Source organism: Streptomyces sp. NPDC053665, assembly GCF_055585285.1.
On sequence record NZ_JBVJKK010000009.1, the window covers coordinates 1 to 208932 of the forward strand.

At 73.0% G+C, this 208932-nt stretch carries 152 protein-coding genes and 1 pseudogene; 102 read left to right on the forward strand and 51 right to left on the reverse strand.

The genetic code is table 11. The features are described from left to right. The 14 genes from ACZ6ZN_RS30075 to ACZ6ZN_RS30140 all read left to right on the forward strand — a co-directional run. Positions 1-1179 (forward strand): acyl-CoA carboxylase subunit beta (locus ACZ6ZN_RS30075; protein WP_469651086.1); only part of this gene is annotated, 1179 nt, incomplete at its 5' end. Positions 1180-1255: 76 nt separating this feature from the next. Then, positions 1256-1849 carry a ScbR family autoregulator-binding transcription factor gene (locus tag ACZ6ZN_RS30080; protein WP_469651088.1) on the forward strand — a complete coding sequence of 198 codons (594 nt, stop codon included), beginning with the start codon at positions 1256-1258 and terminating at the stop codon, positions 1847-1849. 227 nt (positions 1850-2076) lie between these two features. Further along, complete coding sequence (locus tag ACZ6ZN_RS30085) at positions 2077-2904, forward strand: AfsR/SARP family transcriptional regulator (protein ID WP_469651091.1); 828 nt, start codon at positions 2077-2079, stop codon at positions 2902-2904. A 49-nt stretch (positions 2905-2953) separates the two neighbouring features. Continuing rightward, positions 2954-3598, forward strand: coding sequence for a ScbR family autoregulator-binding transcription factor (locus tag ACZ6ZN_RS30090; protein ID WP_451878726.1), 645 nt, complete (start codon positions 2954-2956; stop codon positions 3596-3598). Positions 3599-3739: 141 nt separating this feature from the next. Further along, positions 3740-4528 (forward strand): acyl carrier protein, encoded by a 789-nt coding sequence (locus tag ACZ6ZN_RS30095; protein WP_469651093.1) that lies wholly within the window; start codon positions 3740-3742, stop codon positions 4526-4528. A gap of 15 nt (positions 4529-4543) precedes the next feature. Beyond that, complete coding sequence (locus tag ACZ6ZN_RS30100; protein WP_469651095.1) at positions 4544-6277, forward strand: beta-ketoacyl [acyl carrier protein] synthase domain-containing protein; 1734 nt, start codon at positions 4544-4546, stop codon at positions 6275-6277. Continuing rightward, on the forward strand, positions 6274-7110 hold the full coding sequence (locus ACZ6ZN_RS30105) for a 4'-phosphopantetheinyl transferase family protein (protein WP_451878723.1): 837 nt from the start codon (positions 6274-6276) through the stop codon (positions 7108-7110). The genes ACZ6ZN_RS30100 and ACZ6ZN_RS30105 overlap by 4 nt, the downstream gene beginning before the upstream one ends. A 189-nt stretch (positions 7111-7299) precedes the next feature. Beyond that, complete coding sequence (locus ACZ6ZN_RS30110; protein ID WP_398107171.1) at positions 7300-8121, forward strand: AfsR/SARP family transcriptional regulator; 822 nt, start codon at positions 7300-7302, stop codon at positions 8119-8121. A 243-nt stretch (positions 8122-8364) separates the two neighbouring features. Continuing rightward, positions 8365-10005, forward strand: a complete 1641-nt coding sequence (locus ACZ6ZN_RS30115) for a class I adenylate-forming enzyme family protein (RefSeq protein ID WP_469651098.1) — start codon at positions 8365-8367, stop codon at positions 10003-10005. A 35-nt stretch (positions 10006-10040) separates the two neighbouring features. After that, positions 10041-10328: an antibiotic biosynthesis monooxygenase family protein gene (locus ACZ6ZN_RS30120; protein WP_398107169.1), complete on the forward strand. Its 288-nt coding sequence runs from the start codon at positions 10041-10043 to the stop codon at positions 10326-10328. Then, positions 10328-12037, forward strand: coding sequence for an FAD-dependent oxidoreductase (locus tag ACZ6ZN_RS30125; RefSeq protein WP_469651102.1), 1710 nt, complete (start codon positions 10328-10330; stop codon positions 12035-12037). The genes ACZ6ZN_RS30120 and ACZ6ZN_RS30125 overlap by 1 nt, the downstream gene beginning before the upstream one ends. 55 nt (positions 12038-12092) lie before the next feature. Continuing rightward, the gene (locus ACZ6ZN_RS30130) at positions 12093-13043 is read left to right on the forward strand and encodes an aromatase/cyclase (protein ID WP_469651104.1); all 951 of its coding nucleotides are present in this window, start codon (positions 12093-12095) and stop codon (positions 13041-13043) included. 39 nt (positions 13044-13082) lie between these two features. Next, entirely contained in the window at positions 13083-13538 is a 456-nt protein-coding gene (locus ACZ6ZN_RS30135; RefSeq protein ID WP_469651107.1) for a nuclear transport factor 2 family protein, read from the forward strand. 80 nt (positions 13539-13618) lie between these two features. Beyond that, a complete protein-coding gene (locus ACZ6ZN_RS30140) occupies positions 13619-13915 on the forward strand; it encodes a hypothetical protein (protein WP_469651110.1) in 297 nt (98 codons plus the stop codon). Between the two features lie 139 nt (positions 13916-14054). On the opposite strand, the gene ACZ6ZN_RS30145 is transcribed toward ACZ6ZN_RS30140, so the two are convergent. Beyond that, entirely contained in the window at positions 14055-15404 is a 1350-nt protein-coding gene (locus ACZ6ZN_RS30145) for a lysine N(6)-hydroxylase/L-ornithine N(5)-oxygenase family protein (protein WP_469651113.1), read from the reverse strand. A 221-nt stretch (positions 15405-15625) separates the two neighbouring features. Between ACZ6ZN_RS30145 and ACZ6ZN_RS30150 the strand changes: the two genes are divergently transcribed. Next, on the forward strand, positions 15626-16270 hold the full coding sequence (locus ACZ6ZN_RS30150) for an FMN-binding negative transcriptional regulator (protein WP_398107163.1): 645 nt from the start codon (positions 15626-15628) through the stop codon (positions 16268-16270). A gap of 27 nt (positions 16271-16297) precedes the next feature. On the opposite strand, the gene ACZ6ZN_RS30155 is transcribed toward ACZ6ZN_RS30150, so the two are convergent. The 6 genes from ACZ6ZN_RS30155 to ACZ6ZN_RS30180 all read right to left on the reverse strand — a co-directional run bounded on the left by ACZ6ZN_RS30155 (position 16298) and on the right by ACZ6ZN_RS30180 (position 22846). Beyond that, positions 16298-17080: an LmbU family transcriptional regulator gene (locus tag ACZ6ZN_RS30155; RefSeq protein WP_398107162.1), complete on the reverse strand. Its 783-nt coding sequence runs from the start codon at positions 17078-17080 to the stop codon at positions 16298-16300. 226 nt (positions 17081-17306) lie between these two features. Beyond that, positions 17307-18524 carry an acetylornithine transaminase gene (locus ACZ6ZN_RS30160; RefSeq protein WP_469651116.1) on the reverse strand — a complete coding sequence of 406 codons (1218 nt, stop codon included), beginning with the start codon at positions 18522-18524 and terminating at the stop codon, positions 17307-17309. Then, the gene (argB, locus tag ACZ6ZN_RS30165; protein ID WP_451878715.1) at positions 18521-19438 is read right to left on the reverse strand and encodes an acetylglutamate kinase; all 918 of its coding nucleotides are present in this window, start codon (positions 19436-19438) and stop codon (positions 18521-18523) included. Before argB ends, ACZ6ZN_RS30160 begins: the two co-directional genes overlap by 4 nt. Beyond that, on the reverse strand, positions 19435-20586 hold the full coding sequence (argJ, locus tag ACZ6ZN_RS30170) for a bifunctional glutamate N-acetyltransferase/amino-acid acetyltransferase ArgJ (RefSeq protein WP_469651119.1): 1152 nt from the start codon (positions 20584-20586) through the stop codon (positions 19435-19437). Before argJ ends, argB begins: the two co-directional genes overlap by 4 nt. After that, on the reverse strand, positions 20583-21611 hold the full coding sequence (gene argC / locus ACZ6ZN_RS30175; RefSeq protein ID WP_469651121.1) for an N-acetyl-gamma-glutamyl-phosphate reductase: 1029 nt from the start codon (positions 21609-21611) through the stop codon (positions 20583-20585). The genes argJ and argC overlap by 4 nt, the downstream gene beginning before the upstream one ends. A 56-nt stretch (positions 21612-21667) precedes the next feature. Next, positions 21668-22846, reverse strand: coding sequence for a serine hydrolase domain-containing protein (locus ACZ6ZN_RS30180; protein WP_398107157.1), 1179 nt, complete (start codon positions 22844-22846; stop codon positions 21668-21670). A gap of 738 nt (positions 22847-23584) precedes the next feature. Between ACZ6ZN_RS30180 and ACZ6ZN_RS30185 the strand changes: the two genes are divergently transcribed. The 10 genes from ACZ6ZN_RS30185 (at position 23585) to ACZ6ZN_RS30230 (ending at position 49496) form a co-directional block, all read left to right on the forward strand. Further along, positions 23585-23800, forward strand: a complete 216-nt coding sequence (locus ACZ6ZN_RS30185; RefSeq protein ID WP_398107156.1) for an MbtH family protein — start codon at positions 23585-23587, stop codon at positions 23798-23800. Positions 23801-23859: 59 nt separating this feature from the next. Further along, positions 23860-24585 (forward strand): LmbU family transcriptional regulator, encoded by a 726-nt coding sequence (locus ACZ6ZN_RS30190; RefSeq protein ID WP_451878712.1) that lies wholly within the window; start codon positions 23860-23862, stop codon positions 24583-24585. Between the two features lie 103 nt (positions 24586-24688). Next, positions 24689-26272, forward strand: a complete 1584-nt coding sequence (locus tag ACZ6ZN_RS30195; RefSeq protein WP_469651126.1) for an amino acid adenylation domain-containing protein — start codon at positions 24689-24691, stop codon at positions 26270-26272. A 34-nt stretch (positions 26273-26306) separates the two neighbouring features. Further along, positions 26307-26540, forward strand: a complete 234-nt coding sequence (locus ACZ6ZN_RS30200; protein WP_398107153.1) for an acyl carrier protein — start codon at positions 26307-26309, stop codon at positions 26538-26540. A gap of 39 nt (positions 26541-26579) precedes the next feature. After that, the gene (locus ACZ6ZN_RS30205) at positions 26580-27764 is read left to right on the forward strand and encodes an NAD(P)/FAD-dependent oxidoreductase (protein ID WP_398107152.1); all 1185 of its coding nucleotides are present in this window, start codon (positions 26580-26582) and stop codon (positions 27762-27764) included. 50 nt (positions 27765-27814) lie between these two features. Continuing rightward, positions 27815-35608: an amino acid adenylation domain-containing protein gene (locus ACZ6ZN_RS30210; protein ID WP_469651130.1), complete on the forward strand. Its 7794-nt coding sequence runs from the start codon at positions 27815-27817 to the stop codon at positions 35606-35608. Beyond that, positions 35605-43341: an amino acid adenylation domain-containing protein gene (locus ACZ6ZN_RS30215; protein ID WP_469651132.1), complete on the forward strand. Its 7737-nt coding sequence runs from the start codon at positions 35605-35607 to the stop codon at positions 43339-43341. Before ACZ6ZN_RS30210 ends, ACZ6ZN_RS30215 begins: the two co-directional genes overlap by 4 nt. A gap of 4 nt (positions 43342-43345) precedes the next feature. Next, positions 43346-47236: a non-ribosomal peptide synthetase gene (locus ACZ6ZN_RS30220; protein ID WP_469651134.1), complete on the forward strand. Its 3891-nt coding sequence runs from the start codon at positions 43346-43348 to the stop codon at positions 47234-47236. A gap of 76 nt (positions 47237-47312) precedes the next feature. Further along, positions 47313-48056, forward strand: a complete 744-nt coding sequence (locus ACZ6ZN_RS30225; RefSeq protein WP_469651136.1) for a thioesterase II family protein — start codon at positions 47313-47315, stop codon at positions 48054-48056. 213 nt (positions 48057-48269) lie between these two features. Beyond that, complete coding sequence (locus ACZ6ZN_RS30230) at positions 48270-49496, forward strand: cytochrome P450 (RefSeq protein WP_469651138.1); 1227 nt, start codon at positions 48270-48272, stop codon at positions 49494-49496. A 15-nt stretch (positions 49497-49511) separates the two neighbouring features. Here the strand turns inward: ACZ6ZN_RS30230 and ACZ6ZN_RS30235 are convergent, their stop codons facing one another. From ACZ6ZN_RS30235 to ACZ6ZN_RS30245, 3 genes are all read right to left on the reverse strand, one after another. Beyond that, positions 49512-50354 (reverse strand): DUF4097 family beta strand repeat-containing protein, encoded by an 843-nt coding sequence (locus ACZ6ZN_RS30235; RefSeq protein ID WP_469651141.1) that lies wholly within the window; start codon positions 50352-50354, stop codon positions 49512-49514. Between the two features lie 49 nt (positions 50355-50403). After that, entirely contained in the window at positions 50404-50901 is a 498-nt protein-coding gene (locus ACZ6ZN_RS30240; protein ID WP_451878704.1) for a toxin-antitoxin system HicB family antitoxin, read from the reverse strand. Between the two features lie 133 nt (positions 50902-51034). Beyond that, positions 51035-52552: an FAD-dependent monooxygenase gene (locus ACZ6ZN_RS30245; protein ID WP_469651142.1), complete on the reverse strand. Its 1518-nt coding sequence runs from the start codon at positions 52550-52552 to the stop codon at positions 51035-51037. A gap of 463 nt (positions 52553-53015) precedes the next feature. Here ACZ6ZN_RS30245 and ACZ6ZN_RS30250 point away from each other — a divergent pair, with 463 nt between their 5' ends. From ACZ6ZN_RS30250 to ACZ6ZN_RS30285, 8 genes are all read left to right on the forward strand, one after another. Further along, a complete protein-coding gene (locus ACZ6ZN_RS30250; RefSeq protein WP_398107144.1) occupies positions 53016-53237 on the forward strand; it encodes a phosphopantetheine-binding protein in 222 nt (73 codons plus the stop codon). Further along, the gene (locus ACZ6ZN_RS30255; RefSeq protein ID WP_398107143.1) at positions 53234-54484 is read left to right on the forward strand and encodes a cytochrome P450; all 1251 of its coding nucleotides are present in this window, start codon (positions 53234-53236) and stop codon (positions 54482-54484) included. The genes ACZ6ZN_RS30250 and ACZ6ZN_RS30255 overlap by 4 nt, the downstream gene beginning before the upstream one ends. Continuing rightward, positions 54481-55218 carry a thioesterase II family protein gene (locus tag ACZ6ZN_RS30260; RefSeq protein ID WP_469651144.1) on the forward strand — a complete coding sequence of 246 codons (738 nt, stop codon included), beginning with the start codon at positions 54481-54483 and terminating at the stop codon, positions 55216-55218. The genes ACZ6ZN_RS30255 and ACZ6ZN_RS30260 overlap by 4 nt, the downstream gene beginning before the upstream one ends. A gap of 54 nt (positions 55219-55272) precedes the next feature. Next, complete coding sequence (locus ACZ6ZN_RS30265) at positions 55273-58554, forward strand: type I polyketide synthase (protein ID WP_469651147.1); 3282 nt, start codon at positions 55273-55275, stop codon at positions 58552-58554. Beyond that, positions 58545-64172, forward strand: coding sequence for a type I polyketide synthase (locus tag ACZ6ZN_RS30270; RefSeq protein ID WP_469651363.1), 5628 nt, complete (start codon positions 58545-58547; stop codon positions 64170-64172). The genes ACZ6ZN_RS30265 and ACZ6ZN_RS30270 overlap by 10 nt, the downstream gene beginning before the upstream one ends. 8 nt (positions 64173-64180) lie before the next feature. After that, a complete protein-coding gene (locus ACZ6ZN_RS30275) occupies positions 64181-70639 on the forward strand; it encodes a type I polyketide synthase (RefSeq protein WP_469651149.1) in 6459 nt (2152 codons plus the stop codon). A 5-nt stretch (positions 70640-70644) separates the two neighbouring features. Next, a complete protein-coding gene (locus ACZ6ZN_RS30280) occupies positions 70645-73845 on the forward strand; it encodes a type I polyketide synthase (protein WP_469651152.1) in 3201 nt (1066 codons plus the stop codon). Between the two features lie 151 nt (positions 73846-73996). Then, entirely contained in the window at positions 73997-77197 is a 3201-nt protein-coding gene (locus ACZ6ZN_RS30285) for an AMP-binding protein (protein ID WP_469651154.1), read from the forward strand. 74 nt (positions 77198-77271) lie between these two features. On the opposite strand, the gene ACZ6ZN_RS30290 is transcribed toward ACZ6ZN_RS30285, so the two are convergent. Beyond that, positions 77272-78030 carry a thioesterase II family protein gene (locus ACZ6ZN_RS30290; protein ID WP_398107138.1) on the reverse strand — a complete coding sequence of 253 codons (759 nt, stop codon included), beginning with the start codon at positions 78028-78030 and terminating at the stop codon, positions 77272-77274. Between the two features lie 347 nt (positions 78031-78377). Between ACZ6ZN_RS30290 and ACZ6ZN_RS30295 the strand changes: the two genes are divergently transcribed. After that, the gene (locus tag ACZ6ZN_RS30295; protein ID WP_469651156.1) at positions 78378-80276 is read left to right on the forward strand and encodes a 2-oxoacid:acceptor oxidoreductase subunit alpha; all 1899 of its coding nucleotides are present in this window, start codon (positions 78378-78380) and stop codon (positions 80274-80276) included. Then, a complete protein-coding gene (locus ACZ6ZN_RS30300) occupies positions 80266-81291 on the forward strand; it encodes a 2-oxoacid:ferredoxin oxidoreductase subunit beta (protein ID WP_469651160.1) in 1026 nt (341 codons plus the stop codon). The genes ACZ6ZN_RS30295 and ACZ6ZN_RS30300 overlap by 11 nt, the downstream gene beginning before the upstream one ends. Positions 81292-81369: 78 nt before the next feature. Here the strand turns inward: ACZ6ZN_RS30300 and ACZ6ZN_RS30305 are convergent, their stop codons facing one another. The 3 genes from ACZ6ZN_RS30305 to ACZ6ZN_RS30315 all read right to left on the reverse strand — a co-directional run bounded on the left by ACZ6ZN_RS30305 (position 81370) and on the right by ACZ6ZN_RS30315 (position 85062). Further along, a complete protein-coding gene (locus tag ACZ6ZN_RS30305; protein ID WP_469651162.1) occupies positions 81370-83634 on the reverse strand; it encodes an MMPL family transporter in 2265 nt (754 codons plus the stop codon). Between the two features lie 209 nt (positions 83635-83843). Further along, entirely contained in the window at positions 83844-84350 is a 507-nt protein-coding gene (locus tag ACZ6ZN_RS30310) for a GtrA family protein (RefSeq protein WP_469651164.1), read from the reverse strand. 40 nt (positions 84351-84390) lie between these two features. After that, on the reverse strand, positions 84391-85062 hold the full coding sequence (locus ACZ6ZN_RS30315) for a DUF4097 family beta strand repeat-containing protein (RefSeq protein ID WP_469651166.1): 672 nt from the start codon (positions 85060-85062) through the stop codon (positions 84391-84393). A gap of 351 nt (positions 85063-85413) precedes the next feature. On the opposite strand from ACZ6ZN_RS30315, the gene ACZ6ZN_RS30320 reads away from it, so the two are divergent. The 6 genes from ACZ6ZN_RS30320 (at position 85414) to ACZ6ZN_RS30345 (ending at position 92386) form a co-directional block, all read left to right on the forward strand. Continuing rightward, positions 85414-86802 (forward strand): MFS transporter, encoded by a 1389-nt coding sequence (locus ACZ6ZN_RS30320; RefSeq protein WP_469651168.1) that lies wholly within the window; start codon positions 85414-85416, stop codon positions 86800-86802. Positions 86803-87008: 206 nt separating this feature from the next. Then, positions 87009-87752: a GbsR/MarR family transcriptional regulator gene (locus tag ACZ6ZN_RS30325; RefSeq protein ID WP_469651171.1), complete on the forward strand. Its 744-nt coding sequence runs from the start codon at positions 87009-87011 to the stop codon at positions 87750-87752. A gap of 144 nt (positions 87753-87896) precedes the next feature. Continuing rightward, positions 87897-89162, forward strand: a complete 1266-nt coding sequence (locus ACZ6ZN_RS30330; protein WP_469651174.1) for a beta-ketoacyl-[acyl-carrier-protein] synthase family protein — start codon at positions 87897-87899, stop codon at positions 89160-89162. Beyond that, entirely contained in the window at positions 89159-90403 is a 1245-nt protein-coding gene (locus tag ACZ6ZN_RS30335; protein WP_469651176.1) for a ketosynthase chain-length factor, read from the forward strand. Before ACZ6ZN_RS30330 ends, ACZ6ZN_RS30335 begins: the two co-directional genes overlap by 4 nt. Before the next feature lie 76 nt (positions 90404-90479). Beyond that, complete coding sequence (locus ACZ6ZN_RS30340; RefSeq protein WP_398111878.1) at positions 90480-90743, forward strand: acyl carrier protein; 264 nt, start codon at positions 90480-90482, stop codon at positions 90741-90743. Positions 90744-90754: 11 nt separating this feature from the next. Continuing rightward, positions 90755-92386 (forward strand): FAD-binding oxidoreductase, encoded by a 1632-nt coding sequence (locus tag ACZ6ZN_RS30345; protein WP_469651178.1) that lies wholly within the window; start codon positions 90755-90757, stop codon positions 92384-92386. Positions 92387-92453: 67 nt separating this feature from the next. Here ACZ6ZN_RS30345 and ACZ6ZN_RS30350 read toward each other — a convergent pair whose 3' ends face one another. Then, on the reverse strand, positions 92454-92762 hold the full coding sequence (locus ACZ6ZN_RS30350) for an antibiotic biosynthesis monooxygenase family protein (protein WP_398111875.1): 309 nt from the start codon (positions 92760-92762) through the stop codon (positions 92454-92456). A gap of 134 nt (positions 92763-92896) precedes the next feature. On the opposite strand from ACZ6ZN_RS30350, the gene ACZ6ZN_RS30355 reads away from it, so the two are divergent. From ACZ6ZN_RS30355 to ACZ6ZN_RS30415, 13 genes are all read left to right on the forward strand, one after another. After that, entirely contained in the window at positions 92897-93925 is a 1029-nt protein-coding gene (locus tag ACZ6ZN_RS30355; RefSeq protein WP_398111874.1) for an ATP-binding cassette domain-containing protein, read from the forward strand. After that, a complete protein-coding gene (locus ACZ6ZN_RS30360) occupies positions 93922-94746 on the forward strand; it encodes an ABC transporter permease (RefSeq protein ID WP_398111872.1) in 825 nt (274 codons plus the stop codon). The genes ACZ6ZN_RS30355 and ACZ6ZN_RS30360 overlap by 4 nt, the downstream gene beginning before the upstream one ends. A gap of 40 nt (positions 94747-94786) precedes the next feature. After that, positions 94787-97627 (forward strand): DEAD/DEAH box helicase, encoded by a 2841-nt coding sequence (locus tag ACZ6ZN_RS30365; RefSeq protein ID WP_469651181.1) that lies wholly within the window; start codon positions 94787-94789, stop codon positions 97625-97627. After that, positions 97627-98931, forward strand: a complete 1305-nt coding sequence (locus ACZ6ZN_RS30370; RefSeq protein WP_469651183.1) for an SWIM zinc finger family protein — start codon at positions 97627-97629, stop codon at positions 98929-98931. The genes ACZ6ZN_RS30365 and ACZ6ZN_RS30370 overlap by 1 nt, the downstream gene beginning before the upstream one ends. 169 nt (positions 98932-99100) lie before the next feature. Beyond that, positions 99101-100594 (forward strand): AMP-binding protein, encoded by a 1494-nt coding sequence (locus ACZ6ZN_RS30375; RefSeq protein WP_469651185.1) that lies wholly within the window; start codon positions 99101-99103, stop codon positions 100592-100594. Between the two features lies 1 nt (position 100595). Continuing rightward, a complete protein-coding gene (locus ACZ6ZN_RS30380) occupies positions 100596-100859 on the forward strand; it encodes an acyl carrier protein (RefSeq protein ID WP_398111868.1) in 264 nt (87 codons plus the stop codon). Positions 100860-100861: 2 nt separating this feature from the next. Beyond that, positions 100862-101905, forward strand: coding sequence for an anthranilate phosphoribosyltransferase (locus ACZ6ZN_RS30385; RefSeq protein ID WP_469651188.1), 1044 nt, complete (start codon positions 100862-100864; stop codon positions 101903-101905). After that, positions 101898-102833, forward strand: a complete 936-nt coding sequence (gene trpA / locus ACZ6ZN_RS30390; protein ID WP_469651190.1) for a tryptophan synthase subunit alpha — start codon at positions 101898-101900, stop codon at positions 102831-102833. Before ACZ6ZN_RS30385 ends, trpA begins: the two co-directional genes overlap by 8 nt. 16 nt (positions 102834-102849) lie before the next feature. Further along, entirely contained in the window at positions 102850-103224 is a 375-nt protein-coding gene (locus ACZ6ZN_RS30395; protein ID WP_369193212.1) for an ectoine synthase, read from the forward strand. Then, positions 103224-104363, forward strand: coding sequence for an acyl-CoA dehydrogenase family protein (locus ACZ6ZN_RS30400; protein WP_469651193.1), 1140 nt, complete (start codon positions 103224-103226; stop codon positions 104361-104363). Before ACZ6ZN_RS30395 ends, ACZ6ZN_RS30400 begins: the two co-directional genes overlap by 1 nt. A gap of 39 nt (positions 104364-104402) precedes the next feature. Further along, positions 104403-105080, forward strand: coding sequence for a transglutaminase-like domain-containing protein (locus ACZ6ZN_RS30405; RefSeq protein ID WP_451880301.1), 678 nt, complete (start codon positions 104403-104405; stop codon positions 105078-105080). Then, positions 105080-105748: a phosphoribosylanthranilate isomerase gene (locus tag ACZ6ZN_RS30410; RefSeq protein ID WP_451880302.1), complete on the forward strand. Its 669-nt coding sequence runs from the start codon at positions 105080-105082 to the stop codon at positions 105746-105748. The genes ACZ6ZN_RS30405 and ACZ6ZN_RS30410 overlap by 1 nt, the downstream gene beginning before the upstream one ends. Beyond that, positions 105745-106479, forward strand: coding sequence for a beta/alpha barrel domain-containing protein (locus ACZ6ZN_RS30415; protein WP_469651196.1), 735 nt, complete (start codon positions 105745-105747; stop codon positions 106477-106479). The genes ACZ6ZN_RS30410 and ACZ6ZN_RS30415 overlap by 4 nt, the downstream gene beginning before the upstream one ends. Positions 106480-106512: 33 nt before the next feature. Here ACZ6ZN_RS30415 and ACZ6ZN_RS30420 read toward each other — a convergent pair whose 3' ends face one another. Beyond that, complete coding sequence (locus tag ACZ6ZN_RS30420) at positions 106513-107097, reverse strand: DUF2269 domain-containing protein (RefSeq protein ID WP_398111860.1); 585 nt, start codon at positions 107095-107097, stop codon at positions 106513-106515. Between the two features lie 176 nt (positions 107098-107273). Here ACZ6ZN_RS30420 and ACZ6ZN_RS30425 point away from each other — a divergent pair, with 176 nt between their 5' ends. Genes ACZ6ZN_RS30425 through ACZ6ZN_RS30440 form a run of 4 tightly spaced genes read left to right on the forward strand, consistent with a single transcriptional unit; the run spans position 107274 to position 110563 of the window. Then, on the forward strand, positions 107274-108122 hold the full coding sequence (locus tag ACZ6ZN_RS30425; protein ID WP_451880304.1) for an NAD(P)H-binding protein: 849 nt from the start codon (positions 107274-107276) through the stop codon (positions 108120-108122). Continuing rightward, positions 108119-109162: a zinc-binding dehydrogenase gene (locus ACZ6ZN_RS30430; RefSeq protein WP_451880305.1), complete on the forward strand. Its 1044-nt coding sequence runs from the start codon at positions 108119-108121 to the stop codon at positions 109160-109162. Before ACZ6ZN_RS30425 ends, ACZ6ZN_RS30430 begins: the two co-directional genes overlap by 4 nt. 37 nt (positions 109163-109199) lie before the next feature. Further along, entirely contained in the window at positions 109200-109646 is a 447-nt protein-coding gene (locus ACZ6ZN_RS30435) for an ester cyclase (protein ID WP_469651199.1), read from the forward strand. Then, positions 109643-110563, forward strand: a complete 921-nt coding sequence (locus ACZ6ZN_RS30440; RefSeq protein WP_469651201.1) for an MBL fold metallo-hydrolase — start codon at positions 109643-109645, stop codon at positions 110561-110563. The genes ACZ6ZN_RS30435 and ACZ6ZN_RS30440 overlap by 4 nt, the downstream gene beginning before the upstream one ends. Before the next feature lie 72 nt (positions 110564-110635). Here ACZ6ZN_RS30440 and ACZ6ZN_RS30445 read toward each other — a convergent pair whose 3' ends face one another. The 3 genes from ACZ6ZN_RS30445 to ACZ6ZN_RS30455 are packed head-to-tail and all read right to left on the reverse strand — an operon-like array spanning position 110636 to position 112809. After that, positions 110636-111514 carry an NmrA/HSCARG family protein gene (locus tag ACZ6ZN_RS30445; protein ID WP_451880369.1) on the reverse strand — a complete coding sequence of 293 codons (879 nt, stop codon included), beginning with the start codon at positions 111512-111514 and terminating at the stop codon, positions 110636-110638. A 15-nt stretch (positions 111515-111529) separates the two neighbouring features. Beyond that, entirely contained in the window at positions 111530-112405 is an 876-nt protein-coding gene (locus ACZ6ZN_RS30450; protein ID WP_469651203.1) for an SDR family oxidoreductase, read from the reverse strand. After that, a complete protein-coding gene (locus ACZ6ZN_RS30455; RefSeq protein ID WP_398111853.1) occupies positions 112375-112809 on the reverse strand; it encodes an ester cyclase in 435 nt (144 codons plus the stop codon). The genes ACZ6ZN_RS30450 and ACZ6ZN_RS30455 overlap by 31 nt, the downstream gene beginning before the upstream one ends. Positions 112810-112996: 187 nt before the next feature. On the opposite strand from ACZ6ZN_RS30455, the gene ACZ6ZN_RS30460 reads away from it, so the two are divergent. Then, positions 112997-113863, forward strand: coding sequence for a class I SAM-dependent methyltransferase (locus ACZ6ZN_RS30460; protein ID WP_451880367.1), 867 nt, complete (start codon positions 112997-112999; stop codon positions 113861-113863). Between the two features lie 239 nt (positions 113864-114102). On the opposite strand, the gene ACZ6ZN_RS30465 is transcribed toward ACZ6ZN_RS30460, so the two are convergent. The 3 genes from ACZ6ZN_RS30465 to ACZ6ZN_RS30475 form a co-directional block, all read right to left on the reverse strand. Next, positions 114103-114858, reverse strand: a complete 756-nt coding sequence (locus ACZ6ZN_RS30465) for an SDR family NAD(P)-dependent oxidoreductase (protein ID WP_469651207.1) — start codon at positions 114856-114858, stop codon at positions 114103-114105. Positions 114859-114865: 7 nt separating this feature from the next. After that, complete coding sequence (locus ACZ6ZN_RS30470) at positions 114866-115942, reverse strand: serine hydrolase domain-containing protein (protein ID WP_398111850.1); 1077 nt, start codon at positions 115940-115942, stop codon at positions 114866-114868. A gap of 90 nt (positions 115943-116032) precedes the next feature. After that, positions 116033-116482, reverse strand: a complete 450-nt coding sequence (locus ACZ6ZN_RS30475; protein WP_398111849.1) for a nuclear transport factor 2 family protein — start codon at positions 116480-116482, stop codon at positions 116033-116035. Between the two features lie 181 nt (positions 116483-116663). On the opposite strand from ACZ6ZN_RS30475, the gene fabG reads away from it, so the two are divergent. Then, positions 116664-117449, forward strand: a complete 786-nt coding sequence (gene fabG, locus ACZ6ZN_RS30480) for a 3-oxoacyl-ACP reductase FabG (RefSeq protein WP_469651212.1) — start codon at positions 116664-116666, stop codon at positions 117447-117449. Positions 117450-117479: 30 nt separating this feature from the next. Beyond that, positions 117480-118436, forward strand: coding sequence for an aromatase/cyclase (locus ACZ6ZN_RS30485; protein ID WP_469651215.1), 957 nt, complete (start codon positions 117480-117482; stop codon positions 118434-118436). A gap of 85 nt (positions 118437-118521) precedes the next feature. On the opposite strand, the gene ACZ6ZN_RS30490 is transcribed toward ACZ6ZN_RS30485, so the two are convergent. Further along, complete coding sequence (locus ACZ6ZN_RS30490) at positions 118522-119202, reverse strand: class I SAM-dependent methyltransferase (protein ID WP_469651218.1); 681 nt, start codon at positions 119200-119202, stop codon at positions 118522-118524. An 89-nt stretch (positions 119203-119291) separates the two neighbouring features. After that, positions 119292-120077, reverse strand: coding sequence for an alpha/beta fold hydrolase (locus ACZ6ZN_RS30495; protein ID WP_451878979.1), 786 nt, complete (start codon positions 120075-120077; stop codon positions 119292-119294). Positions 120078-120310: 233 nt separating this feature from the next. On the opposite strand from ACZ6ZN_RS30495, the gene ACZ6ZN_RS30500 reads away from it, so the two are divergent. Continuing rightward, positions 120311-122707 (forward strand): LuxR C-terminal-related transcriptional regulator, encoded by a 2397-nt coding sequence (locus ACZ6ZN_RS30500; protein WP_469651365.1) that lies wholly within the window; start codon positions 120311-120313, stop codon positions 122705-122707. Between the two features lie 52 nt (positions 122708-122759). Here ACZ6ZN_RS30500 and ACZ6ZN_RS30505 read toward each other — a convergent pair whose 3' ends face one another. Then, positions 122760-123782: an AfsR/SARP family transcriptional regulator gene (locus ACZ6ZN_RS30505; protein WP_469651221.1), complete on the reverse strand. Its 1023-nt coding sequence runs from the start codon at positions 123780-123782 to the stop codon at positions 122760-122762. After that, positions 123779-124513, reverse strand: a complete 735-nt coding sequence (locus tag ACZ6ZN_RS30510; RefSeq protein ID WP_469651224.1) for a thioesterase II family protein — start codon at positions 124511-124513, stop codon at positions 123779-123781. The genes ACZ6ZN_RS30505 and ACZ6ZN_RS30510 overlap by 4 nt, the downstream gene beginning before the upstream one ends. 293 nt (positions 124514-124806) lie before the next feature. Between ACZ6ZN_RS30510 and ACZ6ZN_RS30515 the strand changes: the two genes are divergently transcribed. From ACZ6ZN_RS30515 to ACZ6ZN_RS30540, 6 genes are all read left to right on the forward strand, one after another. Beyond that, the gene (locus ACZ6ZN_RS30515) at positions 124807-125571 is read left to right on the forward strand and encodes a thioesterase II family protein (protein WP_469651227.1); all 765 of its coding nucleotides are present in this window, start codon (positions 124807-124809) and stop codon (positions 125569-125571) included. Between the two features lie 89 nt (positions 125572-125660). Next, entirely contained in the window at positions 125661-125795 is a 135-nt protein-coding gene (locus ACZ6ZN_RS30520; protein ID WP_451878974.1) for a hypothetical protein, read from the forward strand. 20 nt (positions 125796-125815) lie between these two features. Continuing rightward, a complete protein-coding gene (locus tag ACZ6ZN_RS30525; protein WP_469651230.1) occupies positions 125816-127108 on the forward strand; it encodes an FAD-dependent monooxygenase in 1293 nt (430 codons plus the stop codon). A 440-nt stretch (positions 127109-127548) separates the two neighbouring features. Next, entirely contained in the window at positions 127549-129276 is a 1728-nt protein-coding gene (locus tag ACZ6ZN_RS30530; RefSeq protein WP_469651233.1) for a pyranose oxidase, read from the forward strand. Between the two features lie 46 nt (positions 129277-129322). Then, complete coding sequence (locus tag ACZ6ZN_RS30535; RefSeq protein ID WP_469651236.1) at positions 129323-130345, forward strand: TIM barrel protein; 1023 nt, start codon at positions 129323-129325, stop codon at positions 130343-130345. A 2-nt stretch (positions 130346-130347) separates the two neighbouring features. After that, positions 130348-131676: an FG-GAP-like repeat-containing protein gene (locus ACZ6ZN_RS30540; RefSeq protein WP_469651368.1), complete on the forward strand. Its 1329-nt coding sequence runs from the start codon at positions 130348-130350 to the stop codon at positions 131674-131676. Positions 131677-131859: 183 nt separating this feature from the next. On the opposite strand, the gene ACZ6ZN_RS30545 is transcribed toward ACZ6ZN_RS30540, so the two are convergent. Beyond that, positions 131860-132597: an NAD(P)H oxidoreductase gene (locus ACZ6ZN_RS30545; protein WP_469651239.1), complete on the reverse strand. Its 738-nt coding sequence runs from the start codon at positions 132595-132597 to the stop codon at positions 131860-131862. Between the two features lie 55 nt (positions 132598-132652). Here ACZ6ZN_RS30545 and ACZ6ZN_RS30550 point away from each other — a divergent pair, with 55 nt between their 5' ends. Continuing rightward, the gene (locus ACZ6ZN_RS30550) at positions 132653-133615 is read left to right on the forward strand and encodes an AraC family transcriptional regulator (RefSeq protein WP_469651242.1); all 963 of its coding nucleotides are present in this window, start codon (positions 132653-132655) and stop codon (positions 133613-133615) included. A gap of 145 nt (positions 133616-133760) precedes the next feature. Continuing rightward, entirely contained in the window at positions 133761-135446 is a 1686-nt protein-coding gene (locus ACZ6ZN_RS30555; protein WP_398111834.1) for a ribonuclease J, read from the forward strand. A gap of 341 nt (positions 135447-135787) precedes the next feature. On the opposite strand, the gene ACZ6ZN_RS30560 is transcribed toward ACZ6ZN_RS30555, so the two are convergent. Then, positions 135788-135943, reverse strand: coding sequence for a DUF6131 family protein (locus ACZ6ZN_RS30560; protein ID WP_398111833.1), 156 nt, complete (start codon positions 135941-135943; stop codon positions 135788-135790). Between the two features lie 264 nt (positions 135944-136207). Here ACZ6ZN_RS30560 and ACZ6ZN_RS30565 point away from each other — a divergent pair, with 264 nt between their 5' ends. After that, the gene (locus ACZ6ZN_RS30565; RefSeq protein WP_398111832.1) at positions 136208-136462 is read left to right on the forward strand and encodes a DUF5302 domain-containing protein; all 255 of its coding nucleotides are present in this window, start codon (positions 136208-136210) and stop codon (positions 136460-136462) included. An 83-nt stretch (positions 136463-136545) separates the two neighbouring features. On the opposite strand, the gene ACZ6ZN_RS30570 is transcribed toward ACZ6ZN_RS30565, so the two are convergent. Beyond that, complete coding sequence (locus tag ACZ6ZN_RS30570; RefSeq protein ID WP_469651246.1) at positions 136546-137274, reverse strand: SDR family oxidoreductase; 729 nt, start codon at positions 137272-137274, stop codon at positions 136546-136548. Positions 137275-137406: 132 nt separating this feature from the next. On the opposite strand from ACZ6ZN_RS30570, the gene ACZ6ZN_RS30575 reads away from it, so the two are divergent. Beyond that, complete coding sequence (locus ACZ6ZN_RS30575; RefSeq protein WP_469651371.1) at positions 137407-137754, forward strand: MerR family transcriptional regulator; 348 nt, start codon at positions 137407-137409, stop codon at positions 137752-137754. A gap of 132 nt (positions 137755-137886) precedes the next feature. Here ACZ6ZN_RS30575 and ACZ6ZN_RS30580 read toward each other — a convergent pair whose 3' ends face one another. After that, positions 137887-138420: a GNAT family N-acetyltransferase gene (locus tag ACZ6ZN_RS30580; protein ID WP_469651249.1), complete on the reverse strand. Its 534-nt coding sequence runs from the start codon at positions 138418-138420 to the stop codon at positions 137887-137889. Positions 138421-138626: 206 nt separating this feature from the next. Between ACZ6ZN_RS30580 and ACZ6ZN_RS30585 the strand changes: the two genes are divergently transcribed. Then, a complete protein-coding gene (locus tag ACZ6ZN_RS30585; RefSeq protein ID WP_469651251.1) occupies positions 138627-140033 on the forward strand; it encodes an FG-GAP-like repeat-containing protein in 1407 nt (468 codons plus the stop codon). Between the two features lie 202 nt (positions 140034-140235). Here ACZ6ZN_RS30585 and ACZ6ZN_RS30590 read toward each other — a convergent pair whose 3' ends face one another. From ACZ6ZN_RS30590 to ACZ6ZN_RS30600, 3 genes are read right to left on the reverse strand one after another with little or no spacing between them, the layout of a single operon-like run. After that, positions 140236-140529 carry a DUF1330 domain-containing protein gene (locus tag ACZ6ZN_RS30590; protein ID WP_469651253.1) on the reverse strand — a complete coding sequence of 98 codons (294 nt, stop codon included), beginning with the start codon at positions 140527-140529 and terminating at the stop codon, positions 140236-140238. Between the two features lie 30 nt (positions 140530-140559). Further along, positions 140560-141993, reverse strand: coding sequence for an MFS transporter (locus ACZ6ZN_RS30595; RefSeq protein WP_469651256.1), 1434 nt, complete (start codon positions 141991-141993; stop codon positions 140560-140562). Then, entirely contained in the window at positions 141990-142448 is a 459-nt protein-coding gene (locus ACZ6ZN_RS30600; RefSeq protein ID WP_469651258.1) for a MarR family winged helix-turn-helix transcriptional regulator, read from the reverse strand. The genes ACZ6ZN_RS30595 and ACZ6ZN_RS30600 overlap by 4 nt, the downstream gene beginning before the upstream one ends. A 163-nt stretch (positions 142449-142611) precedes the next feature. Between ACZ6ZN_RS30600 and ACZ6ZN_RS30605 the strand changes: the two genes are divergently transcribed. After that, positions 142612-144036: an FG-GAP and VCBS repeat-containing protein gene (locus ACZ6ZN_RS30605; RefSeq protein WP_469651260.1), complete on the forward strand. Its 1425-nt coding sequence runs from the start codon at positions 142612-142614 to the stop codon at positions 144034-144036. Between the two features lie 116 nt (positions 144037-144152). Continuing rightward, entirely contained in the window at positions 144153-144701 is a 549-nt protein-coding gene (locus tag ACZ6ZN_RS30610; RefSeq protein ID WP_469651263.1) for a hypothetical protein, read from the forward strand. 213 nt (positions 144702-144914) lie between these two features. On the opposite strand, the gene ACZ6ZN_RS30615 is transcribed toward ACZ6ZN_RS30610, so the two are convergent. Beyond that, complete coding sequence (locus ACZ6ZN_RS30615; protein WP_469651266.1) at positions 144915-145793, reverse strand: SCO6745 family protein; 879 nt, start codon at positions 145791-145793, stop codon at positions 144915-144917. Positions 145794-145924: 131 nt separating this feature from the next. Next, a complete protein-coding gene (locus ACZ6ZN_RS30620) occupies positions 145925-146743 on the reverse strand; it encodes a class I SAM-dependent methyltransferase (RefSeq protein ID WP_469651269.1) in 819 nt (272 codons plus the stop codon). 181 nt (positions 146744-146924) lie between these two features. On the opposite strand from ACZ6ZN_RS30620, the gene ACZ6ZN_RS30625 reads away from it, so the two are divergent. After that, positions 146925-147923, forward strand: a complete 999-nt coding sequence (locus tag ACZ6ZN_RS30625) for a YdcF family protein (RefSeq protein WP_469651272.1) — start codon at positions 146925-146927, stop codon at positions 147921-147923. 168 nt (positions 147924-148091) lie between these two features. Here the strand turns inward: ACZ6ZN_RS30625 and ACZ6ZN_RS30630 are convergent, their stop codons facing one another. Further along, positions 148092-149597, reverse strand: a complete 1506-nt coding sequence (locus ACZ6ZN_RS30630) for an FAD-dependent oxidoreductase (RefSeq protein ID WP_469651275.1) — start codon at positions 149595-149597, stop codon at positions 148092-148094. Further along, a complete protein-coding gene (locus ACZ6ZN_RS30635; protein ID WP_469651276.1) occupies positions 149597-149884 on the reverse strand; it encodes an antibiotic biosynthesis monooxygenase family protein in 288 nt (95 codons plus the stop codon). The genes ACZ6ZN_RS30630 and ACZ6ZN_RS30635 overlap by 1 nt, the downstream gene beginning before the upstream one ends. A 199-nt stretch (positions 149885-150083) precedes the next feature. On the opposite strand from ACZ6ZN_RS30635, the gene ACZ6ZN_RS30640 reads away from it, so the two are divergent. Together ACZ6ZN_RS30640 and ACZ6ZN_RS30645 are read left to right on the forward strand one after the other, a co-directional pair. Further along, a complete protein-coding gene (locus tag ACZ6ZN_RS30640; protein ID WP_469651279.1) occupies positions 150084-150545 on the forward strand; it encodes a nuclear transport factor 2 family protein in 462 nt (153 codons plus the stop codon). Positions 150546-150562: 17 nt separating this feature from the next. Further along, positions 150563-151105 carry a nuclear transport factor 2 family protein gene (locus ACZ6ZN_RS30645; protein WP_469651282.1) on the forward strand — a complete coding sequence of 181 codons (543 nt, stop codon included), beginning with the start codon at positions 150563-150565 and terminating at the stop codon, positions 151103-151105. A 56-nt stretch (positions 151106-151161) separates the two neighbouring features. Here the strand turns inward: ACZ6ZN_RS30645 and ACZ6ZN_RS30650 are convergent, their stop codons facing one another. Continuing rightward, positions 151162-151446, reverse strand: coding sequence for a hypothetical protein (locus ACZ6ZN_RS30650; RefSeq protein ID WP_469651285.1), 285 nt, complete (start codon positions 151444-151446; stop codon positions 151162-151164). Between the two features lie 265 nt (positions 151447-151711). Further along, positions 151712-153304 carry a (2,3-dihydroxybenzoyl)adenylate synthase gene (locus ACZ6ZN_RS30655; protein WP_469651374.1) on the reverse strand — a complete coding sequence of 531 codons (1593 nt, stop codon included), beginning with the start codon at positions 153302-153304 and terminating at the stop codon, positions 151712-151714. A 379-nt stretch (positions 153305-153683) separates the two neighbouring features. Between ACZ6ZN_RS30655 and ACZ6ZN_RS30660 the strand changes: the two genes are divergently transcribed. The 9 genes from ACZ6ZN_RS30660 to ACZ6ZN_RS30700 all read left to right on the forward strand — a co-directional run bounded on the left by ACZ6ZN_RS30660 (position 153684) and on the right by ACZ6ZN_RS30700 (position 176561). Beyond that, positions 153684-154430, forward strand: a complete 747-nt coding sequence (locus ACZ6ZN_RS30660) for a thioesterase II family protein (protein ID WP_469651288.1) — start codon at positions 153684-153686, stop codon at positions 154428-154430. Positions 154431-154437: 7 nt separating this feature from the next. Further along, on the forward strand, positions 154438-155472 hold the full coding sequence (locus ACZ6ZN_RS30665; protein WP_469651291.1) for an isocitrate/isopropylmalate dehydrogenase family protein: 1035 nt from the start codon (positions 154438-154440) through the stop codon (positions 155470-155472). A 67-nt stretch (positions 155473-155539) separates the two neighbouring features. Next, positions 155540-156958, forward strand: coding sequence for an FAD-dependent oxidoreductase (locus ACZ6ZN_RS30670; RefSeq protein WP_469651294.1), 1419 nt, complete (start codon positions 155540-155542; stop codon positions 156956-156958). Next, a complete protein-coding gene (locus ACZ6ZN_RS30675; protein WP_469651297.1) occupies positions 156949-157290 on the forward strand; it encodes an antibiotic biosynthesis monooxygenase family protein in 342 nt (113 codons plus the stop codon). The genes ACZ6ZN_RS30670 and ACZ6ZN_RS30675 overlap by 10 nt, the downstream gene beginning before the upstream one ends. Before the next feature lie 248 nt (positions 157291-157538). Further along, entirely contained in the window at positions 157539-165389 is a 7851-nt protein-coding gene (locus ACZ6ZN_RS30680) for an amino acid adenylation domain-containing protein (protein WP_469651299.1), read from the forward strand. Between the two features lie 8 nt (positions 165390-165397). Continuing rightward, on the forward strand, positions 165398-174805 hold the full coding sequence (locus tag ACZ6ZN_RS30685) for an amino acid adenylation domain-containing protein (protein WP_469651301.1): 9408 nt from the start codon (positions 165398-165400) through the stop codon (positions 174803-174805). Between the two features lie 46 nt (positions 174806-174851). After that, entirely contained in the window at positions 174852-175064 is a 213-nt protein-coding gene (locus tag ACZ6ZN_RS30690) for an MbtH family protein (RefSeq protein ID WP_469651303.1), read from the forward strand. A gap of 196 nt (positions 175065-175260) precedes the next feature. Further along, a complete protein-coding gene (locus tag ACZ6ZN_RS30695; RefSeq protein ID WP_206666946.1) occupies positions 175261-175683 on the forward strand; it encodes a winged helix-turn-helix domain-containing protein in 423 nt (140 codons plus the stop codon). A gap of 119 nt (positions 175684-175802) precedes the next feature. Continuing rightward, entirely contained in the window at positions 175803-176561 is a 759-nt protein-coding gene (locus ACZ6ZN_RS30700; RefSeq protein ID WP_469651305.1) for a TetR/AcrR family transcriptional regulator, read from the forward strand. 12 nt (positions 176562-176573) lie between these two features. Here the strand turns inward: ACZ6ZN_RS30700 and ACZ6ZN_RS30705 are convergent, their stop codons facing one another. After that, positions 176574-177260 (reverse strand): tryptophan 2,3-dioxygenase family protein, encoded by a 687-nt coding sequence (locus tag ACZ6ZN_RS30705; protein WP_277755380.1) that lies wholly within the window; start codon positions 177258-177260, stop codon positions 176574-176576. Between the two features lie 197 nt (positions 177261-177457). Between ACZ6ZN_RS30705 and ACZ6ZN_RS30710 the strand changes: the two genes are divergently transcribed. Continuing rightward, positions 177458-178645, forward strand: a complete 1188-nt coding sequence (locus ACZ6ZN_RS30710) for a cytochrome P450 (protein WP_469651309.1) — start codon at positions 177458-177460, stop codon at positions 178643-178645. A gap of 7 nt (positions 178646-178652) precedes the next feature. Here ACZ6ZN_RS30710 and ACZ6ZN_RS30715 read toward each other — a convergent pair whose 3' ends face one another. From ACZ6ZN_RS30715 to ACZ6ZN_RS30725, 3 genes are all read right to left on the reverse strand, one after another. After that, complete coding sequence (locus ACZ6ZN_RS30715) at positions 178653-180449, reverse strand: non-ribosomal peptide synthetase (protein ID WP_469651312.1); 1797 nt, start codon at positions 180447-180449, stop codon at positions 178653-178655. Positions 180450-180538: 89 nt separating this feature from the next. Beyond that, the gene (gene ecm14 / locus ACZ6ZN_RS30720; protein WP_469651315.1) at positions 180539-181747 is read right to left on the reverse strand and encodes an N-formyl-beta-hydroxy-L-kynurenine formamidase Ecm14; all 1209 of its coding nucleotides are present in this window, start codon (positions 181745-181747) and stop codon (positions 180539-180541) included. A gap of 68 nt (positions 181748-181815) precedes the next feature. Beyond that, a complete protein-coding gene (locus tag ACZ6ZN_RS30725) occupies positions 181816-182592 on the reverse strand; it encodes a TioE family transcriptional regulator (RefSeq protein ID WP_469651317.1) in 777 nt (258 codons plus the stop codon). A gap of 158 nt (positions 182593-182750) precedes the next feature. Here ACZ6ZN_RS30725 and ACZ6ZN_RS30730 point away from each other — a divergent pair, with 158 nt between their 5' ends. The 5 genes from ACZ6ZN_RS30730 (at position 182751) to ACZ6ZN_RS30750 (ending at position 190140) form a co-directional block, all read left to right on the forward strand. Beyond that, positions 182751-185129: an ATP-binding cassette domain-containing protein gene (locus tag ACZ6ZN_RS30730; RefSeq protein WP_469651320.1), complete on the forward strand. Its 2379-nt coding sequence runs from the start codon at positions 182751-182753 to the stop codon at positions 185127-185129. 313 nt (positions 185130-185442) lie between these two features. Next, positions 185443-186381, forward strand: coding sequence for an NAD(P)/FAD-dependent oxidoreductase (locus ACZ6ZN_RS30735; RefSeq protein WP_469651323.1), 939 nt, complete (start codon positions 185443-185445; stop codon positions 186379-186381). 180 nt (positions 186382-186561) lie between these two features. Beyond that, positions 186562-187275 (forward strand): class I SAM-dependent methyltransferase, encoded by a 714-nt coding sequence (locus tag ACZ6ZN_RS30740; RefSeq protein WP_469651326.1) that lies wholly within the window; start codon positions 186562-186564, stop codon positions 187273-187275. A 39-nt stretch (positions 187276-187314) separates the two neighbouring features. Continuing rightward, positions 187315-188697, forward strand: a complete 1383-nt coding sequence (locus ACZ6ZN_RS30745; RefSeq protein ID WP_469651329.1) for a hypothetical protein — start codon at positions 187315-187317, stop codon at positions 188695-188697. 60 nt (positions 188698-188757) lie between these two features. Continuing rightward, positions 188758-190140, forward strand: a complete 1383-nt coding sequence (locus tag ACZ6ZN_RS30750) for an FAD-binding oxidoreductase (protein WP_469651331.1) — start codon at positions 188758-188760, stop codon at positions 190138-190140. Between the two features lie 33 nt (positions 190141-190173). Here ACZ6ZN_RS30750 and ACZ6ZN_RS30755 read toward each other — a convergent pair whose 3' ends face one another. Beyond that, positions 190174-190896 carry a methyltransferase domain-containing protein gene (locus ACZ6ZN_RS30755; protein ID WP_469651334.1) on the reverse strand — a complete coding sequence of 241 codons (723 nt, stop codon included), beginning with the start codon at positions 190894-190896 and terminating at the stop codon, positions 190174-190176. A gap of 203 nt (positions 190897-191099) precedes the next feature. Then, a complete protein-coding gene (locus tag ACZ6ZN_RS30760; RefSeq protein ID WP_469651337.1) occupies positions 191100-191687 on the reverse strand; it encodes an SMI1/KNR4 family protein in 588 nt (195 codons plus the stop codon). A 465-nt stretch (positions 191688-192152) separates the two neighbouring features. On the opposite strand from ACZ6ZN_RS30760, the gene ACZ6ZN_RS30765 reads away from it, so the two are divergent. After that, positions 192153-192308, forward strand: coding sequence for a hypothetical protein (locus ACZ6ZN_RS30765; protein ID WP_010059700.1), 156 nt, complete (start codon positions 192153-192155; stop codon positions 192306-192308). Positions 192309-192847: 539 nt separating this feature from the next. Here ACZ6ZN_RS30765 and ACZ6ZN_RS30770 read toward each other — a convergent pair. Further along, a complete protein-coding gene (locus ACZ6ZN_RS30770) occupies positions 192848-194074 on the reverse strand; it encodes a carboxylate-amine ligase (RefSeq protein WP_469651339.1) in 1227 nt (408 codons plus the stop codon). 439 nt (positions 194075-194513) lie between these two features. Between ACZ6ZN_RS30770 and ACZ6ZN_RS30775 the strand changes: the two are divergent. The 6 genes and pseudogenes from ACZ6ZN_RS30775 to ACZ6ZN_RS30800 form a co-directional block, all read left to right on the forward strand. Continuing rightward, a pseudogene (locus tag ACZ6ZN_RS30775) lies at positions 194514-194810 on the forward strand (urease subunit gamma); the annotation flags it as partial. A 213-nt stretch (positions 194811-195023) separates the two neighbouring features. Then, positions 195024-195368 carry an urease subunit beta gene (locus ACZ6ZN_RS30780; protein WP_469651376.1) on the forward strand — a complete coding sequence of 115 codons (345 nt, stop codon included), beginning with the start codon at positions 195024-195026 and terminating at the stop codon, positions 195366-195368. Beyond that, on the forward strand, positions 195365-197407 hold the full coding sequence (locus tag ACZ6ZN_RS30785; protein WP_469651341.1) for an urease subunit alpha: 2043 nt from the start codon (positions 195365-195367) through the stop codon (positions 197405-197407). The genes ACZ6ZN_RS30780 and ACZ6ZN_RS30785 overlap by 4 nt, the downstream gene beginning before the upstream one ends. A gap of 105 nt (positions 197408-197512) precedes the next feature. Continuing rightward, positions 197513-198187 carry an urease accessory protein UreF gene (locus ACZ6ZN_RS30790; protein WP_469651344.1) on the forward strand — a complete coding sequence of 225 codons (675 nt, stop codon included), beginning with the start codon at positions 197513-197515 and terminating at the stop codon, positions 198185-198187. A gap of 28 nt (positions 198188-198215) precedes the next feature. Continuing rightward, the gene (gene ureG / locus ACZ6ZN_RS30795) at positions 198216-198911 is read left to right on the forward strand and encodes an urease accessory protein UreG (protein ID WP_469651345.1); all 696 of its coding nucleotides are present in this window, start codon (positions 198216-198218) and stop codon (positions 198909-198911) included. A gap of 104 nt (positions 198912-199015) precedes the next feature. Beyond that, positions 199016-199771, forward strand: coding sequence for an urease accessory protein UreD (locus ACZ6ZN_RS30800; protein ID WP_469651347.1), 756 nt, complete (start codon positions 199016-199018; stop codon positions 199769-199771). Between the two features lie 65 nt (positions 199772-199836). On the opposite strand, the gene ACZ6ZN_RS30805 is transcribed toward ACZ6ZN_RS30800, so the two are convergent. The 5 genes from ACZ6ZN_RS30805 to ACZ6ZN_RS30825 form a co-directional block, all read right to left on the reverse strand. Then, positions 199837-200085, reverse strand: a complete 249-nt coding sequence (locus tag ACZ6ZN_RS30805) for a hypothetical protein (protein WP_469651349.1) — start codon at positions 200083-200085, stop codon at positions 199837-199839. A 13-nt stretch (positions 200086-200098) separates the two neighbouring features. Further along, complete coding sequence (locus ACZ6ZN_RS30810) at positions 200099-200779, reverse strand: TNT domain-containing protein (RefSeq protein ID WP_469651378.1); 681 nt, start codon at positions 200777-200779, stop codon at positions 200099-200101. Positions 200780-201044: 265 nt separating this feature from the next. Then, complete coding sequence (locus tag ACZ6ZN_RS30815; protein WP_469651352.1) at positions 201045-202091, reverse strand: hypothetical protein; 1047 nt, start codon at positions 202089-202091, stop codon at positions 201045-201047. Positions 202092-202122: 31 nt separating this feature from the next. Further along, positions 202123-203985 carry a DNA/RNA non-specific endonuclease gene (locus ACZ6ZN_RS30820; RefSeq protein ID WP_469651354.1) on the reverse strand — a complete coding sequence of 621 codons (1863 nt, stop codon included), beginning with the start codon at positions 203983-203985 and terminating at the stop codon, positions 202123-202125. A gap of 216 nt (positions 203986-204201) precedes the next feature. Continuing rightward, positions 204202-207570, reverse strand: coding sequence for an ALF repeat-containing protein (locus ACZ6ZN_RS30825; RefSeq protein ID WP_469651356.1), 3369 nt, complete (start codon positions 207568-207570; stop codon positions 204202-204204). A gap of 576 nt (positions 207571-208146) precedes the next feature. On the opposite strand from ACZ6ZN_RS30825, the gene ACZ6ZN_RS30830 reads away from it, so the two are divergent. Together ACZ6ZN_RS30830 and ACZ6ZN_RS30835 are read left to right on the forward strand one after the other, a co-directional pair. Continuing rightward, a complete protein-coding gene (locus tag ACZ6ZN_RS30830; RefSeq protein WP_451879872.1) occupies positions 208147-208674 on the forward strand; it encodes a hypothetical protein in 528 nt (175 codons plus the stop codon). Between the two features lie 77 nt (positions 208675-208751). Then, positions 208752-208932 (forward strand): hypothetical protein (locus ACZ6ZN_RS30835; protein ID WP_469651360.1); only part of this gene is annotated, 181 nt, incomplete at its 3' end.

Below are 208932 nucleotides of genomic sequence, written 5' to 3' on the forward strand. Positions count from 1 at the left end.
GTCTCGCTGAACGACGGCGCGGGCGCCCGTATCCAGGAGGGCGTCTCGGCGCTGGCCGGCTACGGCGGCATCTTCCAGCGCAACACCAAGGCCTCGGGTGTCATCCCGCAGATCAGCGTCATGCTCGGTCCGTGCGCGGGCGGTGCGGCCTACAGCCCCGCCCTGACCGACTTCGTGTTCATGGTCCGCGACACCTCGCAGATGTTCATCACCGGCCCCGACGTGGTCAAGGCGGTCACCGGCGAGGAGATCACCCAGAACGGCCTGGGCGGCGCCGACGTCCACGCCGAGACCTCCGGCGTCTGCCACTTCGCCTACGACGACGAAGAGACCTGCATCGCCGAGGTCCGCTACCTCCTCTCCCTGCTCCCGCAGAACAACCGGACCGCCCCGCCGCCGGTGCCCTGCGCGGACCCCGCGGATCGCCGGTGCGAGGCGCTGACGCGGCTGGTGCCGGCCGACGGTCATCAGCCCTACGACATGTGCACGGTGATCGAGGAGATCGTCGACGACGGCGAGTACCTGGAGGTCCACGAGCGCTGGGCGCGCAACGTCGTCTGCGCGCTGGCGCGGCTGGACGGGCAGGTGGTCGGCATCGTCGCCAACCAGCCGCAGGCGCTGGCCGGGGTGCTGGACATCGAGGCCTCCGAGAAGGCGGCCCGCTTCGTGCAGTGGTGCGACTCCTTCAACGTCCCGCTCGTGACGCTGGTGGACGTCCCCGGCTTCCTGCCCGGCGTGGGCCAGGAGCACGGCGGGATCATCCGGCACGGCGCGAAGCTGCTGTACGCCTACTGCAACGCCACCGTGCCCCGGGTCTCGCTGATCCTGCGCAAGGCCTACGGTGGCGCCTACATCGTCATGGACAGCCAGTCCATCGGCGCCGACCTCACCTACGCCTGGCCGACGAACGAGATCGCGGTCATGGGCGCCGAGGGCGCGGCCAACGTCATCTTCCGGCGCCGGATCGCCGAGGCGGACGACCCCGAGGCCGTGCGGCAGAAGGTGGTCAAGGAGTACAAGTCCGAGCTGATGCACCCCTACTACGCGGCCGAACGCGGCCTGGTCGACGACGTCATCGACCCCGCGGAGACCCGCGGGGTCCTCGTCGGCGCCCTCGCGATGCTGCGGGCCAAGCACGCCGACCTGCCCTCCCGCAAGCACGGCAACCCGCCGCAGTGAACCGACGAACGACGCGGTGCACGGCAGGCCCTCCGCCCCGGAGCGCCACCCGTGCACCGGAGGCAGGAGACGATTGATGGTCAAGCAGGAGCGAGCGGCCCGTACCCGCCAGGCTCTGATCCGTGCCGGAGCCGAAGTGTTCGCGCAGGAGGGCTTCGCGCGCGCCTCGCTGACGACGATCAGCCGGCAAGCGGGGGTGAGCAACGGCGCCCTGCACTTCCACTTCCCGAACAAGCAGGCGCTGACGCAGGCCGTCATGGCGCAGGCGCTCGATACCGTGCGGCAGATCGTGCGGGACGCCGGAGCCCGGGACGAAGGCCCGCTCCAGACGCTGGTCGAGGGCACCCACCGGTTGATGGACCGGATCGGGCACGACGTCGTCGTACGGGCCGGGTTCGGGCTCTCCGACGATCCGCTCGGGGGGCGGGAGCCGGTGCTGCGGCTCGAATGGCAGCGCTGGGTGGAGCACGTGCTGCGCCAGGCCGAGGAGGACGGCCATCTCGGCGAAGGGATCTCGGCCGGCGACGCCGTCGTCGCCGTCGTGGCCGCCACCGTCGGCCTCGAGGTGCTGGGCGGCACCGACCGGGCGTGGTTGTCGCCCGAGACGGTGACCCGGCTGTGGGACGTCCTCCTGCCCCGGCTGACGGGGCACGGTCGAGACGACTCCTGAAACAGTCCACGCGGTCTGCTATTCGGATCTTCGTGCGTACGTGCAGGTCCGCAGCGGTGTCCGTGCACGCACTGACCGCTCGTCTCGCTCGGAAAAGGCCAGCTCAAGCGGCTGTCGAGTGCCACTGGAGCGGCTCCAGAGAAAAAAACAGCGCGGATGGTTTGGTATTGACAAACCATCCGCCCCGTTTTTTACTGGGAGCCCGGTAGCGGGACAGGGGAGACGACATGGACATCGCAGTACTGGGCGCACTCGACGTCAGGGAGAACGGGGTCTCGGTCACCCCGACGGCACCCAAACCGCGCCAGGTGCTGGCGCTGCTCGCCCTGCACGCCGACCAGGTGGTGCCCGTCGCCACGCTGATCGAGGAACTGTGGGGCGGGCAGCCCCCGCGCAGTGCGCGCACCACGCTGCAGACCTACGTACTGCAGCTGCGCGAGATGATCTCGGCCGCTGTCGCCCGTGACGCGGAAGGAGCCCCGGCGCGCACCGCCAAGGACGTGCTCGTCACCTCGCCGGGGGGCTACCTCCTCCACACCCGGGGCGGTGCCAGCGACGTCCGCGAGTTCGAGCGGCTGGCCGGCACCGGGTACCGGGCCATGGACGCGGGCGACTTCACCGGCGCGGCCCGGCAGTTGCGCGACGCGCTGTCGCTGTGGACCGGCTCCGCGCTCGCCGATGTGCAGACCGGCGCGCAGCTGGAGATGGAGACCCGGCGGCTGGAGGAGACCCGGCTGTGCGCCCTCGACCAGCGCATCGAGGCCGACCTGCGGCTGGGCCGCCATCGCGAACTGCTCGGCGAGCTGACCGTCCTGGTCAGCCGCTACCGCACCCACGAGACCCTGCACGGGCAGCTCATGCTGGCGCTGCACCGCTCCGGCCGCCGCAGCGAGGCTCTCGACGTCTATGCCCGGTTGCGCACCGCCCTGGTGCGGGAGTTGGGCCTCGAACCCTCCGCCGGGCTGCGCCGGATGCAGCGCTCGATCCTCATGGCCGGGCCCGAGTCGGCCCTGCTCGCTCCGGCCGGCGGCGAGCGGCTCAGCCGGGTCGGCTGACCCCGCAGCCGGCCGCCATCAGCTCCGCAGTCGAGGAGAGGGGCCCGCGATGCAGGCCAGGTCACAACGGACGCGGCACAGGCTCGTCCGGGCAGGTGCGCACGCGTTCGACCGCAACGGCTACGCCAGCGCCACACTGGGGCAGATCGCGCAGGAGGCCGGACTGACCAAGGGGGCGCTGTACTTCCACTTCGCCTCCAAGGAAGGACTGGCCGACGCCGTCCAGGAGCAGGGCCGGATCCTGCTGCGCGACTTCGTCCAGGGCCGGCAGGAGGCCGGGGCGGCGCCGGTGCAGGCGCTGATCGACCTGACGCACTGGCTGGCCTGGGTGCTCCACGAGGATCCGGTGATCCGCGCCAGCTTCCGCATCACCAGCGAACGCAGCGGGCGGCAACCGCCCGTCACCGACTTCCACCAGGTGTGGATCACCGAGGTGCTCCAGCTCGTCGACCTCGCCCGCGAGGCCGGCCATCTGCACGAACACCTCCGCCCGGACGGTCCCGAGACACTGACGTCGGCGGCGGTGTGCGGCATCGGCGTGCTGTCCGGCACCGGGCTCTCGCGTCCCGAACTGCGCCGCAGAGTGGCGGCGTTGTGGGATCCGCTGCTGACGGCCCTGGTCCCGGCCGGGGACACCGGCCGCTACGACGTCCGCGCCTCGGCGCTGGCCGCCCAGCTCACCCCGGTCGCCTGAGCGGCGGGCGGCATTCCTTCCTCGCGGACCGGACAGGCACCCGCGCCGCACCTCGCGCAGCAACCGTCCGCGGCCCCCACTCCCCTCTTCCCTGTTTCCGTCGTCGGCCGGCCGGGACGGACGGACCCCTGGAGTCAAGCCATGCCCGACCACAGCGTCACACCCCCCGGCGAGGTGTCCACCGATCTGATGCAGGACCTCGTGGTCATGCTCGCCACCGTGCTGCGTCTGAGGAGCGAACGGATCGACGTCACGCAGACCTTCAGGTCGCTCGGCCTGGACTCCCTGCTCACCGTCGAGTTCGTCGCCACCGTCAACGCCCGCTACGGCACGGCGGTCAAACCGGACGCGCTCTTCGACCACCCCACGCTGCTCGAACTGGCCCGGCACGTCGCCCGGGAGCGGGGGCTGCCCGGTGAGGCGCCCTTCGAGGAGCCCGTCACCCACCCGGCCGCGCTCGCCATGGCGACGGCACCCGTGCCCGCCCCGCCGAGGGCGCCCGTGCCCGCCGCAGGAGCGGTGCTGGACGTGCTGCGCGAGGAGATCGCCCGCATCCTGTGCTGCGACCCCTGGGACATCGACCCCGGTGCCCCCTTCAACGTGCTGGGTGTGGACTCCATCGTGGGCGCGCAGTTCGTGTCCACGATCAACGACATCTACGGTCTGCACGAGCGCGCCGTCACCCTCTACGACCACCCGGACCTGGCCGCCCTGGCCGCGCACGTCGTCTCCGCCACGGCCGCGGGCACCGCGACCCGCCGGCCCGCGCCAGCCGTCTTGCCCGCCCCGGAAGCCCTGCCCGCCCCGGAAGCCCTGCCCGAAGCAGCCCCGCCCGGCGGCGTCATGGGTCTCGAAGCGCTCCTCGACGCCGTGCGCGAGGACCGGATCTCCGTCGACGACGCGCTCGGCCTGCTGCGCCCCGGGTCCTGAACGGACAGAACACCCATGGACGAACGCGAGATACTCACCCGCTTCAAGGCCGGCACGCTGGACCGCGCGCAAGCCACTCGGCTGCTGGGCGGCGCGGCGGCCCCGGCGCCCGCGGCGGCCCGGAAGCCGCCCGAGCTGCCGCGCACCGAGGTATCGGCACCCCCCGGCCCACCTGCCACGGACGGCCGGTACGCCGTCGTCGGCCTCGCCGGACGCTATCCCCTGGCCGACGACCCGCACGCCCTGTTCGAGAACCTGTGCGCCGGCCGCGACACCGCCCGCGGCGCGCCCCCCGACCGACCCGGCCCGTCCCTGCTCGCTGCGGGACGGCGCGGCCACTTCCTGGACGGCGTCGAGCAGTTCGACGCCGCGTTCTTCGGCCTGACCCCTCGCGAGGGCGCCCTGCTCGACCCCCAGGCCCGGCTGCTGCTGGAGAGCGCCTGGCTGGCCCTGGAGGACGCCGGCTGCACCGGGGCCCGGCTGGACGCCCTGACCGGCCCGGGCGGCGTGCCGCGCGCCGTCGGTTTCTTCGCCGGCGTCGGCTCCGCGGACTACGCGCTGCTCGCCGCCGAGGGCCGGGGGCGCGGTCTGCGCGAGATGCCCCGCGGTTCCCACGGGAGGCCGCCCGGCAGACTCGCGGCGATGCTGGGGCTGAGCGGGCCGGGGCAGGCGGTCGACACCGGCGCCTGCTCGGCCCTCACCGCCGTCCACCTGGCCGTCGCGTCGCTGGAGCGCGGTGAGTGCGCGGCGGCCGTCGCCGGCGGCGTCGAACTGCTGCTGCACCCCTCGCGGGCCGGTGACGGCGCCGGGGAAGGAGTGGGCGCCGTGGTGCTCAAGCGGCTCGACCGGGCGCTGCGTGACGGGGACCGGGTGCACGCCGTCGTGCGTGACACCTACAGCGCCTACCGGCCCGCCGCCTCCCGCCACCCCGCGGGTGACGACATCCCCCGCGGGGCCGGTGGCTTCCGGCCGCGCGTCACCCGCGCCACGCTCGCCCGGCACGTCGGTGACGCCGGCGCGGCCCTGGGCATCGCGGGTCTGACCGCCGCCGTGCTCCAGGCGCGGCACGGGGTGATCGCCCCGGCCGGGCCGGGGGAGGAGCCCGTGCCGTGGCAGCGGGCCCGGGACGAGCACGGGCGCGACCTGCCGCGTGCCGCCACGGTCGAGGTGGACGACGGCGACGGGCTCGTCGCCGGGGCGGTCGTCGAGGAGTTCTCGTCCCCGCCCGCCGCGGCACCGGCGGAGGCGGACGGCACGGAGCAGCTCGTCCTGCTGTCCGCGCCCACCCCCGCACACCTCGTGGCCGGCGCCGCCCGGCTGGCCGACTGGCTGGAGGCACCGGGGCAGGACGCCGGCGCCCCGCTGCTCGCCCAGGTCGCGCGGCACCTGCGGGCCGGGCGGGCCGCCCTGCCCTGCCGGATCGCCGTCCTGGCCGCCGACGTGCCCGAACTGCTCGCCGCGCTGCGGGCGTTCGCCGACAGCGGCAAGGCCGGCGGGGGCCTGCGCCATGCCGATCTGCGCGACGGCGCCGACCCGCTGCACCTGGGTCAGGCCCCCGAGACCCGTGACTACCTCGCGGCGCTCTGGCGCAGCGGGCGGATCGAACAGCTCACCCGGCTGTGGCTGAGCGGCGTCGACCCCGACTGGGCCGCGCTGGAGGGCCCGGCGGCGGGTGGGCCGGCGCTGCCCCCGCCGTCGGTGTTCCTGCGGCGGGCCCTGTGGCTGGACGCGGGGGAGCGCACCGGATGACCCCCACGCCCACGGCGTCGCAGCACCCCCCCGGCCACCCGGGGCCGCCGGACGAGACGGTGAAGCTGTGGTTCTGCCCGAACGAGGAACTGGCGCCGGGCATCGCGGCCACCCTGGCCACGCACTGGCTGGACGAGCACGAGCAGGAGATTGCAGGAAGGTTTCTCTTCGAACGGGACCGGCGCCAGTACCTCGTCGCCCACACCCTCGTACGGCGGGTGCTGGCCCTGGAGAGCGGGGTGCCGGAGCCCGAGGCGGTGATCTGGCGCTCCTCGCGCGGCCGGCCGTTCCTGCAGAAGCCGCCGGAGGGACTGCCCCGGGGAGGACGCGAACTGGACTTCAACCTCTCCCACTCCCAGGGGCACAACCTGGTCGGCGTGGTGCGGCGCCACCGCATCGGCGTCGACGTGGAGCGGCTCGACCGGGGCGACAAGGGCCTGGACACCATCGTGGAGACCTTCGCCGCGGAGGAACGCCACTGGGTGGCCCGGGCCGCTCCGGGCCGGCCGCGCGACCGGAGGGCCCTGCGGCTGTGGACCCTGAAGGAGGCGTACTCCAAGGCGCGCGGACTGGGTCTCGGGCTGCCCTTCGACTCGTTCTCCTTCACGCTCGCCGAGGACCGCGGGGTGACCGGATTCCGGCCGCCCGGCAACGACCACGAACGCTGGTGGCGCTTCGTGGAGCTGGAGCCGGTGCCCGACGTGGTGGCCGCCGTGGCCGTCCTGGCCGGCCCCGGGGCGCCGCCCGTCCTCCAGCTCCACCACGGCTTCCCCTGGGGCCGCGCCGCGCCGCGGCTGGTGCCCCTGCCCGAGCCCGTGGCCGTACCGGTGTGAGAGGTGACCCAGGGCCGCGCCCGGCGTTCGAACGGGCCGGCCCCAGGTCGGAAGGCCACCTGTGGAAGGTCGCTCGAACGCGGGTGGAGATTACGGGGCGCGCCCCCCGAACAGAGCTAGCGTGCTACACGGCCGACGGCTTCCAGCCACGAGTGGAACCACCCACTCAACCGGTACGGGGAGGAAACTGTGGAGATACAGGTTCTGGGTCCATTGAGCGCCGACGTCAACGGGATCTCGATCGTCCCGACCGCGGGCAAACCGAGGCAGCTCCTCGCCCTGCTCGCCTTCTACCCGGGCCGGGTCATGACCGTGCCCACGCTCATGGAGGAGATCTGGGGCACCGACATGCCGCAGAGCGCCATGACGACCATGCAGACGTACATCCTTCAGCTGCGCCGCCGCCTCGGTACCGCCATGGGCCCGGACGCCCCCGGCACCGCCAAGGAGGTGCTGGCCACCCGGCACGGCGGGTACCTGCTCCAGATCCCGCCCGAGAGCGTCGACGTGCACCGCTACGAGCAACTGGCGACCGCCGGTCAGAGTGCGTTCGAGGAGGGCGACGACGCCCGGGCCGCCGGGCTGTTCCGGGACGCGCTGGCCATGTGGCAGGGACCGGCGCTGGTGGACGTCCGCGTGGGGCCGATCCTGGAGATCGAGGTGCTGCGGCTCGAGGAGAGCCGCCTGGGCACCGTGGAGCGCCGTATCGACGCCGACCTCCGGCTCGGCCGGCACGCCGAACTCATCGCGGAGCTGACGGACCTGGTGGCCCGTCACCCGCAGCACGAGGGCCTGCACTCGCAGGCCATGGTGGCGCTGTACCGCTCGGGCCGGCAGGCCACCGCGCTGGACGTCTACCGGCGGCTGCGCGGCCGGCTGATCGAGGAACTGGGCGTCGAGCCCTCGCCGCAGCTGCAACGGCTGCACCAGGCGATGCTCACCGTCGACCCGGCACTCGACCAGGTCTGCGGAGAGCGCCGCACCTCCACCTTCAACCTGTTCGCCGCCTGACCTGGGAGCGGCCCGGCCCGCGGTGCGGACCTCGGGGACGCCGGATCCGCGGGACGGGCCCGGGTTCGGCGTCGGGTGAGGCGGGCCGCCGGCCGGGGGCCGTGGTCCCGGTCGGCCGCCGGCCCCGCCGTCCCCGGCACAGATCGAGCACTCTTCGAACCTTCCTCAAGTGCTTCGGCAGACCGTGAGTGGTGCCGAGCGGTGCACGCGCCGCCCCCGCCGAGCCCCGGAGGAGAACGAGCCGTGCCCGACTTCACCTACCCCGAGCTTCCGGTGGACGGGCTGCTGCGCACGGCAGCCGAGCGCCATCCGCACCGACTCGCCCTGCGCACCGCCCACGAGGCCCTGACCTTCGGCGAACTGGCCGTCCGGGCCGAGCGGATCGCCGCGTTCGTGGCGCAGGCCACCGGCGGCCGCCCCGGCGCCCGGGTCGCCGTCGCCAATGTCCTCGACCCCGTCTTCGCCGCCGCCTACCACGGCGTGATCGGCGCCGGTGCGACGGTGGTCCTGGTCAACCCGCTGATGGGGGAGGACGGACTGCGGCACGTGTGCGCCGCCTCCGGAGCCGAGCTGGCGCTGGTCCCGGCGGCGACCGCGGGCTCGTTGGCGAAGATGCGGCGTCTGCTGCCCTCGCTCGCCACCATCGCCGTGACGGACTCCCCGGCGGCACTGGTGCCACCCGGCTGCGTGGCGTTGCACACCGCCCTCGAGGAGGCGCCCGCCACCGGCGGCCGGCCGCCCGCCGACCTGGACGACGTCGCCTGCGTGCAGTTCACCACGGGGACCACCGGCCGCCCCAGAGGAGTGCGGCTCACCCACCGCAACGTGGTCGCCAACGCGCGGCAGACCGCGCTCGCCCACCTGCTGGGCAGCGACTCGGTCACCGTGAACCACCTGCCGCTGTACCACGTGATGCACCTCAACTCGGCCCTGTCCGCGGGCGCCTGCCAGGTGCTGTGCACCGATCCCGACCCGCTGGTCTCGCTGGCCGTGGCCGCGGGCACCGGCGCCACCCACTACTACGGGCTGCCCGCACGACTGCACCGCCTGGCAGCCGACGACCGCCTGCCCGGCACGCCGCCGCCGGCCCGGGGCGGCCCCCGGCTCACCGCCGTCCTCTCCGGCGGCTCACGGCTGCGCCCCGACGCCGCCACCACACTGCGCGACCTGCTGCGGGTACCGGTGATCCAGGGCTACGGCATGGCCGAACTGTCCCCGCTCACCCACTGCCAGCGGCCCGGCCTGGACCGGCCCGGAGCGGTCGGCGTCCCGGTGCCCGGCACCCGGTGCCGACTGGTCGACCCGGCCACCCGCCGCCCGGTCGACGTCTGGTCCACCGGGGAGGTGCAGGTCAAAGGCCCGCAGCTGATGGCCGGCTACCTCGGTGAGGACACCCCCGCCCGCACCGACGCGGACGGCTGGTTCTCCACCGGCGACATCGGCTACATCGACGGCGACGGAGCGCTGCGGCTGGTCGACCGGGCCGACGACATCTTCAAGTACGACAACGAGATCGTCTCGCCCAGCCGGATCGAGGAGATCCTCGCCACCGATCCGCGGGTCGCCGACTGCCTGGTCGCCGACTGGCCCGACGACACCCACGGCGGGCTCGTCTGGGCGGGCATCGTGCTGCGCGACACCCCTGGATCCGGCGGCACCCCCGGATCCGGCGGCACCCCCGGATCCGGCGGCACCCCCGGATCCGGCGACACCCACGAGGTCCTCGACGTCCTCGACTCGATCACCGCCCGCGCCAACGAGCACCTCGCCCACTTCGAGCGGATCCGGCTGACCGAGGCGCTGGACGCCGTGCCCCGCACCCCCAACGGCAAGCCCGCCCGGCGCCTGGTGCGCCGCAGGCTCGCGCAGCAGGCCGCCTGCTGACCGGCCGTCGCCCACCCCCTCCCGAGGAGCAGACCATGGTGACCTTCGTCAACAAGCTGACCGTGCACGGCGACATCGACGCCTTCCTCGCCGTCAAGGGACGGCTCACCTCCTACATGTCCGCCCAGCCCGGCTACGTCAGCCATCTGACGCTGCGTCACGCCGGTGAGCCCAACGTCTTCCTCGAACTCGCCGTGTGGAAGGACGCCGGGGCCCACCGCAGGGCCGTGCGCAGCGAGGAGTTCCAGTCCCTGGTCCAGGGTCTGGGCCCGCTGGCCACACCCGACCCGGCCCTGTACGAGATCGTCGAGGAGAGTGCCTGATGCCCGGCCGCGACCGGCCGCGGGCCGTCGTCGTCGGCGCGGGTCCCGTCGGTCTGACCGCCGCGCACGAACTCGCCCGCAGGGGCGTGCCGGTGCGGCTCGTCGACGCCGCGCCCGGGCCCGCGCCGACCAGCCGGGCCGTGGCCGTGCACCCCAGGACCCTGGAGACGTTCGCGCAGATGGGCCTGGTCGACGACCTGCTGGCGCGGGGGCGGCGCAACCGCGCCTTCACCATGTACTCCGGCGGACGGCGCCTGGTGCGGCTGGAGGCCGACTACACGACGATGCCGACGTCCTACCCGTACACGCTGATCGTCCCGCAGACCGACACCGAGGCCGTCCTGCGCCGGGCCCTGGCCCGCCTCGGCGTCGCCGTCGAGTGGGGCGTGCGGCTGACCGGCTTCGAGCAGGACGGTGACGGGGTGAGCGTCCGGCTGCGCCGGGCCGACGGCACGCACGAGAGCGTGCGGACCTCGTGGCTGGTCGGCTGCGACGGCGGCCACAGCACCGTGCGCAGACAGCTCGGCCTGGAACTGCTGGGCGAGTCCAGCGAGACGTGGATGCTCGCCGACGCGCCCGTGGTGAGCGACCTGCCGCCCGACACCATCTACTGGACCCACACCGGCGGGCACGCCCTGATGATGGTGCCCTACGCCCGCGACGGGCACTGGCGGCTGCTGGACACCGCACCCGTGCCCGAGGGCGGCACCGCGCACCTCGCGGCGAAGCTGTCCAAGGGCCTCGGACGCGCGGTCCGGGTCGGTGAGCCCGAGTGGACGTCCGTGTTCACCTTCCAGCAGCGCATGGTCCGGCGGATGCACGACGGCCGCGTGTTCGTCGCGGGTGACGCCGCCCACGTGCACAGTCCCGCTTCCGGGCAGGGCATGAACACCGGCGTGCAGGAGGCGTACAACCTCGCCTGGAAACTCGCCCAGGTCGATCGCGGCCACGCCGGTCGCGGCCTGCTCGACACCTACAGCGAGGAACGGGTGCCGATCGGCGAGGCCCTGCTGGGCTCCACCCGGACCGCGACCTTCCTCGTCCAGCTGAAGAGCCTGTTCGCGTCGGCTGCGCTGCCGCTCGTCCTCGGCGTCGTGCGCTCCGTGCCCGCGCTGCGCCGCGCCGTCCAGCGCAAGGTCCTGGGCGGCATGTCCGGCCTGCGCATCGCGTACCCCGGCTCCCCTCTGACCACCGCCGCTCGGCGCCGGCACCTGACGGGCGCGGGCAACGCGGCGGTCTCCGCGACCGTCCCGGCCCCCGGGCCCGCGCCCGGCCGGCGGATCACCGAGGCCGGAGTGCACCACCCCTCCTCGCCGGGCTGCCGGGCCCTGCACGAGGAACTGCGCGACCCGCGCTGGACGCTGCTGCACGTCGCGGGCGGCCCCGGAGCGGGCGGCGGGACCGACGCCGTGAGCCTCGATGCGGCCGTCCGGTACGGCGCGTGGCTGTCGGTGCGGACGGTGACCGGCACCCGCACCGACGGACCCGCCCCGCTGGCCGACCCCGACGCCCGGCTGAGGTCCGCGCTCGGCCTCGCGCCCGGCTCCTGGCTGCTGGTACGCCCCGACGGCTACGTCGCGGCACGCGGCGAGGACCTCACCCGGCCCGCGCTGGACCGGGCGCTGGCCCCGCTGGGTCCCGAAGCGCGGCACCCCGTCCCCGCCCCGGCCCCCATCCCCGGCGCGCACGGCGGACCGGTCGCGTCCTGACCCCCGCCCCCACTGCCGAAGTACTCGACGGACACGAAGAGAAGAGGTACCGAAGGTGGCGGCTGACCAGATGCACCGCACCTCCCACTCGGCCCGGGTGGACGCCCCGGCCGGCGTCGTCTACGGGCTGATCGCGGACGCGCGGCAGTGGCCGTTGTTCTTCCCCGAGAACGTGCACGTGGAGCGGCTGGAGTTCGACGGCGCCGCCGAACGGCTGCGGATGTGGGCGACGGCCGACGGCCGGGTCAGGTCCTGGATCTCCGAGCGCGCCCTGGACCCCGGGACGCGGAGCGTGGAATTCCGGCAGACCCACCCCCAGCTCCCGGTGACGGCGATGAACGGGCTGTGGATCGTCGAGGAACGGCCGGACCAGTCCAGCCTGCTGACGCTGCGCCACGACTACACCGTGCACGCCCCCGGCGACGCGGCCTGGGTGGAACGGCGTCTCGCCGCCAACGCCGAGGCGCAGATGGCGAGCATCGGCTCGCTCGCCGAGCGGTGGCGGCTCCTGGACGACCTCGTGCTGTCCTTCGAGGACGCCGTACGCATCGAGGCGCCGGCCGAGCACGTCCACGACTTCCTCCACCGGGTCGACCAGTGGCCCGCGCTGGTGCCGCACGTGCGACGGCTGGAGGTGACCGAGGACGTCCCCGGGGTGCAGCTCATGTCGATGGACACCCTGACCGCGGACGGGTCCGCCCACACCACCGAGTCGGTGCGCATCTGCTTCCCGCACGCCGGGCGCATCGTCTACAAGCAGACCGCGACGCCCGCCCTGATGGCAGCGCACACGGGGGAGTGGAACATCGTCCCCGACGCGGACGGGGTGACGGCCGTCGCCCAGCACAGCGTCGTGCTGCGCGAGGAGGCCGTGGAACGGGTCCTGGGCCAGGGCGCGGACCTCGCACAGGCCCGCCGCCACGTGCGCGAGGCCCTCGGACGCAACTCCACCGCGACCCTCCACCTGGCCAGGCAACACGCCGAACGCCTGACCCGGCTGGGGTGACGACGGCCGGAGCCGGGACCCACGTGGAGGCAGCACGCCATGACCGTCGAGCTGACAGACACCGCCACCTTCCCCGAGCGGCGCTTCGCCGCCCTGTACGCGCAGGCGCAGCACTTCTACCACCGGGAGATGCGAATCCTCGACACGCACGACACCGAGCGCTGGGCGGACACCTTCACCGAGGACGCCGTCCTCGAACTGCCCGGCCGTCCCAGCCCGGCGCCCGCACGGGCCGAGCTCCGCCGCTGGGCACGCGCCGGGGCGCAACGGCAGCGACGGGCCGGCGGACGCCTTCACCACTTCGTCGGCAGGCTCGACGTACGGCCCCGGGCCGACGGGTCGCTGCGCACCCGCTGCTCGGCCCTGACGTACGTCACCGCGCCCGGCGGGACTTCCCGCGTGCTGGCGGTGTGCGTCGTGGAGGACGTCCTGGTGCGCGCCGGCAGCCGCTGGCGCATCGCGCACCGCCGGGTGACCCGCGACGACCTGGACTGAACCGCGCGCACCGACCGCATCCCGGACACCGGAGCGGGCGCGTACCCGGACCGAGCACAGCGGACAGCGAGGAGGCAGCCATGCCGGACGTCGGAGCACACCGGGCAGCGCAGCCGGGCACGGACGAGATCGCCTCCAGGGCGCGGGCGGAGGCGCTGGCGATGACCGGGCAGGGCACCGGCGTGGACCGTGACCCGGCGGGCGAACTGGCCGCCGCCGCCCTGCGGACGCACCGCACGCTGGTGCGCCGGCTCGGACGGGACGTGCCGCTGGCCGCCCTCGGTCCGGGCACCGGCGTGTGCGGTCTGACCGCGTTCCTGGCGGTGTACGGCACCGAGCGTCCGCCCGTCGGCGACGGCGGCGCGACACAGCGGTGAACTCGGCCGATATGTCGATGAGTTGACACGGGCCCACGCGGGACGCTCCGGGTGCGCGGACCGGCGCCCGCCGGTGTCGAGCGTGGCCCCGGCGCTGTGACCAGCACCGGGGCCGCGGCGCATGACGCCGGCGTCCGCCTCACGCGACCGGGGACGCTTCCTCCAGTGGCTGGCTGTGCCCCAGTTCCCGCTCCGCCCGCCGCAGGACGACCGAATCGGCGATCTCCCCGCTGCGCACCGCGATGTTCGACAGCAGCGCCGACGACAGGCCGTGGGTGTGCTCGGTCCCGCCCTGCAGATAGACGCCGCACGCCAGAGCCGTGGACGAGACGAGGCGGTAGTCGCGCTCCACCCGGTGCCGGCCGGACGCGTCGCGGAGGAAGTGCCGGTCGAAGTCACCGAGCAGCCGGGCCGGGTCCAGGCCGTCGTAGCCACTGGCGAACACCAGGGCGTCCACGGCGAGTTCCTCGGTGTGCTCGTCCAGCACCGAGCACAGCGTCACCCGTGTCTCGTTGTCCCGCCGCTTCACCTCCGACACCCGGGTCAGGTTGCGGACGTGCAACCGCCGCACACCGCGCACCTCCTCGTCGTACACCCGCTGGTACAGGGCCCGGATGACGTCGGCGTCGACCACCGAGTAGTTGGTGTTGCGGTGGTAGCGCCAGAACGCCTCGCGGCCCTGCTCGGTGCCGAAGTAGTACGCGTCCACCGCGCCGGGGTCGAACACCTGGTTGGCGAAGGGGGTGTCGTCGGCGACGGAGTAGCCGTACGAGGGGATGATCGCGTGGACCTCGGCGTGCGGCAGCTCGTCGTGGAGGAACCGGGTGATCTCGGCCGCGCTCTGCCCGGCGCCGACCACCGCCACGCTCCCGAGGTCCCGCGGGTCGTGCGCGTGGAACCTGCGGAGGAACTCGGAGCTGTGCCAGACCCGGTCGTCGGCCGTCACGCCCTGGGGCAGGCGCGGCACCAGGCCCGTGGAGACGACCACGTTGCGCGCGGTGACCGTGCGGGTCGTGCCGTCGCCGGTGCGCACCTCGACGCGCAGCAGTTCGGGCGGTGCCGACCCGTCGGTGACCGGCCGGACCGAGGTGACCTCGGTGCCGTAGCCCACCCGGTCGCGAAATGCGTCGGCCGCCCACTCCAGGTACTGGTGGAATTCCTGGCGGGTCGGATAGAAGTCCTGGTTGTTCACGAACTGCACGAGCCGGTTCTTGGCGTGCAGATAGGAGACGAAACTGAACCGGGACAGCGGGTTCCGGAAGGTCGCCAGATCCTTGAGGAACGAGATCTGCATCGTCGTCGACGGCAGCAGCATGTTCCGGTGCCAGCCGAATGACGGCTGGCGTTCGAAGAATTGGAATCGGACGGGCTGTTGCGGAGCGCTCGCCCCATGCTCCTCCAGGGCGATCGCGAGTGACAGGTTGGACGGGCCGAACCCGATTCCGACCAGGTCGTAGATCTCTTGGTCACGGCTACCCGTTATGCCCATAGAAAATTCTCCCGATTGCGTCTGGAAAACTCGGCCGGCGGCCCGAGGCATCGCTGTGCAGTGTGGCTCGGACGACATCTCGAAGGCAACTGGAGGACGGCTCGAGTCTCGCTGGAGCGACGGCACTTCCGGAAGCGTTGTCCTGCCGGCGGGACATCGTTACGGTCGGCCCGGATTCTCGAAATCCGACGGAAGAAGCCTTGAGGAAAGGGTGGCTCCGGATGTTCGTTCCCGACTTCTACCGCGAACCGGGCAGTTCCTGGATGGTGGACCTGGTCCGTGGAAATCCCCTGGCACTCGCCGTGTCCAACGGCGGCGCGGGCGACGGCCCGTTCGCCACGCACCTGCCCGTCATCTTCGACCCCGAGACGTCGGCCGACTGGTCCGGCGACCTGCGGGGCGCCACGCTGCTCGGCCACATGAACCGGGCCAATCCGCACTGGGCGGCGCTGGACGAAGGCGGCGTGCTGCTGCTGACGTTCACCGGCCCGCACTCCTACGTCTCACCGACGGTGTACCGGAAGACCCTGGCCGCCCCCACCTGGAACTTCACCGCGGTGCACGTCCGCGGCACGGTGGAGAAGATCACGACGACGGAGGAGACGCTGGGCGTGGTGGAGTCCACGGTGCGCGCCTTCGAGGGAGCGTTCGGCGACGGCTGGGACATGACCGGCTCGCTCGGCTACTTCCGCAAGATCGTGCCCGCCGTGGGGGCCTTCCGCTTCACGGTGACCGGCGCCGACGGCATGTTCAAACTCAGCCAGGAGCAGCCGGGCGACGTGCGGGAGCGGGTACGGGAGTCGTTCGGGCAGAGCGGGTGCACCTACAAGCGGCAGACCGCCGAGCTCATGAGCCGGCTGCCGTGACGCGCCGCGGTCCCGGACGCCCGGGGCTCAGGCGCCGACGGCCACCGGCCGGGTCCGCCCGGCACGCCCGTCGGCGGAGCCGCCGGCGGCCGGCGCGCGCAGGACCTGCACGCCCGGGGGTCCGGCACGCTCCACGCGCTCCTCGAGGACGCCGAGGTCCTCGAGGGTGCTGGCGGCGGCGCTGTCCAGCGCGGTCGTCACCCACTGCTCGAAGTCGACGCCGAGCTGCTCGGCGGCGGCGTGCCAGCGCTGGAGCCGGCTGCCGCGCACCTCCAGGCGCCGGATCGGCTCGGCGGACCCCTCCGGCCGCCCACCGCCGTGGCGCTCGGCGCGGACGGCGGTGCGCAACTGCCGGGTGGTCCACTCCTCCCGCTCGGCGCGGTCCAGCCACCGGTCCTGCTCCTCGACCGTCAGGGAGGCCAGCTCCGCGTGGTGCTGGAAGCTCAGGGCGGCCCGGCGCCGGCCGAGCTCGAACCTGCGGGACACCCAGGCGTAGTTGCGCAGGGTCTGGTACGACAGGCCGGCGGTGCGGATGCCGCGCTGGTAGCGGTCGGTGTAGTGGTCCTTGCCGTACACCAGCCAGTCGCCCAGCCACCACGAGGACGAGTCGAGGACGTCGGCGAGCTGGCGTCCGGCCCGCTCCCACTCCTCGAAGGCCATGCGCGACGGCATCTGCAGGCCCACCTTGGTCGTCAGCACCTGGCCCCCGCGCGGCCCGGCCGCCGCCGTTCGCGGCTGCCGGGGCGGGAGGGCGGCTGCCTGGCCGCTGTGCGGCTGCGGGGCGGTCCGACCGGCCTGACGCGTCATCATGCCTCCAGGGGAAGGTGCATTCGACTGGCCAGAATTCTCGCCTCCTTGGCTGGAGCGGCACTCGAACGGTTGCACACCCGGATGTCTGTGTGGCATGGGGCGCGGCGCCGGTGCCGTTCCCCTCATCGGCCCTGCACAACGCCGGTGCGGGGCCCGGACGGCGACGTGCCGGGCACGGCCCCGGCCTGCGGGACCGCGCCCGGCTCGGATGCCGTTCGGACCGCCCTCAAGCCGCGGTCGGGGTCTCCTCGAGAACGTCGGACAGCGCTGCCCGGAAGCCGTCGACGAACGCGTCCACCTCGCCGTCGGTCACGGTCAGCGGCGGGGCGAGCCGGATGACGTCCGGTGCCACCGCGTTCACCAGCAGCCCCCGGTCCTGCGCCGCGCTCTGCACCCGCGCCGCGACCTCGTCACCGAGCACGACACCCAGCAGCAGGCCCGCACCGCGGACCTCCCGCACCAGTGGATGGGCCGGCAGCCGCAGGCCGCGGCGCAACCGCTCGCCGGCGCGGGTCACGGACTCCAGGAGGCCGGCCTCCTCGATGGTGTCCAGGACCGCCAGGGCCGCCGCGCACACCACGGGGTTGCCACCGAAGGTGGAGCCGTGCGTGCCGGGCGTCAGCAGAGCCGCCGCCGCGCCGAAGGCGAGCGTCGCGCCGATCGGCAGCCCGCCGCCCAGGCCCTTGGCCAGGGTGACGACGTCCGCCTCGACGCCCTCGGCCTCGGCCGCGAACCAGCGCCCGGTACGGCCGACGCCGGTCTGGATCTCGTCCAGGACGAGCAGGGTGCCGGTCGCCGCGGTGATCTCGCGTGCGGCCCGCAGATAGCCCGGCGGCGGCACGATCACACCGTTCTCCCCCTGGACGGGCTCCAGCACCACCAGCGCGGTGCGGGTGCCGACGGCGGCGCGCAGCGCGTCGGCGTCCCCGTACGGCACGTGTGTGACGTCGCCCGGCAGGGGCCGGAACGGCCGCCGCTTGGCCTCCTGGCCGGTCAGGGCCAGCGCGCCCATCGTGCGGCCGTGGAATCCGCCGGTGGCGGCGACCAGGTGCGGGCGGCCCGTCAGCCGGCCGATCTTGAAGGCCGCCTCGTTGGCCTCGGCGCCCGAGTTGGAGAAGTACACCCGCCCCTCGCGCCCGGCCAGCCGCAGCAGGCGTTCGGCCAGGCGCACGGTCGGCTCGGCGATGAACAGGTTCGACACATGCCCGAGTGAGGCGATCTGCTCGCCCACGGCCCGGACGACCGCGGGGTGCGCGTGGCCGAGCGCGTTGACCGCGATGCCGCCGACGAAGTCGAGGTACTCCCGGCCCTCCGCGTCCCGCACCCAAGTGCCCCGGCCCTGGACGAGCGGCAGCCGGGGGGTGCCGAAGTTGTCCATGAGGGCGCCCCGCCAGCGGCGGGTCAGCGCCGCGTTGGCCCCGCCCGGATCCGCGCCGCCGCTCATGCCGTCGCCCCCTGGGCACCGGCGTCGCCGGGGACGACGACGGTGCCGGTGCCACCGGTGAACAGCTGGAGGAGCAGGGCGTGTTCGACCCGGCCGTCGACGACGCGGGCGCTGCCCACCCCGTTGTTCACCGCGTGCAGGCAGCCCTCCATCTTGGGGATCATCCCGGAGGCCAGCCCCGGCAGCAGCGCGGCCAGTTCGCCGGCGGTCAGCCGGCCGATCACCTCGTCGCTGTGCGGCCAGTTCCGGTACAGCCCCTCGACGTCGGTGAGGATCAGCAGCATCTCGGCACCGAGGGCGGCCGCGACCGCCGCGGCGGCGGTGTCGGCGTTGACGTTGAACACCCCGCCCTCGGCGGCGTCCTTGTCGTCCTCGGGCCGGGCGATGGAGGAGATGACGGGGATGCGGCCGTGCTCGATCAGGTCCCGCACGATCCCGGCGTCCACCCGGGCGACCTCGCCGACGCGGCCGATGTCGACGGGCGTGCCGTCCTTGTCCGCGTAGCGCTTGACGGCGGTCATCAGACGGGCGTCCTCACCCGTGAGGCCCACCGCGTGCGGGCCGTGCGCGTTGAGCAGGCCGACCAGTTCGCGCTGCACCTGCCCGGCGAGCACCATGCGCACGACGTCCATGGTCTCCTCGGTGGTGACCCGCAGCCCGCTCTCGAACCGGGACTCCAGCCCCAGGCGGCCGAGTTGCGCGCTGATCTGCGGGCCGCCGCCGTGCACCACGACCGGGCGCAGCCCCGCGTGCAGCAGGTACAGCACGTCCATGGCGAAGGCCGTCTTCAGGTCGTCGTCGACCATGGCGTGGCCGCCGAACTTGATGACGACCGTCTTGCCGCGATGGCGCGCCATGAACGGCAGCGCCTCGACGAAGGAGGGGACCGGTTGCGCGGGCGGTGAAGCGCTCATGAGGAGTACTCGCTGTTCTCGTGGACGTAGGCGGCGGTGAGGTCGTTGGTCCAGATGACGGCGCCGTGCGGACCGGCGGCGAGGTCCACGGTGATGCGGACGGTGCGGCCGCTCATGTCGACCAGCGCGCGGTCCTCGCCGACCCCGCCGTGTCTGCAGACCCACACGTCGTTGACGGCGACGCTCAGCCGGTCCGGGTCGAAGGCGGCCGAGGTGGTGCCGACGGCGGACAGGACGCGGCCCCAGTTGGGATCCTCGCCGTGCACGGCGCACTTGAGGAGGTTGCTGCGGGCCACGGAGCGGCCCGCCTCGACCGCGTCGTCCTCGTCGGCGGCGCCCACGACCTCGACGCGGATCTCCTTGCTCGCGCCCTCGGCGTCGCCGACGAGCCGGGCGGCCAGATCGGCGCACACCTCCCGCACGGCCCGCGCGAACACCTCGTACGCGGGAGTGACGCCGGAGGCGCCGGACGCCAGCAGGAGGACGGTGTCGTTGGTGGACATGCAGCCGTCGGAGTCGACCCGGTCGAAGGTGACCCGGACGGCCTCCCGCAGCGCCCGGTCGAGCGCACCGGCCTCGACGTCGGCGTCCGTGGTGATCAGGGCCAGCATGGTGGCCAGTCCCGGGGCGAGCATCCCGGCGCCCTTGGCCATGCCGCCCACCGTCCAGCCGTCCCGGGTCAGGGCGGCCGTCTTGGGCACGGTGTCGGTGGTCATGACGGCCCGGGCCGCGTCCTCGCCGCCGGACACCGACAGCCGGAGGGCGGCCTCGTCGACGCCGGGCAGCAGCCGGTCCATGGGCAGCGGCACGCCGATCAGACCGGTGGAGCAGACCGCCACGTCGCAGGCGTCCAGGCCGAGCCGCTCGGCGGCCCGCTCCGCGGTGGCACACGTGTCGTGGAAGCCCTGTGGCCCGGTGCAGGCGTTGGCGCCGCCGGAGTTGAGCACGACGGCGCGCAGCGAGCCGTCGGCGAGGACCTGCCGGGACCACCGGACCGGCGCCGCCTGCACGCGGTTGGAGGTGAACACGCCCGCTGCCGCGCACCGCGGCCCCGTGCCGACGACGAGAGCCGTGTCGAGGGCGCCGTCGGGTTTGATGCCGGCGGCGATGCCCGCCGCGGTGAAACCTCGTGCTGCGGTGACGCTCACGGTGCGACTCCGATCGTGGACAGTCCCAGATGCTCGGGCAGGCCCAGGGCGATGTTCATGCTCTGCACGGCCCCGCCCGCGGTGCCCTTGGTCAGGTTGTCGAGGGCGCTGATCGCGATGATCCGCCCGGCGGCCGGGTCGAGGGCCACCTGGACCTGCGCGGTGTTCGACCCGTGCACCGCCGCGGTGCTCGGCCACTGCCCCTCGGGCAGCAGCCGCACGAACGGCTCGTCGGCCAGCGACTTGACGTACGCCGCCCGCACGTCCTGCGCGTCCACCCCGGGCCGGGCGGCGGCGGAGCAGGTGGCGAGGATGCCGCGGGACATGGGCGCCAGGGTCGGTGTGAAGGAGACGGCGACCCGGTGGCCCGCCACGGCAGCCAGGTGCTGCGCCATCTCCGGTGTGTGCCGGTGGCCGCCGCCCACGCCGTAGGGCCGCATGGCGCCCATGACCTCGCTGCCCATCAGGTCCGCCGCGGGTGCCCGCCCGGCACCCGACGTGCCGGACGCCGCGACCACCACCGCCTCGGGTTCGGCCAGGCCGGCCGCGAACGCGGGGAACAGCGCCAGCAGCACCGCGGTGGGGTAGCAGCCCGGTACGGCGATGCGCCGTGAGCCGGCCAGCGCCGCCCGGGCGCCGGGCAGTTCGGGCAGTCCGTAGGGCCAGGTGCCCGCGTGCGGGGTGCCGTAGAAGGTCTCCCAGTCGGCGGGGTCCGCCAGGCGGAAGTCCGCGGCGCAGTCGACGACGAGGGTGTCGTCGCCGAGCCGGCGCGCGATCCGCGCCGACCGGCCGTGCGGCAGGGCGAGGAAGACGACGTCGTGTCCGGCGAGGGTCTCGGCGGTGGTGGGCAGCACCTCCCGCTCCGCCAGCGGGACCAGATGGGGCTGCGTCTCACCCAGCCGCCGGCCCGCGCCGGAGTGGCCGGTCAGCGCGCCGATCTCCACGCCGGGGTGGGCCAGCAGCAGGCGCAGCAGTTCGCCTCCCGCATATCCGCCGGCTCCGGCGACGGCTGCTCGCACGGTCATGAGCCCTCCTGGGGGCAGGCAGGTCGTTCACACGTCGTGGGGGATGTGTCACGGCGTCAGCCGGACGGGGTGGCGCAGAACTCGGCGTTCAGGGTGGGCAGCAGCTGGGAGACCTCCCAGTCGCCGTTGTAGTTGAAGGTGAGCTGGTGACGGCCGTCCTCCGTGGTGGCGACGAACGTGAGGGAGCCGACCGTGCCCCCGTCGTGGTACCAGAGCGTCTCGCCGCAGCCCATCTCGAGCCGCTCGATGCCCAGCCCGTAGGAGGAGATGGGCAGATCGGGGTTGACCACGGTCGTCTTCAGCTCCGCGAGCTGCCGCGGGGGCAGCAGCCTGCCCCGCATCAGCGCCCGGAAGAAGCGGTTCAGGTCGCGGCTGCTGGAGACGATGTCGCCGTCGCCCCAGACCTGCGAGCCGTGGAACTCGGTGACGTCGTCGATCCGGTCCGGCTGCGTGTCGAAGAACAGCTTGGAGTATCCGCGCCCGCTCGGCCGGGGCAGGCCGGTGCCCGCGCCGGGGTGGGAGGTCGCCTTCAGCCCCAGCGGCTCGATGATGCGCCGGCGCACCTCGTTCTCGTAGGAGGTGCCGCCGACCTTCTGGACGATCAGCGCCGCCAGCAGGTCGTTGGTGTGGGAGAAGGCGTGCCGGGCGCCGGGGGCGAACTGCGGCGGGTGGGCCAGCGCCACGTCCAGGCGCTGCCCGGCCGTCAGGGGCTCGTACCGGTGCTTCAGGAAGCCGTCGCCCAGGACGTACGTGCGGTAGTAGGCCGGCTCGGAGAGGTAGTCGAACAGGCCGCTGGTGTGGTTGAGGAGCCGGCGCACGGTGATGGTGCGGCCGTCGTTGCCGTTGCCCGTGACCACGCCGGGCAGATGGCGCTCGACGGTGTCGTCCAGCGACAGCTTCCCCTCCGCCGCCATCTGCAGCAGGACCGTCGCCACGAAGGTGTTGGTGATGCTGCCGACGCGGAAACGGTCCCGGGCGCCGCGGGCCTCGCCCGTGCGCAGGTCGCCGACGCCCACCGCCGTGCGCCAGACACCGTCGGCGTCCCGCGCCTCGGCGGCGACACCGGGGACCCCGGCCCGCACGGCCGCCTCGATGGCCTGCCGGGTCCCCTCGTGCCCGGCGCCCCCGGCACGCGTGTCCCGGGCCGCCCGGGCGGTGCCCGTGAGAGCCGTGGCCGTGATCAGCACGGCCGCCAGAGCGGCCAGGCCGGCTCTCGGCCTCGTCCGTATCGTCATGTTCCCCACTCCCCGTTGTGTGCGTGGTGCGTCATCGACCGAGGTCGTCCGTGGCCCGGGTGCACCCCGGGCGGGTGGCTCGCCCTGCGCCGCGTCGCCGGCCGCCCGGGGCGGCTCCGAGGTCGCGGCGTTCCGGGCGGGTGCGGCAAAGCGGAACGGCGGACGTGCTGTGTGCGTATGGAAGCCGGCCGGCGCGGCGGCGCGGGCGGGCGTGCCGCTCGTGCCGGGTGGCGTCACGGCCCCGGCCGTGGCGTGCGCCGCGGCGGAGGGCTCAGCGCTGCGACCACCGCGCCCGCGGCCCGGGCCGTCGGGGCCGCTCACGGCTGCCCGAACCGGTGACGGAACCGTGCGCGCGGGGCCGGTCCGCAGTCGTGCGATCGCGCCCGGGAACGCCCCGGCAGCCGTGTCGTGCGGCCGCCGGCCCGGGTCGTTGTACGGGCGACAGGGCGGAATGCTGGCACACGGGCCGGGGTGAAGTACAGGCGATCGAGCGGCCGTCGAGCCGGTCGTGGCAGCCGTTCGCGCAGGGGCCTGTCCGCCCTTGAAGCGCCGGCCGCCGAGTCCCTACGGTGACGTGGCAACGCCGAGGCCGCCCCCGACGCCCGGTGTCCCGTCGACCGGACAGGCAGTGTCCCGTCGACCGGACAGACCGGCCGCGGCCCCGCCCGGTGCCGTCCCGCACCGGCCCGGCGACATCCCGACCCCAGTCACACCCTGACGACCAAGGACGGTGCCCAGGTGAGCACGAACCCCTTCGACGACGACAACGGCCGCTTCTACGTCGTGGTCAACGACGAGGAGCAGCACTCGCTGTGGCCGGCGTTCGCCGACGTGCCGGCCGGCTGGCGGGTGGTCTTCGGCGAGGCGGCCAGGCCCGAGTGCCTGGAGTACGTCGAGCAGAACTGGACCGACCTGCGCCCCAGGAGCCTGCGGGAGGCCATGGCGGCCGACTGAGCGCCGCGCCGTCGGCCCCGCACGTTCCAGCAAGCACTCTGAGTAAGGAGAACAAGGTGGTGAGCAGCGCTGTGAAACCCCCGAGCGCGAGACCTGCGACGGGTCGTGGTGAGCCCGCTCAGCGCGATGTGGTGCTGCCCTTCGTGGGGTCCCAGGCCACGGTGCGCACGACGGGGATGATCTTCCCGGAGAACCTGCCGGAGCGGTCCTGGGAGCGCATCGGCAGCAATCTGCGCGAGCTGGTGAACTCCTCCGCGTGGTGGCTCGCCGACTGGCTGATCTACGGGGAGACCACCTACGGCTGGCGGCGGTACAAGGAGGCCATCGAGCGGACCGGGCTGGACTACCAGACCCTGCGCAACTACGCGTGGGTGGCCCGGCGTTTCGAGCACCATCGCAGGCGCGACGGCCTGAGCTTCGCCCACCACGCCGAGGTGACCCGCCTGTCGCCGCCGGAACAGGACTACTGGCTGCGCAAGGCCGAGCAGCAGAAGTGGTCGCGCAACGAACTGCGCCGGGCGGTCCGCGCCGGCCTGGCCGTGCAGAACGGCACCGCCGAGGCGTCCGAGGGCGGCGCAGACGAACAGCGGGAGGTGCCGCGGCTGGCCGGGGCGGCGGCCGGCAAGCGGCGGCAGAAGGTCACCACCCTGACCATCGAGCTGTCCGCGGCCCAGCTCGACCACTGCGCCAAGGCGGCTGCCGCGCACGGCCTGCCCGTCGCCCAGTGGGCGGCCCGGATGCTCGAGAGCGCCGACCTCCCCGCCGCCGAACGGCGCACCGCCTAGCGGCACCACCGCCTAGCGGCACCACCGCCCAGCGGCACCACCGCCCGGGCCCGCGCGCCCGGCGGAGCGTCCGACCGGACACCCCTCACAACGGAGCCAGTTGATGATCCTTCAGGGAAAGCGGGTCGCCCTGCCCTCCGCGCCCGTCGTCCACCGGCGGTTCGAGGAACACGCGGCCGCCACCCCCGACGCCGTCGCCGTCGTGCACGCCGGCCGGCAGCTGACGTACGCGCAGCTGGATGCGGAGGCGAACCGTTTCGCGCACTTCCTCGCCGCCCGCGGACACGGCCGCGGCGCCAAGGTCGGCGTCTGCCTCGACTACTCGCCCGGCATGCTCGTCGCCATCCTCGGCACGCTGAAGGCGGGCGCCGCCTACGTGCCGTTCGACCCGGCCTACCCGCCGGCCCGCCTGCACCTGCTGCTCGGCCAGGTCCCCGGCCTCGCCCTGATCGTCACCTCCCCGGCGACCGCGGCGATGGTCGGCTCCGCGGACGTGGACAGCGTCGACCTCGAACAGCTCGCCGGCCGGCTGGCGGACCTGCCGGCCACACCGCCCGGCACCGACGTCACCGGCGACGACTTGTGCTACGCCGTCTTCACCTCCGGCTCCACCGGGACACCGAAGCTGACGGCCGTGCGCCACGAGGGCTGGTTCAACCTCATGAACTGGCTGCAACTGGAGTACGGCCTGCACAGCGGATCGCACAACCTCGTGGTCAGCGCCTTCGGCTTCGACCTGTCCCAGCGCGCCCTGATGACCCCGCTGTTCTGCGGCGCCACCCAGTACCTGCCGGCCAGCCGCAACTTCGACGCCATGATGGCCTACCGCCTGCTGAGCGAGCACGACATCCGCGTGGTGCACTGCGCCTCCAGCACCCTGTACGTGCTGGTGGACTGGGAGAAGGCCCGCGGCGGCCACGCCCTGGCCGGTCTCGACCACGTCCTGTTCGGCGGCGAGGCGCTCAAGGCCGAACGGCTCGCCGACTGGGCACGGCGCGAGGACAACACCTGCACGCTGCTGCACCAGTACGGCGTCGCCGAGTGCACCGACGTGGCGACCTCCTACGACCTGGCCGCCCACCGGCCCGGCGAGCAGGACGTCCCGCCGGTCGGCCGGCCCGCCTACAACACCGACATCCACCTCCTGGACGAGGACCTCCGCCACGTCGCGCCGGGGGAGCGGGGCGAGATCTGCATCGCCGGCGCCGGTGTCGGCGCGGGATACCTCAACGCCGGTCCCGAGAACGGGAGGTTCACCACCGTCGAGGCCGGCGGCGAGCAGGTCCCGATCTACCGCACCGGCGACCGCGGCTACGTGACCGAGACGGGCGACCTCGTCGTCCTCGGCCGGATCGACGCCCAGGTCAAGGTGCGCGGCATGCGCATCGACCCCACCGACGTCGAACGCGCCCTCGCCCGGCTGGACGGCGTGCGCGAGGCCGCCGTGGCGGTCACCCGCGACAGCGCCGGCGACGCCGAGCTGACCGCGTTCCTCGTCCCCGCCGGCGACGGCCTCGACGCCGACGACGTGCGCGCGCGACTGCTGCGCACCCTGCCGCGGAACATGGTCCCCGCCCGCTTCCTGACCATCGCGCGGCTCCCGCTCAGCCCGCACGGGAAGGTCGACCGCGCCGCCCTGGCCGAGCTCTGCCGCCCGCCCCGCGCCGAGAGCGGCACGGCGGCCTAGCCGGCGGCCGCGAACGACGACCGAGAGGACAGCGATGACTGCCGACCGCGTGGGCGCCATCTGGCGCCGGGAGTTCCAGCGCGACGACATCCGGCCCGACGACGACTTCTTCGCCCTCGGCGGCGACTCCCTGGTCATGGTGCGGATCCAGGGGGCCTACATCGAGGAACTGGGCGTGGAGGTGCCGATGGACCAGATGTTCCTCAACCCGACGGTGGCGTCCATCTCCGCCTACATCGAATCCCAGGCCGCGGCCACCGCGCCGTAGCCGTTCCGTGCCGGGAACCACCGGCAAGAGAGGCGCGCCATGTACGACGTCATTGTCATCGGTGCCCGTTGTGCGGGATCGCCGACCGCCATGCTGTTCGCGCGGCAGGGCTACCGCGTGCTGCTGCTGGAGAAAGCGCGCTTCCCGCAGGACACGCTCTCCTCGCACTACCTGCACATGCAGGGCGTGGCACTGCTCGACCGGTGGGGACTGCTCGACCGCGTGCGCGCCTCGGGCGCCCAGCCGATCACCCACCAGATCTACCAGGGCCCCGACGTGCGCATCGAGGGCTTCTCCCTGCCGATCGACGGCCTGCGGACCACGTACGCGCCGCGCCGCTACGTCCTGGACCCGATCCTCGCCGAGGGCGCCGTCGCCTCCGGCGTCGACTTCCGCCAGGGCTGCGCGGTCAAGGACCTGGTGTGGGAGGGCGACCGGGTCGTCGGGGTGCGCTGCACCACGCCCGGCGGCACCGAGACCACCGAGCGCGCCCGCCTGGTCGTCGGCGCCGACGGCATGCGCTCGCTGGTGGCCCGCAAGGCCGGCGCCGAGAACGTCGTCGAGCACCCGCGCATGACCACCACCTACTACAGCTACTGGTCGGGCGTCCCGGCCGACTTCGAGCTGTACGAGCGGCCGGGCCGCTGGATCGGCGTGCTGCCCACCAACGACGACCTCACCCTGCTCATGGCGTACTTCCCGCAGGCCGACTACCACCAGGTCCGCAGGAACGCCGAACCCGCCTACCTCGACGCCTTCCGCACCACCGCTCCCCAGCTGTACGAGCGGATGCAGTCCGGCAGGCGCGAGGAACAGCTGTACGGCACGGGCCACCAGGAGAACTACTTCCGCAAGGCCTACGGACCGGGCTGGGTGCTGGTGGGCGACGCGGTGAACCACAAGGACTCCATCACCGCCCGCGGCATCACCGAGGCCTTCGTCCAGGCGCAGTCCCTCACCACCCTGGTCGGCGACCGGCTGCACGAGGACGCCGCGCTCGCGACGGCGCTCAGGCGCTACGAGAACGAGCTGGGCAACGAGGCCCTCAACCACTACCAGGGCGCGCTGAACGTGGCCGAGCTCAAACCCGAGGGCCGTACGGAGATGCTCCGCAAGCTGGTCGGACACCAGGACCACATCGACCGGTACTTCTCCACGCTGTCCGGGGCCATCTCCATCGACGACTTCTACAACGACGAACTCCTGACCCTCCTCGACAGCTGAGCGACGACCCCGCTTACTGGTTCGCCGATTTTGGAGACACAATGATCCCGTTGTCGTTCGCGCAGCGCCGGCTGTGGTTCGTGGACCGGTTCGAAGGCCCCTCGCCCACCTACAACGGCGCGTTCGCCCTGCGGCTGACCGGCGAGCTGGACGTGGACGCCCTCGCCGCGGCGCTCGACGACGTCGTCGGGCGGCACGAGGTCCTGCGCACCGTGATCGTCGAGGGCGACGACGGCGTGCCCCACCAGCGGGTCCTGCCCCCCGGGGAGCGGCCGTTCGCCCTGCCCGTCCTCCACGTCACCGGCGACGAGCGGGCGGCGGCCGTGGAGCAGGCGGCCACCGAGACCTTCGACCTGGCCGCCGACACGCCCCTGCGCGCCCGCCTGCTGCGCAGCGCGCCGCACGACCACACCCTCGTCGTCGTCGCGCACCACATCGCCGTGGACGGCGAGTCCTTCGGGCCGCTGTTCGGCGACCTCACCACCGCCTACGCGGCCCGCAGACAGGGCCGGGCCCCGGCCTGGGAGCCGCTGCCGGTGCAGTACGCGGACTACACGCTGTGGCAACTCGACCTGCTGGGCGAGGAGTCCGACCCCGAGAGCCTCGCCGCGCGTCAACTGCGCTACTGGCGCGAGACCCTGGCCGACCTGCCGCAGCCGCTCCCGCTGCCCACCGACCACCCCCGCCCCCGGGTGATGAGCCCCGACGGCGACCGCATCCCCTTCCGCCTCGATCCCGGCCTGCTGGAGAACGTGGAGAAGCTGGCCGCGGAGCTGGACACCACGGTGTCGATGGTCATGCACGGGGCCCTCGCGGTGCTTCTGCAGCACCTGGGCTGCGGCGACGACGTGTCCATCGGCGCGCCGATCACCGACCGCACCGACGAGGACCTGCGCGACCTGGTCGGGTTCTTCGTCAACACCTGGGTGCTGCGCGTCGACCTGTCGGGCGAGCCCACCTTCCGCGACCTGCTGCGCCGGGTGCGGGAACGGTCCCTGGCCGCCTACGACAACCAGGACATGCCCTTCGAGCGACTGGTGGAGCTGCTCAACCCCGACCGCTCCACCGCCTACAACCCGTTCTTCCAGGTCATGCTCTCCTGGCAGCCGCCCGTGCCGCCGCTGCACCTGCCCGGCCTGGCCGTGCACGTCGAGCGGCTGGAGACCGGTACCGCCAAGTTCGACCTCTTCTTCGACCTGCTGCCCGACGGGGCGGGCGGGGCGGACTGCCGACTGGAGTACGCCACCGGGCTGTTCGACCGGGACACCGCCCGCGGCATCGCCGAGCGGTTCGTCCGCGTCCTGGACCGGCTCGTGGCCGGCCCCGACCGCGCCGTCGCCACCGTCGACGTCCTGGACACCGCCGAACGCGACCAGTGGCTCGCCCGGGCCGCCGGCGCCACCGCCCGCCTGCCCGAGGCGACGGTTCCCGAGCTGTTCGAGCAGCAGGCCGCCGCCACCCCGCAGGCCCCGGCCCTGGTGTGCGACGGCCGGAGCCTGACCTACCGTGAACTGGACCAGCGGGCCGACGCCGTCGCCTGGGAGCTGATCCGGCGCGGAGCCGGCCCCGAGGACCTGGTGCTGCTGGCCCTGCCGCGCACCGAGGACCTCGTCGCCGGACTGCTCGGCATCCTCAAGTCCGGCGCCGGATACGTCCCGATGGACCCGCGGTACCTCGGCACACGGGCACGGACCGTGCTCGGCGAGGCCCGTCCCCGCTTCGCGGTCACCGACACCGCCACCTGGCGCGAACTGCCGCAGACCGGCCTCACACCCGTCGACGTCGACGACCGGGCCGCCTGGCGGACACCCGCCCGGCCACCGCGCGACACCGACCGCACCGCGCCGCTGACCCCGGACAACCTGGCGTACGTGATGTACACCTCCGGCTCCACCGGCACCCCCAAGGGCGCGGCGATCACCCATCGCAACGTCGTCAACGGCCTGCGGGAACTGGTGCGCGTCCTGGACACCCCGCCGGGCTGGCGGATGCCGGCCGGCACCTCGGTCAACTTCGACGTGTCGGTGTTCGAGCTGCTCACCACCCTCACCACCGGCGGGACCGCCGAGCTCCTGCCCGACGCCCTCGCGCTCGGCGAACGCGACGGCATCGACGGCCACATCCTCAGCGGCGTGCCGTCGGTGCTCGGCGAGTTGGCCGGCCATCTCGACAAGGCGCCCGACGTGCGCACCGTCGTCCTCGCCGGCGACGTGCTGCCCGCCCGGCTGGTGAGGCAGCTCCGCGACGCCCTGCCCGGGGCGCGGATCGTCAACTCCTACGGCCAGAGCGAGACGTTCTACGCCACCACCTGCTCCCTGCCCCCCGGAGCGGAGTGGACGGACGGCGACGTCGCCCCCATCGGCACCCCGCTGGGCAACATGCGCGCCTACGTCCTCGGCCCGGGCCTGGCCCCCGTGCCGCAGGGCGTGGTGGGCGAGCTGTACGTGGCCGGGGCCTGCGTGGGCCGCGGCTACCACGGCCGGCCGGGCCTGACCGCCGAACGCTATGTGCCCGCGCCCTTCGGCCCGGCCGGCGAACGGATGTACCGCACCGGTGACCTGGCCCGCTGGAACGCCCACGGCCGGCTGGAGTGCGTCGGGCGCGGCGACGGCCAGGTGAAGGTGCGCGGCTTCCGCATCGAGACGGCCGAGGTCGAGGCGGTCGTCACCGCACACCCCGGCATCAGCGAGGCCGTGGTGGTCGGCCGTGAGCTGCCCGCGGGCGGCAGGCAGCTCGTGGCGTACGTGGTGCACACCGGCGAGGGAGCCGTCGGCGACAACGGATCCGGCGGCATCGGCGACGTCGACGTGCAGGCCGGCGCCTCCGCCGCCGAACTGCGCACGTTCACCGCGGCCCGGCTGCCCGACTACATGGTGCCCTCGGCGTTCGTCGCCCTGGGCGCCCTGCCGCTGGGGCCCACCGGCAAACTCGACCGCTCGGCGCTGCCCGAGCCGGAGTTCCTCGGTGAGACCTACCGCGAGCCCCGCACCGAGGCCGAGAAGATCATCACCGCCGCCTACGCCGACGTCCTCGGCGTGGACCGGGTCGGCGCCGACGACGACTTCTTCGCCGTCGGCGGGGACAGCCTGCGCTCCCTCCAGGTGGTGGCCCGCGCCCGCGCCAAGGGCCTGGACCTGACCACCCGGGAGATCTTCGAGTACCGCACCGCCGCCCGGCTGGCCGAAGTGGCCGCCGACCGCCGCGACCGGACACCTGTGCTCGCCGAACTCGACGGAGGCGCCGTCGGCCCCGTGCCGCTCCCGCCGGTGGCCCGCGAGGTGTTCCGGCACGGCGGCGGCTCCGACCGCTTCGCCATGTCGATGGTGCTGGACCTGCCCGACGGCATCGACGCCGACGGTCTCGCCGCGACCCTCGACGCCGTACTCGACCGGCACGACCTGCTGCGGGCCCGGCTGGTGCCCGGGGACGAGCCCCGCTTGGAGGTGGGGGAGCGCGGCACCGTCCGCGCCGCGGACCTGATCCGGCGGGTCGACTGCGCCGGAGGACTCGAGGGGCCGGCCGCGCTCGAGGCGGCCCGCGCCGAACTGCACGACGCCGTCGGGCGCCTGGCCCCCGAGAGCGGCACCATGGCGGACTTCGTCTGGTTCGCCCCCGGAAGCGGCCGGGGCCGGCTCCTGGTGGTGCTGCACCACCTGGTCGTGGACGGCGTCTCCTGGCGCATCCTCATGTCGGACCTCGCCGAGGCCTGGCAGCAGGTCCGCTCCGGCAGGGCGCCCGAGCTGCCGGAGACCGGCACCTCGGCCCGGCGCTGGGCGTCGGCGCTGGAGGACGAGGCGTACTCCCCGCGACGCGAGGCGGAACTGGCCCACTGGCAGGACGTGCTGGAGCAGTCCGACCCGCCGCTGGGCACCCGGCCCTTCGACCCGGCGTCGGACGTGTGGTCCACGGTCGACACCGTCCGGGTGGACCTGCCGGCCGACCTCACCGAGGCGGTGCTGACCAACCTGCCCACGGCGTTCCGCGGCACCGGCACCGACGTGCTGCTCGCCGCCCTCGCCCTGGCGGTGCACCGCTGGCGCGGCGCGGACACCTCGACCCTGGTCCGCCTGGAGGGCCACGGCCGTGAGGAGGACGCCGTTCCCGGCGCCGACCTCTCGCGCACCGTCGGCTGGTTCACCAGCATGTACCCCGCCCGCGTCGACGTGCGCGAGGTGGACCTCGCCGAGGTGCTGGCGGGCGGCGCCGCCGCCGGACAGGCCGTCAAGCTGGTCAAGGAGCAACTGCGCGCGGTCCCCGGCAAGGGCCTCGGCTACGGGCTGCTGCGCTGGCTGAACCAGGAGACCGGCGAGCAGCTCGCCGACCTGCCGGCCCCGCAGATCGGGTTCAACTACCTCGGCCGCATCTCCGACTCCGACGTGCCCGAGCACCTGCGCGCCGAGGGATGGGGACCGGCGTCCTGGTCGGCCGAACTGATCGCCCTGCCCGACCCCGACCTGCCGGCGCTGTCCACGCTGGAGGTCAACTCGGTCGCCACCGACACCCCCGACGGCCCCCGGCTGCGGACGGCCTTCATGTTCCCCACCGGCGTCCTGTCCCGCGAGCGCACCACCCGGCTGGCCGAGCTGTGGACCGACGTGCTGCGGGGCATGGCCGCCTACGCCGCGCGCCCCGGCATCGGCGGGCTCACCCCCGCCGACGCGCCGCTGGTCCCGGTCCGGCAGCACGAGATCGAGGCGTGGGAGGAGCGCTACGGCCGGCTGACCGACATCTGGCCGCAGGCACCCGGGCAGTCCGGCATCCAGTTCCAGGCCGCCCTCGCCGAGGGGTCCTTCGACGTCTACCACATGCAGTTCGCGCTGCACCTGTCCGGGCACGTGGACCCCCTGCGCATGCGGGCCGCCGGGGAAGCCCTGCTGCGGCGGCACCCCAACCTGCGCGCCGCGTTCCTCACCACCGACGAGGGCGAACCGGTACAGGTCGTGCCGGACCACGTCGACCTGCCCTGGCGGCACCTGGACCTGACCGGGGCGAGCGAGGCCGAGCAGGAGGAGGCACTCGACCGGACCCTGGCCGAGGACCGGGCCGACCAGCTCGACCCGACCCGCCCGCCCCTGATCCGCCTGGCGCTGCTGACCTGCGGGCCGCAGCGGGCCAAGCTCGTCGTCACCGCACACCACACCCTGTTCGACGGCTGGTCCTCGCCCATGGTGATCACCGACCTGATCCGCCTGTACTCCGGCAGCCGGGAACTGACACCCGTGCGCAACTACGGCGACTACCTGGCCTGGCTCGCCACCCAGGACCAGACCGCCTCCCGGGCACGGTGGCAGGCCGAGCTGGACGGCTTCGACCAGCCCACCCTCGTCGCCCCCGACGCCGCCCTGAAGGGCACGGCGTCCGCCCTGGGCCGGGTCGAGGTGCCGCTGTCCGTCGACAAGGGACGCGACCTCGCCCGCCGCGCCGCCGGCCTGGGCGTCACCCTGAACACCCTGCTGCAGGGCGCGTGGGCGATCCTGCTGTCGCAGCTCACCGGCCGGCACGACGTGGTCTTCGGCGCCGCCGTCAACGGCCGCCCCGCCGACCTGGCCGGCTCCGACGAGATGGTCGGCCTGTTCATCAACACCCTGCCCACCCGCGTGGTCTGCGACCCGGCCCTGACCATGGGCGAGGTCATCACCGACCTCCAGGACCGCCAGACCGCGCTGCTCGACCACCACCACTACGGACTGGCCGACATCCAGCGCAGCGTGGGACTGCCCGCCCTGTTCGACACACTGATCGTCTTCGAGAACTACCCGATCGACCGCGAGGGCATGGTCGAGGCCAACACCTCCGCGGGCTTCACCATCGACGGCATCCGCCCCTTCGCCGGCTCCCACTACCCGCTCACGCTCAACTCCTCGGACCCCTACCTGCGGCTGTCCCTGGACTACCAGAACAACCTCTACGACCGTGCGGCCGCCGAGGAGATCGCCGCCCGGCTCGTCCGGATCCTGGACCGCCTCCTGGCCGACCCGGCCACCCGCCTCGGGGACCTCGACGTCCTGGGGGAGGCGGAGCGGCACTGGCTGCTGCACCAGGTGAACGACAGCGCCGAACCGGCCCTCGAGGAGGGCGGCCTGGTCCAGGCCGTGCACCGGCAGGCCGAGGCCACCCCGCAGGCCCTCGCCGTCGCCGCCGAGGACACCAGCCTCACCTACGCCGAACTCACCGAGCGCGCCGGCCGGCTGGCCCACTGGCTGATCGACCGCGGCGTCGGACCCGAGTCGCTGGTGGCCGTGCGGCTGCCCCGCTCGGCGCAGCTCGTCGTGGCGCTGCTGGCGGTGCTCGAGGCAGGCGCCACCTACGTCCCGATCGACCCCGGGCACCCGCGTGCGCGCATCGAGCACATCCTGGAGGACGCCCGCCCCGCACTCGTCCTGGACGCCGACACCCTCGCCGAGGCCGACCGCTCGGACCACCCGGCCACCGCGCCGGCGGTGACCGTCCACCCGGACGCCGCGGCCTACGTCATCTACACCTCGGGCTCGACGGGCCGGCCCAAGGGCGTGTCCGTCACGCACCGGGGGCTGGCCAACTTCCTGGCCACCATGCGGCGGCGCCTCCCGCTGACCGGCTCCGACCGGCTGCTCGCGGTGACGACCGTGTCCTTCGACATCGCCGGACTGGAGCTGTACCTGCCCCTGATCTCCGGGGCGGCGGTCGTCCTCGCCGGCAAGGACACCGTCTCCCACCCCTCGGCCCTGCGGGAGCTGATGCGCCGTCACCGGGTCACCGTCGTCCAGGCCACCCCGGCGTTCTGGCAGATCCTGCTGCTGGAGGAACCCGACGGCGCCACCGGCCTGCGCGTCCTCGTCGGAGGGGAGGCGCTGCCGCCGCGACTCGCCCGGACCCTGGCTGCCCAGGCCGAGGAGGTGACCAACGTCTACGGCCCGACCGAGACGACGATCTGGTCCACCGCCGCGCCCGTCGAGGCGGACGCCCCGGCCCCCTCCATCGGCACCCCCCTAGGCAACACCCGGCTGTACGTGCTCGACGCCCACCTGCGGCCCGCCCCGCGCGGGGTGCAGGGCGAGCTGTACATCGCCGGCGACGGCGTGGCCCGCGGCTACCAGGGCCGCCCCGACCTCACCGCCGGACGGTTCGTGGCCTGCCCCTTCGGCGCACCGGGCGCACGGATGTACCGCACCGGCGACCTGGTGCGCTGGCGCGAGGACGGCCGGCTGGAGTACATCGGGCGCACCGACTTCCAGGTCAAAATCCGCGGCTTCCGCATCGAGCTGGGCGAGATCGAGCACGTCCTGGCCGACCACCCCGCCGTGGCCCAGGCGGTCGCCCTGGCCCGCGAGGACCGTCCCGGCGACCAGCGGCTGGTCGCCTACGTGGTGCCGGCCGGCAAGGCCGACCCGGCCGGGCTCGACCTCGCGCCCCTGGCGGAACTGCTGCGCCGGCGCCTGCCGGACTACATGGTGCCGTCGGCGATCCTGCCGCTCGCCGCGCTCCCGGTCAATCCGAGCGGAAAACTCGACCGCAACGCGCTGCCCGCCCCCGACCAGGGCCGGGCCGAGCCCGGCCGCGGCCCGCGCAACGCCACCGAGGAAGCCCTGTGCGCCCTGTTCGCCGACCTGCTCGGCAAGGAGGACATCGGCATCGACGACGACTTCTTCGGCCACGGCGGCCACTCCCTGCTGGCCACCCGGCTCAGCGGGCGCATCCGCAACCGGTTCGGCGTCGACTCCAAGGTCACGATGGTCTTCCGCAACCCGACGGTCGCCCAACTGGCCGAACGCATCGAAGAACTGACCGCGGACGGCTCCCGGCCGCCCAAGAAGAACCGCCCCCAGCTGCGCCAGATGACCGTGCAGGAGAGTGCGCGCCGATGATTCCGCTGTCGTTCGCCCAACGCCGGCTGTGGTTCCTCCACCGTCTGCAAGGCCCGTCCGCGACCTACACCATCCCCTTCGTGCTGCGTCTGGAAGGGCCGCTGGACACGGCGGCCCTGGCCGCGGCCGTCACCGACGTCGTCACCCGCCACGAGACGCTGCGCACCCTCGTCGCGGAGAACGCCGACGGCACGCCCGAACAGCGGATCCTGCCCCCGCAGGAGGCGGCCGTCGCCTTCCGGGTGGCCGACGTCACCGCATCGGCGCTGGACGCCGCGCTGAGCGAGGTGCTGGCGGAGGGCTTCGACCTGGAGAGGGAGCTGCCGCTGCGCACCACCGTCCTGCGGGTGTCCCCGCAGGAGCACGTCGTCGCGTTCGTGTTCCACCACATCGCCGTCGACGGCGCGTCCATGGCGCCGTTCCTGCACGGGCTGGTGTCGGCCTACACCGCCCGCCGGTCCGGTCGCGCCCCGCAGTGGGAGCCGCTGCCGGTGCAGTACAAGGACTACACGCTGTGGCAGCGCGAGGTGCTCGGCGACGAGACGGACCCGGAGTCGGTCGCCGCGACGCAGATCGACTACTGGCGCCGCGAACTCGACGGGGTGCCGCAACCCGTCCAGCTGCCCCTGGACCGGCCGCGCCCGACCCTGTCCGGCCACCGCGGCGGGCATGTCTCCTTCGCACTGGAACCCGAACTGCTGGACGGGCTGGGCCGTCTCGCCGCCGAGCGCGGCGCCACGCCGCCCATGGCCGCCCAGGCCGCACTGGCCGTGCTGCTGCACAAGCTGGGCGGCGGCACGGACCTCACCATCGGCAGCCCCATCGAAGGACGCGCCGACGAACAACTCGACGACCTGATCGGGTTCTTCGTCAACACCTGGGTGCTGCGCGCCGACCTGTCGGGCAACCCCTCCTTCGGCCAACTGCTCGAACAGGTCCGGGACAAGGCCCTGGCCGCCTACGACCACCAGGACGTCCCCTTCGAGCGCCTGGTGGAACTGCTGGGCCCCGAACGGGCGACCTCCTACCAGCCGCTGTTCCAGGTCATGCTGGCCTGGCAGTTCGTGTGGCCGCCCATCGAGATGCCCGGGCTGCGGGTCACGCCCGTGGCCGCGGACACCGGCACCGCCAAGTTCGACCTGTTCGTCAACGTCGTCCCGCAGGCGGACGGCGGCGCGTACGGGCGGCTGGAGTACGCGGCCGACCTGTTCGACCACGGCACGGCCGAGGCGATCGCGGACCGTTTCGTGCGCCTGCTGCGGCAGGTCGTCGCCGACCCCGGCACCCCGCTGGCCGCCGTGGACGTGCGCACCGGCGAGGAACGCGCACTGCTGGCCCGGGTCAACGACACGGCGGCCCCCCAGCCGGCCGGGACGGTGGTGGAGCTGGTGGCCGCCCAGGCCGCCCGCACCCCCGACGCGACCGCGGTGGTGTGCGGTGACACCTCGCTGACCTACCGCGCACTGCACCGGCGATCGGACCGGCTCGCCGCGGTGCTGCGCGAGCACGGCGTCGGACGCGGCGTGCTGGTCGCCGTGGCGCTGCCGCGCTGCGCCGACCTGGTGGTCGCGGTGCTGGCCGTGCTCCGGGCCGGCGGCGCCCACCTGCCGGTCGACCCCGCCCACCCGTCCGCACGGACCGGCCGGCTCCTGGAGGCCGCCCGTCCGGCGCTGGTGCTCACCGGCGGGGACGCGGCGGCCACCGTGGCCGGCTGCGCGGCACCGGTGCTGCGCCTGGAGGAGGTGGACCTCGACACCCCCGGCCCGGGCGCGCCCGAGGTGCGGCTCTCGGCCGACGACCTGGCCTACGTGATGTTCACCTCCGGCTCGACCGGCACGCCCAAGGGCGTCGCCGTGCCGCACGGCGCCGTCGTCAACGGCGTACGCGACCTGTCCCGCACCGTCGGCGTGGCGGCGGGCTCGCGGATGCTCGCCGCGACGTCGGTCACCTTCGACGTGTCCGTGTTCGAGATCTTCACCGCCCTCACCACCGGCGCCACCGTCGAGGTCGTCCGCGACGTCCTCGAACTCGCCGAACGCGGCTCCTGGTCGGGCACCACCGTCAGCGCCGTGCCCACCGTGTTCGCCGCCCTGCTCGACCAGCTCCCCGCCGGCCCCGGCCGCGGCCTCGACGTGCGGACCGTCGTCCTGGCCGGCGAGGCCCTCACCGCCGACCTCGCGTGCACCGTGCGCGACGCCCTGCCCGGCGTGCGCATCGTCAACGCCTACGGCCAGACCGAGAGCTTCTACGCCACCACCCACACCCTGCCCGAGCAGCCGGACGCCCCCGGCCCCGTCCCCGTCGGACGGCCCCTGGCCAACATGCGCGCCCACGTCCTCGGACCGGACCTCGCCCCGGTGCCACCCGGCGTGACCGGCGAGCTGTACGTCGCCGGGCGGCTCGCCCGCGGCTACCACCGCGACCCCCGTGCCACCGCCGAGCGGTTCGTCCCCTGCCCGTTCGGCGGGCCCGGCGCACGCATGTACCGCACCAGCGACCTCGCACGGTGGGACGGCGAGGGGCGGCTCGTCTACGCGGGCCGCGCCGACGCCCAGACGAAGGTCAACGGCATCCGCGTCGAGCCGAGCGAGATCGAGACGGTCCTGACCCGGCACCCGGCGGTCGGCCACGCCGCGATCACCGTGCACCGCGACCCCGCCGGCACCGCCCGGCTCGTCGGCTACGTCGCCCCCGCCGGTCCCGGACCCGACGACGCGGCACCCGCCCCCCTGCCGGACGCGGCCGAACTGCGGCGGTTCGCCGCCGCGCGGCTGCCCGACTACATGGTGCCCGCCCTGCTCGTCGTGCTGGACCGGCTGCCGCTGACCGCCGGCGGCAAGGTGGACCGGGCGGCTCTGCCCGAACCGCGGTTCACCGGCGGCGAGTACCGCGCACCGCGCACCCCGGCCGAGCGGATCCTCGCCGAGGTGTACGCCGACGTGCTCGGCACCGAACGCGTCGGCGTCGACGACGACTTCTTCACCAGCGGCGGCGACAGCATCCGCTCCATCCAGGTCGTCGCGCGGGCCAAGACCCGCGGCGTCGTGGTCAGCACACGGGAGATCTTCGAGCACCGCACGGTCCTCCGCCTCGCGGAACTCGTCGAGGGCCGCCGGCAGGACGAACCGGTGCGCCTGGCCGAGCTGCCCGGCGGCGGCACCGGCCGCTGCCCGCTGCCGCCGACCGCGGCGCACGTCCTCGAACTGGGCGGCGGCATCGGCCGGTTCTGCATGTCGGCGCTGCTGGTCCTGCCCGAGGGCATCGACCGCGCCGGGCTGACCGCCACCCTCCAGGCCGTGCTGGACCGCCACGACGTCCTCCGGTCCCGCCTGGAGCGCACCGGGCCGGGCCTGCACATGGCCCCGCCCGGCAGCGTCGACGCCGGACCCCTGCTGCGCGAGGTCCCCCACCAGGGCGCCGACGTGCAGGCCGAACTGGACGCGGCGGCCGGCCGGCTGGACCCCGACACGGGCGTCATGGCGCAGTTCGTGCGGTTCACCTCCCCCACCGAAGCGGACCGGCTGCTGATCGTGCTGCACCACCTCGTCGTCGACGGGGTGTCGTGGCGGATCCTGCTGCCGGACCTGGTGTCCGCCTGGCAGCGGGTCCGCGACGGCCTGCCCGAGCGGCAGGCCGTGCCGGGCACGTCACTGCGCCGCTGGGCGCACGCGCTGGCCGACGAGGCGGCCACCCCCGCACGGGAGGCCGAACTGCCCCAGTGGCAGGCCATATTGAGCGGGGAAGAGGCGCCGCTCGGCGCACGCGCACTCGACCCCGCCCGCGATGTCGCTGCCACCGTCGACACCGTCCGCGTCCGGATCCCCGCCGACGTCACCCGCACACTGCTCGACACGGTGCCCGCGCTCTTCCACGGCGGCGCCGACGACGGGCTGCTGGCCGCCCTGGCGCTGGCCCTGCTGCGCCGGCGCCGCACGCGCGGCGAGCCCGGCTCCACCGCGCTCGTCCGGCTGGAGGGGCACGGCCGGGAGGAGCAACTGGTGCCCGGCGCCGACCTGTCCGGCACGGTCGGCTGGTTCACCGCCATGTACCCGGTCCGCCTGGACCTGTCCGGCATCGACGTGGCGGACGCCTTCGCCGGCGGCCCCGCGGCCGGACGGGCCGTCAAGGCCGTCAAGGAGCAACTGCGCGCCCTGCCCGGCAACGGACTCGGCTACGGCCTGCTGCGCCACCTGAACGCCGCCACCGCCGCCGCCCTCGGCGGCATGCGCCCGCCCCAGATCGGCTTCAACTACCTCGGCAGATCCTCCGCCGCGGACATCCCCGAGCACCTGCGCGGCCTGGGCTGGACCCCGGACACCACCCACGGGGAGCTGATCGCCGCACCGGACCCGGACATGCCGGTGCTGTCCGCGCTGGAGATCAACGCGGTCGCCACCGCCGGCCCCGAGGGCGACGAACTGCAGGCCTGGTTCGGCTTCCCGACCGGTGTGCTCTCCCGCGAGGAGGTCACCGAACTGGCCGGACACTGGGCCGAGGCCCTCACCGCGCTCGCCCGGCACGCCGGCAGCCCCGGCGCCGGCGGGCTGACCCCCAGCGACGCGCCCCTGACCGAGGTGAGCCAGGAGGAGATCGACAGCTGGGAGGCCCGCTTCGGCCCGCTGAGCCACGTGTGGCCGGTGACCCCGGCCCAGTCGGGGATGCTGTTCCACACCCTGCTCGCCGGACCGTCCTCGTTCGACGCCTACCACATGCAGATGGTCTTCCACCTCGGCGGCGCCGTCGACGCCGAGCGGATGCGCCGCGCCGGGCAGGCGCTGCTCGACCGGCACCCCAACCTGCGCGCCGCCTACGCCGACCGGGCCGACGGCGAGGTGGTGCAGGTGATCCCGCAGGAGGTGACCCTGCCCTGGCGGCACCTCGACCTGACCACCGCCGGGGAGAGCACACCCACCGAGGCGTTCGAACGGTTCCTCGCCGAGGACCGGGCCGCCCGCTTCGACCGGGACGCCCCACCGCTGTTCCGGCTGTCCCTCGCCGTCCTCGGCTCCGACCGCAGCGAACTGGTGATGACCGCCCACCACGTGCTCTTCGACGGCTGGTCCACGCCCCTGCTGATGCGGGACCTGCTGCTGCTCTACGCCCACGACGGCGACCGGGGCGCCCTGCCGGCCGCGCGCGGCTACGGCGACTTCCTGACCTGGCGCGCCCGCCAGGACCACCAGGAGTCGGCCCGGGCCTGGGCGGCCGAGCTGGAGGGCCTCGACGAGCCCACCCTGCTCTTCCCCGGCGCCCGCGACGCGCGCGACGCCGGACTCGGCCGCGTGGAACTCGCGCTGCCGCCGGAGCTGGCCCACGGCATCGGCCGCAGCGCCGCGGCGCTGGGCGTCACCGTCAACACCCTGATCCAAGGCGCCTGGGCGCTGCTGCTCGGCCGTCTCACCGGCCGCCAGGACGTGGTCCTCGGCGCGACCGTGTCCGGACGCCCGCCCGCCGTGACGGACGTGGAGTCGATGGTGGGGCTGTTCATCAACACCCTGCCGGTCCGCGTCCGCCACGCCCCCGGCGACACTCTCGCCGACATCCTCACCCGGCTCCAGGACCGCCAGGCGGCCCTGCTGGAACACCACCACCACGGCCTCACCGAGATCCAGCAGGCGACCGGCCTGCAGTCGCTGTTCGACACACTGGTCGTCTTCGAGTCCTACCCGGTCGACCAGGAGGGCCTCGGCGCCGCGCTCGACGCCACCGCCGGGATCACCCTCACCGGCATGAGCGCCGACACCGGCACCCACTACCCGCTGACCCTCATGGCACTGGTCGAACCGCACCTCCGGCTGTCCCTGCAGTACGCCGAGGGCGTCGTGGACCGCGCGACGGCGCAGACCTGCGCCAGCCGCCTGGTCCGGGTCCTGGAGCAGCTCACCACCACCCCCGGCCTGCGCGCCGCCGAGCTGGAGATCCTCGACCCCGCCGAACGCCACCGGCTGCTCACCACGTACAACGACACCGCCGCTCCCACCCCCGACACCACCGTCGACGCACTCGTGCGGGCCCAGGCCGAACGCACCCCCGACGAGGTCGCCGTGGCCGCCGAGGGCGTGACGCTCACCTACCGGGAGATCGACACCCGCGCCGGCCGCCTGGCCGCCGAGCTCGTCCGCCGGGGCGTGGGCCCGGAGTCCCTGGTGGCGGTGTCCCTGCCCCGGTCGGCGGACCTGGTGGTCGCCCTGCTCGCCGTGCTGAGGGCCGGCGGCGCCTATCTGCCGGCCGACCCCCGCTACCCGGGCGGCCGCCTGCGCGACATCCTCGGCCGGGCACGGCCCCACCTGGTCCTGACCGATACCGCGACGGCCGCGACCCTGCCGCCGCACCACACCCCCGACCTGCTCCTGGACACCCTCGACCTCACCCGGGGGCCCACCGGGCCGCTGCCGCGGGTCCACGCGCAGCAACTGGCCTACGTGATGTACACCTCCGGCTCCACCGGCACGCCCAAGGGCGTCGCCATCACCCACGCCAACGTCGTCAACGGCGTGCTGCGCCTCGCCTCCCGCGTGGGACTCGGACCGGGCAAGCGGATGCTGGCCGGCACCTCGGTCAACTTCGACGTCTCGGCGTTCGAGATCTTCACCACGCTCGCCACCGGCGGCGTCGTCGAACTGGTCCGCGACGTACTGGCGCTGGGGGAGCGCGCGGCCTGGAGCGGCGCCGTCGTCTCCACCGTGCCCTCCGCCTTCGCCGAACTCGTCGACCGGATCGCGGACCGCACCCGCGTGGAGACGCTCGTCTTCGCCGGCGAGGCCCTGCCGCTGGCGCTCGTCGAGCAGGTGCGCAAGGCCTTCCCCGGGGTGCGCGTGGTCAACGCCTACGGGCAGAGCGAGTCGTTCTACGCCACCACCTGCACCCTCACCGACGGCACCGGCCCGGGCAACGCCCCCGTGGGCACGCCACTGGGCAACATGCGCGCCTACGTCCTCGGGCCGCACCTCGGCCCGCTGCCGCAGGGCACCGTCGGCGAGTTGTACGTCGGCGGCAGCGTGGGCCGCGGCTACCACGACCGCGCCGCCCCCACCGCCGAACGCTTCGTCGCCGACCCCTACGGCCCGCCCGGATCGCGCATGTACCGCACCGGCGACCTGGCCCGGTGGAACGCCGACGGCCTGCTGGAGTACGCCGGCCGCGCCGACACCCAGGTCAAGATCCGCGGCTTCCGGGTCGAGCCCGGCGAGGTCGAGGCGGCCTTCACCGCGCTCCCGGACGTCGCCCAGGCCGCCGTCGTGGCCCGGGGCACCGGCTCCGGCAAGCGGCTCGTCGCCTACGTCGTCCCCTCGGGACGGGCCACCACCGCACAGCGGCTGCGCGACGCCGTCTCCGAGCGGCTGCCGGACTTCATGGTGCCCTCCGCGCTGGTGCTGCTCGACCGGCTGCCGTCGATGCCCAACGGCAAGCTGGACCGCGCCGCGCTGCCCGAGCCCGAGTTCACCTCCGCCCCCTACCGCGAGCCCCGCACCCCGCGCGAGAAGGCCCTGGCCGAGCTGTTCGCCGAGGTGCTCGACGTGACCCGAGTGGGCCTGGACGACGGCTTCTTCGCGCTCGGCGGGCACTCGCTGCTCGCCACCCGCCTGATCAGCCGGGTCCGCGCGGAGCTGGGCATCGAGATACCCATCCGCCAGGTCTTCGACCAGCCGACGGTCGCCGCGCTCGCCGCGTGGTCGGAGGCATCGGCCGCTCCCCGTCGCCCCAGTATGCGCCAGATGTTCACCAAGGAGTGAAGCGATGATTCCGCTGTCCTTTGCCCAACGCCGCATGTGGCTGCTGCACAGACTCGAGCGGGGAGCGGCGACCTACAACATATCGGCGGCGTTCCGGCTGACCGGCACCCTGGACCAGGACGCCCTGGTCGCGGCGCTGCACGACGTGGTCGGGCGGCACGAGATCCTGCGCACCACCTACGGCACCGACGACACCGGCGAGCCCTACGCCCGGATCCATCCGACGGACGAGGCACCCCTGCGGGTGCCGGTGAGCGAGGTCACCGCCGGGGAACTGACCGCCCGGATCGAGGAAGCCGTCGCGCACCGCTTCGATCTGACGTCCGAACTGCCCTTCCGGGCCACCCTGTTGCGCCGCTCGCCGACGGAACACGTCCTCGTCCTGGTCATCCACCACATCGCCTCCGACGGCAGTTCCAGCGCCCCGCTCATGCGGGACCTGGTGGCGGCCTACACCGCGCGCCGGGACGGCCGGGCCCCGGCCTGGGAGCCGCTGCCGCTCCAGTACAAGGACTACGCGCTGTGGCAGCGGGAGGTCCTCGGGGACGTGAGCGACCCGGGCAGTCTCGCGGCGGCGCAGATCGAGTACTGGCGCAAGGAACTGGCGGGCGTGCCGCAGCCCCTCGACCTGCCCCTGGACCGACCGCGGCCCGCTGAGGCCGGCACGGACGGCGACACCGTCGCCGTCGAGGCGCCGCGCGAGGTGGCGGCCGGGCTCCAGCGGCTCGCCGACGAGCGCGGGATGAGCCTGTCGATGGTCGTGCAGTCCGCGCTGGCGGTGCTGCTCGGCAAGCTCGGCGGCGGCGAGGACGTGACGATCGGCTCGCCCATCGCCGGACGCACCGACGAGGCGCTGACCGACATGATCGGATGCTTCGTCAACACCCAGGTCCTGCGCGCCGACCTGTCCGGCAACCCGCGCTTCACCGACCTGCTGGCGCAGGTGCGCGACAAGGCGCTGAACGCCTACGAGCACCAGGACGTGCCGTTCGACGTGGTGGTCGAGACGATCAACCCCGACCGCTCCGCCGCCTACCAGCCCCTGTTCCAGGTGATCTTCTCCTGGCAGAGCTACGACAAGCCCGACCTCGCCCTGCCCGGCCTGGAGATGCGCTTCGAGCAGGCCATCCCCGCGACCGCCATGGTCGACCTGACGTTCTTCCTCGCCGTCGACGCCGCGGGCGCGCTGCGCGGGGACCTGCAGTACGCCACCGACCTGTTCGACCGGAGCACCGCCGAGGAGATCTCCGCCCGGCTGGTGCGGGTGCTGCGGCAGTTCGCCGCCGATCCGGACCTGCGCGTCGGCGACGTCGACGTGCTCGACGCGGCCGAGCGCGAGCGGCTGCTGGTCGAGGTCCACGCCGACGGCGACCCGGTGGAAGAGGTCACCCTGGTCGAGCTGTTCGAGCGCCAGGCCGCACAGCGCCCCGGTGAGACGGCCGTCGTCTTCGAGGACACCGCCCTCACCTACGGGGAGCTGAACGCCCGCGCCAACCGGCTCGCCCGGCACCTGCTCGCCCGGGGCGTGGGCCCGGAGTCCCTGGTCGGGGTCTGCCTGGAGCGCTCGGCGCAGCTGGTCGTCGCACTGCTGGCGGTGCTCAAGGCGGGCGGCGCCTACCTGCCGATCGACCCGGACTCCCCGGCCGACCGCATCGCCCACATCGTCGCGGACGCGGCCCCCGTCCTGCTGCTCACCACCGACGGCACCGACGCCGCACAGGACTTCGCCCACGACCTCCCCCTGGTCCACCTCGACGACGCCGGGGCCTTCGACGGCGAGTCCGCCGCCGACCTCGCCGACGCCGAGCGCCACACCGCCCTGCGCCCCGCGCACCCGGCGTACGTCATCTACACCTCCGGCTCCACCGGCCGCCCCAAGGGTGTGCCGGTCCCGCACCGCAACGTCGTCGGGCTGTTCACCGCCACCCGCGACTTCGGCTTCGGCGCCGACGACGTGTGGACCCTGTTCCACTCCTACGCCTTCGACTTCTCGGTGTGGGAGCTGTGGGGGCCGCTGCTGCACGGCGGACGCCTGGTCGTGGTGCCCTACGACGTCTCCCGCTCCCCGGCCGACTTCCTGGACCTCCTCGCCCGCGAGCGGGTCACGGTCCTCAACCAGACTCCCTCGGCCTTCCACCAGCTCGCCCAGGCCGACGCCGACACCCCCGGCCGGGACCTGGCGCTGCGCTACGTGGTGTTCGGCGGCGAGGCCCTGGACGTCGGCCGCCTCACCGACTGGTACACGCGCCATGCCTCCGACGCGCCGGTGCTGGTCAACATGTACGGCATCACCGAGACCACCGTGCACGTCACCCGCTTCGACCTGGACGAGCACTGCGCCGCGCGCCACGGCGCGGGCGTGATCGGCCCGGCCGTGCCGGGCCTGCGCGCGTACGTGCTGGACGCCCACCTGCGACCGGTGCCCGCCGGCGTGACCGGCGAACTGTACGTGGCCGGCTACGGACTGGCCCGCGGGTACCACGGCCGGCCGGGCCTGACCGCCGGACGGTTCGTGGCCTGCCCCTTCGGCGAGCCGGGGGAGCGGATGTACCGCAGCGGCGACCTGGTGCGCCGGGGCCGCGACGGCCACGTGCGCTACGTCGGCCGGGCCGACTCCCAGGTGAAGATCCGCGGCTTCCGCATCGAGCCGGGCGAGATCGAGCACGCGCTGGCCGCCCACCCGGACGTGGCGCAGGCGGTGGTCGTGGTCCGCGAACTCCCCGACGGCGACAAGCGCCTGGTCGGCTATGCCGTGCCCGAGTCCGGGGCCGCCGTGACCGGCGAGGAGCTGACGCGGTACCTGCGCACCCGTCTGCCCGACTACATGGTGCCCTCCACGGTGATCCCGCTGGCGGACGTCCCGCTGACCTCCAACGGCAAGCTCGACAGGCGGGCCCTGCCCACCGAGGACACGTCGGTGACCGCCGCCGGACGGCAACCGCGCAACGCCTACGAGCGCGCGCTGTGCGACCTGTTCGCCGAACTGCTCGGCCTCGACCGGGTCGGCGTCGACGACGGCTTCTTCGCCCTGGGCGGGCACTCGCTGCTGGCCACCCGGCTCAGCGTCCGCATCCGCGACCGGTTCGACATCGACATCCCCATCCGGACGATCATCCGCTACCCCACGGTGGCCGAACTGGCCGCGCTGATGCTGGCCGGCGGCATCCCCGACGACGGCGCCGACTCCTTCGCGGTGGTCCTGCCGCTGAACGACGACCCCGGCACGGGCAGGAAACCGGTGTGGTTCTTTCACGGGGGCGGCGGCCTGGGCTGGGCGTACTACAGCTTCGTGCTGCACCTTCAGGACCGGCCCGCCTACGCGCTGCAGTCCCGCGGGAGCGACGGCGTGGAGGAGCCGGCCGGCTCCGTGCAGGAGATGGTCGACGACTACGTCGCCCGGATCCTCGAGATCCAGCCGGAGGGCCCGTTCAACCTGATCGGCTGGTCCTACGGCGGCTCCGTCGTCCAGGCCGTGGCCGACGCCCTGGACCGGCGCGGCCACCAGGTCGCCCTGGTGGCCGTCCTGGACGCCCAGCCGGGCGGGCACGGCTTCGAGCAGGTGCACGCCGGCAAGGACTCCGAGGATTTCCGGGCGGAGCTGGAGGACGACTTCAGCCAGTACATCCGCACGGGCAACCGCCGGCAGCTGCTGGACACCATGTCGAGGATCCTGGCCAACAACACGGCCCTGATGATGGACTTCGAGTCGCCCGTCTACCGCGGCGACGTGGTGTATTTCAACGCCACCCTCGAGGACACCTCGTACGCGCACCTGTGGCGCCCCCACGTGCAGGGCGCCTTGGAGGTGCACGACGTGGCGGTCACCCACCACGAGATGCACATGCCCGGACCCGTGGCGGAGATGTTCGAGGTCCTGCACCCCAAGCTGGCGTAGCGACGGGCCGCCTACGCCCCCCTTCAGTGAACGAACACAAGAGTGACGGGAGTTGGTCGGAGTGAGGGAACCCGGAGTGTCCGCGGGCCACGGGGACGGGACCGTGCTGCTGTGCGTGCCGTTCGCGGGCGCGGGGCCGTCGTTCTTCCACCCGTGGCAGGCCCTGGCGGCCGGCCGCTGGCGGGTCACCTCGGTGGAACTGCCGGGACGGGAGCGGCGGTTGCTGGAGACGCCGTACCGCAACGTCGTCGAGGCGGTCCGCGGCGAGATCGACGGTGTGGTCGCCGACCTGGGCGAGGGGACACCGGCCGTGCTGTTCGGGCACAGTCTGGGCGCGGTGCTCGCCTACGAGCTGGCCCACCTGCTGACCGCGCGAGGCGTGCCCGTCGAGCGGCTGGTCGTCAGCGGCTCGCCGGACCCGTGGACGCAGCGCGAACGGCGCGCGGCCGGACTGCGGGGCGACGAATTCCTCGCCCGCGTCGAGGAGTTCGCGGGCTTCCGCCACGAGGCCCTGGACCACCCCGAGATGCGGGAACTGATCCTGCCCACACTCCAGGCCGACTGCGAGATGCACGAGGCGTACGTGCCCGGCACCGACGAGCCGCTGTCCGTGCCGATCACCGCGCTGCGCGGCGACCACGACGGCCTCGTCACGGCACAGGAGGCCCGCCGGTGGCAGGCGGCCACCACGGCCGCCTTCACCTACGCGGAGCTGCCGGGAGACCACATGTACCTGGTCGACCTGGGCCCGCAGGTCCTGGACGTGATCGAGGCGCAGTGCGCGGGCGAGCGCCGTGTCAGCGCCCCGGCGGGCCCCTGACCGGACGCACGGAGCCCCCGGCGACATCAGGACATGTCGCCGGGCGGGCCGGATCCCCGTCCGGCCTGCTGCTTCACGCGCGGCGACCCCGCGCGCGCGGCCGTCGCACGGAGGGCTGTGGGGCCAGAATGGCTCGGTATGGCATCACGGGTGTGCCATGGTGGAGTCACCGGCTCCGGCCGGTGACCCTGCCGTGCTGCGAGAGGAAACCCGATGAGCCAGACGGTTCCCGTTCCCGACGGCCTGCCCATGGAGCGGGACGCGGGTCCCTTCGACCCGCCCCGCGCCCTCACCCGGCTGCGCGCGGCCCGGCCGGTCAGCCCGCTGCGCTTCCCCGACGGCCACGAGGGCTGGCTGGTCACCGGCCACGACGAGGCCCGCCGGCTCCTGGCCGACAACCGGTTCAGCTCCCGCCAGGACCTCGGCGTGCTGCACGTGCCCTACGAGGTCCCCGGCATGCCCGTGCCCACCGAACCCTCCCCGCAGATCCCGGGCATGTTCATCGCCATGGACCCGCCGGACCACACCCGGCTGCGGCGCAGGCTCACCGGCGCCTTCACCGCCCGGCGGATGGAGGAGCTGCGAGAGCACATCACCGACATCGCCGAGCGGCAGTTGGAGACCCTGGCGCGACGGACCCCGCCGGTCGACCTGGTCGAGCAGTTCGCGCTGCCGGTGCCCTCGCTGGTCATCTGCGAACTGCTCGGCGTCCCCTACGCGGACCGGGCCACCTTCCAGAACAACACCGCCGCGTTCCTCGTCCGCGACCAGGAACTCGACGTGAAGATGGCCGCGTACGGCGCCCTGACCGGGTACCTCGCCGAGCTGGTCGTGCGCAAGCGCGCCGACCCCGGCGACGACATCCTGTCCGACCTGGCCCGCCAGGACGACCTCACCGTCGAGGAACTGACCGGCTGCGCCTTCCTGTTGCTGCTCGCCGGCCACGAGACCACCGTCAACCAGCTCGCGCTGGGCACCTTCGCGCTGCTGGAGCACCCCGACCAGGCCGCCGCCCTGCGCGCGGAGCCGGACTTGATGCCCGACGCCGTCGAGGAGCTCATGCGCTACCTGTCCGTCGCCGACATCTTCTACCGCTACGCCACCGAGGACATCGAGCTCGGCGGTGAGACCGTCGGCGCAGGAGCCACCGTCGTGGTCTCCCTGCTGGCCGCCAATCGCGACCCCCGCCGCTTCGAGAACCCCGACACCCTCGACGTGCGCCGCAAGGCCCGCGGGCACCTGGCCTTCGGCCACGGCGTCCACCAGTGCCTGGGCCGGCAACTGGGCCGCATCGAGATGCACGCCGGCTTCGCCGGACTGCTGCGCCGCTTCCCGACGCTGCAACTCGCCGTCCCCGCCCGGGAGGTGCCGCTGAGGGCCGACATGAACATCTACGGCGTCCACGCCCTGCCGGTCACCTGGACCGGGACCGCGCCCTGAGCGGCCCGGCCGCGGTCAGGGCCGGGCGCGGTGCACGTCGATGGTGCCGTGGCGGGAGCGCGCGCGGATCGTGACCGTGTCCTCGCAGCCGTCCGGCGCCCCGGAGGCGGTGAGGGTGTTGCGCACCTGCCCGGAGCCGGAGCGCGCGTCGAGCCAGGCCGCCGTGCCCGCCCGGACGCCCACCTCGATGGCGCCGGTGCCGGTCTCCAGCCGGACGGTGCCGCGCGCCACCTCGCCCAGGCGGACGGTGCCGTGCGCGGTGGTCGCGGTCACCGAGTCCTCGGCGCGGGCGATGTCGATGTCGCCGTGTGCGCCGCTGACGCGCAGCTCGCCGGTGGCGGCGCCGACGGTGGTCGTGCCGTGGGCGTTCTTCACGACGGCGGGACCGTCCAGCAGCCCTGCGCGCACACTGCCCGAGCTGGTGCTGATCCCGGCCGCCCCTTCGACACGTTCGACGGTGACCGAGCCGTGGGAGGCCGTGACGGTCAGCGCGCCGGTGGCGTCCAGACGGACGTCGCCGGAGGAGGTCTTCACCTTCACCTCGCCGAGCCGGCCCTCGCCGAACACCTGGGTCCAGGCGCCGGTCAGGTCGACGTGCGAGCCCACCGGCAGTGCGACGGTCACGTCCACGGTGCCGGTACGGCCGAACAGGCCGGACTTGGGAGTGCGGACCGTCAGCACGCCGTCCAATAGGGCGACTTCGGTCTGGGCGGCCGTGCGGACGTCCAGGTCCTTATCCGGATCACGGGGCCGCACCTCGACGACCGTGTCGGCGCGCAGCCCCGCGGCGAACTGGATCGACCCGGCCTCCACGCGCGCGGTGACGGAGATCGCCTCGAGGGTGTCGAAGGTGGGCATGGCCGTCCCGTCTGGTGGGGGTGGGTGACGTGGCGGGCTGCGGACGCGCTCAGCGCACCCAGCCCGTGAAGCTCTGCCCGACGGTGCGTGACCGGTCCGCCGTGCGCGGCCGCGCGCCGCCGTCCACCGCGGCCGACACGGCACGCACCAGCCAGGCGTTGACCGACAGCCCCTCGCGGGACGCCGCCTCCTCGGCGCGGGCCTTGAGATGGGCGGGCAGGCGGAGGTTGATACGGGCGGTGCCTCCCTCGTCGCCCCCGGCCGGAACGGCCGGTGACGCGGCCGGTTCCGCGGGCACGTCTGCGGGCGGCGGGGTCACCACGAAGTCCGGATCGAGTCCGCGCAGCCGCACGTCCACGGAACCGGGGGCGAGTTCGCGGGTCACCTCGTCCATCGCGGCGGACAGCACGCCGAGCATGGTCAGCCGGGCTGCCGACTCCAGGGGCGCGGTGAGCCGCATGGCCAGCTCCCGGGCCTCCTCCCCGCCGGCCTCGGCGGCCACCGCGAGCTCACGGCGGAGGGTGTCGACGTACGGCGAGAGGTCCATGACGTCATGGTGGCACCGGCGTGGTGCCAGGGGCAAGCGCGTGAGCTGCGACGAGGCCCCACAGGACGCGTTCGGGGGGTCTTGGGGATGACGTACGCCAAAAGTACTCCGCAGGTACGCCATGCGTACGCTCTCAGCCGCGCAGGGCCGGGCCGAACCAGGTGGCCAGAGCCGTACGCAGCGCGGACGGGTCCGGTACGCGATCGGGACCCGCTGCCCAGGCGACGTGGCCGTCGGGGCGTATCAGGAGGGCGTCCGGCGCGTCGATCTCCCCTATGCCCGGGACGGTCCAGTGCGTCTCCTCGCTGCGCGCCTCCACCAGGTCCACGCGGTCGGCCCACCCCTTGACGACCGCCGCCATATCGGTGCTGCCGCGCAGGTCGAGCAGGACGGGCCGGGCGGCGTGCAGCAGCTCGTGGACGCGGGACGGCCCGTCGCCGGCGGCGAGGTCGGCGTCCGGGACCCGGCGGCCCTCCAGCGAGTGGTCACCGCCGGCCGGGTAGCGGATGTCCAGCGCGTTGAGCAGGTGACGCAGATGCCGGTTGACGTCGTCGAAGACCATGAGCGCGCCGAACACCTCCCGCAGCGCGTCCGTCTGGGCGCCGGGACGCACCAGCGCCGACTGGGCACGGGTGTTGTGCAGCACGCGTTCGCCGACAGGGTGGCGCTCGGCGTGGTAGCTGTCCAGCAGGCTCTCCGGCGCCTGGCCGCGCACCACCGCCCCCAGCTTCCAGCCGAGGTTCACCGCGTCCTGTACGCCCGTGTTCAGCCCCTGGCCGCCGGCGGGGAAGTGGATGTGCGCCGCGTCGCCCGCGAGCAGCACCCGGCCCGAGCGGTAGCGGGCCGCCTGCCGGGCGGCGTCGGTGAAACGGGAGACCCAGCGGGGGTTGCGCATGCCGAAGTCGGTGCCCGCCACCCTGATCAGCGACTGCCGCAGCTGCTCGAACGTCACCGGCTCGTCGCGGCCGGGCACCCGGTCGTACTCGGAGGTGATCACCCGGTACCAGCCGGGCTCGAAGGCGATCGCCGAGTAGTCGCCGGCCGGCCGGCGCCGCACCCACACGTAGTCCTCGGGCAGGTCGGGGAGTTCCACGTCGCCGATCAGCGCGGTCATCGTCGGCTCGGTGCCGGGGAAGTCGATGCCGGCCAGCTTGCGCACGGTGCTGCGCCCGCCGTCGCACCCCACCAGGTAGCGGGCGCGCACGGTGGTGCCGGGCGCGTCCTGGCCGCCCAGGCGGACCGTCACACCGCCGTCGTCCTGGTGCACGCCGGAGACCGGGGAGGACCAGCGCATGCGCACACCCAGCTCGCCCGCCCACTCCTCCAGCAGCCGTTCGACGGCGGACTGGAGGATCATCAGCGGATACGGGTGGCGGGACTCGGACTCGTCGAAGTCCACGTAGAGCCCCGAGAAGTGGCCCACCGGTTGCAGTGCGCCCTCGGCCAGGAAGCGGTCCAGCACGCCGCGCTGGTCGAGCACCTCCAAGGTGCGCGAGTGGATGCCGCCGGCACGCGACTCACCCGTGCGCCGCGCGAGCTGCTCGGCCACCACCACGTCGGCCCCTGCCAGGCGCAGCTCACAGGCGAGCATCAGGCCGGTCGGCCCCGCGCCCGCGATGACCACGTCCGCGTCCATGCCGGTGTTCTCCACGTCGTCCGCCCCCTTTTCGCGTTGTCCGCGGGCAGGCTTCTGCCCGCGGTTTCCGTCGCCGGTCCGTCGCTTTTCCCTGCGTGTCCCTTGCTGTCCCGCTTCTTTCCCGCCGCTGTCCCGCTGCTTTTCCACCGCTTGTCCAGCGGGTTTCCGGTACGCCGCGAGGTGCCTCGGCACTTTCCGTCCGTCCGGTCCCGCCGGCGGGACATTTCCCTGGGTGCGAACGGTCCCGGGGTGTCAGCCTGCGGGTGCGCCGCGGCGTCCTCAACCACACCGGCCGCAGCGAGCCGGAGGGGCACCGGCCCGGTGGGAACGGCCCCGCGGCTGGGCGACACTCGATCCGGCCATTCACCCGGCCCGTCCCGGATTTCGTCTCGCCGGCGGGACAGCGAAAAGAGTTCGGCGGAGGAAGGAAATGGCAATGGAGCAGCAAGCCGCGTCTTCGAATGCCCCGGTTTCCCTGGTGCAGGAAATCGCAGCACTGTGGGGGGAATGCCTGGGCGGCCGCGAGGTCGGGGCCCAGGACGACTTCTTCGCCCTGGGCGGGAACTCGCTCACCGGCATCAAGATCATCGAGCGCGTGACGCAGGACCACGGCGTCCGGCTCTCCGTACGCGACTTCTACCTCGCGGGCACCCCCACCCGGGTCGCCGAGCTGATCGAACAGGGGAGGGCGGGCACGTGAGACTGACGCCGGGCCCCGCACGCGAGATCGACCTCGACCACGTCGACCTGTTCGACCTGGACCTGTACACCGAGGGCGACCCGCACCCCGTCTGGGACGTCCTGCGCGACAGAGCCCCGCTGCACCACCAAGTCCTGCCCGACGGACGGGAGTTCTGGTCGGTGACCCGCTTCGAGGACGTCTGCCGCGTCCTCGGCGACCACCGTGCCTTCACCTCCGAGCGCGGTACGGTCCCCACCCACCTGGGCACGGACGACGTCGCGGCCGGTGTGCTGCTGACCTCCACCGACCCGCCGCGGCACACCGAGGTCCGCCGCCCGCTCGGCTCCAAGCTCACCGCACGGGCGGTGCGGTCCTGGGAGGACTCCATCCGGGGCACGATCGTCCGCTTCCTGGAACCGGCCCTGGACGGCGAGCCCTTCGACCTGGCCGAGCAGGCCCTGCTCCTGCCCGCCATGGTCACCGGTCCGCTGCTCGGCATCCCCGAGCGGGACTGGGCCGAACTCGTCCAGCTCACCGCGATGGTGACGGCCCCCTCCGACCCGCACTTCCTGACCGGCGGCGAGGCCGCAACCCTCGCCATCGCCCACCACGAACTCGTCACCTACGTCCGCGAGTGGGTCCGCACGCGGCGCGCGTCCGGCTTCGAGGACGACAGCCTCCTGCACCACCTGATGAACGTCCGCCCCGGTGGCGCGCCCCTGTCCGACGAGGAGATCGCCCTCGACGGCTACAGCATCCTGCTGGGCGCCAACGTCACCACCCCGCACACCGTCTCCGGGACGGTGCACGCCCTCATCGAACGGCCCGAGCAGTTCGACAAGGCCCAGGCCGACCCGACGCTGATCCCCAACCTCGTCGAGGAGGGGCTGCGCTGGACCTCGGCCGCGTGCAACTTCATGCGGTACGCGGTCGACGACGTCGAGATCGCCGGAGGCACGATCCCGGCCCGCGGGGCGGTCGTCGCCTGGATCGGCTCGGCCAACCGGGACCCCGCCCAGTTCCCCGATCCGCACACCTTCGACATCACCCGCGCCAACGCCAAGCGCCAGGCAGCCTTCGGCTTCGGGCCGCACTTCTGCATCGGGGCGCCGCTCGCCCGGCTCACCCTGCGCGTCTTCTTCGAGGAACTGCTCCGGCTCTTCGGCTCGATCGAGCTCGCCGGCGAACCGCAGCACCTGCGGTCGTACTTCATCGCCGGAATGACCCACCTGCCCATCACCGCCCAGAAACGGCACACGCCATGACCCCCGGCCCCACCACCGTCGCCTCGCCGTGGTTCGTCCGGCCGCCGGCCCCCGGCCACGCCGCCCGGATCTTCGGCCTGCCTTTCGCCGGGTCCGGGGCCTCCGCCTTCAGCGCCTGGCCGGCCACGCTCGAGGACGCCGAGTTCTGCCCGGTGCAGTTCCCCGGCCGCGAGAACCGGCTGGCCCACCCGCACTACGGCACCTACGACAACCTCGCCGCCGGCCTCGCCGAGGCGCTGCGACCGTATCTGCATCAGCCGTACGCGCTCTTCGGGCACTGCGCGGGCGCGCTGCCCGCCTACGAGACCGTCCTGAAGCTCGCCGCCGCCGGACTGCCCGCGCCCGCCTGCCTGTTCGTCTCCGGCCAGCCCGCGCCGCACGACGCCGCCGGCGACCGGATGCTGTCGCTGACCGAGGACGGACTGCGCGCCGAGGTGGAGACGTTCCTGCGCGGCCGGGGCATCGAGCCGCGACCGGACATGATCGACCTGGGCCTGATGGTGCTGCTGCGCGACCACGCCGCCGCGGCCGCCTACCGGCGCACCGAGCCGGTTCCCGTGCCCTGCCCCGTCGTCGTCCTGCACTGGCGCGACGACCCCGACGTCGGCCTCGACCGGCTCCAGGGCTGGCGCCACTACGCCGACAGCGTCGAGTTCGTCTCCGTCGACGGCGGCCACTACGACTTCATGGACGCGCCCGACCAGTTGCGCGACGTGCTGACCCGCCGGCGATGAGCGCCCCATGAGGCCCCGCAGCACCCCACACCGAGGGAAACGGAAGGACATCGTATGAGTGGCGCAGCCACCGACATCGCCGTCATCGGGATGTCGTGCCGCTTCCCGGGAGTGCGCGACATCGAGGACTTCTGGCGCCTGCTGCTCGACGGCGGGTCGACCATCGGGACCTTCCCCGGCCACCGGGAGGTCCTCCCCGGCCGTCCACCCCACCCGGACGCCGCCCTCGTCGAGGCCGGGTCGTTCCTGGACGCCGTCGACGGCTTCGACGCCGAGTTCTTCGGCACGTCCGCGGCCGAGGCGGCCGCCATGGACCCCGTGCAGCGCCTCGGCCTGGAACTGGCCTGGGAGGCCGTGGAGAACGCGGGCGTCCCCGCGTCGGCGCTCGCGGGCCGTGAGATCGACGTCGTGGTCGGCTCCGGCCCGTCCGGCTACGACCTGCTGCGCAAGTTGACCGGCAGCGACCGGGACGACCACTACGCCGTCCTCGGCTCAGGCGGTGCGCTGATCGCCAACCGCATCTCCCACCTGTTCGACCTGCGCGGCATGAGCCTGTGCGCGGACTCCGGCCAGTCCTCCTCGCTCGTGTCCCTGGCGCTGACCTGCGAACGGATCCGCAGCGGCGCGGTCGACACGGCGCTCGCCGGCGGCGTGCACCTCATCGCCGACCCGGAGGCGGGGCTGGGCCTGGCCAACCTCGGCGCACTGTCGCCCGACGGGCGCTGCCACCCCTTCGACGCGCGGGCCAACGGCTTCGTGCGCGGCGAGGGCGGCGCGTTCGTCGTGCTCAAGCGCCTGGACCGGGCCCTCGCCGACGGCGACCACGTCTACGCCGTGGTGCGCGGCTGGGGCGTCGGCAGCGGCGGCGCCTCCTCCCGGATGCCCGACCCCAGCCCCGCCGGGCAGGCGGCGGCCGTGCTGTCCGCCCTGCGCAGTGCGAATGTCGACTTCGACGACGTCGACTACGTCGAGGCGCACGGCACCGGCACCCGGCGCGGCGACCCGGCCGAGCTGGCCGGTCTGCGTCAGGTCGTGCGGCGCACCGGTCGCGACCGCCCCCTGGTGATCGGCTCGGTGAAGGCGAACGTCGGTCACCTGGAACCCGCCGCCGGTCTCGTCGGCTTCGTGAAGGCCGCGCTCTGCCTGGACCGCGCCCACCTGGTCCCGCACCCGGGCTTCGACACGCCGAACCCCGAAGTCCCCGACTTCCACGACGACTTCGAGGTCCTGCGCACCGCGCGCCCCTGGCCGGGCACCCCCGAGCGGCCGCGGCGCGCGGGCGTCACCTCGGTCGGCATGGGCGGCACCACCGCCCACGTCCTGCTCGAACAGGCCCCCGCCGCGCCGGCCGAGACTCACGCCAATCCGGCCGAGCCCCACGCCACGCCGGCCGAGCGCCCCGCCACGCCGGCCGAGCCCTCCGCCACGCCGGCCGAGCCCTCCGCCACGCCGGCCGAGCCCTCCGCCACTCCGGCCGAGGCCGCCGGCCCGGTTGAGACGGCCGGTGCGGCGGCCGCAGCTACCGTCGTGGTGCCCTGGGTGCTGTCGGCCCGCTCCGAGGCGGCCCTGCGCCGGCAGGCGGCCCGGCTGCGCGACCGTGTGGCGGGCGACCCGTCCTTGACGGCGGCCGACGTCGGGCACTCCCTGCTGACCACACGTACGCCATTCGCCCATCGGGCCGTGCTGCTCGGATCCGGCCGCGACGAGGCCCTGTCCGGCCTCGGACTGCTGGCCGACGGCGGAAACCCGGCCCCGGCACCCGCCGCCCGCACCGTACGCGGCGTGGCCGACGGCCCGACCGGGCCGGTCGTCTTCGTCTTCCCCGGCCAGGGCTCGCAATGGCTGGGCATGGGACGGCAGCTGTACGCCGAATCGCCGGTCTTCGCCCGCTCGATCGACGAGTGCGCCCGGACGCTGGAGCCGTGGCTCGACTGGTCGCTGCTGGATCTGGTGACCGGCGCGCCGACGGCGCCCCCGCTGGAGGGCCGGGACACCGTGGTGCAGCCGGCGCTGTTCGCGATGATGGTGTCCCTGACCCGGGTGTGGCGGTCTTTGGGCGTGGTCCCCGACGCGGTGGTGGGCCACTCGCAGGGCGAGATCGCCGCCGCGTGCGCGTCCGGTGCGCTCGACCTGGAGGACGCCGCCCGGCTGGTCGCCCTGCGCAGCCGCACCCTGGGCGCGCTGGCGGGCCTGGGCGGCATGAGCGCGGTCGCCGCGCCCCTGGCCGAGGTCGGTCGGCGGCTGAGCCGGTGGCCCGGGCGGCTGTCCGTGGCCACCGTCAACGGGCCGGCCTCCGTGGTCGTCTCCGGGGACCTCCCGGCCCTGGAGGGGTTCGCCGCCGAGGCCACCGCCGACGGCGTGCGGGTGCGCCGCATGAAGGTCGGGTACGCCTCCCACTCCCACCAGGTCGAGCGCATCCGCGACGAGGTGCTCGCCGCTGCCGCGCACGTCACGCCGCGGCCGACGCCGGTGGAGTTCCACTCCACGGTCACCGCGGGGCGCGTCGACACCGGCCGGCTGGACGGGGCGTACTGGTACGACAACCTGCGCTCGACCGTACGGTTCGGCGAGGTCGTCTCCGCCCTGATGCGCGAACGCGGCGGGGTGTACGTGGAGGTCAGTCCGCACCCCGTGCTCCAGGTGGCGATGGAGGAGACCGCCGACACGCTGGAACGCCCGCCCCTGGTGGTGCACACCCTGAGCAAGCACGACGGCGGCATCGCCAAGGTCCTCACGTCGGCGGCCGAACTGCACGTGCGCGGTGTGCCGGTGAGCTGGCGGACGGTGTTCGAAGGGGCCCGCCCGCGCCGGGTCGCCCTGCCCACCTATCCCTTCCAGCGGCAGCGGTACTGGCTGACCGCGCCGGACGCCACCGCCACCCCCGGTACGCCCGGCGCGCCCGCCGGAGGGCCGGACCTGATCTCGGAGACCTCCGTCCGTGCGCTGGTGTGCGCCGAGACGGCCGCACTGCTGACCGCCAAGGACCCCGGGACGCCCCTGACGCAGGCCGACCTGGCGGCGCGGGCGGGCGAGACCTTCAAGGCCCTGGGCTTCGACTCCTCGATGGCCGTGGCGCTGCGCAACCGGCTCACCGCGGCCTGCGGGGTACGGCTGCCGGCCACCGTCGCGTTCACCCACCCCACACCGCGCGAGCTGGCCCGCCACCTGTTCTCCCTCCGGACACCGGCACGGCCCGAACCGCCGCAGCCCCGGCCCGCGCAACAGCCCGGGCCCGCGCAGCCGGCCGCCCCGGCACAGCGCCCGGCGCACGAGGAACACCCGGAGGGCCGCAGTGATGACGATCTCTACGCATTGATCGACCGCGGATACGTGTAGCAGCACCGTTCGTCCCAGCAACCGACAAGGGGGAGGCCCTGGTGGAGGATGTCGACAAGCTCCGGTCCTATCTGCGGCGCGCCGTCGGCGACGCGCAGCGACTGCGCGAACGCGTGCGCGAGCTGGAGGAGTCCGCGCACGAGCCCGTCGCGGTCGTGGGGGTGGGGTGTCGCTTCCCCGGAGGGGTGACCTCCGCGGAGGACCTGTGGGAACTGGTGTCCGGCGGTGTGGACGCGATGGGCGACTTCCCCTCCGACCGCGGCTGGGACACCGAGGCGCTGTACGACCCGGACCCCGGGGCCCGCGGGAAGACCTCCACGCGCTCGGGCGGGTTCCTGCACGAACTCCCCGACTTCGACGCGGAGTTCTTCGGCATCAGCCCTCGCGAGGCGCTGGCGATGGACCCGCAGCAGCGCCTGATGCTGGAGACCTCCTGGGAGGCACTGGAGCGGGCCGGCATCGACCCGGCGGCCCTGCGCGGCTCCTCGACCGGGGTCTTCACCGGCGTCTACGGCGTCGACTACGGCCCCCGCATGGGCGGTGGCGCGGCCGGCGAGGTGGAGGGCTTCACCCTCACCGGGACGCACCTCAGCGTGGTCTCGGGCCGGGTGGCCTACGTCCTGGGGCTGGAGGGCCCGGCGGTGTCGGTCGACACCGCCTGCTCCTCGTCGCTCGTCGCCGTCCACCAGGCCGTGCGTTCGCTGCGGTCGGGGGAGTGCACGCTGGCGCTGGCCGGGGGCGTGTCGACGCTGCCGACCCCGGGGATGTTCGTCGAACTGTCCCGGCAGCGCGGCGTGTCGGCCGACGGGCGGTGCAAGGCGTTCGCCGACGCGGCCGACGGCACCGGCTTCTCCGAGGGCGCGGGCGTGCTGGTCCTGGAGCGGCTCTCCGACGCGCTGCGCAACGGCCGCCGTGTCTGGGCGGTCGTCCGGGGCTCCGCGGTCAACCAGGACGGCGCGTCCAACGGCCTGACCGCACCCAACGGCCTGGCGCAGCAGCGCGTCGTCCGTGCGGCCCTGGCCGACGCCGGCCTGACCGCCCCCGACGTGGACGCGGTCGAGGCGCACGGCACCGGCACCCGGCTGGGGGATCCGCTGGAGGCGGAGGCGCTGCTGGCCACCTACGGCCGGGAACGCGACCCGCACCACCCGCTGTGGCTGGGTTCGCTGAAGTCCAACATCGGCCACACGCAGGCGGCGGCGGGCGTCGGCGGCATCATCAAGATGACCATGGCGATGCGCCACGGGGTCCTGCCCTGCACTCTGCACGTCGACCGGCCCTCCACGCACGTGGACTGGTCGGCCGGGGCGGTGGAACTGCTCACCGAGGCCCGCCCGTGGACCACGCCGGCGGACCGGCCCCGGCGCGCGGGCGTGTCGTCCTTCGGCATCAGCGGCACGAACGCGCATCTGATCCTGGAGCAGGCACCCGAGCCCGTCCGTCCTTCCGGCACCCCTGCGCCCCCCGGATCCGCCGCCGAGCCGCCGGCCGTGCCCTGGGTGCTGTCGGCGCGATCCGCCCAGGCGCTGCGCGGGCAGGCGCGGCGACTGCACGACCACGTCACCGCCGACCCCGCCCTGCACCCGCTCGACGTGGGCCACGCGCTGGTGACGACACGTTCGCTGTTCGAGCACCGGCAGGTGATCGTGGGCGCCGACCGTGACGCACTGCTCGCCGCGCTGGCCGCCGTGGCCGACGGCGAGGAACCCGACTCCGCCGCCGCGGTGTCCGGCCTCGCCCGGCCCGTCGGCGCGACGGTGTTCGTCTTTCCCGGCCAGGGCGCGCAGTGGACCGCGATGGGCCGGGAGCTGTGGCGGACCTCCCCCGTCTTCGCCGAGCAACTGCGCGCCTGCGCCGAGGCGCTCGCGCCGTACGTGTCCTGGTCCCTCGTCGACACCGTGTGCGGCGGACCCGACTCCGCCGACCTGGAGGACATCGACGTCGTCCAGCCCGTGCTGTTCGCCGTGATGGTGTCGCTGGCCCGGGTGTGGCAGTCGCTGGGGGTCACTCCCGACGTGGTGATCGGCCACTCCCAGGGCGAGATCGCCGCCGCCCACATCGCCGGGGCCCTCACCCTCGACGACGCGGCGAGGATCGTCGCCCTGCGCTCGCGGCTGCTGGCCACCGTCGCCGGCCAGGGCGGCATGGCCGGCATCCTGCTGCCCGAACAGCGCGTGCGGGAACTCCTGGCCGGCCTGAGGTCCTCAGGCATCGGCATCGCCGCGGTGAACGGGCCCCGCTCCACGACCGTCTCCGGCGAGAACGGGGCGGTCGAGGAACTGGTCGAGGCCTGCCGGGCGGAGGGCGCCCGCGCACGGCTGATCAGATCCAGCGTGCCCGGCCACTCCCCGCTGATGGACCGCTTCTGCGAGCAGCTCCCCGACCAGCTGGGCCGGATCACCCCCGCGCCCACACCGGTCCGGATCTACTCCACGGTCACCGGCGACCTGATCGACCCCACGGCGCTGGACGAGGCCTACTGGTACCGCAACCTGCGCGAGCCGGTGCAGTTCGCGGCCGCCATGGCGCGCCTGGTCGAGCGGGAACCGGACAGCGCGGTCGTCGAGCTCAGCCCTCACCCGTTGCTCGTGCTGACGATCCAGGAACTGTTCGACACCACCCCCGGCGCCACCGGATGCGTGGTCGGCTCCCTGCGCCGGGACGAGGGCGGCCTCGCCCGGCTCCACCGGTCGGCCGCGGAGGCGTTCGTCGCGGGCGCCGACGTGGCGTGGCAGGCGGCGTTCCCCGACCGGGACGGCCGCTGGGCCGAGCTGCCCACGTACGCCTTCCAGCGGCAGCGCTACTGGCTGGACACCCCTCGGGACGCCACTCACGACGCCACCTCGGACCACCCGCTGCTCGACGCCGTCGTCGACCTGCCTGCCGGCACCGGGCACGCGGGAGTGGCCGGCGCCGGGCGCGGGGGAGTGGCCGGCGCCGGGCGCCTGTCCCTCGAGCGCCGGCCCTGGCTCGCGGAGCACCTCGTCCGCGGCACCCACCTGGTGCCCGCCTCCGTCGTGGTGGAGCTCGCGGCCTGGGCCGCGCACCGGGCCGGCTACGACACCGTCGGCGAACTCACGCTGGAGACACCGCTGGTGCTGTCCCGCACGGCCGAGCGGGAGATCCGCGTCGTGCTCGACGACTCCGGCACCGTCAGCGTGCACTCACGCGGCCGGGGCGAGAGCGCATGGACACGCCACGCCGTCGGCACGGCGGGCCCGGAGGATCCCGCCGACGGCTCCTCGGCCCCCGGCGACACCCCCCTCACCGCCTGGCCCCCGCCGGGCGCCTCCCCGGTACCCGCGGACGAGGTCCACGCCCGCCTGACCGCCCTCGGCATCGGCCACGGCCCCGTGTTCGGCGGCCTGACGGAGCTGTGGCGCCAGGGCGACACCCTCTTCGCACGGGCCGAGCTGCCTGCCGTCGCCACCGGGCAGGACCTCTTCCGCATCCACCCGGCGCTGCTGCACGCCGCGCTCCTCCCGGCCGGCCTGGACCTGCGCGCCGGCACCCACCCGTCGGAGGGCCGGCTGCCCCACCGCGCCACCGGCATCCGGCTCGGCTCCGCCCGGCCGGGCGCGCTGCGCGTGCGGCTCGCACCGGCGGGGGACGACACGGTGTCCGTGACCCTCGCCGACGACCGCGGCGCCCCGGTCGGCGGCATCACCGCACTGACCCTGCGTCCGGCCGACGCCGGGCAGCTCACGGCACTGGGCTTCGACCACCACGACGCCCTCTTCCGCACGGACTTCGCGCCCGTGCCCGCCCCGCCCGGACCGGCCGGCACCCCGTACGCCGCACTGGGCGACCCCGCCCTCCAGGCGCCGGACGCGGCCGTCTTCGGCGGCCCCGGCGACCTCGCCGCCGCCGGTCCCGTGCCCCCGATCGTGATCGCCGCCGTGGACCGCACGGAACCCGGCACCGCCGACACCCCCGCCGCCGTCGAACGCGTCCTGCACCAGGTGCTCGACTGGATCCGGCAGTGGCTGACCGACGACCGCTTCGCCGCCTCGCGGCTGGTCCTCGTCACCCGGGGCGCGTTCGCCGACGCGGCCACGCCACGCCCCGACCCGGCGGCGGCCGCCGTCTGGGGCCTCGTACGCAGCGCGCAGACCGAGAACCCGGGCCGGTTCACGCTCGTGGACAGCGACGACCACGCCGCGTCCCGGGCCCTGCTGCCCGCGCTGACGGCGACCGGGGAGGAGCAACTCACCCTCCGTGCAGGCGTCCCGGCCGCCCCCCGGCTGGCCCGCGCCGACGGCGGCCACCGCCCGGGCGAGGCGCCCGCCCTCGGCACCGGGACCGTGCTGATCACGGGCGGCACCAGCGGCCTGGGCGCCCTGCTCGCCCGCCACCTCGTGGAGCGGCACGGCGTGCGCCGCCTGCTGCTGACCAGCAGACGGGGACCGGCCGCACCGCAGGCGGCCGCACTCGCGGCCGAACTGACCGGCGCGGGCGCACACGTCGACATCGCCGCGTGCGACGTCACCAGCCGCGACTCCGTCGCCGCGCTGCTGGCCGCCGTGCCCGCCGAGCACCCGCTGACCGCCGTCGTCCACTGCGCCGGCGTGCTGGACGACGGAGTCGTCGAGACGCTGACCGGCGCACGCCTGGACGCCGTCCTCGCCCCGAAGGTGCGCGGCGCCTGGAACCTGCACGAACTGACGCGGGAGCTGCCGCTGTCCGCGTTCGTGCTGTTCTCCTCGGTCGCGAGCGTCCTCGGCACCGCCGGACAGGCCAACTACGCCGCCGCCAACGCCTTCCTCAACGGCCTCGCCCAGGCCCGCCGCGCCGACGACCTGCCCGCGACCGCGCTGTGCTGGGGCTTCTGGGCGCAGCGCAGCGAGATGAGCGCCGACCTCGACGACACCGACCTGGGGCGCCTGCACCGCCAGGGCGTGCTGCCGATGTCCTCACAGGAGGGCCTCGCCCTGTTCGACGCGGCCCTACGGGCCCACGGCGAGCCGGTCCTCGTACCCGCACGGCTGGACCTGGCGGCCCGGGCCGGCCACCTCGGCTCGCCGCTGCTGCGCGGCCTCACCGGCACGCCCGCCGCCCCGCGGGACGAAGCGGCGGGCGCCGACGGACCACTCGCCCCGGCCCTGGCGTCGCTGCCGCCCGCCGACGCCGAGGCGGCACTGCTGGACGCCGTCCGCACCCGGACCGCCGCCGTGCTCGGACACGCCGACCCGACGCGGATCGGCCCCGCGGTGGCCTTCAGGGAACTGGGCATCGACTCGCTCACCGCCCTGGAGCTGCGCAACAGGCTGGCCGCGGCGACCGGCCTGAAACTGCCCGCCACGCTCGTGTTCGACCACCCCAACCCCGGCGCCCTCGCCCGGTTCCTGACCGGGCGGATCGCACCCGTCGACCCCGCGGCGGCGCAGACCCCGGCCGCCCACCTGGCCCAGGAGATCGAGGGCCTCGGGGCCCGGCTCCAGGACGCCTTCCTCGAACTCGACGCCGAGGAGCGGAGCACCATCTCCACGCTCCTGGGCGAACTGCAGGGCCGCGTCCGCTCACTGGCGGGCGCCGCGGCACCGGCCGGCATCACCGACCGGATCAGTTCGGCCTCGGCGGGCGAACTGCTCGCGCTGCTGGACCAGGAACTCGGCTAGGGAGAGCCATGACGACCGACGACAACGCCGACGTTCTCGACTACCTCAAGCGGACGTCGATCGAACTGATCGAGACCCGCAAGCGCCTGCGGGAGCTGACCGACGCCGCGGGCGAACCCATCGCCGTGGTCGGCGTCGCCTGCCGCTTCCCGGGCGGCGCGAGCACCCCCGAGGACCTGTGGGACCTGGTGCGCACCGGCACCGACGCCGTCTCCGACTTCCCGCAGGACCGCAACTGGGACGTGGAGAACCTGTACGACCCCGACCCCGGCCGGCCCAACAGCAGCTCCACCCGCCAGGGCGGCTTCCTGTACGACGCGGGCGACTTCGACGCCGACTTCTTCGGCATCAGCCCCCGCGAGGCGCTGGCCGCCGACCCCCAGCAGCGGCTGCTGCTGGAGACCTCCTGGGAGTCCCTGGAACGCGCCGGCATCGACCCGCACTCCCTGCGCGGCAGCGACACCGGCGTCTTCGCCGGCCTGGCCTACTTCGGCTACGGCAACCACCTGAACACCCCCGACGCCATCGCCGGCTACGCGCAGATCGGCTCGCTGCTGTCCGTGGCGTCCGGGCGCGTGTCGTACGCCCTCGGCCTGGAGGGGCCGGCGGTGTCGACCGAGACGGCGTGCTCCTCGTCCCTGGTGGCGGTGCACCAGGCGGTGCAGTCACTGCGGCAGGGCGAGTGCGGCCTGGCCCTGGCCGGCGGCGTCACCGTCATGGCGACCACGCAGGTGATGCGGGAGATGACCCGGCAGCGCGGCCTGGCGGCCGACGGCCGCTGCAAGGCCTTCGCGGACGCCGCCGACGGCGCGGGCTTCTCCGAGGGCGTCGGCGTGCTCGTCCTGGAACGGCTCTCCGACGCACGGCGCAACGGCCGCCGCGTCTGGGCGGTCGTCCGCGGCTCGGCGGTCAACCAGGACGGCGCCTCCAACGGCCTGACCGCCCCCAACGGCCCCGCGCAGCAGCGCGTGATCAGGGCGGCGCTCGCCAACGCCCGGATCCAGGCGGCCGACGTCGACGTCGTCGAGGCGCACGGCACCGGCACCACCCTGGGCGACCCCATCGAGGCCCAGGCACTGCTGGCCACCTACGGCCGGGAGCGGAACCCGGACGAACCGCTGTGGCTGGGGTCGCTGAAGTCCAACATCGGCCACGCCCAGGCGGCCGCAGGCGTCGGCGGCCTCATCAAGATGATCATGGCGCTGCGGCACGGCGTCATGCCCCCCACCCTGCACATCGACCGTCCCTCCACGCACGTGGACTGGTCGGCCGGAGCGGTGCGCCTGCTCACCGAGGCCCGCGACTGGCCCGGCGCACCGGGCCGGCCCCGCCGCGCGGGCGTGTCCGCCTTCGGCGTGAGCGGCACCAACGCCCACGTGATCCTCGAGGAGGCCCCGCAGGAGGAGACGGCGTCCCCCGCCACCGGACGGCTGCCCGGCGCCGTCGTGCCGTGGGTCCTGTCCGCCCGCTCGGAGCAGGCACTGCGGGCCCAGGCGCGCAGACTGCGCGACTTCACCGCCGGCGCCGATCCGGACCCCGCCGACGCCGGCTGGTCGCTGGTGTCCGGCCGGGCCGGCCTCGAACACCGGGCCGTGGTACTCGGCCACGACCGGCAGGACCTGCTCGCCGGCCTGACGGCCCTGGCCGAGGGCGGGGAGTCCGCCGCGGTGGTGCGCGGCGTCGCCGGTGAACCCGGCGCCCGCGTACACCTGTTCCCCGGGCAGGGCGCGCAGTGGGCCGGCGTGGCGGGTCCGCTGACGGAGGCGTTCCCCGTCTTCGCCGAGGCGCTCGACGAGGTGTGCGCGCACTTCGACGCCCACCTCCCCTTCGCCCTCCGACCCGTGCTCCTCGCCGCCGACCCCGACCCCGGGCTGCGCGAGCGGACGGACGTCGCCCAGCCCGCGCTGTTCGCCCTCCAGGTCGCCCTCCACCGGCTGCTCACCCATTACGGTCCGGCGCCGGACCACCTGATCGGCCACTCCGTCGGCGAGATCGCCGCCGCCCACGTCGCCGGAGCGCTCGGCCTGGACGACGCCACCCGCCTGGTCGCCGCCCGCGGACGCGCCATGCAGACGGTCACCGCACCGGGCGCCATGCTCGCCGCACGCCTCGACGAGGCCCGGGCGGCCGCTCTGCTCGCCGCGTACGACCGGGTGGACCTCGCCGCCGTCAACGGACCCGAGTCGGTCGTCTTCTCGGGCCTGCGCGAGCAGGTCCTCGCCCTGCGCGACCGGATCCTGGCCGACGGCGGGTCGGCCAAGCTCCTCCCGGTCGCCCACGCCTTCCACTCCCCGCTCATGGACCCGGTCCTGGACGACTTCGCGGCCGCGATCGGCGCACTGCCCTCCGCCGAGCCGGCGATCGCCGTCGTGTCGACCCTGCTGGGCCGCGAGGCCACCGCCGGGGAACTGACGTCCGCCGCGCACTGGGTACGCCACGTCCGCGCACCCGTGCGCTTCCACGAGGCGGTGGAGCACGCGCGCGCCGCCGGCGCGGACGTCTTCGTCGAGGTCGGCCCGGGCGCCACCCTCACCGGCCTCACGAAGGACGCCTTCGCGAGCACCGGCGTCGACGCGCTGGTCGTCCCGGCGTCCCGCCGGGACCGCGAGCCGGCCCGGGCGCTGACCGGCGCACTGGCCGAACTCCACGTGCACGGCGTGCCCGTGGACTGGGCCGCCCTCTTCGGGCCGCGCCGCCGGGTCGACCTGCCCACCTACGCCTTCCAGCGGCAGCGGTACTGGCTGGACCTCACGGCCGGAGCGGGACCCGCGGACCTCACCTCGGCCGGACTGGCGGCCCCCGGCCATCCGCTGCTGGGCGCCGTACTGGACCACCCCGGCAGCGACGAGGTCCACTTCACGGCCCTGTGGTCGCTGAAGACCCACGACTGGCTGTCCGGGCACACCGTGTTCGGCGCGGTCGTCGTCCCCGCCACGGCCTACCTCGACCTGGCCCTGACGGCGGGCCGGCACGTCGGCTGCGCCGTACTGGAGGACCTCACCCTGGAAGTGCCGCTGATCCTGCCCGAGACGGGCGGCGTGCAGGTACGCGTCGTCGTCGGCGCGCCGGACGCCTCGGGCCGCCGCACGCTCGAGGTGTACGCACGCCCCGGCGACCACGCCGCCACCACCGGCGGCTGGACCCGCCACGCCCAGGGCGGCCTCGCCCCGGACAGCCCGAGCACCCCGGCCGCCGGCACCGCCCAGCCGCTCACCGCCTGGCCCCCGCCCGGTGCCACCCCCGTCACCGTGGACGGCCTCTACGACACCTTCGCCGACGCCGGGTTCGACTACGGGCCCGCCTTCCGCGGCCTGCGGGAGGTGTGGCGGCACGGCGACGACCTCCACGCCCTGGCGACCCTGCCGGACAGCGCCCCGGCGGGCGCCCACGCCCTGCACCCGGCGCTGCTGGACACCGTGCTGCACGCGTCGGTGGCCGGCGGTGTCATCGAGGTGACGGGCGACCAGGGCCGGATGCCCTTCGCCTGGGCCGGCGCCCGCCTCACCGGCACGTGCGGGCCGACCGTACGCGTCCGGCTCACCCCGGCCGGCGAGGACACGGTGGCGCTGACGGTCGCCGACGAGGACGGCCGCACGATCGCCTCCGTCGCCTCCCTGACGTTCCGCCCGGCCGGCGCCGAACAGGTGCGCTCGGCGCTCGGCGGGCAGGAACCGCCGCTGTACGAGGTGCGCTGGCGGCCGGTGCCGCCGGGCGATCCCGCCGCACGTCCCGCGCGGTGGGGCGTGATCGGCACGCACCCCGGCACCGTCTCCCGGCTCCTGCGCGCGGGCGGCGACCGGGCCGTGGCCTACGCCGGGCTGGACGAGGTCCCCGCCCGCGACGCCCCCACGCACCTCCTGCTGTGCCCGGACGACACCACCGGTCCCGCCGATCCGCTCGCCGCGGTCGGCGCCTGCACCGCGCACGTCCTGCGGCAGGTCCAGCGGTTCCTCGCCGAGGAGGCGCTCGCCGCGTCCACGCTGGTGGTGCTCACCCGCGCGGCCGTGGACACCGGCACGGGACAGCGCCTGGAAAGCCTCGCCGGCGCGTCCGTGTGGGGCCTGCTCCGCTCCGCCCAGACCGAGCACCCCGGCAGGCTCCGGCTGGTGGACCTCGACGACGAGGAGACCTCCTGGGCGGCCCTGCCCGACGCACTCGCCCTCGGTGAGGAGCAACTGGCACTGCGCGGCGGTGAGTTCCTCACCCCCCGCCTCGCCCCGGCCACACCCGCCGAACAGCGCCTCGACGCCCCCGGCGACGGCCCCCACCGGCTGGGCATCCCGGACAAGGGCACCCTGGAGAACCTCACCTGGGTACCGTGCCCGGAGGCCGAGGCGCCCCTGCGGAACGGGCAGGTCCGCATCGCCGTCCAGGCCGCCGGGCTCAACTTCCGCGACGTCACCATCGCCCTGGGCCTGGTGGAGCGCACCGCCCTGGACGCCGGCATCGGCAGCGAGGGCTCCGGTGTCGTGCTGGAGGTCGCCGACGACGTCACCGCCTTCGCGCCGGGCGACCGGGTCACCGGCATCTTCGGCGGTGCCTTCGGCCGCGTGGCCGTCGCCGACCACCGCCTGCTCACCGCCGTCCCCGACGGCTGGAGCCACGCCGAGGCGGCGTCCATGCCGAGCACCTTCCTCACCGCCTACCACGCCCTGTTCCACATCGCCCGGCTCGAGAAGGGCCAGCGCGTGCTGATCCACGCGGCGGCCGGCGGCGTCGGCATGGCCGCCGTCCAGCTCGCCCGGCACGCCGGCGCCGAGATCTACGCGACGGCCAGTCCCGCCAAGTGGCCCGCCCTGCGCGAGGCGGGCCTGGACGACGCGCACCTGGCGTCCTCCCGCGACCTGGACTTCGCCGCGAAGTTCCTGGCCACCACGGACGGCCGCGGCATGGACGTCGTCCTGAACTCCCTGGCGCACAGCTTCGTCGACGCCTCGCTGACGCTGCTGCCCCGGGGCGGCCACTTCGTCGAGATGGGCAAGACCGACATCCGCGACCCCCGGCAGGTGGCCGCCGACCACCCCGGCGTCACCTACGACGCCTTCGACCTGTACGAGGCCGGACCGGACGCCCTCCAGGCGATGTTCCGCGACGTCATGGACCTGTTCGCCGACGGCCGCGTGCACCTGCCACCGGTATCGGTCCGCGACATCCGCGACGCGCGCCGCACCTTCCGCGAGATGAGCCAGGGCCGCCACGTCGGCAAACTCGTCCTCGACGTCGGCGGTGGCTTCGGCGGCGGGACCGTCCTGGTCACCGGCGGCACCGGGGGAGTGGGCTCCCTCGTGGCGCGGCACCTCGTCACCGGGCACGGCGTGCGCTCCCTGGTGCTGGCCGGCCGGCGCGGTGCCGCCGCCGACGGCGCCGCCGAACTGGTCGCGGAGCTGGAGGGACTGGGCGCCGAGGTCCGCGTCGCCGCCTGCGACGTCGCCGACCGGAGCGCCGTCGCGGACCTGCTCGCCGACATGCCGCCGCACCGGCCGCTGACGGCGGTCGTGCACGCGGCGGGGGTCCTCGACGACGGCACACTGGAGTCGCTCACCCCCGGCAGCCTCCAGCGGGTGCTGCACGCCAAGGCCGGCGGCGCGCTGGTCCTGCACGACCTGACCAGGAACCGCCCGCTGTCGGCGTTCGTGCAGTTCTCCGCGCTCGCCGGCACCCTCGGCACCGCCGGACAGGCCAACTACGCCGCCGCCAACGCCTTCCTCGACGGCCTGGCGGCCCGGCGCAGGGACGGCGGCCTGCCCGGCACCTCCCTGGCGTGGGGCTGGTGGGAGCAGAGCAGCGGCATGACCGGGGAGCTGGCGGAGGCGGACCTGGCCCGCTTGCGGCGGATGGGCGTCGCCGCCATGCCGACGTCCGAGGCGCTGGCGCTGTTCGACGCGGCCCTCGCGGGCGGCAGGACGGTGCTCGTCCCGGCCCGGCTGGACCTCACCGCCCTGCGCGGCAGGACCGGTACGGACCTGCCGCCGCTGCTGCGCGACCTCGCCTCCGCCCGCCGCCCCCGCCGGTCGGAGAGCGCCCGGGACGACACCGCCCGCGGCCTGCCCGCCCTCCTGGCCGGCCTGCCGGCCGACGAGGCGCACACCACCGCCCTTGACTGGCTGCGCGAACAGGTCGCCCTCGTCCTCGGCCACTCCTCCGGGGCGTCCGTCGACGCCGAACAGGCCTTCACACAGCTCGGCTTCGACTCCCTGACCTCGGTCGAACTGTGCAACCGCCTGGCGTCGCGGACCGGACTGCGCCTGCCGACCACGCTGGTCTTCAGTTATCCGACCCCGCGCGAGATGAGCGAGCACCTCGTCGGCCTGCTGCGCCCGGAACCGGAGCCCGGCACGGATTCCGGCACGAGCCCCGGCACGGCCCCCGGCACGGACCTCGGCACGGACGGGTCCGCCGAGCTGGAGGGGCTGTCCGACCTGGACCTGGAAGCACTGGTCGACCTGGCTCTCGACGAGAAGAGGTAAGTGAGATGACCGACTCCGCGGAACGCACGGCGGACGGCGCGGACCGGGTCCAGCGGGCGCTGCGCACCCTGCTGGAGGAACGCGACCGCCTCCGGCGCGAGAACGACGCCCTCAAGGCCGCCCGGGACGAACCCGTCGCCGTCGTCGCCATGGCCTGCCGCTACCCGGGTGGCGTCTCCTCGCCCGAGGACCTGTGGAAGGTGTTGCGCGACGGCCTGGACGTCGTGGGCGACTTCCCCGCCGACCGCGGCTGGCGGGACGTCTACGACCCCGACCCGGACGCCACCGGAAGCTCCCGCACCCGGCAGGGCGGCTTCCTGAAGGACGTGGCGGACTTCGACGCCGACTTCTTCAACATCAGCCCGCGCGAGGCCCTGGCCGTCGACCCGCACCACCGACTGCTGCTGGAGACCTCCTGGGAGGTGTTCGAGCGGGCCGGTATCGTCCCCGCCGACGTGCGCGGCACCGACGTCGGCGTCTTCTCCGGGGTCAGCTCCTCCGAGTACGGCTGGCGCTTCCTGGAGGGCCGGCACAAGGAACTGGAGGGCTACCTGCTGTACGGCAGCGCACTCAGCGTGGCGTCCGGCCGCGTGGCCTACGAACTGGGGCTGACGGGTCCGGCCGTGTCGGTGGACACCGCCTGCTCCTCGTCGCTGGTGGCCCTGCACATGGCCGTGCAGTCGCTGCGCTCGGGGGAGTGCTCCCTGGCGCTGGCCGGCGGCGCGCTGGTGATGGCGACGCCGTCGATGTTCGTGGAGTTCTCCCGCCAGGGCGCCCTGTCCGCCGAGGGCCGCTGCAAGGCGTTCGCGGACGGGGCCGACGGGACCGGATGGGCCGAGGGCGTGGGCGTGCTGCTGCTGGAGCGGCTGTCCGACGCCCGCCGCAACGGCCACCCCGTGCTGGCCGTCGTCCGCGGCAGCGCCGTCAACCAGGACGGCGCCAGCAACGGGCTGACCGCGCCCAACGGCCGGGCGCAGGAGAAGGTGATCCGCCAGGCCCTGGCCAACGCGGGCGTCGCCCCCGGCGAGGTGGACCTCGTCGAGGCGCACGGCACCGGCACCACCCTGGGCGACCCCATCGAGGCGGCCGCGCTGCTGGCGGCCTACGGCCGGGACCGGCCGGCGGACCGGCCGCTGTGGCTGGGCTCGCTGAAGTCGAACATGGGCCACGCCCAGGCCGCCGCCGGCGTCGGCGGGGTCATCAAGGCCGTCCTGGCGATGCGGCACGGGTACATGCCCAAGACCCTCCACGTCGACGCCCCCTCACGCCATGTCGACTGGTCCTCCGGGGCGGTCGAACTGCTGGGGGAGGGCCGCCCGTGGGCCCGGCGCGACGGTCCCCGGCGGGCCGGGGTGTCCTCCTTCGGCGTCAGCGGCACCAACGTCCACGTCGTGCTGGAGGAGGCGCCGCGCGCGCAGCCGTCCGCAGAGCAGCGGCCCGGCGCGGGCGTCACCGGCGGCCTGGTGCCCTGGGTGCTGTCCGCCAAGACCGCCGAGGCCCTGCGCGGCCAGGCGGCCAGACTGCGCGACTTCCTCACCGCCGGGGCCGACACCGCCGGCGCCGATTCCGGCCATGGCGTCGCCGCCGATGCTGCCGCGGTCGTCGAAGCCGAAGCCGAAGCAGGAGCCGAAGCGGGAGCCGACTACGACGCCGCCGTCGGCTGGTCGCTGGCGTCGGGCCGCTCGCGCTTCGAGCACCGCGCGGTGGTGCTCGGACGCGGCCGGGACGAACTGCTCGGCGGGCTGGACGCGTTGAGCCGGGGCGCCGAGTCGCCCGCGGTGATGACCGGCAGCACCGCCGCACTCGGCGGCGTCGCGTTCGTCTTCCCTGGCCAGGGCTCGCAGTGGGCCGGCATGGGCCGGCAGCTGTACGAGACCTTCCCGGTCTTCGCGCGGACCCTCGACGCCTGCGGGGACGCCCTGGCCGAATGGGTCGACTGGTCGCTGCGGGACGTCATACGGGGCGAGGCCGGGGCGCCCGGCCTCGACCGGGTGGACGTCGTGCAGCCGGCGCTGTTCGCGGTCATGGTGTCCACGGCCGCCCTGTGGCGGTCCTGGGGCGTCGAACCGGCCGCGGTGATCGGCCACAGCCAGGGCGAGATCGCCGCCGCCTGTGTCAGCGGCGCACTGTCCCTGCCCGACGCCGCCCGAGTGGTGGCGTTGCGCAGCAAGGCCTTGGTGGACCTGCAGGGCCACGGCGGCATGGCCTCGGTCGCCGAGTCCGCCGACGACGTGGAGCGGCGGCTGGCCCCGTGGGGCGACCGGGTGAACATCGCCGTCGTCAACGGGCCGAGCTCCGTCGTCGTGGCCGGCGAACCGGACGCACTCGACGAGTTCGTCGAGAAGACGAAGGCCGACGGCGCCCAGGCCCGCAGGATCCCCGTCGACTACGCCTCGCACTCCCCGCACGTGGCCCGGGTCCGCGACCAGGTGACCGGCGCACTGGCCGGAGTGCGGCCGAGAACCTCGGACCTGCCCTTCTGCTCGACGCTGTACGGCGAGGTCGTCGACACGGCGAAGCTGAACGCCCGGTACTGGTACGACAACCTGCGCGAGAAGGTCCTGTTCGAGACGTCCGTGCGGCGGCTGGCCGACGACGGCTTCCGGGTGTTCATCGAGATGGGCCCGCACCCGGTCCTCACCGTCCCCGTGCAGGAGACCCTGGAGGACCTGGACGACGCACTGGTGCTGTCGTCCTCACGGCGCGAGAGCGACGAGGTCCGGGCCCTGCTCGGCTCGCTGGCCCGGCTCCACGTCCGCGGCGGACGGGTGGACTGGGACGCCCTGTTCGCCACGCGCCGCCGCGTCGACCTCCCGACGTACGCCTTCCAGCGGCGGCGTTACTGGCTCAGCTCCTCGCCCGCCGCGGCGCCCGAGGCCGAGCTGCCCGCCGGACCGCCACCGCCCCCCGAGGAGCAGGCCGTTCCCCTGCCGGAGCGGATCGCGGCCCTGCCCGGAGCCGACGCACAGGCCCTGGTGCTGGAGCACGTGCGGGAGAAGGTCGCCGTCGTCCTCGGGCACACCTCGGCCGACCTCGTCGGCCCCGACCAGGAGTTCAAGGAGCTGGGCTTCGACTCGCTGCTGTCGGCCGAGCTGAGCAAGCGCCTCACCGCCTCGACCGGACTGAAGCTGAGGGCGAACCTGGTGCTGCGGCATCCCTCGCCGCGGCGCATCGCCGGACACATCCTGTCCTCGCTCGCGGCGTAGCGCGTCCCGCCGGCGGGACACGGCAAGAGCCGCGGTCCCACCGTCCCGCCGGGCACCGACGAGTGTTGAACGGCCGACCCGCCTCCCGGAGGGTGGAGGTGATCCGACCAGTGCCGAAATACCGGGCCATTTTGCTGAGGGGTTGATTCGTGTGCCTTCGTTCGGTGCGTCGTCCGCGCACAGAGGCATGTGGCGAGCGCAGGAGATGGCTCCCGACACGCCGAACCACGCGCTGACCATGTGGGACGTGCACGGCGCGCTGGACGCGGCCGTCATGGAGGCCGCCTTCCTGCACGTGATGGGGGAGGCGGAGGTACTGCGCGTCACCTTCGTCGACGACGGGAGCGGACTGCGCCTGGTCCCCCGCGAACTCGGCGACTGGCGGCCGTTCTTCTGGGACCTGACCGCCGAGGCGGACCCCGAGCAGGCCGCCCGCGCGGCCCTGGCCGACCTGGTGCGCCGGCCGTTCGACCTCGGACGCGACCTGCTGTTCCGGCTGGGCGTGGTCCGGCTCGCCGGCGACCGTTCCCTGCTGGTGATCGCCTACCACCATCTCGTGTCCGACGGGTTCGGCGCCGGCGGACTGCTCTCCCGGCGCCTCGCCGAGGTCTACACGGCCCTGGCACGCGGCGAGCGGGTGCCCGAGCTGCCGCACCCGTGGGACACCGCCTCCTTCGCCGACGAGGCGGTGCACTACCTCGCCTCGCCGAAGTTCACCGAGGACATGACCTTCTGGGGCGACTACCTCAAGGACGCGCCCCCGCCCGCCCAGGTGCCCCGCGTGACGCTGTCCGAGGAGCGCCGCACCGCCCTGTCCCGGCCGCTGGGCAGCGCCGACCGCTGGGCTGAGGTGGCCGACGCCATCGGCATGGTGAGCCGCACCCTGACCGTCCCGCGTGCCGAGGCCGACCGGTGGACCGAGGCGGCGCGGTCCATGGGCGTGTGGCTGTCGCAGATGCTGACCGCCGCCGCGGCCGTGTACCTGCGCCACCGCTGCGAACGCCCGGAGTTCCTGCTGTCCCTCGCCGTCGGCAACCGCGTCGGCGTGGCTGCCCGGACACCCGGCCTGGCCGTGAACGTGGTGCCGGTACGGGTGAAGGTCCCGCTCGGTGCGACGTTCACCGAGATCGCCGAGTCCCTCGTCGACGAGACGTACGAGGTCTTCGACCACACCGCCTGCCACTACTCCGACATCCAGCGCGCGAGCGGCACCGCCCTCAGCGGCCGGGGCAGCTTCGGCGCCGTCGTGAACGTCGTCGAGTTCGCGGAACAACTGCACTTCGGCGACAGCCCGGCCCGCTACTCGGGCGCGACCACCGGCACCTTCGAGGAGCTGTCCATCGGCGTCTACACCGACGGCAGCCCCGGCAGCGACCTGTTCATCCGGCTCGACGCCCCCACCGGCCTGTACGACCGCGCCGAACTGCGCTTCGTCGGCGAGGAACTGATCTCCTTCGTCCGGGCCGCGCTGGACGCCGGCGCCCGGCCGGTCGGCACGCTGGACGTGACCGGCGGCGAGGAACGGGACCGGGTGCTCGCGGCACCCGACTCGTCCGGGGCGCCGCTGCCGGGCCTGACCGTCCCGCACCTGTTCACCCGGCAGGCCGAACGGACCCCCGACGCCGTCGCGCTGGTCGCCGGCGACACCCAGGTCTCCTACCGTCAGCTGGACGAGCGGTCCGGCCGGCTGGCCACGGCGCTGCGCCACCGGGACGTCGGCCCCGAGACGGTCGTCGCGGTGGCGCTGCCCCGGTCGGTGGACCTGGCCGTCGCCCTGCTGGCGGTGGCGAAGGCAGGCGCAGCCGCACTGGCCCTCGACCCGGCGGCCGCGGCCGACGCCACACCGGCACACCTGCTGCTCACCGGCACCGCCACGGCCGGCACGCTCCCGGCCCGCCCGGTCCTGCCGGTGCTGGTCCTGGAGGACCTGACCACCGACGGCACCGGCGAGGCCGGCTCCACCGTCCCCGACGCCGCCCGGCTCCACCCCGACAGTGCGGTGGCCGTGCTGCACGGCACCGGCCCGGACGGTGCCGCGAGGCCCGTCGCGGTGACCCACCGCGCCGTCGAGCGGTTCGTCACGGACCGCCGCTGTCGGGACGCCGGCCGCGGCACCGTCCTGTGGCACGCGCCGCACGCCTGCGACGCGCTCGCCCTGGAGCTGTGGACGCCCCTGCTGAACGGCGGCCGGGTCGTCGTGGCCCCCGAAGGGGAGCTCGACAGCGACGCGTCGACCGGACTGCGTGCGGCCCACGGCATCACCACACTGTGGCTGCCCGCCTCCCGCCTCACCGAGCTCGCGGCCGCACACCCCGAGCGTCTGACCGGACTGCGGGAGGTGTGGACGGGCGGCGACCGCGTCCCCGCGGCCGCGCTGCGCCGGATCCGCGAGGCCTGCCCCGGGCTGACGGTCGTCACCGGGCACGGCGGGGCGGAGACGACGGGCCCCGCCGCCGTCCGGCACCTGCCCCCCGGCGAAGCCGTCCCCGCGTCGGACACGATCGGCCGTGCCGGGGACCACACCGCCCTGTACGTGCTCGGCCCCGGCCTGACCCCGGTCCCCGTCGACGTGACCGGTGAACTGTACGTGGCCGGTCCCGGTGTGGCCCGCGGCTACCCCGGGCGGCCTGCGGCGACCGCGGAACGCTTCGTGCCCTGCCCCTACGGCCCGCCTGGGACGCGCATGTACCGCACCGGGGAGCGGGTGCGGCCGACGGCCGACGGCCGGCTCGTCCACGTCGGCCACGCCGGCACCGCCGCGGACGTGCGCGGGGTGCGCGTCGAACCGGCCGAGGTCGAGCAGGCGCTGTCCGAACACGCCGATGTGGCACAGGCCGTCGTGGCCGTCACGGACGACGGCAGCGGGCAGCAGCGCCTGGCGGCCTGCGTGGTGCCCCTGCCCGGCACGGCCGTGTCCGCCGACGACCTGCGCCGGTTCGCCGCGGCACGGCTGCCGGAACCCCTGGTGCCGGCGGCGTTCACCGTCCTGGACCGCCTGCCGCTCACCACGGGCGGGCGGGTGGACCGGGCCGCGCTGCCCCGGCCCGCCTCCGACGACGACACCCGCCGCGCCCCGCGCAACGAGACCGAACGGATCCTCGCCCGGGCCTTCGCCGAGGTGCTGGACGTGGACCGGGTCGGCATCGACGAGGACTTCTTCGACCTCGGCGGCAATTCGCTGCGGGCGATCCGGCTGGTCGGGCTGATCCGGGCGGAGCTGAACCAGGAGGTGTCCATCCGCAAGCTGTTCACGGCCCGCACCGTCCTCGCACTGTCGGACGTGTGCAAGGACCTCGGCCGCTCCAGCCGCCCGGCGCTGCGCCGACGCACGAAGGAGGGCGCGGTCCTCTGACGCGCGACGCCGCCCGGGGCGGCACGGACCAGTGTCCGTGCCGCCCCGGGCGGTCGTCCGGCCCCGACGGCCGGTCAGGAGGCGGGCGCCCCGGTGAGGAGCTCCTCGGTGACGACCGCCGCCACGTCGCCGGGCCGGTCGTAGAGGTAGAAGTGACCGCCGGGGAAGACCTTCACCGCCACGTCCCCGCGGCTGTGCGCCCGCCACGTCTCCGCCTGCTCCACCGTCACCACCGGATCGCTGTCCCCGACCAGCACGGTCAGCGGCGCGGTCAGCGGCTCGGCCGCGCGCCAGGTGTACGCGCCGAGCGACCGGTAGTCGGCGCGCAACGCAGGCAGCACCATCTCCATCATGTCCGGGTCGTCCAGCATCGACTGGTCGGTGCCGCCCAGCCTGCGCACCTCGGCGAGCACGTCCTCGTCGTCGTAGTGCCCGAAGTGGGCCGTGCTGTGCGCGTCCGGTGCGCCCCGACCGGACAGGAACAGCCGCTGCGGCCCCGGCAGCGGGCCCCGGGCGAGCAGCCGGGCCGTCTCGAACGCCACCAGCGAGCCCATGCTGTGGCCGAACAGCGCGTAGGGCCGCCCCGGGTCCGCGGTCAGCACTCGGGCAAGCTCCTCGGCCACCGCTTCGGCGAGCACGGTCAGATCGGTGAAGGGCACCTCGCGGTGCCGGTCCTGACGGCCCGGATACTGCACGCACATCACGTCGAGTTCCGCGGGCAGCGCCTGGGCCAGGGTCCTGAACGCCGTCGCCGAACCCCCCGCGTGGGGAAAGCACACGAGCCGCGGCCCGTTCCCCGCAGTGGTGAAGCGCCGGAACCACGTGCTGTTCACAGTGTGTATCCCTTCGTCTGTGCCGGCCGGCCCACGGCAAGGGGCCCGCCGGTGCCCTCGGGGGATGCGGGCACCGGCGGGCGGTCCGTCGCCCCGCGAGGGCCCATGCCCTTCCGTCACCGGAGCTGATACCCAAAGCGTCCCGGTCAAGCCTCGACGGGGGTTCGCGGGACGGTGGAGTGCCGCAGGGGCGGCCGGGGCATCCCGTCGGACCGGCGCGCGAGCCGTCCTCCACCCGTGCCGCGTAGCTTCCGGCGAGGTGCACGACCCGCACCGCGACGCGCGTCCGCCGCAGCGTCCGCCCGCGCCGGCGGACCAGCCCCCAGCCCCGACAGGAGCGACACAGAATGTCCGTGGTAGCCAACTCCCCCGGGACGGCAGGGACGGGCGGCAAGCACGTCCGTCGTCTGGAGCGGGTGGTCATCAGGTTCGCGGGTGACTCGGGTGACGGCATGCAGCTCACCGGTGACCGTTTCACGTCGGAGACGGCGTCGTTCGGCAATGATCTGTCGACGTTGCCGAACTTCCCGGCGGAGATCCGGGCGCCTGCCGGGACGCTGCCGGGTGTGTCGTCGTTCCAGTTGCATTTCGCCGATCACGACATCCTGACCCCCGGTGATGCGCCGAACGTGCTGGTGGCGATGAACCCGGCGGCGTTGAAGGCGAACCTGGGGGATCTGCCGCGGGGCGCGGAGATCATCGTGAACACCGACGAGTTCACCAAGCGGGCGATGCAGAAGGTCGGCTACGCGTCCTCGCCGCTGGAGGACGGGTCGCTGGACGGCTACAGCGTGCATCCGGTGCCGTTGACGACGTTGACGGTGGAGGCTTTGCGGGAGTTCGATCTGAGCCGCAAGGAGGCCGAGCGCAGTAGGAACATGTTCGCGCTGGGGCTGCTGAGCTGGATGTATCACCGGCCCACGGAGGGCACGGAGAGGTTCTTGCGGTCGAAGTTCGCGAAGAAGCCCGACATCGCCGCGGCAAATATCGCGGCGTTCCGGGCGGGCTGGAACTTCGGGGAGACGACGGAGGACTTCGCGGTCTCCTATGAGGTGGCTCCGGCGGCGACGGCGTTCCCGCCGGGTGTGTACCGCAACATCTCCGGGAACCTGGCCTTGTCCTACGGGCTGGTGGCGGCGTCGCGGCAGGCGGATCTGCCGCTGTATCTGGGGTCGTATCCGATCACACCGGCTTCGGACATCCTGCACGAGTTGAGCCGGCACAAGAATTTCGGGGTGCGCACGTTCCAGGCCGAGGACGAGATCGCGGGGATCGGGGCGGCGCTGGGCGCGGCGTTCGGCGGGTCGCTGGCGGTGACGACGACGTCCGGTCCGGGGGTGGCGCTGAAGAGCGAGACGATCGGTCTGGCGGTGTCGCTGGAGCTGCCGCTGCTGATCGTGGACATTCAGCGCGGTGGGCCGTCGACGGGGTTGCCGACCAAGACCGAGCAGGCGGATCTGCTGCAGGCGATGTTCGGGCGCAACGGTGAGGCGCCGGTGCCGGTGGTGGCGCCGCGTACCCCGGCGGACTGCTTCGAGGCGGCGCTGGAGGCGGCGCGGATCGCGCTGACGTATCGCACGCCGGTGTTCTTGCTGTCCGACGGGTATCTGGCCAACGGCTCCGAGCCGTGGCGGGTCCCGGATCTGGAGGAACTGCCGGATCTGCGGGTGCAGTTCGCCCAGGGCCCCAACCACACGCTGGAGGACGGTGCGGAGGTGTTCTGGCCGTACAAGCGGGACCCGCAGACCCTGGCCCGGCCGTGGGCGGTCCCGGGCACGCCGGGGCTGGAGCACCGCATCGGCGGCATCGAGAAGCAGGACGGCACGGGCAACATCTCCTACGACCCGGCCAACCACGACTTCATGGTCCGCACCCGCCAGGCCAAGATCGACGGCATCGACGTGGCCGACCTCGAGGTCGACGACCCCGACGGCGCGCGGACCCTGGTGCTGGGCTGGGGCTCCACCTACGGGCCGATCACCGCGGCCGTCCGCCGCCTGCGTGCCGACGGGGAACCGATCGCCCAGGCGCATCTGCGCCACCTGAACCCCTTCCCGCGCAACCTCGGTGAGGTCCTGGCCCGCTACCAGCGCGTCGTCGTCCCCGAGATGAACCTCGGCCAGCTGGCGCTGCTGCTGCGCGCCGGATATCTGGTCGACGTCCATTCCCACCACCAGGTCAACGGCATGCCGTTCAAGGCGCAGCAGCTCGCCGACGCACTGCGGGGGTTCCTCCATGAGAACTGAACTGAAGCTTTCCGCCCGGGACTTCAAGTCCGATCAGGAAGTGCGCTGGTGCCCGGGCTGCGGCGACTACGCCATCCTCGCCGCGGTGCAGGGCTTCATGCCCGAGCTGGGACTGGCGCGGGAGAACATCGTCTTCGTCTCCGGCATCGGCTGCTCCTCGCGCTTCCCGTACTACATGAACACCTACGGGATGCACTCCATCCACGGCCGTGCCCCGGCCATCGCCACGGGCCTGGCCAGCTCCCGGCGGGACCTGTCGGTGTGGGTGGTCACCGGTGACGGGGACGCGCTGTCCATCGGCGGCAACCACCTGATCCACGCCCTGCGGCGCAACGTCAACCTCAAGATCCTGCTGTTCAACAACCGCATCTACGGCCTGACCAAGGGCCAGTACTCCCCGACCTCCGAGGTCGGCAAGATCACCAAGTCGACGCCGATGGGCTCGCTGGACGCCCCGTTCAACCCGGTGTCGCTGGCGATCGGCGCGGAGGCCTCGTGCGTGGCCCGCACCGTGGACTCCGACCGCAAGCACCTCACCGAGGTGCTGCGCCAGGCCGCCGCCCACGAGGGCACCGCCCTGATCGAGATCTACCAGAACTGCAACATCTTCAACGACGGCGCCTTCGACGCCCTCAAGGACAAGCAGCAGGCCGAGGAGGCCGTGATCCGCCTGGAGCACGGACAGCCGATCCGCTTCGGCGCCGGCCAGGCCAAGGGCGTCGTGCGCGACCAGCTGACCGGGGACCTGACCGTCGTCACGGTGACGCCGGAGAACGAGGGGCAGATCCTCGTCCACGACGCCCACGCGGCCTCGCCGACCACGGCGTTCGCGCTGTCCCGGCTGGCCGACCCCGACACCCTGCACCACACCCCGATCGGTGTGTTCCGCTCGGTCGACCGGCCCGTCTACGACACCCAGATGGCCGACCAGCTGGACCAGGCCGTCGAGCAGCACGGCAAGGGCGATCTGGCGGCACTGCTGGCGGGCGGCGACACCTGGACCGTCGTCGGCTGACCCCGGCGGCCGACGCGAAGCGGCCCGGTGCGACCTGGTCGAGGTCGCGCCGGGCCGCTGCCACGGGAGCGAGGTGGGTCAGTGCACGAGGTCCGGCTCGCCGTCCGGGCTGCTCCGAGGTGCGGGCGGTGTGGCGGACTTCAGGCGCTGCTGCAGCTTCTCGCCCTCCACGTCGACGTCGGGCAGCAGCCGGTCGAGCCAGCGCGGCAGCCACCAAGCGGCGTTCCCGAGCAGGGAGTGCACGGCAGGCACGATCATCATGCGGACCACGAAGGCGTCGAACAGGACGGCCGCGGCGAGGCCGAAGCCCATCATGGCGACCAGGTCCTCGGCCTCGAAGATGAAGCCCGAGAAGACGCTGATCATGATGATCGCGGCGGCCACGACCACCCGTCCGCTGTGCCGGAAGCCCGTGACGACGGCGGTCTCGGCCGAGGCGCCGTGCACGTAGGCCTCTCGCATCCGGGTGACCAGGAAGACCTCGTAGTCCATGGCGAGGCCGAACACCACGCCGATCATGAAGATCGGCAGTGTGGTCAGGATCGGGCCGGTCTGCTCGACGCCGAAGAAGCCGGAGGCCCAGCCGAGCTGGAACACCGCGACCAGGGCGCCGAGCGCCGCGCTCACGGAGAGCAGGAAGCCGAGCGCCGCCTTCAGCGGGACCAGCACCGAGCGGAAGACCAGCAGCAGCAGGAGGAAGGCCAGACCGACCACCAGGCCCAGGTAGGGCAGCAGCGCGTCGGACAGGGTCCGCGAGAAGTCGATGACCAGCGCGGTCTGACCGGTCACGAGGATCTCCGTGGCACCCGAGGACGCCTCGAGCTCCGCCGCCCGCGCGCGGATGTCCTTGACGAGGTCCTCGGTGGCGCTGTCGGTCGGGCCGGTCTTCGGCACGATGCTGAAGATGGCGGTGTCACCTGCCTTGTTGGCGGTGGCCGGGGACACCGAGGCGATGCCGCCGTCCTTCTTCAGTTCCGCGCCGACCTTGTCGCCGGCGGCGGCCGCGTCCTCGCCCTCGACCGTGACCGTCAGCGGTCCGTTGAACCCGGGACCGAACGAGTCGGACAGCAGGTCGTAGGCCTTGCGCTGGGTGGTGTCGGTCGCCATCGTGCCCTCGCCGGGCAGGCCCAGTTCCAGCTTGGTGGCGGGCAGGGCGAGCGCGCCGAGGCCGACCACCGCGAGGAGCAGCACCCCGAGCGGGCGGCGCACCACGAAGGAGGCCCAGCGGGTGGACAGGGCGGGCTTGGTCCGCGCGGCCAGCTTGGCGGCCTTCTCCTCGGACTTGCGCAGCTTGCGCGCCGACAGCGGCTTCTTGACCCGCACGAGGCGCCGGTCGGCGACCCGCAGGACGCGGCGGGGCGCGAAGCCGAGCAGGGCCGGTACGAAGGTGACCGCGATCAGTACGGCGACGGCGACGGTGCCCGCCGCGGCGAGTGCCATCTTGGTGAGGATCGGGATGCCGACGACCGCGAGGCCGCCCAGCGCGATGATGACGGTGAGTCCGGCGAAGACGACGGCCGAACCTGCGGTGCCGGTGGCGATGCCCGCGGCCTCCTGCGGCGTGCGGCCCTCGGCGACCTCGGAGCGGTAGCGGGAGACGATGAAGAGGGCGTAGTCGATGCCGACCGCGAGGCCGATCATCATCGCCAGGGTGGAGGTCGTGGCGGACAGGCCCAGCGTGGAGCCCAGGGCGGTGATGGCGGAGACGCCGACGCCCACGCCGATCAGGGCGGTCAGCAGCGGCATGCCGGCGGCGATCACCGAACCGAAGGTGAGGAACAGCACGAGGGCGGAGACGAGGACGCCGGCCTGTTCGCCGGTGCCGGAGACGCTCTGCTCGATCGGGACGGCGTCACCGCCGGCCTCCACGGTCAGTCCGCCGTCGCGTGCCCGGTCGGTGGCCTCGGTGAGCGCGTCGTGCGCCTCGTCGGTGAGTTCGGGCGCGGCGACCTCGTAGGAGACCACCGCGTACGCGGTGCGACCGTCCCGGCTGATGGTTCCGGCGGCGAACGGGTCGGCGACGCGCGCCACTTGGGGAGCCTCGCGGAGTTCGCTGAGGAGCTTGCCGATCGCCGGCTTCTCGTCGGCGATCGCCGTGCCCTCGGGTGCCCGGATCACCACACGGGCGGTGGCGCCGTCGGCGCCTGCGTCGGGGAACTTCTCCTCGAGCAGGTCGAACGCCTTCTGCGACTCGGTGCCCGGCATCGAGAACTGTTCGGTCGGCGGGGTGGGCGCCGAGGACGCCGCGGCACCGACGCCGACGACGATCAGCACCCACAGCAGGGTCATGAGGCCGCGTCGCCGGAAGGCTGAACGACCGAGTCTGTACAGGAAGGTAGCCACGGGTAACCGCACTTCCGTCGAGTGGAGGGAGGAGGATCCGGATGGGCCGACCGCCCTGGGTCCGGGGCGGCGGCTCCGACACGTACCCACGGTGTCCTCGCGCGCGGGCGAGGGGCCGTGTTCTGTGGCGGTACAGGAGTGGTGCTCGAGCGATCGTCGAGCGGGCGAGCCGGTCCCGGCCGACGGCCGTGCCCGAAGCGCCCGTTCGGCTAGGCCGCCGTGGCCAGGGCGGGCACGCCCGCCGTGGCCCTGGGCGTCAGGGGACGTACGGCCGGGCCGCGGCGGACGGCGAAGACGCAGCAGCGCAGGACGAGGAAGCGGCCGGTACCGGCGAGCCCGGAGGCTCCCAGGTAGACGAGCTGCTCGGTCAGCAGGCCGGGGGTGGGGTGCAGCAGGTGCAGAAGCCCCACGGCGACGGTGGTGGCCAGGTAGGCCGCCGTCGCCGAACCCGCGGACTGCCAGTGCTCACGCCATGCGGCGCGGCGGCCCTGGGCGAAGGTGAAGCGGGCGTGCAGTTCGGTGCACACGAGAGTGGACGCGACGGTGACCGCCGCGTTCGCGGCCACCCACGGCACGACCGCCGCCAGCAGCGGCACGGCGAGCCCGGCGAGGACCCCGGCGCCGCCGCCGAGGAGGACGAAGCGGAGGAAGGAGGCGAAGGGGCCCGGGCGGGCCCCGGCCGCCCCGGCGGGCGGTGGTGCGAGCGGCTGCTTCATGGCGGCGTCCTTCCTCTGCGCGCGGCTGCCGAAGGCGCGGTTACAGGCTGCGGGCGGTGATGTCGCCGTACGAGGTGGTGGCGTGGACGGCCAGCTCGGCGGCGGAACCGGCCGTGTTGACGAGGGAGTTGTCGACCCGGCCGTAGCCGGTGCCGGCGTCGAGGGTGGCGGAGGTGCCGCGGGCGGCGCCGACGGTGATGGCCCCCTGCTCGGTGCGCAGGGTGAGCGTGCCGCGCACGGCCTCCCTGACGGTCAGCCCGCCCTTGCGGGTGGTGAGTTCGGCGGTGCCGTCCAGCCGGCCGACCGTGATGTCGCCGGCCTGGAGCGCCAGTCGCGCGGCCGCCGTCTCGTCGAGCTCGACGGTGCCCTGCGCGCCCTCGAAGACGACGTCACCGAGGCGTCCGGTACTGCGGAGTTCACCGTCGGCCACCTTCGCCTCGACGCGCGAGCCGGCCGGCAGTTCGACGGTCACCTCCAGGGAGCCGGAGGCGCCGGTGAGTGGGTGCGCCTCGGTGCGCGTCTCGATGCGCAGCACACCGTCGGCGAAGGTCACCTCGGTCTGCTCCGCCGCCTTGGCGTCCCGGCTCCTGCCGGGGTCCGAGGGCCGGACCTCGACGGTGGTGTCGACCCGGTCGGCGGCCGTGAGCCTGACGCGTCCGGCGGGGACGTCCAGGACGACGGTCACGGGGGAGGGAGTCTTGAACGTCTGCATCTCGGGCTCCTTGCCTGCTGTTTCCGACGATAGAAACGCTACGTTGCATTCAGGGAATCGACAACTGGATTGTTGCGTGAAAGTGCCGTATTGCCTGCTCATCGACGTGAAATCGTTGCAACTGTCCTGAAGATAATGCAACAGGCTGCGCCTTGTTGCGTTGCAATGGATGCAAGTGAACGGTACGTGGAGGCGTGCTGCCGCCGACTGCCGTTGTAGCGCGCCCGGGCGGCTGCGCGGTGCGCGCCGGGCGATCCTCGACCCGCTCTCGAGCAGGGCTGAACCGGTCCTCCGCCGGCTCCGGTGACGGTGGACGGCGACCGCCCCACGTCCGCTCCGAGGAGGCCGCTCATGACCGTGCAGGTGCCGGAACCGGCGGTGGCGCCCGAGGCGCCCGCCCCGCGGGGACGCGGACGGGCCCGTGGTGCCGCCGCCCTCGGCGTGATCGCCGGCTGCAACGCGATGATCCAGCTCGACGACCCGATCGTGAACATCGCGCTGCCCGGCCTGCGCGAGGCGCTCGGGCTGTCCGCCGTGAGCGCCGCATGGGTGATCAACGCCTATCTGCTCAGCTTCGGCGGCCTGTTGCTGCTGGGCGGCCGGGCGGGCGACATCCTGGGCCGCCGCAAGGTCTTCATGGCGGGCGTCGCCCTGTTCACGGCGGCCGCGGCGCTGCGCGGCTTCGCCCAGTCCGCGGAGTTCCTGATCGCCGTACGGGCGGTGCAGGGCGTGGGCGCCGCGCTCGCCGCACCCAGCGGACTCGCCCTGCTGCTCAGCACGTTCACCGAGGGACGCGCCCGCAAGCGGGCGATCGCGGTGTGCACCACGGTGGGCGCCGTGAGCACCGCCGGCGGGCTGCTCCTCGCCGGCGTGCTCACCTCGCTCAGCTCCTGGCGCTGGGTGCTCTACCTCGACGTCCCCCTGGGCCTGGCGATCGTGCTGCTCGCGCCGTTCGTGCTCGACGAGACACCCCGCCATCGCGGCCGATTCGACCTGACCGGCGCCCTGCTGTCCGCGCTCGGCGCCGCCCTGCTGGTCCACGGGCTGGCCCAGGCCGCCGAGCGGGACTGGCGCGACCCGGTGGTCGCCGGGTGCGTCCTCGGTGGCGTCCTGACGCTGGCGGTCTTCGCGGGCGTCGAGCGGCGGGCGCAGCAACCCGTCGTGGCGCCGCGGCTGTTCGCCGACCGTGACCGGCTGCTCGCCTACCTCGGTACGCTCGCCGTGCCCGGCGCCCTGATCGGCACGTACTTCTTCCTCAACCAGTACTTCCAGCAGCAGCACGGCTGGTCGGCCCTGGCCACCGCCGGGGCGCTGCTGCCCCTGCCGGTGACCATGGCCGTGACCGCGGTGGCCGCCGTCCGCCTCGAACGGCGCATCGGCATCCGCCGGTTGTGGGCTGCGGGCGCCGTGCTGCTGATGACCGGGAACCTGTGGCTCTCCGCGCTCTCGGCCGGCGACGGCTACGCCCGGGCGGTGCTGCCGGCTCTGGTGCTGCTCGGTGCGGGCATGGCGTGCTGCGTCCTGCCGCCGACCGTCCTGGCCACGTCGGGGCTGCGCGGCGACGAGGCGGGCACGGCCGCCGGCGTCCTGAACTCCCTTCAGTCCGTGGGTGGCTCGATCGGCCTGGCCACGCTCGTCATGGTCTCCTCGCGCACCGGCGGCATGCCGGGCGGCTTCGCCACCGGGGCGGCGTTCGCGGGCTGCGCCCTGCTCGCGGCACTGCTCCTGAGGCACCGCTGAGCACGGGCCCGGCCGACCCTTTCGGACGGCGCGAACGCTACGTTGCGTTCAGTGCATCGGCAAGAGGTGCAGGCCGAACGAGCAGGTGGAAACTGCAGGTAGCGACGTCGACGCTCGCCTGGCGCACCAAGGGAGCCCTCCTTTCATTGCAATGAATCCGGGCTGAAAGCTATGCTTCCCCTTCACGCACGGCGAAGGAGAACGCGATGCCGGGAGGCAGGCTCACCCAGCAGGAACGCCAGCAGATCGCGCTGGGACTGGCCGACGGCCTTCCCTACGCGGAGATCGCCCGGCGCCTGGACCGGCCCACCTCGACGATCACCCGCGAGGTGATGCGCAACGGCGGCCCCACCGCCTACCGCGCCGACCTCGCCCACCTCGCCACCGAACGCCGTGCCCACCGCCGCCGGCAGGCCGCGCCCCGGGGCGGGCAGCGCACACCCGAGCCCCACGGGCGCGACGCCGAGGCGGTGCGCGCGTACGAGGAGACCCTCACCACCGTCTTCATGGCGTCGGGCATGCCCAAGATGATGTCCAGGGTGCTGGTCTGCCTCTACACCACCGACGAGGGCAGCCTCACCGCCGCCGAACTCGTCCAGCGCCTCCAGGTCAGCCCGGCCTCCATCTCCAAGGCCATCGCGTTCCTGGAGAGCCAGGGCCTGGTCCGGCGGGAGCGCGACGAACGCCGCCGCGAGCGCTACGTCGTGGGCGACGACGTCTGGTACCAGTCGATGATCGCCAGCGCCCGCTCCCTCACCCAGGTCGTCGAGGTCTCCCGGCAGGGCATCGGCGTCCTCGGTCCCGGCACCCCGGCCGCCAAACGCCTGGAGAACGTCGCCCGTTTCCTCGACTTCGTCCAGGAGAGCACCATCCGCGCCGCCGAACAGGCGCGCGAGGTCCTGCACACCCGCTCGGAAGCGGCGCGGGACGACACCCCGGCGCGGCCCTGACCGCCCCCGCGGCGACGGCTCGCACGGTGGGGTGAGCCGGCCCCTCTGATGGCTTGTTCAAGCCATTCTCCAGGTCCATCGGCGACGCTCGGACGGTAGCCGAGGTGGTCGTGACACCTGGAGGACAACTGTGAGGGACAGCCGATGAAACGGGTCGTGATCACCGGTATCGGAGTGGTCGCCCCGGGCGGGGTGGGTACCAAGGAGTTCTGGTCGCTGCTCACCGCGGGCCGCACGGCGACCCGGGGCATCACCCTGTTCGACCCGGCCCAGTTCCGCTCCCGCATCGCCGCCGAGGTGGACTTCGTCCCCGAGGCGCACGGACTGGGCGCGGCCGAGACCGCGAGACTCGACCGGGCCGCCCAGTTCGCGGTGGTGAGTGCCCGGGAGGCGCTGGCGGACAGCGGTCTGGCCGGAGGGCTCGACCCGCTGCGGACCGGCGTCACCCTCGGCAGCGCCGTCGGCTGCACCACCGGGCTGGACGTCGAGTACGCGACGGTCAGCGAGAACGGCGCGCACTGGCTCGTCGACCACACACGGGCCGTCAGCCACCTCTTCGACTACTTCGTGCCCAGCTCCCTGGCCGCCGAGGTCGCCCACACGGTCGGCGCCCAGGGCCCGGTGTCACTGGTCTCGACGGGCTGCACCTCAGGCCTGGACTCGATCGGCCACGCGGTGGAGCTCATCCGCGAGGGCAGCGCCGACGTCATGGTCACCGGTGCCACCGAGGCGCCGATCTCGCCCATCAGCGTCGCCTGCTTCGACGCCATCAAGGCCACCAGCCCCCGCAACGACGACCCTTCCACGGCGTCCCGGCCCTTCGACCGCACGCGCAACGGGTTCGTGCTCGGCGAGGGTTCGGCGGTGCTGGTCGTCGAGGAGCTGGAGCACGCCCGACGGCGCGGTGCGCACGTCTACGCCGAGATCGCCGGCTTCGCCAGCCGCAGCAACGCCTACCACATGACCGGTCTGCGCGCGGACGGGAAGGAGATGGCGGAGGCCATCACCGCCGCCCTGGACGAGGCCCGGCTCACCCCCGGCGACATCGACTACATCAACGCCCACGGATCGGGCACCAAGCAGAACGACCGGCACGAGACGGCCGCGTTCAAACGCAGCCTCGGGGCGCGCGCCCACGAGGTGCCCGTCAGCTCCATCAAGTCGATGATCGGGCACTCGCTCGGCGCCATCGGCTCCCTGGAGGTGGCGGCCAGCGCCCTGGCCGTCGAGCACGACACCGTGCCGCCCACGGCCAACCTCCACGAACCCGACCCCGCCTGCGACCTGGACTACACCCCGCTCGTCGCCCGTGAACAGGTGACCGACGCGGTCCTCACGGTGGGCAGCGGCTTCGGCGGTTTCCAGAGCGCCATGGTCCTCACCCGCCCACACCTGGGAGCGAGCGCATGACGACCGGTATCTCCCCCACGACGGTCCGCACCGGCGTCGCCGTGGTCACCGGGGTCGGCGTCGCCGCCCCCAACGGGCTCGGGGCCGAGGCCTGGTGGGCCGCGGTGCTGCGCGGTGAGAGCGGCATCCGGCGCCTCACCCGGTTCGACGCCTCCGGATACCCGGCGCGGCTGGCGGGCGAGGTGCCCGGGTTCGTCGCCGAGGACCGGGTACCGAGCCGTCTGCTGGCCCAGACCGACCAGGTGACCCGGCTGTCGCTGGTGGCCGCGGAAGAGGCCCTGCGCGACGCCGGCGTCGACCCGGCCGAGCTGCCCGAGTACGCCGCCGGCGTGGTCACCGCCAGTTCGGCGGGCGGCTTCGAGTTCGGCCAGCGCGAACTTCAGGCGCTGTGGAGCAAGGGCGGCCAGTACGTCAGCGCGTACCAGTCCTTCGCCTGGTTCTACGCGGTCAACACCGGCCAGATCTCCATCCGGCACGGACTGCGCGGCGCCAGCGGCGTCCTGGTGACCGAGCAGGCCGGCGGGCTCGACGCCGTCGGGCAGGCCCGCCGCCAGCTCCGCAAGGGCTCCTCCCTCGTGGTCACCGGCGCGGTCGACTCCGCCCTGTGCCCGTGGGGCTGGACCGCACACCTCGCCGAGGGACGCGTCAGCCGGAGCGACGACCCCGGCCGGGCCTTCCTGCCGTTCTCCGCCGACGCCGGCGGATACGTCCCCGGTGAAGGGGGCGCCCTGCTGGTGCTGGAGGACGCCGAGGCCGCGCGGGCCCGCGACGCCCGGGTCTACGGGAAAGTCGCCGGGTACGCGTCCACCTTCGACCCGGCCCCGGCGGCCGGAGGAGGGACACGGCTCGGCGCCGCCGCCGAACTCGCCCTGGCGGACGCCGGGGTGCGGCCCGATCAGGTCGACGTGGTCTTCGCCGACGCCGCCGGTGAACGGGCGGCCGACCGCGCCGAGGCGGAGGTGCTCGCCGAACTGTTCGGGGAGCGCGGCGTGCCGGTGACCGCGCCGAAGAGCATGACGGGCCGCCTCGCCGCCGGGGGGTCCTCGCTGGACCTGGCCGCGGCCCTGTTCTCGGTAAGGGACCAGGTGATCCCCGCCACCGTCGGCACCGTGCGCCCCGCGGACGACTGCCCCCTGGACCTGGTGACCGGTGCGCCGCGCCGGGACGTCGAGGTCCGCACGGCGCTGGTGCTGGCGCGCGGGCGGGGCGGCTTCAACTCCGCCGCCGTGGTCCGCGCCTGAGCACACACCCGGGCCGTCACACCGTGACGACGCCCGGCCCCCGCAGAGAAGTCCGTACCGAAGGAAGAGGTTGACCGTGAAGCAGCTGCAACTCACCGACCTGACCACCCTGTTGCGCGAGTGCGCCGGCCAGGACGAGGGCGTGGACCTGGACGGGGACATCCTGGACGTCCCGTTCGTCGAACTGGGCTACGACTCCCTGGCGGTCCTCCAGACCACCGGGCGCATCGAGCGGGACTTCGATCTGATCCTGGACGAGGACGCCATCGACGAGGCCGAGACGCCGCGTGCCTACCTGGACCTGATCAACCGGGCGCTGTCCGAGCGCGCCGCCGTCTGAGCGGGGGAGTGATGACTGCTCCGAACCGCCGGCTCTTCGTCACCGGCACCATCGCCGCCGCGGCGACCGCCGGTGCCGCCGGCAACGCCGCCGTCGCGAACGCGGCGGCGCCCGAGGCCGCGGCGACCGGACCGAACGCCGTCGTGGTCGACCCGTCGGACCCGCGCTACGAGGACCTCGCCGTGCGCGGCAGCAACAAGCGGTTCTCCGCCCGCCCGGAAGCCTTCCACCTGGCGACCACCACGGACCAGGTGGTGCGGGCCGTGCAGCGGGCCGTACGGGACGGCAAGCACGTCGCCGTGCGCAGCGGCGGGCACTGCTACGAGAACTTCGTGGGCGACCCGTCCGTACGGCAGGTCATCGACCTGGCCGGGATGGACACCGTGCGCTGGGACGCGGCACGTTCGGCGTTCGAGGTGGGGGCCGGTGCCCGGCTCGCGGACGTGTACCGGACCCTGTACTACGGCTGGGGCGTGACGATCCCGGGCGGCGCCAGCGCGACCGTCGCCGCCGGCGGCCATGTGCAGGGCGGCGGCTACGGCGCCCTGTCCCGGCGCCACGGCATCTCGAGCGACCACCTCCAGGCGGTCGAGGTCGTGGTCGTGGACGCCTCCGGGCGGGCCCGTGCGGTCATCGCCACGCGCGACGCCCGCGACCCCCACCGGGAGCTGTGGTGGGCGCACACCGGTGCGGGGGGCGGCAACTTCGGTGTCGTCACCCGCTACTGGTTCCGCTCCCCCTCCGCCCGGGGCGGCGACCCGGCCGCGGCACTGCCGCGCCCCCCGGGCAGCGTGCTGGCCGCCAGCGTGATGTTCCCGCGCGAGGGCATGACCAAGAGCGCGTTCCGCGCCCTGGTCGGCAACCACGGGCGCTGGCACGAGCGCAACAGCGGCCCGCGCTCGCCGTACACCGGGCTGTTCAGCGGGCTGGTGCTGCTGGGCCGCCAGGCGCAGGACGACCAAGGGCTGAGCGCCATCGCGTTCACCCACCTGGACGCGACCCTGCCCCACGCGGAGAAGCTGCTGAAGGACCACGTCGACGCCCTCGGCGCCGGGGTGGGCGTCGAGGCGTACACCCCGCCGACGGAGACCCTCCCGTGGCTGTCGTCCGTCGAGGCGCTGGCCACGGCCCAGGACGCGGAGACCGGCCGCCAGAAGATCAAGTCGTCCTATCTGCGGCGCTCGTTCACCGACGAGCAGATCGACGTCCTGTACGACGTCCTGGGCAGCACCGAGCACACCAACGACACCAGCTCGGTGTCGATCCAGTCGTACGGCGGCAAGGTCAACACCGTCCACCCGGCGGCGACGGCGTCCGCGCAGCGCGACTCGGTGATGAAGGCGCTGTTCATGAACACCTGGCAGAACCCGGAGCACGACGCGGCGAACGTGGACTGGCTGCGCCGCCTCTACGCGGGTGTCTACCGGGACACCGGCGGTGTGCCGGCGCCGGGGGAGCGCAGCGACGGCTGCTTCATCAACTTCCCCGACGTCGACATGGCCGACCCGAAGTGGAACACCTCCGGGGTGCCCTGGCACACGCTGTACTACGGCGCCAACTACCGGCGGTTGCAGGCGGTCAAGGCCGTGTGGGACCCGAGGAACGTCTTCCACCACCCGCTGTCGGTGAAGGCGGCGCGCTGAGGCCGCGCACGGGCGAGCGGGCGGCCCCCGGATCCGGGGGCCGCCCGCTCGCCCGTGCGCGGGGCGCTCAACTCGTCGGGGCGGTGGCCGCGGTGCGTTCCATCACCGGCGCGTACAGGTTCGGCTCGCTGGTGCTCAGGGTGCGCAGGGCGGCGGCGTGCGGGACGAAGTCCGGGTGCGTGACGGCCGCCCGGAAGGACTCGGCGTCCGCCCACTCCGCGATGTTGACGTAGCTGCCCGGCTGCTCGCTGTGGCGCAGCAGCCGGTGGCTGAGAAATCCGGGGCGGTCCCGGAAGAAGGCCGAGGTGTCGTCGAAGAGCCGCTCGAACTCCTCGGCCGGGCCGGTGACCGTGAAGCGGTTGATGAAGGTGACCACGTGCTCCTCCGTGCCGGTGGGCGTGCGCTGACGTCCCGACGCTTCCGTCTGCCGCTCGAGCGGGACTCGAAGGCGGGCCGAGCGGCCGCCCCCACACTGCACAGCACGTCATCCATCTCTGCGGAAGGACATCCATGGGATCCGAATACGCGATCCTCGCCGAGAACCTGTGCAAGCGGTACGGCGAGGCGCCGGCCCTGAACGGGTTTCACCTGCGGGTGCGGGAAGGGACCGTCCACGGGCTGCTCGGGCCCAACGGCGCGGGCAAGACCACCGCGGTGCGCATCCTGTCCACGCTGGCCCGGCTGGACGAGGGCCGCGCCGAGGTCGCCGGGTTCGACGTGGTCCGCCGCAGCGCGCAGGTGCGGGCCAGGATCGGGTTGCTCGGACAGTACGCGGCGGTCGACGAGGTGCTCAGCGGCCGGCAGAACCTGGTGATGTTCGGCCGGCTCCACCACCTGGGCAAGCGGGCGGCGGGGGAGCGCGCGGACGCGCTGCTGGAGCAGTTCGGGCTCGCCGGTACGGGTGCCAAGCAGGTGAAGGACTACTCGGGCGGTATGCGGCGGCGCCTGGACCTGGCGGCCAGCCTGATCCTCGCCCCCCGGGTGCTGTTCCTCGACGAGCCGACGACCGGGCTGGACCCGCGCAGCCGCAACGAGGTGTGGGCGGCGGTGCGTTCACTGGTCGACGACGGCACGACGGTGCTGCTCACCACGCAGTACCTCGACGAGGCCGACCAGCTCGCCGACCGGATCTCGGTCATCGCGTCGCCGGGCGGCGCCGGCGGGCGGGTGATCGCCGAGGGCACGCCCGACGAACTGAAGTCGGCGATCGGCGGCGACCGGATCGACGTCACGGTCCGCAACTCCGCCGACCTCAGCACCGCGGCCGAGGTGCTGGCGCGGATCACCGGCCGGGACACCGACACCGACCCCGAGAGCCGGCGCGTGGGCGTGCCGGTCCAGGACCGGGTCGTCGCACTGACCGAGACCGTGCGCGCGCTGGGCGACGCGGGCGTGGCGGCCGAGGACATCGCGCTGCGCCGCCCGACCCTCGACGAGGTGTTCCTCCACCTCACGGGCGCGCGGCAGGACACCGACGACCCGGGGACCGAAGCGGTCCCCACCGACCGCGACGAGAACAAGGAAGAGGTGACGGTGTGACCACCGCAGCCCCGCAGCCCACGACCGGGACGGGCGGCGCCCGCTGGGCCCTGTCCGACTCCTGGGTCCTGACGGGCCGCTCCCTGGCCCACTGGGCCCGCAACCCCGCGCCGGTCGTCATCGGGCTGCTCTTCCCGATCATGATGGTGCTGATGTTCGGCTACCTGTTCGGCGGCGCGATGCAGGTGCCCGGAGGCGGCAGCTACCGCGAGTTCCTGGTGCCGGGCATGTTCGCCATGACGATGGTCTTCGGCATCGAGGTGACGATGCTCGCCGTGATCAGCGACGCAGCCAAGGGCGTCACCGACCGCTTCCGCGCCATGCCCACGTCCTCCGGCGCGGTGGTCACCGGCCGCAGCATCGCCGACATGCTCAACTCGGTCCTCGGGCTGACCGTGATGATCCTGTGCGGCCTGGCCGTCGGCTGGCGGGCGGACAACGGCACGGGCCGCGCCCTCGCGGCCGTCGGACTGCTCCTGCTGCTGCGCTTCGCCCTGCTGTGGGTGGGCATCTACCTCGGACTCGTCTTCACGGACACGGCCGCCGTGACCGCCGTGCAGACCCTGGTGTGGCCGCTGGGCTTCCTGTCCAACGCGTTCGTCTCGCCGGACACCATGCCGGGCTGGCTCGCCGCGGTCTCCGAGTGGAATCCGCTGTCGGCGACGGTGACGGCGGCCCGGCGGCTGTTCGGCAACCCCGGCTGGGACACCGGCACCTGGGCGTCGGATCAGGCCATGCTCATGGCCGTGATCTGGCCGCTGATCATTATCGCGGTCTTCTTCCCGCTGTCCGTGCGACGCTACCAGCGGCTCGGCCGCTGAAACCGGTCACGCCGGGCAGACGAAAGGACTCCAGAAGGACATGGCAGTGACGACAGGTGCGCGCACCGGCGACCTCACGCGGTGCGCCGTGCTGTTCGAGGCGGCCGACCCGCCCCGCGCCGGCAGAGTGGTGTTCTGGGACGCGCGGGGCGGCTTACCACCGGCCGGCGAGGATCCACAGGGGGACACCGGCGAGGCCGACGTCGTCGGCGTCGAGGACGGGGTGCCCGTCACCCGCACCGTCCCGGTCGTGCGCCTGCCGATCGCCGACGCCCTGCCCGTCCTCGCCCGCGCGGCCCGGCCCGAAGCCGAGCAGGTGCACCCGGCCGCCGCCTTCTGGGGCCGGGCGGCCGCGATCGCCCTGCACCTGGCGGCCCGCGAGCGACTGCTGCCGGGCGTCAGCACAGCCGGGCACGACGCCTGGCGCACCGGGCCCCTGGACCTGGACGACATCGGACGCGTACGCGACCTGGCGGCCGCCGCGCCGCCCGAGGCGTATGCCACCGCCCTGCCGGGCACGGCCGGTGCGGGTGCCCGGATGCCCGAACCCGAAGGCCTCGTACGGGCGTTCCTCGACGCCGTCGCCGACGCGCTGCCGCGCACCCCCGCCGCGCACGCGGCGACCGGCCGGGCGGCCTTCGCCGCCGTCGAACCCCAGCACGTGCCGCAACTGCGGGCCTGGGCCGAGGAGATCTCCGCGGGGCTCGACTCCGGGGTGCGGGTCTCGCTCCGGGTCGAGCTCACCGAAGGCACGGGCGGTGACGGCCCCGGAGCGCAGCCGCCCGGCCTGCGGCTCGTCCCGCGCGCCCACAGCCTCGCCGACCCGACCCTCGCGCTCGACGCGGGTGAGCTGTTCGAGAGCGCCGACCACGCGCTGGGCCCGCGCGCCCAGGCCGACACCGTGCTCGCCGTCCGCCGCGCCTCGGGCGTGTGGCCACCGCTGGAGCGCCTGCTGCCCGTGCCGCGCGCCCTGGACCTGTCCGACCGGGACGTCACCGACCTGCTGGGTGAGGGGGCCGGCCGGCTGCGGGCCCACGGCATCGACGTGTTGTGGCCCGAGGACGCCCACCGCGCGCCGACCGCCCGCGCCGTCGTCGGCGCCGATCTTCCGCCGCCCACCGACCTGCGTTCCTTCTTCGGCGGCGACGGCACGGTCGACCTGCGCTGGCAGCTCGACCTCGACGGCGATCCGCTGACCGAGGAGGAGACGGCGGCGATCGCCGCGGGCCGACCCCTGGTACGGCTGCGGGGCGGATGGATCCTCGTCGGCGCCGACCTCGCCCGCAAGGCACGCGACCGGCAGGTGGGCTCCCTCACCGCGATCGAGGCCCTCGCCGTCGCCCTGAGCGGACACGCACGGATCGGCACCGAGCAGGTTCCGGTCGCCCCCACCGCCTGGTTGCAGGCGCTGCGCGCCCGGCTGTCCGACCCGGACGGCGGCGACGAACCCGTCCGGCAGCCGGCCGCACTCACCGCCACACTGCGCGACTACCAGCTGCGCGGCCTGCGGTGGCTGGACCGGATGACCTCACTGGGCCTCGGCGGCTGCCTCGCCGACGACATGGGCCTGGGCAAGACCCTCCAGCTCATCGCGCTGCACCTGCTGCGCCGGGAAGCGGGCAGCCGCGGCCCCACGCTGGTCGTCTGCCCGGCCTCCCTGCTGGGCAACTGGCAGCGGGAGGTGGGCAGGTTCGCCCCCGGCACCGCCGTGCGCCGCTACCACGGCGCCGGGCGCACCCTGGACGGCGCCGACGACGGGTTCGTGCTGACGACGTACGGCACCATGCGCCTGGACGCCGGCCGACTGGCGGAGCACGCCTGGGACATGGTCGTCGCCGACGAGGCCCAGCACGTCAAGAACCCGCACTCGCGCACCGCGAAGGCGCTGCGCCTCATCCCCGCCGACGCCAAGGTCGCGCTCACCGGCACACCCGTGGAGAACAGCCTGTCCGAGCTGTGGGCGGTGCTGGACTGGACGACACCCGGACTGCTGGGCGGGTACGGGGAGTTCCGCCGGCGCTGGATGGCGCCGATCGAGGCGGAGCGCGCCGAGGGGGAACGGACCACGGCCACGCGCCTGGCCGGTCTCGTCCGCCCCTTCCTGCTGCGCCGCCGCAAGTCCGACCCGGGCATCGCACCCGAGCTGCCCCCCAAGACCGAGACGGACCGGCCGGTCGCGCTCACCGCCGAGCAGTCCTCCCTGTACCGCACGCAGGTACGGGAGGTGATGGCGCAGATCCGCGGCAGCGAGGGCATCGCCCGCAACGGACTCGTGCTGAAGCTGCTCACCGGCCTGAAGCAGATCTGCAACCACCCCGCCCAGTTCCTCAAGGAGGAGGGCACGGCGCTCACCCGGCGCTCCGGAAAGCTGGAGCTGCTCGACGAACTCCTCGGCACGATCACCGCCGAGGACGGCGCCGCGCTGGTGTTCACGCAGTACGTCGCCATGGCGCGGCTGCTCGAGCGGCACCTGCGGGAGCGGGGCGTGCCCGTGCAGCTCCTGCACGGCGGCACGCCCGTGCCCAAGCGCGAGGAACTGGTGCAGCGCTTCCAGGACGGGGAAGTGCCCGTCTTCCTGCTGTCGTTGAAGGCGGCGGGCACCGGGCTCAACCTCACCCGCGCCGATCACGTCGTGCACTACGACCGCTGGTGGAACCCCGCGGTGGAGGCCCAGGCGACGGACCGTGCGTACCGCATCGGCCAGACCCGGCCGGTCCAGGTCCACCGGCTGATCGCCGAGGGCACCGTCGAGGACCGGATCGCCGCGCTGCTGGAGTCCAAGAAGGAACTGGCCGACGCGGTGCTGGGCACGGGCGAGCAGGCACTGACGGAGCTGACGAACGACGAGCTGGCCAACCTGGTCGAGCTGAGGAGCGAGTGATGGGCGAGGCACAGGGGAGCGGTGCACGGGGCTTTCCCGCCTTCGCGGCACGCAAGGGCGGGCGCGCCCGCGGCCAGTCCTTCTGGGGCAAGGCGTGGACCGAGGCCGTGGAGGACACCTGGCCCGAGGAGGAGTCGCTGAAGGGCGGGCGGGCCTTCGCACGCACCGGGCGGATCGGTCCCGTCACCGTCAGCCCGGGGCGCATCGCCGCGGAGGTGTACGGAGGTGAGAGCGCGTACACCACCGTGGTCACGCTCACGGAGCTGGACGCGGGGGAGTGGGAGCTGCTCTGGGAGAAGGCCGCCGACCGGACCGGCGTCGCGGAGGGACTGCTCGCCGGCGAGCTGCCGGAGGACTTCCTGGAGGCCGTCGAGGACGCCCGGGTGCGGATGCTCCCCGGATACGGCGACCTGGACGCGGACTGCGACTGCGACGCGCTGGAGCACCCGTGCGCGCATGCCACGGCACTGTGCTACCAGATGGCGTGGCTGCTGGACGCGGAGCCGTGGCTGCTGCCGCTCGTCAGGGGCAGGGACCTCGACGAAGCCCTGGAGGAACTGAAGTCGGAGCTGCTGCTGCGGGCGATGGCGGGCACGGACGACGACGGACCGGACCACGAGGACGGCGACGACGAGCGCGCCGCCGGGGGCAGCGGGCCGGCGGAAGAGGCCGCGGCCGGTCCGCCGCCCGGCGTCGACCCCGTCGCGGCATGGGCCCGGGGCGACGTGCCGCTGCCCGCTCCGCCGCCGCTGCCCGCCGCCCCGGCCGGCACCGACGAGCCCGTCACCGGCATCGAGGCCGACCCGCTGGAGCACCTGGTCGCCGACGCGGCGGTGCGGGCCCGGGGCCTGCTCGCCTACGCCCTCGGGCTGACCGCGCAGCCCCCGCCGCCGCTCGACCAGTGGCAGGACACCGTGCGGATCGCCGCCACGCACCCCGATCCGAGGGTGCCGGAGCGGCTGCGCGTCAGCTGCGGCCGACCACCCCGGGAGCTGGACCGTGCGGTCGAGGCCTGGCGCACCGGCGGAGCGGCCGGGCTGGAGGTGCTGGAGCACACCTGGTCACCGTCCGCCCAGGAGACCGCCCGGGCCCGGGCGGCCCTCTCGGCGGGCTGGGAGGCGGACGAGCTGCCCGGCCTGGACATCCGCGACAACCACTGGACCCTGGCCGGACAGGGCGTCCAGCTGCGCCTAGGGCGCGACGGACGGTGGTACCCCTACCGCGACGAGTCGGGCACCTGGTGGCCCGCGGGTGAGCCGCACGGCGACCCGGCGGACGCGCTGGTGGAACTGACCGGCGGCTGAGCGCCGCACGGCCCGAGGGGCCGCGTCACCTGTCCGGTGACGCGGCCCCTCGGCGTTCGGCGGGACCCGGTCGCGGGCGGCGAAGTGCAGCGGGGCTCCATCCATCCTCCAGACGGCGCAACCACCATCAGAACCCGCAGGAGTGCAAGGGCGAACCGGGGGAGGGGCCGTGAGCGCAGGCGCGGGTGGGACACAGGGCCGGCACGGGCTGCTCGACGGCATCGTCGGGCAGGCACGCCGGACGCCGCGGGCGCCCGCCCTGGTGTGGCGGGACGAGGAGATCAGCTACGGCACGCTGCTGCACCTCGCGGCACGGGAGCGCGGCCGCATCGCGCACCTGCCGGGCGACGAACCGGTCGCGGTACCCGCCGTCAAGTCGCCCGCCACGATCGCGCTGGTCCTGGCCTGCCTGCTGGAGCGGCGGCCGGTGCTGCTGCCCGCCGCGACGCTCGGCCCGGAGGCGGTCGACCGGCTGCACCAGCAGGCCGGCGTCCAGGAGGTGCTGCGGCCGTGTGCCACCGATGCGTCCGGGCCGCGGGCCGACCCGCCCGCACACCCCGCGCCGCCCACCGGCCGGCCCGCCCTGCTGCTGACCACCTCCGGCTCCACCGGCCTGCCGAAGATCGTCCCGCTGCACCCGGACGCCCTCGACGCCTTCACCGGCTGGGCCGGCGCCGCCTTCGGCATCGCACCGGGCACCACCGTCCTCAACTACGCGCCGCTCAACTTCGACCTCTGCCTGCTCGACGTGTGGACCACCCTCGCCCACGGCGGCCGTGTCGTCCTCGTCGACCCCGACCACGCGCTGGACGGCGCGCGGCTGCTCGGCCTGCTCCGGCGGCACGAGGTGCACGTCGTGCAGGCCGTGCCCATGCTCTTCCGGCTGCTGGCCGACGCGGCGGACGCCACCGGGACGTCCCTGCCCGCCGTGCGCCACGCCATGTTCACCGGCGACGCCATCCCCGGGCCGCTGCTCGGCCGGCTGCCCGGCCTGCTGCCCGGAGCCCGGCTGCACAACGTCTACGGCTGCACCGAGACCAACGACAGCTTCCTCCACGAGGTCGACCCCGATGCCCCTGTGACGACGCCCCTCCCTCTCGGCGCCCCGCTGCCCGGAGTCCAGGCGCTCGTCGTCTCGGCCGAAGGCGCTGTGCTCGCGGGTCCCGGCACGGGCGAACTGCTCGTCTCCACACCGTTCCAGACGCGCGGCTACCTCGGTGCCGCCGCCGCCCGGCAGGTGCTCGTACCGCACCCCGAACGCGACGACGGGCGGCGCTACTTCCGCAGCGGCGACCTGGTGCGCAGGCACCCGGACGGCTCCCTGACCCTGGAGGGCCGCACCGACCACCAGGTCAAGGTGCGGGGAGTGCGGGTCAACACCCAGGAGGTGGAGCACCTCCTGCTCGGCCACCGCGAGGTGACCGAGGCGGCCGTCCTCGCCCTGCCCGACCCCGTCGCCGGCCGCCTGCTGCACGCGGTCGTCCGCCGTGCCCCGGGCTCGGGCCTCAACAGCCTGACGCTGCGCGGGCACCTCGCCCGCCGGCTGCCCCGGGCAGCGGTCCCCAGCGTGCTGCGGATCACCGACGACGCGCTGTCCCGCACCTCCACCGGCAAGGTCGACCGAGACCGGGTCGCTTCGGCCCACTTCACCAAGGAGAACTGACATGCAGTACGTTCAGGCCGTCCGGGCGTTCGTCGTCGAGGAGTTCCTGCCCGACGTAGCCGCCCACGAACTGGCCGACGACTACGACCTCATGGCGGGCGGCGTCATCGACAGCCTCGGACTGCTCAAGGTGATCGCCTGGCTGGAGGACCGCTACGGCGTCGACACCGACGCCGTCGACCTCGACCCGGAGTCCTTCACCTCCGTCGCGGCGATCGCCGCTTTCCTCGCGGACGCGCCGCGCGAGCACGCGGGGGCCGCGTAGCCATGCACGAGGCGGTCGTCTCCCTCATCGGCCGGGACCGTCCGGTGGAACTGCCCGTGTGGCGATCCTTCTGGGACCGGCTCCACACGGGAGGACTGCGCCGGGGGGAGGCCACGGCTCTGCTGGCCTCCCTGTCCACCCGGATGCCCGACCGGGTCACCCTGGGCGCGTTCCTCGACTCGCTGGCCGAGCGCCGGCCCGCCCGCCCCGCGGACGGATTCGGGCCGGCGGTCAACATCGTCGGCACCGGGGGCGGGCCGCGCACCTTCAACATCTCCACGGCCGCCGCATTCGTCGCGGCGGCGATGGGGGTGCGGGTCGTCAAGACCGGCTCCCGCGCCTACACCGGCAGTTGCGGTTCCCTGGACCTGCTGGAGCAGCTCGGGATCACACCGACGACGTCGTACGAGCAGACCCGGGACGTGCTGGAGCGCTGCGGCATCGCCTTCGCCGGGCACTTCGTGTACCCGCGCGAGATCGCCCTGCTCGCCCGGGCCGTCGCACCGCTCGACCTGCGGCAGCTGGGCTCCTTCGTCAACACCCTCGGCCCCTTCCTGGCCGACGTGCCGGTGACCGCCCAAGTGACCGGGGTGTCCCGGCCCGCGGTGCTGGACGCCCTGCGGCACGCCGCCGGCCACACCTCCCGCGCCACCGGCCGGACGGTGTGGCTGACCGACAACGACGCCGGCGCCGACGAATTCCTCGCCTTCACCGCCAACCGGGTGCGGGCCTACGAGGGCGGAGGCGAGGACGAGTTCACGCTCGCGCCCGGCGCGCTCGGCCTGGGGGCCGGCCACCTGGCCGACCTCGCCCCGGCCGAGGACGGGGTGCGGGGCGCCGCCTCGCTGTTCCAGGACGTGCTGGCCGGACGCGGCGGCCCGGCGGCGACGCAGACCGTCTGCCTCAACGCCGCCGCGCTGGCGGTCGCGGGCCGGCTGACCGGTGACTGGCACCAGGCGCTGGGCGCCGCGCGCGCCGCCCTGCACAACGGCTCGGCGCTGCGGCTGGTCGAACGGCTGCGGACGAGGGAGGCGGCCCATGCCTGACGGCTTCCCCGCCGCCCGGATGCCGGGCCGCGCCCGTGGCCTGCCCCGCCCGCCCGGCGCCCCGGACACCGCCGTGCGAGCCGGCCCCCAGGCCGACGCCGCCGCGCGGGACGCCGGGAGCGGGCCCGGGTTCTTCGCGCGGCGGCGACCCGGACGGCCCGGGCTGGCCGTGTTCGTCAACGCGGGCGACCCGCCGCTCGACGCGCTGCCGGACCTGGCGGCGATGCTCGACGACGGCGACGTCGACTGCCTCGAACTGGCCGTCCCCTTCCCGGACTCGGTGACCGACGGCCCCGTGATCCGCCGGTCCGCCGACCGGGCGCTGGCCGCCGGCGTCACGCTCGGCGGGGTCCTGGACGCGGTGTCCGCCCTGCGGCCCCGGCTGCGCCGGCTGCGGATCGCGCTGCTCGCCGACTGGAGCCACACCGTCAAAGGCCGGGACCTGGGCGACTTCGCCCGGTCCGTCGCCGACGCCGGCTGTGACGGACTGCTGCTGCACGGACTGCCGCCCCGGCTGCGCGCCGCCCACTACGACGCCGCCGAGCGCGCCGGGCTGCCCCTGGTCACCACCTGCTACGCGGTCTCCGACCCGGCGACCGCCGCGGAGGCCGCCCGGCACGCCTCCGCCTACCTGTACCTGGTCGCCCACTACGGCCGCAGCGGCACCACCGCCGCACCCGACCACGAGCGGCTCGCCGCCGCCCTCGGCACCCTGCGCGCCGCGACGCGCGCCCCGGTCGCCGTCGGCTTCGGCGTGCGCACCCGCGCCGACATCGCCGTCCTGGAGAAGCTCGGCGCGGACGCCGCGGTCGTCGGCAGCGCCGGCGTGACCACGATCGAACAGGCCCTGGACACCGGGCGCGACCCGGTGGAGGCGTTCGCCTCCTTCGTCGCGCAGCTGCGCCACCCCACCCTCCCCACCACATGACCGAAGGGAAGAACCCATGATCGTCCGTGCTCTCGACAGCGTCCACTGCGTCGACTGGGGCAACGGCCTCAGCCGCCGGTTCCTCACCGAGTCCGACGGGCTCGGGTACACCGTCACCGACACGATCGTGCGGGCCGGCACCAAGTCGCGGCTGGAGTACCGGCGTCACCTGGAGGCCTGCTACTGCATCAGCGGCAGCGGCGAGGTCGTCGACATGGCCGGCACCTCCCACCCCATCACTCCCGGCACCCTCTACGCACTCGACCAGCACGACGCGCACTGGCTGATCGCCGGCCCGCACGAGGACCTGCGCCTGGTGTGCATGTTCACCCCGGCGCTGCGCGGCGACGAACGCCACAACCTGGACTCGTCCGAGTTCTCCCAGTACTGATGATCACGTGGACGGACGAACAGCAGCGGCTGCGCGACGGCCTGGCGCCGCTGCTGGACAAGCTCAGCGCCGGACACGTCGAGCGTGACGCCGAGGCCGCCTTCCCCCGCGAGCAGTGGGACCTGCTGCGTGCCTCCGGCATCCTGGGCCTGCCCTTCGACACACGGTGGGGCGGGCTCGGCCAGGACCTGCTGACCACGATGTACGTCCTGGAGGGGCTCGGCCAGGGCTGCCGCGACGCGGGACTGAACTTCTCCGTCTGCAGCCACCTGGTCAGCACCGGCGTACCCCTCCAGCGGTTCGGCTCCCCGGAGCTCCAGGACCGCTACCTGCCGGGACTGTGCTCCGGCGACCTGATCGGCGCCCACGCCATCAGCGAGCCCGACAGCGGCTCGGACGCGCTGGCGATGCGCACCCGCGCCGTGCGGGACGGCGACGACTTCGTCCTCAACGGCAGCAAGGCCTTCGTCAGCAACGGGCCGGTCGCCGACGTGGTCACCGTGTACGCACGCACCAGCGACCGCCCCGGCCCGCTCAGCATCACCGCCTTCCTCGTCGACCGCGACACGCCCGGCCTGACCACCGGCCGGCCGGTCGCCAAGATGGGACTGCGCACCTCGCCGCTGTGCGAGCTGTTCCTCGACGACTGCCGCGTCCCCGCCTCACAGGTCGTGGGCCGCCCCGGCGGCGGCTTCCTCGTCCTGGACCACGTGATGCGCTGGGAGATCCTCTGCTCCTTCGTCATCAACGCGGGGGAGATGCGCGACCGGGTGGAGCGCTGCACCGCATACGCCCGCGCCCGCACCCAGTTCGGCCGGCCGATCGGCTCCTACCAGGCCGTGTCCCACAAGATCGTGGACATGGACGTCGGGACCGAGACGGCCCGCCACTGGCTGTACTCCACCGCACGCAAACTGATGGCCGGGGAGAACGTCACCCGCGACATCGCCATCGCCAAACTCGTCACCAGCGAGGCCAACGTCGCCTCCGCGCTCGCCGCCGTCCAGATCTTCGGGGGCAACGGCTACATGGCCGAGTACGGCGTCGAGAAGGAACTGCGCAACTCGGTCGCCGGGACGATCTACTCCGGCACCTCCGAGATCCAGCGCAACCGCATCGCCTCGATGCTCGGCCTCTGAGCACACGTCGACACCCAACGGAAGCGGAACCACGCCACCATGACCCCCGAACCAGCCCTGGCAGCCACCGAGTTCATCGACCACCACAGCCCCGAGGTACGCGCCTTCGTCCGCGACGCACTGCCTGCGGGCGCCACCACCCCCACCGAACGGGCCGTGGCCCTGTACTACGCCGTGCGCGACGGCATCCACTACGAGGTGTACGGCGCGGACCTGTCCCGTGCGGGTCTGCGCGCCAGTCAGGTGGTGCGCACCGGCTCCGGCATGTGCCTGCACAAGTCGGTCCTGTACACGGCCGGGCTGCGCTCGCTCGGCATCCCGGCACGCCTGGTCCTGACCGACGTCCGCAACCACCTCGCCTCCGAGCGGCTGAAACGGCTGCTGGGCGGCGACGTGTTCCACCAGCACGCGCTCACCTCGGTGCGGCTGGAGGGCCGTTGGGTGAAGGCGACGCCGGTGTTCAACAAGACGCTGTGCCGGCTGTACCGCATGGCGCCGCTGGACTTCGACGGCACCGCCGACAGCCTGCACCACCCCTTCGACCTGAAGGGACGGCGGCAGATGGAGTTCCTGCGCGAGCACGGCGAGTTCGACGACCTGCCCTACGAGTGGCTGATCGCCGACCTGCGCGCCGCGCACCCGGGACTGTTCCAGGACGGGCCGGACGGCTCGCGCGACCGGCTCGCGCGGGGCTCACTCGTCGGCGAGGCCGTGTAGTGCTCGTCAAGATCTGCGGTGCGACCAGCGCCGCCGAGGTGCGGGACGTCGCCGACGCCGGGGCCGACCTGATCGGGCTGTGGCACGGGGTGCCCGGCGGCCGGGCGGACCTGAGCGCGCACCGCCTGACCGAGCTCGCCGCCGAGGCACGGGCGACCGGGCGCCTGGAGGCGGTGCTGGTCACCTTCGCCGCCGACGCCGAGGCACTGGCCCGGCTCATTGGCCCCGGCGGCCCCGCGTGGATCCAGCTGCACGGCTACCAGCCGCCCGGCACGGTCCGCGCCCTGCGGGCCCGGGTCCCCGACGGCGTACGCATCGTCAAGGTGCTGCACGTCGACGGCGGTTCCTGCGTCGAGGCACGGCTGATCGGCGCGTACGAACGGGCCGGCACCGACTGCTTCCTGCTCGACGCGGTCGGCGCGGGCGGCCGAGTCGGCAGTACCGCGGTGAGCCTGGACGACGGCACGGTGACCGGGCTGGCCGACCGCATGCACCGGCCGTTCCTGCTCGCGGGCGGGCTGGACGCGGGCAACCGCGACCGCTTCCCCGGGACCCTCGCCCACCCCCGGTTCCTCGGCATCGACGTCGACTCGGCCGCCCGGGGCGGGGACGGCCTCCTCGCCGCGGGGAACGCGGCGGCCGTGACCCGTGCCTGGAGGGCGCCGTGACGTTCACCGACGCGCTGCTGGCGGCCCCTCGCCCCGTGGTCATGGAGGTCAAGCGGCGAGACGCCGACGGCACCGACCTGCTGGGCGCCCGCTCGGTCCCCGAGGTCGTCGCCGACTACGAGAAGGCAGGGGCGCCGTGCGTCTCGGTGGTCACCGGCCGCTGGTTCGGCGGCAGTGAGGCGCTGCTGGAAGAGGTCGCCGCCGCCACGCGCCTGCCCCTGCTCCGCAAGGACTTCCTGACCAGCCGGCGCCAGCTCGAACGCAGCCGGGAACTGGGCGCCTCCGCCGTGCTGCTGACCGTGCGGCTGCTGCCCCGCGGTGTCCTGGCGCGGCTGGTGGACCACGCCCTGGACCTCGCGCTGACCCCGTTCGTGGAGGTCGCCGACGCCGCGGAGGCGGCGGCGGTGCCGAGGGCCGACCGATGCGTGGTCGCCGTCAACAACAAGGACATCGCCACCCGCGAACGCCTGCCCGGTGACCTCGACCGCAGCTCCACGCTGTTGCCGGCCGTGCGGGCGACCGGCACCCGCTGCGCGGTCAGCGCCAGCGGCATCACCGACCCCACCGACGCGGCCCGGCTGCTCGACGCGGGCTTCCAGGGCCTGCTCGTCGGCACGGGGCTGCTGCGCGCCCCCCACCCGGCGCACTGGTGCGCCGCCCTGGACGCCGCACGCGACCGGCCGGCTGCGTCCGGGCACGGCCCCGGGCAGACGCGTCCGGCCCGCCGGTGAGGGCGGGCCGGAGACCGGTGAGGGGCCGGTGCGTCAGGTGCGGCGGGGGCGGGCCGTGGTGCGGCGGCCGCGGGCCGTGCGGCCCCACGGCTTGTAGACGGAGATGACCGCCGCCGCCGTGAGCAGCACGAACAGGGCGGGCACGCTCCACACCAGGAAGTCCGCCGGCCAGCCCGGGTTGGGGGGCGCCCCGCCCGCCTCGGCCGTGTTCTCGGTGGCCTGCATGACGATCGGGTGGATGACGAACCACGCGAAGATCGTCATGAACAGGGTGATGACCCACTTGGCGACGATCCACCAGTGCAGCAGCAGACCCCAGGCCGTGCCGCAGGACAGCAGGATGCCGGAGATCGACGCGGCCACGCTGAACACCGTGACGCTGGTGTCGTCGAACACGTACATGGCGTAGTACACGCCCTTGGCGACCGCCGCGTCGTCCGTGGTGAATCCCATGAGGGCCAGGACGGCCATGGACAGCGACAGGCCGACCCAGCCGACGGACGTGACGACGTGGACGGCCAGGGTCAGCTTGCGGCCCCGGCGGCTCAGTTGGAATCTCTTCTTCTTCCGGGCGTCCTGCTGCCCGGTCGTGCCGGGCGTGGTCGTGGGAGCGGACAAAACGCTGCCTCGCCTTCATGTCCTGTGGGAAGTGGTGGCCGTTGCCATGGTTCTCCCCTCCGCTCGAGGCGGGGTCGAGGCGGTCGACCGCCTCTCCGGGCATCCTCCAGCGGCGTTCCCGACGCTGGGCAGCACTTACTGGCCAACGAACTCGTGGAGCAGGCGTGACAATTCTGGTGACAGGAGCAACAGGATCGGTCGGCCGTCATGTGGTCGCGCGGCTCGTGGCCGCGGGTGCCACGGTGCGGGCGCTGACCAGGAATCCGGCCACCGCCGGGCTCCCGGAGGGCGTGGACGTCGTCGAGGGCGACCTCACCCGCCCCGGCACGCTGCGCGCGGCGCTGCACGGGGTGGAGCGCCTCTACCTCTTCCCGGTCCCGGAGACGAGCCGCGAGGTCGTCGCGGCCGCCAAGGAGGCCGGGGTGCGCCGCATCGTCGTGCTGTCCTCGTCCTCCGTGCTGGACGAGTCGGGCGACAACCACAGCGGTGAGCACCACCGCACCGTGGAACGGGCCGTGGAGGAGTCCGGCATCGACTGGACGTTCGTGCGTCCCGACGAGTTCGCCACCAACGTCCTGTGGAAGTGGGGCCACTCCATCCGCACCGAGGGCGTGGTGCGCGCCCCCTACGGCAACGCCCCGCGCGTCCTCGTCCACGAGGCGGACGTCGCCGCGGTCGCGGTGACCGCGCTGCTGGAGGACGGGCACGCCGGCCGGGCGTACGTGCTCACCGGGCCGGAGGCGATCACCCAGGCCGACCAGGTGCGGGCCATCTCCGGCGCGCTGGGGCGCGAGGTCCGCTTCGAGGAGATCACGCCCGACCAGGCCCGCGAGCAGATGGGCCGGGTCATGCCGGTGCCGGTCGTGGAGATGGTGCTGGGCTACCTGGCCGGCGCCGTGACCGACCCGCCCGCGGTCCTGGACACCGTCGAGCAGGTCACCGGTGTGCCGGCGCGGACCTTCGCCCAGTGGGCGGCCGACCACGCCGCCGACTTCGCCCCCGTGACCGAGGAGGTGGCCGCATGACCGCCGACGCCGGCCTCGGGACCGCGCTCAGCGGCGCGAAGGTCACCATGACGGGCAGCGGCAGGCCCGAGGAGCGGCTCGTCACCGCCCGCGAAGCGGCCCCCTCGGCGGGTCGCGGCAAGGTCGTGGTGCGCGTCGAGGCGGCGGGCGTGTCCTTCGCCGAGGTGCAGATGCTCCAGCACCTGCACCCCTTCCCGCCGACATTCCCCTTCGTGCCCGGCTACGACCTGGTCGGGCGCATCACCGAGGTGGGGGAGGGCGTCACCGGGTGGCGCCCCGGCGACCGGGTCGCCGCCATGCCCCGCTACGGCGCCTGGCAGGAGTACGTCGAGACGGCCGCGAAGGACCTGGCCCCGGTGCCCGGGAACCTGGACGCGGCCGAGGCGGTGGCACTGGTCACCAATGGGGTGACCGCCTACCAGATGCTGGACCGGCTGACCGGCCTGGCCCCCGGCGACACCGTGCTGGTGCACGGCGCGAGCGGCGGCGTGGGCTCCCTGCTCACCCAGCTCGCCGTCCACCGCGGCCTCCGTGTCATCGGCACCGCGTCGCCCGCGAAGCACGACGCCGTGCGCGCGCTGGGCGCCGAGCCGCTGGACTACCGCACCCCCGACCTGACGGCCGCGGTGCGCGAGCTGGCGCCGCACGGGGTGGCCGCCGTCTTCGACCACATCGGCGGCCGGGGCCTGGACGCCGGCTGGGCCATGCTGGCCGAGGGCGGCACGCTGGTGTCGTTCGACTCCTCCGTCGCCGGATACCGGCCGGGACAGTGGTTCCGCCCGCACGTCCCGGCGCTGGTGCGCACCGGCCGGCGCTTCCTGGCGCGCCTGCTCGGCCTGACGCGCGGCCGGCGGATGACCATGTACTACGTCAAGCCGGGCCGAGCCTTCAACAGCGCTCTGGACGCCCTGTACGGCTTGCTCGCCGAGGGCGTGCTGAAGCCGGAGATCGCCGGCCGCCACCCGCTCGACGGCGCCGCCACCGCGCTGCGCGACCTGCTGGACGGGCGCTCCGTCGGCAAGCACGTCCTGCTTCCCTGACACCCCACCCCCACCCCACGACGACCGTGAAGGATCGATGATGTCCACGACGCTGACCGAGCCGTCCGTCCAGGAGCGCAACAAGCAGATCGCGCTCGACTGTGCCGCCGCCTGGAACCGCTGGGACCTGGACGGCATCACCGAGCACTGGGCCCCCGGCATCCGGCACTTCTCCGAGGACCGTCCCGTCGACACCGAGCAGATGATCGGGGCGATGCGGGGCGGCCTCGCCGCCTTCCCCGACCTGCACCTGGACGTCAAGAGCGCCGTCTCGGAGGGCGACCGGGTGATCCTCCGGATCACCGTGACGGCGACCCACCTGGGCGAGTTCATGGGCAAGGCCCCGACCGGCAAGAAGGTCACCTGGTTCATGCTGGAGGAGCTGCGCTTCGACGACGACGGCCGGATCATCGAGCACTACGACGTGTTCAACTACCTGCCGATGCTCAAGGAGCTGGGCTTCGTCCCCGCGGACGCGCTGTGAGCGCCGCCGTCGCCCTCGCGGGGGAGCTCACCGAGGTCGCCGACGGGGTGCACGCCTTCGTGCAGCCCGACGGCGGCTGGTGCCTGAACAACGCGGGCCTGGTCGCCGGCGACGACGGCCGGGCCGTGCTCGTCGACACCGCGGCGACGCAGACGCGCGCGCGGCGGCTGCGCGAGGAGGTGCTGCGCGTGACGGGCACGCCGCCGCGCACCCTGGTCAACACCCACTTCCACGGCGACCACACCTTCGGCAACCACCTCTTCCCGGAGGCCGTGGTCGTCGCCCATGAGCGGACACGCTCGGACATGGCGGCCGCCGGTCTCCACCTGACGTCGCTGTGGCCGGACGTGTGCTGGGGCGACATCGAACTCGCCCTGCCCGAGGTCACCTTCCGCGACGCCCTCACCCTGCACGCGGGGAGCGTGAGGGTGGAGCTGCTGCACCTCGGCCCGGCCGCGCACACCACCAACGACACCGCCGTGTGGCTGCCCGAACAGCGCGTGCTCTTCACCGGGGACCTGGTGATGTCCGGGGTGACGCCGTTCTGCCTGATGGGGTCCGTCAGCGGCTCCCTGGACGCCCTGGAGCGGATGCGCCGGCTGGACCCGCTCGTGGTCGTGCCGGGGCACGGACCGGTCGGCGGCCCCGAGGTCCTCGACGCCAACGAGGCCTACTTCCTCCGGCTGCGCGACCTCGCCCGGCAGGGGATCGCGGACGGGGCGACGCCCCTGGAGCTGGCCCGCGCCGCCGGACCCGGCCCCTTCGCCCGGTTGCTGGACGCCGAACGGCTGGTGCCGAACCTGCACCGCGCCTACGCGGAGGAGCGCGGTGCGGCGCCCGGCGATCCGCTGGACGTCCCGGCCCTGTTCCGGGAGATGACCGCGTACCACGGCGGGCTGCCCACCTGCCGCGCGTGAACCGCGGGTGCGAAACGCCGGTGGCCCTCCCACTACGGGAGGGCCACCGGCGTTTCGCGTGCGGCGGATGCGTCAGACGTCGATGCCCTTGAGGTACGTGGCGAACGTCTGGAGCGCCGGGTGCGCGGTGCGCAGCGCGGGGATGTCGGCGCGGTAGCCGTGCTCCTGGAACCACTCGAACATCAAGGCGATCTCCGGGCCGTTCGGGATGTACGGGTTGGCGGCCACCGCGTCCAGGGGCAGCTCCTCGAAGCGGGCCGGCAGGCCGCTGCGGGCGGAGAACGCCTCGGCGATCCCGGTGGCCGTCAACTCGTCGCCCGCCAGCTCCACGGCCCGCCCCAGGTACTCCTGCGGCCGGTCGAAGGCCTCCGCGGCGAAGTACCCGATGTCGTCCACGGCGATGAACTGCACCCGGGTGCCCGGCTTCAGCGCCAGCCGGACCACCAGCGTGCCGTCCACGTTCTGCGGCCCGTGCGCGGCGAAGTTGTCCATGAAGAACGTCGGGCGCAGCACCGTGGTCGGCACGCCCAGCTCCTCCAGGTACCGCTCGATGTGCCGCTTGGAGTCGAAGTGCGGCACGCCGCTGTGCCGTTCGGCACCGCCCACCGAGCTGTACACCACGTGCGCGACCCCAACGGCCTTGGCCGCCCGCGCCACCGCCCGCCCCTGGCGGACCTCACCGCCCAGCCCCTTGGGCGTCATGAAGTTCTGCACGGAGAACACCCCGTGCACGCCCTCCATGGCCGCGCGCAGCGACGCCTCGTCGTCCAGGTCACCGGTGACCAGCCGCACGCCGGACGCGGCGAGCGCCCGGGCGCCGTCGGACCCGGGGTCGCGCACCAGCGCGGCCGTGTCCCGGCCGCGCCGCACCAGCTCGCGTGCGGTGGCGCCGCCCTGCAGACCGGTGGCCCCGATCACCAGGACCGGGCCGTTCGCCTCGGTCTTCGTCATGTCGTTCGCCTCTCCTCAGCCGAACAGCGGCGCGGCGTTGGCGGCCGCCCAGGCACGGTACGGACGGGGGTCGCGGCCGGTGAGGTCCTTCACGGCCGTCGTGGGCGTCGCCCACGGCACGTCGGGGCTGTGCAGCGCGGCCACGTTGGTCACGGCCGCCGCGCGGTCGCCGGTGATGCCGGCGAACACCTCGACGACCTCCTCCTGCGGCGCCACGGAGAAGTCAAGGCGTCGGCCCAGGACTTCGCCGAGGATGCCGGCCTGCTCCTGCGAGGTGAGGACCTCGCCACCGGTCAGGACGTACGCCCCGCCCCGGTGGCCGTCCCGGGTGAGCGCGGCGACGGCCGCCGAGGCGATGTCGTACTCGTCGATCGGCGCACCGGGGTTGTTGCCGATCCAGCAGCGCACCGAGTCGCTCTCGCGGACGGTCCTGACCCACCACGTGGTGTTCGCGTGGAACGGGCCGGGGCGCAGGAACGTGGTCGCGACGCCGGACTCCGTGATCGCCTCCTCGGCGGCCCGGTGCTCCTCGGCGATGCCGTGCGGCAGCGGATGCAGCACGCTCGCCGAGGACAGGAACACGATGTGCTCGACGTCCGCCGCCGCGGCGGCCTTGGCGATGTTGCGCGCTTCCCCGGCCACGTCGCCGGAGAGCACCACCAGCGCCGCGGTGACGCCGGCGAACGCCGCGGTCAGCGACGCGGGGTCGGCCGGGCTGCCGGCCACGACCTCGACGCCCTCGGGCAGACCCGCCTCCTCGGGCTTCCTGCTGAGCGCCCTGACCCGGCGGCCCTGCGCGGTGAGCTGCTCGACGGCCTCGCGGCCGACCTTGCCCGTCGCTCCGGTGACCAGAATCATGATCAGGCCCTCCAGCCCTGCGGCTCCGGCCACGGCGAGCCGAGCTGACGGTACGTGCCCTGGTAGTCGGGCCAGTCGCGGTGATCGCGGATCTTGCCGTCGACGAGGCGGATGAGGTGGATCTGCTCACCGGAGAAGCGGCGCCCGGTCGGCGCCATGCCGACCAGCTCCCCGACGTGCCGGCCGTACAGGACGAGGTTCGCGCGCACCCAGTCGCCGCGCTCCTCCAGCAGCACCTCCTCCAGGTGCGCCTCCTCGGAGAAGGTCATCTTCAGCCACTTGACGGCCATCGCGAAGGAGTCCGGACCACGCAGGTCCATGTGCTCCATCGTCGCCGGGTTGAGGTACTCCGGGTGGATGTACTCCGCGACGTCCTCGGTGTCACCGGTGTTGTACGCCTCGATCATGCGGCGTACCGCAGTTATCTGGTCGCTCATCGAATGTCCTCCACGGCTGGCGCCAAGGGCGTCGGTCAATGGCCATATTCTGTGCGGGAAATGCACGGCCCGGCAAGGGAGGAAATGTCGACTCCCTTTGTTCTCCAGGCATATGCGGGGCAGCTTTCCACCGCGCCTCGAACAATGCTCCAGCTGCACACGTGAGAAGGGCCCCAGCATGTGGCACATGGACACGGACACAGCCACCTACAAGACAAAAGTCACCGCCGCCTTCAATGGGGCCGCCGCGACCTATGACCGGCTCGGAGTGGAATTCTTCACGCCGATGGGAAAGCGGTTGGTGGAATTCGCCGGCCCACGCCCCGGACAGCGCCTGCTGGACGTCGGCTGCGGCCTGGGCGCCACCCTGCTCCCGGCGGCCCGACTGGTCGGCCCCGGCGGCAGCGCGCTCGGCATCGACATCGCCGAGGCCATGGTCGAGGAGGCCGGACGCGAGGCGGCACGGCAGGGCATCGGCAACGTCGACCTGCGGGTGATGGACGGCGAGCACCCCGACCTGCCCGCCCGCTCCTTCGACCTGGTGCTCGGCAGCTACAGCGTGATCTTCCTGCCGGACGCCCGGGCCGCGCTAGCCCGGTACGCCGGACTGCTGCGCGACGGCGGCCGGATCGCCTTCACCAGCCCGGTGTTCGCACGGGACACCTTCCCGTTCCTGCCGCCGCTGTTCACCGGCCTGATCCCGATGTCGCTGCTGAACCACCTGCCGGCCGCCTGGCACCCCGAGCAGCTGCGGCGACAGCTCCACTCCTGGCTGGAGGACCCGGCGGACCTGACGGCCGCGCTGCGCACGGCGGGCTTCGACGACGTCCGGATCGTCGACGAGTCGGTCGACATGACGGCCCGCTCCGGCGAGGCGTGGGTCGACTGGTCCCACACCCAGGGGATGCGCCTGCTGTGGCAGCACCTGCCGGCCGACGAGGCGGCCGCCCTGCGGGCCCGGCTCGTCACGGCCCTCGACGCCCTGCGCGGCGAGGACGGCCTCATCCACATCGACGTCCCCGTCCGCTACGTCACGGCCACGGTCGCCCGCTGACCCGCGCAGGCGCCACGACGGACGGGGCACGGCGCACACCTCACCCCGGGCACGCACAGGGCGGCACCACCGGTCATCGCGGTGGTGCCGCCCTGTGCTGCCGGCGCGACGCCGGGCCCGGCCACGGGGGAAGGCCGCGTCGGCCGGCCCGTACGCCACCGGCAGCCCACGCGGAACGCCCGGCTGGGCGACCCAGCCGGGCGTTCCGCGGTACTCCGGGCCGCACGGGCGCCGCCCCGTCAGGTGACCGACAGCGCGCCGTCCACCGCCAGAACCGTGCCGTTGGCGTAGGCGGCCTCCGGGCGGGTCAGCTGGACGATCCACCAGGCGATGTCCTCGGGCCGGCCGACCCTGCCCGAGGGGATCCGCGTCGCCATCCCCTCGAGGAACGCCTCGTACGCCTCCGGGGGCATCCCGGCCCGCACCCCGACACCCGTGTCCACGACACCCGGCGCGATGCCGACCGAGCGGATGCCGCGCGGGGCGAGCTCCACGGCCCAGGTGCGGGTGAGGAAGTCCAGGGCGACCTTGGCCATGCCGTAGACGGAGTTCTCCGGCCACGCCCGGCGGCCCAGCGAACCCGCCGAACTGACGTTGACGACGACACCGCCGGTCGCCTCCAGCGCGTCCAGCGCCCGCTGGGTCAGGAACACCGGAGCGATCAGATTGGTGCCGAGCTGCGCACGGACGGACTCACGGTCCAGACCGTCGAGGGAGGCGAATCCCGTGACGGCCGCATTGTTCACCAGGACATCGAGCCGCCCGAATGCGCTCAGCGCGGTGGAAACGATGAGTTCCGGCGCCTCGTGGTCATGGACGTCCGCCGCCAGCACCCGAATGCGGTCCTGGCCGTCCGCGGTCTCCTTGAGGGTGGCTTCATTGCGGCCGACAATGAGCACGTGGGCGCCGCTCTCCGCGAATGCGCGGGCCGTCGCCGCTCCGATTCCCGTGCCGCCGCCCGTGATGACGACGGCCTTCTCCACCGAATGCGTCACCGCGACCTCACGAGCACAGCGCGATGTTGACACCGCGGATGACGGCCTGCTCGGCGTCCGGCCCGAAGTCCTTGTCGCCGATGGTGAACGACAGCTGCACGCGGGCGCTCAGGTCGCGGGTGGTCGCCGCGAACGTGGCGTAGCCGGGAATGCCGGCGCCGTGGCCCCACAGGTCGAGGTCGTCGTCGTTCTCGAGCTTCATGATGCCCAGGCCGTAGCCGATGCCCATCGGCAGGTTCTCGATCATCTCGGGCGGCAGCGGGGTGGTCATCTCGGTGAACTCCGCTTCCTTCAGGAGTTCGCCGCTGAACAGCGCGGAGAAGAAGCGGTCCAGGTCCGCGGTGGTGGAGATGATCTCGCCCGCGCAGCCGGCCTCCGAGGGGTTCATCAACGTGACGTCCACCGGCTCGCCGCCGATCTGCATGTAACCGCGCGCGTGCGGCTCCGGGATGTTCGGGTCGTCGCCGGGCAGCACGGTCTCGTCCAGCGCGAGCGGCTCGAGGACCCGCTCGCGGATCTCGTCGCGGTACGAGCGGCCGGTCACCTTCTTGATGAGCAGGCCGACGATGAAGTAGTTCGTGTTGCAGTAGGCGAACTTGGTGCCCGGCTCGAACTCCAGCGGCTTGGCGGCCGCGATGGCGATCAGGTCCTCGGGCTCGTAGTGCTTGTAGCGGTCGCGCAGGAAGCGGTCACCGGGCTTCTGGAACGAGTCCATGTAGTTGTACAGGCCGCTGGTGTGCTGCATCAGGTTGCGCACGGTGATCTTCTCGCCGTACGGCAGCAGACCCGGCAGGTAGCTCTCGACGCTGCGGTCGAGGTCGATCTTGCCCTCGGCGACGAGCTGGAGCACCACCACGGCCACGAAGGGCTTGGTGATGCAGGAGATGCGGAAGCGGCCGTCGGCGGGAACGGGACGGTCGGTGCCTAGCTCCGCGATGCCGGACGTCACCACGAAGGACTCGTCCCCCCGGGCGACCCGGAACTGCACGCCTCCGGCTCCGGCTTCGACGAGCCGGTCGGCGGCGCCCTGGACGGCCTGCTGAAGGGCCGAGACCTCCGGCCGGGCGATCGTCGTCTGCGTCATGTCGGGAAACCCCCATGGTGGCTGTCGGTTCTTTCGGCCGAGGCTGACCGGCCGGGGTGGAGAGGTGGCCGGGCGCCGGTGGAGCGCGGCTCAGGCAAGGTCGTCGCGGGTCACCGTGCGGGCGAGGACCCGCAGTTCACCGTCCTGACGCACCAGGACGTCCTGGCACACGCACACGCGGTGCACCCGCGACGCGCCGCCGATCTCCGAGGCGTACACGATCGCGTAGGAGCGGACGTCCACCGCGCCGTCGGGCCGGGGACGGACGTCGAACATGCCGATGAAGTGGCGGTGGCGCTGGCCGGCGGCGGCGAGTTCGGCCGCGGCCCGGCTCGTCGCCGCGACCAGCCCGGCCCGGCCGCGCACCGGCTCGGGCAGGGTCGGCACGGCGAACGTGGCGTCCTCGGTGAAGGTCCCCGCCCACTGCTCGGCCTCACCGAGGTCCAGCAGCTGCATCTGGTGCGCGTAGAACTGCTGGACCTCCGCGTGCAGGGAAGCGGCCCAGGCGGAACTCCGGGTGGGCTCGGGTGCGAGCGTCATGCTGTCTCCTTGGTCGGTCGGAACGCCCGCCAGCCTGGGTGCGCCCGGTCGCATGCCGTTGGAAGCTCCCTCAAGCCCCGGGTGGGCAGCACGGCACGGCCCCGGTCGAGCGCCCTTCCGCCGCACCTCGAGCGGCGCGGGACACGGTCGACGTCACCAAGGCGCTCATGGGAGGAAACCGATGACGACAACGACGAGGCCCGTCGCACTGATCACCGGCGCGACGAGTGGCATCGGCCTGGCCGTGGCCCGCGAGCTGGGACGACGGGGCCACCAGGTCTTCCTGTGCGCCCGGACGGGACAGCAGGTCAAGCAGACCGTCGAGGACCTGCGCGCCGAGGGCATCGACGCCGACGGCATCGCGGCCGACGTCCGCTCCCCGGAGTCGGTGACCCAGCTCGTCGCCGCCGCCGTCGAGACGTACGGCCCGATCGGCATCCTGGTGAACAACGCCGGGCGCAGCGGCGGCGGTCCCACGGCCGACCTCTCGGACGAGCTCTGGGACGACGTCATCGACACCAACCTCACCAGCGTCTTCCGGCTCACCCGGGAGGTGTTGAAGAAGGGCCGCATCAGCGAAGCGCCCTACGGCCGCGTCATCAACATCGCCTCGACCGCGGGCAAGCAGGGCGTCGTGCTGGGCGCCCCCTACAGCGCCTCCAAGCACGGCGTCGTCGGCTTCACCAAGGCACTCGGCAAGGAACTGGCCCCCTCCGGCATCACGGTCAACGCCGTCTGCCCCGGCTACGTCGAGACGCCCATGGCCGAGCGGGTGCGCCAGGGCTACGCCGCCGCCTGGGACACCACGCAGGAGTACGTGCAGGAACAGTTCGAGGCGAAGATCCCGCTGGGCCGCTACTCGACCCCCGAGGAGGTCGCCGGGCTCGTCGGCTACCTCGCCACCGAGACCGCCGCCTCCATCACCGCGCAGGCCCTCAACGTCTGCGGCGGACTGGGCAACTTCTGAGCGTCCCGACCAAGAGAGAAGGTAGTGAAGGTGTCTGCCGAACAGGTTCACCGCACATCGCACGACGTGGAGATCGCCGCACCGGCGGCCGTCGTCTACGGGTTCATCGCAGACACGGAGCGGTGGCCGCTGTTCTTCCCCCCGAACGTGCACGTGCAGCGGCTGGAGTTCGACGGGACCAGTGAGCGGCTGCGCATGTGGGCGACCGCCAACGGAGCGGTCAAGTCCTGGACTTCACGCCGCACACTGGACCCGGCCGCGCGCCGTATCGACTTCCGCCAGGAGATACCGGCGGCCCCCCTCACCGGGATGGGCGGCACCTGGGCCGTCGAGGAACTGGGCCCCGACTCCTCGCGGCTGACCCTGCTGCACGACTTCACCGTGGCGGACGACCGGCCCGAGGACGCCGAATGGGTCGACCGGGCCACGGACACCAACAGCCGGGCCGAGCTCGGCCGTGTCAAGGCCCTCGCCGAGCGGTGGGGCCGCCTGGACGACCTGGTGCTGTCCTTCCAGGACTCGGTGCGGGTCGACGGGCCGGCCGAGCCGGTCTACGACTTCCTCCACCGGGTCGGCGACTGGCCCGAGCTGGTCCCCCACGTCACCCGGCTGGACCTGACGGAACCCGCACCCGGCGTCCAGATCATGGCCATGGACACCCGGACGGCCGACGGCTCCACGCACACCACCGAGTCCATCCGCATCTGCTTCCCCGACGCCGGCCGCATCGTCTACAAGCAGACCGCGACGCCCGCGCTCATGGACGCCCACACCGGCGAGTGGACCGTGGTCCCCGACGCCACCGGCGTCACCGTCACCTCCCACCACCACGTCGTCATCCGCGAGGAGGCCATCGCCCGCGTCCTCGGCCCGAACAGCACCCTCGAGGACACCCGCCGCTACATCCGCCAGGCGCTCGGCCGCAACTCCACCGCGACCCTGAACCTCGCCAAGCAGCACGCGGAGACGGCCGCCGCCGCCGTCTGACCCGACGACCTCCACGGCTCACCGCCCAGGGCTCCAGGACGCGCGCGTGTCCCCTGGAGCCCTCGGTGTGCGCCCGGCCGGGTCCTCAGCGCAGCCGGCGCACCCGCAGCACCAGATCGTCGGTGTGATGCGCGCCTGCGCCACCGGGGGGAGCGACGCGTGGCCGTTGCTCGTCCACCTCCACCACCCAGTCGTCGTCGAGCAGGGCGGCGACCGTCGAGGGCCAGACGTAGTCGGCCGGGTCGAAACCGCTCTCGTGCGCCTCCCGGGTGTCCATCCCCGCGTGGTGCACGAGCAGCAGCACCCCGCCGGGCGCCACGGCGGCGAGCAGGGCCCGCTCCGCGGCGGCCTCCGGCGTGCGCAGCAGCGCCGGGTACTGGGCGGAGACCAGGTCGAAGGAACCGGGCGGGAGCGCGGCCTCGGTGAGCTCCGCGTGGACCCACCGAACGGTGAGGCCGGCCTCCCGCGCGTGTCCGGCCGCGCGTTCCAGGGCCACGCCCGAGACGTCGAGCGCGGTCACGTCCCAGCCGCCGCGCGCGAGCCAGAGGGCGTCCGCGCCCTCGCCGCAGCCGACGTCGAGGACTCGTCCGGGGGCCAGCCCGGCGACCTCCGCGACGAGCGCGCCGTTGGGCCGGCCGCTCCACAGTTGCTGCCGGTCGGCGTAGCGGTCGTCCCACTCCGCCCGCACGGCGGGGTCACCGGCGTACCCCTCGGATCGCGGGGGGAGGCCGGACGCGGGCGTGCTTGCTGCGATGTCGTCGGTCACGGACCCACCGTCGCCCACCGCTCCGCGGATCCGCCAGCTCTGTTGCCGCTCCGGCAAACGGCCGCACCGGGCCGGGGCGCCGACGGCCCCTAGGCCGCCGGTGCGCGGCGGACGGGGAGCATCGTCTCGACCGGTTCGACGGTGAGGTGCTCGATGACGAGACGGTTGACCTCGGCGGGCTTCTCCAGCGGCACCACGTGTGAGGTCCCGGGCACGACGGCGAGCTCCGCGTGCGGGAGAGCGCGGTAGAGGGCGACGGTGTGCTCCAGCGTCACCAGGTCGTCGTCGCGGACCATCACCCGGGTCGGGGCAGCGATGCACGCCAGATCGTCGGTGGTGAGAGCCGGCTCGGTCCGCCACATGCCGACCACCTTGCGTGCGACCACCGGCCAGTGCCCCGGCCCTTCCGGCGCCACCGCTTCGTACAGCTCGCGGAAGAACTCCAGCTCGGCGCTGCCGGGTGTCATGCGGTCCAGCATGGCGGGCGCCGCCCAGCACTCCTCGGCGGGGCGGAAGTTCGCTCCGATGACCACGACCTTGCGGACGAGATCGGGGCGGGCGAGGGCGACGAGCAGGGCGACGATGCCGCCGTCGCTCCAGCCGACGAGGTGGGCCGGACCACCGACGACCGCGTCGAGGAAGGCCACGGTGTCGTCCGCCATGTCCTGGTAGGTGAGCGGTCCCTCCACGTCGGGTGTGTGCCCGTGCCCGCGCCGCTCGGGGAGGAAGAGGCGGAACCGCGCCGCGAGGTCGGCCCGCTGCGCGCCCCACGTCTCGTTCGTGCAGAAGCCGCCGTGCAGCAGGAGCAGCGGATCACCGTCGCCCTCGGTCTCGTACCAGGTCCTGACGCCGGGGAGGTCCACGTAGTCGCCCATAGCCGAGGCTTTCTGCCGCCGTGCCGTTGTCCCTCGTCAGTCTCCGCCGGGGTGCCAGGGCCCGCAACGGGAGCGGGACGCCGGCGCCCGCGCTCGCGCCCGGGCCCGGGCCGGGCCGGTGGGCGTGGTTCGAGTGCAGTTGTGGTCCGGTTCGAGGGGGCCTTTCCCGCTCCCGGGGAGACTGACCGGGGTGGGATGCCGCCCGTGACGAGGTGGGGGTGCGGCTCGTGTTGGTGGGACGGCGTGGCGAGTCGGGGGTGCTGGACGAGCTGCTCGCGGGTGCGGGGCGGGCGGAGGGGGCCGTCGCCCTGGTGTCGGGCAGCCCGGGGTGCGGGAAGAGCGCGCTGCTCGGGGAGTTCGCCGCACGGGCTGCCGACGCGGGTGCGCTGGTGCTGTGCGCGGGTGGCTCTCCGGCGGAGGCGGGTTTGCCGCTCGGCGTGGTGGGACGGCTCCTCGGCGGCACCGGCACCGGCACCGGCACCGGCACCGGCACCGGCACCGGCACCGGCACCGGCGCCCCGGCCGGTGGGCGGCCGCAGGTGCTGTACGAGGCGTTGAGCGGTGTGCGGTCCGGGCGGCCGGTGGTCGTCGTGGTCGACGATGCGCACCACCTCGATGAGGAGTCCGGACGTGCCCTGTTGTACGTCTGTGCGCGGCTGACCGGCACCGACGTGCTGGTGGTGCTGGCCGGGCAGCCGCCCGAGCCGTCGTCGCCGACGCTCACGGAGCTCTGGGGACAGCCACGAGCGGTGCGGGTGCCGCTCCGGCCACTGACCGAGCACGAGGTCGCCGACTTCCTGCGCGAGCCGGCCGGGGGCGGCATGGACGCGGGGACGGCCGGACGGCTCGCTCCGCACTGGCACGGATTCACCGGCGGGAACCCGCGCCTGCTGCGGGGTCTGCTGGACGATCTCCGGGACTGCGGCCCGCTGAGGTCGGTCCGGCCGGTGGCCGGGGCCGCCTTCCGGGCTGCGGTCGCCGCATGCCTGCGGAGCGCGGGGACTGCGGTGACGGCCACGGCCGGGGCTCTCGCGGTCCTGGGCGAGGACGCCACGTTGACGCGGCTGGCGCGGCTGCTTGCCGTGCCCGAGCTGACCGTGTCGCGGCGGATGGAACAACTCGAGGCCGTCGGATTGCTGGACGGCGGCCGGTTGCGTCACCGCGCGATGCCGGCCGCGGTGCTCCGGCACCTGGGCGCCGGGGACAGGGAGCGGCTGCACGCGCGGGCCGCCCGGATGCTCTACGACGACGGTGCGGAGCCGTCCCGGGTCGCCGTCCACCTGGCGGAAGCCGGGGATGCCGCTGCCGACGAGGGGAGAGCACATGGTCCTGGGCTTCCCCTGTGGGCGCCGGCGGTGCTGACGGAAGCGGCCCGATGCGCGCTGCGGGCGGGCGCGGCGCACCAGGCGGTGCGGTTCCTGCAGGTCGCGCACCGGGCCCGCGGAGGCGGCGCGCCGGCGGGTGGCATGCTCACCGCGGTGGCCGGGGCGGAGTGGGAGAGCGATCCGGCCCTGGTGACGCGCCACCTGCCGTCGCTGGAAGGTGAGGTGCGCGGCGATCCGGGCGGTGACCGGGGTGCTGTGCCGCCCGACGCTCCTGCGGATGGCGTGCCGGCTGACGTCGCACACCGGGCCGAGGCCGCGGGGTTGCTGCTGTGGCATGGCCGGCGCGTCCGCCGCGAACAGCGGACTCCAGCTACGGGGGAGCGGGAGTGGGGGCGGGGCACGGGGGCGCGGCAGGTGCAGGACGCGTCGGGCTTCGTGTGGCCGGTCGCGGGCGAACCTGTCGTGGAACCGGATGCGGACGACGTGGAAGCCGTGCTGGACGCCTTGGTGCGGGGGTACATGCCCGCGCCGGCGGTCCCGGAGCTGCTGGTGGCGTTGGTGTACGCCGGTGAGACACGGCGGGCCGCGCAGTGGTGTGCGCTGACGCGCGGGGTGGAGAAGATGAGGGGGACGCCGGCGCGGCGGGCCGTGGCGCTGGCGGTGGCCGCCGTGGTGCATGTGCGTACGGGCGCACACGACAGGGGTGCCGACTACGCCCGGCAGGCGTTGGGATTGCTGTCGCCGGCGGCCTGGGGGGTGGCGGCGGGTATGCCGTTGTCGGCCGGGGTGTGTGCGGCAACGGCGCTGGGCGCGCACGAGGAGGCGGAGCGGTTGCTGCGGGTGCCGGCCCCGGAGGCGATGTTCGACTCGCGGGTGGGTGTGCACTACCTGCTGACCCGTGGACGTCATCGGCTGGAGGTGGGGCGGGCGCGGGCCGCGCTGGCGGACTTCCGCGCCTGCCGTGATCTGACGGCGCGTTGGGGCCCGCTGGTGGGGGAGGTGGCCGACTGGCGCGGGCCGGCGGCGCAGGCGCTGCGGGTTCTGGGCGAGACGCCCGACCCGGCGGCCGAGAGCGGCGCCCCCGGCGGAAGTCCGCTGGGGATGCTGACACGTTCGGAGCGCCGCGTGGCCGTTCTGGCGGCGGACGGCTGCACCAACCGGGCCATCGCGGCGCGGCTGCATGTGACGCCCAGCACGGTGGAGCAGCACTTGACCAATGTGTACCGCAAGGTGCGGGTGAAGTCGCGGGCCGGACTCGCGGAGCTGGTGGGCGGACGGGTGCCGACCGCGGTGGGCGGGGCCTGAGCACCTGCCGGCTGGTCGAAGTAGTCGACGCGCAACGCCCGTTGACCCCGAGCTAAGCGGTGGACGCGGGCCGCTGGCCGGTGAGGGTGTCGATGCGTTGCTGCAAGTGCTGGTGGCTGCGCACCAGTTCGTCGATGCGCCGCTTGAGGTGATCGATCTCGTGGTGCAGGTCCTGGGTGCCGGCCGGTGGCGGGGCGGTGGGGCGGGGAGCGTGGTGGAGGATCGCCTGGAGGCGAGCCCGTAGCGCGGGGCCGGGTTCGACACCGAGGGTGGTGGTGAGGTGGTGGCGGGCGCGTTCGTAGACGCCGAGGGCTTCCGCCTGGCGGCCGCTGTGGTAGAGGGCGGTCATCAGCTGGTCGTAGAAGCGCTCGTGCAGGGGATGGTCGGCGGTGAGCTTCTCGAGTTCGCCCGTGATGTCGTGGTGGCGCGCGCAGCACAGGTGTGCCTCGTAGAGGGACTCCAGTGCGGTGAGACGGTTCTCCTCGAGGCGGTCGGCCTCGCCGGTCGTGAGGGGGCCGTGGCGGCTGTCGGCCAGGGCGGGGCCGCGCCACAGGGACAGCGCGTGGTGGAGCAGCCGGGCGGCGTGCGCGGGGTCGCCGGTGAGTGCGGCCCGGCCCTGGGCGGACAAGTGGGCGAAGCGCTGCACGTCGGTGGTGGCGCCGCCCAACTGGAGGACATAACCGGTGGGCTGGGTGTGGATCCACTCGTGCCCCGACTCCGGCCCCGGCTCCTGCCCGGGCCGGGGCCGCTCCCCGGGGCGGGGGAGGAGGCGCCGCAGGCGGGCGATGTGGGCATGCAGGGCGTTCGCGGGGTTGGCGGGTGGTTGGCGGCCCCACAGTTCCTCGGTGAGCTGGTCGACGGTCAGGAGCCGGCCGGCGTGCAGGACGAGCGCGGCCAGCAGGGCGCGCTGCTTGGAGCCGGGCGGGACGACGGGGGTGCCGGTGGCGCCGACGAGCACGTCCGCCGGTCCCAGCAGCCTGAACTCGTATGATCCGGACGCCTGTTCGCCGAGAGCTGGGACCGGAGCCGGAGCCGGAGCCGGGGCCAGGGCCGCGGATGAGGCGGGGGCGGTCATGACCGCGGAGCCGGGGTGGGCAGGGCGAGCGCGGTGCGGATGTCGCCGGCGATGTGCGTGGTCAGTTCGGTGGCGTCGGGCCGGAAGTAGAAGTGGCCGCCGTGGAACAGGCGCACCCCGAGGTGGCGTGTGCTGTAGGTGGCCCACTCCCGCAGGTGTCGCGGGGGTGCGAGGGCGTCGTGGGTGCCGCCGTACACCGACAGGGGCACGGGCAGCGGCGCGGTCTGGGGGCGGGGGCGCCAGGTGTCGACCAGGCGCAGGTCGCCGCGGATGACGGGGGAGAAGATCTCCCACAGCTCGGGGTCGTCGAGGACGTCGGCAGGCGTGCCGCCCATCGCGGCGAGTTCGTCGCGCAGCGCCTGGTCGGACAGCAGGTGCCGACCCGTGCCACTCCGGCGGGGTGCGGAGTGGGGAGCGCTGCGGGCGGACAGGCCCAGCCAGCACGGCGGGCGGCCCTCGGCGTGCAGCAGGCGGGTGAGCTCGTAGGCGATCAGCGCACCCATGCTGTGCCCGAACAGGGCAAAGGGAGCGTCGAGTTGACCCGCCAGCTCGGTGTGGAACCAGGTGACCAGGTCCTGTGCGTCGCCGATGGCGGGGAGATCGGCGAGCATGCCGCGACCGGGAGCGTCGAGCAGACGCACCTGCCAGTCGGCGGGGAAACGGCTCGGCCAGTCGCGGTAGGTCAGGTGGGAACCACCGGCGTGGTGGAACACGAACAAGCGCAGTTCCATGACGAGGGCTCCCTGATGCCGGCACGGGCCGGGCGTTGGCGTCGGACGAGGCGGTGGTGCCGGAGGTTGCCCGGGTGGGTGTTCCCCGCAGGTGACCATAACCGGCGCCGGCCGGTGGCGGCGCCGATGCGCGACCCGGCTTCGAGCGGCCGTGCAAGCGTTCTCCAGAGGTGGGGCGCCGGGCGCGAGTGCCGCTCGAGCCCGCCCGGCAAGGCTTGACCGCACGCCTGAATCGCCTCCCGGCCACCCGGTGGGGAGGCCGGCCGCCGCAGACGTGTCCGAAGGGACGAGCCATGCCTGATGCACCGCCGGTGGTACTGCACTGCTTCGCGCACGCCGGGGCCGGGGTCTCGGCGTTCCACGGCTGGCAGACCCGGCTGGGCCCGGGCGCGGTGCCGGCGGCGCACCTGCTGCCCGGGCGTGACCGCCGGCGCCGCGAGCCCCGCGTGACCACACGGCAGGAGCTGCTGGCCGACCTGCTCGACGACTTCAGGGCGCCGAACGGCCCCTTCGTGCTCTACGGGCACAGCCTCGGCGCGATGGTCGCCTACACCCTGGCGCGTGCGCTGCACGAGGCGGGCCTGCCCACACCCGCCCTGCTCGCCGTGGGTGCCTGCCCCCCGCCGGATGCGCCGTCCGAGCTGGCCGATGCCTGCCGTCGCTCCCCCGACGGCCTGCTCGACCTCCTCGACCGGCTGGAGGTGGTGCCCGAGGGGGCGCGTCCCGGCGGGCTGTGGCACCGCGCCGTACTGCCGGTGCTGCGCGATGACCTGACGCTCGCCGACAGCCTGCGCCGGGCGGCCCTTACGCCGGTCACGGGCGGCCCGTTCGCCGTGCCGCTGCTGGTCGTCGCGGGCGAGGCCGACCCGCTGGCGCCGCCCGGCACGATGGCGGGCTGGGAGCGCTTCAGCGCGGGGCCGGTGGTACGTCGCACCGTGGCCGGCGGTGACCACTTCTTCGTGCGCGGGCCCGCACTGCCCAGGTTGCTGGGCCGGGCCTGCCGGGTCGCCGGGCGCGCGGCGCGCGCACCCCTCGCCGGGGCGGCCACTGCACGGTGAGGCGCTTGCACCGCCTCCCTCCCGAACTCCTCCAGCACTCGCGTCACTTGTCATCTGCTCGCCCTCGTCACCAGGAGAAGAGGCACATCATGGACCGGTTGGACGTGGAGCGACTCGACGACAGGGCGGGCGTGTACGCGGGCCGCCGGGCCCGCGCGGTCGGCGTGGCCGGCTCGCCGGCCGCCGTGCACGGGCGCGGCTCGAGAGGCGGTGGACGGTCGTGACGTCGCTGCGGGTGCCCGCGATGCACCGGGCTGATGACGTGCGTGCCGACGTGTGTGTGGTGGGCGCGGGCCCTGCCGGTCTGGCACTCGCGCTGATGCTGTTGCGTTCGGGCGTCGAGGTCGCCCTGGTGGAGCGGTCCACCGCGTTGCGCCGGGACTTCCACGGGGAGATCCTGCAACCCGGGGGGCAGCAGATCCTGGACGACCTGGGTGTGCTGGAAGCCGCTCGTGCCCGCGGCGCGCGGGAGCTGAGCGCCTTCCAGGTGGTGCAGGACCGGCGGGTGCTGCTCGACATCGACTACGGGCGCCTGCCGGCTCCTCACGACCGTTTGCTGGCGCTGCCTCAACAGCACCTGCTGGGTGAACTTCTCGAAGCTTGCCGGGCGTTGCCCGGTTTCACGCTGCTCCAGGGGTACCGGGCGGGGGCTCTGGTCCGGGAGGGCGGGCAGGTCGCGGGGGTGGTGGCCCATCGACGCGGTGCGGCCTCCGCCGCGGTGCGGGCACAGGTCGTGGTCGGTGCCGACGGCCGCTACTCGCAGATCCGGATGCTCGCCGGGATCGGCGCCGGCCGCCGGGAGTCCTTCGACCAGGACATCGCCTGGTTCTCGCTGCCCGCGCCGGGCCGCGCGCTCGGTGCCGTACGGATCTACCGCACGGAGGCCGGGGCCGTGCTCGTGCACGACACCCACCCCGACCGGCTACGGGTGGGCCTGACGCTGCCGCACCGCAGCTGGAACCGGGTCGCGGCCCGCGGCATCGAGGAGGTGCGGGCCGAACTCGCCACCGCGCTGCCTCCCTTCGCCGACCTCGTCCACGATCACCTGCGTTCGCTGAGGGACGTGCACCTGCTGGACGTGTTCGCCGCGCAGGCCGGTGAGTGGGTGCGCGACGGGCTGATGCTGATCGGTGACAGCGCCCACACCAACGGCCCGATCGGCGCCCAGGGCATCAACCTCGCGTTGCAGGACGCGGCGGCCGCCCACCCGGTGCTGGTGGAGGCGGTACGCGCGGGAGATGCGAGCCGGGAACGGCTGCTGCCCTATGAGCTGCGGCGGAGGCCGGTGGCGGCGGCGGTGCACCGAATGCAGCGCGTCCAGGCCAAGGCGCTGCTGGGACGCAGCGGCCCGCTCACCGCGCGGCTGCGGGCGCGAGCGGCCTCCTGGGTGAGCGGCTCCGCGGCCGGAGCCCGCATCACCCGCCGCATCGCCTACGGCCCGGACGCCGTGCGGGTACGCGAGGAACTGTTCGTCGCGCCCGCGGCCACCCCGGCGACCTCGGCACCCGGACCGGGCCCGGGGCACCCGGCAGGCTGATCCACCGGATTTCGGGATCCGGCCACGGTGAAATGAGTCACTGGCGCGATCATCGGAGCGCCAGTGACTCACGTGTCACCGGCCGGCAGTGGGAAATGAGCCGTTCTTCGGGTATGTATTCCGGACATCGACGGCAGGGAAATTGATTCGCCACCGCAGTACGCCGGGGCGCGCAACTGGGGTTCCGTTAAAACATTTTGCTCCCATGCCTCGTCCGGTCATCCGTGTGAGGGACGCTAGAGGAGCTGCGGGTGGGAATCACGTAGTCGAGTAGGAAATTCGTCAAGAATTCCGGCGTGTTCGATCGTGCCCGGAGGGCGCGTATCCGGCGCCGGCAATCCAGGGCTGATCGCTTTCCTGTGCGCCCGGCGAATTTCCTGCATCGGTGCGCCCTTTTGTGTGCCGGTCCTTTCCCGTGAGCTTCAGGAGAAAGAGCACGCATGCCCAAGCCGAAGTACGACGTCATCATCATCGGTTCCGGCCCGGTGGGCTGTTCGTTCGCACGAGATCTCGTCGACAGGGGTCAACGGGTCCTCATGCTCGACGCCGGTCCCCAGCATTCCGCCCGCTACGGCGAGCACCTGAAGAACGCGTTCCTCTACCAGAGGAACATCGACCAGTTCGTGTCCGTCATCCGCGGCAACCTGACCCCGCTGTCGGTGGCCACGCGCAACGACCCCACCGTGACGCTGGACCCGTCGTCCTACCGCTACGACACCTCGGAGTACGCCGGCTTCCAGCTGAACAACCAAAACCCGCTCCAGCGCGAGAGCGAGAACCTGGGGGCCTGCGCCGCCACGTACGTGGTGGGCGGTATGGCCACGCACTGGACGTGCGCCGTGCCCCGTTTCGACCGGGACCTGGAGCGCAGGTGGAAGCCGGCGGGCTCGGCCCCCGAGCAGACGTACCCCATCAACGACACCGACATGGACGCGGCATACGAGGAGGCGGAGCGCCGGCTCAAGCGCTCCACCACGGCGTTCAAGGACTCCGCCCGTCACCAACTGGTCAAGAAGGTGCTGCGCGATGCGGGCTTCGACGTCCGGGACCTGCCGCTGGCGGTGGAGCGGCGCAGCGATGAGGCCAGCGAATTCGTCACCTGGAGCGCCGCCGACACGGTGCTGCGGGGCGATCCGGACCTGGCCCGGCCGGGGGCGTCCCCCTTGTTCACGCTGAAACCCGAGCACCAGTGCCTGCGGCTGGAGCACGACGGCCGCAGGATCACCGGCGTCGAGGTCCGCGACCTGCAGACGATGGAGGTCACCGTCCACCGGGCGAAGGCGTACGTCGTGGCCTGTGGAGCCATCCCCACCCCCCAACTGCTGTACGCCTCCGGCCTGCACGAGAAGCTGCCGGCGCTGGGGCGCTACCTCACCGAACAGCCGATGGCCTTCTGCCAGGTGGTCCTGCGCCAGCCGTTGGTCGACGGTGCCGCGGAACTCCTCGGCGCCGTCGACGATCCGGAGGACCGCGACCACGCCTGTCGGGCGGCCCGACGCGTGGCCGACTACCGCGCCTCCCAGCAGGAGATCGTGCGCCGGAACCAGTCCCAGTACCTGCAGATGGCGGCGGACCCCCTGCCCTTCCGCAAGGACGACCCCGACCCCAACCTCTACATCCCCGCCAGCGTCGAGCGGCCCTGGCACTGCCAGATCCACCGGGACGCCTTCAGCTACGGCGCCGTGCCACCGAGCATCGACACCCGGCTGATCGTCGACCTGCGCTGGTTCGGCATCTCCCGCCCGCGACGCAGCAACTGGGTGGAGTTCGACGCCACCATGAAGGACACCTTCGACATGCCGCAGGCCACCTTCCACTTCAGGCTGACCGACGCCGAACGCGACCAGGCAGGCCGGATGATGGCGGACATGCAGAAGGTGGCCACCCAACTGGGTGGCTACATGCCCGGCTCCGAGCCGCAGTTCCTCACCCCCGGCCTTCCCCTGCACATCGCCGGAACGACCCGCATGGGCAGCGGCGAGGAGAAGACCGCCGTGCGCACCAGCGTCGTCGACCCCGACTCCAAGGTCTGGGGCTTCGACAACCTGTGGCTCGGTGGCAACGGCCTCCACCCCTTCGGCAACGCCGGCAACCCCACCCTCACCAGCGTCGCCATGGCAGTCCGCGCCGCCAAGAACGTCCTCAACACCCTGCCCGACCTCGGCTGAACCCCTCGGCAGCGCCCGGACCCACCACAGGAGGAGCACGTCCATCATGGAACCCGAAGCCACCGACCGCACCGCATGCGGCAGCGACACCAGCTCGCCCCACACCCCCGACTCGGACCCGCCGGCGGCACCCATCGAGCGCGCCAGACTCGGCATCACCCCGACCTGCTGGCGCAACGCCGACTTCCCGGACATCGGCGAGCGCATCGCACCGGCCGACATCATCGGCGGCATCAGGGCGTGCACCGCCACCGTCTCCGGAGCCGAGGTCCGCTACCGCGGCACCAGCCTGGCCCCCTACTTCCACGAGCCGGAGCTCAACCTGCTGCGGAAGCCGCCCCGCACCATCGAGCTCACCGAACCGTGGGTGAGCACCTTCTACACCGAGCACGGGGGCGCGGAAAGGACGCTCCGTGACTTCGAGAAGCTGCGCACCTACTTCGGTGACCGCCGGCTGCCCCTGCGACGGCTGGGCGTCGCGGAGTTCGGCAACGCGGTCCACCTGGAACCCGACACCCCACTGAGCGAACGTCCCCGCTTCAGCCAGCGGCAGTGGGAGAGCCTGGTCACCGGGCTCAACGACCTGGGCGAGCGCTGCCGCAAGGACGGCATCGAGCTGTGCTACCACCCCCACATGGGCACCGGGGTGCAGAGTCAGTCGGACATGGACCGGCTCATGGCCGCCACCGACACCAAGAGCGTCAAACTCCTGCTGGACACCGGTCACCTCACGTGGGCCGGTGGAGACCCCGTCGCCGCCGTCCGCCGCCACGGCCGGCGCATCCGGCACGTTCACCTCAAGAACGTCAGCCCGGACATCGTCCGGGACGGCCGGCGCAACGACTACAGCTTCAGGACGGCAGTCGAGAAGGGTGTCTTCACCGTCCCCGGTGAGCAGGGCGGAGTCGACTTCCCAGCCGTCATCGACGAACTGCGCCGCGTCGGATACGACGGTGAATGGCTGGTCGTGGAGGCCGAACGGACCCTGAGCAACGTCGACGAGGGCAACCGCTACGCCCAGACGGCACTCGCCTTCCTCGCGGGACTCGGACTGGGTGCGTGCCCGTGACGATGAAGGAACCCGCTTTCACCCGCGTCGAGATCGCCGACGACACCGGTGACGGCTACTGGATCCACGCGGCCGACCTCGACGACGACGGCCGCGTCGATCTGGCGGTCAGCGGCCTGACCCGCCAGGAGGTCGCCTGGTATCGCAACCCCGGCACCGTCGACGCTCCCTGGACCCGGCACCGCATCACCGAACCGCAATGTCCCAAGAAGCCGGTCGCGATGGACGTCGTCCGGCTGCCCGGGGATCGTCACCCCTCGCTCGTCCTCTGCCACGACTACGGCAGGTGCATGTTCGACTGTGGCTGCCACGACGGCAAGATCTCCCTGCTGCGCCGCCACGGCAGCGCACACGAACCGGAGCGGTGGCAGTGGCAGCAGACCGCCATCGCGACCCTGGTCGCCACCCACCGCCTGCGCTGCGGCCACTTCACCCGTACCGACCGACTGCAGGTGGCAGCCTTTCCCGTGGTGGGACCGCAGGGCGGCGAAGCCGGCGTGACCGAGCCGGCCCGGCTCATGCTCTGGGACGTCCCCGACGACCCCGAGGGAGCCTGGGGCGAAGGCACGGTGATCGACGAAACACACTTCCGCATCGTCCACGCGGTCGTCACCCGCGCCTTCCCCGGAACTCCCGGAAGCAACCTGGAGTCCTTCCTGCTCGCGTCGGCCGAAGGCATCTCATGGCTCGGCTGGGACCCGCACAACCGGAGGTGGACGCACCAGCGCATCGGCCGGGGGGTGCCCGCCCGCCCCTCGGCCGAGCTCGGAGGCCGGACGTTCAGCGGAACCGGGAATCTCGCCATCGGCCGGGTCGGCGGTCAGGCCAACGCCTGCATCCTCGCCGCCGAACCCTTCCACGGCAACACCCTCGCCGTCTACACCCGGCCCTGGGGGAGGGGTTCCTTCGACCAGCCCTGGCAACGCCGCGTCCTGCGTGTCTTCCCCCAGCCGACCGTCGTCGACGGACGCGCCTACGACGCTGTCGTCCACCACATCGTCGCGGCCGACTTCGACGGTGACGGGGACGACGAATTCCTGGTCGCCCTGCGCGGCCCGACCGACAGCGAGGGAGAAGGAGAGGGCGTCTACTACTACAAGCTGGACGCCGACGGCCGGGTGCGGCAACAGCGGCGCCTGGACACCGAGTCGGCCGCTCACCTCGCCGTCGCGGACTTCACCGGCGACGGGCGACTCGACTTCGCCACCGCGTCCTACTACACCGAGGGCTACTACACGCCGAAGGGCATGAAGCCCAACGTCCGGGTCTTCCACAACACCTTCGGCACACCGCGCGACAACCCCTGGTGGCCGTCCAGCGCGGACGGCTAGCCGAGCTGACCGATGGCACCACCGCCCGCTTCGTACGGGTGCAGGTCCATGCGCAACAAGGCGGCGAGAAGGAGGAGTTGCCGGGGATCGCGGAACTCCACGTGACGCGGAAGCGTTAGCCCCGGCACCGTACAGACGGTTCACCGGCCGGCGAGCGCCGGCCGGTGAACCGGTCGTACTCCATCAGGTCGTGACGAGACCCTCGGCGAGGAACTTCTCCACGAACTCCTCTGCACACCGGTCGAAGTCCGCGTACTGCGCAATCCGTTCGGCGCCCGCGGCCGCCTCGCCGATCAGGAGGTTGCCCTCGGAGTCGAGGCGCTGCGGGCGCTCCTCCGCATCGGTGAGAAGGCCGACGGTGGAGTGGGCGAAGCCGCAGTAGGAGGCGATGCCCTCGCTGAGGTTGGTCTCGAGAAGGCTCCTCATCCCCTCGACGACGGGATCGCCGGCGGTGGCGCCGGCGAGACCCAGCCACAGGATGCGCTTGCCGGCGAGACGGGGCCTGCTGCGTCCGTAGGCGAACCCGTAGTTCCACACGCGGTCGATCCAGCCCTTGAGGAGAGCGGGCAGGTGCTGCCAGTAGACCGGGAAGACGGCGACGACGGCATCGGCGTCGAGGACGCGCCGCATGTGACGGTGCACTTCGTCGGAGTACTTCTTGTCCCTGTCGCCCCAGTCCGGCTGGTCGGCCTCGTTCATACGCGGGTCGAACCCCTCGGCGTGCAGGTCGAGCAGGTCGACGCGGTAACCGGCGGCTTCGAGACGCGCGGCGGTACGGCGGGCCGTGTGCGCGGTGAGGGAATCGGTGCGGTGGTGCGCGACGACGACGAGGGCTGTCCCGGCATGGGTGTCCTGCTGCGGCACGGTGTCTCCCGACTGGTCTCGATCAATGCGACGAGTCCAGTACATCGACCGCGTCATGGATGATCCATGGGAGAAGCGCTCCAGAACATAGGAGAGCGTCTACAGTGAGGGCGTGGATCCTCTGAGTTCGCTCCTGAGCGGCATCCGGGCCGAGGGCTCGGTCGTCACCCGCGCCGTACTGGCCCGGCCCTGGACCATCCGCTTCGCCGACGCCGCGCCCCTCACCATGATCAACGTGCTGCGCGGCGGCGGCACACTGCTGCTGCCCGACGGAACGGAACGCGTCGTCGGTCCCGGTGACACCGCCCTCGTGCGCGGCCCCCAGTCGTTCCACCTCGCGGACAACCCCACCACCGTGCACAGCCCACACGCCGCCTACGAGATCGCCTGCTTCACCGCACACACCGACTGCACCGCCGAGGAACTCGGCGGCATCCACTGGGGCGCCGACGCGCCGGAGGCCACCGCACTGATCGTGGGCGCCTACCGCGCCTCGGGCCACCGCCACGAGCGGCTCCTGCGTGCCCTGCCGCCCGTCCTGGTGGTCGAGGAGGACGCCGAGGTGTGCGGCTGGCTGGAGACGGCCGCCGCCGACGCCGCCCGGCGCACGGCCGGATCACAGGCGTTGATGGACCGGCTCCTCGACTGGGCCCTGGTGTGCACGCTGCGCAGCTGGTTCGACACGGCGGGTGCCGACGCGCCCAGCTGGTACAGGGGCCTCGCCGACCCGGTCCTCGCCCCCGCCCTGCAGTCCTTCCACGACCGGCCGGCCCACGCGTGGACGGTGGCCTCCCTGGCCGCCCGCTCGGGCGTCTCCCGCGCCCTGTTCGCCAAGCGCTTCACGCAGCTGATGGGCCGACCGCCCCTCGCCTACCTCACCGAATGCCGCCTGGACGAGGCCGCGACCCTCCTGACCGACACCGACCTCACCCTCGCCCAGGTCGCCAGAGCCGTCGGCTACGCGGACGCGTTCGGCTTCAGCGCCGCGTTCAAACGCCACCAGGGGTTGAGCCCCAGCGTGTACCGGAGGGCGGCCGCAGCAGGGGCGGGGGCGGCGTCCGAAAGGTCGGGATGACGAGCGGCGCCCACCGGGGCAGGATCGCCGGCTGCGCGCACCGGGTCACGCTCGCCTCCTGCGTGCACCGGGCCACGCTCGCCTGCCCGGTCGTTCCGACGCCCCGATGATCGTCCTGGCGCGGACTTTTCGGTAGCGTGAGGGTATGAGCCATCCGCACCCCGAACTCAAAGCCGCTCCGCCACTGCCCAAGGGAGGGCTGAGGGTCACCGCTCTGGGCGGTTTGGGCGAGATCGGCCGGAACATGACCGTCTTCGAGCATGCGGGCAAGCTGCTGATCGTGGACTGCGGAGTGTTGTTCCCCGAGGAGAACCAGCCCGGCGTGGACGTGATCCTGCCGGACTTCACCTCCATCCGGGACCGGCTCGACGACATCGTCGCCGTCGTCCTCACCCACGGCCACGAGGACCACATCGGCGGCGTGCCCTACCTGCTGCGCGAGCGGAGGGACATTCCCCTCGTCGGCTCCAAGCTCACGCTCGCCTTCATCGAGGCCAAGCTCAAGGAGCACGGCATCAGGCCCCGCACGGTGCGCGTCCGTGAGGGCGACCGGCGCGGCTTCGGCCCCTTCGACTGCGAGTTCGTGGCCGTCAACCACTCCATCCCGGACAGCCTCGCGGTGGCCCTGCGCACCGCGGCGGGCATGGTGCTGCACACCGGTGACTTCAAGATGGACCAGTTCCCCCTGGACGACCGGATCACCGACCTGCGGGCCTTCGCCCGCCTCGGTGAAGAGGGTGTGGACCTGTTCCTGACGGACTCCACCAACGCCGAGGTCCCCGGCTTCACCACCTCCGAACGCGAGCTGAACCCCGCGATCGAGCAGGTGATGCGCACCGCGCCGCGGCGGGTCATCGTCTCCAGCTTCGCCAGCCACGTGCACCGCATCCAGCAGATCCTGGACGCCGCACACCAGTACGGCCGCAAGGTGGCCTTCGTGGGCCGCTCCATGGTCCGCAACATGGGCATCGCCCGGGAACTGGGGTATCTGAAGGTCCCCTCCGGCCTGGTCGTGAGCACCAAGGAGCTGGAGAAGCTCCCCGACCACAAGATCACCCTGGTGTGCACCGGATCGCAGGGTGAACCGATGGCCGCCCTGTCCCGGATGGCCAACCGCGACCACCAGATCCGCATCGGCAAGGGCGACACCGTCCTGCTCGCCAGTTCCCTCATCCCCGGCAACGAGAACGCCATCTACCGGGTGATCAACGGCCTGACCCGGTGGGGCGCCAACGTCGTCCACAAGGGCAACGCCAAGGTGCACGTCTCCGGCCACGCCAGCGCCGGCGAACTCGTCTACTGCTACAACATCGTCCGCCCCCGCAACGTCATGCCCGTGCACGGCGAGTTCCGCCACCTGCGCGCCAACGCCGACCTCGCCATCCGCACCGGCGTCGACCCCGAGCGGGTCGTCATCGCCGAGGACGGCGTCGTCGTCGACCTGGTGGACGGCCGCGCCTCCATCACCGGCAAGGTGTCGGCGGGCAACGTCTACGTGGATGGCATGGAGGTCGGCGGCGCGACGGAGGCCTCCCTCAAGGACCGGGTGACCCTGGCCGAGGAGGGCGTCGTCACCGTCGTCGCCATCGTCGACGCCGACACTGGAGCACTGACCGAGCCGCCCGACTTCCTGGCCCGCGGTTTCGTCCACGACGAGACCACCTTCGAGCCGGTGATCCCCGTCATCGAGAAGACGCTGGCGAACGCCGCTCAGGAAGGCGTCGGCGACGCCCGCCAGCTGGAGCAGCTCCTCGCCCGCGCCGTGGGCAACTGGGCGTTCCGCACGCACCGCCGCAGGCCGCTCATCATCCCGGTGATCATCGACGCCTGACCGGGAGCACGTGTCCGGTGGGCTCCTGCCGCAGGCGTGGCTTCGATGCCGTGCCGGCCAGGGGTCCGCACACGTGCCGCGTCGGCGCTGGTGGCCGCGACCACCAGCGCCGACGCGGCTGCCGTCGGCCAGTATTCAATGGGCCGGACGGCCGGATCGCCGGACGGCACGGACCGCACGGACAGCCGGACCGCACGGACGGCCGGATCGCCGGGCCGCCGGACGGTCGGATCGCCGGACCGCAGTGACCGGCGGACCGCCGGATCGCCGGGCCGCCGGAGGGTCGGATCGCCGGGTCGCCGGGTCGCGGGACTGCCCGACCCGCCGCGCCCGTCCACGGACTACCAGTAATGCCGGCGGCCGCCGACGGCGTGCCCCATGGAGCCCATGATCCACAGCGCTGCGCCGATGACCGCGAGGATGATCCCGATCGTCCACAGGACCGAGATCCCGGTGATGAAACCGACGACCAGCAGGATGATGCCGAGGAGGAGCATGACGGCCTCCGGTGGGAAGTAGTGCTGCTTCCAATATGCACCTCCCCGCGGTCTGTGCGCTCGTGCTGGTGAGAAGCACGTACAGCGCTGCCCGCGGCACCCCGGCGGTTGTCGATCTCCCTCGGCATATGGTCAGCGACGGCCGCACACCGGCCCCCCCGCGGGGCTCGGAGCGAAAGCGGCTCGTGATGTCGGCTGTCGGCGGCACATGTGACGCCCGGCATGACAAGCTGTGGTCCCCAACCGCGCACCCAGGAGGTCCCCTTGACCGCAGAGTCTTCGACGCCACAAGCGCCGGAACCGGCCGATGCCGAATCGGGCGACACGGGGAGCCCCGCTCTCTCGCCCGACGCCGACGGCCAGTACGACCTCAAGCGCAAGTTCCGCGAAGCCCTGGCGCGCAAGCGGAGTATGCAGGCGGATGCCGCCGACGTGGCGAGCAACCCGCACGCCGCCAAGGTCCGAGGCGCGCACGGACCGGCTGCGCAGCAGCGGTCGTTCAGGCGCAAGAGCGGCTGACCCCGGACCGCCCACAGGGCCGGCGGCCCGCGGGGGAGCCGCTCCCCGTGTCCGTATCGCCCCGACCCGCGGTCTGAGGAACCTCAGGCCGCGGACAGCGCCGCCAGGGCGCGGTCCATCGCGGCGGTGAACTCCTCCGGGGTCAACGGCAGACGCGACTTCACATCCTCGCTCCACTGGTCGGCCAGGACCTCGGCGGAGCCCGCCTCCACACCGTCCAGGGCAGCGTCGGCCAGGTCGGATGGGGCGATCTTGGCCACGGGCCAGCCCGCCGCCATGTCCGTGTCGGCCAGACCGAGGTGTACCGCTGTCACGAGCGTGCCCTGCTCGGCGAGTTCCAGGCGGACGCCGTTGGTCATGGCCCAGGCGGCGGCCTTGGACAGGTGATAGGCGTTCGCGCCCCTGCCCCCGAACCAGGACATGGCGGAGAGTACGTTGACGATCGCGCCTCCGCCGCTCCTGGCGAGAGTCGGGGCGAACTCCCGGATCATGGTCAGGTGACCGAACATGTTGGTCTCCAGCTCGTGCCGCACCGTCTGCGGCGAGCCGGTCAGCAGGTCGGTTCCCGTACTGACTCCGGCGTTGTTGACGAGCAGCGAGACGTCCGGGGCGGCCTCGGCGGCGGCCCTGACGGATGCGGGATCGGTGATGTCGAGGGGCAGCACCTCGACCCCGGGCAGATCCACGGTCTCCGGCCGGCGAGCCGTCGCGTAGACCTTGCGGGCGCCTCGTGCGACCAGGCGCTGGGCGAAAGAGCGGCCCAGGCCGCGGTTGGCCCCTGTGACAAGGGCGACGGAGTTGTTGATGTCCATGTCCGTTACGCTAAAACCTGACGCCAACGTCAGAGGCAAGGGCTGATGTCCGGTGCCGGGTATTTCCCATTGGATTCCCGGAGCCGAGGGAGAGGGGGCACCGTGACCAGCGCAGTGGATGCGGGCGAGCGGATGATCCGGATCGGCGAGGTGGCACGAGGCGCCGGGGTCTCGGTGCGCGCCGTGCGCTACTACGAGCAGCAGGGGCTGCTCACCGCGGAGCGCAGCCCGTCCGGCCAGCGCTTGTACCGCCAGGACGCCATCTCACGGGTCCGCTTCTTCCAGCAGATGTACGCCGCTGGTCTGACCAGCAGGAGGATCACCGAACTCCTTCCGTGCTGGGACTCGGGGCACACCGACGCCGAGCAACGCGCCATGCTGCGGGTCGAGCGCGAGCGCATCCAGGCCAAGATCGACGAACTGCTGGCCGCCCGGGACCGCCTCGACGAGGTCATCGCCGTCACCGACACACACCCCTAGGTGTCACGGAGACGTCCCACCGATCCAGCCGTCGTCGCCGCCGCCGTCGCGGCCGACCCGGCGTCGGCGTCGGACGAGGGCCGCCGGGAACCCGGGCGCATGCTTCGCAGCGGCACTGCCCCTGGTCTGCCCCTAGTGCTGATATTGCGTCAGATCGATGCCGTACAACGTCAGGTCGTGGCCATGGACCGGGTGCCGTGTGGCGCCTTCCGCCTGCATCCCGAGTTTCCCGAGTACGTTCGCCGAGCTTCGGTCCTCCGTCCGGCACGCCGCGACCACGCGGTCGAGGCCCCGATCCTGCAAGGCGAACTCCAGGGTGGCCTGAGCTGCTTCGGAGGCGTAACCCTGGCCCCAGAACACGCGTCCCAGCCGCCAGCTGATCGCCACCTGGCCTGCGATCTCGGACGGTGTCTTCGCCACGGTCAGACCGACGGCACCGGCCAGTTCACCGGAGCCCAGGAGCTCGACGCCGAACATCCCGAAGCCTTCCTCGTCCCACTCCTCCTCCCACGCCTCGATGTCCTCGGCCGTCTGGTCGAGGGAGCGCGTCCTGCCGTCGCCGATGTTCCGCATCACCACCGGATCGGCGTGGATCTCGGAGAGAGCGACGAGGTCGTCGTCGAACCATCGACGCAGGACGAGGCGGGGGGTGCGGATCTCGGTCATGGTCCCATCCTGCCGAGACGGCCGTGGCGAAGCGAATCGCGGCTCCCGCGGCCGGTCGGCCGCGCCGGAGGCCGGCGGCAGCCGAGTACGTGAGCGGAGCGGTTCGGCGAAGGCGAAATTCGGTCACCCGGACCACAACCGTTTCGGTCCCTCGCGGGTCCCAGATGAACGACAGACCTATCCGGACCCAACTTTCGGAGTCATTCGTGCCTCACCCCAAGAGCCGTCGCAACGTCGCACGGTGCGCGGCGCTGGCCGCGCTGCTCACCGCGCCGTTCGTTCTGTCCGCCGGTCCGGCCGCCGCCGCCGGGCCGAAGACCCCCGTGGTGGACTTCAACGGCGACGGCTTCGCCGACCTCGCGGTCAGCGCCCCCTTCGCCACCGTGTCGGGCCTCCAGCAGGCCGGCTACGTCTCGGTCCTGTACGGCTCCTCGGCCGGCACCGACACCGCCCACCCGCAGCTGATCACGCAGGCGACCGAGGGCGTGCCGGGCGACCCCATGGAGTACGGGACCTTCGGCACCAGCACCGCTGCCCGCGACCTGGACGGTGACGGGTACACCGACCTGATCGTCGGCAGCTACTACACCCCGATGGTGCTCTGGGGCTCCCCGCAGGGCCTGGGCGAGGGCGCCCCGCTCGGCGACGCCGCCTACCGGGTGGCCGCCGGTGACATCGACGGCGACGGCCATGCCGACGTCATCGCCAACGGCAACGGCAACCTGGAGGTCCGCTTCGGCCCCTTCACCCGGGCCGGTGCTCCCGCCCGGACGAACACGCTGGAGATAGCGGACGAGTCCGGCCCCCAGGACATGGCCGTCGGCGACATGAACGGAGACGGCAAGGACGACGTCGTCACCACGAACGGCTTCGAGGAGATGCAGTTCCACTCCCGCTACTACAAGGGGACCTCCACAGGGCTCAGTTCGACCTTCAAGAGCACCGGCTACTACACCGTCGGCGGGGTCGTGGCCGACGTGAACAAGGACGGCTACGGGGACTTCGTGGCCCGCCAGGTCGACCAGGTGTCGGAGATGATGGACTACGACGCGGGCGCGGTCCGCGTCGTCTACGGTTCGGCGAACGGGCCCTCCACGCGCACCGCAAGGATCACGCAGAACTCGGCGGGCGTCCCCGGCACGGACGAGGCGGGCGACAACTACCGCAACTTCGGCGACCAGTTCGGCTACTCGCTGGCCGCCGGCGACGTGACCGGCGACGGCTACCCGGACATCGCGGTCGGCGTGCCCGGCGAGGACGTGGGCTCGGTCCGCGAGGCGGGCGCGGTGGTCCTGCTCAAGGGCGGACCGTCCGGCCTGACCGGCTCGGGCGCCCAGGCCTTCCACCAGTCCACCTCCGGTGTTCCCGGTGTGTCCGAGACGAGCGACAACTTCGGCCGTACGGTCCTGCTCGCCGACGTCAACGCCAACAACCGGGCCGACCTCATAGCGGCCGCTCCGCTGGAGGACGGCACGTACAAGGACTCGGGGGCGGTGTGGGTGCTGCGCGGCTCGAAGACGGGTGCGACGACCAACAACATCACCTCGTTCAGCCCGGGTTCGCTCGGTGCGCCGCAGAAGGAGGCGCTGTTCGGGCAGCGCATCGCCCGCTGATCGGCCGACTCCGCGGGACCCGGCCGGCGCGCCGGCCTCTCCCGGGTCCTCGCGGAACCGGCTTCCCGCCCATCAGCGTTGACCCGGGCCTCGCGCGACCGACGGCACCCTGAGCGGGCCTCCTGCCCGGGTGCCGGCTTCTCCGCCGGCACCCGGGTCCTCGCGCTGACTGGCCAGTGAAGTTCCGACCGGCCCCCCGCCGTCAGTCGTTGCCCTCGACGATGCGGAAGTCGCGCTCGACGCCGTCGGAGAGGGCGGCCAGCGCCTCCTGGTAGGCCGCACTCTCGTAGGCCGCGACGGCCTGCTCGAAGCTGTCGAACTCGACCAGGACGGTGCGCTCGGCGATTCCGGCGCCGTGCGCCACGACCCGACCGCCTCGGACGAGGGTCCGACCACCCCCGGCCTCGACGGCGGGACGGGCCAGCGTGTTGTAGGCGGCCAGCTTCTCAGGGTCCGTGATGGTGCGGTAGACGCTGACCCAGTAGCCCTTGGGCATGAGACCTCCGATGTGGTGAGTGCATCCGACTCAGGGACGGGCCGGGGGCGAGCGCCGGCGGGCGAGGCAGAGGCTCGTCAGCGTCGTGAGCGCCATGGCACCGAGGCCGGCCAGCGCGGCGGTGGTGTAGGCGCTGTCGTCGGGGAAGAGGTGGCCGGGGCCGGTGCCCGCCGCGAGGATCAGGCCGCCCAGGGCGCTGCCCAGGGAGTATCCGACGCTGCGGACGACGTAGTTGACGCTCATGGCGCTCGACGTCTCGCTCCCGGGGGTGACGGCCAGGATGACGCCGGGCATGGCGGCCGAGAAGCCGCCGACACCCAAGCCCAGCACGCCCATAGCCGCGAACAGTTCGGCCAGGTCCGACCGGGCCGCCGCGAACAGGGCGAACCCGCCGCCGACCACGACGGCGCTGCCGGCCAGGAGCAGCGGGTCGGCGACCCGCGTCCGGACCCGCGGCGTGAGCTTGCCGGCGACGAACCCCAGCACCGAGAACGGAACGAGCACCAGCCCGGCGACGAAGGTCGTCAGACCGAAGCCGTAGCCGGCGCCGTGCGGCGTCTGCGCGTACCGGGTGACGAGCGTGAGCAGGAGGTACATGCCGATCCCGCCGACGAACATGGCGAGGTTCGCCCCGGCGACCGCCGGGTGCCGCACGGCTCGCACATCGACCAGGGGCGTCCTGCTGCGCAGCTCGATCACGACCCAGAGGCAGAGCAGCACCACCGCGGCGACGGAGAGGCCCGCCGCCACGGCGAGGTGCCGGCTCCACAGACTCCGTTCACCGGCGAGGAACAGCACCAGCAGCAGTACGGCGGCCAGGACGACCGCGCCCACCAGGTCCACGCGCGCGGAGCGGCCTTCGGGTGCTTCGGGCATGGAGCGCCACGCGGTCAGGAGGGCGGCGGCGGTGACGGCCAGACCGAGGCCGTAGGCGGCCCGTACTCCGCCGAGCTCCGCGAGCAGTGCGGCCAGCGGGTAGCCGACGCCGGCCCCGATGATGGAGACCACCGAGATCAGGGCGATCACGCCCCCGCCCCGCTCCTCGGGAAGATGATCCCGGGCCACGCCCATCATCAGCGCAGTCAGCCCGAGACCGACACCCTGGGCCGCGCGGCCCGCCAGCAGCCACGCGAACGGCAGCGGCAGCACGGTGAGCGCGCTGCCGGTGACGACGACCGCCAGGGTGACGAGGATCGTGGCCCGGCGGTGCGGGCCGGCTCCGAGCCGCCCCAGCACCGGCGTGGCGACGGCACCGCTGAGCAGTGCGACGGTCAGCGTCCACTGCGCGCTGCCGAGCAAGACGTGGAACGAGGTCGCCACGCTGGTGATGAGCGGCGCCCCGAGGCTGCCGACCGCAGCCACGACCAGGGCGATGAACATCAGGGCGGGAACCAGCATCCGCGCCTCGGAACGCGGCACTGGGACCGTTCTCACCATGTCTCCGCCGACCGGCCGCCCGGTCACTGCCCGAACCGGTCGCGGTCCTGGCTCTCGAGCTCTGCCAGGTGTTTCAGCGCCGGAAGGGCCGCCAGCAGCGCCTCGATCTCGTCACCGGTGAGTTCGCCGATCAGCCGCTCGAACGCGTCGACGCCCGCCTGGCGCCGGGTCCGGACATAGGTGGCGCCCGCGTCGGTCAGACACACCAGCGTGACCCGCCTGTCGGACGCGTCGCCCCGCCGCTCGACCAGACCGGACTCCTCCAACACCCGGACCAGGGCGGTCATCGCGGGCTGGGTGACGCCCTCGACCGCGGCCAGGTCGGTGATACGCCGGGAGCCCGTCCGGTCCAAGGTGGCGAGGGTGGCGGCGGACGTCAGGCTCATGTCCCGGGGGAGGCGTCTCGCGGCCCTGGTGGCCAGGCCGTAGAGAGCTGCCCCGATGGCGGCGGAAGCGTCAGGAAGGGTGTCGCGACGACTCATGCCGGAAGCATAGCATTTTTATATACAGCGCTTATGTATGTGGTAGGGGGGAGGTATCTGTGCTGAGGGCGAAACACCGAGCATTGCCACAGGAGCTTGCTGATCACTAGGTTTGTGCCGTCGGGGATCGAGTGGCACGAGGTGTTGGTCGTCAGGGGTGGCGGTGCGGAAGTTCGCGGGTGCGTATGAGGCTGCGGTTGCCCCTCGGTTCCTGCTCGCCCTGCTGGGCTGTGCGCTCCTCCTGCTCACGGGTTGCTCCGGCGGAAGCGGGAGCCGGGACGGGAACGCCGGCCGTCCGGGGGAGAGCCGGCCGGCCCCTCGGGACCGTGACGGTCGCAGCGAGTCGGGCACCGGCGACTTCGACAAGGACGGTTACGACGACTTCGCCACCGTGGAAGTCGACCGCGCCTCCGGCGAGTCGGGAGGGCGTCTGGTCGTCGTCCCGGGCTCGAAACGCGGACTGGACGCGGTCCGGGCCACACGTGACGACGGCGGGTACAGCGCCCCGCTGCTCCGCGGCGACCTCGACGGCGACGGATTCACGGACCTGGTCGCCACACGCGCACCCACGCGACAGGGCCGCAAGGCCGAGCCGGGTGCCGCCTATCAGGCGGTGGTCCTGTTCGGTGGGATGAACGGCCTCGGCAAGCCCGTGGCGGTGACCGCCCCGCGCCAGTTCCTCGCCGTGGCCGCTGCCGATGTCGACGGTGACGGGGCCCTCGACCTGATCGACCGCGGCAAGGGAGCGCAGCAGAAGGACCCGGAGCGGATTCCGGGCCGGATCGCGTACGGCCCGTTCGGACGGAACGGCGCCCCGGCCCGGCTCGTGGAGCAGGACTGGGAGGCCGCCGGAGGCGGGGCCACCTCCGGTGACTTCGACGCCGACGGCTTCGACGACCTGCTGTTCACCGGCAGCCCGCCGTACGAGGAAGACGAGGAGCCGGGTTCGGACCCGGTCCCCGCAACTGCCTACTTCCGCGGCAGTCCTGACGGGCCCGTCCGGGCCGACCCGCCCCTGGACCTGGACAACGCCACCGAGGACGGAGTCCTGACACCGCTGACCGGCGACGTGAACGGCGACGGCGTCACCGACCTCCTCGTCGGAGGGGGCGGCGTCGGGTCGCCGGCCGCAGGGCTCGACCCGGGACAGCTCACCCTCGTCCACGGGGCGCCGGGCGGCCCCGGCACGGGGCGCCGCAACACGGTGCTCAGCCAGGAGACCCCGGGCATCCCCGGCGACGGGCAGGGCAAGGACTTCTTCGGCGCGGTCTCCGGTACCGGTGATGTGAACGGCGACGGCCATCCGGACCTGGTGATCGACACTCCGGGCGAGGACAAGGCGGGCCGCTTCACCCTGCTGCCCGGTGCGAGCGACGGCTCCGGTCCCGACCCGTCCCGAGCCACCGCCTTCGACGCGGCGACGTACGGTGGGGCGTCGATCAGCGCCACTGTGCCCCTGCTGGACGTCAACGGCGACAGGTTCACGGACGTGGTGGCCGAGACGCCGGACGGCTTCCTGCTCTTCCTGGGAGACGCGGCAAAGTTCCCCGCCGAACAGCCGAAGCTCACCGAAAGGGTCACCCGGTAGCCGGAGTTGCCGTTGGGAAGGCGCTCGCTGCGGAGGGTGATCAAAGTGTTCTTGTCGCCGCGGCTGCGAGCGGCCCGGGGGAGGGAAAGGCTTGCCGAAGGCCGAAGGGGGACGCCGTGCTGGGACTGCTGGGCTTCTACGACGAGTTGGACGACTGCTCCGGCCGACCGAACGGATCGATACGTGATGCCGTCCGGCCCGTCGGTGAGCCGGACGAGAAGGACCTGGTGGCCTACCTGGACGCAGGCCACGTCCTCCTCGACGTCATGGAAGGCGGAGACGACGTCATCACCGGGAAGGCTCACCGGCATTCTCTGGCATGCTCCTCCTTGTTGACGGACGGTACGTGGCTGTGGCGCCAGGACTTCCCGCACTACGTCGAAACGCACCATGTCGCGCTGCCTGACGCGTTCATCGCACATGTGCGCAGCCTGAACCACCGGATGCCCGCGATCGACGTCGCGCAGTTCGCTCCGCACTACGACGAGACCATGCCCCTCGTCGGCTGGGCCTCGACCGTCCCGTTCCGATCGACCGCGACCACCCTCGTACCCGTACCGCGGCCGGTGACCAGTAAGGCCCAGTTCGACGCCGCGACGTCGGGCCGGGACCGCAATCGGCCGCACGGCAGCTGGGGTCGGCCACGCAAACCGCGCAGAACATAGCCACCCCTCCGATTCCGCGAATTCCGCGAAAGAAGTGAGGGGGCGGTCACACACAGACGCGTGACCCGCCCGGCCTGACGGGGCGTTAGGGGTGGCCGAGGCGTGCGATCGAGTGCGGCCGGCGGCCCGCTGAAGGGAGCGCTGCGGCCGGTGCACAGCAGGGGCGCGTCCTGCCGCCGTGGAGTCGTCGTCGAACCCGCTGTCAGGGGCGGACTATCCGGCGGCGCGCCACGTACCGTCCGTCAGGCCGACCGGGTTGGCGGGCGGCACGAGGCCGGAGTCCAGGACGCGTCGTGCGAGCGGTTCGAGCAGGTGGGCGAGGCGGGCGGTGGCTTCGGTACCCAGGGCGTGCCACGGCGCCGCCGCCGCGGCGTCCGTGTCCGCCTCCATCTGCGCGTGGGCGGCCGCGCCGGCCGCCGTGAGGCGCTCCTCCTCGTCGATCCAGCCGCGCCCGCGCAGCGCCTCCCGCGCCGCCTGCCATGCCTCGGTGTCCCACTGGCGGATGCGTTGCTGGAACCCGGCGTCGGTCTCGCCCGTCGCGCTCTTGAGCACCAGCGCCTCGACCGGCCCCAGGCCATGGCCGACCAGCACGGCGACATGGCCGTCTCCACGGTGCTCGCGCAAGGTGGTCGCGGCCTGCCAGAGCCGGACGTGGGGGTGATCCGGCCGTGGCAAGGCCTGGTTGGCCGCGCCGAGCACCCGACCCGCCGTGTCCGCGGCGCCGGCGGCCTCCCATGCGAGGTCGGCGGCCTCGGCCAGCTCGGCGGAGCCGATGACATCGGGACCGTAGAGGCTGGTCATCGCGGCGTCCACGGCCCGTTCGCGAGCCTCGATCACCTGCTGCGACCCGGCCAGACTCCAGGCTTCCGGCAGGGCGCTCGCGGCCCGGTCGGGGTGGAACACGTAGAAGCAGCTCGTGACGACGGGGGCCGGGACAGGGCCCAGAGGTGCCGCGCGCAGAGCGAAGTAGCCCATCCAGTAGCCCCGCATCCCGAGGCCGTCCATGGCCTCGCGCACCTCGGGAGCGAAGTAGACCAGTTGGTGGACCGGCTCGTACCTCTCCCACATCGCCCGTGCGGCGTTGTCCCTCACCTTGTCCTCCCGGCTCGTCGGGTTCGGCCGTGACGTGCGCCGAGAGGCAGCATCCATCATGACAGCGGTCATAACAACCCCCCGGCTGGGCGCCACCAGGCAGCGTCCGGCCCGGCCCGGCCGGCGAACGGTCAGTGGCTGACGCCGGCCTTGACCGCCTTGGTGGCGAAGTACCCGGGGAGCCAGCCGGCCGTGGCCTCCGAGTGGTGCGGGGCCTCGGTGAAGCCGGTGATGGCGAAGCCCGCCGCGATCTGCCCGCTGATCTGCTCGGTGAGTGTGTGGCTGTACTCCACGGGCGCGTCGAGGCCCCACAGCCGTTCACGCTCGGCGGGCTCCAGGTGGGTGAGATCGCTGTAGGGGAGGCGGTGCCGCACCACCAGCTCGCCACGCGCCTCCAAGGACTCGGCGTCGAAGAGGTAGACGTCCGGGTTGAGGAAGCCGGACAGCAGTGTCCCGCCGGGGCGCAGCACGCGGTGGCACTCGCGCCAGACCGGCGCCAGCTCCGGGATGAACAGGTTGGAGACCGGGTGGACGACGAGGTCGAACGAGGCGTCCGGGAACGGGCTCAGGTCGCGCGCGTCGCCGAGCACGGTGCGCAGGTCGAGCCCTTCCCGCTCCGCGACCATCTCGTCCTGCGCGAGTTGACGGGGCGAGTTGTCGAAGACGGTCACCCGCGCGCCCGCTGCGGCCAGCACCGGACCCTGCTGCCCGCCGCCGGAGGCGAGGCAGAGCACGTCACGACCGGCGATCTCCTGCGGGAACCAGGCCGGGTCGACCGGCTCGTACCCGATCAGGACGATGGACCACCGACCGGCCCGCGCCTCCGCGATCACCTCGGGACCGACCGGCCGTGACCACTCGTTGCCCTCCTCCACCTCTCGGTCCCAGGCGAGGCGGTTGTGCGCGACGGGGTCGAGGGGGTCGATGCGGTCGACGGGAGTCTGGCTCATACGCCGTACTTTAGTGATGGGTACGCGCACACGTGATGTACAGAGCCTTGCTGCCGAAAGCGGGTCGGGCGGGTGTGCCGCCCGCGTGCGGCGCACCACGACAGCTCTGCGAGGATGGTCCACAGTCGTCCGTACCGGCGCGGGCGGTGGGACACGGCGGGGGAGTGGAGTGGTGCGGCACATGCCGGAGTATCCGGAGTACGTGGCCGCGATGGTGTTCGCCATCGGCGGCGTCGTCAACGCCGTGCTGGCACCGCACCGGTTCTCCACCGCCGTCCTGTTCTGCCTGGCGGCGACTTCGGCCGGACTCGGTGTGGCCGGTCGCAGCGCGGCATCCCACCCGACCCTTGCCACCGTCCTCGCGGTGGCCGCCGTGTCCGTGGCGCTCACGCTCGGGTTGCTGCTGCTGGCCGATGGCGTCCTCCTGGTCCGGCGCTACGGACCACAACCGGCCCTGCTGGCCACGGCGGCCGCCGGCTGCGCGCTGCTAGCGGTGCCCGGCCTCGACGCGGTCCATCTCTCCATCGGCGGCGAGGTGTTCGGTGCGTTCCTGGTCGCGGTGAACGCGGCAGCGGGATACCTCACTCTGCTCTTCCTCGTCTTCGCCGGCTACGTGGTCGTCCACGGCCGTAACACCGCGCAGCCGGGTACTACCCATGTCGTCGTCCTGGGCGCCGGGCTCGACGGCGACCGGCCCGGCCCGCTGCTGACCCGCAGGCTGGACCGCGCCCTTGCGATCGACGCCGCCCGCACCGCGGAGGCACCGGGTGTGGTGTTCGTCGTCTCGGGCGGCCAGGGCGACGACGAGGTCCGCTCCGAGGCGGACGCGATGGCCGACTATCTGCACGGACAGGGGGTGCCTGCCGACCGGATCGTGCGGGAGGACCGCTCCGTCAACACCGGGCAGAACCTCCGCTTCAGCGCGGCCCTCGTGGACGGCGCCCCTTCCGGACGCCGTGCCACGGTGGTCACGAGCGGCTTCCACGTATACCGAACGACCCTGCTGGCCCGGCGCGTCGGGGTGCCCGCACGCGTCGTGGGCGCGCCGACCTCCCCCGCCTACTGGCTTGCCGCGACCCTGCGCGAATTCGCCGCCGTCCTGTGGCTGGACCGGTTGCCCCTGGTCGGACTCAGCCTGCTGCTGACGGTGCCGGTGGCGACCGTGCTGTTCGAGCACTGATGCGCTGCCGTTCGCCATGGAGCGGCCGTCGGCTCCGCGCGTGCGGCACGTCCTGACTGTCACCGAGGATCGGCACACATGGGCTTTCTGGACAACTCCTTCGGAACGCGGCGCCCTGACGAAGGCGTACCACCGCGACCGCCCTCGGAGGTCCGCCGGACGTTGCTGTCAGTGCTTCTTCGGGTCAGGCTGGGTAAGGGGGCGGAGGTCCTGAGGCGCTTCGCTGAGGAGGGGGGCAGTGGGTGCGAGCGGGGTGAGGGCTTGCTGGAGGCTGCGCCGGGTGAGGTGTGAGCCCCGGGCCGCGACGTAGGCGTCAGGGCGTATCAAGAGCCAGTTGCCGGGGGCGAGGCCGAGGGCGTGGTGGAGGTGGTGGTGAGGGTCGTGCAGTGGGTGGGGTCCGCTGGTGTGGGTGGTCGTGAGGGTCCTGACGGACAGCCATGGGCCGTACTGAAGCGCTGCGTTGAGCGCGACGGTCTCGGGTGTGTCGCCGGTTTGAGGACCGCCTGCTGCGAGGAGCAGGGTCCAGCGAGGGTCCCGTAGTTGGCGGTGCAGGGCGTGGTGGGAGGGGGCGTGCGGGTGGTGCACGGGGGCGTGGGTGAGCCGTTCGCCGGGGCGTGGGCGGGTGTGCGGGGCGGGAAGGGTGCCGGCCGCCACGAAGGGGCCGATCGCGCAGATGTAGTGCTGGATGTCGTACGTGGTCAGTGGGGAGTCGGTGTGACGGATGCCGAGTCCGGACAGGTCTTTGAGGAGGATGCGTTGAAGTGCCCTGCGCAGGGGGCGCACGAGATGTGCGGCGTGCAGGGCCGCTGTCAGCGCGGTGCGGGCGAGGAGGCTTTTCACAGTGGTCAGGCGGGTGGCAGCGGGGTTGCCGATGGGCTGACGTTCGTGCCGGTACGTGTCCAGCAGGGCGGGTGCGGCGTGGCCGTGGGTGACCTGGGCGAGCTTCCAGGCGAGGTTGTGTGCGTCCTGCACACCCGAGTTGATGCTGCCCGGCCCGTTGTACCGGGTGTGTTGCCGGGTGGCGGCTCCGACGGCGAACAGCCTGCCCTGTCGCAGGGGCGTGGGCGCAGGTGCGTCGCTGTGCCTGGCGGGCGTGAGGCGTTCCGGCGGTGCCTGCTTGTCGCCCGGGAGGGTGTCGGACGGGTCGGCGGCCGGATGCTCGGGCGTGGTGCCGGACGAGGTGTCGCAGTGGATGAGCCAGGAGGTCTCCACCACCTGAGTGCGTCCCTGGTGGTGAAGGCGCAGCAGGACCCGATCGTGATCCTGCTCGATGCGGCCCGGACGGGTGTCCCACTCGACGGGCACGCCGAGGCGGGCCAGGGCCAGACGCAGCACTGACTCGATGTCGTGCCGTGCGGCAGCCAGGGTGTACGGGTAGGACGTCGGCAGCGAGGAGTAGTCGGCCACCAGCCGCACCGGAGAGCGTGTGCCGGCCTGGACGGTGAAGGACCTGCTGGTGCTGCCGCGGGCGAGGACTTCCTCGACCACTCCCATCTGCGCGAACGCCTCGAGCGTCCGGGGCTGCACGGCCACCGTGTGACTGGTGATGGCCGGTGCCTCGGCGGCATCCACCAGGCGCACGGAGACACCACGGCGGGCCAGTTCGTGGGCGACGGTCAGACCGGCGGGGCCGGCGCCCACGACGAGGGCCTGGGGCCTGCTGGGGCCGAACATCACGCGCTCGCCTCGACCGTCTCGTACAGGCCCGGCTCCGGGGTGGCCAGCGGACGCAGGCGGTGGACGAGGGACTGGAACTCCCTGCTGCGTACGGCCGTGCCGTGGGCCGTGGCGTCCTGCCAAACGGCCAGCTCCAGGTACACGTTCGGCTGTCCGGCCTGGCGCAGCGTCTGGTGACTGACGTAGCCGGGCTGGGCCGACATGTAGGCCGTCAGCCGGTCCTTCACGGCGAGGAAGGCGTCCATGTCGCCGTGCACGGTCAGTTTGTTGACGAAGGTCACCATGGTCTGCTCCTGACGGCGGGGAGGTGGCGGAACGGGGGAGTCGGGCGAGAGGGCCGGGCGGGCGGCTCGGGCACGGCCGGGGGCCTCGTCGCCTGACTGGGCCTTCCACGCTCTGCCGGATCGCTTGAGGAAGGTTCGAAGAGTGCTCGATCGGCGGAGGGGACCGTGTGGGGAGTCGAAGAAACGGAGTGATGCCGCCATGACGACCGACACTCTGATCCGCCCCCAACACGCCCCGCCACACGTCGGGTTCGGTGAGTTGTACGGGCAGGTGCTGCAGTTCTACGCACATCAGATGCAGCTGTTCGACGGGCATGAGGCCGAGCGTTGGGCGGCGACGTTCACCGAGGACGCCGTCTTCGACGTTCCGACGCTGGACGCCCCGCTGCGGGGCCGGGCGGGGCTGGCCGCGAACGTGCGGCGCAATCGGGCTGTGCAGGAGCGCAGCGGTGACCGGCTGCGGCATTTCGTCGGCATGCTCGACATCCAGCCGGGCCGCGCGGACGAGTTGCGCACCCGCTGCTATGCGCTGGTGTACGGCACCGGGCGTGACGGCGGTTGCCGGGTGGTGCGGGTCTGCGTGATGCAGGACGTGCTGGTGCGGGTGCGCGGCAAGTGGCGCACACGCCATCGTGTGGTGACCCGGGACGATCTGGTCTGAGGCAGGAGGGCGAAGAGATGACGATCCATACCGACGAATCCGCCACCCTGCCCGTCACCGGGCCCCACATCGCCGCAGCTGTCCCGGCACCCGCCACCACGGTCGTGCCGGAGCCGGACGGAGCCGTGGAGGGCGGGGTGAGCGCGCTGTCGTATGCGCGGGTGCAGCAGTTCTACGCGCGCCAGACCGTCTTGTTGCAGGAGTCGCGCCTGAGTGAAGTGGCGGCGTCGTTCACGGAGGACGGTGTGCTGGTGTGCGCGCCCCTCGTGCCGCGGGTCCAGGGCCGTGCCGCGATCGCCGCCGCGCTGGCCGGCATGTACGGGCGGCGCTCGGAGGAGGAACCGGTGCGCTGCCGTTACTGGCTCGACGCGCTGTGGGTGGAGGAGTCGCCCGGTGGTGTGCTGCACGCCCGCTACCACACACTGGTGACCCGGGTGCGTCCTTGGCATCCGGTGGCCTCTGCGGGACCCAGTGCGGGCGTCGAGGACGTGCTGGTCGTGTGCGGGGGCCGGTTGCGGGTGCGTGAGCGTCGTATCACTCTCGACCACCTGTCCTTCTGAACCCTCTGACCCAGGGCCTCCGAGCACCCCGTGCGGGACGCGTGGCCACCCGGACCTCAGCTCTCCATGAAGTGCCGGCGCCAGTGCCCGCAGGCACCGAACGGCTCCGACAGGACGAGGTGAGCACCGAGTGGCCCGGCCCTGCCGTCGAACTCGGCGTCCAACCTGGCCACGAGCCTGCCGAGATCAGCCCGAGCACCCAGGGGAAGCCACAGCAGCACGTCCTCCAGACGGTCGCGCGCGACCAGCGGATCACAGCAGTCGCAGCCGATCATCGGGTCCGGGAGAACGCGCCCCGGCCGGTTCAGGTACCACTGGCACTCGGCCAGTGCAGCGGCCACGGCACCCGGCCGAAGGCGCTCGTCCTCCAGCTTCCGGATCGCCGCGCGAGTCGCCGCGGAGATCCCGCGGATCCGGCGCACGGGGCCGCCCCCTCGGGGTCGCCAGCGCTCCGCGCGCAACCCTGCCGGACGCCTACGCGGCATCGACCTTTCGGATCAACATGCCTTCATCCTGCCACGGCCCGCGCGACCCCGACCACGCTCCCTGCTCGCCGGACGCGGTGGCAGCATCGAGCCTGCTCACACGCAGGGCCCGTGCGACGCTTCACTCGACGGCCGGTGTGAGCTTCCGCAGCGCCTTCTTGTCGACCTTCCCCATCGGTGTGCGCGGAAGCTGCGGCACCGGGATCAGCCGGTCCGGGATCTTGTACGTGGCCAGGCCGCGACCGCGCAGGAACTCCTTCATGGCGGACGGGCGGACGTCGGCCTGGTCGAGGACGACGAAGGCGTAGGTCCGTTCGCCGAGCACGGTGTCCGCCACGCCGATGACGGCCGCGTCCTGGACCGCGGGATGGGTGCGCAGCTGGCGCTCCACCTCCTCCGCGGAGACCTTCTCGCCGGCCCGGTTGATCACGTCCTTGATCCTGCCGACGATCTCGATGTTGCCGTCCGGGCGGCGTCGGACGAGGTCGCCGGTGCGGAAGAAGCCGTCCGGCGTGAACGAGCGGGCGTTCTCCTCGGGGGCGCGGTAGTACCCGCGGATCGTGTAGGGGCCCCGGACCTGCATTTCGCCGGCTTCCCCGTCGGGCAGGGGGTTCCCCTTCTCGTCGACGACGCGCACCTCGTCACCGGGTGACATGGGCCGGCCGTCCGTGCCGACGGCCACCTCCTCCGGGTCGTCGAGCCGGGTGTGGGTCAGCAGACCTTCGCTGATGCCGTACCACCGCTGCACCCTGCAGCCCAGTGTCTTCGCCGCACGGAGCGCCAGGGCCGGGTCGAGCGGTGCGCTGCCCACCTGGATGAGCAGGCGGGACAGTTCCCCGGGCGGGCGCCCGGCGTCGGTCCACAGCCGCAGCACCGAGGGCACGACCGTGGTCACCGTGACCCCCTCGCGGAGCATCAGCGCGAAGACGTCGTCGGGCCGCACACTCGACGTGAGGACCGCCTTGCCGCCCAGCAGGAGGCTGCCGAGGACGCCCGGGCAGGCCAGGGCCGCCTGGTGCGCGACCGGGTTGACGGCGAGGTACACCACCTCCGCGCCCACCTGCATCGCCTCCGCGCTGGCCCGCATGACGTACGCGTAGTCGTCATGGGTCCGCGGGATCAGCTTCGGCAGCCCGGTGGTGCCTCCGGAGAGCAGGAACAGCGCGGGGTCGGACGCTTCCACGCGGGGCAGCGTGACGTCCTTCGCGTCCAGTGACTCCAGCGACTCCAGCGAGGTGAACTCCTGGGCGTCACCGCTGACGATCACGTGCGGGACCGGCGCGATCTCCCGGGCGATCGTGCGGAAGTCGAACCCGCCGAACTCGTCCTTCACCACATAGGCGACAGCTCCGGAGTGCGCGCACAGGTGCGCGATCTCGGCTCGGCGATGACCCGGCAGTGCGAGGACCGGGATCGCACCGGCCCGCATCAGGGCGAGGACCACGACGACGAACTCGGGGACGTTGGGCAGCTGCACCACCACCCGGTCCAGGGGCCTGATGCCCAGGCGGATCAGGCCACCCGCCAGCCGATCCGCCCGCCGGGCCAACTCCGCGTAGGTCATCCGGCGTTCGCCGCACACCACGGCCACCCGCTCGGCGTTCCGCTCGCACGACTCGTGCAGCAGGTCGCCGAGCGGCCGGCCGAGCCAGACTCCGGTCCGGCGCAGTTCTGTCACGAGGTGCTCGGGCCAGTGCACGAAACCGTCAAGCATGGTCACGGTCCCTTCCAGAGGTCGATCGAGGCGTGGAGCGGGGTGACGATCGGAGCGGCATGGCGGTCCTGTCGGCTCCAGGAGGACGCTCGCCCCGACCCGGACCGACCCGGACCGAGCCGACCCGGACCGACCCGACCCGGACCGAGCCGACCCGGACCGGACCGGACCGAAACCGGACCGGCCCTGCCGCGGGCCGCGGGCCGCGGGCCCCGGGCCGCCGGTCACGCGCCGTGCCGCGTCGCCTCCCTTGGCATCGTCGGCGTCAAGGCGCCCCGCCCCCCGGTCTCTTGCCGACATCTGTCGTGGGCCGTGCGAATCCCCGGCGAGTGGCAAACATGGTGCGGACGGAACGACGGCCGCCGGGAGGGCGAACAGGATGAGCGGGAAACGGGAGCGCGGATGGGTGCGGTCGCTGGCCACCGGTGACCCGCTCGGCCTGCGGGTGGTGTGCTTCCCGCACTCGGGGGGCTCGGGGATCGCCTTCGGCGAGTGGGCCGCCGCGGTGCCGCCCGGGGTGTCCCTGATGGCCGTCCAGTACCCGGGCCGCGGCGACCGCTTCGGGGAGCCCCCGGTGGACGACGTGACCGCGATGGCCGCCTCCGTCGCGGCGGAGCTGCGGCGTCTGCCGCCGGGCGATCACATCCTCTTCGGGCACAGCCTGGGCGCCCTGGTCGCCTACGAGACCGCCCTGCTGCTGAGGGACGCCGGCGAGGGGCCCCGGGCACTCTGCGTCTCCGCGGCTCTGCCACCCGGCCGGATGACCGACAGGGACACCTACAAGGCACCCGACGACGAGTTCTGGACGACCCTGTGCGCACTGGGCGGCATCGAACCCGCCGTCGCCGGGAACGCCGAACTGCGCGACCTGCTCCTGCCCGTCATCCGCTCCGACCTGCGGGCCCACGCCACCTACCGCCCCCGCCCCGGCACCCGTCCGCTGTCCTGCCCCGTGCGCTGCTACCACGGCGAGGGCGACCCCCTGGTGGAGCAGGAGCAGTTGGCGGGCTGGGCGGCCGTCACCACCGGCGGCTTCACCGAGACCGTGCGGCCGGGCGGGCACTTCCACGTGACGGCCGACGTCGCGGAACTCGTCAAGGACGTGCTCAGCCAGGGCCGGAAGTGAGACGGCCGTGACCACCATCGCGGTGATCCCCGGTGACGGCATCGGCCCGGAGGTGATCGAGCCGGCCCTGGACGTCCTCGACGCACTCGGCCTCGGGACGCGCACCGACATCCTCGACCACGTCAACGCGGACACATACCTGCGCACCGGGGAGGCCCTGACAAGCTCCGACCTCGACCGGATCAAGTCAAGCGAGGCGGCGCTCCTCGGCGCGGTCGGCGACCCCCGGCTCGGCGACACACCGTACGTGCGCGGTGTCCTCACCACCCTGCGTCTCGAACTGGACCTGTACGTCAACTACCGGCCCGCCAGACTCTGGCACGACAGGCTCAGCCCGCTGCGCGACCCGGCCCGCAGGGCGATCGACTGCGTGATCGTCAGGGAGAACACCGAGGGGCTCTACAGCGGCATCGGCGGCGGTGCTCGGACCGGGACACCCGAGGAGATCGCCGTGGATGTGGACCTCAGCACCCGCCACGGGGTGTCACGTGTGCTGGAGTTCGCCTTCTCCGTGGCACGCAGGTCGGTGTGCCTCGTCGACAAGGCCAACGCCGTCCGCAACGGCGGGCAGTTGTGGCAGCGGTGCTGGGGCGAGGCGGTGGCTCGGCACCCGCACATCGCGACGTCCCACCTCTACGTGGACACCGCCGCGCTGCGCCTGGCCACCGACCCGACCGGCTTCGACGTCATCGTCACCAACAACTCCTACGGCGACATCCTGAGCGACCTCACGGCCGCGCTCGCCGGCGGCCTGGGCGTCGCGGCGTCCGCCAACCTCAATCCGGTGACGGGACGAGCCCTGTTCGAGCCCGTGCACGGCAGCGCCCCCGACATCGCGGGCAGCGGCACCGCCAACCCGTTCGGGGCGATCCTCTCCGTGGCGCTGCTCGCCGAGCACCTGGGCCGGAACGAGGAGGCGGACGCCGTGCGCCGGGCGGTCGCCGCGGCCGTGGCGGCCGGCCGTGTCACCCCCGATCTCGGCGGGCCTCTCGGCACGAAGGAGGTGGGTGCCGCGGTCCTGGCGGAACTGCGGCGGCCATGACCGGGCGCGGACGCACGGACGCCCGTGCATCGACGGGCGGAGCCAACGGACGAGGGGCGGGAACAGCATGAACGGCACCGGCACGGGCCGCACGGACGGGAACGGCACCCCCTCCACGGCCGAGAACACAACGACCCGCACGGACCGCAGCCCGGAGACCGTCATCGTGGGCGCCGGTCTGGTCGGCGCGGTCGCGGCGTGCTATCTCGCCCCCCGGTTCGGACCCGTCACCGTCCTGGAGAAGCGGCCGGACCCCAGGGCCGACCCCGGCCCGCAGCGCCGGTCCCTCGTCGTGATGCTGTCGGCACGCGGCTGGCGCGCCCTGTCGGACCTCGGCGTCGCGGACGCCGTACGCCGGATATGCGTCCCCCTGCACGGACGGTGCGGGCACCTGCCCGACGGCCGGACACGGATGACCCCCTACAGCCGGGACGGCCGGCCGATCTGGGCCGTTGAGCGCCGCCGGCTGCACCGGATCCTGCTGGACGCGGCCGAGGCAACCCCCGGTGTGAGCATCCGCTTCGGGCAGCGCGTGCGTTCCGTGGACCTGGACCGTCCCGCGGTGCAGGTGGAGGACCGGCACGGCACCCACCGGCTGACGTGCCGCCGCATCCTCGGCTGCGACGGCGCGCACTCCGCCACCCGGGCCGCCCTCCAGACGCGCGGCGCCCGGATCGAGGTGCGCACACTGGACCTGGCGTACCAGGAGATCGACGTGCCGGCCGGCCGGCTGGAGCCGGACATCACGCACTACTGGCCCAGCGGGCAGGCCATGTTCGCCGCCCACCCCCTGCCGTCGGGGAAGCTCTCCGGCTCCCTGTTCATGCGCCGCGACGGCCCCGCCCCGTCCTACGCGGCGGCCCGCGGCGGCCAGGAGCTGTCCGCGCTGTTCGCCGCCCACTTCCCCGAACTGACCGGCATCATCCCCGACATCGAGGAACAACTCGCCACCAAGGCGGTCTCCACCCTGACGGCCGTCCACTGCGACCGGTGGGTCTGGCGCGACACCTTCGCGCTGCTCGGCGACTCCTGTCACGCGATGGCGCCCTTCATGGGACACGGCATGAACTGCGGCTTCGAGGACGCCCGTGTCCTCGTCGACTGCCTCGACGCAACCTCCGACCCGTCGGCGGGCCTGGCCGCCTACGAGACGTCGCGCACCGAGGACGCCCACGCCATCTCCGAACTCTCCTACCGGCACTACTTCACCATGGCCAACCCTCCGCGCGAGGAGAGTGCGGCGGATGTGCTGCGCGGGCGGCTGACGGCCCTCTTCCCCGACCGGTTCGTCCCGCTGTACGAGCGGTGCGCCTTCACCGAGGAGGGCTACGCCTCCGTACTGCGTGACGACCGGCGGCTGGACCGGCTCGTGGCGGACCTGCTGGCCCGGCACGGCACCGGACTGGTGTCGGTGCCCGACGACCGGCTGCGCGCCTGCGTCCACGCCCCGACCACAGCAACCCTGGAGGACTCCGGATGTTCGTGATCCTGTTCAAGTCGCACCTGTCCGAGCAGGCCGGTGAGGAGTACGAGGCGACCGAGGAGCGGATGCAGGAGCGGGTCCGCGCGATCGCCGGGTCCGATCCGGTGGAGGTGAAGCACTACACCGGGGAGGACGGTGAACGTCTCGCCGTCATGATGTGGCGCGACGGGGAGACACTCGACAAGTGGCGGCGCGACCCCGAGCACCGGGTGGCGCAGCGCATGGGCCGCGAACACTGGTACGACTCCTACGAGTTGACCGTCGCGCAGGTGATCCGTACCAGCGGCCACGACAACCGGAGCCGGGCCGGGACAGCCGAGGAGTCGCGCCACTAGGCCCGGGCGGACCGGCGTGAGGCCCTCCGGCAACGCGGGCGGAGGGCGTGCTGCGGCAACACCCGGGGCGGGCGCCGAACAGGCCCCGACCGGCGTCGCATGGCGCGGAAATTTCGGATGGTGGCCAATTCCTTCTCGATCTCTGGCCAACATCTTTCATCGCGGTTGTTCGACCACCTGGACCACGACAAGCATCGGGCACGGCAAGGGGCCGTTGACCGGGAAACCACTGTGCTGGGGGCATCTGGATGGGTTGTACCGGAGTCACATCCGCGCAGGAAGCCATGTGGCTCGCGCAGGAGTTCAGCCCTGAGGTGCCGAACAACGTGGCGACCCTCTGGGACATCGACGGCGACCTGGACACCGCCCTGCTCGCCGACGCTCTGCGGGCGGCGGTGGCGGAGGCCGACGCGCTGAAGGTGAACTTCCGCCGGGACGACGACGAGTTGCGGCCGGTCGCCCGGGACCTCTCGGAATGGCAGCCGTTCCGCCTCGACGTCGGCGACGCCGCCGATCCGGCCGACGCGGCCCGCGCCGTCGTCGCCGACCTCGTGCGCCGGCCCTTCGACCTGGCCGAGGACGCGCTGCTGCGGACGGGCTCCATCCGGCTGGGCCCCGGACGCCACCTGCTCGTGCTCGTCTTCCACCACATCCTCACCGACGCGTTCGGCGTCCTCACCCTGCTGTCGGGGCGGATCGCCGAGATCTACCGGGCGCTGCGCGCCGGCTCGGCGGTGCCCGCCGGCGCACCGAACCCGCCGCAGGACGCGGCGGACAAGGACGCCGCCTACCGGACGTCGAAGCGGTTCGCCGACGCCGAGCGGTTCTGGCCCGACTACCTCGCCGGTGACCTGCCCGCCGCCCGTCTGCCCGCCGGTGTCCGTCCGCCCGCGGGCGCCGCCGGCGGCGAGCCCGGGTACTGGGACGGCCTCACCGAACCGCAGGGCATGTCCACCCGCACCACGACGGTCCCGGCCGCCGAACTCGCCGACTGGGAGCGCGCCTCCCGCGCGACCGGGACCTCGGTGCCGGATCTGATCGCCTCGGCAGCCACCGCGTTCCTGGGGCACATGTGCGGTCTGGCCGAGCCGCTGCTGACCATCACCGTCAACCACCGCGTCGGCGCGCTACGCCGCTCCCTCGGCCTGCTCTCCAACCGGGTGCCGCTGGGCTCGCGGGTGGACCCCGAGGCCGACTTCGTGGAACTGGCCGAGGCGCTCGGCCGGGAGCGGCGCCGTGTCCTGCGGCACGCCCGGCACGACATCTCCCTGATCAAACGGGCGACCGGTCACCCCGCGGACGCGCGCAGCCCGTTCGGCGCCGTCGTCAACGTCCTCCCGGCCGTCGAGGCGCTCGACCTGGCGGGCGCCACCGCCCGCTTCGCCGGAGGCACCTTCGGCGTGATCGACGAGGTGATGATCTGCGTCTACACCGACGGACGGGCCGGCAGCGACCTGTACGTCCGGTTCGACGCGCCGCGCACCGAGTACGACCAGCAGGACATCGCCGGGCTCGCGGACCGGTTCACGATGTTCCTGCGGAGGGCCCTGGCCGACCCACGGGCCCCGGTCGGGACCGTCACCGCGCTGCACCCCTGCGAGCAGCGCGCGCTGCTCACCGAGTACGCCGGTCCCACCGTGCCCACGCCGCCGGTGACCTTGACCGAACTGCTGGACCGGCAGGCCCGCGCCACCCCGGACGCCGTCGCGCTGCTGTGGGAAGGATCCCCGACGACCTACCGGGAACTGGCCGAGAGGTCCGGCCGGCTCGCGCGCCTGCTCACCGAGCGCGGCGCCGGACCCGAGCGGTGCGTGGCCGTCGCGGTGCCCCGCTCCCCGGAACTGGTCGTCGCGCTGATCGCGGTCCTCAGGGCGGGCGCCGCCTACCTGCCGGTCGACCCGGACTACCCGGCCGCGCGGGTCGCCTTCATGCTCGCCGACGCCCGGCCCGCCCTGCTGCTGACGGCCAAGGACACGGCGGACCGGCTGCCCCCCACGGACGTCCCCGTGCTCCTGGTCGACGACGTCCCGCCCGCCGAAGGGCCCGTCGCCCCCGCCGCGCACAGTGTCGACCACCCCGCCTACATGATCTACACGTCGGGGTCGACCGGACGACCCAAGGGCGTCGTCGTCACACACGCCGCGATCGTCAACCGGCTGCTCTGGATGCAGGACCGCTTCCGCCTCGACGGCACCGACCGGGTCCTGCAGAAGACCTCCGCCTCGTTCGACGTGTCCGTCTGGGAGTTCTTCTGGCCGCTGATCACCGGCGCGACCCTGGTGATCGCCAGACCGGACGGGCACCGCGACCCGGACTACCTCGCCGAGCTGATCCGGCGGGCCGGCGTCACGACGGCGCACTTCGTCCCGTCGATGCTCGCGGAGTTCGTCACCGACGAAGCGGCCGCCGCTTGCACGGGGCTGCGCCGCGTCGTGTGCAGCGGAGAGGCGCTGCCGGCCGAACTGGCCGCGCGCTTCCACCGCACCTTCGGCGTACCGCTGCACAACCTGTACGGGCCCACCGAGGCGGCCGTGGACGTCACCGCCTGGGAATACCGGCCCGGGGCGCGCACCGTCCCGATCGGGACCCCGATCTGGAACACCGCGCTCTACGTCCTCGACAGCCGGCTGCGACCGCTGCCGCCCGGCGTCCACGGCGACCTCTACATCGCGGGCGCCGGACTCGCCCGGGGCTACCACGACCGCCCCGGCCTCACCGCGGAGCGCTTCGTGGCCTGCCCCTTCGGTGAACCCGGGCGGCGCATGTACCGCACGGGCGACCTGGCGCGGTGGAACGCCCAGGGGGAGCTGGAGTTCGCCGGTCGCGCCGACCACCAGGTGAAGATCCGCGGCTTCCGGGTCGAGCCCCAGGAGATCGAGGACACGCTGACCGGCCATCCCGCGGTGCTGCGGGCGGCGGTCGTCGCCCGGCCCGGCCGGGGCGCGGACGCAGCCGCCCAACTCGTCGCCTACATCGTCCCGGTGACCGCCGGCGGCAGCCGCCCGGCCGGCGCCGACTGGGATCTCCACGCCGGTGTGGACCTCGCCGAACTGCGGGGCTTCGTGGCCGCGCGGCTGCCCGCCCACCTCGTGCCCGCGGCGTTCGTCGCACTCGACCGCCTGCCGATGACCGCGAACGGCAAACTCGACCGGGCCGGGCTGCCCGAGCCGGAGATCACCCGCCGGGCCCACCGTCCGCCCACGACCCGGGAGGAGAGCCTCCTGGCGGCCGCTTTCGCCGAGGTGCTCGGTCTGAGCGACATCGGGGTGGACGACGACTTCTTCGCCCTGGGCGGCGACAGCATCCGGGCGATCCAGGTGGTGGCCCGCGCCCGCGCCGGTGGCCTCGCCCTCAGTCCGCGCACCGTCTTCGACTGCCGAACCGTCGCCGCGCTGGCACAGGCGGCGAGCCGTACCGACGCCCCGGCCGCCCTCGCCGAACCGGAGGGCGGGGGCGTCGGCCTGCTGCCGCTGCCGCCCATGGCCCGGCTCCACGCCGAGCGGGGCCCGGGCCTGGACCGCCTCGCCCAGTGGCTGGTGCTGGAGCTGCCCGAGGCCGTGGACCTCCACGACCTCACCGAGGCCCTGCGCTGCGTGCTCGACGGGCACGACGTCCTGCGCTCACGGTTGACGGACGACGGCCTCCTGGTGCAACCGCCCGGCACGGTGGACGCCGGTGCCCTCATCGACCGGGTCGACTGCACGGGGGACTGGGGCGGCGAGGCGTGGCAGACCCTGCTGCGCGCCCGCGCCGCCGAGGCCGTGCGGCACATCGACGCCCGCGCCGGGCGGATGCTGCGGCTGGTGTGGTTCCCAGGGACCGCGGGCGGGCCCGGGCGCCTGCTGGTCGCGGCCCACCACCTGGTCGTCGACGGCTTGTCCTGGCGGATACTGCTGCCCGACCTGGCCGCCGCCTGGCGGCAGGTCCGGGACGGCCGCACTCCCGTACTGCCGCGGGTGGGCACCTCTCTGCGGGGCTGGCTGCACGCCCTGGCCGAGGAAGCGGCCCGCCCCGAGCGGGTGGCGGAGGCGGCGTGGTGGCGCGAGCTGCTCGCGGCCCCCGTCGCACCCGTCGGCTCCCGGCCGCTCGACCCCGCCCGGGACGTCACCTCCACCACCCGCACCGTCCGGGTGGAACTCCCCGCCGACCTCACGGACGCGCTCCTGACCTCCGTGCCCGCGGCCTACGGCAGCGGCGCCGACGACGTCCTGCTCACCGCCCTCGTCCTCGCGCTGGCCCGGCGCCGCCGGGGCCTCACCGACGGCACGGCGGTCGTGCGGCTGGAGGGGCACGGCCGGCAGGAGGAGCTGGTGCCCGGCGCGGACCTGTCCCGCACGGTCGGGTGGTTCACCACGGTCACCCCCGTACGCCTCGACGTCTCCGGGATCGACGTGGACGCCGCGATCACCGGGGCGGCAGCCGCCGGAGACGCCCTGAAGCGGGTGAAGGAGCAGCGGCGGGCCCTGCCCGACGGCGGCATCGGCTACACCCTGCTGCGCTACGTCAACGACGACACCGGCGAAATACTGCGTCCCCACCCGGCGGACGACATCGGCTTCAACTTCCTGGGGCGCTTCACCTTCGAACGCCCGGAGCCGGTGCCCGGCCAGGACTCCACCGAAGGCTCCGGCTGGATCCCGGCGCCGGAATGCGCCGAGCTGGTCGCCGCACCGGCCGCGGACATGCCGGCCCCCAGCGCGCTGGAACTGAATGCCCTGGTGACCGGGACCGGCGACGACGCCCGCCTCACCGCCCTGTTCACCTACGCCACCGGGGTGCTGACGGCCGACGAGGTCCGCGCCCTGTCCCGGACCTGGTGCGCCGCCCTGCGCGGCCTGCGGGACCTGGTCGCAGCCGGGGGACGGGGTCTGACCCCGTCCGACGTCCCGCTGGTCACCGTCGGCCAGGAGGCTCTGGACGACTGGCAAGGACGCTTCGGACGCGTCAGCGACGTGTGGCCGCTCACCCCGTTGCAGGACGGGCTGCTCTACCACACGATGCTCGCGAGCAGCGCGTCCGAGGCGTACCAGACGCAGTTCGTCTACCGGCTCGAGGGCGGTGTCGACCCCGGGCGCCTGCGGGCGGCGGGCCAGGCCCTGCTCGACCGGCACCCGAACCTGCGGGTCGCGTTCCAGCCGGGCGCCACCGGTGCACCCGTGCAGATCGTCGTGGACGACGTCCCGCTGCCCTGGCGGCACCTCGACCTCACCGGCGAGGACGACGCGGCCGAGCGGCTGGAAGAGATCCTCGCCGGGGAGCGCGACGCCCGGTTCCACCCGGACAGCCCGCCACTGCTGCGCCTGACCCTCGTCACCCTCGGCCCCCGGCACGCCGAACTGGCCCTCACCGCCCATCACGTACTGCTCGACGGCTGGTCCGTGCCGCTCATCGGACGAGAGCTGATGGACCTGTACGCGGCCGACGACACCGGACGCGCCGTGCGCTCGCACGGGTACCGGGACTTCCTGAGCTGGCTCACACACCAGGACACGGCACAGTCCGCCCGCGCCTGGGCCCGCGAACTGGCGGGTGTGACGCAGCCGACCCTGCTGGCGCCGACGACACCCGGTGCCCGGCCCGCCGACAGCGGCAGCGGGCAGATCGACGTGCCGCTGACCGGCGAGGACACCACCGCCCTGGCGCGCCGCGCCGCCGAGTGGGGCGTCACCACCAACACCCTGGTGCAAGGCGCCTGGGCCATGGTGCTGGCCCAGCTCACCGGCAGCGAGGACGTGCTGTTCGGTGCCACGGTCGCCGGCCGGCCCACCGGGCTGCCCGGTGCGGCCGGCACGATCGGTCTGTTCATCAACACGGTGCCGGTGCGGGTGCGGTGGGCACCGGCCGACGCCGTTCCGGAGGTGCTGCGACGGCTCCAGGACGCCCAGGCCGGGCTGCTCGACCACCATCACGTGGGACTCGCCGACATCCAGCGGGCGACCGGGCTGAACGAACTGTTCGACACACTGGTGGTGTTCGAGTCGTTCCCGGTCGACCGGACCGGTCACCCGGCGGCGGACGCATCGGCGCGCCCGGGATCGGCGGAACCCGGATCGGCGGAACTCACATCAGCGGCACCCGGATCGGCGCGACCGGTGGTGGCGGGTATCCGCCCGTACGCCCCGCCCCACTATCCGCTCACCGTCATCGCGGCGGCCGACCCGCTGCTGCGGATCTCCTTCCAGTACCGCCGCAACGTCTTCGGGCGGACCGCCGTGGAGGCGCTCGCCGACCGGCTGGTGCGGATCCTGCGGCAGTTCGCCGCCGGCTCGCCGCCCACTGCCGGCGCCCTCGACGTGCTGTCCGGCGCCGAGCGCGAACAGGTGCTGCACGGCTGGAACGACACGGCGGTCACGCCCCCTGGGCGGACCGTTCCCGAACTGATCGCCGCCCAGGCGGCCCGGACGCCCGAGACCGTCTGTGCCGAGTTCCGCGGGCACCGGCTGACCTACCGGGAACTGGAGGAGCGGTCCGGCCGGCTGGCGCACTGGCTGGCCGGGCGGGGCGTGGGCCCGGAGTCCCGGGTCGTGGTGCTGCTGCCGCGCTCGACCGACCTGGTGGTCGCCCTGCTGGCCGTGTGGAAGGCCGGCGGCACGTACGTGCCGGTGGACCCGGAGTATCCGGCCGCCCGGGTGCGGGCCGTGGTCGAGGACAGCGCACCGGTCCTGGTCCTCGACGAGAAGCGGCTGGCTTCGGTGGACCTGACCGACCGGTCCCCGCACCCCGCCCGCGGCCCGCGCGTACCGCTCGGCGCCGACCACGCCGCCTACGTCATCTACACGTCCGGCTCCACCGGCACGCCCAAGGGCGTGGTGGTCCGGCACGGCGCGCTGGCGATCCTGCTGACCGGTATGCAGAAGCGTTTCGCCCTCACCCCGGACGACCGGCTGCTGGCCTGCGCCACCGTCGCGTTCGACATCGCCGCGCTGGAACTCTTCCTGCCGCTGCTCACCGGCGGCCGGGTCGTCCTGGCCGGCAAGGACGACATCACCCAGCCGACGGCGCTGCTGGACCTCGTCCGGCAGTCCCGTGTCACCGTCATGCAGGCCACCCCGGCGCTCTGGCAGAGCCTCGCCACCCACGCGCCCGACTGCCTGGCGGGGCTGAGGGTGATCTCCACCGGCGAGGCCCTGCCGCTGGCACTCGCCGAGACCCTGTCCCGGCACGCCGCGGAGGTCACCAACCTCTACGGCCCGACCGAGACCACCGTCTACGCCACCGCCGCCCGTGTGCTCCCCGGCGGCCGCGGCATGCCTCCCTCCGTCGGCGGCCCCGTCGCCGGCACCCGGATCCTCGTCCTCGACCGGGCACTGCGCCCCGTACCGCCCGGCGCCACCGGCGACCTCTGGATCGCCGGCGAGGGCCTGGCCCGCGGGTACCACAACAGGCCGGGCATGACCGCGGAGCGGTTCGTGGCCTGCCCGTTCGGTCCACCGGGCACCCGGATGTACCGCAGCGGGGACCTCGCCCGCTGGACGGCCGCGGGCGAGGTCGAGTACCTCGGCCGCTCCGACCACCAGATCAAACTACGCGGTCACCGGATCGAGCCCGCCGAGGTCGAGCACACCCTGACCCGCCATCCCGCGGTGCGCCGCGCCGCCGTCATCGCCCGGGAGGACCGCCCGGGGGACCGCCGGCTGGTGGCGTACGTGGTGCCGGAGGCGGGCGCCGAACCCACCACGGCGCTGCTGCGGGAGGTGGTGGGACAGCGGCTTCCGGCCTACATGATCCCGGCCGCGTTCGTGACCCTCACCGAACTGCCCCTGACCCCCAACGGAAAACTCGACCGTTCCGCCCTGCCCCGCCCGGAGTTCGCCGGGGACGAGTACCGGCCTCCCCGCACACCCCGGGAAGAGACGTTGTGCGCCTTGTTCGCCGAGGTTCTGGGCGCCGAACGCGTCGGCCTGGACGACGACTTCTTCCTTCTGGGCGGCCATTCCCTGATGGCCACCCGGCTGGTGGCCCGGGTGCGCGCGGAAATGGGCGTGGACATCCCGATGAGCATCCTCTTCACCGCGCCGACCGTCGCCGAACTGACCGCCCGCTGGGACGAGATGGCGACCTCCACTCGAATGCCGCTGCGGAGAATGACCGAAAGGTAGGAGAAACCATGACCCCCCTGTCGTACGCGCAGCGGCGCATGTGGTTCATCAACCGCTTCGAAGGCCCTTCCTCCACCTACAACATCCCGCTGCTCCTGCGCTGCCACGGCCCGCTCGACACCGTCGCGCTGCGGGCGGCGTTCCGTGACGTGATGGTGCGCCACGAAGTCCTGCGCACGGTGTTCGCGGAGACCGACGGCCAGCCGTACCAGCGAGTCCTCGACCCCGCCGACATCGACCTCCCGTGGCAGGACTGGGGCCGGGTGGCCCCCGAACGGGTGCCCGGCGTGGTGGAGTCGGTGAGCGGCAGCTGGTTCGACCTGTCGACGGACGTGCCGCTGCGCGGCTGCGTCCTGCAGAGCGGCGACGAGGAGTACCTGGTCGTCCTGGTGCTCCACCACATCGCCGGCGACGGTGGTTCGCTGGCCCCGCTGGCACGTGACGTGTCGACGGCGTACCGGGCCCGGGTCACCGGCACGGAACCGGATTGGCCCGAACTGCCCGTGCAGTACTCGGACTACGCGTTGTGGCAGCAGGAAATGCTGGGCGACGAAAAGGATCCGGACAGCATCGTCTCGGTGCAGAGCGCCTATTGGGGTGAGGAACTGGCCGGTGTGTCCAAGCCTCTTCCCCTGCCCTTGGACCGGCCCCGCCCCGAGGTGGCGACTTTTCGCGGCGATTCCGTCCCGGTGGGTTTACCGGCCGAACTGCGCTCTGCCGTGGAGAGGTTGGCGCAATCCAATGGTGTGACGACGGCGATCGTGCTCCAGGCCGCTTTGGTGGTATTGCTGCACCGGCTGGGGGGAGGCAAGGATGTGACCGTCGGCTCCCCGATCGCGGGCCGCACGGAGGAGGCGCTGAATGAACTGGTGGGCTTCTTTGTCAACACCTGGACCCTGCGCGTGCAGGTGAGCGCGGACCGGAGTTTCGCGTGGGTCCTCGAACAGGTCCGCAAGAAGGCGATCGCCGCCTACGACCACCAGGACGTGCCGTTCGAAAGGCTCGTGGAGATCCTGCGGCCGGAACGGTCGACCGCGCATCACCCCCTGTTCCAGGTCGTGCTGGCGTGGCAGAACAACACCCCGCCGCACCTGGACCTGCCGGGTCTCACCGTGACGATGGAACCGCTGCCCACGGGCAGCGCCAAGTTCGACCTGTTCTTCAACCTGGCGCCGGATGACGTGACCGGCTCGGTCGTCGGTGAGATCGAGTACGCCACCGACCTCTTCGACCGCTCCACGGTGGAGGACGTCGCGGCACGGTTCGTGGCCGTCGTCGAGGAGGTCGTGGCCGACCCGACGACCTCCGTCGGCGCGTCGGTCGCGGCCGGAACCGGCAGGTCCGGCGACTCGCTCGACGCCGCCGAGCGCCACCGGATCCTCGTCGAATGGAACGACACCGCACGCCCCGTCCCCTGCCCCGGACCGGTCCACCTGCTCTTCGAGGAGCAGGCCGCACGGCGCCCGGACGCCGTCGCCCTGCGCTGGGCCGCCGGCACCATGACCTACGGCGAGCTGAACCGGTGGGCCAACCGTGTCGCCTGGGACCTGAAGGAACGCGGGGTCGGCCCCGAGACGGTGGTCGGCGTCGGCGTGCCCCGCGGACCGGCCATGATCGCCGCCGTCCTCGGTGTGCTCAAGGCGGGCGGCGCCTACCTGCCGCTGGAACCCGCGCTGCCGGCCGACCGCGTGGCCGGCATGCTGGAGGACGCCGGGTGCGCCCTCGTGCTGTCCACGCCCGACACCGAACGCTGGGCCCTGCCGGACCACGTCGCCTTCGCCGAGCTCCCCGGGGCCCGGTCCACCGGCGCCGACCACGACCCGGAACCGGCCGCGGGGCCGGACAACACGGCGTACATCATCTTCACCTCCGGCAGCACCGGGAAGCCCAAGGGTGTGGCGGTCACCCACCGCCCGGTCCACAACCTGCTGAACTGGTGCTACCGCACCTTCGCGTTCGGCCCCGACGACGTCGCCCTGTGCGTGACGTCCCTCGGCTTCGACCTCTCCGTCTTCGACATCTTCGGTCTGCTCGGCTGCGGCGGCGGCGTCTACCTGGCGGACGCCGCGCAGCAGCGCGATCCGCACCTCCTGCTGGACGTGCTGCTGAGCGAGCCGATCACCTTCTGGGACTCGGTGCCCACCACCCTCAACCAGGTCGCGTCCCTGCTCACCGAGGACGGCGGGTACGAAGGCACCGACGATCTGCGCCTGGTGTTCCTCTCCGGCGACTACACCCCGCTGTCCCTGCCCGACGAGGTCCGCCGCGTGTTCACCGGCGCGGAGATCGTCAGCCTCGGCGGCGCCACCGAGGCGACGGTGTGGTCCAACTACTTCCGGGTCCGGGAGATCGACCCGTCGTGGCGCAGCATCCCCTACGGCCGCCCCATCGACAACGCCCGCTACTACGTGCTCGACGAGGACATGGAGCCCTGCCCCGTCGGCGTGGAGGGCGACCTGTACATCGGCGGCGACTGCCTCTGCGTCGGCTACGTCAACCGGCCCGAGCTGACGGCGGAACGTTTCGTCCGTGACCCGTTCAGCACCCGTGAGGGCGACAGGCTCTACCGCACCGGCGACCGGGCCGCCTTCTTCCCGGACGGGAACATCTGCTTCCTCGGCCGCGCCGACAACCAGGTCAAGCTGCGCGGGTTCCGCGTCGAGCCCGGGGAGATCGAGCACGCACTGGTCCGGCACCCGGCCGTCCGCCAGGCCATCGTCACCGCCCGCGAGGACCAGCCCGGCGATCTGCGCCTGGTCGCCTACGTCGTCCCCGACACCGCCGCCCTGCCGTCCGCCGGCGGGACGCAGGAGCAGGTGGGGGAGTGGCAGGAGGTCTACGACCAGGCCTACTCCGACGACGGCGGACACGTGTTCGGTGAGGACTTCACCGGCTGGAACGACTCCGCCACCGGTGAGCCGATCCCCGTGGAGGAGATGCGGGCCTGGCGTGACGCCGCCGTTGCGGGTGTCATGCGCTGGTCACCCGAGCGCGTCCTCGAACTCGGCGCCGGCACCGGCCTGCTGCTCGCGCACATCGCCGGCCGGGTCCGGGAGTACTGGGCCACGGACCTGTCCCGGGCCGTGATCGACCGGCTCCGCGACCAGGTGACCCGGGCCGGACTGGCCGACCGGGTCCGGCTGCGCCATCAGGCCGCCGACGACCTCACCGGACTGCCCGCCGGCGGATTCGACACCGTGGTGCTCAACTCGGTCGTGCAGTACTTCCCCGACGAGCACTATCTCGCCCGGGTGCTGGACGGAGCCTGGCGCCTGCTCGCGCCCGGCGGCCGGATCGTGCTCGGTGACATCAGGCGGGCGGCCTCGCTGCGCACCCTCCAGACGGGCGTCCAGCGCGCGAGGCACCCCGACGCGACGCCGGCCGTCCTGCGCACCATCGTCGAGCAGGCCGTGCTGCTGGAGAAGGAACTGGTGCTCGACCCGGAGTGGTTCCTGCGCTGGGCGCAGGACGCGGGGGCGGCCGGAGCCGACATCCGGGTCAAGGACGGCACCCACCACAACGAGCTGACCCGGCACCGCTACGAGGTCGTGCTGCACAAGCCGGGCACCGGACCGGCCGACGCCCCGCGCCGGCTCGACGACGCCCCGGCCCTGGTCTGGGAAGGCGACCTGGACCGCCTCGCCGACCGGTTGGGCGGACGGCCCGAGGCGGCGGTGCGCGTCACCGGCATTCCGAACGCCCGCCTCACCGACGAGGCCGCGGCGGCCCGCGCCCTCACCGCGGACGACTCCGCCGAACCCGGGCCGCCGCCGCTCGACCCCGCCGAGATCCGCGCCTGGGCCGCCCGGCACGGCTGGGACGCGGTACCCACCTGGTCGGCCGACGCGCCCGACCTGCTCGACGTCGTCGTACTGCTGGACGGCCCGGCCGCGCGCACCCCCCTCACCGGCACCTACCTGCCGGCCACCGACGGACGGACCACCGCGAGCGATCCCGCGGTCGCCGCCGCCGTCACCGCTCTGCTGCCCGCACTGCGCGGCCACCTGCGGGAGACACTGCCCGAGTACATGATCCCGGCGGCCGTCGTCCCCATCGCCGCCGTGCCGCTGACCGACAACGGCAAACCCGACCGGCGCGCCCTGCCCGCGCCCGACTACACCGCCGGCGGCGGCCGGGCCCCCGGCACGCCGGAGGAGGAGTCGCTGTGCGCGCTGTTCGCCGCGGTCCTCGGCCTCGACCGGGTCGGCGTGGACGACAACTTCTTCACCATCGGCGGCCACTCGCTCCTGGCCACCCGGCTCGTCAGCCGCATCCGCGCGGAGCACGGCGTGGAGATCCCCATCCGGGCCGTCTTCCAGTCGCCCACCGTCGCCGAACTCGCGGCCCACCTGACCGCTGCGGACGACCTCCGCCCGCCCCTGCGGCCCCAGCCCCGGCCCGAACGGCTGCCCCTGTCCTACGCCCAGCAGCGGCTGTGGTTCATCCACCGTTTCGAGGGCCCCTCGGCCACCTACAACATCGCGCTCGCCCTGCGGATGCGCGGCACCCTCGACGCGCCCGCCCTGCGCCGCGCCGTGCACGACGTCGTCGAGCGGCACGAGTCGCTGCGCACCGTCTTCGGCGAGGCGGACGGACAGCCGTACCAGCGGATCCTGCCGCCGGCCGCGGTCGAGGTCCCCTGGGAGGAACGCGAGGTCACCGAGGCCGAACTGCCCGGCCTCCTGCGCGAGGCGGCGCGCCGCCCGTTCGACCTGGCGACCGAGATCCCCCTGCGCACCTGGCTGCTGCGGACCGGTCCCCACGAGGCGGTGTTCCTCATCGGCGCGCACCACATCGCCGCCGACGGCTGGTCCGCCCTCCCGCTCGCCGAGGACCTCACCACCGCGTACGAGACCCGCCAGGCGGGCCGGACGCCCACATGGGAACCGCTGTCCGTGCAGTACGCCGACTACACGCTGTGGCAGCGGGACCTGCTGGGCGACAGCGAGAACCCGGACAGCCTCTACCGGCGGCAGCTGGACTACTGGACGACCCGGCTGGCCGGTCTGCCCGAGACCGTCACGCCTCCCACCGACCGGCCCCGGCCCGCCGTCGCGTCCTACGCCGGCGACCTGGTCCCCCTCACCCTGGACGCCGAGCTGACCGACGGCGTGCGCCGCATGGCACGGGAATCGGGCGCCACGGTGTCGATGGTGCTCCAGGCGGCCCTCGCCGCGCTGCTCACCAGGCTCGGCTCGGGCACCGACGTGCCCATCGGCTCACCCATCGCCGGCCGCACCGACGAGGCGCTCAACCGGCTGGTCGGCTTCTTCGTCAACACCTGGGTGCTGCGGGCCGACACCTCCGGTGACCCCTCCTTCGCCGAACTCGTCGGCCGGGTCCGCGAGGACAGCCTCGCGGCCTACGACCACCAGGACATCCCGTTCGAGCACCTCGTCGAGGTGCTCAACCCCGTCCGCTCACCCGCCCACCACCCGCTCTTCCAGGTGTGCCTGGCGCTGCAGAACAACACGCGGCCGGAGTTCCACCTGACCGGCCTGACGGTCACCGAGGAGCCGTTCTCCCTCGGCACCGCCCGCTTCGACCTGTTCATCAGCGTCACCGAACGGGACGAGGAAGGCGCACCGGCCCGGATCGAGGGCTTCGCGGAGTACGCCACCGAACTCTTCGACGAGGGCACCGTCAGGACGCTGCTCGACCGCTGGCAGCACTTCCTGCGCCAGGCGGTCGCCGCCCCGGACACGCCCATCGGATCCGTCGGTGTCCTGACCGAGGCCGAGAGCGCGGCGCTGGACGCCTGGGGCGGCCCGTCCCGGGACGCCGGGTCCCGGACCGGGACCATCACGGAACGGTTCGCCGCCGCGGCCGCCGCGACACCGGACGCCACCGCACTGGTCGCCGCGGACTCCGCACACACCTGGACCTACGCGGAACTGGACCGCTGGGCCAACCGGCTCGCCCACCACTTCCGCGCCCGGGGCGTACGACCGGCCGACCGCGTCGCGCTCGTGATGGAACGCTCGCCGCTGCTGATCGCCGCCGTACTCGGTGTCCTCAAGACCGGCGCCGCCTACGCGCCGGTCGACCCCTCCTATCCGCCCGAGCGCATCGACTTCCTCCTCGCGGACCTCGATCCGGCCGTCACCGTGGACGAGGCACTCGCCGAGGTGGACCTCTCCGGGCTGCCCGACTCGCCGCCAGACACGGCGGGCCCGGGCGAGCACGCCGTCGCCTACGTGATGTACACCTCGGGCTCCACCGGCAGGCCCAAGGGCGTGGAGGTGACCCACCGCAATGTCGTCGACCTGGCGCTCGACGGCTGCTTCCGCAACGGCGCCCATCGCCGCGTCCTGGTCCACTCACCGCACACCTTCGACGCGTCGACGTACGAGATGTGGGTGCCGCTGCTCGGCGGTGGCACGGCCGTGGTCGCCCGCGCCGGCCGGCCGGACACCGCGGAACTCGCCCGGCTGATCGCCGAGCGGGAGGTGACGGCCCTGTGGCTGACCGCCGGACTGTTCGCCGTGATGGCCGAACAGCACGCCGAGTGCTTCGGCGGGGTCCGGGAAGTGTGGGCGGGCGGCGACGTCCTGTCGCCGAGCGCCGTCCGCACCGTCCTCGACGCGTGCCCCGGCCTCACGGTGGTCAACGGCTACGGCCCCACCGAGACCACCACGTTCGCCTCCCGGCACCGGATGACCTCCGCGGAGCAGGGCGCCGGCCCCCTGCCCATCGGCAGCCCGATGGACGGCAGCCGCCTCCTCGTCCTGGACGACCGGCTGCGGCCCGTACCGCCCGGCGTGGTGGGCGAGTTGTACATCGGTGGCGACGGGGTGGCCCGCGGCTACGCCGGCCGCCCCGGCCTGACCGCCATCCGGTTCGTGCCCGACCCTGCGTCGAAGTCCGGAGGACGCGTCTACCGCACCGGCGACCTCGTGCGCTGGGACGGCGCCGGCCGCCTCCACTACGTCAGCCGCAGCGACGACCAGCTCAAGCTGCGCGGCTTCCGCGTCGAGCCGGGCGAGCTGGAGGCGGTGCTGCGCGAGCAGGAAGGCGTGGCGAACGCGGTGGTCGCCGTGCGCAGCGACCGGCTCGGCGAACGCCGCATGGTCGCCTACGTGGTGCCCGGCGACACCGCGTCCACCGGCCGTGACGCCGCCGAACAGGTCGACGAGTGGCGCGAGGTCTACGACACCATGTACGGCGGGACGGAGGTCGCCACCGACACCGTCGGCGAGGACTTCACCGGCTGGAACAGCTCCTACACCGGCCTCCCCATCCCGCTGGAGGAGATGCGGTCCTGGCGGGAAGCGGTACTGCGGCGGGTGCGGTCCCTGCGCCCGCGCCGGGTGCTGGAGATCGGCGTCGGCTCCGGCCTGCTGCTCGGCCCGCTGGCACCCGAGACGGAGGAGTACTGGGGCACCGACTTCTCGGCGCCCGTCATCGAACGGCTGCGGGCCCAGACCCGGGCCGACCGGCGGCTGGCGGACAAGGTGACCCTGCGGTGCGGGCCCGCCCACGACGCCGAGGGCCTGCCCGCCGGGTACTTCGACACGGTGATCCTCAACTCGGTCGTGCAGTACTTCCCGGACGCCGACTACCTCGGCCGCGTACTCGACCTCGCGATGGACCGCCTCGCACCCGGCGGACGCGTCGTCCTCGGCGACGTGCGCAACCACCGCACCCTGCGCACCTTCGCCGCCGCGGTGCACCGCTGCCGGCAGCCCGCCGACGGCCCCGCCGCCGTGCAGGCCGCCGTCGAACGCGCGGTGCTCGCCGAGAAGGAACTCGTCGTCGACCCCGGCTTCTTCACGCGCTACGCCGAGACACACCCGGACACCGTCGCGGCCGACATCCGCCTCAAACAGGGCACCCACCACAACGAACTGACCCGCCACCGCTACGAGGTCGTGCTGCACAAGGCGCCGGCGAAACCGCTGGACCTCGGCGACCTGCCCGAGGCGGTGTGGGCGTCGGAGGTCCGCGAACTGGACGACCTGGACGCCGCGCTGGCCCGGCACGGCGGCCGACTCCGCCTGACCCGCGTCCCCAACGCCCGCCTGGCCGGCGAGGCCGCGGAGTGGGGCGCCCCCGCCGAACTGGGCGGCACCCTCGACCCCGCCGAACTGGAGGCGTGGGGTGCCGGGCGCGGGCTCGCGGTGTACTGCACCTGGTCGCCCCAGTCCGGGGACTTCTTCGAGGCGGCCGTCGTGCCCGACGTCGACGCCGTCTGCTGCGACGGCCTGTACCGGTCCACAGGTGCCCCCTCGGCCCGGCTGGCCAACGTCCCCGCAGTCTCCCGCCGGGCCTCCCGGCTGCCCTCCGTGCTGCGCGGGCGGCTCGCCGGCCGGCTGCCGGAGTTCATGATGCCCGCCGAGATCGTCGTCCTGGACCGGCTGCCGCTCACGGAGAACGGCAAGGTGGACCGTGCGGCCCTGCCCGAACCGGACCCGGTCGACGGGGAACACCGCGCCCCGCGCACCCCGCGCGAGGAGCAACTCGCCGAGCTCTTCGCCGAAGTGCTCGGCCTGGACCGGATCGGCATCGACGACGACTTCTTCGCCTGCGGGGGACACTCCCTGCGGCTGACGCGTCTGGCCTGGCAGATCCGCGAGAAACTGGGCGTGGACGTGCCGATCCGCACGGTGTTCCAGTACCCGACGGTCGCGGAACTGGCGGCACAGCTGACCACCGACACGGACGCCCAGTTCGAGGACCCCTTCGCCGTCCTCCTGCCGATCCGCACCGAGGGGCAGCAGCCGCCCCTGTGGTGGCTGCACCCGGGCGGCGGGCTGAGCTGGCCCTACCTCGGCTTCGCCCGTCACCTGGACCCGGGCCGGCCGCTGTACGGCATCCAGGCACGCGGCTTCGACGGCACCACCGCGCCGGCCGGCTCGATCGAGGAGATGGTTGAGGACTACCTCGAGCAGGTGCTCCGTGTCCAGCCGAGCGGCCCCTACCACCTGCTGGGCTGGTCCTTCGGCGGCACCCTCGCCCACGCCATGGCGGCCGAACTCCAGCGCCGCGGACACGAGGTGGCCCTCCTGGCGCTCCTGGACGCCGCGCCCTCCAGCCACTTCGCCGACCTGGAGGCGCTGGACGAGTCCATGGTGCGCCGCTACCTCGCCAACTACATGGGACACCTGGCGGGGATGGAGGAATACCCGTCGCTCGTCACCACCGCCTCGTCGATCTTCATCGGGCAGATGGAGCAGATGCGGCGGTTCACCTCACCGCGGTACCGGGGCGACGTCGTCTTCTTCAACGCGCTCCTCGACCCCGAGACCCACGACAAGCGGGTCATGGACGAGGACCTCGACGTGCTCTGGCAGGACCACGTCGACGGTCGTGTGCAGCGCATCGACATCCCTTGCGCGCACAACGAGATGTACTGGCCACGGAACGCGGCCGAGATCAGCCGCACCATCAACCGCATGCTGCGGGCGTCGCAGTGACCCTGCCGAGCCCGCACCTGCCGAGACGAGTTCTGGAGGACACAAGGTGAGCACCAACCCGTTCGACGACGAGACCGGCCGGTTCCACGTGCTGGTCAACGGCGAGGACCAGCACTCGCTGTGGCCCGCCTTCGCCGAGGTGCCCGCCGGATGGCGCAGCGTCTTCGGCCCCGCCGCGAGGACGGAGAGCCTCGCCTACGTCGAGGAGCACTGGACCGACATGCGGCCGCGCAGTCTCCGCGAGGCGAGCGACGGCTAGGGCTGCGCCGCCGTTGGCGGCCCGCGGCTTGTGGTGCCCGTCCGGCCGACGTGATCATGCCGTCGGCCGGCGATGACCGTGACCACCTGTATGCGTCGACGGGGAGGCGCACGCTGTGCGATGTACGACCAGCGATGTCATGTTCGTCCGATGGCCGGCCCAGACAGACCTTCGCAACCGATGTAGGAGGGACGGTGTGCCCCGGCTCCTCGTAGTGGAGGCGGGGGCCCGTCCGCCCGTGTGCAACGACCCCTTCGAGGACTGGGTCCGGGCGCCCATCTCGCGGGACGATCTCGACGCCCGGGTCCGGGCTCTGCAGAACCGGCTCGACAGCCGGCAGATCCCCACCCTCGACTCCGCCGGAACACTCACCTTCGGCTCACACTCCATCACCGTCTCCAACGTGCAGACCGAGTTGATGGAGCTGCTCATCGAGCACTTCGGCGAGGTGGTGTACCGGCACGAGCTTGCGCAACGGCTCGCGGAACGCGTGCAGAGGCCGACGAGGAACTCGCTCGACCTCCACATCATGCGGCTGCGCCGCCGCCTGGCGTCGACCGACCTGGTGATCCGCACCGCCTGGGGCCGCGGATACGCCCTGGAGGTCGAGGCCCGTTGACCCCCGCCGTCCGTCCCCCCCCCGGCTCACGCCCGAAGGGCCTCCCGGTCTCGCCTCTCGGGAGGCCCGCCGGCGGGGCCTAGCATCTGAGCAGTGATCCCGTCGGAGGAAGGTGCGCGGTGACGAAGCAGGCCGACCCGTCGGCAGGGACCAGCCTCTGGTCCAAGTCCGAGGTCCGGCGCGGAGGGCGCGGTGAGCGGCCCTCCGGGCTCGACCGGCAGCGGATCACGGCGGCGTCGGTGCGGCTTCTGGACGACGGGGGACTCGCCGGGTTCTCCATGCGCCGGCTGGCCGCCGCACTGGACGTCACCGCGATGTCCCTGTACTGGTACGTCGACACCAAGGACGACCTGCTCGAACTCGCCCTGGACGCCGTCTACGGCGAGTTGGAGCCGATCGAGGCGGACCGCGCCGGCGAGGACTGGCCCGAGCAACTGCGGCGGCTGGCCACGGCGTACCGGGGACTGCTGGTGCGCCACCCGTGGTTGCCGGCGCTCGCCGGACGCTACCTCAACATCGGCCCCAACTCGCTGGCGTTCTCCCGCGCGATCCAGCAGCTCGTGCGCCGGGCGGGGCTGCCCCCGCACGGCGTGACCGGGGCGATCGCGGCCGTCCTGCAGTTCGTGCACGGCTACGGCACGATCGAGAGTCGCTTCCTCACCCGGATCGCGGACACCGGGCTGTCCCCGGAGGAGTACTTCCGGCGCACCATGTCCCTGGTGGACGAGGTCCCCGGAACGGCCGAGGTCATCGGCGAGTCGAAGGACATCATGGCGGCACGCGGCGGCGACACGGTCGCCGAGATGCTGGACCGCGACTTCACCTTCGCCCTGGACCTCCTGATCGCGGGCATCGAGGCCCTGGCCGTCCGCGGGTGACGGCCCGTGCCGCTACGCGTGGTGCACCTTCCCGCGCAGCCGGCGCAGCTCGGGGAAGGGCCGCGTGACCCGGCGGGCGAGGAAGTCGACACCGCTCGAACCGCCGGTTCCGCTCTGCTCACCGATCATCTTCGACACCAGTGCCAGATGAGCCACCTTCCAGTGCCAGTACCCGTTGCCCAGGTCCACCAGCCCCTCCGCGAGACGGTGCAGCACACCGGTCTCCACGCCGCGCCGGCAGACCTCGTCGACCGACCGCCCGTGGTACTCGGCCGCCGCCGCGAACGCCTCGTAGAGGCTGCCCTGGTCGTGACTGTTGCCGAAGAGCGCCGTCAGCCTGCGGAACTGCGCGGACTGCGCGCCGCTCGCCGTGTCGAGATAGGCCCGGAACTCGGCGAAGTAGCGCAGCGGCAGCCTCTCCAGCACCAGCAACTGCTGCTGGAGCACCCGCAGCACATCGACGGACCGCAGCAGGAACTCAAGGCCCAGTTCCAGATCGTGCGGGTCGCAGGGAGGCAGGAGCGCCTCCGCGGCGGCGTCCAGGTCGGCCCCGAGCTGCTTGAGCCACAACTCGCAGGCCTGGTGCGTGATGATGAAGAACTGCTCGGCCAGGACGGCCGCGCCGCCGGCGGTGTGAGGGACGCGCGGCTCTTGCAGCGAGAGCAGGGTCTCCATGTGGAGATAGTCCCCATACGTCAAAGTACTCAGGACGCCGCCTCCTCGTCATAGGTGGTCCGCCGGCCGCGGCCGGAGTGTCCGACGCGCCCGACGACCGAGGGACCTGATCGTGACACGGGAAGGAACCGGCTGATCAGCAATCTTTCCTCTTCCATTCACGAGGAAAGACGTGCGCAAGAGCTTCCCGCCGCGGACGCCGGCGATGTGACGATCGCGGCATGACCACCCCCACCGAGCTGGACCTGACCCGCGCGAGCACCTTCGTGGAGCATGACGCCCACGCGTTCTGGCGCGACGTGCGCAAGCACCGGCCCGTCTACTGGCACGACGGGGACCCCGGGTTCTGGGTCGTCGCCCGCCACGCCGACGTGCTGGCCTGCTACACCGACGTACGCTCCCTGAGCTCCGCCCGCGGGACCGTACTGGACGTCCTCCTCAGCGGCGGCGACTCGGCCGGCGGCCAGATGCTCGCGGTCACCGACAGACCCCGCCACCGCGAACTGCGCAACCTGATGCTGCGCGCCTTCTCCCCGCGCGTCCTCGGCGCGGTGGAGGAGAAGGTGGTGGAGCGGACCTCACGGCTCATCCGCACCGTCACCCGGCGCGGGCGGTTCGACTTCGCGGCGGACGTCGCCGAGCACATCCCGATGAACACGATCTGCGATCTGCTGTCCGTTCCGGAGGCGGACCGCGAGAAGCTGCTGCGCTGGAACAAGCTGGCCCTGTCCTCGGACGACGCCGAGGCGGACCGGCTGGACTCCCTGGAGGCCCGCAACGAGATCATCGGCTACTTCATGGACGTCGCCCGGCACCGCCGCTCCGACCCCGGCGACGACGTGATCAGCATGATCGCCACGGCGGAGGCGGGAGGCCGCCCGCTGACCCTCGAGGAGGTCGCGCTCAACTGCTACAGCCTCGTGCTGGGCGGCGACGAGTCCTCCCGCGTGTCCGCGATCTGCGCGGTCAAGGCGTTCGCCGAGCACCCCGCCCAGTGGCAGGCGCTGCGGGAGGGGACGGCCGCGCTCGACGCCGCGGTCGAGGAGGTGCTGCGCTGGGCCACACCCGCCATGCACTTCGCCCGCACCGCGACCCGGGACCTGCGGATAGGCGACCGGCAGGTGCGGGCGGGGGACATCGTCACGCTGTGGAACACCTCCGCCAACAACGACGAGGAGGTGTTCGACCGGCCCCGCCGGTTCGACCCGGCCCGCTCACCCAACAAACACCTCTCCTTCGGTCACGGCCCGCACTTCTGCGTCGGCGCGTTCCTCGGCCGGGCGGAGCTGCGCGCCCTGCTGAGCGCACTCGTCGAGTCCGTCGCCGAGATCGAGGTGTGCGGCAAGCCCGCCCCCCTCTACTCGAACTTCCTGAACGGGCACGCCAGTCTGCCGGTCGCCTTCCACTGACGGTTCGTCAGGCGGGCAGGCGGCTCCCGACGGCCGCGGCCAGCTCGCCGATCGAGGCCGCCTCCAGCACGGTCCGCATCGGCAGTGCGACCCCGAACCGCTCCCGGATCCGGGACACCAGCCTGGTCGCCTGCACGGAGTGGCCGCCGAGCTCGAAGAAGTTGTCGGCGGCCGTCGCCTCCGGGGCCCGCAGGACGTCGCGCACGATCGCGCAGACCACGGCCGCGCAGTCGTCCGCCTCGGGCTCCCGCGCGCCCGTCGCCGGTCCCGTGCCCGCCGCCGGAACCCCGGCATGCGCCAGTACCCCGGCATCCGCCTCCGGCCGCGGCAGGGCTCCTCGGTCGATCTTCCCGTTGGCCAGGGTCGGGAACCGCTCCAGCACGGTGACCCGTGCGGGCACCATGTGCGCGGGCAGCGACGCGGCGACATGGGTGCGCAACTCGCCGGGGTCGACCGGCGCCGTGGTGGTGACGTAGCCGACGACGTGCGCGTCGGCCAGCTCACCGCGCACCACCGCGACGGCGACGTCCACCACCGGATGGGCGGCGAGCCGCGCCTCGATCTCGCCGAGTTCGACGCGGAAGCCGCGCACCTTCACCTGGCCGTCCGCGCGGCCCGCGAAGTACAGCTGACCGTCCGGTCCTCTGCGTCCCCGGTCGCCCGTGCGGTACATCCGGGTGCCCGGCGGCCCGAACGGGTCGGCCACGAACTTCCCCGCCGTCGCGGTCGACCGGTTGAGATAGCCGCGCGCCAGCCCGCTGCCCGCGATGTACAGCTCGCCCTCCGTGCCGGGCGGCACCGGGCGCAGGCGCTCGTCGAGCACATGCACCCGCTTGCCGACCCAGGGCGCGCCGATCGCGATGTCACCGGTGTCCCTCACCGGGCCGGCGATCGTCGCCCCGACGGTCACCTCGGTCGGGCCGTAGCCGTTGAACATCCGCCGCGTCCGCGACCATTTGCGCACCAGCGTCGGCGTACAGCTGTCGCCCGTGGACATGACCGTCCCGCCGGGCAGGACGTCGTCGGCGTCGGTCTCGCTGAGCGCGACGGGGGGAAGCACCGCGTGCGTGATGCCGTACTTGACCAGGGTGTTCCCCAGCGGGTGGCCCGGCAGCAGCTCCTCGGCGGCCACCGTCACCAGAGCCGCCCCGGACAGCAGCGCCAGGGTTACGTCCCAGAAGGCGGCGTCGAAACTGATGGACGCCCACTGGAGCACCCGGTCGCCCGGACCGGCCCGCAGGACGGCCCTCTGGGTGGCCACCATGTCGGGCACACCACTGTGCGGCACGGCGACACCCTTGGGCGTCCCGGTCGACCCCGAGGTGTAGATGACGTACATCAGGTGCTCGGGACGCAGAGGGGCACGGCGCTCGTGCTGCGCCACGTCGTGTTCCGGCAGTCGCGCGCACGCGGCGCGGAAGGCCGGGTCGTCGCAGACCACCTCCTGCGGCCCCTCGCCGAGCTTGCCGAGGGGCGCCACCGAGGAGGACCGCAGCAGCAGCACCGGCCGCGCGTCGGACAGCATGAACGACAGGCGTTCCGCCGGGTACTCCGGGTCGAGCGGGAGGTAGGCGCCGCCCGCCTTGAGGACCGCCATGATCGACACGATGAGCTCCCGCGACTTCGGCATCGCCACCGCGACGAGCGAGTCGGGACCGACACCGTGCGCGATGAGCCGGCGGGCGAGCCGGTTGATCCGGGTGTTCAGCTCCGCGTACCGGAGGGTGCCCTCCGCGTCGATGAGCGCCGGCTCTCCGCCCCGTCGGGCGACGACCGACTCGAACAGTGCAGGAACCGTGTTCAAGTGCGCTCAGCTCCTTCGGGAGGCTCCCTGACCGACGGCGAATCTAATCTCCGGCGGCCGGGGAGCCCGGCGAATCCTTCCCGTCTCTGTCAGCGCCCGCTCACGGCACCGGCAAGGGCGCCTGTGAGACCGGCCGGACCGGTGACGGCGTCGCCGTCGCGGACGTGCAGGACGGCGTCCGCGGTGTCCAGCACGGCCTGCTCGAGCGGGAAGTAGCCCTGCTGCGGGCTGACGTCCGTCCGGCTCCGCGCTGCGGTGGCCGCGCCGGTCGGGACCAGGGCCCAGTCGGTGACGGCGTCCTGCAGGACGCTCTCGTGGGTCCCCGGCTCCGGGTCGCCCAGCCCGAGGGCTCCGCTGCGGCCCAGACTGCCGGCGACGAAGACGTACTCCTCGCCCAGCAGCGGTGCCACGACCGTGCCGGCCCCCGGCCAGTCGACGTGGAGGTCTCCGAGGCTCCAGGTGCTCGGAGTCCGCTGGAGGTGCGTGTTGTGGGCGAAGACGAGTGTGGCGCCCCGGCGGCCCTCGATGCTGCGGATGTCGAGGAGGTTCTGCGCCATGAGCGCGTCCCGGGTGGCGAACAGCCTCGACAGCCGGGTGTTCTTCTCCAGGCGCAGGGCGGCCTGCCGGTGGTAGCGCAGCAGACCGAGGCCCGCGGTGAGGTGGGTCCGGGCGCGCAGCCACTCCGCGCGCGACGTCTGCGAGATCCGCTCGGCGGCACGGGAGTGGAGCAAGGTGAGCATGTCGTCGGCGAGGGAACGCAGCCGATCGGCCTCGGGAGTGGCGCCGACCGACATGGCCGGGTCCATCACCGCCTCCGTGCGGCTCCACTGCTCGTCCGATCCGGACAGTCCGGCCAGGTCGAGGTCGAGCCCGAGATAGTCGCGGGCGTGCTCGAGGCACCGCCGCGGACTCGGGGCGCTGGTCGTCTCGGTCGGGACGTCGAAGCCGTGGAAGCTCAGTTGTTCCTGCGGGGGCAGGCCCGTGTTGTGGTCGCGCATCCATGCGACGAGGCGCCGGTTGGTCTCCATGCCGCCGAAGCCGTGCGAGAAGCCCTCCCGCATCACCTCGTCGAGGTCCCCGGCACCGCCCTTGACGAAGTCGTCGACGCGCAGCGCGGCCACGCGGTCGGTCTCCAGCGCGATCGAGCGGAAGCCGGCGCCGGCCAGCCCGGCGAACAGCTCGTTGCGCACCCACCCGAAGGCGGGTGCGCGGTGGGTGGGTTCGCCGAACGCCAGCAGGGAGCAGGAGGCCAGGGGAAGGTCGTGCAAGTCCTTTCTCATGTCTGTCCATCGAATCATTGAAAGACCTGTTGAAGCTTGGGCCGACGCAGCCGCTGCCGCGGCCGGACCCGCGGAGCCGGGAGGTCTCAAACCGTCGGTGGGGACTCCGGCCCGGGAGCGGGCTCCCCGGCGGCCCCCGGCCTCGCCGGGGTGATGCCCAGCAGGGCCACGTACCCGCCGAGACGGGCTGCCGCGTCGAGCATGGAGACACCGCGGACGGTGAGCCGTCGCCGCCAGTCGTCGAGCGCGTCCGACAGCGCCTCGGTGCCGCCGGCCGTGCGGATCTGCCGGATCACCGTGCGGATGTGCTCCAGCGGATAGCCGCCGCGACGCAGCAGATGAGTCAGTTCGGCGTCGCGCACGTCGGTGGCGCCGAACGAGCGGTGGCCGGTGACCGGTTCCCGCTCGGGGGAGAGGATGCCCACCGCCTCCCAGTTCCGCAGGGTCGCCGCGGTGACCCCCAGGCGCCGCGCGAGTTCGCCGATGCTGAGCGGGTCGCCGTCGGCGGACGCGCGTGCGGCGACCTCCCGGTCGCGGGTCAGGTGCTCCACCGCCCGCCCCACCGCGTCCAGCGTGCTGCGGTCGCGCAGCAGTTGGGCGTGGCCCCGGTCGACGGCGGTCAGCGCGCCGTCGAGGTCACCGGTGTTGAGCGACCGCATGATCTCGCCGCCGGTGGCGTAGCCGTAGGCCTGGACGAGCGCCAGATAGGCGCGCAGCGCCGTCGCATGGACCTCGGTGTAGGTGCGGTAGCCGGACGGTGTGCGCCGGGCGAGCGGGATGAACCCGTCCCGCTCGTAGTTGCGGACCGCCTGGGTGGAGATGCCGTGCTCACGGGCCAGGTCGTGGGGACGCAGGTGTTTCACGCTTTGAGACTTTATCCCAGATCCTCGCCGTCGACAGCGGAAAAGTCTCAACCGAGTTTGCAGGTATACGCTTGAGCACATGAACCGGGACGCCCAGGAACGTCTCACCACGTCACATGACGAAGGCGTGCCGCGTCCGACTCAACGGGAGGGACACCATGACCGCCGGTACGGAGACGGACACCCAGCCCGCACAGCTGTGCGCCGCCGACAGCCACGACATGATCCGGGTGCACGGAGCACGTGAGAACAACCTCAAGAACGTGCAGGTGGAGATTCCCAAACGGCGGCTGACCGTGTTCACCGGAGTCTCCGGCTCGGGCAAGAGCTCCCTGGTGTTCGACACGATCGCCGCGGAGTCGCAGCGGCTGATCAACGAGACCTACAGCGCCTTCATCCAGGGCTTCATGCCCACCCTCGCCCGGCCGGAGGTCGACGTCCTCGACGGGTTGACCACCGCGATCCTCGTCGACCAGCAGCCGATGGGCACCAGCCTCCGCTCCACGGTCGGCACCGCCACCGACGCGGGCACACTGCTGCGCATCCTCTTCAGCCGGCTGGCCAAGCCGTACATCGGCACCCAGAAGGCCTTCGCCTTCAACGTCGCCTCGGCGGACGCGTCCGGTGTCCTCGTGGTGAACGGCAAGAAGATCGAGAAGGGCTTCAGCGTCGTCGGCGGCATGTGTCTGGCGTGCGAAGGCATCGGCTCCGTCTCGGACATCGACCCCGCCCAGCTGTTCGACGCCTCCAAGTCCCTCGCGGACGGCGCGATCACCGTCCCCGGCTGGAAGCCCGACGGCTGGGTGGTGCAGTCGTTCACCGAGTCCGGCTTCTTCGACCCGCACAAGGCGATCCGCGACTACACGGAGCAGGAACGGCACGAGTTCCTGCACGGGGACCCGGTCAAGGTCAAGGTGAAGGGCGTCAACACCACCTACGAGGGCCTTCTCGCGCGGGTGCGCAAGTCTTTCCTGTCCAAGGACAAGGAGACGCTCCAGCCGCACATCCGCGCCTTCGTGGACCGCGCGGTGACCTTCTCCGCCTGCTCCGAGTGCCACGGCACCCGGCTCAGCGAGACCGCCCGGTCCGCGAAGATCGACGGACTGAGCATCGCCGACGCCAGCGCCATGCAGATCAGCGACCTCGCGGCGTGGATCCGCGGTCTGACCGACCCGTCGGTCACGACCCTGCTCACGGTGCTCGGCCAGACCCTCGAGTCCTTCGTGCAGATCGGCCTGGGCTACCTCTCGCTCGACCGGTCCTCGAGCACGCTCTCCGGCGGCGAGGCCCAACGCGTCAAGATGGTGCGCCACTTGGGCTCCGCGCTCACCGACGTCACCTACGTGTTCGACGAGCCGACCGTCGGACTGCACCCGCACGACATCCAGCGGATGAACGAACTGCTGCTGCGGCTGCGGGACAAGGGCAACACCGTCCTGGTCGTCGAGCACAAGCCGGAGACGATCGTGATCGCCGACCACGTCGTCGACCTGGGTCCGCTCGCCGGCACCAAGGGCGGCGAAGTGGTCTTCGAGGGCACCGTCGAGGGCCTGCGCGCCAGCGGCACTGTCACCGGACGCCACCTGGACGACCGGGCCTCGCTGAAGCCGTCCGTGCGCCAGCGGACCGGGGTCGTGGAGGTGCGCGGCGCCGACGCCCACAACCTGCGCGACGTCGACGTGGACATCCCGCTCGGCGTGCTCACCGTGGTCACCGGGGTCGCGGGCTCCGGAAAGAGCTCGCTGATCCACGGATCGGTGGCGGGCCGGGACGGCGTCGTCACCGTGGACCAGTCACCCATCAAGGGCTCGCGGCGCAGCAACCCGGCCACCTACACGGGCATGCTCGAACCGATCCGCAAGACGTTCGCCAAGGCCAACGGGGTCAAGCCCGCCCTGTTCAGCCCCAACTCCGAGGGAGCCTGCCCCACCTGCAAGGGCGCGGGCGTCATCTACACCGACCTGGCGATCATGGCAGGTGTCGCCACGACCTGCGAGGACTGCGGAGGCAAGCGGTTCCAGCCCTCGGTGCTGCAGTACCGGGTCGGCGGCCGGGACATCAGCGAGGTGTTCGCCATGCCGGTGGCCGAGGCCGCCGAGTTCTTCCGCACCGGTGAGGCCCGGACGCCGGCCGCGTGCACCGTGCTCGACCGGCTCGCCGAGGTCGGTCTGGGATACCTCAGCCTCGGACAGCCGCTCACCACCCTCTCCGGGGGCGAGCGGCAGCGGCTGAAGCTCGCCGGACACATGGGCGGAGCGGGCAGCGTCTACATCCTCGACGAGCCGACCAGCGGCCTGCACCTGGCCGACGTCGAGCAACTGCTCCGCCTGCTCGACCGGTTGGTCGACTCCGGCAAGACGGTCATCGTCGTGGAACACCACCAGGCGGTCATGGCCCACGCCGACTGGATCATCGACCTGGGCCCCGGTGCCGGCCACGACGGCGGCCGGGTCGTCTTCGAAGGCACCCCCGCCGACCTGGTCGCCGCCCGCTCCACCCTCACGGGCGAACACCTCGCCCAGTACGTCGGCGCCTGACGCCGAGCCGTTCCCGCACCTGCCCCCGTCCGGCGACCCGGCGGGGGCACGGTCCGGTCTTCCTCCAGGGAGTTCAACTCTTCCGGCTGCCGTTGTCCGCCCGCAGCCGCACGATGTCTGGCTCACCTCTTTCCCCGCGCCCTTCCGCCGTCCCGCCGGCGACCACAATGCGGGCTGACGGCTTCCACCTGCCGACAACCCGTGCCGGTGTGCCCGCCGGCAGCCCGTCCCGGTGGGCTCACCGGGCACCTGCCGGCCCACTTCTGCGGTGCGCGGGCCCCGCGCATGCCGCCCTACGGAAGGGATCAGAGCGATGTCCTCACCCGCCGACCACACCACCGTGATCGTGGGAGCCGGTCCCGCAGGACTCACCGCGGCCCTCGGCCTGGCGAGATACCGGCACCCCGTGATCGTCGTGGACAGCCCGCGCGCACCGCGCAACAGCGCGTCGGCGGGGGTCCACGGCCACATTGGCATGGACGGCGTCACCCCCGCCGAGTTCCGGGCCCGCGCCTGGCGGGAACTCTCCCGGTACAGGACCGTCGAACGGCTGGAGGACGAGGTCGATGGCGTGTCCACCGCGCCGGGCGGAGGCTTCCGCATCACCCTCGGCAGCGGGGGAAGCGTCGAGTCCGCAACCGTCCTGCTCGCCACCGGTGTCCTCGACGTCCATCCGTCCGACGTGGACGGCTTCGCGGAGTGCTGGGGCCGCAGCGTGATCCACTGCCCGTTCTGCCTCGGTGAGGAGAACGCGGGCGGGAGGTGGGCGACGCTCGCCGACAACGCACACCTCGCGGGACTGTCCGCGGTGGCCTTCCGCGCCTGGAGCGAGGACACCATCGCGATCTGCCCGGAATCCATGCCCGGCCTGGACACCGCCCGCGCGACCGCGCGCAGTGGGGGAGGGGACGTCGTCACGGGCACCGTGCGCCGTCTCCACCACCGGCAAGGGGCCCTGTACGGAATCGAGTTGGCCGACGGGCGGATCCTGGAGCGGCAGACCCTCGTGTGGACGCCACCGCAACGCCAGCAACCCGTCGTGCAGCGGGCGGCCGACGAGCTGAAGCTGACCGTCGACGACGCCGGTTTCATCGGCGTCGACGACTCCCAGTGCACCAGCGTGCCGGGTCTGTACGCCGCCGGGGACCTGACCAGTCGCTGGAAGCAGTCGGTCACCGCGTCGACCGCGGCGGGCGCGGCAGCCGCCGACGCCATCCACATGTCGGCTCTGCTCGGTGCCGTGCACCAGTGAGCCGGGCCCCGGTCGTGCGCACGGTGCACCGCCCGCCCGGAAGCGGCCCTGCGGCGCAGTACCGGGGCTGCGGCGCAGTACCGGCCCTGCGGCCCAGTACCGGCCGGTGGACGGCACGTCGGTGACAGAAGTCCGCAAGAGACCCGGGAGGTGCCGGCAGGCATCGCAATCATGGCAGCCATGACTGAACCTGCCGGCGCACCCGACGCAGCCGCGGCGATGACCGAGGTGTTCGACGCCGTCTACCGCGGAGAGAGCCCCTTCGGCAAACGCCCGCCATGGGACATCGGAGCCCCCCAACCCGCCTACGTGGCACTGGAGAAGGCGGGCCTCATCCACGGCGCCGTGCTCGACGCGGGCTGCGGCACCGGTGAGGACGCCCTCCACCTGGCCGGCCTGGGCTACGCCGTGACAGGGCTGGACCTGTCCCCGACGGCGATCTCCCTCGCGCGGGACAAGGCCGACGCGCGCGGACTCGGCGCCGTGTTCGAAGTCGCCGACGCCCTCGACCTCACAGGCTGGGAAGGGCGCTTCGACACCGTGATTGACTCCGGCCTCGCCCACACCTTCGAGGGCGACAGGCTGCGCGCCTACGCCACGGCCCTGCACCGGGCCTGCCGTCCGGGTGCGGTGGCGCACATCCTCTCGATCAGCGACCGGGGATCCGCCGAGATGCAGGCGCGGCTCGCCGAGGCCATCGACGAGATACCGGCGCCGCTCCCGGACGACGACGAGTCGCCCACCCTCAAGCGTTCCGCCGACCACCTGCGCGACGGCTTCGCCGAAGGCTGGACGGTCGAGTCGATCGACGAGTCCCTCATGCGCGGCGTCATCCCGACCACGTCCGAACTGCTGGATGTGCACGCCTGGCTCGGACGCTTCCGCCGCGACTGACCGCACCCACCGAAGACGGCCCCGAGAAGGCGAGGAACGATGAAGGTGCGAGTAGGCAAGTGGCTGCGGACCGCCGCGTCCTCACCGACGGGCCGGGCCGCCAGACGCGCGCTCGCGGCGACCGGTACCTCTGCGGCCCGGCCGAACCGGTCCGGGGCCGCGCGCGCCGCCTACCGGTTCGGCTGCGTCTACACCGGCTTGTACTGCCTGACCTCCCCACAGGTGTACCTGGCGCTGCGCGGGGGCGGCATGGGGCGCCTTCAGGAGGCGGCCGACGCCTGGGCGAAGCTCTGGGCGATCCGCCCGGTGCGGAACTGGATGTCCGTCCGGTTCCTCGGCAAGGAGCTGGGCGACCGCTTCGAAGGCGGCGACGACCCGCACACCTGGGCGGGACAGCTCTGCTGGCTCGCGGGCGCCGCCGTCGCCACTCCGGCCCTGTTCGTGCTGGAGCGCCACCGGACGGGAAGTGCGGCGCCGCAGGAGTGGCTCCGCCTGGCCGCCCGCTTCTGTCTCGCCGGCCAGATGTTCTCCTACGGCGCGGCCAAGGCCGTCCCGCTCCAGTTCCAGCTGCCGCCCTCCAAGCTCGTCGAGCCGCTCGGGGAGCTCAGCCCGATGAGCCTGCTGTGGGCGCAGACGGGATCCTCGAAGCCGTACCAGATGGTGCTCGGCTGCGCCGAGATCGCGGGCGGACTGCTGCTCGTCCTGCCGCGCACGGCGCCGCTGGGTGCGCTGCTGTCCGCGGCGGAGATGGCCCAGGTCCTCCTGCTCAACCTGACCTTCGACGTCCCGGTCAAGGTGCACTCCTACCAGCTGCTCCTGCTCAGCCTGCTGCTGCTGGCCCCGCACGCGCCCCGCCTGGCCGGGGCCGCGCTCACCGGGCATCCGCTGCCCGCCGCCTCGACCGGAGACCTCTTCCGTTCCCGCCGGGCGAACCGGATCGCCACCGCCCTCCAGGCCGGGGCCGGACTCTGGCTCCTCGGCGCCCAACTGCGCAACGACTTCACGTTCTGGAAGAACCACGGAGGCGGACGCGAGAAGCCCGCACTCCACGGCGTCTGGGACGTCACCGACTTCTCCGTCGACGGCGAGCAGCACCCGCCTGTGACCACCGACGACCGTCGCTGGCGCCGCGTCGTCGTGGACTCCGCCGACGTCGTGGCCATCCAGCACATGGACGACTCGCTCGACCCCTGCATGGCGGCGATCGACATGGACGCCCGCTCCCTAGCCCTGACCAAGATGACCGACCCCACCTGGCGGGTGACCTTCGCCTTCGAGCGTCCCGCCGACGATGCACTGATCCTGGAGGGCAAGGCCGACGGCTGCCACCTCCGCCTGCACCTGCGCCGCCGCGACCCGCACACCTTCCCCCTCATCAGCCGCGGCTTCCACTGGGTGCAGGAGAACTCGTCGCTGCGGTGACGCGATGACGGGCCGCACGCGATGCGGTGGCCGGGGTGGGCCGAGGAAGGAGAGCAACGTATGAGCGGGGACGTCGACGCACTGGCCGCCGAGGTGAGGGGGCCCGTCCTCCTGCCCGGCAGCGGGGAGTACGACGAGGAACGGGCCGGATTCCAGGCCGGCTTCAGGCACCGCCCGGCACTCGTCGTCGGCGCGACCCGCCCCGAGGACGTGCGCGCCGCGGTCCGCTTCGCCGCCGAACGGAGCATGCCCGTCGCCGTGCAGTCCACCGGGCACGGCATCGTCACCGCCCTGAACGGCGAGGGCCTGCTCATCACGACCCGTCGGATGAAGGGCGTCGCGGTGGACGCCGACGCCGCCACGGTCACGGCCCAGGCCGGCGTGCTGTGGGGAGAGGTCGTCGAGCAGACCGCCCCGCACGGCCTGGCCCCGGCCAACGGCTCGGCCCTGCACATCGGCGTCATCGGCTACCTCCTCGGAGGCGGTGTCGGCCTGCTCGGCCGCCGCACCGGATACGCCAGCGACCACGTACGCGCCCTCGACATCGTCACCCCGGACGGACAACTGCGCCACGTCACGGCCGGCTCCGACCCCGACCTGTTCTGGGCGCTGCGCGGCGGCGGAGGCAACTTCGGCGTCGTCACCGCCGTCGAGACCGCCCTCATGCCGGTGACGCGGCTGTACGGCGGCGCCCTGCACTTCGCCGCCGACCGCCCCTTCGACCTGCTGCGCGCCTACCGGGCATGGACGTCGACCCTCCCCGAGGAACTGACCTCCTCGATCTGCCTCATGACCTGCCCACCGTGGGCCGACGTCCCCGAGCCGCTGCACGGACGCTACGCCGCACACATCCGCATCGCGTTCACGGGAACCGCCGACGAGGGCGAACGGCTGGTGGCGCCGCTGCGGGCCCTCGGCCCGCGGCTCGTCGACACCGTCCGGGACATGCCGTACACACAGGTGGGCACCATCTACCAGGATCCGCAGACCCCGCACGCCTACTTCGGCAGCAACGTCCTGCTGCGCGAACTCGACCCCACGGCCCTGCGGACCGTCGTGGACGTGGCGGGGCCCGATGCGGCGGTGCCGTGCAGTGTCGAGATCCGTCACCTGGGCGGCGCCTTCACCCGCAGGCATCCCGGCAGGGGGGCGGTCGGCGCCAGGCAGGCCGCGTACATGCTGCGCGTGACGACCGGCGGCACGGCCGCGCCGTCCGCGTCCGCCCGGCCGGTCCACCAGAAGGTGTACGACGCCCTCAAACCCTGGACCGTCGGCCGCAGCCTCAACTCCGTCTACAACGACGGCGCCCCGGTGCCGGAGGAGCAGGTACGCGAACTCTTCGCGGCCGAGGACTTCGAGCGGCTCCGCCGCGTGAAAACGCTGTACGACCCGCACAACCTGTTCCGGCTCACGCACAACGTCCGTCCGAAGGACGTGAGTTGAAGGACAACGGCGGCGGCCGCCCGTGATGACATATCAGCGCTGTTCGCGCACCACGGCGAAGAGCGCCCGATCCGTCGGGAGCCCGGCGGCGTCGAAGGCGCGGTGCCGGCCGAGATGCTCGACGCGGCCGCCGGAACAGGTCTCCCGCAGATACGTGCCCAGCCAGGCGTCCGGGCCGGGCACCATCGCAGGAAGCCCGAACTCCGCAGGCATCTCGTCCTCACCGGTGTCGAAGAACATCACCTTGCCGGTGCGCGCCCACACGTCCCGCAGCAGCGCCGTGGCCGTCTCCAGCCCCTGCAAGCGCACCAGGTGGTGCCACACCGACAACACCAGCGTGCAATCGGCCGCCGGCAGCAGGCCGACCGTGTCGGGCCGCAGCTCCAGTTCCATGACCGCCACGTTGGTCAGCCGGTTGCGCCGCACGGCGGTGGCCGCGGTACGCGCGTACTTGGGTTCCGCTTCCAGCGCCACGGCTGCCACCCCCCGGCGGCCAAGCATGATCGGGAAGTAGCCGGCATTCGCACCGACATCCAGCGCCGTCCGCACGCCCAGGCCCTCGACGACCGGCTCCATCGCCGCCCACCGCGACGTGGTGCCGTCGGCCCGCTTCGCTCTGCGCACCGGCAGCCCGGGCACCGGCTGGTAGATGCCGTCGGGCAGCGCGTCCAGCCTCAGCCGGACCAGATCGAAGGCACCGTCGATCACCAGGCGCACGCGGTGCAGTGCCCGCCGGGCCGGGATCCGCTGATGCATGCGCACCACCCGCGTGGATGCCTGACCCGTACGACCCCGACCCACACGCCACCTCCACCACCAGCGAACACGACACTGCTACTCGTCAGCATCGACCATGGCCCCCACCGGCATCCCCACCGACGCGCAGCGCAGCGCATTGCGGCCGTCGGAACCGGGGGTGCGGGCGCGGCACCGCGCGCCGCTGCGCGCCTGCCGAGGAGTCATGGCGAGTGAGCGAGCCGCTGCCGAAGCGGCTGTGCTCGAAGCCTGGGTGAGGTGAGTTCCAAGGCCCGGTTGTCCTGCCCGGCAGCCATGTGGTCGAGCCATCGTTCGTACCAGGCGAGAAAGTCCGGGGCCGAGGAGACGTTCGGACCCCAGAAGCCGTCTGCGTTGCCGATGAGCATGCGTCCGGTGAGAGGGCCGGTCATGCCGATGAGGACCAGATCGCTGCATCCGCGTTCGATGACGTGCAGGAACAGGTCACCACGGCGGGTGGGCCGGTGAGCCCGGCTGAATCCTCTCGAACCCGTTCCGGCGTCTCGGGCGTTCATCGTGAAGAGCGTGCAGTCCTCCAACGGGATCAGTCCGTAGTACGGAGACGCTCCTGTACCGCCCATCTGGGTGAGGAAGTCCAGGTAGGGCTGGGGGAGATCCACGTCGTGCTCGCCTTGGAAGGCGTCTGCCCGACGTTCGGTGAGCCGGGGGCCGAGACGAAATCGGTGCCGCTCCTCGCCAAAGGAGTGGCTTCGGCCGGGCGTGTAGGGGATGCGTGCCAGCTTGCGTCGCAACCGCGGGATGCGGGAGTCCATGCGGGCTCTTCTCTCGTGTCGCCCGCAACCTATCGCACGGCAGCAGATCTGATCCTGCGAGCCCTGCCGGACCGGGCACCGCTGCGCCTACACGGACTTGAAGCCTGGGATTCTGGGCGAACTTGCCTGTCTCGGCATTTCCGGTCGAGAAGCGGCGAGAGTGACGGGAGCGGCGAGAAGGGGCAGTCGTGAGCGGGGTGCAGGATCCTTTCGATCTGGGGCCTGACCTGCTCGAATGCGCCATGGCCCGGTGTCCCGACCGCCAACGCCCGAACCCTCGTGGGCGTCGCACTGAACAAAGTCTCCAAGCAGTGCGTGAACCTCGCTTCGCCGGGCACAAGGACTATCGCACCGAGGTCCTGGCCCTCGGAGCTGGTAGGGATCCAAAAGCCAAGGGACGGAAATCGGACCCTTGCGAAGCTCAAACGCACACGCGCTTGAGCCGGAATTGACGATGGGGTTGAGATGATTATTCTTGGGCTTATTCTGCTGATTATCGGCCTGCTTGTCGGCATGGGTCTGCTGACGACGATCGGTGGAATCCTCATTCTGGTGGGCGCCATCCTGTGGATCCTGGGTGCGACCGGTCGCGCGGTCGGTGGACGAAAGCACTTCTTTTAAAGGATCGCCGGTTGTGCCAACCGGCGATCCCCAGTAGTGCTCGTCAGGTGATGGGCTGTCTTGGCTGCTTTGAGGGCTGGGCAGGCGCTGTCCGCAGGTGATGCGGGCGCCGGTCCAGCCCTCAGCACGTTCCGCACAGTGTCGAGGACCGGGTCGAGGCCAGCCGTCCACGGTCAGGGCAGTCCCACCAGCCCCCAGCCTCGATGCGCAGCCTCCGTGGTCACGGTGCCCCATTCACGCAATAGGGCCGTGAAGTCCTCGAAGCTGTCAGGGCGCCCGGCCCAGGACTGACATTCCGCGGCGAACGGTTGCCGCAATTCCTCGAGGCGGGATTCCGCCCGCGCCCAGGCGAGGGCCTTGCCCGGCGCGACCTCGGGCGGACATACGAGGAGAAGCGACGGGTGTCGGCGGTCCGCGGCCGACGGCAAGAAGCCCCCGCCGCCGGTCAGCGCAGGGTCGTCGGCCGGGTCCGCTCCAGCCGATCCAGCCACGGCCGAGTTACCCGGACCCAAGGGGCGACCCGCCGGTACCGACCGGACTCACTGTGGTCCGCCCTGTCCGGCCGGCGCGCCGGGTGAGGCGGTGGGGAGTGCCTGCGTCGGGCAGGTGGCGGCGACGACATGGTCGACGACGTCGTGCAGGCTGGAGCGATGGCGGTAGGCGGCACGCTGCCGCTCCGCCCCGCCTCCCCGGGTGCGCACGCGTTCCCAGTGGCTGCGCACGAGGTCGAGGTCACCGCTGTGGTGCAGAGCGGGGGACAGGGTGCGCAGCATGCGCTCGACCTGCTCGGTCGCGGGGACCAGGCGCCGGGTGAGGGGATCGAGGGCATGTCCCGTGAGTCCGTCGCGTGCTGCCCGCCAGGAGGCGGCGCGCAGGATCTCGGGGGCCGGGCGGGGGGCCGGTTCGCCGGCGCGGATGGCCCTGAGCGCGGTGGCGACCAGGGCGCGGACGACTGCGGCGAGCAGGATGGTGTCCTCGGGGGTGAGGGCCGCGTCGGCGACGCGTACTTCGACGGTGGGCAGATGGTGGGAGAGCCGGACGTCCCAGTAGAGGCCGCCGTGGTCCAGGACGGTGCGGGTGAGGATGAGTTCCTCGACGAGTTCCTGGAAGTGGGCGGGGGACTCGAAGTAGGGAGGTGGGCCGGCCACCGGCCAGCGCCCCCAGGTGAGGGTGCGCCAGCTGGCGTAGCCGGTGTCACGGCCGTCCCAGTAGGGGGAGTTCGCCGCCAGCGCGGTCAGTGTCGCCAGCCAGGGGCGCAGGTGGTTGCTCACCTCGATCGCTTCCTGCGGGTCGGCCACGCCGACGTGCACGTGGCAGGCGCACGCGCTCTGCTCGTCGTCCAGTGCGCGGAAGAGCGACAGGCTCTCCGCGTACCGCGGGCCCGGCGTGAGGGGCACTGGTGCGACCAGGCCGGTGATCGGGGAACCGCTGGAGGCGATGCGCAGCCCCCGCCCGGCCGCCGCGCGCGCCAAGGCCGCGCGTACGGAACGCAGTTCGGTGAGTACCTCGCCCAGATGCGTATGGGGGTCGGTGCGGCCCTCGAGCTGGTAGCGAGTCAGTTCGGTGTCGACGAGGTGCTCGAGCTCACCCGCGGCCGCCGCGGCCACCTGCGGGCCGCCGGGCCGCACCGTTCTGCTGACGGGATCGACGAGGAGGAACTCCTCCTCCACCCCCACCGACAACAGCGCCGGGGCCTGTCCGAGCGGAGTGGGGCAGGGGGCAGGGGCGTCGTTGGGGGGCAACTGCTGCTGCGGCTGACTGGTCACGATGCCCGACTCTGACAGAAGGCACCGTCGCCCGGACGGCACAACACTTCACTCGTCCGGTTTTGGGGCCCGGCCCGCACGGCACTCCGCGTGCCGACACACCGATGCCCTCGAAGGGGAGGTCGGCCCGCACCGTACGGAGCATCGCCATGTTGGCCGATCTGCGCAGGCGCGGCGTGGCCGGGACCGTGCTGAACCCGGACCGTGCTGACCCTGACCGTGCCGGCCGGCCGCGCCGGATGTCAGAAGGCACCTGCAATTACTGGGCACTTGGAGCCCCGCGATGTTTTTCACCGGATGGTGTGGTGTGATCCCGGTTTGGCTCTTTGTGTGAGGTGGCTCCGCGATGCTCGAAGAGCGCCCGGTCGCCGTAGCTGGAGAAAGGCGACGGCGGACGTGGCCGCTGCACCTGCACGACCAACAGAGAGACGGGCTCATCGTGCATTTGACTCCGCATGAGCAGGAGCGCCTGCTGATCCATGTCGCGGCCGATGTCGCTCGACGCCGCCGCGAGCGCGGGCTGCGTCTGAACTACCCGGAAGTGATGGCCCTGCTGACCGTGCACGTCTTCGAGCAGGCGCGGGAGGGCAGGACGGTCAGCGACATCATGGACTCGGGCCGGCATCTGCTCACGCGCGAGGAGGTGATGGACGGCGTCCCGGAGATGATCAAGGACGTGCAGGTGGAGGCCACGTTCCCCGACGGCACCAAGCTGGTCACCATCCACGACCCTCTCCCCGAGGCCGCGGCGGAGCCCGAGGTGTACCCCGGAAAGGTGGAGCACCCCCAGCCGCCCCGCACACCGGGCTCGCCCGTCGACTGCGAGGACGGCGGCACACCGTCCAGCGACTGCGACCCCGACGAGATCGTCCGCCGCTACGACCCGATCCGGTTCAACGTGCACCTCGACGGAGACCCGGAGGGCGTCAGCCTGCAGCAGGACGCCACGGTGCTGCCGGGACCGGGCAGGATGAGGATCAGGGTGAAGAACGAGTCCGACCGCCCGGTCCAGGTGGGCTCCCACTACCACTTCGCCGAGGTCAACCCGGGGCTGAAGGTCATCGGCGTCGAGGTCCCGGCCGGCCAGGCACTGCCTGAGGATCGCAGTCTGGAGAAGTGCGAGGCAGCCAAGGGCAGGCGGCTCAACATCGCCGCGGGCACGTCGGTGCGGTTCGAACCGGGCGACGAGTGCTGCGTGGAACTGGTGCAGATCCGCGGTGATGTCACGGCCGGCGATGGCAGCACCAGCGACCTGAGCAAGATTCACGGACTGCGCGAAGGGATCGTTCCATGAGCACGCCGCAGGCGCACGGCCGCAACCAGGAACCCGGGGCCGGACTCCGGCCCAAGGCGAGCAACGAGCTGACGCGGGCGGAGTACAGCGCCTTGTACGGTCCCACCACGCGCGACCGGGTCCGTCTCGCCGACACCGACCTCACGCTGCAGATCGAGGCCGACTGGAGCGGCGGTCCCTCCTACAGCGGCAACGAGATGATCTTCGGCGGCGGCAAGGTGATCCGCGAGTCGATGGGCATGTCGCACCTGGCCCGGGACGGCAGGAGCGTCACCGGCGACGCCACGGATCACAGGCCGGTCGACACCGTCATCACCGGCGCACTGGTCCTCGACTGGTGGGGCGTGGTCAAGGCCGACATCGGCATCCGGGACGGACGCATCGCCGCCCTGGGCAAGGCCTACAACCCCGAGACCATGGACCCCGTCCCGAGCGACCGCTTCGAGATGCCGGACCGCACCACCCGCGGCAACACGCTGCCGATCCCGGTGACACCGACGAGCTTCGTGATCGGGCCGAGCACGGAGGTGATCTCCGGCAACGGCAAGATCCTGACCGCCGGCGGCGTGGACACCCACGTCCACTTCATCTGCCCCGGCGAGATCCACGAGGCTCTGGCCTCGGGCGTGACGACCCTCATCGGCGGCGGCACGGGCCCGGCCGAGGGCAGCAAGGCCACCACCGTGACCCCGGGCGCCTGGCACATCCGCCGCGTCTTCGAGGCGCTGGACGAGTTCCCCGTGAACGTCGGTCTGCTCGGCAAGGGCAGCACCATGAACACGCACGAACTGAACGCGCAGGTGGACGCCGGTGTCTGCGGCTTCAAGATCCACGAGGACTGGGGTGCCACTCCCGCGGTGATCGACCGGGCCCTCGACGTGTGCGAGGAGCGCGGCATTCAACTCGCCCTGCACGCCGACTCCCTGAACGAGTCGGGTTTCCTGGAGAGCACACGGGCGGCCTTCACCGGCGGCGCCGATACCACGGACGGCGAGCTCACCGAGGGCAAGGCACGCGCCATCCACATCTTCCACGTCGAGGGGGCCGGCGGCGGACACGCGCCGGACATGATCGAGCTGGTCAAGGACCCCAACGTGCTGCCGGCCTCGACCAACCCGAACCGGCCCCTGACGGTCAACACCGTCAAGGAGCACGTCGACATGATGATCGTGTGCCATCACCTCAACCCCGAGATCCCGGCGGACATGGCTTTCGCCGACTCCCGGATCCGGCCCTCCACCATGGCCGCGGAGGATCTCCTGCACGACATGGGCGCCATCTCGATGATGTCCTCCGACGCCCAGGCGATGGGCCGCATCGGCGAAATGATCATGCGTACATGGCAGACCGCGCATGTCATGAAGGCCCGCTACGGCCCGCTGAAGGAAGACCTCGAGGCCGCCCGCGTCCGCCCTGCCGACGAGGACGAGGACCACGCGTTCACCGAGCGGCGGCAGCCGAACGACAACTTCCGCGCACGCCGCTACGTCGCCAAGTACACGATCAACCCGGCGATCACCCACGGCATCGACGGACACGTCGGCGACGTGCAGACCGGCAAGCTCGCCGACCTGGTGCTGTGGGAGCCCAAGTTCTTCGGCGTCAAACCGCACATGCTCCTCAAGGCCGGTCAGCTGGCCTACGCGCAGGTCGGCGACGCGAACGCCTCCATCCCGACACCGCAGCCGTACCTGCCCCGGCCGGTGTGGGGTTCCACCGGCCGTGCCCCGGGGCGCAACTCGGTCAACTTCGTCGCCCCGGGCGTGTCCGACACCCTCAACGGAGACGGCACCGGCGACAACCCCGGCCTCGGACTCGACAAGGACTTCGTGGACATCACCAGCACCCGGCAGGTCACAAAGGCCGACATGAAGCTGAACGACACCGTGCCCGACAGCCTCGAAGTCGACCACAACAGCTTCGAGGTCACCATCGGCGGCGCGACCACATCCGACGCCCGCACCGAGATCAACGGTGCCACCGTCCCACGCTCCTACGTCACCGAAGTACCCCTGGCGCAACGGTACTTCCTCTTCTGACCAGGTCCCCCGCCCGGCCGGTCACCCCGCGGCCGGGCCCGCCGGGCCCGGCCGACGAACCTAGCCCGGCACCACATCCCCCATGCGAAAGGCAGCCGCTCCTCCATGAGCCGTGCAGCCCTGCTCCTGCTGGCCGACGGGCGCTTCCCCGCCGGAGGACACGCCCACTCCGGCGGCGTGGAAGCAGCCGTCGCCCAGCACGCCGTACACGACACCGCCGACCTTGAATCCTTCTGCCGGGGCCGCCTGCACACCACCGGCCTGACCACGGCCGGCCTGGCAGCCGCAGCCGCCGCCGGACTGGACCCCCTGCTGCTGGACGAGGCCGCCGACGCACGCACGCCGGGCCCCGCCCTGCGAGCCGTCGCCCGCCGCCTCGGCCGGCAGATGATGCGTGCGGCCCGAGCCACCTTCCCCTCCCGGGCGCTGGAAGCGCTGGCCGCCGCACATCCCCGGGGCGCGCACCAGCCGATCGTGCTGGGCCTCGCCGCCCGAGCCGCCGGCCTCACCCCCCAGGATGCCGCCTACGCCGCCGCCTACGAGAGCACCGGCGGTCCGGCGACCGCGGCCGTGCGCCTGCTCAGCCTCGATCCGCTCGACGCGTCAGGGTTGCTGGCCCGCCTCGGCCCCGACATCGACACCGTCGCCGGCGCTGCCGCCCGGGCCGCCGACCGCGCTCTCACCGAAGGCGTCGACGCACTGCCGTCGGCGTCCTCGCCGCTGCTGGACATCACCGCGGAACAGCATGCCGCCTGGACCGTACGCCTCTTCGCCTCCTGACCCCCACCCACATCCACCGGAGCTCATCGTGCACCTCGACCACCACGTGACCATGCCGCAGCGCCACACCCACAGCGCCGAGCCCGTCCGCACCGACGGCACCCGCCGTGCCCTCCGCGTCGGCCTCGGTGGGCCCGTGGGCACCGGAAAGACCGCCAGCGTCGCAGCCCTGTGCCGCACCCTGCGCGATCGCTGGTCCATCGCCGTCGTCACCAACGACATCTACACCCGCGAGGACGCCGAATACCTCCTGCGCGAAGCCGTACTGCCCCCCGAACGGATCACCGCCGTCGAGACCGGCGCCTGCCCCCACACCGCCATCCGCGACGACATCTCCGCCAACCTCGAAGCCGTCGAACACCTGGAGGAAACCCTCCAGCCCCTCGACCTCGTCCTCGTCGAATCCGGCGGCGACAACCTCACCGCCACCTTCTCCAAAGGCCTCGTCGACGCACAAATCTTCGTCATCGACGTCTCCAGCGGCGACGACATCCCCCGCAAGGGCGGCCCCGGCATCACCACCGCCGACCTCCTCGTCGTCAACAAGACCGACCTCGCCCCGCATGTGGGCGCCGACCTTGCCACCATGGCCGCCGACGCCAAACGGCAACGCGGTGACCTGCCCGTCGTCTTCACCAGCCTCACCAGCGACGACGGAATCCGGGAAGTCGCCGACTGGGTCATCGCGCATCTCACCGCCTGGCACGCCGAGGCGACCGCATGACCGCTGCCACGTCCCGAACGGCCCCGGGCCCGATGCCCGCGGACGAACGGCCGGGCGCTGCCACGGCCTTGGGCTCCGGCGAGCCTGCCGTACACCCGGCCGGCGTGCGCGCCCACGCCCGCATCCACGCCACCCACAACGGACACGTCACCACCCTTCCGCGACTGCACAGCGACGGGCCCTTCCACCTCCGCCGCATGCGCCCCGACGGCAACACCGCCCGGGTGGGAATCATCGGTGCGATGAGCGGCCCGCTCGGCGGCGACCGGCTCACCATCGACGTCACCGCCTCCGATCGGGCCGCACTGGACGTCACCACGGCAGCCGCCACCCTGGCCCTGCGCGGGCCCACCACAGCGCCGGCCACCTACGACGTACGGCTCACCGCCGGCGACCACGCCCACCTGCGCTGGCTGCCCCAACCACTGATCAGCGCCGCCGGCAGCAACCTCCGGCAGACCTACACCATCGAACTGGCCCCCACCGCCCGGCTGTTGCTGCGCGAGGAGCAACTCCTGGGCCGGGCCGACGAAGAGCCGGGCCACCTCGTCAGCCGGCTCCTGGTCCACCGCGCCGGAGGTGTCCTGCTCGACCAGCAGACCGCCTACGGAGACCCGGAACCCGGCTGGGACCCCGCCGTCCTGCACCGGCACCGCGCCGTCGGCCAAGTCCTGCTCGTCGACCCGGCCGCCCGACTTCCCGCCACCTCCGTCCTTCTCGGCCGGGGATCCCCGAGCGGACAGGCCGTCCTCACTCCGCTGGCCGGCGGCCCGGCGCTGCTCGCAACCGCCGTCGCACCGACCTCCGCGGCCCTGCGGGACCTGCTCGACGAAGCCCTCTCCCACGTCCGGCCGAGATAGCCAGGCCCCGCGCGCACAGCCCGAGCCCGGCCCGCTCGCCCTCTCGGACGAGCGGGCGGGGCTCGTCAGCCGTCTGCGGTCAGCAGCCGCAGAAGATGGGCGCAGGCGTGCTCCTCGTGCGCGTGCCAGGCGATTGCTTCCCAGGTGCCTCGCTCGTAGGCTCCGGTCTCCCACGTGCCCGGGACGGCCGTGGACCGGCGCAGATACAGGAAGTCGGTGGGCAGGGGAGAGGGCTGGTGGACACCTTCGATGTAGTAGTGCCCGTCCTGCACTCCCCGGGCGCGCAGGGCGGTGCGCAGACTCTCGCGGTCCACCGGCCGACCGGGTTCAGCCTGCGGCGGGGGCGAGATAGCCGTGGTCCAGCAGCCACTTGACGTTCAGCCGGTCCCCCTCACCCGGGGCGAGGAGGGCTGGGTCGAGTTTGATCTGCTGGCCGCCACCGGGTTGTTCGAACCAGGGGGCGATGCGGCCCTGCCAGACGGCGAAGGACTGTGTGACGGTGTATCGGTGGTAGTCGCAAGGGTATTGCGGGTCGCGGGTGTTGAGGTTCTGCGGGGGCAGGGCCCGCTTGGCGTAGGGGTCGCCGGCGGGGGCGAGGTAGGAGCCGTACTCGGAGCCGAAGCGGTCCAGCTTCTCACCGGGCTCCAGGACCTCGACGTGCTTGTCGACCTCCCCGGTGTTGGTCTCGGCGAACCCGTCGTCGGGCGGGTACTTCCACCCACCCGGGCCCTGAGGGCTGTCGTCCTTCCAGTACTTGGCCAGGAAAGCCCGGGGGGACAGTCCACCGGTGCGGTGGTAGTTCTTCAGCAGCGGCCCGACCGGCTCCTGCCATGAGCGGGGCAGGTTCTGCGGTCCGAGCCGCGCATCTCCCCGGTACTCGCCGGTGCAGGGGGCAGGCGGGGACTCGACCGGTGCGGGGCGGGGACCGGCGTCCTCGGCGGCGGTGGCGGCAGCCGGCGTCAGAGCGGCAGCCGCGGTCAGTGCCAGCGCGGACAGCGTGCTGCGCATGCGGTGGTTCACGTGTCGTACTCCGGTGACTCGGTCGAAGAGGAAGCCGACTCAGGCGTGCATACCTGGAGCAGGCCGGTTCCAGGTTGTCGTGATCCGATCCCAGGATGCAGAAGAACCGGACTGGCCGGGGCGGGAGATCAACGATCGGATGACCGGCAGGACATGCGTTCCCCGGCACCGTTCGACACCGGCGACAACCCCGGACGCGGCATCCGCCAGCCACTCGTCCGGGACGAGGCGTATGAGGGTTCGTCCTGGAAGCTCACTGGACGAGTTCGATGTGCGGATGGTCGGGGGACACCGGGCAGACGTGGAGTTGCAGGTCGTAGGCGTCGGCGATGTTGAGCAGAGTGACGTTCGACGGCTGGGTGCCGAGGGGGAGCAGGGTCGGGTTCGTCCGCTCCTCCTCGGGCATCCAGCTCCGACTCCCGGGATTCCATTCCCTGCTGGCGATGGTGACGAGTGGGATCGTCTCCGTACCGCAAGCGGGGCAGGGGCGGGGGACGGGGTCGGTGAGGCCCCAGCGGGTCCAGCCGCCCGTCTTCCACCCGGGGGCGTGGCACAGGTTGCGGAAGTAGAACTCCTGAGGGGTCTCCGCGCCGGTGCTGTCCCACGTGTGTCCGGCTGCCTCCCACCGGCTCACGTCGCCCAACTGCCGCTGGAGCTCCGTGCTCAGCTCCAGGGGGCTGGGGTACTCGGTGACCTGCTCGGGTGCCAGAAGGCACGGCTGCGGGAGGTACCACTCGAACTGGATCACGGGTGGCTCGGGCGGGTTGTCGAGGATGTCGGTGACGTTGGTCGACGAACGCCAGCGGAGGGCGGTTCGGGGGTGTGCGAACTCCGAGTGGTCGCAGGGGCACCACAGGACTTGGAGAAGATCGGCTCCGGGAGGGCTGCCCGGGAGAGGAACGTCACGGGCGTAGAGCTGGGCGACGGGAATCATGGGAATCGGGCCGTCGAACCACGGGTGGCCCTTCCGCGGCCGCTGTTCGATCTCCAGTTCCTCGGGCGTGACCGCGAGTGCTTCGGAGTCGCGGAGCCGGCGTTCGGCCGCTGCCGCACGGATGCGACGCAGGAGCCGGATGTCGTCCGGGGGGTGCAACTCGTCTGTGGCGTCACTGTCGTGCGGCTCTTCGCAGTGGGGCCACGGCTCGCCGGCGGGCCAGAGGAGCGGCCCGCCGACGGAGCTCTCGTGCGGGGTCGGCGACCCGGGGCGGGGATGCAGCCGGGTCGCCGTGCGGGCCAACGGGGCCAGGCCTGGCAGGAGTGCGGTCACGTCGAACGGCCGCGGCGGCGTGGTGAAACTCATGCTGGCTCCCGTTGGCGCGAACTGACGGTGATCAGTTGCCGAGGTTGTACAACCCTGTGTTCTTCAACGTGTTGGTGACATAGACGTTGTGGAACAGCCGCTCGATCGTCCCGTCCGCCCGCTCGATGTTAGCGGTCATCGTGACTCCCACCGGGATGGTGCTGGTGCCGTCGTTGTAGACGGGCGTCACCTGGTAGAAGATCGCGTCGTCCGGACCGAAGGCGGACACGTCGCTCTTGATGACCTTCTGCGCCATGGCCTCGTACGTCCGCATGCTGGGCGTGCCGGTGTTCATCCCGGACTGCCAGCACGGCACGAGATTGACCTGTACACCCCGTCCGCCGGCGACGTTCGGGATCAGATGACACCGGGCCAGCCCGTTGGTGAGCGAGTTCGCGGTCCGGAAGAGCTGCGCGTCCTGCCAGCCGGGGATGTCTCCCTGTGCGTCGGTTCCTTCCGGGGCCGTCCTGTCCAGGCATGCCTGCGCCCGGGTCGGCCTGGCCCCGGCCTGCCCCAGCGGAGTGGTCGTCTTGTTGACGTGGGGGACCGGCTCGGTGGTGTTCAGGATCCACCCGGCGCCACTGGTGGGTGCCTCGTCCGGCTTGCTGTCCAGGCAGCGGGCACGCGGGCCGGTCTCCGGCAGCGAGAACGTCAGCTCGAATTGGTCGGCGTCGATCACCCGTTGGCTCTTGAAGCCGTCGGCGAGCTGCCTGTCGGCGAACTGCTTCTCGCCGGGTGTGACGTGGGCCTGGACGCAGGGTGCGGCGGGGTCCACGACACGGGCGTCGTTCAGGACGTAGGCGCCCCATTCGCCGCTGGCGAGATTGGGGATCACCTTGACGCATTCGGCGCCGGCGGCACCGCCTTGCTTCGCCTCACCGAAGGGAAAGTCGCCGCAGGAGTCGTTGTCGACGAGTTCCGGTTCGGGTGTGAAGCCACTGCACGTGCGGGCGGTGCGGTCGGCCACGCCGCTCGTCGACCGGGTCAGTGGGCTGCCCTTCTTGCCCCAGGCGCCGCTGAGCTTCTTCTGCGCCCAGGCGTAGGCGGCGACGGCGCCGCCGGCGTCGGAGGCCTGCGCGCTCATCGGGACGACGGGCATGATCGAGGGGATCACACAACCGGCCGCCGAACCGCCGCCGACCGCGTCGTCGCAGCGGATCTTGCGCGGGTTGTCCCAGGAGGCGCTCGGATCGACGGGCGTGGCTCCCGGGGAGGTGACGTACAGCTTGTACGAGGTGAGGAACTCCGCGACCGAGCCCGTCGCGGGCGCCGAGGAGTACTTGACGTCGCCGGACAGGGTCTTGCCCAGGACGATGCCGCTCTCGTACCAGGGCGCGGTCGTCGTCGCCCTGCAGCCGGTCGTGCAGGAGGCGCGCAGCTTGGCGTCGAGGGCGGTGACGGCGTTGCTCGCGGAGGTCATCGTCACGGTGACGTGCTCGCTCCACGCCGTGCCCGCCGCAGGCAGTGACGCGCTGGTGGAGACCTCCAGAGTGCCGCGGCCGAGCTCCGCGCCCTTGGTGTCGCGCAGGATGTAGAGGACGTTCACCCCGGTCACGCAGTAACTGAAGCGTTCGTACGAGTAGTTGCCGGGGCTGGTGAGGGAGCAGCTGCCGAGGCCGGCCGAGGCGGCGGCGAGGCTCTGCTGTCGTGCCTTGGCTCGCGCGGCCGGGAGGGGCGTGGTGCTCACACACGCCTCGACGGCGCCCGCCCGGCGCTCCTTCGATCCCCTCTTCGTGGGCTCACAGCGTTCCCCCGACTGCTTGGGGAAGGGGCTGGTGGCGGAGACCGGGGTGCCGGCCTGGATCGTCGGGTCCGCCGTCCCGGCGCTCCGCGGCTTCTCGCCGGCGGTCTGCTGTGCCGTGGCCGTACCCGCCGTGGTGAGTCCCAGCGTCACGGCGGCAAGAACGGCAAGTACCGTCGATCGCGCCCGTATTCGAAGTGATGCGCCTCGCTGGCGTCTGTCGTGCATGTTCGTCAGGTCTCTCTTCCTTGTTTCTTCGCCCGGGTGGCAGGGAGAGGGGGGCACGGGACGGGAAGTGCGTGCCCCCGGGTGCAGCGGTGGGCGGCCCGCGCTCTACCGCGGCAGGGCCGTACGGGAGGGGCTCACTCGTCAGCCGACGAGGTCGAACAGATCCTTGGTGATGGCGGAGACCCCGTCCTCGACGACGTCCGCGATATTGCCCACGACGGGCTTGACGACCGTGCTGGCGGGCTTCACCGCGCCCAGCCACTTGGACTGGCCGTAGGTGACCAGGCTCAGGCCGGTGCCTGCGGCGGACCACCAGAAGTCACTGCTCGTGAAGCCGTGTTCGATGCCGGTGAAGACCGTGCTGATGGCGCTCGCACCGGTCGAGACACCGGCGAAGAAGCCGGCTGCCGCGAAGGCCGGCGGGAAGACGAACCCCGCGAGAGTGCAGCCCGCGGCCAGGAGGCCCGCGCCGACGCTGACCACATTGGCCGCGTCCGCGTAGAACTGGGCGTCGTTCCACCACTCGTCCGAGTCGGCAGGATCCTTGGTGCCGTTGGGGTTGACCTGGTTGTTCCGGTCGTTGGCGGCGGGGTCACGCTTGGCCTCGCGGTCCTGCCGGGCCTTCTCGGCGGCCTCCTTGGCCCTGGCCGCCACCTCGGCCCGGTGCTTCTCGGCCGTGATCCGCTTGGCTTCGGAGTACGCGGCGGCGGCCTCTTTCGCGTCCGCCTGCGCGGCAAGCATGGAGGCACGTGCGGCGTTGGCGGAACTCTGCGCAGAGGCGGAGGACTTGAGGGCGGCGCGCGCCGAGTCGATCGCCTTGTTGGCCGAGTAGTTGGCCGATCGGGCCGCACCACGGGCGGTCGCCGCGGCCGCCTTCGCCGTGTTGGCGGAAGCCTGGGCAGCAGCAGCCGACTTGTCGGCGGCGTCCGCGTTCCGGCGCGCCTCGTCCGCGTAGCTGTCGGCCGCCTTGGACGAGGCGATCGCCTTGTCCGCCCACTCCTGGGCCTTGGCGGCGTTGTTGCGGGCCAGGTAGGCGGCCTGGGTCGCCCGCGCGGCGTTCTCCTGCGCCCGCTGAGCGATCTTCGCGGCAGCGGCGATGGCACCGCGGACCGCGGCGACATGGGTGGCGGTGTCGTGGTCGAGCTGCGCCGTCCGGAACTGGACCACGAGGATGAAGTTGCGGAGCATCCACGCCGGGCCCTCGAGGGCGACCTCGGCGTAGGCCTTGGTGAAGGCACCGCCGGTGCTGATGAGCTTCCCGGCGAGGACCCTGTCGTCCTCCTGCTGCGCCAGCGGGTAGTCGTGGTCGAAGAAGTAGTTGAGGGACTCGGTGGTGTTCTCGTCGAGTGCCTTGTTCGCGGCGTTGGTGACGGCCCTGCCCGCGCCGTCGTTGAGGATCTTGTTGATGGCGACGCGCAGTTCCTCGTCGGACGCCTTCTTGATGCCGATGGTGAGGAAGTCACCGATGGCTTTGGAGCTGGAACTCTCCAGAGCGAGCTGGGCGGCCTCCGCGATCTTCGGCGCGGCGATCGTCGCCACGTGGAGGGCGGTCTCGCGGTCGTCCTGGCCCTGGGCGAGGGCCCGATCGAGGTCGATCCAGGCGAAGACGTCGTCGTCGGAGCCCGCCAGGGCGTGCTGGGCGGCCTGTCGCGTCCAGGCGCCCCGGGACTCCATCAGGCCGATCGCAGCCTTGCGTCCCAGGGTCGCGGCGAGCGCCATGTCTCCCGAGTACAGGGCCTGTTCGGCTTTGGTGGTGAGGTCCTTGATCTCCTGTGCGGTGCGCTGCGCCAGAAGGCGCTTGTCGCGGACGTCGGACAGATCGGTCGCCTCGGCGGAGGCGAGCAACTGCGCCTCCTCGATCGCCTTCTGCTTGTCCTGCTCCAGCGTCTGGGCCTCGGCGGCGCGGGCGTTCTTCTCCACCTCGATGGCGTCGGCGACGGCCTTGGTGGCGACGTTCGCGGCCTTCACGGCCTCGTCCGCGTGCGCGGTCGACTTGTTGGCGTAGTCGATCGCCTGGCCCGCGTACTTCACGGCCTCCTCGGCGGCGGCTGCCGCCTTGTCGGCGTGGGCGGCTGCGGACTTGGCGGCGTCTCGGGCGGTACGGGCTGCTGCTGCGGCGGCGCTGGCCAGTGCCTGGGCGGCGGAGGCCGCGTTGGTGGCGCGGTTGGCGGCACTGGTGGCGATCGCGGCCTGGCGCTTGGCCTCGGCGGCCTCCGCCTGAGCGACCCCGGCGGAGGCGGCGGCCTGTGCGGCGGCCGTGGCGGCGGCGGCCGAATTCCGTGCGGCGGAGGCGGCGGCCGTGCCGGCGGATGCGGCCGCATCGCCGGCGATGGCCGCCTTGTCGGCGGCTGCCGCGGCGCTCCGGGCCTTGGCCGCGGCGTTCTTGGCGGCGACCGCCGCGTCCTTGGCCTCCTGCGTCTTGCTCGCGTCCTTGGAGGCGGCTATCGCAGCCCTGTAGGCACGGGACGCGGCGCTGCCCGCGTTCGAGGCGGCCTGAGCGGCGCCGGTGGCCGCCCACGAGGCCCGGCGGGATGCGTTCACCGCTGCGTTGGAGGCGTTGATGGCGTTGCGTGCGGCATCCGCCGCGCCCTTCGCCGCGTTCGCCGCCTTCCGGGCCGCCGCCGCAGACTTCGTCACGTCGTTCTGGGCCGCGGACGCCTCGGCTGCGGCCTTCTGGGCGGCTTCCTTGGCCTTCCCGGCAGCGGTCTCGGCGCGGGCCGAGGCCTCCACAGCCAGGTTGGTCTCCTTCTGGGCACGCTTGCCCTCGCGCTCGACGAGGGCCACCAGCTCCTCGATGGTCGCCGACTCCTGGTCACGGGCGCGCGCGATGTGCTGACCGGTCTCCATGAACCACTCGACGTCCGCCGCGGTCCCCTCGAGCGCGCGTCCCGCGTACTTCTGCACCTCCGGGCCACCGTTCATCAGCATGGCGCTGACCTGGACCCGGGTGTCCTCCAGACGCGCGTCGTACTGCTTGTCGGTGAGGAAGCCGGTGAGAGCCGGTGCGGTGGCGGTGTCGAGAGCGGCGTTGGCACTGCGCACCACCGCCTTGTCACCCGTGGCCGAGACGGTGGTGGTGGCGACCCGGAGATCCTCCAGGATGGCCGGTCTGAAGCCGTCCTTGAGGAACGCGGCGATCGCGGCGTCGCCGCTCTCGAGAGCGGCGACGGCCTCTCTTCGCAGACCCTTGCCGGCCCGGTCCAGGCTGCGGACGATCGCGACACGATTGTCCTCCACCGTCTGCCTCGGCAACGTCTCGGCGAGGAAGGTCTGGATGTCGGCGTCCGACCCGTACAGGGCCTCGGCGGCAGCGGCCTTGACGCTCCTGCCACCGGTCAGCCACGCCTTGACGACCTTGGCGCGTTCGGTGTCCGGCAGCGGCACCGGATCGGAGGTGGCGCCTGCGGCAGCGGCGGTCGTCGGGAGGAGAGTCAAGGGAGTGGACGCCATGGCGGCGGAGGCGGCGAGCGCGCCGAGCACGCGGCGCCGGCTCCAGAAGACTGTCTGCATCGGAGAGTTGTCCCTCGTGTGAGCTGGTGACAGGACATGAGCTGGTGACAGGGCATGCCGGGTCGCACTGACAGCACGGTTTCCGGCGTGCCTGAGAGGCGGAATGCCGACGGACGCGAAGTGGCGTGCGTTCGCGGTGACGTGCAAGCCCGGACCATATCAACTGTCCATGCACCATAAGTCAATTGCGGCGTTGCAGGCTTCAACTTGCTTTTCGAGGCGCCAACTTGACGGTACGTCATGGGCTTCTTCACAGTTTCTTCACGCTACCTCGTGCAACCTTCATGAAGTGTGATGCAGGTCATGAGTGAGGCTGGGGGATTGCGTCGGTATGCGCGATTTTCCCTGCTCGACCTGGGGGTGGCTTCGTGTTTGCATGATGAAGAGGATGGTGATCACGGAGATGGGTACTTCCCGCTTTCGATAATCAAGCGAGCCTCTTGCCGTGGGGATGGAGCGCCCCCGGAAAGGCGATGCCGAAAGCGCATTCCGGTGCGCCCGAAAGCCTCTGTACAGGTCACGAACATCCGGTCGTCGGTGACGAATTTGGGGATGCAGATGAAGCCATACAAGAGAATGTCTGTCACGTCGCAGCGCAAGCGGATTGCTCTGCGCGCACTGGGCGCGGCGGCGGTCGGCGCCCTGGCCTGGGTCGCGGCGGCCACGACCATCCCTGGCGGGGCCTCGCAGGAGTCGAAGCCCACGGCGCTGGTGGCGGGGGAGTCCCCCGGCTATGCGGTGGAGGACTTCAGCTACCCGCTGGCGGACAAGATCCTGGCCGAGAAGAACATCGTCCTCAAGCGCGGTGACGGGCACATCACCCTGGCCGACTGCGCGAGCGGCTCAGGTCTTTTGGAGATCATGGCCCGGAACAAGGCGGACAAGATCTGCTTCAAGGTGGTGGGCGACTCGGGTTGGCTGACCCTGGAGATCCCGGCGGTGTACGCGATCAAGGGCAACGACTACACCACCGAGGTCGACATGACCGTCGGCGCCGAGGAGAAGTCGTTCGACCTCAACAAGAACGCCTGGACCCCGGTGGGTGAGGCCGCCGACGAAGAGGGCCGCGATCACCTGCTCGTCGAGATCAGGTCCTCCAAGTAGACGCGCCCGACATTGTCATGCCCACCGCAGCGCACTCCGATGTCCTTCGGACGCGCGGCCCTCGTGTCTAGGAATCCATGTTCATGCACCTCTCCAGACGTCGCCGCCTCTCCGCGTTGACCACCGCCTTGCTCGCGGCCCCCCTCGTTCTGGGCGCCCTCCCGGCAACCACCACGTCGGCTGTCGCGCTGGGCGGAGTCGACGCGCCGGCGCAGATGACTTCTGTCGCGAAGGTCGAGGTCGGTGAGCAGGCCGCCT

Excerpts from the sequence above, each read along its gene's own strand:
- ACZ6ZN_RS30080 (WP_469651088.1), top strand. The coding sequence starts at position 1,256 with ATGGTCAAGCAGGAGCGAGCGGCCCGTACCCGCCAGGCTCTGATCCGT.
- ACZ6ZN_RS30085 (WP_469651091.1), top strand. The coding sequence starts at position 2,077 with ATGGACATCGCAGTACTGGGCGCACTCGACGTCAGGGAGAACGGGGTC.
- ACZ6ZN_RS30090 (WP_451878726.1), top strand. The coding sequence starts at position 2,954 with ATGCAGGCCAGGTCACAACGGACGCGGCACAGGCTCGTCCGGGCAGGT.
- ACZ6ZN_RS30095 (WP_469651093.1), top strand. The coding sequence starts at position 3,740 with ATGCCCGACCACAGCGTCACACCCCCCGGCGAGGTGTCCACCGATCTG.
- ACZ6ZN_RS30100 (WP_469651095.1), top strand. The coding sequence starts at position 4,544 with ATGGACGAACGCGAGATACTCACCCGCTTCAAGGCCGGCACGCTGGAC.
- ACZ6ZN_RS30105 (WP_451878723.1), top strand. The coding sequence starts at position 6,274 with ATGACCCCCACGCCCACGGCGTCGCAGCACCCCCCCGGCCACCCGGGG.
- ACZ6ZN_RS30120 (WP_398107169.1), top strand. The coding sequence starts at position 10,041 with ATGGTGACCTTCGTCAACAAGCTGACCGTGCACGGCGACATCGACGCC.
- ACZ6ZN_RS30125 (WP_469651102.1), top strand. The coding sequence starts at position 10,328 with ATGCCCGGCCGCGACCGGCCGCGGGCCGTCGTCGTCGGCGCGGGTCCC.
- ACZ6ZN_RS30135 (WP_469651107.1), top strand. The coding sequence starts at position 13,083 with ATGACCGTCGAGCTGACAGACACCGCCACCTTCCCCGAGCGGCGCTTC.
- ACZ6ZN_RS30140 (WP_469651110.1), top strand. The coding sequence starts at position 13,619 with ATGCCGGACGTCGGAGCACACCGGGCAGCGCAGCCGGGCACGGACGAG.
- ACZ6ZN_RS30145 (WP_469651113.1), bottom strand. The coding sequence starts at position 15,404 with ATGGGCATAACGGGTAGCCGTGACCAAGAGATCTACGACCTGGTCGGA.
- ACZ6ZN_RS30150 (WP_398107163.1), top strand. The coding sequence starts at position 15,626 with ATGTTCGTTCCCGACTTCTACCGCGAACCGGGCAGTTCCTGGATGGTG.
- ACZ6ZN_RS30155 (WP_398107162.1), bottom strand. The coding sequence starts at position 17,080 with ATGATGACGCGTCAGGCCGGTCGGACCGCCCCGCAGCCGCACAGCGGC.
- ACZ6ZN_RS30160 (WP_469651116.1), bottom strand. The coding sequence starts at position 18,524 with ATGAGCGGCGGCGCGGATCCGGGCGGGGCCAACGCGGCGCTGACCCGC.
- argB (WP_451878715.1), bottom strand. The coding sequence starts at position 19,438 with ATGAGCGCTTCACCGCCCGCGCAACCGGTCCCCTCCTTCGTCGAGGCG.
- argC (WP_469651121.1), bottom strand. The coding sequence starts at position 21,611 with ATGACCGTGCGAGCAGCCGTCGCCGGAGCCGGCGGATATGCGGGAGGC.
- ACZ6ZN_RS30180 (WP_398107157.1), bottom strand. The coding sequence starts at position 22,846 with ATGACGATACGGACGAGGCCGAGAGCCGGCCTGGCCGCTCTGGCGGCC.
- ACZ6ZN_RS30195 (WP_469651126.1), top strand. The coding sequence starts at position 24,689 with ATGATCCTTCAGGGAAAGCGGGTCGCCCTGCCCTCCGCGCCCGTCGTC.
- ACZ6ZN_RS30200 (WP_398107153.1), top strand. The coding sequence starts at position 26,307 with ATGACTGCCGACCGCGTGGGCGCCATCTGGCGCCGGGAGTTCCAGCGC.
- ACZ6ZN_RS30205 (WP_398107152.1), top strand. The coding sequence starts at position 26,580 with ATGTACGACGTCATTGTCATCGGTGCCCGTTGTGCGGGATCGCCGACC.
- ACZ6ZN_RS30215 (WP_469651132.1), top strand. The coding sequence starts at position 35,605 with ATGATTCCGCTGTCGTTCGCCCAACGCCGGCTGTGGTTCCTCCACCGT.
- ACZ6ZN_RS30220 (WP_469651134.1), top strand. The coding sequence starts at position 43,346 with ATGATTCCGCTGTCCTTTGCCCAACGCCGCATGTGGCTGCTGCACAGA.
- ACZ6ZN_RS30230 (WP_469651138.1), top strand. The coding sequence starts at position 48,270 with ATGAGCCAGACGGTTCCCGTTCCCGACGGCCTGCCCATGGAGCGGGAC.
- ACZ6ZN_RS30235 (WP_469651141.1), bottom strand. The coding sequence starts at position 50,354 with ATGCCCACCTTCGACACCCTCGAGGCGATCTCCGTCACCGCGCGCGTG.
- ACZ6ZN_RS30240 (WP_451878704.1), bottom strand. The coding sequence starts at position 50,901 with ATGGACCTCTCGCCGTACGTCGACACCCTCCGCCGTGAGCTCGCGGTG.
- ACZ6ZN_RS30260 (WP_469651144.1), top strand. The coding sequence starts at position 54,481 with ATGACCCCCGGCCCCACCACCGTCGCCTCGCCGTGGTTCGTCCGGCCG.
- ACZ6ZN_RS30265 (WP_469651147.1), top strand. The coding sequence starts at position 55,273 with ATGAGTGGCGCAGCCACCGACATCGCCGTCATCGGGATGTCGTGCCGC.
- ACZ6ZN_RS30275 (WP_469651149.1), top strand. The coding sequence starts at position 64,181 with ATGACGACCGACGACAACGCCGACGTTCTCGACTACCTCAAGCGGACG.
- ACZ6ZN_RS30280 (WP_469651152.1), top strand. The coding sequence starts at position 70,645 with ATGACCGACTCCGCGGAACGCACGGCGGACGGCGCGGACCGGGTCCAG.
- ACZ6ZN_RS30295 (WP_469651156.1), top strand. The coding sequence starts at position 78,378 with ATGTCCGTGGTAGCCAACTCCCCCGGGACGGCAGGGACGGGCGGCAAG.
- ACZ6ZN_RS30300 (WP_469651160.1), top strand. The coding sequence starts at position 80,266 with ATGAGAACTGAACTGAAGCTTTCCGCCCGGGACTTCAAGTCCGATCAG.
- ACZ6ZN_RS30310 (WP_469651164.1), bottom strand. The coding sequence starts at position 84,350 with ATGAAGCAGCCGCTCGCACCACCGCCCGCCGGGGCGGCCGGGGCCCGC.
- ACZ6ZN_RS30315 (WP_469651166.1), bottom strand. The coding sequence starts at position 85,062 with ATGCAGACGTTCAAGACTCCCTCCCCCGTGACCGTCGTCCTGGACGTC.
- ACZ6ZN_RS30320 (WP_469651168.1), top strand. The coding sequence starts at position 85,414 with ATGACCGTGCAGGTGCCGGAACCGGCGGTGGCGCCCGAGGCGCCCGCC.
- ACZ6ZN_RS30325 (WP_469651171.1), top strand. The coding sequence starts at position 87,009 with ATGCCGGGAGGCAGGCTCACCCAGCAGGAACGCCAGCAGATCGCGCTG.
- ACZ6ZN_RS30330 (WP_469651174.1), top strand. The coding sequence starts at position 87,897 with ATGAAACGGGTCGTGATCACCGGTATCGGAGTGGTCGCCCCGGGCGGG.
- ACZ6ZN_RS30335 (WP_469651176.1), top strand. The coding sequence starts at position 89,159 with ATGACGACCGGTATCTCCCCCACGACGGTCCGCACCGGCGTCGCCGTG.
- ACZ6ZN_RS30345 (WP_469651178.1), top strand. The coding sequence starts at position 90,755 with ATGACTGCTCCGAACCGCCGGCTCTTCGTCACCGGCACCATCGCCGCC.
- ACZ6ZN_RS30355 (WP_398111874.1), top strand. The coding sequence starts at position 92,897 with ATGGGATCCGAATACGCGATCCTCGCCGAGAACCTGTGCAAGCGGTAC.
- ACZ6ZN_RS30365 (WP_469651181.1), top strand. The coding sequence starts at position 94,787 with ATGGCAGTGACGACAGGTGCGCGCACCGGCGACCTCACGCGGTGCGCC.
- ACZ6ZN_RS30370 (WP_469651183.1), top strand. The coding sequence starts at position 97,627 with ATGGGCGAGGCACAGGGGAGCGGTGCACGGGGCTTTCCCGCCTTCGCG.
- ACZ6ZN_RS30380 (WP_398111868.1), top strand. The coding sequence starts at position 100,596 with ATGCAGTACGTTCAGGCCGTCCGGGCGTTCGTCGTCGAGGAGTTCCTG.
- ACZ6ZN_RS30385 (WP_469651188.1), top strand. The coding sequence starts at position 100,862 with ATGCACGAGGCGGTCGTCTCCCTCATCGGCCGGGACCGTCCGGTGGAA.
- trpA (WP_469651190.1), top strand. The coding sequence starts at position 101,898 with ATGCCTGACGGCTTCCCCGCCGCCCGGATGCCGGGCCGCGCCCGTGGC.
- ACZ6ZN_RS30395 (WP_369193212.1), top strand. The coding sequence starts at position 102,850 with ATGATCGTCCGTGCTCTCGACAGCGTCCACTGCGTCGACTGGGGCAAC.
- ACZ6ZN_RS30400 (WP_469651193.1), top strand. The coding sequence starts at position 103,224 with ATGATCACGTGGACGGACGAACAGCAGCGGCTGCGCGACGGCCTGGCG.
- ACZ6ZN_RS30405 (WP_451880301.1), top strand. The coding sequence starts at position 104,403 with ATGACCCCCGAACCAGCCCTGGCAGCCACCGAGTTCATCGACCACCAC.
- ACZ6ZN_RS30430 (WP_451880305.1), top strand. The coding sequence starts at position 108,119 with ATGACCGCCGACGCCGGCCTCGGGACCGCGCTCAGCGGCGCGAAGGTC.
- ACZ6ZN_RS30435 (WP_469651199.1), top strand. The coding sequence starts at position 109,200 with ATGATGTCCACGACGCTGACCGAGCCGTCCGTCCAGGAGCGCAACAAG.
- ACZ6ZN_RS30445 (WP_451880369.1), bottom strand. The coding sequence starts at position 111,514 with ATGACGAAGACCGAGGCGAACGGCCCGGTCCTGGTGATCGGGGCCACC.
- ACZ6ZN_RS30455 (WP_398111853.1), bottom strand. The coding sequence starts at position 112,809 with ATGAGCGACCAGATAACTGCGGTACGCCGCATGATCGAGGCGTACAAC.
- ACZ6ZN_RS30460 (WP_451880367.1), top strand. The coding sequence starts at position 112,997 with ATGGACACGGACACAGCCACCTACAAGACAAAAGTCACCGCCGCCTTC.
- ACZ6ZN_RS30470 (WP_398111850.1), bottom strand. The coding sequence starts at position 115,942 with ATGACGCAGACGACGATCGCCCGGCCGGAGGTCTCGGCCCTTCAGCAG.
- ACZ6ZN_RS30475 (WP_398111849.1), bottom strand. The coding sequence starts at position 116,482 with ATGACGCTCGCACCCGAGCCCACCCGGAGTTCCGCCTGGGCCGCTTCC.
- fabG (WP_469651212.1), top strand. The coding sequence starts at position 116,664 with ATGACGACAACGACGAGGCCCGTCGCACTGATCACCGGCGCGACGAGT.
- ACZ6ZN_RS30495 (WP_451878979.1), bottom strand. The coding sequence starts at position 120,077 with ATGGGCGACTACGTGGACCTCCCCGGCGTCAGGACCTGGTACGAGACC.
- ACZ6ZN_RS30505 (WP_469651221.1), bottom strand. The coding sequence starts at position 123,782 with ATGACCGCCCCCGCCTCATCCGCGGCCCTGGCCCCGGCTCCGGCTCCG.
- ACZ6ZN_RS30510 (WP_469651224.1), bottom strand. The coding sequence starts at position 124,513 with ATGGAACTGCGCTTGTTCGTGTTCCACCACGCCGGTGGTTCCCACCTG.
- ACZ6ZN_RS30515 (WP_469651227.1), top strand. The coding sequence starts at position 124,807 with ATGCCTGATGCACCGCCGGTGGTACTGCACTGCTTCGCGCACGCCGGG.
- ACZ6ZN_RS30520 (WP_451878974.1), top strand. The coding sequence starts at position 125,661 with ATGGACCGGTTGGACGTGGAGCGACTCGACGACAGGGCGGGCGTGTAC.
- ACZ6ZN_RS30525 (WP_469651230.1), top strand. The coding sequence starts at position 125,816 with ATGCACCGGGCTGATGACGTGCGTGCCGACGTGTGTGTGGTGGGCGCG.
- ACZ6ZN_RS30530 (WP_469651233.1), top strand. The coding sequence starts at position 127,549 with ATGCCCAAGCCGAAGTACGACGTCATCATCATCGGTTCCGGCCCGGTG.
- ACZ6ZN_RS30535 (WP_469651236.1), top strand. The coding sequence starts at position 129,323 with ATGGAACCCGAAGCCACCGACCGCACCGCATGCGGCAGCGACACCAGC.
- ACZ6ZN_RS30540 (WP_469651368.1), top strand. The coding sequence starts at position 130,348 with ATGAAGGAACCCGCTTTCACCCGCGTCGAGATCGCCGACGACACCGGT.
- ACZ6ZN_RS30545 (WP_469651239.1), bottom strand. The coding sequence starts at position 132,597 with ATGACGCGGTCGATGTACTGGACTCGTCGCATTGATCGAGACCAGTCG.
- ACZ6ZN_RS30555 (WP_398111834.1), top strand. The coding sequence starts at position 133,761 with ATGAGCCATCCGCACCCCGAACTCAAAGCCGCTCCGCCACTGCCCAAG.
- ACZ6ZN_RS30560 (WP_398111833.1), bottom strand. The coding sequence starts at position 135,943 with ATGCTCCTCCTCGGCATCATCCTGCTGGTCGTCGGTTTCATCACCGGG.
- ACZ6ZN_RS30570 (WP_469651246.1), bottom strand. The coding sequence starts at position 137,274 with ATGGACATCAACAACTCCGTCGCCCTTGTCACAGGGGCCAACCGCGGC.
- ACZ6ZN_RS30575 (WP_469651371.1), top strand. The coding sequence starts at position 137,407 with ATGATCCGGATCGGCGAGGTGGCACGAGGCGCCGGGGTCTCGGTGCGC.
- ACZ6ZN_RS30580 (WP_469651249.1), bottom strand. The coding sequence starts at position 138,420 with ATGACCGAGATCCGCACCCCCCGCCTCGTCCTGCGTCGATGGTTCGAC.
- ACZ6ZN_RS30590 (WP_469651253.1), bottom strand. The coding sequence starts at position 140,529 with ATGCCCAAGGGCTACTGGGTCAGCGTCTACCGCACCATCACGGACCCT.
- ACZ6ZN_RS30600 (WP_469651258.1), bottom strand. The coding sequence starts at position 142,448 with ATGAGTCGTCGCGACACCCTTCCTGACGCTTCCGCCGCCATCGGGGCA.
- ACZ6ZN_RS30620 (WP_469651269.1), bottom strand. The coding sequence starts at position 146,743 with ATGAGCCAGACTCCCGTCGACCGCATCGACCCCCTCGACCCCGTCGCG.
- ACZ6ZN_RS30625 (WP_469651272.1), top strand. The coding sequence starts at position 146,925 with ATGCCGGAGTATCCGGAGTACGTGGCCGCGATGGTGTTCGCCATCGGC.
- ACZ6ZN_RS30630 (WP_469651275.1), bottom strand. The coding sequence starts at position 149,597 with ATGTTCGGCCCCAGCAGGCCCCAGGCCCTCGTCGTGGGCGCCGGCCCC.
- ACZ6ZN_RS30635 (WP_469651276.1), bottom strand. The coding sequence starts at position 149,884 with ATGGTGACCTTCGTCAACAAACTGACCGTGCACGGCGACATGGACGCC.
- ACZ6ZN_RS30640 (WP_469651279.1), top strand. The coding sequence starts at position 150,084 with ATGACGACCGACACTCTGATCCGCCCCCAACACGCCCCGCCACACGTC.
- ACZ6ZN_RS30645 (WP_469651282.1), top strand. The coding sequence starts at position 150,563 with ATGACGATCCATACCGACGAATCCGCCACCCTGCCCGTCACCGGGCCC.
- ACZ6ZN_RS30655 (WP_469651374.1), bottom strand. The coding sequence starts at position 153,304 with ATGCTTGACGGTTTCGTGCACTGGCCCGAGCACCTCGTGACAGAACTG.
- ACZ6ZN_RS30660 (WP_469651288.1), top strand. The coding sequence starts at position 153,684 with ATGAGCGGGAAACGGGAGCGCGGATGGGTGCGGTCGCTGGCCACCGGT.
- ACZ6ZN_RS30670 (WP_469651294.1), top strand. The coding sequence starts at position 155,540 with ATGAACGGCACCGGCACGGGCCGCACGGACGGGAACGGCACCCCCTCC.
- ACZ6ZN_RS30675 (WP_469651297.1), top strand. The coding sequence starts at position 156,949 with ATGTTCGTGATCCTGTTCAAGTCGCACCTGTCCGAGCAGGCCGGTGAG.
- ACZ6ZN_RS30680 (WP_469651299.1), top strand. The coding sequence starts at position 157,539 with ATGGGTTGTACCGGAGTCACATCCGCGCAGGAAGCCATGTGGCTCGCG.
- ACZ6ZN_RS30685 (WP_469651301.1), top strand. The coding sequence starts at position 165,398 with ATGACCCCCCTGTCGTACGCGCAGCGGCGCATGTGGTTCATCAACCGC.
- ACZ6ZN_RS30710 (WP_469651309.1), top strand. The coding sequence starts at position 177,458 with ATGACCACCCCCACCGAGCTGGACCTGACCCGCGCGAGCACCTTCGTG.
- ecm14 (WP_469651315.1), bottom strand. The coding sequence starts at position 181,747 with ATGATTCGATGGACAGACATGAGAAAGGACTTGCACGACCTTCCCCTG.
- ACZ6ZN_RS30730 (WP_469651320.1), top strand. The coding sequence starts at position 182,751 with ATGACCGCCGGTACGGAGACGGACACCCAGCCCGCACAGCTGTGCGCC.
- ACZ6ZN_RS30735 (WP_469651323.1), top strand. The coding sequence starts at position 185,443 with ATGTCCTCACCCGCCGACCACACCACCGTGATCGTGGGAGCCGGTCCC.
- ACZ6ZN_RS30740 (WP_469651326.1), top strand. The coding sequence starts at position 186,562 with ATGACTGAACCTGCCGGCGCACCCGACGCAGCCGCGGCGATGACCGAG.
- ACZ6ZN_RS30745 (WP_469651329.1), top strand. The coding sequence starts at position 187,315 with ATGAAGGTGCGAGTAGGCAAGTGGCTGCGGACCGCCGCGTCCTCACCG.
- ACZ6ZN_RS30750 (WP_469651331.1), top strand. The coding sequence starts at position 188,758 with ATGAGCGGGGACGTCGACGCACTGGCCGCCGAGGTGAGGGGGCCCGTC.
- ACZ6ZN_RS30755 (WP_469651334.1), bottom strand. The coding sequence starts at position 190,896 with ATGCATCAGCGGATCCCGGCCCGGCGGGCACTGCACCGCGTGCGCCTG.
- ACZ6ZN_RS30760 (WP_469651337.1), bottom strand. The coding sequence starts at position 191,687 with ATGGACTCCCGCATCCCGCGGTTGCGACGCAAGCTGGCACGCATCCCC.
- ACZ6ZN_RS30765 (WP_010059700.1), top strand. The coding sequence starts at position 192,153 with ATGATTATTCTTGGGCTTATTCTGCTGATTATCGGCCTGCTTGTCGGC.
- ACZ6ZN_RS30785 (WP_469651341.1), top strand. The coding sequence starts at position 195,365 with ATGAGCACGCCGCAGGCGCACGGCCGCAACCAGGAACCCGGGGCCGGA.
- ACZ6ZN_RS30790 (WP_469651344.1), top strand. The coding sequence starts at position 197,513 with ATGAGCCGTGCAGCCCTGCTCCTGCTGGCCGACGGGCGCTTCCCCGCC.
- ACZ6ZN_RS30810 (WP_469651378.1), bottom strand. The coding sequence starts at position 200,779 with ATGCGCAGCACGCTGTCCGCGCTGGCACTGACCGCGGCTGCCGCTCTG.
- ACZ6ZN_RS30815 (WP_469651352.1), bottom strand. The coding sequence starts at position 202,091 with ATGAGTTTCACCACGCCGCCGCGGCCGTTCGACGTGACCGCACTCCTG.
- ACZ6ZN_RS30825 (WP_469651356.1), bottom strand. The coding sequence starts at position 207,570 with ATGCAGACAGTCTTCTGGAGCCGGCGCCGCGTGCTCGGCGCGCTCGCC.
- ACZ6ZN_RS30830 (WP_451879872.1), top strand. The coding sequence starts at position 208,147 with ATGTCTGTCACGTCGCAGCGCAAGCGGATTGCTCTGCGCGCACTGGGC.